At 74.1% G+C, this 216,502-nt stretch carries 181 protein-coding genes, 1 tRNA gene, 1 rRNA gene and 2 pseudogenes; 66 read left to right on the top strand and 119 right to left on the bottom strand.

The genetic code is table 11. The features are described 5' to 3' along the window. Window positions 1–131 precede the first annotated feature (131 nt). Both QSK20_RS20670 and QSK20_RS20665 read right to left on the bottom strand, forming a co-directional pair. On the bottom strand, window positions 132–968 hold the full coding sequence (locus QSK20_RS20670) for an undecaprenyl-diphosphate phosphatase (protein WP_285790234.1): 837 nt from the start codon (window positions 966–968) through the stop codon (window positions 132–134). Next, the gene (locus tag QSK20_RS20665; protein ID WP_285790233.1) at window positions 965–2,017 is read right to left on the bottom strand and encodes an LLM class F420-dependent oxidoreductase; all 1,053 of its coding nucleotides are present in this window, start codon (window positions 2,015–2,017) and stop codon (window positions 965–967) included. Before QSK20_RS20665 ends, QSK20_RS20670 begins: the two co-directional genes overlap by 4 nt. Window positions 2,018–2,201: 184 nt before the next feature. Between QSK20_RS20665 and QSK20_RS20660 the strand changes: the two genes are divergently transcribed. Next, a complete protein-coding gene (locus QSK20_RS20660; RefSeq protein WP_285790232.1) occupies window positions 2,202–3,173 on the top strand; it encodes an aldo/keto reductase in 972 nt (323 codons plus the stop codon). A gap of 135 nt (window positions 3,174–3,308) precedes the next feature. Beyond that, on the top strand, window positions 3,309–3,500 hold the full coding sequence (locus QSK20_RS20655) for a DUF5703 family protein (RefSeq protein WP_088984700.1): 192 nt from the start codon (window positions 3,309–3,311) through the stop codon (window positions 3,498–3,500). Window positions 3,501–3,555: 55 nt separating this feature from the next. Here the strand turns inward: QSK20_RS20655 and QSK20_RS20650 are convergent, their stop codons facing one another. Both QSK20_RS20650 and QSK20_RS20645 read right to left on the bottom strand, forming a co-directional pair. Then, entirely contained in the window at window positions 3,556–4,215 is a 660-nt protein-coding gene (locus QSK20_RS20650) for a hypothetical protein (protein ID WP_088984701.1), read from the bottom strand. 69 nt (window positions 4,216–4,284) lie between these two features. Further along, window positions 4,285–5,610 carry a M20/M25/M40 family metallo-hydrolase gene (locus QSK20_RS20645; RefSeq protein WP_285790231.1) on the bottom strand — a complete coding sequence of 442 codons (1,326 nt, stop codon included), beginning with the start codon at window positions 5,608–5,610 and terminating at the stop codon, window positions 4,285–4,287. Between the two features lie 186 nt (window positions 5,611–5,796). Here QSK20_RS20645 and QSK20_RS20640 point away from each other — a divergent pair, with 186 nt between their 5' ends. From QSK20_RS20640 to QSK20_RS20630, 3 genes are all read left to right on the top strand, one after another. Next, window positions 5,797–6,399 carry a hemerythrin domain-containing protein gene (locus QSK20_RS20640; protein ID WP_285790230.1) on the top strand — a complete coding sequence of 201 codons (603 nt, stop codon included), beginning with the start codon at window positions 5,797–5,799 and terminating at the stop codon, window positions 6,397–6,399. A 94-nt stretch (window positions 6,400–6,493) separates the two neighbouring features. Next, window positions 6,494–7,465 (top strand): LysR family transcriptional regulator, encoded by a 972-nt coding sequence (locus QSK20_RS20635; protein ID WP_285790229.1) that lies wholly within the window; start codon window positions 6,494–6,496, stop codon window positions 7,463–7,465. 92 nt (window positions 7,466–7,557) lie between these two features. Then, a complete protein-coding gene (locus QSK20_RS20630; RefSeq protein ID WP_285790228.1) occupies window positions 7,558–7,794 on the top strand; it encodes a hypothetical protein in 237 nt (78 codons plus the stop codon). Between the two features lie 55 nt (window positions 7,795–7,849). Here the strand turns inward: QSK20_RS20630 and QSK20_RS20625 are convergent, their stop codons facing one another. Genes QSK20_RS20625 through QSK20_RS20615 form a run of 3 tightly spaced genes read right to left on the bottom strand, consistent with a single transcriptional unit; the run spans window position 7,850 to window position 10,942 of the window. Then, window positions 7,850–8,200 (bottom strand): DUF3140 domain-containing protein, encoded by a 351-nt coding sequence (locus QSK20_RS20625; protein ID WP_285790246.1) that lies wholly within the window; start codon window positions 8,198–8,200, stop codon window positions 7,850–7,852. After that, on the bottom strand, window positions 8,200–8,361 hold the full coding sequence (locus QSK20_RS20620; protein ID WP_285790227.1) for a hypothetical protein: 162 nt from the start codon (window positions 8,359–8,361) through the stop codon (window positions 8,200–8,202). The genes QSK20_RS20625 and QSK20_RS20620 overlap by 1 nt, the downstream gene beginning before the upstream one ends. Window positions 8,362–8,386: 25 nt before the next feature. Continuing rightward, window positions 8,387–10,942 carry an ATP-dependent Clp protease ATP-binding subunit gene (locus tag QSK20_RS20615; RefSeq protein WP_285790226.1) on the bottom strand — a complete coding sequence of 852 codons (2,556 nt, stop codon included), beginning with the start codon at window positions 10,940–10,942 and terminating at the stop codon, window positions 8,387–8,389. A 93-nt stretch (window positions 10,943–11,035) separates the two neighbouring features. On the opposite strand from QSK20_RS20615, the gene QSK20_RS20610 reads away from it, so the two are divergent. From QSK20_RS20610 to QSK20_RS20590, 5 genes are all read left to right on the top strand, one after another. Then, entirely contained in the window at window positions 11,036–11,476 is a 441-nt protein-coding gene (locus QSK20_RS20610; protein ID WP_285790225.1) for a PIN domain-containing protein, read from the top strand. Between the two features lie 180 nt (window positions 11,477–11,656). Continuing rightward, a complete protein-coding gene (locus tag QSK20_RS20605; RefSeq protein WP_091462511.1) occupies window positions 11,657–11,917 on the top strand; it encodes a hypothetical protein in 261 nt (86 codons plus the stop codon). 4 nt (window positions 11,918–11,921) lie between these two features. Further along, entirely contained in the window at window positions 11,922–12,926 is a 1,005-nt protein-coding gene (locus QSK20_RS20600; RefSeq protein ID WP_285790224.1) for a hypothetical protein, read from the top strand. After that, entirely contained in the window at window positions 12,919–15,603 is a 2,685-nt protein-coding gene (locus QSK20_RS20595) for an FtsK/SpoIIIE domain-containing protein (protein WP_285790223.1), read from the top strand. The genes QSK20_RS20600 and QSK20_RS20595 overlap by 8 nt, the downstream gene beginning before the upstream one ends. After that, window positions 15,600–16,265 (top strand): hypothetical protein, encoded by a 666-nt coding sequence (locus QSK20_RS20590; protein WP_285790222.1) that lies wholly within the window; start codon window positions 15,600–15,602, stop codon window positions 16,263–16,265. The genes QSK20_RS20595 and QSK20_RS20590 overlap by 4 nt, the downstream gene beginning before the upstream one ends. A gap of 102 nt (window positions 16,266–16,367) precedes the next feature. Here QSK20_RS20590 and QSK20_RS20585 read toward each other — a convergent pair whose 3' ends face one another. From QSK20_RS20585 to QSK20_RS20535, 11 genes are all read right to left on the bottom strand, one after another. Continuing rightward, on the bottom strand, window positions 16,368–17,642 hold the full coding sequence (locus tag QSK20_RS20585; protein ID WP_285790221.1) for a cupin domain-containing protein: 1,275 nt from the start codon (window positions 17,640–17,642) through the stop codon (window positions 16,368–16,370). Window positions 17,643–17,648: 6 nt separating this feature from the next. Then, window positions 17,649–17,891, bottom strand: a complete 243-nt coding sequence (locus QSK20_RS20580; RefSeq protein ID WP_285790220.1) for a hypothetical protein — start codon at window positions 17,889–17,891, stop codon at window positions 17,649–17,651. 331 nt (window positions 17,892–18,222) lie between these two features. Beyond that, window positions 18,223–18,651 carry a DUF2267 domain-containing protein gene (locus tag QSK20_RS20575; protein ID WP_285790219.1) on the bottom strand — a complete coding sequence of 143 codons (429 nt, stop codon included), beginning with the start codon at window positions 18,649–18,651 and terminating at the stop codon, window positions 18,223–18,225. A gap of 500 nt (window positions 18,652–19,151) precedes the next feature. Next, window positions 19,152–20,024 carry a DUF72 domain-containing protein gene (locus QSK20_RS20570; protein ID WP_285790218.1) on the bottom strand — a complete coding sequence of 291 codons (873 nt, stop codon included), beginning with the start codon at window positions 20,022–20,024 and terminating at the stop codon, window positions 19,152–19,154. Between the two features lie 58 nt (window positions 20,025–20,082). Further along, a complete protein-coding gene (locus tag QSK20_RS20565) occupies window positions 20,083–20,481 on the bottom strand; it encodes a TraR/DksA family transcriptional regulator (protein ID WP_285790217.1) in 399 nt (132 codons plus the stop codon). Window positions 20,482–20,610: 129 nt separating this feature from the next. After that, window positions 20,611–21,243: a nucleoside/nucleotide kinase family protein gene (locus tag QSK20_RS20560; protein WP_285790216.1), complete on the bottom strand. Its 633-nt coding sequence runs from the start codon at window positions 21,241–21,243 to the stop codon at window positions 20,611–20,613. A 225-nt stretch (window positions 21,244–21,468) separates the two neighbouring features. Continuing rightward, window positions 21,469–22,077 carry a winged helix-turn-helix domain-containing protein gene (locus tag QSK20_RS20555; protein WP_285790215.1) on the bottom strand — a complete coding sequence of 203 codons (609 nt, stop codon included), beginning with the start codon at window positions 22,075–22,077 and terminating at the stop codon, window positions 21,469–21,471. Window positions 22,078–22,340: 263 nt separating this feature from the next. Next, window positions 22,341–22,934, bottom strand: a complete 594-nt coding sequence (locus QSK20_RS20550) for a winged helix-turn-helix domain-containing protein (protein ID WP_285790214.1) — start codon at window positions 22,932–22,934, stop codon at window positions 22,341–22,343. Between the two features lie 46 nt (window positions 22,935–22,980). After that, window positions 22,981–23,457, bottom strand: coding sequence for a rhodanese-like domain-containing protein (locus QSK20_RS20545; protein WP_285790245.1), 477 nt, complete (start codon window positions 23,455–23,457; stop codon window positions 22,981–22,983). A gap of 152 nt (window positions 23,458–23,609) precedes the next feature. Next, window positions 23,610–24,053: a cysteine dioxygenase gene (locus QSK20_RS20540; RefSeq protein WP_285790213.1), complete on the bottom strand. Its 444-nt coding sequence runs from the start codon at window positions 24,051–24,053 to the stop codon at window positions 23,610–23,612. Window positions 24,054–24,253: 200 nt separating this feature from the next. Then, window positions 24,254–24,631 (bottom strand): cupin domain-containing protein, encoded by a 378-nt coding sequence (locus tag QSK20_RS20535; RefSeq protein ID WP_285790244.1) that lies wholly within the window; start codon window positions 24,629–24,631, stop codon window positions 24,254–24,256. A 59-nt stretch (window positions 24,632–24,690) separates the two neighbouring features. On the opposite strand from QSK20_RS20535, the gene QSK20_RS20530 reads away from it, so the two are divergent. Together QSK20_RS20530 and QSK20_RS20525 are read left to right on the top strand one after the other, a co-directional pair. After that, window positions 24,691–25,083 carry an ankyrin repeat domain-containing protein gene (locus QSK20_RS20530; RefSeq protein ID WP_285790212.1) on the top strand — a complete coding sequence of 131 codons (393 nt, stop codon included), beginning with the start codon at window positions 24,691–24,693 and terminating at the stop codon, window positions 25,081–25,083. Window positions 25,084–25,133: 50 nt separating this feature from the next. Further along, the gene (locus tag QSK20_RS20525; RefSeq protein WP_285790211.1) at window positions 25,134–26,090 is read left to right on the top strand and encodes a DUF3500 domain-containing protein; all 957 of its coding nucleotides are present in this window, start codon (window positions 25,134–25,136) and stop codon (window positions 26,088–26,090) included. Between the two features lie 5 nt (window positions 26,091–26,095). On the opposite strand, the gene QSK20_RS20520 is transcribed toward QSK20_RS20525, so the two are convergent. The 7 genes from QSK20_RS20520 to QSK20_RS20490 all read right to left on the bottom strand — a co-directional run bounded on the left by QSK20_RS20520 (window position 26,096) and on the right by QSK20_RS20490 (window position 35,049). Then, entirely contained in the window at window positions 26,096–26,854 is a 759-nt protein-coding gene (locus QSK20_RS20520) for a class I SAM-dependent methyltransferase (protein WP_285790210.1), read from the bottom strand. 156 nt (window positions 26,855–27,010) lie between these two features. Further along, window positions 27,011–27,523, bottom strand: coding sequence for a DUF2231 domain-containing protein (locus QSK20_RS20515; protein WP_285790209.1), 513 nt, complete (start codon window positions 27,521–27,523; stop codon window positions 27,011–27,013). Between the two features lie 62 nt (window positions 27,524–27,585). Then, on the bottom strand, window positions 27,586–28,326 hold the full coding sequence (locus tag QSK20_RS20510; RefSeq protein ID WP_285790208.1) for a GAF and ANTAR domain-containing protein: 741 nt from the start codon (window positions 28,324–28,326) through the stop codon (window positions 27,586–27,588). A 178-nt stretch (window positions 28,327–28,504) separates the two neighbouring features. Next, window positions 28,505–30,799 (bottom strand): accessory Sec system translocase SecA2, encoded by a 2,295-nt coding sequence (gene secA2 / locus QSK20_RS20505; RefSeq protein WP_285790207.1) that lies wholly within the window; start codon window positions 30,797–30,799, stop codon window positions 28,505–28,507. Between the two features lie 130 nt (window positions 30,800–30,929). Continuing rightward, the gene (locus QSK20_RS20500) at window positions 30,930–32,831 is read right to left on the bottom strand and encodes an ABC transporter ATP-binding protein (RefSeq protein WP_285790206.1); all 1,902 of its coding nucleotides are present in this window, start codon (window positions 32,829–32,831) and stop codon (window positions 30,930–30,932) included. Between the two features lie 141 nt (window positions 32,832–32,972). After that, a complete protein-coding gene (locus QSK20_RS20495) occupies window positions 32,973–34,061 on the bottom strand; it encodes a zinc-binding dehydrogenase (RefSeq protein WP_285790205.1) in 1,089 nt (362 codons plus the stop codon). Beyond that, entirely contained in the window at window positions 34,054–35,049 is a 996-nt protein-coding gene (locus QSK20_RS20490) for a Gfo/Idh/MocA family protein (protein ID WP_285790204.1), read from the bottom strand. Before QSK20_RS20490 ends, QSK20_RS20495 begins: the two co-directional genes overlap by 8 nt. A gap of 208 nt (window positions 35,050–35,257) precedes the next feature. On the opposite strand from QSK20_RS20490, the gene QSK20_RS20485 reads away from it, so the two are divergent. The 4 genes from QSK20_RS20485 (at window position 35,258) to ctaD (ending at window position 40,412) form a co-directional block, all read left to right on the top strand. Beyond that, the gene (locus QSK20_RS20485; protein WP_285790203.1) at window positions 35,258–36,274 is read left to right on the top strand and encodes a glucosyl-3-phosphoglycerate synthase; all 1,017 of its coding nucleotides are present in this window, start codon (window positions 35,258–35,260) and stop codon (window positions 36,272–36,274) included. Window positions 36,275–36,311: 37 nt separating this feature from the next. Beyond that, window positions 36,312–37,466: a glycosyltransferase gene (locus QSK20_RS20480; RefSeq protein ID WP_285790202.1), complete on the top strand. Its 1,155-nt coding sequence runs from the start codon at window positions 36,312–36,314 to the stop codon at window positions 37,464–37,466. Between the two features lie 112 nt (window positions 37,467–37,578). After that, window positions 37,579–38,307 (top strand): ATP-binding protein, encoded by a 729-nt coding sequence (locus QSK20_RS20475; protein WP_285790201.1) that lies wholly within the window; start codon window positions 37,579–37,581, stop codon window positions 38,305–38,307. A gap of 98 nt (window positions 38,308–38,405) precedes the next feature. Beyond that, window positions 38,406–40,412, top strand: coding sequence for an aa3-type cytochrome oxidase subunit I (gene ctaD / locus QSK20_RS20470; protein ID WP_285790200.1), 2,007 nt, complete (start codon window positions 38,406–38,408; stop codon window positions 40,410–40,412). Window positions 40,413–40,616: 204 nt separating this feature from the next. Here ctaD and QSK20_RS20465 read toward each other — a convergent pair whose 3' ends face one another. Beyond that, complete coding sequence (locus QSK20_RS20465) at window positions 40,617–41,759, bottom strand: SigB/SigF/SigG family RNA polymerase sigma factor (RefSeq protein WP_088984735.1); 1,143 nt, start codon at window positions 41,757–41,759, stop codon at window positions 40,617–40,619. 317 nt (window positions 41,760–42,076) lie between these two features. Then, window positions 42,077–43,468, bottom strand: coding sequence for a hypothetical protein (locus QSK20_RS20460; protein ID WP_285790199.1), 1,392 nt, complete (start codon window positions 43,466–43,468; stop codon window positions 42,077–42,079). A gap of 266 nt (window positions 43,469–43,734) precedes the next feature. On the opposite strand from QSK20_RS20460, the gene QSK20_RS20455 reads away from it, so the two are divergent. Continuing rightward, complete coding sequence (locus tag QSK20_RS20455; protein ID WP_285790198.1) at window positions 43,735–43,950, top strand: CDGSH iron-sulfur domain-containing protein; 216 nt, start codon at window positions 43,735–43,737, stop codon at window positions 43,948–43,950. 88 nt (window positions 43,951–44,038) lie between these two features. Here QSK20_RS20455 and QSK20_RS20450 read toward each other — a convergent pair whose 3' ends face one another. After that, entirely contained in the window at window positions 44,039–45,079 is a 1,041-nt protein-coding gene (locus QSK20_RS20450) for an iron-containing redox enzyme family protein (protein ID WP_285790197.1), read from the bottom strand. A 202-nt stretch (window positions 45,080–45,281) separates the two neighbouring features. Then, window positions 45,282–46,406: a baeRF2 domain-containing protein gene (locus QSK20_RS20445; protein WP_285790196.1), complete on the bottom strand. Its 1,125-nt coding sequence runs from the start codon at window positions 46,404–46,406 to the stop codon at window positions 45,282–45,284. A gap of 166 nt (window positions 46,407–46,572) precedes the next feature. On the opposite strand from QSK20_RS20445, the gene QSK20_RS20440 reads away from it, so the two are divergent. After that, on the top strand, window positions 46,573–47,127 hold the full coding sequence (locus tag QSK20_RS20440; RefSeq protein ID WP_285790195.1) for a hypothetical protein: 555 nt from the start codon (window positions 46,573–46,575) through the stop codon (window positions 47,125–47,127). Between the two features lie 11 nt (window positions 47,128–47,138). Next, entirely contained in the window at window positions 47,139–47,660 is a 522-nt protein-coding gene (locus QSK20_RS20435; protein WP_285790194.1) for an alpha/beta hydrolase, read from the top strand. Between the two features lie 30 nt (window positions 47,661–47,690). Here the strand turns inward: QSK20_RS20435 and QSK20_RS20430 are convergent, their stop codons facing one another. Further along, complete coding sequence (locus QSK20_RS20430; RefSeq protein WP_285790193.1) at window positions 47,691–48,029, bottom strand: DUF3817 domain-containing protein; 339 nt, start codon at window positions 48,027–48,029, stop codon at window positions 47,691–47,693. Between the two features lie 182 nt (window positions 48,030–48,211). Between QSK20_RS20430 and QSK20_RS20425 the strand changes: the two genes are divergently transcribed. Continuing rightward, window positions 48,212–49,690, top strand: a complete 1,479-nt coding sequence (locus QSK20_RS20425) for a glutamate-cysteine ligase family protein (protein WP_285790192.1) — start codon at window positions 48,212–48,214, stop codon at window positions 49,688–49,690. A 57-nt stretch (window positions 49,691–49,747) separates the two neighbouring features. Here the strand turns inward: QSK20_RS20425 and QSK20_RS20420 are convergent, their stop codons facing one another. The 4 genes from QSK20_RS20420 to glgX form a co-directional block, all read right to left on the bottom strand. After that, window positions 49,748–50,371: a GNAT family N-acetyltransferase gene (locus QSK20_RS20420; protein WP_285790191.1), complete on the bottom strand. Its 624-nt coding sequence runs from the start codon at window positions 50,369–50,371 to the stop codon at window positions 49,748–49,750. A gap of 204 nt (window positions 50,372–50,575) precedes the next feature. Beyond that, window positions 50,576–52,309 (bottom strand): malto-oligosyltrehalose trehalohydrolase, encoded by a 1,734-nt coding sequence (gene treZ, locus QSK20_RS20415; RefSeq protein ID WP_285790190.1) that lies wholly within the window; start codon window positions 52,307–52,309, stop codon window positions 50,576–50,578. Then, the gene (treY, locus tag QSK20_RS20410) at window positions 52,306–54,636 is read right to left on the bottom strand and encodes a malto-oligosyltrehalose synthase (protein ID WP_285790189.1); all 2,331 of its coding nucleotides are present in this window, start codon (window positions 54,634–54,636) and stop codon (window positions 52,306–52,308) included. Before treY ends, treZ begins: the two co-directional genes overlap by 4 nt. Further along, entirely contained in the window at window positions 54,636–56,753 is a 2,118-nt protein-coding gene (glgX, locus tag QSK20_RS20405) for a glycogen debranching protein GlgX (protein ID WP_285790188.1), read from the bottom strand. The genes treY and glgX overlap by 1 nt, the downstream gene beginning before the upstream one ends. 318 nt (window positions 56,754–57,071) lie before the next feature. Between glgX and QSK20_RS20400 the strand changes: the two genes are divergently transcribed. The 4 genes from QSK20_RS20400 (at window position 57,072) to QSK20_RS20385 (ending at window position 62,461) form a co-directional block, all read left to right on the top strand. Beyond that, window positions 57,072–58,472, top strand: coding sequence for a glycosyltransferase family 4 protein (locus QSK20_RS20400; protein WP_285790187.1), 1,401 nt, complete (start codon window positions 57,072–57,074; stop codon window positions 58,470–58,472). A 279-nt stretch (window positions 58,473–58,751) separates the two neighbouring features. Further along, window positions 58,752–59,417: a response regulator transcription factor gene (locus QSK20_RS20395; protein WP_285790186.1), complete on the top strand. Its 666-nt coding sequence runs from the start codon at window positions 58,752–58,754 to the stop codon at window positions 59,415–59,417. 159 nt (window positions 59,418–59,576) lie between these two features. After that, complete coding sequence (locus QSK20_RS20390) at window positions 59,577–61,676, top strand: M14 family zinc carboxypeptidase (protein ID WP_285790185.1); 2,100 nt, start codon at window positions 59,577–59,579, stop codon at window positions 61,674–61,676. Between the two features lie 98 nt (window positions 61,677–61,774). Continuing rightward, window positions 61,775–62,461 carry a fasciclin domain-containing protein gene (locus QSK20_RS20385; protein ID WP_285790184.1) on the top strand — a complete coding sequence of 229 codons (687 nt, stop codon included), beginning with the start codon at window positions 61,775–61,777 and terminating at the stop codon, window positions 62,459–62,461. A gap of 73 nt (window positions 62,462–62,534) precedes the next feature. Here the strand turns inward: QSK20_RS20385 and QSK20_RS20380 are convergent, their stop codons facing one another. The 4 genes from QSK20_RS20380 to QSK20_RS20365 all read right to left on the bottom strand — a co-directional run bounded on the left by QSK20_RS20380 (window position 62,535) and on the right by QSK20_RS20365 (window position 67,839). Beyond that, complete coding sequence (locus QSK20_RS20380) at window positions 62,535–63,818, bottom strand: citrate synthase (RefSeq protein ID WP_285790183.1); 1,284 nt, start codon at window positions 63,816–63,818, stop codon at window positions 62,535–62,537. A gap of 409 nt (window positions 63,819–64,227) precedes the next feature. Next, window positions 64,228–66,261 (bottom strand): sulfatase-like hydrolase/transferase, encoded by a 2,034-nt coding sequence (locus QSK20_RS20375; RefSeq protein WP_285790243.1) that lies wholly within the window; start codon window positions 66,259–66,261, stop codon window positions 64,228–64,230. A gap of 7 nt (window positions 66,262–66,268) precedes the next feature. Further along, on the bottom strand, window positions 66,269–67,684 hold the full coding sequence (locus QSK20_RS20370; RefSeq protein WP_285790182.1) for a class I SAM-dependent methyltransferase: 1,416 nt from the start codon (window positions 67,682–67,684) through the stop codon (window positions 66,269–66,271). Window positions 67,685–67,689: 5 nt separating this feature from the next. Beyond that, on the bottom strand, window positions 67,690–67,839 hold the full coding sequence (locus tag QSK20_RS20365; RefSeq protein ID WP_186542703.1) for a hypothetical protein: 150 nt from the start codon (window positions 67,837–67,839) through the stop codon (window positions 67,690–67,692). Window positions 67,840–68,146: 307 nt separating this feature from the next. Here QSK20_RS20365 and QSK20_RS20360 point away from each other — a divergent pair, with 307 nt between their 5' ends. Further along, window positions 68,147–68,542, top strand: coding sequence for a VOC family protein (locus tag QSK20_RS20360; RefSeq protein WP_285790181.1), 396 nt, complete (start codon window positions 68,147–68,149; stop codon window positions 68,540–68,542). Between the two features lie 32 nt (window positions 68,543–68,574). On the opposite strand, the gene QSK20_RS20355 is transcribed toward QSK20_RS20360, so the two are convergent. From QSK20_RS20355 to QSK20_RS20330, 6 genes are all read right to left on the bottom strand, one after another. Further along, window positions 68,575–69,282 (bottom strand): helix-turn-helix transcriptional regulator, encoded by a 708-nt coding sequence (locus tag QSK20_RS20355; RefSeq protein WP_285790180.1) that lies wholly within the window; start codon window positions 69,280–69,282, stop codon window positions 68,575–68,577. Between the two features lie 120 nt (window positions 69,283–69,402). Further along, complete coding sequence (locus tag QSK20_RS20350; RefSeq protein ID WP_285790179.1) at window positions 69,403–70,680, bottom strand: bifunctional glycosyltransferase family 2/GtrA family protein; 1,278 nt, start codon at window positions 70,678–70,680, stop codon at window positions 69,403–69,405. Window positions 70,681–70,682: 2 nt separating this feature from the next. Next, window positions 70,683–72,947 (bottom strand): glycosyltransferase family 39 protein, encoded by a 2,265-nt coding sequence (locus QSK20_RS20345; protein ID WP_285790178.1) that lies wholly within the window; start codon window positions 72,945–72,947, stop codon window positions 70,683–70,685. Between the two features lie 45 nt (window positions 72,948–72,992). Next, window positions 72,993–74,441: a sensor histidine kinase gene (locus QSK20_RS20340; protein WP_285790242.1), complete on the bottom strand. Its 1,449-nt coding sequence runs from the start codon at window positions 74,439–74,441 to the stop codon at window positions 72,993–72,995. A 55-nt stretch (window positions 74,442–74,496) separates the two neighbouring features. Further along, complete coding sequence (locus tag QSK20_RS20335) at window positions 74,497–75,252, bottom strand: response regulator transcription factor (RefSeq protein WP_502888961.1); 756 nt, start codon at window positions 75,250–75,252, stop codon at window positions 74,497–74,499. A 104-nt stretch (window positions 75,253–75,356) separates the two neighbouring features. Beyond that, window positions 75,357–75,674, bottom strand: coding sequence for a flavin reductase (locus QSK20_RS20330; protein WP_285790177.1), 318 nt, complete (start codon window positions 75,672–75,674; stop codon window positions 75,357–75,359). A gap of 230 nt (window positions 75,675–75,904) precedes the next feature. Here QSK20_RS20330 and QSK20_RS20325 point away from each other — a divergent pair, with 230 nt between their 5' ends. From QSK20_RS20325 to QSK20_RS20290, 8 genes are all read left to right on the top strand, one after another. Continuing rightward, window positions 75,905–76,672, top strand: coding sequence for a Scr1 family TA system antitoxin-like transcriptional regulator (locus QSK20_RS20325; protein ID WP_285790176.1), 768 nt, complete (start codon window positions 75,905–75,907; stop codon window positions 76,670–76,672). Continuing rightward, on the top strand, window positions 76,663–76,854 hold the full coding sequence (locus QSK20_RS20320) for a DUF397 domain-containing protein (protein ID WP_285790175.1): 192 nt from the start codon (window positions 76,663–76,665) through the stop codon (window positions 76,852–76,854). Before QSK20_RS20325 ends, QSK20_RS20320 begins: the two co-directional genes overlap by 10 nt. 55 nt (window positions 76,855–76,909) lie before the next feature. Then, window positions 76,910–77,680 carry a methyltransferase domain-containing protein gene (locus tag QSK20_RS20315; protein WP_285790174.1) on the top strand — a complete coding sequence of 257 codons (771 nt, stop codon included), beginning with the start codon at window positions 76,910–76,912 and terminating at the stop codon, window positions 77,678–77,680. Between the two features lie 72 nt (window positions 77,681–77,752). Beyond that, on the top strand, window positions 77,753–78,604 hold the full coding sequence (locus QSK20_RS20310) for an FAD:protein FMN transferase (protein ID WP_285790173.1): 852 nt from the start codon (window positions 77,753–77,755) through the stop codon (window positions 78,602–78,604). A gap of 92 nt (window positions 78,605–78,696) precedes the next feature. Continuing rightward, the gene (locus QSK20_RS20305; protein ID WP_285790172.1) at window positions 78,697–79,653 is read left to right on the top strand and encodes an SDR family oxidoreductase; all 957 of its coding nucleotides are present in this window, start codon (window positions 78,697–78,699) and stop codon (window positions 79,651–79,653) included. 185 nt (window positions 79,654–79,838) lie between these two features. Then, on the top strand, window positions 79,839–80,786 hold the full coding sequence (locus QSK20_RS20300; protein ID WP_285790171.1) for a serine/threonine-protein kinase: 948 nt from the start codon (window positions 79,839–79,841) through the stop codon (window positions 80,784–80,786). A gap of 108 nt (window positions 80,787–80,894) precedes the next feature. Further along, the gene (locus tag QSK20_RS20295; RefSeq protein WP_088984763.1) at window positions 80,895–81,314 is read left to right on the top strand and encodes an OsmC family protein; all 420 of its coding nucleotides are present in this window, start codon (window positions 80,895–80,897) and stop codon (window positions 81,312–81,314) included. A gap of 291 nt (window positions 81,315–81,605) precedes the next feature. Next, complete coding sequence (locus QSK20_RS20290) at window positions 81,606–82,433, top strand: hypothetical protein (protein ID WP_285790170.1); 828 nt, start codon at window positions 81,606–81,608, stop codon at window positions 82,431–82,433. Window positions 82,434–82,533: 100 nt separating this feature from the next. Here the strand turns inward: QSK20_RS20290 and QSK20_RS20285 are convergent, their stop codons facing one another. From QSK20_RS20285 to QSK20_RS20270, 4 genes are all read right to left on the bottom strand, one after another. Then, a complete protein-coding gene (locus QSK20_RS20285; protein WP_088984764.1) occupies window positions 82,534–82,980 on the bottom strand; it encodes a response regulator in 447 nt (148 codons plus the stop codon). A gap of 69 nt (window positions 82,981–83,049) precedes the next feature. Beyond that, window positions 83,050–83,394, bottom strand: coding sequence for an STAS domain-containing protein (locus QSK20_RS20280; protein ID WP_285790169.1), 345 nt, complete (start codon window positions 83,392–83,394; stop codon window positions 83,050–83,052). A gap of 89 nt (window positions 83,395–83,483) precedes the next feature. Beyond that, a complete protein-coding gene (locus QSK20_RS20275) occupies window positions 83,484–84,542 on the bottom strand; it encodes a cobalamin B12-binding domain-containing protein (protein WP_285790168.1) in 1,059 nt (352 codons plus the stop codon). Continuing rightward, entirely contained in the window at window positions 84,539–86,332 is a 1,794-nt protein-coding gene (locus QSK20_RS20270; RefSeq protein ID WP_285790167.1) for a PP2C family protein-serine/threonine phosphatase, read from the bottom strand. The genes QSK20_RS20275 and QSK20_RS20270 overlap by 4 nt, the downstream gene beginning before the upstream one ends. Window positions 86,333–86,571: 239 nt before the next feature. On the opposite strand from QSK20_RS20270, the gene QSK20_RS20265 reads away from it, so the two are divergent. Then, entirely contained in the window at window positions 86,572–86,910 is a 339-nt protein-coding gene (locus tag QSK20_RS20265) for an STAS domain-containing protein (RefSeq protein ID WP_285790166.1), read from the top strand. Window positions 86,911–86,958: 48 nt separating this feature from the next. Beyond that, entirely contained in the window at window positions 86,959–87,327 is a 369-nt protein-coding gene (locus QSK20_RS20260; RefSeq protein WP_285790165.1) for an STAS domain-containing protein, read from the top strand. Window positions 87,328–87,348: 21 nt separating this feature from the next. On the opposite strand, the gene QSK20_RS20255 is transcribed toward QSK20_RS20260, so the two are convergent. After that, window positions 87,349–87,657 (bottom strand): hypothetical protein, encoded by a 309-nt coding sequence (locus QSK20_RS20255; RefSeq protein WP_285790164.1) that lies wholly within the window; start codon window positions 87,655–87,657, stop codon window positions 87,349–87,351. A gap of 197 nt (window positions 87,658–87,854) precedes the next feature. On the opposite strand from QSK20_RS20255, the gene QSK20_RS20250 reads away from it, so the two are divergent. From QSK20_RS20250 to QSK20_RS20240, 3 genes are all read left to right on the top strand, one after another. After that, entirely contained in the window at window positions 87,855–88,829 is a 975-nt protein-coding gene (locus QSK20_RS20250) for a DUF2267 domain-containing protein (protein ID WP_285790163.1), read from the top strand. Window positions 88,830–88,920: 91 nt separating this feature from the next. After that, a complete protein-coding gene (locus QSK20_RS20245) occupies window positions 88,921–89,706 on the top strand; it encodes a spermidine synthase (protein WP_285790162.1) in 786 nt (261 codons plus the stop codon). Window positions 89,707–89,749: 43 nt separating this feature from the next. Then, complete coding sequence (locus QSK20_RS20240) at window positions 89,750–90,796, top strand: AI-2E family transporter (protein WP_285790161.1); 1,047 nt, start codon at window positions 89,750–89,752, stop codon at window positions 90,794–90,796. A gap of 15 nt (window positions 90,797–90,811) precedes the next feature. Here the strand turns inward: QSK20_RS20240 and QSK20_RS20235 are convergent, their stop codons facing one another. Continuing rightward, window positions 90,812–92,113, bottom strand: coding sequence for an NAD(P)/FAD-dependent oxidoreductase (locus QSK20_RS20235; RefSeq protein WP_285790160.1), 1,302 nt, complete (start codon window positions 92,111–92,113; stop codon window positions 90,812–90,814). Between the two features lie 381 nt (window positions 92,114–92,494). On the opposite strand from QSK20_RS20235, the gene QSK20_RS20230 reads away from it, so the two are divergent. Then, window positions 92,495–94,024 carry a glycosyltransferase family 2 protein gene (locus QSK20_RS20230; protein ID WP_285790159.1) on the top strand — a complete coding sequence of 510 codons (1,530 nt, stop codon included), beginning with the start codon at window positions 92,495–92,497 and terminating at the stop codon, window positions 94,022–94,024. Between the two features lie 118 nt (window positions 94,025–94,142). Further along, window positions 94,143–94,649 carry an SsrA-binding protein SmpB gene (gene smpB / locus QSK20_RS20225; protein ID WP_088984773.1) on the top strand — a complete coding sequence of 169 codons (507 nt, stop codon included), beginning with the start codon at window positions 94,143–94,145 and terminating at the stop codon, window positions 94,647–94,649. A 165-nt stretch (window positions 94,650–94,814) separates the two neighbouring features. Here the strand turns inward: smpB and QSK20_RS32155 are convergent. The 4 genes and pseudogenes from QSK20_RS32155 to QSK20_RS20205 form a co-directional block, all read right to left on the bottom strand. After that, window positions 94,815–95,540 (bottom strand): annotated as a pseudogene (locus QSK20_RS32155) (poly-gamma-glutamate hydrolase family protein); the annotation flags it as partial. A 109-nt stretch (window positions 95,541–95,649) separates the two neighbouring features. Beyond that, on the bottom strand, window positions 95,650–95,925 hold the full coding sequence (locus QSK20_RS20215; protein ID WP_285790157.1) for a DUF6510 family protein: 276 nt from the start codon (window positions 95,923–95,925) through the stop codon (window positions 95,650–95,652). A gap of 29 nt (window positions 95,926–95,954) precedes the next feature. Continuing rightward, window positions 95,955–96,707: a ferredoxin reductase gene (locus QSK20_RS20210; RefSeq protein ID WP_285790156.1), complete on the bottom strand. Its 753-nt coding sequence runs from the start codon at window positions 96,705–96,707 to the stop codon at window positions 95,955–95,957. 1 nt (window position 96,708) lies between these two features. After that, complete coding sequence (locus QSK20_RS20205) at window positions 96,709–97,299, bottom strand: sulfite oxidase-like oxidoreductase (protein ID WP_285790240.1); 591 nt, start codon at window positions 97,297–97,299, stop codon at window positions 96,709–96,711. 188 nt (window positions 97,300–97,487) lie between these two features. Here QSK20_RS20205 and mtnA point away from each other — a divergent pair, with 188 nt between their 5' ends. Continuing rightward, the gene (gene mtnA / locus QSK20_RS20200; RefSeq protein ID WP_285790155.1) at window positions 97,488–98,501 is read left to right on the top strand and encodes an S-methyl-5-thioribose-1-phosphate isomerase; all 1,014 of its coding nucleotides are present in this window, start codon (window positions 97,488–97,490) and stop codon (window positions 98,499–98,501) included. Window positions 98,502–98,629: 128 nt separating this feature from the next. Beyond that, entirely contained in the window at window positions 98,630–100,588 is a 1,959-nt protein-coding gene (locus tag QSK20_RS20195) for a bifunctional aldolase/short-chain dehydrogenase (protein WP_285790154.1), read from the top strand. A 46-nt stretch (window positions 100,589–100,634) separates the two neighbouring features. Here the strand turns inward: QSK20_RS20195 and QSK20_RS20190 are convergent, their stop codons facing one another. From QSK20_RS20190 to QSK20_RS20180, 3 genes are all read right to left on the bottom strand, one after another. Continuing rightward, window positions 100,635–101,654 (bottom strand): TerC/Alx family metal homeostasis membrane protein, encoded by a 1,020-nt coding sequence (locus QSK20_RS20190; RefSeq protein WP_285790153.1) that lies wholly within the window; start codon window positions 101,652–101,654, stop codon window positions 100,635–100,637. Between the two features lie 139 nt (window positions 101,655–101,793). After that, the gene (locus QSK20_RS20185; protein ID WP_285790152.1) at window positions 101,794–102,849 is read right to left on the bottom strand and encodes a glycosyltransferase family 9 protein; all 1,056 of its coding nucleotides are present in this window, start codon (window positions 102,847–102,849) and stop codon (window positions 101,794–101,796) included. Continuing rightward, the gene (locus tag QSK20_RS20180) at window positions 102,842–104,059 is read right to left on the bottom strand and encodes a glycosyltransferase (protein WP_285790151.1); all 1,218 of its coding nucleotides are present in this window, start codon (window positions 104,057–104,059) and stop codon (window positions 102,842–102,844) included. The genes QSK20_RS20185 and QSK20_RS20180 overlap by 8 nt, the downstream gene beginning before the upstream one ends. Window positions 104,060–104,444: 385 nt before the next feature. On the opposite strand from QSK20_RS20180, the gene QSK20_RS20175 reads away from it, so the two are divergent. After that, complete coding sequence (locus tag QSK20_RS20175) at window positions 104,445–105,614, top strand: CaiB/BaiF CoA transferase family protein (protein WP_285790150.1); 1,170 nt, start codon at window positions 104,445–104,447, stop codon at window positions 105,612–105,614. A 72-nt stretch (window positions 105,615–105,686) separates the two neighbouring features. Here the strand turns inward: QSK20_RS20175 and QSK20_RS20170 are convergent, their stop codons facing one another. Next, entirely contained in the window at window positions 105,687–106,097 is a 411-nt protein-coding gene (locus tag QSK20_RS20170) for a DUF2267 domain-containing protein (protein WP_285790149.1), read from the bottom strand. A 185-nt stretch (window positions 106,098–106,282) separates the two neighbouring features. Between QSK20_RS20170 and QSK20_RS20165 the strand changes: the two genes are divergently transcribed. Then, window positions 106,283–106,552 carry a DUF2795 domain-containing protein gene (locus QSK20_RS20165; protein ID WP_088984783.1) on the top strand — a complete coding sequence of 90 codons (270 nt, stop codon included), beginning with the start codon at window positions 106,283–106,285 and terminating at the stop codon, window positions 106,550–106,552. A 92-nt stretch (window positions 106,553–106,644) separates the two neighbouring features. Beyond that, a complete protein-coding gene (locus QSK20_RS20160; protein ID WP_285790148.1) occupies window positions 106,645–107,259 on the top strand; it encodes a DUF1345 domain-containing protein in 615 nt (204 codons plus the stop codon). A 246-nt stretch (window positions 107,260–107,505) separates the two neighbouring features. On the opposite strand, the gene QSK20_RS20155 is transcribed toward QSK20_RS20160, so the two are convergent. Together QSK20_RS20155 and QSK20_RS20150 are read right to left on the bottom strand one after the other, a co-directional pair. Continuing rightward, complete coding sequence (locus tag QSK20_RS20155; protein WP_285790147.1) at window positions 107,506–108,171, bottom strand: hypothetical protein; 666 nt, start codon at window positions 108,169–108,171, stop codon at window positions 107,506–107,508. Between the two features lie 53 nt (window positions 108,172–108,224). Beyond that, on the bottom strand, window positions 108,225–109,190 hold the full coding sequence (locus QSK20_RS20150) for a pirin family protein (RefSeq protein ID WP_285790146.1): 966 nt from the start codon (window positions 109,188–109,190) through the stop codon (window positions 108,225–108,227). Window positions 109,191–109,608: 418 nt separating this feature from the next. Here QSK20_RS20150 and QSK20_RS20145 point away from each other — a divergent pair, with 418 nt between their 5' ends. Both QSK20_RS20145 and QSK20_RS20140 read left to right on the top strand, forming a co-directional pair. Next, a complete protein-coding gene (locus QSK20_RS20145) occupies window positions 109,609–110,871 on the top strand; it encodes a sulfite oxidase (protein WP_285790145.1) in 1,263 nt (420 codons plus the stop codon). Between the two features lie 75 nt (window positions 110,872–110,946). After that, entirely contained in the window at window positions 110,947–111,840 is an 894-nt protein-coding gene (locus QSK20_RS20140; protein ID WP_285790144.1) for an MOSC domain-containing protein, read from the top strand. Window positions 111,841–111,852: 12 nt separating this feature from the next. Here QSK20_RS20140 and QSK20_RS20135 read toward each other — a convergent pair whose 3' ends face one another. From QSK20_RS20135 to QSK20_RS20120, 4 genes are all read right to left on the bottom strand, one after another. After that, on the bottom strand, window positions 111,853–113,469 hold the full coding sequence (locus tag QSK20_RS20135; protein WP_285790143.1) for a protein kinase domain-containing protein: 1,617 nt from the start codon (window positions 113,467–113,469) through the stop codon (window positions 111,853–111,855). 135 nt (window positions 113,470–113,604) lie between these two features. Next, a complete protein-coding gene (locus tag QSK20_RS20130) occupies window positions 113,605–114,450 on the bottom strand; it encodes an SAM-dependent methyltransferase (RefSeq protein ID WP_285790142.1) in 846 nt (281 codons plus the stop codon). Between the two features lie 118 nt (window positions 114,451–114,568). Next, a complete protein-coding gene (locus QSK20_RS20125; RefSeq protein ID WP_285790141.1) occupies window positions 114,569–115,456 on the bottom strand; it encodes a Sco1979 family transcriptional regulator in 888 nt (295 codons plus the stop codon). A gap of 127 nt (window positions 115,457–115,583) precedes the next feature. Continuing rightward, a complete protein-coding gene (locus QSK20_RS20120) occupies window positions 115,584–115,823 on the bottom strand; it encodes a DUF397 domain-containing protein (RefSeq protein WP_285790140.1) in 240 nt (79 codons plus the stop codon). A gap of 269 nt (window positions 115,824–116,092) precedes the next feature. Between QSK20_RS20120 and QSK20_RS20115 the strand changes: the two genes are divergently transcribed. Next, window positions 116,093–116,770 carry a GGDEF domain-containing protein gene (locus tag QSK20_RS20115; protein WP_285790139.1) on the top strand — a complete coding sequence of 226 codons (678 nt, stop codon included), beginning with the start codon at window positions 116,093–116,095 and terminating at the stop codon, window positions 116,768–116,770. A gap of 70 nt (window positions 116,771–116,840) precedes the next feature. Here the strand turns inward: QSK20_RS20115 and QSK20_RS20110 are convergent, their stop codons facing one another. The 8 genes from QSK20_RS20110 to QSK20_RS20075 are packed head-to-tail and all read right to left on the bottom strand — an operon-like array spanning window position 116,841 to window position 142,236. Continuing rightward, entirely contained in the window at window positions 116,841–122,351 is a 5,511-nt protein-coding gene (locus QSK20_RS20110; RefSeq protein ID WP_285790138.1) for a non-ribosomal peptide synthetase/MFS transporter, read from the bottom strand. Further along, window positions 122,348–125,488, bottom strand: coding sequence for a non-ribosomal peptide synthetase (locus QSK20_RS20105; protein ID WP_285790137.1), 3,141 nt, complete (start codon window positions 125,486–125,488; stop codon window positions 122,348–122,350). Before QSK20_RS20105 ends, QSK20_RS20110 begins: the two co-directional genes overlap by 4 nt. Beyond that, complete coding sequence (locus tag QSK20_RS20100; RefSeq protein WP_285790136.1) at window positions 125,485–125,673, bottom strand: MbtH family protein; 189 nt, start codon at window positions 125,671–125,673, stop codon at window positions 125,485–125,487. The genes QSK20_RS20105 and QSK20_RS20100 overlap by 4 nt, the downstream gene beginning before the upstream one ends. Continuing rightward, window positions 125,673–126,617 carry a TauD/TfdA family dioxygenase gene (locus tag QSK20_RS20095; RefSeq protein ID WP_285790135.1) on the bottom strand — a complete coding sequence of 315 codons (945 nt, stop codon included), beginning with the start codon at window positions 126,615–126,617 and terminating at the stop codon, window positions 125,673–125,675. Before QSK20_RS20095 ends, QSK20_RS20100 begins: the two co-directional genes overlap by 1 nt. Before the next feature lie 25 nt (window positions 126,618–126,642). Next, window positions 126,643–132,138 carry a type I polyketide synthase gene (locus tag QSK20_RS20090; RefSeq protein WP_285790134.1) on the bottom strand — a complete coding sequence of 1,832 codons (5,496 nt, stop codon included), beginning with the start codon at window positions 132,136–132,138 and terminating at the stop codon, window positions 126,643–126,645. Between the two features lie 8 nt (window positions 132,139–132,146). Further along, window positions 132,147–135,665 (bottom strand): non-ribosomal peptide synthetase, encoded by a 3,519-nt coding sequence (locus QSK20_RS20085; protein WP_285790133.1) that lies wholly within the window; start codon window positions 135,663–135,665, stop codon window positions 132,147–132,149. Next, window positions 135,662–138,781: a thioesterase domain-containing protein gene (locus QSK20_RS20080; RefSeq protein ID WP_285790132.1), complete on the bottom strand. Its 3,120-nt coding sequence runs from the start codon at window positions 138,779–138,781 to the stop codon at window positions 135,662–135,664. The genes QSK20_RS20085 and QSK20_RS20080 overlap by 4 nt, the downstream gene beginning before the upstream one ends. Next, window positions 138,778–142,236: a beta-ketoacyl synthase N-terminal-like domain-containing protein gene (locus tag QSK20_RS20075; protein WP_285790131.1), complete on the bottom strand. Its 3,459-nt coding sequence runs from the start codon at window positions 142,234–142,236 to the stop codon at window positions 138,778–138,780. The genes QSK20_RS20080 and QSK20_RS20075 overlap by 4 nt, the downstream gene beginning before the upstream one ends. Window positions 142,237–142,694: 458 nt before the next feature. On the opposite strand from QSK20_RS20075, the gene QSK20_RS20070 reads away from it, so the two are divergent. After that, window positions 142,695–143,288, top strand: a complete 594-nt coding sequence (locus tag QSK20_RS20070; RefSeq protein ID WP_285790130.1) for a class I SAM-dependent methyltransferase — start codon at window positions 142,695–142,697, stop codon at window positions 143,286–143,288. A gap of 126 nt (window positions 143,289–143,414) precedes the next feature. Here QSK20_RS20070 and eccB read toward each other — a convergent pair whose 3' ends face one another. Further along, complete coding sequence (gene eccB, locus QSK20_RS20065; RefSeq protein WP_285790129.1) at window positions 143,415–144,791, bottom strand: type VII secretion protein EccB; 1,377 nt, start codon at window positions 144,789–144,791, stop codon at window positions 143,415–143,417. A gap of 151 nt (window positions 144,792–144,942) precedes the next feature. Between eccB and QSK20_RS20060 the strand changes: the two genes are divergently transcribed. After that, complete coding sequence (locus QSK20_RS20060; RefSeq protein ID WP_285790128.1) at window positions 144,943–145,134, top strand: hypothetical protein; 192 nt, start codon at window positions 144,943–144,945, stop codon at window positions 145,132–145,134. Between the two features lies 1 nt (window position 145,135). Here QSK20_RS20060 and QSK20_RS20055 read toward each other — a convergent pair whose 3' ends face one another. Further along, a complete protein-coding gene (locus QSK20_RS20055) occupies window positions 145,136–145,921 on the bottom strand; it encodes a nucleotidyltransferase domain-containing protein (RefSeq protein ID WP_285790127.1) in 786 nt (261 codons plus the stop codon). 171 nt (window positions 145,922–146,092) lie between these two features. Between QSK20_RS20055 and QSK20_RS20050 the strand changes: the two genes are divergently transcribed. Next, window positions 146,093–146,848, top strand: a complete 756-nt coding sequence (locus QSK20_RS20050) for a GntR family transcriptional regulator (RefSeq protein WP_285790239.1) — start codon at window positions 146,093–146,095, stop codon at window positions 146,846–146,848. Window positions 146,849–146,948: 100 nt separating this feature from the next. Here QSK20_RS20050 and QSK20_RS20045 read toward each other — a convergent pair whose 3' ends face one another. Beyond that, entirely contained in the window at window positions 146,949–148,094 is a 1,146-nt protein-coding gene (locus QSK20_RS20045) for a fatty acid desaturase family protein (protein WP_285790126.1), read from the bottom strand. A 17-nt stretch (window positions 148,095–148,111) separates the two neighbouring features. Then, entirely contained in the window at window positions 148,112–149,203 is a 1,092-nt protein-coding gene (locus QSK20_RS20040; protein ID WP_285790125.1) for a ferredoxin reductase, read from the bottom strand. A gap of 87 nt (window positions 149,204–149,290) precedes the next feature. Between QSK20_RS20040 and QSK20_RS20035 the strand changes: the two genes are divergently transcribed. Further along, complete coding sequence (locus tag QSK20_RS20035; protein WP_285790124.1) at window positions 149,291–150,523, top strand: PucR family transcriptional regulator; 1,233 nt, start codon at window positions 149,291–149,293, stop codon at window positions 150,521–150,523. Window positions 150,524–150,753: 230 nt separating this feature from the next. After that, entirely contained in the window at window positions 150,754–151,800 is a 1,047-nt protein-coding gene (locus QSK20_RS20030; RefSeq protein WP_285790123.1) for a pectate lyase family protein, read from the top strand. Window positions 151,801–151,891: 91 nt separating this feature from the next. Here the strand turns inward: QSK20_RS20030 and QSK20_RS20025 are convergent, their stop codons facing one another. Next, a complete protein-coding gene (locus tag QSK20_RS20025) occupies window positions 151,892–152,710 on the bottom strand; it encodes a hypothetical protein (protein WP_285790122.1) in 819 nt (272 codons plus the stop codon). A 388-nt stretch (window positions 152,711–153,098) separates the two neighbouring features. Between QSK20_RS20025 and QSK20_RS20020 the strand changes: the two genes are divergently transcribed. Next, a complete protein-coding gene (locus tag QSK20_RS20020; RefSeq protein WP_285790121.1) occupies window positions 153,099–153,398 on the top strand; it encodes a hypothetical protein in 300 nt (99 codons plus the stop codon). Window positions 153,399–153,416: 18 nt separating this feature from the next. Here QSK20_RS20020 and QSK20_RS20015 read toward each other — a convergent pair whose 3' ends face one another. Together QSK20_RS20015 and map are read right to left on the bottom strand one after the other, a co-directional pair. Further along, window positions 153,417–154,175, bottom strand: a complete 759-nt coding sequence (locus tag QSK20_RS20015; RefSeq protein WP_285790120.1) for a class I SAM-dependent methyltransferase — start codon at window positions 154,173–154,175, stop codon at window positions 153,417–153,419. Window positions 154,176–154,314: 139 nt separating this feature from the next. Further along, window positions 154,315–155,133: a type I methionyl aminopeptidase gene (map, locus tag QSK20_RS20010; RefSeq protein WP_285790119.1), complete on the bottom strand. Its 819-nt coding sequence runs from the start codon at window positions 155,131–155,133 to the stop codon at window positions 154,315–154,317. A 90-nt stretch (window positions 155,134–155,223) separates the two neighbouring features. Here map and QSK20_RS20005 point away from each other — a divergent pair, with 90 nt between their 5' ends. Further along, window positions 155,224–155,490, top strand: a complete 267-nt coding sequence (locus tag QSK20_RS20005; protein WP_088984808.1) for a helix-turn-helix domain-containing protein — start codon at window positions 155,224–155,226, stop codon at window positions 155,488–155,490. 122 nt (window positions 155,491–155,612) lie between these two features. Here QSK20_RS20005 and QSK20_RS20000 read toward each other — a convergent pair whose 3' ends face one another. Beyond that, the gene (locus QSK20_RS20000) at window positions 155,613–157,562 is read right to left on the bottom strand and encodes a hypothetical protein (protein ID WP_285790118.1); all 1,950 of its coding nucleotides are present in this window, start codon (window positions 157,560–157,562) and stop codon (window positions 155,613–155,615) included. Between the two features lie 388 nt (window positions 157,563–157,950). On the opposite strand from QSK20_RS20000, the gene QSK20_RS19995 reads away from it, so the two are divergent. Further along, complete coding sequence (locus QSK20_RS19995) at window positions 157,951–158,925, top strand: acetylxylan esterase (protein ID WP_285790117.1); 975 nt, start codon at window positions 157,951–157,953, stop codon at window positions 158,923–158,925. A 33-nt stretch (window positions 158,926–158,958) separates the two neighbouring features. Here the strand turns inward: QSK20_RS19995 and rph are convergent, their stop codons facing one another. From rph to QSK20_RS19980, 3 genes are all read right to left on the bottom strand, one after another. After that, window positions 158,959–161,556: a rifamycin-inactivating phosphotransferase gene (gene rph, locus QSK20_RS19990; RefSeq protein ID WP_285790116.1), complete on the bottom strand. Its 2,598-nt coding sequence runs from the start codon at window positions 161,554–161,556 to the stop codon at window positions 158,959–158,961. A gap of 332 nt (window positions 161,557–161,888) precedes the next feature. After that, window positions 161,889–162,485, bottom strand: a complete 597-nt coding sequence (locus QSK20_RS19985; RefSeq protein WP_285790238.1) for a vitamin K epoxide reductase family protein — start codon at window positions 162,483–162,485, stop codon at window positions 161,889–161,891. A gap of 41 nt (window positions 162,486–162,526) precedes the next feature. Continuing rightward, the gene (locus tag QSK20_RS19980; protein ID WP_285790237.1) at window positions 162,527–163,171 is read right to left on the bottom strand and encodes a DsbA family protein; all 645 of its coding nucleotides are present in this window, start codon (window positions 163,169–163,171) and stop codon (window positions 162,527–162,529) included. Window positions 163,172–163,502: 331 nt separating this feature from the next. Here QSK20_RS19980 and QSK20_RS19975 point away from each other — a divergent pair, with 331 nt between their 5' ends. Continuing rightward, window positions 163,503–163,832: an ArsR/SmtB family transcription factor gene (locus QSK20_RS19975; RefSeq protein ID WP_285790115.1), complete on the top strand. Its 330-nt coding sequence runs from the start codon at window positions 163,503–163,505 to the stop codon at window positions 163,830–163,832. 63 nt (window positions 163,833–163,895) lie between these two features. Here QSK20_RS19975 and QSK20_RS19970 read toward each other — a convergent pair whose 3' ends face one another. The 7 genes from QSK20_RS19970 to QSK20_RS19940 are packed head-to-tail and all read right to left on the bottom strand — an operon-like array spanning window position 163,896 to window position 170,082. Then, a complete protein-coding gene (locus QSK20_RS19970) occupies window positions 163,896–165,101 on the bottom strand; it encodes a sensor histidine kinase (protein ID WP_285790114.1) in 1,206 nt (401 codons plus the stop codon). Continuing rightward, window positions 165,098–165,790, bottom strand: a complete 693-nt coding sequence (locus tag QSK20_RS19965) for a response regulator transcription factor (protein ID WP_285790113.1) — start codon at window positions 165,788–165,790, stop codon at window positions 165,098–165,100. Before QSK20_RS19965 ends, QSK20_RS19970 begins: the two co-directional genes overlap by 4 nt. A gap of 11 nt (window positions 165,791–165,801) precedes the next feature. Beyond that, a complete protein-coding gene (locus tag QSK20_RS19960) occupies window positions 165,802–166,764 on the bottom strand; it encodes a S1C family serine protease (protein WP_285790112.1) in 963 nt (320 codons plus the stop codon). 25 nt (window positions 166,765–166,789) lie between these two features. Further along, window positions 166,790–167,749: a VWA domain-containing protein gene (locus QSK20_RS19955; protein ID WP_285790111.1), complete on the bottom strand. Its 960-nt coding sequence runs from the start codon at window positions 167,747–167,749 to the stop codon at window positions 166,790–166,792. A 40-nt stretch (window positions 167,750–167,789) separates the two neighbouring features. Further along, on the bottom strand, window positions 167,790–168,773 hold the full coding sequence (locus QSK20_RS19950) for a DUF58 domain-containing protein (protein ID WP_285790110.1): 984 nt from the start codon (window positions 168,771–168,773) through the stop codon (window positions 167,790–167,792). Further along, on the bottom strand, window positions 168,770–169,810 hold the full coding sequence (locus tag QSK20_RS19945) for an AAA family ATPase (RefSeq protein WP_502888960.1): 1,041 nt from the start codon (window positions 169,808–169,810) through the stop codon (window positions 168,770–168,772). Before QSK20_RS19945 ends, QSK20_RS19950 begins: the two co-directional genes overlap by 4 nt. Window positions 169,811–169,821: 11 nt before the next feature. Continuing rightward, window positions 169,822–170,082, bottom strand: coding sequence for a hypothetical protein (locus QSK20_RS19940; RefSeq protein WP_285790109.1), 261 nt, complete (start codon window positions 170,080–170,082; stop codon window positions 169,822–169,824). A gap of 206 nt (window positions 170,083–170,288) precedes the next feature. Here QSK20_RS19940 and QSK20_RS19935 point away from each other — a divergent pair, with 206 nt between their 5' ends. After that, the gene (locus QSK20_RS19935) at window positions 170,289–171,404 is read left to right on the top strand and encodes a PQQ-dependent sugar dehydrogenase (RefSeq protein WP_285790108.1); all 1,116 of its coding nucleotides are present in this window, start codon (window positions 170,289–170,291) and stop codon (window positions 171,402–171,404) included. 66 nt (window positions 171,405–171,470) lie between these two features. On the opposite strand, the pseudogene QSK20_RS19930 reads toward QSK20_RS19935, so the two are convergent. Together QSK20_RS19930 and QSK20_RS19925 are read right to left on the bottom strand one after the other, a co-directional pair. Continuing rightward, window positions 171,471–172,513 (bottom strand): annotated as a pseudogene (locus QSK20_RS19930) (NAD(P)-dependent alcohol dehydrogenase). Between the two features lie 89 nt (window positions 172,514–172,602). Beyond that, a complete protein-coding gene (locus QSK20_RS19925; protein ID WP_285790107.1) occupies window positions 172,603–173,625 on the bottom strand; it encodes a zinc-dependent alcohol dehydrogenase family protein in 1,023 nt (340 codons plus the stop codon). A gap of 190 nt (window positions 173,626–173,815) precedes the next feature. On the opposite strand from QSK20_RS19925, the gene QSK20_RS19920 reads away from it, so the two are divergent. From QSK20_RS19920 to QSK20_RS19905, 4 genes are all read left to right on the top strand, one after another. Then, on the top strand, window positions 173,816–174,733 hold the full coding sequence (locus tag QSK20_RS19920) for a helix-turn-helix transcriptional regulator (protein WP_285790106.1): 918 nt from the start codon (window positions 173,816–173,818) through the stop codon (window positions 174,731–174,733). A gap of 261 nt (window positions 174,734–174,994) precedes the next feature. Further along, window positions 174,995–175,939: a zinc metalloprotease gene (locus QSK20_RS19915; RefSeq protein WP_285790105.1), complete on the top strand. Its 945-nt coding sequence runs from the start codon at window positions 174,995–174,997 to the stop codon at window positions 175,937–175,939. Between the two features lie 247 nt (window positions 175,940–176,186). Then, window positions 176,187–176,660, top strand: a complete 474-nt coding sequence (locus QSK20_RS19910; protein WP_285790104.1) for a hypothetical protein — start codon at window positions 176,187–176,189, stop codon at window positions 176,658–176,660. Next, entirely contained in the window at window positions 176,657–178,486 is a 1,830-nt protein-coding gene (locus QSK20_RS19905; RefSeq protein ID WP_285790103.1) for a glycoside hydrolase family 15 protein, read from the top strand. The genes QSK20_RS19910 and QSK20_RS19905 overlap by 4 nt, the downstream gene beginning before the upstream one ends. A 94-nt stretch (window positions 178,487–178,580) precedes the next feature. Here QSK20_RS19905 and QSK20_RS19900 read toward each other — a convergent pair whose 3' ends face one another. Further along, window positions 178,581–179,459 (bottom strand): endonuclease/exonuclease/phosphatase family protein, encoded by an 879-nt coding sequence (locus QSK20_RS19900; protein WP_285790102.1) that lies wholly within the window; start codon window positions 179,457–179,459, stop codon window positions 178,581–178,583. A gap of 87 nt (window positions 179,460–179,546) precedes the next feature. After that, entirely contained in the window at window positions 179,547–182,450 is a 2,904-nt protein-coding gene (locus tag QSK20_RS19895) for a beta-N-acetylglucosaminidase domain-containing protein (RefSeq protein WP_285790101.1), read from the bottom strand. A 221-nt stretch (window positions 182,451–182,671) separates the two neighbouring features. Between QSK20_RS19895 and QSK20_RS19890 the strand changes: the two genes are divergently transcribed. Further along, window positions 182,672–185,968, top strand: coding sequence for an NACHT domain-containing protein (locus QSK20_RS19890; protein WP_285790100.1), 3,297 nt, complete (start codon window positions 182,672–182,674; stop codon window positions 185,966–185,968). Between the two features lie 77 nt (window positions 185,969–186,045). Continuing rightward, window positions 186,046–187,287: an NAD(P)-binding protein gene (locus QSK20_RS19885; RefSeq protein WP_285790099.1), complete on the top strand. Its 1,242-nt coding sequence runs from the start codon at window positions 186,046–186,048 to the stop codon at window positions 187,285–187,287. 60 nt (window positions 187,288–187,347) lie between these two features. On the opposite strand, the gene QSK20_RS19880 is transcribed toward QSK20_RS19885, so the two are convergent. From QSK20_RS19880 to ald, 9 genes are all read right to left on the bottom strand, one after another. Beyond that, window positions 187,348–187,421: transfer RNA gene (locus QSK20_RS19880), tRNA-Pro, on the bottom strand. A 196-nt stretch (window positions 187,422–187,617) separates the two neighbouring features. Beyond that, window positions 187,618–189,018: a ribosome biogenesis GTPase Der gene (gene der, locus QSK20_RS19875; protein WP_285790098.1), complete on the bottom strand. Its 1,401-nt coding sequence runs from the start codon at window positions 189,016–189,018 to the stop codon at window positions 187,618–187,620. Further along, window positions 189,015–189,695 carry a (d)CMP kinase gene (gene cmk, locus QSK20_RS19870; RefSeq protein WP_285790097.1) on the bottom strand — a complete coding sequence of 227 codons (681 nt, stop codon included), beginning with the start codon at window positions 189,693–189,695 and terminating at the stop codon, window positions 189,015–189,017. The genes der and cmk overlap by 4 nt, the downstream gene beginning before the upstream one ends. Window positions 189,696–189,888: 193 nt before the next feature. Continuing rightward, entirely contained in the window at window positions 189,889–190,659 is a 771-nt protein-coding gene (locus QSK20_RS19865) for a pseudouridine synthase (RefSeq protein ID WP_145833185.1), read from the bottom strand. Further along, window positions 190,646–191,530, bottom strand: coding sequence for an SMC-Scp complex subunit ScpB (gene scpB, locus QSK20_RS19860; RefSeq protein ID WP_285790096.1), 885 nt, complete (start codon window positions 191,528–191,530; stop codon window positions 190,646–190,648). Before scpB ends, QSK20_RS19865 begins: the two co-directional genes overlap by 14 nt. Window positions 191,531–191,535: 5 nt before the next feature. Beyond that, entirely contained in the window at window positions 191,536–192,639 is a 1,104-nt protein-coding gene (locus QSK20_RS19855) for a segregation and condensation protein A (RefSeq protein ID WP_285790095.1), read from the bottom strand. A gap of 34 nt (window positions 192,640–192,673) precedes the next feature. Beyond that, complete coding sequence (locus QSK20_RS19850) at window positions 192,674–193,597, bottom strand: ParA family protein (protein ID WP_036375269.1); 924 nt, start codon at window positions 193,595–193,597, stop codon at window positions 192,674–192,676. Between the two features lie 316 nt (window positions 193,598–193,913). Next, the gene (locus QSK20_RS19845) at window positions 193,914–194,909 is read right to left on the bottom strand and encodes a site-specific tyrosine recombinase XerD (RefSeq protein WP_285790094.1); all 996 of its coding nucleotides are present in this window, start codon (window positions 194,907–194,909) and stop codon (window positions 193,914–193,916) included. 32 nt (window positions 194,910–194,941) lie between these two features. Further along, a complete protein-coding gene (ald, locus tag QSK20_RS19840) occupies window positions 194,942–196,057 on the bottom strand; it encodes an alanine dehydrogenase (RefSeq protein WP_285790093.1) in 1,116 nt (371 codons plus the stop codon). 288 nt (window positions 196,058–196,345) lie between these two features. On the opposite strand from ald, the gene QSK20_RS19835 reads away from it, so the two are divergent. Continuing rightward, the gene (locus tag QSK20_RS19835; RefSeq protein ID WP_285790092.1) at window positions 196,346–196,600 is read left to right on the top strand and encodes a TM2 domain-containing protein; all 255 of its coding nucleotides are present in this window, start codon (window positions 196,346–196,348) and stop codon (window positions 196,598–196,600) included. Window positions 196,601–196,690: 90 nt separating this feature from the next. Here the strand turns inward: QSK20_RS19835 and QSK20_RS19830 are convergent, their stop codons facing one another. The 13 genes from QSK20_RS19830 to QSK20_RS19770 all read right to left on the bottom strand — a co-directional run bounded on the left by QSK20_RS19830 (window position 196,691) and on the right by QSK20_RS19770 (window position 212,134). Next, entirely contained in the window at window positions 196,691–197,290 is a 600-nt protein-coding gene (locus QSK20_RS19830) for an NUDIX domain-containing protein (protein ID WP_285790091.1), read from the bottom strand. After that, on the bottom strand, window positions 197,287–199,047 hold the full coding sequence (gene pyrG / locus QSK20_RS19825; RefSeq protein WP_285790090.1) for a CTP synthase: 1,761 nt from the start codon (window positions 199,045–199,047) through the stop codon (window positions 197,287–197,289). The genes QSK20_RS19830 and pyrG overlap by 4 nt, the downstream gene beginning before the upstream one ends. Window positions 199,048–199,185: 138 nt before the next feature. Next, on the bottom strand, window positions 199,186–201,468 hold the full coding sequence (locus tag QSK20_RS19820) for a hypothetical protein (RefSeq protein WP_285790089.1): 2,283 nt from the start codon (window positions 201,466–201,468) through the stop codon (window positions 199,186–199,188). Next, a complete protein-coding gene (locus QSK20_RS19815; RefSeq protein WP_285790088.1) occupies window positions 201,468–202,628 on the bottom strand; it encodes a glycosyltransferase family 4 protein in 1,161 nt (386 codons plus the stop codon). Before QSK20_RS19815 ends, QSK20_RS19820 begins: the two co-directional genes overlap by 1 nt. After that, complete coding sequence (gene murJ / locus QSK20_RS19810) at window positions 202,625–204,286, bottom strand: murein biosynthesis integral membrane protein MurJ (protein WP_352232302.1); 1,662 nt, start codon at window positions 204,284–204,286, stop codon at window positions 202,625–202,627. Before murJ ends, QSK20_RS19815 begins: the two co-directional genes overlap by 4 nt. Window position 204,287: 1 nt before the next feature. Then, window positions 204,288–205,163: a hypothetical protein gene (locus QSK20_RS19805; RefSeq protein ID WP_285790087.1), complete on the bottom strand. Its 876-nt coding sequence runs from the start codon at window positions 205,161–205,163 to the stop codon at window positions 204,288–204,290. 61 nt (window positions 205,164–205,224) lie between these two features. Then, window positions 205,225–206,157 carry a copper transporter gene (locus tag QSK20_RS19800; RefSeq protein ID WP_285790086.1) on the bottom strand — a complete coding sequence of 311 codons (933 nt, stop codon included), beginning with the start codon at window positions 206,155–206,157 and terminating at the stop codon, window positions 205,225–205,227. 27 nt (window positions 206,158–206,184) lie between these two features. Beyond that, window positions 206,185–207,363, bottom strand: coding sequence for a putative cytokinetic ring protein SteA (gene steA, locus QSK20_RS19795; protein ID WP_088985979.1), 1,179 nt, complete (start codon window positions 207,361–207,363; stop codon window positions 206,185–206,187). Between the two features lie 118 nt (window positions 207,364–207,481). Continuing rightward, window positions 207,482–209,239 carry a DNA repair protein RecN gene (gene recN, locus QSK20_RS19790; protein ID WP_285790085.1) on the bottom strand — a complete coding sequence of 586 codons (1,758 nt, stop codon included), beginning with the start codon at window positions 209,237–209,239 and terminating at the stop codon, window positions 207,482–207,484. 96 nt (window positions 209,240–209,335) lie between these two features. After that, the gene (locus tag QSK20_RS19785) at window positions 209,336–210,220 is read right to left on the bottom strand and encodes an NAD kinase (RefSeq protein ID WP_285790236.1); all 885 of its coding nucleotides are present in this window, start codon (window positions 210,218–210,220) and stop codon (window positions 209,336–209,338) included. A gap of 111 nt (window positions 210,221–210,331) precedes the next feature. After that, complete coding sequence (locus tag QSK20_RS19780) at window positions 210,332–211,210, bottom strand: TlyA family RNA methyltransferase (protein ID WP_285790084.1); 879 nt, start codon at window positions 211,208–211,210, stop codon at window positions 210,332–210,334. Between the two features lie 20 nt (window positions 211,211–211,230). Continuing rightward, window positions 211,231–211,533, bottom strand: a complete 303-nt coding sequence (locus QSK20_RS19775) for a hypothetical protein (protein ID WP_285790083.1) — start codon at window positions 211,531–211,533, stop codon at window positions 211,231–211,233. A 25-nt stretch (window positions 211,534–211,558) separates the two neighbouring features. Further along, window positions 211,559–212,134: a phasin family protein gene (locus tag QSK20_RS19770; protein WP_285790082.1), complete on the bottom strand. Its 576-nt coding sequence runs from the start codon at window positions 212,132–212,134 to the stop codon at window positions 211,559–211,561. Between the two features lie 115 nt (window positions 212,135–212,249). Here QSK20_RS19770 and QSK20_RS19765 point away from each other — a divergent pair, with 115 nt between their 5' ends. Next, on the top strand, window positions 212,250–212,588 hold the full coding sequence (locus tag QSK20_RS19765; RefSeq protein WP_285790081.1) for an SCP2 sterol-binding domain-containing protein: 339 nt from the start codon (window positions 212,250–212,252) through the stop codon (window positions 212,586–212,588). A 146-nt stretch (window positions 212,589–212,734) separates the two neighbouring features. Here the strand turns inward: QSK20_RS19765 and QSK20_RS19760 are convergent, their stop codons facing one another. The 3 genes from QSK20_RS19760 to rrf all read right to left on the bottom strand — a co-directional run bounded on the left by QSK20_RS19760 (window position 212,735) and on the right by rrf (window position 216,500). Then, the gene (locus QSK20_RS19760) at window positions 212,735–213,760 is read right to left on the bottom strand and encodes an HAD-IIA family hydrolase (protein WP_285790080.1); all 1,026 of its coding nucleotides are present in this window, start codon (window positions 213,758–213,760) and stop codon (window positions 212,735–212,737) included. Next, on the bottom strand, window positions 213,757–214,668 hold the full coding sequence (locus tag QSK20_RS19755; RefSeq protein WP_285790235.1) for a tetratricopeptide repeat protein: 912 nt from the start codon (window positions 214,666–214,668) through the stop codon (window positions 213,757–213,759). The genes QSK20_RS19760 and QSK20_RS19755 overlap by 4 nt, the downstream gene beginning before the upstream one ends. Window positions 214,669–216,383: 1,715 nt before the next feature. Then, window positions 216,384–216,500, bottom strand: a 5S ribosomal RNA gene (gene rrf / locus QSK20_RS19750). Between the last annotated feature and the right edge of the window lie 2 nt (window positions 216,501–216,502).

Below are 216,502 nucleotides of genomic sequence, written 5' to 3'. Positions count from 1 at the left end.
TACCCGGACCACTACGCCCAGTGGGAGAAGCAGGCCGCTGACCTGGTCGCCGAGCACTGGAACAGCTGACCTCAGACGTTGTGGGCCGGCACCCCGAACCCGGGGTGCCGGCCCACACGCGTGTCCGGTCCTCAGGTGGCCGAGATGGTGCCGGTCATCAGCAGCGCCAGCACGAGGGTGCCGAGCGCGACCCGGTAGAGGACGAAGACGTACAGGGTGTGGTGCGCGACGTAGCGGAGCAGCCAGGCGATCGCCGCGTAGCCGATGGCGAATGCGATCACGGTCGCCACCACCATCTGGGCCACGCTGGGCACCGACGTGCCCGGCGCGGCCGGCGCGAAGACGTCACCCAGGCTGAACACACCGGACATCACCACCGCCGGAATGGCCAGCAGGAACGAGTAGCGGGCCGCCGCCTCCCGGGTCAGGTTGAGGAAGAGGCCGGCGGTGAGCGTGCCACCGGACCGGGACACCCCCGGGATCAGCGCCATCGCCTGGGCGAGGCCCATGACGACGCCGTCCTTCATCCGGAAGTTCTCCAGGGTGCGGGTCTGCCGACCCCAGTACTCGGCGAAGGCGAGCACGAACGCGAAGACGATCAGCGTGGTGGCGACCAGCCACAGGTTGCGGGCGGCGGTCTGGATCTGGTCCTTGAACAGGAAACCGAAGGCGCCGATCGGGATCGACCCGACGATCACGTACCAGCCCATCCGGTAGTCGAGGCTGGAGCGGACCGACTTGTCCCGGATGCCGATCAGCCAGACCTTGGTGATCCGCCAGATGTCCTTGGCGAAGTAGAGCAGCACCGCCGCCTCGGTGCCGAGCTGGGTGACCGCGGTGAACGACGCGCCGGCGTCCCGCTCGAAGAAGATCGCGGACGTGATCCGCATGTGACCGGACGAGCTGACCGGGAGGAACTCGGTGAGTCCCTGGACGATGCCGAGGACGATCGCCTCGATCCAGCTCACTCGCCCACTCCCGCGAGCTCCAGGGCCTCGGCGCAGGTACGCAGGGTCTGCACTCCGCTCTCCCGGTCGGCGACGAAGAGGGTCAGCGACAGCGTGGTGACGCCGGCGGCGGCGTACTCGCGCATCCGCTCGGCGATGCGCTCCTTCGGTCCGAGCAGCGAGGTGCGGTCGATGAACTCCATCGGCACCGCGGCGGCGGCGTCCCGCTGCCGCTTGGCGAGGTAGAGGTCCTGCACTTCGCGGGCCGCGTCGCCGTAGCCCATCCGGGTGGCGAGCTGGTTGTAGAAGTTCTGCTGGCGGCTGCCCATGCCGCCGACGTAGAGCGCGGCGTACAGGCGGACCAGCTCGGCGCAGGCGGCGACGTCGTCGCCGATCACCACCGGCACCGACGGTACGACGTCGAAGCCGCCCAGTTCCTTGCCCGCCTTCGCCCGACCGGCGCGGACGGCGGCGAGCTGCTCCTCGGCGAACTCGGGCGCGTAGAAGACGGCCAGCCAGCCGTCGGCGATCTCCCCGGCCAGTTCCAGGTTCTTCGGGCCCACCGCGGCGAGGTAGATCGGTATGTGCTCGCGCGGCGGACGGAAGCCGAGCCGGAGCGCCTTGCCGGGGCCGTCGGGCAGCGGGAGTGTGTAGTGCTCGCCGGCGTAGGCGACCTCCTTACGCGCGATGGCGAGCTTGACGATGTCGACGTACTCGCGGGTGCGGGCGAGCGGCTTGGCGAAGCGGACGCCGTGCCAGCCCTCGGAGACCTGCGGGCCGGAGACGCCGAGCCCGAGCCGGAACCGGCCGCCGGAGAGCGCGTCGACGGTGGCGGCGGTCATCGCGGTCGCCGCCGGGGTCCGCGCCGGGATCTGCATCACCGCGCTGCCCACGTCGATCCGTTCGGTCTGCCCGGCGATCCACGCCAGCATGCTCGGCGAGTCGGAGCCGTAGGCCTCCGCCGTCCACACCACCGAGAAGCCGAGCCGGTCCGCCTCCTGCGCCAGAGCCAGATGGTCGGCTGGCGTGCTCCACGCCGTCTGGTATCCGAGGCTGAGCCCGAGTCGCACTGGTCCTCCCCCATCCCGCACCACGAGTCGCATCAGGTTACGCAATGCCGACGGCGGGACCCACCACCGCCTCACTCCACTCCGGTGGGGCCGGCCGGACCGCTCCGCGGGGACGGCCGGATGGTCGGAGAGTTGACGGAGGCGAGGATATCGGTCGGGCCCCGGATGCAAATAAGGTTCACTCATGCAACAGCGACCGCTCGGCCGAAGCGGGCTGGCGGTTTCCCGGCTCGCGCTCGGCACCATGACCTGGGGTCGGGACACCGACGCCGACGACGCGGCCGCCCAGCTGAAGAGCTACCTCGACGCGGGCGGCAACCTGGTCGACACCGCCGACGTCTACGGGGACGGGGACGCCGAGTCGGTGATCGGCTCGCTGCTGGGCACCCTCGTGCCCCGCGACGACCTGCTCATCGCGACCAAGGCGGGGCTGCGACCGGGCACCCGGCGTCGCCGGGACGGCTCCCGGGGGCACCTGCTGCGGACCCTGGACGCCTCGCTGCGCCGGCTCGGCACCGATTACGTCGACCTGTGGCAGGTGCACGGATACGACCCGGAGACCCCCCTGGAGGAGACCCTGTCGGCCCTCGACCACGCGGTCACCAGCGGCCGGGTCCGGTACGTGGGGGTGTCGAACTTCTCCGGCTGGCAGACCGCCCGGGCCGCCGCCTGGCAGGCGGCCTATCCCGGCCGCGTGCCGGTGGTCGCCGCGCAGGTCGAGTACTCGCTGCTGGAGCGGGGGGTCGAGCGGGAGGTGCTGCCGGCGTGCGCGGCCATGGGCCTCGGGGTGCTGCCCTGGTCGCCGCTGGGCCGGGGGGTGCTCACCGGCAAGTACCGGCACGGCCGTCCCGCCGACTCACGGGCCACCTCGGCGCACTTCGGCCCGTTCGTCGCCACCTACCTGGAGCCGCGCTGCTCCAGCATCGTGGAAGCGGTGGTGATCGCCGCCGGCGGTCTCGGCGTGTCACCGCTGGAGGTGGCCCTGGCCTGGGTGCGGGACCGTCCCGGCGTGGCCGCCCCGATCCTCGGCGCCCGGACGGTGGGACAGCTCCAGGGCGCGTTGCAGGTGGAGCGGATCACCCTGCCGGAGGAGATCACCACCGCCCTGGACGATGTCTCGGCGGTGGAGGTCGGGTATCCGGAACGCGACGGCTGACGGAGTGTGGCCGGCCCGCGACCAGGGGCGAGCCCGGTCCCGGGAACGGGACATGGGCGGCGGAACCCGGCCGGGGTGGCGCAGGTCTCCCGGCGGGGGTGGCGTCACGTCGCCGGGCTGGGCAGCATAGGCCCCATGGACTACGAGTACGCACCGCTGCGGCTACCGCCGAACGTCGACCGGGTGACCGCCGCGGTGCAGCTGGCGATCCAGGCCGAGTACGCCGGCTGGGAGCTGGCCCGGGTACGGCTGTACCGGGACGGCACCCGACAGGTGGTGCTGCGCCGCCGCCGGGTCAACCAGCCGCAGCCGGGCCTGTCCTACTGACGACGGCGACCCCGACCGGGGGACACCGGGCCGGGCCGGTGTCCCCCGCCGGCGGTCAGTGCGTGTGCCCCAGCTCGTCCTCGTCGAGGTCGAGGAAGGGGTGCTCGTCGAGCCGGCCGACCAGGCGGTCGTCGGCGGCCGGCTGGAACGGGCCGACCGGATCGTCGTCGTCGAACGACTCCAGGTCGACCGGGGTGTTCACCTCGCTGACCATCACGACCCCGTCGAGCGGCTCCAGCTCGGGGACGTCCAGCGCGCTGAGCGAACCGTCGCCGCTCTGCAGCAGTTCCAGCACCGCCTCGCCGACGCCCTCGACCGGGGCCGGCTCGTCCTCGGCCGGGGTGCCCTCCCGGCGGGCCGCCTCGGCGGCGCGGATCAGCGCCGACACGCTCGGCACCCGGTAGTCGCGGCGCTGGCGTACGGAGATCACCTGCGGGTGCGGGTCGGTGGGCTCGGCGCCCTCGCCGCCCGGGCCGAAGTGCGCGTCGGCCTCGTTCGGGTCGATCGACTCCACGTCCCACGGAGTGACCTCGCCGAAGGCGTCGAGGAGTTGCTCGTCGTAGGCGAAGGAGGCGTTGTTCAACTCGACGTACGCCTGCCAGACGTCGTCGTCGTCGACCCGGCCCTGCGCGGCGCGTACCGCGGCCAGGTGCCGGCGGGCCGCGTCGATCACCCGCTCGAGGGCAGCGTCCAGCTCAGCGTGCTGGTCGGTCATGTGAGGAAGTCCCTTTCGCGATGGGGGGGGAAGAAGCCGTACCGGAGGCGCGTCGCGGCGCGGCGCCGGTCAGCAGGTGCGGAGGAACCGGTCGAGAACCCGCACGCCGAACTGTAGTCCGTCCACCGGAACCCGCTCGTCGATGCCGTGGAAGAGCGCGGAGAAATTCAGGTCGGGCGGGAGCCGGAGCGGTGCGAACCCGAAGCAGCGGATGCCGAGCTGGGCGAACGCCTTGGCGTCGGTGCCGCCGGAGAGCATGTACGGCACCGGCCGGGCACCCGGGTCCTCGGCACGCAGCGCGGCGGACATCGCCTCCACCAGCGCCCCGTCGAAGGTGGTCTCCAGGGCGGGCTGGCGCTGGACGTACTCGATGTCGATGCCCGGACCGACCAGCTCGCGCAGCTGCTGTTCCAGCATCTCGGACTGGCCGGGCAGGCTGCGGCAGTCGATGGTGGCGGTGGCCCGGCCGGGGATCACGTTGTCCTTGTAGCCGGCGGCCAGCCGGGTCGGGTTGGCGGTGCTGCGGACGGTGGCGCCGATGATGTTGGCGATCGGACCCAGCCGGGCGATCGCGGTCTCCGGGTCGTCCGGGTCGAGCTCGACGTCGAGCACCTCGGAGACCGCCTCCAGGAAGGCCCGGACGGTGGGGGTGATGGTCAGCGGGAAACGGTGCCGGCCGATCCGGGCGACCGCCTCGGCGAGCGCGGTGACGGCGTTGTCGTCGTGCACGAACGAGCCGTGCCCGGGACGCCCCTTGGCGTGCAGCCGGAGCCAGTCGATGCCCTTCTCGGCGGTCTCGATGAGATAGAGCCGGGTGGCGTCGTCGACGGTGTAGGAGAAGCCGCCGACCTCGCCGACCGCCTCGGTGCAGCCGTCGAAGAGCTCCCGGTGGCGCTCGGCGAGGAAGTGCGCCCCGTAGTCGCTGCCCGCCTCCTCGTCGGCGGTGTAGCAGAGCACGATGTCGCGGGGCGGCCGGACCCCGGTGCGCTGCCAGTGCCGGACCACGGCGAGCACCATCGCGTCGAAGTCCTTCATGTCGATCGCGCCGCGCCCCCACAGGTACCCGTCGCGGATCTCGCCGGAGAAGGGGTGCACCGACCACTCGTCGGCGTCGGCGGGGACGACGTCGAGGTGGCCGTGCACCAGCAGGGCGCCCCGTCCCGGGTCGGCGCCGGGGATCCGGGCGACCAGGTTGGCCCGACCGGGGGCGGACTCCAGCAGGGTGGAGTCGACGCCGACCTCGGCCAGTTTCTCCGCGACGTACTCCGCCGCCTGCCGCTCCCCGGCGCTGGTGGCGTTGTCGCCGGTGTTGGTGGTGTCGATGCGCAGCAGGTCGCGGCAGAGGTCGACGACCTCGTCGGTGGGGTCGGGCACGGCGGGTACGGGGTGGGTCATCGGATTCCTTCCGTGGATACCTCCGGGAGCCTAACCGTCACCGGGACCGGACCTGGACGCTCCACCTGCGACCGGGTGTCCGCCACGGCCGGTTTCGGCCGCCGGCCGGTCGGGTACCGCCGCAGACGTCCGCACCGCCCGACGCAGGGCCGCCGGTCGGGTCCGTTCCGCCGAGGAGGCACCCCCATGAGCGTTTCGCTGCCGCCGTTGCCGCCCGCCGAGGGTGAGGAGGGGTACCGTCCCGGCGGCCGGAGCGTGGTCGACGTCGTCGGCGAGGAGCACCGGCGGCTCACCGCGCTGGTCGAGGAGCTGGCCGACCCGGCCACCGAAGCCGACCGCCGGCGGGCGGTGGCCGATGTGTTCGCCGCCCAGGTCTCCCGGCACCTCTCCGGCGAGGAGCAGTACCTCTACCCGGCGCTGCGCGACGCGCTGCCCGACGGCGCGGAGCTGGCCGACCGGGACGTCGAGACCGACACCGCGCTGCGACGGGCCGTCCAGGCGGCCGACCCGGAGCACGTCGCCGCGGTCCACCGCAGCTGGCGGCAGCACGTGGCAGCGGTGGAACCGGCCCTTCACCGGCTGCGCGGGGCGGCCACCGAGGAGGAGCTGATCCGGCTCGGCAACCGGTTCGCCATCGCCGAGGAGGCGGCCCCGACCCGTCCGCACCCCGGGACGCCGACCACGCCACCGTGGAACCGGATCGTCGAGCCGGCGGTGGGCGTGGTCGACAAGATCCGCGACGCGGTCACCGGCCGCCGGACGTATCCGGCCGACCTCGATCGGAAATGACCTTGAGCCCACTGTCACCTCCCCGCCACCCATCGGAACTCTTCGAAACACGAAAGGTCTTCCGGAAGTCCCGACTCGGTCATACCGTCACGTCATGAACCTGGAGTTGCGACACCTCAGGGTGGTCTGCGCGATCGCGGAGACCGGCAGCGTGACGAAGGCGGCCTCGACCCTCGGACTGGCACAACCGGCGCTCACCGCGCAGCTCCAGCGGATCGAACGGGCGCTCGGTGGTGCGCTGTTCGACCGCGACCGGCGCGGCGCGCGGCCGACGGCGTTGGGCGAGCTGGTGCTCGCCCGCGCCCGGGTGCTGCTGCCGGCGATGAAGGGCCTCCAGGACGAGGCGGCCCGGCTGGCCAGCGCCGGGGACGCGTTGAGCCGGTACCGGTTCGGCGGCGTGAACAGCCCGATCCTGGGTCGACTGGTGCACCGCATCGCCGCCGAGCAGCCCTCCGCGCCGATCAGCACCTACGCCTCGTGGTCGGTCGACGAACTGTCCCAGCTGGTCTTCAACGGCCGGCTGGACTACGTGCTGACCGGGGTCTGCGGCGACGCCGCCCCGTCGGCGGAGTTCGGGTTGAGCTGGCGGGAGGTGGCCGTCGACCCGGTCTTCGTGCTGCTGCCCGAGTCCCACGAGCTGGCCGACGGCGACGAGGTCCCGCTGGAGGAGCTGCGGCACGAGCAGTGGGTGGCCGCGCCCGGCGACGGCTGCTTCGGCGACTGCTTCGCCGCCGCGTGCGCACGGTCCGGCTTCACCCCCCGCAAGGTGTACGAGACGGACATCCGCGTCTGCATGGACCTGGTCGAGGCGGGCGTGGCGGTGGCGCTGTGCCAGGCCACCTTCCGGCCGGTGCCCGGCCTGGTCACCCGGCGGCTGGCCGGCAACCCGCTGCGCTGGCGCCTGCTGCTCGGCTGGCACCCGGAGTCTCCGGCGGCCCGGTTCGCCGACGGGGTGCTGGCGACGGCGATGGCGGCGTACACCGACTCCCTCGCGCCGCACCCGGCGTACCTGGAGTGGCTGTTGGACCATCCCGAGTTCGGCGCGCGGCGGCGCACCCCGGTGTGAGCCGGCGGGCCCGGTCGGGCCGTCGGGGGGCGGGCGGCCGACCCGTCCGGACCAGGGGGTGCGAAGTCCCGGCAAACGGGTACGGGGTGGACATGACCGACACCGACCGTCCCGGCGACGACCGGGAGACCGCCCGCCGGGCCGCCGCCGCGCACACCGTCGCCGCCCGTGACCTGGAGTCCTTCCTGCGTACCCTGCCGGCGACCCCCGGTCCGGAGCACGTCGCCGAGTACGCCACCCTGCTCAGCCGCGAGGAACGCGCCCGCGCCGACCGGCAGGCCGCGGTGGACACGCTCGGCCTGACGGTGGGCAGCATCGAACCGGGTTGAGCCCGGCGCCGGGCGGCACCGAACCGGAGTGAGCCTCCGGGCCGGGCTGCCCGCCTCAGCGTTCCACGAGCGGATCGTGTCCCAGGTCGAGCAGGGCGTGCCGCCATCCGTCGTCGGCGTTGCCACCGGACGGCTTCCGCGCCGTCAGGTCGTCGATCCGGTCCACGGCGTCCTGCATGATCCGGATGTCCCCGCCGGTGAGGTCCACCTTGCGCTTACGGAGCACCGCGAGGATGTGCCGGCCCGGTTCGGGCAGGTCCAGGTCGGGGTTCGGGCCGAACGACTCCTCCCCCGAGCCGCGGGTGAGCAGCCACTGCCGCAACTGTTCCGAGGGCATGTTCACCCGCTCGTGGAACTCCTCCCAGAGCAGTTCCACGTCCGCGTCGACTCTCGCCTCGCGTACCATCACGCCTCCTCTCCGGGTCCGGGCTCAGCCGGCCGTACGTCGTCGGTCAGGGCCCCGGGCCCTTCCGGCGGCACCTGGACCCGGGCCGGGTTCGCCGTCGGCGGGGCCTTGATGGGTTCGGTCCGCTCCACGTCGTCCGGGCTCTCCTCGACCTCGCTCACCGGCGGCCTCCGATCGTCGGGACGGTCAACGGGGATGGGTCGTCGTCGCCGGCTGGTGCCCGCCGCGCTCACCGGCGGCGACGTCGAAGGCGAGCGCGTCGTCGCGGACGTTCACGGTGACCCGCTGGCCGGGCGAGATCTCACCCTCCAGCAACATCCGGGACAGCCGGTTGTCCAGCTCACGCTGGATCGTCCGGCGCAGCGGACGCGCCCCGAACTCCGGCTGGTACCCGTGCTCGGCCAGCCAGTCGACGCCCGCCTCGCTGACCTCGACGGTGATGTCCTGCGCGTGCAGCCGGCGGCGGGTCTCCTCCAGCAGCAGGCCGGTGATCTGCCGCAGCTGCGCGGACTCCAGCCGGCGGAAGATGATAACCTCGTCGATCCGGTTGAGGAACTCGGGACGGAAGTTCTCCTGGAGTCGACGCATCAGCCGGTCCCGCAGCTCGTCGGTCTCCTGGGCGGTGCCGGGCTCCCCGGCCCCGAAGCCGACGCTGCGGCTGGCCCCGGTGATCAGCTCCGAACCGAGGTTGCTGGTCATGATCAGCACGGTGTTGCGGAAGTTCACCGTCCGGCCCTGGCTGTCGGTGAGCCGGCCGTCGTCGAGCACCTGGAGCAGGATGTTGAACACGTCCGGGTGCGCCTTCTCGATCTCGTCCAGCAGCACCACCGCGTACGGGCGACGCCGGACGGCCTCGGTGAGCTGGCCCGCCTCCTCGTACCCGACGTAGCCGGGGGGCGCGCCGACCAGCCGGCTGACCATGTGCCGTTCCTGGAACTCGCTCATGTCCAGCCGGACCATCCGGTCGGCGTCGCCGAAGAGCGCCTCCGCCAGGGCCCGACCCAGCTCGGTCTTGCCGACGCCGGTAGGACCGAGGAAGAGGAAGCTGCCCATCGGACGGTCCGGGTCGGCCAGCCCGGTCCGGGAGCGGCGGACCGCCTCGGCGACGGCGTTCACCGCGTCCTCCTGGCCGACCACCCGCTCGTGCAGGTGACCCTCCAGGCGCAGCAGCCGGTCCCGTTCCTCCTCGGTGAGCTGGCTGACCGGGATGCCGGTGGCCCGGGAGACCACCTCGGCGATCTCCGCCGGCCCGACCTGGGGCACCTGCGGGGCCTCGGTCTCCCCCTTGGCCACCCGGATCTGCTCCTCGACCTCGTGCAGCCGGTCCCGCAACGCCGAGGCGCGCTCGTACTGCTCGTCGGCGACGGCCTGCTCCTTGTCCCGGCGTACCTCGTCGAGCTGGCGTTCCAGCTCCCGCACGTCCGCCGCCGGGGTCCGGGTCCGCAGCCGCACCCGCGCGCCGGCCTGGTCGATCAGGTCGATCGCCTTGTCGGGCAGGTAGCGGTCGGTGACGTACCGGTCGGCGAGTTCGGCGGCGGCGACCAGTGACTCGTCGGTGAACCGCACCTGGTGGTGGGCCTCGTACCGGTCGCGCAGGCCACGCAGGATGGCGACGGTGTCCTCCACGGTGGGCTCCGGCACGAGCACCGGCTGGAAGCGTCGGGCCAGCGCGGCGTCCTTCTCGATGCTGCGCCGGTACTCGTCCAGCGTGGTCGCGCCGATCACCCGCAGCTCGCCCCGCGCGAGGGCGGGCTTGAGCATGTTGGACGCGTCCATGCCCCCCTCGCTGCCGGCCCCGCCGGCCCCGACCAGGGTGTGGATCTCGTCCAGGAAGATGATCAGCTCGTCCCGGTGGGCGCGGATCTCGTCGACCACCTTCTTCAGCCGTTCCTCGAAGTCACCCCGGTAGCGGGTGCCGGCCACCAGCCCGGCCAGGTCGAGCTGGATCACCCGCTTGCCGAGCAACGTCTGCGGCACGTCGCCGTCGCAGATCCGCTCCGCCAGCCCCTCGACGATCGCGGTCTTGCCGACCCCGGCCTCGCCGATCAGCACCGGATTGTTCTTGGTACGGCGGGAGAGGATCTCCACGGCCTGTTCGATCTCGTCGCTGCGGCCGATCACCGGGTCGATCCGGTCGGCCTTGGCGAGATCGGTCAGGTCCTGACCGTACTGGTCCAGGGTGGGTGTGCCCCGGTCCGGTCGCGCTCCCGTCATCGGTCCCCGCTCCGCCCCCGCCGCCTGCAGGGACTCCGGTTGGATCCGCCCGGCCGCCAGCATCCGCCCGGCCGGCGACTCCGGGTTCAGCGGCAGGGCCATCAGGATGTGTTCGGGGCCGATGTAGTTCGCCCCGATCGCCCGGGCGAGCTGGTGGGCGTCGAGCAGCGCCCGCTTGGCCGCCGGGGTGAGCGAGAGGTTCGGCGGCACCTCGCCGCCGGGTGCCCCGTCGCCCCGACCGCCGAGCGCGTTGAGCAGCGTGTCCGGTTCCGCACCGGCCCGGCTCACCAGCTCGCGCAGCGCCTGGCGTTGCAGGGCCGCCCAGAGCAGGTGGTCGGTGTCCAGGTCGTTGCTGCGCCGCTGCGCCGCCCGGCGGGCCGCGTCGGCCAGCAACTCCCGCGCGTCGGCGGTCATCAGGCGGGTGATGTCGACCCGGTGCGCGGGGCGGCCACCGCCCTCCCCCCGGCCGAAGTAGCGGGCCAGGAACTCGTCCCACGGGTCGGCGCCGAAGTCAGCGGGTCCCCACATGAGCAGTCCTCCCGGTTCGGCGGCGACAGGATCGACACGCAGGGCTACCCGAGGGTGGCCCCGACAAACGCGTCCGGATGGCAGGGTGGGGACATGGAGACGACCCCGCTGCTGATCGTGGACGCCGCCAACGTCGTCGGGAGCCGTCCCGACGGCTGGTGGCGGGACCGGGTCGGCGCGACCACCCGGCTGCGGGACCGGCTGGTGCCGGTCGGCGGTCGGGGCGTACCACCGGAGCTGCCGGCGCCGGCCGAGGTGGTGCTGGTGGTGGAGGGAGCCGCGCGGGACGTCCCGGCCACCGAGGGGGTACGGGTGGTCGCCGCCACCGGCTCCGGTGACGACGCGATCGTCGAGCTGGTGGGAGCCGAGACCGGACGGCGGCGGCTGGTGGTGACCGCGGACCGGACGCTGCGGGAACGCGTCCGGGCGCTCGGCGCAGAGGTGTACGGGCCGCGCTGGCTGCGCGGCGAACGCGACACGCCGGGGCGGGAGCCCGCCGCGCCGACGGTGCCGGATCCGACCCGGCGCTCGTGACCCCGGTAGCCCGGTCCCGGTTTCCGGCACGGCGATCCCGGTGCCCGGACCCGGCCGGTGCCGCCGCCCAGGCCGGAACGGCAAGCGGACAGCGGGGCGGTAACACCCACAGGGCGGATGTTCTCTCCCACACCGGAATAGGCTCTAATGGAGTCCTCCCCGCCCCCAGGAGGTTTCGCCGTGGCGAGCGTCGCCGAGCTCAAGGCCGCCATCGATGTCGCACTTCAGCAGATCGGTGAAGGGCAGACAGCGGTGCAGGCGGCCGGCGAGAAGCTGGCCGAGGCCCAGCAGACCCTGGCCGGTGCGCTGGAGGGCAGCGGGCACGAGACCGTCGAGGCCGCCCAGGCGTCGCTGACCCAGGCCAGCCAGGAGCTGGAGGAGTGTCTCGCCGCGACACTGGTCGCGGTGGAGCAGGCGCAGCTCTACGTCTCGACGCTCTGAGCCCATGTCGATCATCGAGGACGTCGGAGCCCAGGTCCGCGCTGCCTCCGACGAACTGCCGCTGGCCCCGCTGACCCAGGCGCTGGAGAAGTTCGCCCTGGCCACCGAGCGGCTGCGCTGGGTGCGGCAGGAGTCGTCGAACCCGATGGGGGTGCCGGAACTGTCCGCCGCCGTCGAGCACGCCGAGTCCGCCGGGCACGCCCTGCGGGTGGCACAGGAACAGCTCGCCAGTTACCTGGCCGCCATCGGGCTCGGCGCGGACGGCGCCCCGGCCGGGCGGCCGCAGCCCCGTCAGCCGGCGCACGACGCGCCCCGGGACGCCCCAGGCCCGGGTGGCGGCGACGGGCGTGGCGAACCGGAGCCGGCCCCGGCGGTCCGTCGCTGGTGGGCGGTGCGGGTGGCGGAGCTGACCGGCGGGTCGGAGGGCGAGCCGACCGGCCCGGACGAACAGATCGCCGACGCCCGGGAACTGCTGCGCCGGGTGGTCGGCGGGGTGAAGGCCGGCGACCGGAGCCGACTGCACACCGAGTTGCGCCGCGCGCACGCCGATGTCGGGCTGGGCCTGGCGACGGTGACCCCGCCGCTGCTGCGGGAGCTGGCCGGGGAGCTGCTGGGACATCCACCCAAGGCTCCGGACCTGCCGAAACTGCGCAACGAGCTGGACGGTCGGGTGCGCGACCTGCTGCCCGGCCTGCCGCCACCGGTGCTGGAGACCGTGCTGACCCGGGTCTGCCGGATGCCCCCGCCCCGGCAGCGCTCCGACGACGAGCAGCCGCACCCGGCCGACCCGGCGGTGACCGCCGGAGTGGTGACCGGCCTGCTGCTGGCCCGGCTCGGCCGGGACCTGCCGCCGGAACGCCCCGACGACCAGCGGGCGCCGTCCGGGTCCGACCGCGCCGCAGGCGGGCCGCCCCCGGCCGCCGGTACGTCCTTCCACGCCGACCGGGCCACGGGCGCGCCGCGGGCGACGACCGACCCCACACCCGGCAGGGCCGGTCCGCATGGCTGACCGTCGGGCCCAGTTGGTGGGGCGGGTCCGGGGAATGCTCTCCGAGGCGTTGGGCTCGGCCCGGGGCCGACTGACCGCCGCGCGGACCGAGTGGGAGAGCGGGCAGGAGCGGCTGGCCCGGGTGCGGCGGGCCGCCGCGACGGTGCCGCAGCGGGTCGGCGCCGAACGGGACCGCCGACTCGCCGAGATCGACTCCCGGTACACCGCGCGGATCGAGGAGCTGGCCCGACGGGCCGCCGCCGCCGCCGAGCGGGAGGCCCCGGGCGCGGCGTCGGCCGACTGGACACGCTGGACGCCCACCCCGGCCGGCCGGGCCGAACCGCCCGGCGCGGTCCGGATCGGCACCGTCCGGATCGCCGGCGCGGAGCCGGTGCCGGCGCTGGTGCCCTTGCTGGACGCCGGACACGTCCACCTCACCGGCGGCCACCACCCCGGAGGCGACGCGGTGGTCTCGGCGCTGCTGCTGCGCAGCATCGGCCGGGCCGAGCCGGGCACGGTCCGGTTGATCGGGTACGACCCGGAGCACCTCGGCGGCGGTCTGGCCGGGTTCGCCCCGCTCGGCACCGCCGGACTGCTCACCTTCGTCGGCCCCGGTGGGCTCGCCAGACTGCTCGACGACCTGGTGGAGCAGATCCGCCGGATCAACGAGACCGTGCTGGCCGGTGAGCACTCCTCGCTGCGGGAGCTGGCCACGGCCACCGGGCGGCGGCCGGAGCCGTGGCGGGTGGCCGTGCTGCTCGGCGGGGACGAACTCTCCCGGCACGAGCGCAGCCAGCTCGACCGGGTGGTCCGCACCGGCGCGGCCTGCGGGGTGCACCTGGTGGTCCGGGGCATTCCGCTGCCGGACGAGCCGACCGTGCAACGGGTCCTGGTCTCCCCCGGCGACGTGCGCATCGGCGGCCCGGCCGGTCTGCCGGTACGCCTCGACCCCCCGCCCCCGGCGACGCTGGTCACCGAGACCTGCCGGCAGGTGGCCGGCACGGTCGCCGCCGGTCCGGCCCCCACCCCGTTCACCGAACTGCTTCCGCCGCCGGAGCAGATGTGGACGGAGGACTCGTCGACCGCGCTGGTCGCGCCGATCGGCGAGGGGCCCAGTGGCCGCCCGGTGCTGCTGACTCTCGGCGACTACCCGCCGCACGCCCTGATCGGCGGTCCCTCCGGCACCGGCAAGACCAACCTGATCTTCGCCTGGATCGGCGCGCTGGCCTCCCGCTACTCCCCGTCCGAGCTGGAGTTCTACCTGCTCGACTTCAAGGAGGGGGTGTCCTTCGCCCGGTTCGCCCAGGGGCGGCGGGACCCGAGCTGGCTGCCGCACATGCGGCTGGTCGGGATCAACGTCAACACCGACCGGGAGTTCGGGCTGGCCCTGCTGCGCTTCCTCGCCGAGGAGCTGCGTCGCCGGGCCGACGCGGCCAAACAGCACGAGGTCACCAAGCTCTCCGAACTGCGGGCGGTGGACCCGAAGGGACACTGGCCCCGGATCGTGGCGGTGGTCGACGAGTTCCAGATGCTGCTCGCCGGCCGGGACGTGGTCGCCCGGGAGGCCGCCGACCTGCTGGAGGACCTGGCCCGGCGGGGCCGGTCGCAGGGCATCCACCTGGTGCTCGCCTCGCAGGACGTACGCGGCATCGAGGCGTTGTGGGGGCGTCCGGCGCTGGTCGCCCAGTTCACCCTCCGGATCGCGCTGCCGAAGGCGCTCCGGATCCTCGCCGAGCGCAACGACGCCGCCCAGTCCCTGCCCCGGCACCACGCGGTGATCAACGCGGAGTCCGGCATGGTGGAGGGGAACGAGGTGGCCCGGATCCCGTCGGCCAGCGAGTGGGAGACCTGGAGCGAACTCCAGCACCGGCTGTGGCGGATGCGCCCGCCGGACGCCGCCCCGGCCCGCCTCTTCGACGGCGACGCGATTCCGCAGCTCGCCGACGCGCCCGACTACCGGGCCCTGACGCCCACCCGGCAGCCGGGCGGACCACGTGGCCCGGTCGCCCTGCTCGGGGAGATCATCGACGTGCAGGCCCGGTCGGCGACGCTGCGGCTGCCACGGGCGCCCGGCCGCAACCTGGCGGTGCTCGGCACCCGGGTCGACGAGGCGTGCGCGGTGCTCGACGCGGTCGGGCGGTCGCTGGCCCGCCAGCACGAGCCCGGCTCGGCCCGGTTCTCCATCGCCTGTCTCGACCCGGACGCCGACCACGCCGCCCGTGCCCTCTACTCCGACCTCGCCGACGACGCCGCCTGGTACGACGAGGAGACCGTGCCGGAACTGGTGGCCGAGACGGCCGACGCGCTGGCCGCGCCGGGCACCCCGGCCACCCCGCACTACCTGCTGCTCTACGCGGTCGACGCGGCGGCGGGCCGGCTGGGCGCGCGGGTCGGCCGGCGGACCGGGCTGGAGCACCTGCGGCAGATCCTGCACGACGGGCCGGAGCGGCGTACCCACGTGCTCGCCTGGTGGCGGGGCGTGGCCCGGATGCGCAACGACCTGGGCGGGCCGGCGTCACGGACCGACCAGATCGGCGCGTGGGTGGCCCTGGACGTGCAGGGCGGGGAGCTGGGCTCGTCGCTCTACCCGGGCACCGGTGGCCCGGACTGGTACCCGCGCCCGTGGCGGGGACTCTTCTTCGACCGGGCGGTGCACCGCACCGGGCAGACGATCATCCCCTATGGACTCCCCCGATGAACGAGCCGGTCACCAGTGAGTCGTACGCCGCCCACCTCCGTCGCCTGGCGGAGCTGACCGCGCGGGCGGCGACGCAACGCGCCGAGGCGGTGGCCTGGCATGAGCGGCAGTGCGCCGCCGCCGAACAGGCCGTACGGGAGGCCACCGAGCAGGTCCGGCGGGCCGAGGCGGAGGTCGCCGAGGCGACCGAGCTGGTCGAGCGGGTGGACGCCGAGGCGGCCCACCTGTGGCAGGTGCTGCGCGGCCGGCTGGGCGCCGGGGCCCGCCGCCTGGGTGACCCGCCGGGGCCGGCACGGGGCGCCTCGGGCGACCCGGTGATGCTGCTGGAGCGGACGCGCGAGGTGCTGGACCGCACCCGGCAGCCGGGTGACCTGCCCGGGTCGGTGAACCCGCTGCTGGCGCTCTGCGGGGTGTTCGGCGCGGTGGTCGCGTACGCGGTGGCGACCGGCGCGCGGGCGCTGGGTGAGCGGTACGGCGGCGACCTCGCGGTGGGGATGCCGGTGATCGCGTTGGTGGTCTCGCTGCTCGGGCCGCTGATCGGGCTGGGGCCGGCGAAGCTGCTCGCCGACCGGCGGCACGCCCTGCTCGGCCCCCGCCCGATGACGATCGTGATCGCCGCCGGCCTGGTCACCACCGTGCTCCTGCTCGCGATCCCCCGCTGACGGCTCCGCCGCACGCGCGCGGGGAGCAGCCGGGAGCGCCGGACGTGCGGTGATCCGCCGACCGTGGAAGTGGTGCGCCGGGCGGGATGGTGGTGCGCCGGGTCAGGCGGTCGGCACGAGCACGGCCTCCCGGAGCAGCCGTCGGGTGAGGACGAGCCGGTCGGCGTCGTCGTCGAGACCGGGCAGGTCGCCGACCCGCCGGACGGCGCCGGTGAGCAGTGCCCGTACCGCCTCGGCGCACTGCGCCGGCAGCCCGACGGTGCGGTCGAAGACGCGCAGCGCGATCCGCTCCGGGCCGTCCGGGACGAGCTGCCAGCGCAGTCCGGGCCGGACGGTGAGGGTGCTCTCGACGGTCAGCTCACGGATCGCGGCGGCCTGGGCGAGCGGTCGGATCGGCGCGGGCCGGGCGGCGGGCCAGGCGCGCTGCCGTAGCCGGCCGGCGAGCAGCTCCGGGTCGGCACGCAGCAGCCAGTCCCGCAACGCCTCGACCGTCTCGGTCAGTTCGGGTTCGATCGCGTCGGGATCGGCCACGTCGACGCCGAACGGGAGGGTGGCGCGCAGGCGGGGGTCCTCGGCGGCGAGAGCGAGCAACTCCTCGACGATGGCGTACCGGGTGAGCGCCCGGACGCCGATGGTCAGGTGCAGCGAGCTGGACTCCTGCGCCTGGGCGCTGTGCAGCCAGCCCCGGGGCAGGTAGAGCGCGTCGCCGGGGGCGAGCACCACGTCCAGCGCGGCGGCCCCTTCGGCGGTGGCGGAGACCTCGTCGGCCCGGCCACCCCAGGGCTGCCGCTCCAGCGGGTCGGGCAGGACGGGCGGGTGGATCCGCCAGCGCTTGCGGCCGTCCACCTGGAGCACGAAGACGTCGTGGGTGTCGTAGTGGGTGGCGAAGCCCTGGTTGCCCGGCGGGGTGAGGTAGGCGTTGACCTGCAACGGCTGTCCGACGGCCAGGCCCAGGTCGCGGGCGAGGTCGATCAGCGCCGGCCAGGTGCGGTGCAGCCCCTGGAGGACCAGGGTGGCGCCGTCGGCGTACTGCGCGAGGACCCGTTCGTCGAGGACCTGGTCGCCGATCTCGGCACCGGCCCCGCCACCGCCGGTCCACTGCGCCGCCGGCACGAGTTCGCCGTCGCGGGCGATCCGGAGGAACGGGGTACGCAGCCCCCGCCGGCTGAGCAGTTCGTCGGCGTCGGCGGGGCTGAACAGGTCGGTGAAGCCGGCCGGGTTGGGCAGTTCGTCGGCGCGGGACAGCAACGGGGTACGCCCCCAGTGGGCGGCGGCGAACTTCGCCGGTTCGACGGCCACGCAACGGGCGAGCGCCGTGGCGGGGGCGGACGGCACCGCCGGGCGGCCGTGGCCGCCCGGCGGGTCGATGGTCGTCACCGCCGCTTACCGGGCGCCGCCGTCGGCGCCACCGTCCTGCTTGCCGGGGGTCGCGCCGCCGTCGGCCGGACCCTCCGCGCCACCGTCGGCGCCACCGTCCTGCTTGCCGGGGGTCGCGCCGCCGTCGGCCGGACCCTCCGCGCCACCGTCGGCGCCACCGTCCTGCTTGCCGGGGGTCGCGCCGCCGTCGGCCGGACCCTCCGCGCCCCCTCCGCCGGTCGTGGTGATGTCGTCGTCGTTCAGTGCCATCGGTGCTCCCTCGGGATGTGCCGCCCCGACCTGGGTCGGGGGTGCGTCGTGCAGCCGGTGGTACCCGCCGCGCGATCTTCTCTAACCACACGGTAGGCGGCACTTTCCGGGTGTACCGGCGATTCCGGCCAACCGGCGGGGGCGAACCGCCGCCCCGGGCGGGGCGACCCCCGCGCCCGTCGATCATGGACTTCGGGCACCACCCGAACCCGCACGACTGCCACGAGCAGTGGCACCACAACTCCATGATCGGCGGCCGGAGGGCGGCCCCGGAACGGAACGCCCCGACGACCCGCCGGGATCGGCGGGTCGTCGGGGTCGGTGCGGTCGCTCAGGGAATCATCCGGGCCAGGTCCTGGGGCATGGTGGCACGCACGTCGTCCCACTCGCCCTGGGTGACGTGCCGGCGCAGGGTGTCCAGCACCACCTGCACGACCCGTTCCGGGCCACCGTCCGTCTCGTACGGGACGCCCCGCCGGACCTCGTAGAGGAAGTCGTCCCGGTTGAGTTTCACCGGCACGTTCGACGGGTCCCAGCCGTCGAAGTAGACCCCCCGGACCAGCACCGGCAACTGCGCGGAGAACTCCACGCTCTCCTGCACCGGCATCCGGTCGCGCAGCAGGTGCAGCACCGTACGCAGGGCCGCGAAGGACTGGTTACGGCGGTCCTTCGACCAACCGTAGGCCTGCTCGATGTCCTTGAGGATCAGATTGGTCTTGTCCAGCGATGACTCGAACACCGAGTTCGGTTCGTTAGCCATGTGCCCACCCCCGTCCGTCGGTCTCCCACCGTCGATGGTCGTCGCGTCGCGGCGGCGCGGCCGGACCCCGCCACTGCCGGGTCGGAGCGATCCGGCGGCGCTGGGCCGCGCACCCGGACGGCTGCGCCCGTGTTCCGGCCACGTGCACCAGATGCCGGTGGTCCGGTACGACCCGAACCGTCATCACGGCCACCCCCGTCCCCGCGTCGTCGCGACGTGCGCGGCGGTAACCGCACACCATCGCCACCATCGCCGGGGAGCGGGTGAGCCGACGTCACCCCGACCGGGTGAACCACGTCGGCGGCGCGAACTCCGGGCTCCGTGCGACGACGCGGTGGGGATGGCGGGGCCGCGGCGCGGAGCGGGGCTGCGGGGTGGGGGGCCGCGGCGCGGAGCGGGGCTGCGGGGTGGGGCTGCGGGGTGGGGGGCCGCGGGGCGGGGCGAGGCTGCGGGGCTGCGGGGCGGGGGGCTGCGGGGCGGCGCGACGGCGTGGACGGGGCTCAGCCGACGTCGAGCAGGCGGGCCAGGGTGGCCGCGTTGGTCTGGGCGAAGTCGCGGTAGCAGTTGTTCGTGAGCACGTGCGTACGCTCGGCCTGACCGGCCAGCTCACGCAGCTTCGGCGCCCACGCGCGCAGTTCCGGGTCGGAGTAGTGGTAGCCGAACTTCTCGTGGATGTCCTTGCTGGTCCACCGGTCACTGTGGCCGTGGAAACGGACCACGGCCAGGTCGGCGGTGGCCGCCAGCACCGGCGGGACCGACGAGCGGTGCCCCTGGGGCATGTCCACGCAGACGTACGTCAGCCGGTGCCGGCGCAGGAAGTCGAGGGTCTCGTCGGCGTTGTCCCCGGCGAACCAGGAGGCGTGCCGGAACTCGAAGGCCGGCCGCAGCGGGGCACACCGTCGCGACACCTCCAACAGGTACTGCTTGTTCTCCCGCCGGATGGTGAACCAGGGCGGGAACTGGAACAGCAACGCGCCGAGCTTGCCTGCGGCGACCAGCGGATCCAGGGCGGTGAGGAACCGGCTCCAGACCTCCTCGTACGCCTGGGCCGTCAGGTCACCGGGGTAGACGTTCCGCTTCTCCGTCTCCGGGCGCAGGTCCCGGTACAGGGCGGACACCCGGGTCGGGTGTCCGGTGAGGAGGCTGAACGCCTTCACGTTGAAGGTGAACCCGGCCGGGGTGCGCTCGGCCCAGAGCCGGGCGGTCCGTTCGGCCGGGGGCGCGTAGTAGGTGGCGTCCACCTCGACCAGGGAGAAACGACTGGCGTAGTAGGCCAGGCGCTTCTCCGGGGTGTCCGCGTCGGGCGGATACCACCCCGACTCCAGCAGGGTGGCGTCCGTCCAGGAGGCGGTGCCGACCAGGATGCGACCCACGGCGGTCAACTCCACCGCCCCGGCGACGCGACCGGGGCGGTGGGCGGCGTACCGGGACTCAGGCGGCCCGCCGTTCCCGGGACTGCTTGCAGGCGACGCAGGTGGTGGCGGAGGGGAAGATCTCCAGCCGCTCGACCGGGATCGGATCGGAGCAGCCCTCGCAGTGGCCGTACGTGCCCTCCGCGAGTCGGGCCAGGGCGTGCTCGAACTGGGCCCGCCGGTCGAGGATGGTCCGCAGCAGGGACTGCGCGGTGTCCCGCTCGGCCGTCTTGGTGCCGCTGTCGGCCTGGTCGTCCCCGGCGGTGTCACCGACCTCCACCAGCCGGAGCACCTGGCTCTCCTGCATCGTCTGCTCGTACTCGCCGGAGAGTTCGTCGTAGCGGGCCTGCAGGGCGAGGCGGATCCGGTCGATCTCCTCCTGGGAGCGCCCCGTACCGACCGTGTCGTGGACGAGCATCGCTGTCTGCCTTTCCTCGGGCTCGTTGGACCCCGGGTAGCCGGGTGTACGCCCGGCGACGGTCCGCTTGTGAGCCGGGCGAATACCCGCGCCCACCGGCGATCAAACCGGCGACTTTCCGGCGTCGGCTCACCCGGCGGCCTCCACCAGCGCCGGGTGCCGGGGATCGTCGACACGGACCACCACGTCGGCGAAGGACTCTGGGGCGACCTCCTCGGCGTAGCGGGCGAAGGCGGGCAGGATCCACGCCTGCTCGGGATCGGTCCGGCGGCGCAGCGCGGCTGCCGAGAGCACCAGGTGGACGGTGAGGTCGAAGGGCAGCCCGCCGCCGAGCAGCAGCGGTCCGCTGACCAGGACCACGCCGCCGGGTGGCAGACGCACGTACCCGGCCCGGCTGGCCCGGTCGGTGCCGGCATCCCAGAGGGACGGCAGCAACTGGCCGGTGCCGTCGGGGCCGGCCGGGTCCAGCACCTCGCGGCGCAGCCCCACCTCGTCGAACCAGCCGAGGTAGTAGCTGTCGGGGTTGGTCCGGCCGTGTTCCAGGCGGACCGAGGCCGGCCGCAGGAAGTCGGTGGTGCGGACGTGCAGCACCGGGCGACCGGCGGCGCGCAGCGGGTCGACCAGTGCCTCGGCCAGCACGTCCGGGTCGGCGGCGGGCGGGCCGTCCACCGCGACCCGTAGGCGTCCGGCGACCGGGGTGCCGACCAGCCGGTCGGTCAACGCGACGACGAGCCGTTCGGGTGAGATGGGTCGGATCCGCATCCGACCATGGTGCCGGACCGGACCGGGGCGGCCCCGAGGACGCCTCGACCGGAGCCGGACAGCCTAGACCGAGCCGGACGGCCACGACCGAGCCGGACAGCCTTGACGGGACCGGACGGACACGACCGAGCCGGACGGACACGACCGAGCCGGACGGACACGACGGGTGCGGCCCGCCGGGCCCGAACCCGCGTCCGGCGCTGCGGTCGACGCAGGCGGACGGCGTCAGCCGGTGCGGTCGACGGTCACCCGGGCGTCGTCGGCGAGCCGGTAGCCGACCCCGTAGACCGTGGTGACCAGTGGGACGTCCACCCCGACCTTGCCACGCAACCGCCGGACGTGCACGTCGACGGTGCGCACCCCGGCGTGTTCGTACCCCCAGACGGCGTTGAGCAGTTGCAGCCGGGTGAAGACCCGTCGGGGATGGGCGACCAGGTGCAGCAGCAGGTCGAACTCCAGGCGGGTCAGGGGCAGCGGCTCCCCGTCGCGCAGCACCGACCGGGAGGCGGCGAGGATGTGCAGCGCCGGCACGGTGGGCGCGGCCGGAGGGCGGGACGACGACCGGCCGGCCGGGACGGGATCCGGCCGCCGCTCCGGGGCGGGGCCGGTGGTGACGATTCCCTCCCCCCGCTCCAACAACTCCCGGGCCGCCTCGAGCAGCCGGCGGGCGGGCGGGGTCAGCGCCTCCTCGGAGGCCAGCGGGATGGACAGGGTCACGGTGAGGACCGGGGCCGCTGTGCCGGAGGGACGACGTTGCCCGGCGGGAGGACGACCGGGGACCACGGGCTGGGACGTATGCCATCCGGCGCGCGACGAGGCGGGGCTGACCGACATGGTCCTCCTTGGCTGGTCCAGTGTCTCCCCACGGCCCGGGAACGCTCCTGTGATCGATATTTCCCGGTCCCCGTACGAGAATCAAGGGCGGCCGTGTTGCTGGAATGTGACAATCGGCGAACGCATCGGAGCCGACCGCTCGCTCTGCGTACGGCGCTTGATGATTACAGCAGAAGCGCCGGGATGACCCGATGCGGGGGTGCCCTGCGGCTTTCACATCCTTATGGCGGCGCTTGGGGAGATCCGGCCCGGCCGGAGAGGGCTCAGTGGTCGCGGTCGATGAGCACCGGGGCGTCGTCGGCGAGCCGGTAGCCGACGCCGTGGACGGTGGTCACCAGCGGGACGTCGTCGCCGACCTTGGCGCGCAGGCGACGCACGTGCACGTCCACCGTTCGGGTGACGGAGTGTTCGTGCCCCCAGACACCGGCCAGCAGTTGCCGCCGGGTGAAGACGCGCCGCGGGTGCTCGGCGAGGAAGAGCAGCAGGTCGAACTCGATGCGGGTCAGGCCCACCGGTCGGGAGCCCCGGCGCGCGTTCCGGGCGGCGACCGAGAGGACCAGGGTGTCCGGGCCGGGCCGGCGGGGCCGGGGCGCCGGTTCCGGTCGGGACGCCGGTTCCGGTCGGGACGCCACCACGGCGGGGACGGCGGGCGCCGGACGGTCCGACTCCGTCCCGTGCACCCGCAGCACCCCCTCGCCGGTGGCGGCCAACTCGTTGAGGAGTTCGACCAGGCGGGGGGTCACCGCACCGGGTGCGACGTCGACGGTGATGGTCACCAGCGGCGTCGCCCGGGGTCGCGGCGGTGCGACCAGGCGGGGCATCGGGTACGGATGCGCGGACGTGGCGAAGACGGACATGCTGCCTCCCGGTTCGGGGTGCCGCGCGACGCGCCGGGGTCGGCGGTCAGAGCGGCGTGGGTCGGACTGCCACCGGCGCGACGGATGACGCCGGCGGTCTCAGGACGGTCGGGCCGAGCGTGGGTAGCCCGGCGATGGACCAGGCGGCGAAGCCGCCGACGATGTCGGTGGCGTGGCGCAGGCCGATCTCCTGCAACGCGGCCGCGGCCAACGACGAGGTGTAGCCCTCCTGGCAGAGGACGACGACCCGCAGGTCGTAGTCGACGACCTGCGGCAGCCGGGCGGCGCACCGCGGGTCGAAGCGCCACTCGAGGACGTTGCGTTCGACCGCCAGCGCGCCCGGGACGGTGCCGTGCGCGGCCCGCTGGGCGGCCGGGCGGATGTCGACCAGCAGCGCGCCGCGCCGGTGGGCCAGATGGGCCCCCTCCGGGTCGAGCCGGCGCAGCCGCGTCCGGGCGTCGGCGAGGATCTCGTCGATTCCCCGGGAGCCCGGGGGCGCGGCGACGGCCGGTCCGGCGGGCACGGTGACCGAGGGGTCGGGACGCGTCGCGGTGGACGGGCCGGGCGGACAGTGCGGGGTCGGGCGCATCGTGGGTCCTCCGGTACGACGGGAGTCGCCGACGCCGGGCCGGGCGACGGGGCGGGCGACGGGGCGGGCGACGGGGTTCAGGGCCCTCACCAGGCGACGCCGGCGAGGGCGACCTCGGCGACCCGGAGTCGGCCGTCGGTGAGGCGGTAGCGGGTCATCCGGTGCAGGGCGGGGCGGTAGACGTGCAGGCTCACCGCCGGCTGGTCACCCCGGTTGGTCACCCGGTGCACGTGGCGCGGGCCGAACCGCCGGCCGGTTCCCGCGGTGAGCGGCCGGGGACGCAGGCTCCCACCGGAGACGACCTCCTCGGTCAGGACGCCGGAGACCACCAGGAAGGCGCCGGAGGAACCGCCGTGGTCGTGCAGGTCGGTGCCCTGCCCGGGGAGCCAGCTGAGCAGCCAGACCTCGTGGTCCACCCCGGCCGCGAGCCGGGCGTACCACCGCTCGACGGGGTCGAAGCGGACCGGCGGTCGCGACGCGGCATGCCGGCGGGCGACGGCGAGCAGGTCCGTTTCGTGCGGACGGTCCATGGCGGTTCCTCGTGACGCTGGGCGACGAAAGCGCACCCAGAATAACCGCTAAAACCTAGCGGATTAGTATGCTTTCCCAGCTGTTGGGACGGCGGTCGCGGAGGGGCTGAGGTGTTTGCAGGGGACCCCTCCTCGACAAAAAGCGGTAACAGGGGACCCCTGCTACCACCCCACCCCACCCCCACCCCGCCTCCAGGACGTCAGCGCCGGACCGGCGGGTCCACCCGGTAGCCGGGCACCGAGGGCCAGCGGACGGTGACCAGCACCGACTCCCGCTCGGCGTACCAGGAGTGGTCGACGCCCCGGCCCCAGAGCACGTAGTCACCGGGCTCGCGCAACCGGACCGTCCGATCCGGCAACTCCACCCGGAAGGCTCCGCTGACCAGCACCAGCAGGGCGGTACGGCACTCGTCGGTCGCCCACCGGGACCGGCTCTCCCCCGCCGCGTGCACGCCCCACTTCACCTCCACGTCGGTGCTGTGGCGCGGATCCCCGGCGGGCCTGAAGTGGCCCAGCAGCCAGCCGCCCTCCCCGGCCCCGTCCACACCCGCGTTGCCCACGTACACGCTCTCGTCCATGTCCTCCCCGTCCGTCAAGGCGCAGCAGGTTAACAGCCCGGCGTGACTAGGCTGGTGCGGTGACGGACGAACTCGACGACGAGACCATCGCCTTCGCCCACCGGATGTTCGACCTGGCCCGGGGCGGCGTCACCGGGGAGTTGGCCGGACAGGTCGACGCCGGGTTGCCGGTCAACCTGACCAATGCCAAGGGCGACACGCTGCTCATCCTCGCGGCGTACCACGCCCACCCGGAGACGGTGGCCGCCCTGCTGGCCCGGGGCGCCGACCCCGGCCGCACCAACGACCGGGGGCAGACCGCGCTCGCCGCCGCCGTGTTCCGGAAGAACGGCCCGGCCGTCCGGGCGCTGCTCGACGCGGGCGCGGACCCGGACCACGGCAGCCCCTCGGCGACGGAGACCGCCCGTTTCTTCGACCTGCCGGAGATGCTGGCGCTGCTCGGCCGCGAGTGAACCGTCGCGGCGGCGGCACGGCAGGGCGCGCACCCGGTATACAGGAGACCGTGGAGGATCCCCTGCCCGAACAGATGCGCGTCGCCGCCGGGACGTTGCTGGCCGCCCTCGACGGCCCGGCCCGCACCCGCGTCGCCCACCCCTTCGACGACGACGCCCGCCGCCGCCTGGAGTACCGGCCGCGTCCCCGGGCCGGGGTCTGCCTGGCCGACCTCGACCGGGCCGGCCGCAAGGCCACCCACCGCCTGCTCGCCACCGCGCTGAGTCCGCACGCGTACGCCCAGGCCATGGCGATCATGTCCCTGGAGGAGGTGCTCGACCGGGCGGAGGGATGGCGCCGGGGCCGGCACAGCGCCGACTACTGGGTGGCCGTCTTCGGTGATCCGGCGCGCGACGACCGGTGGTCCTGGCGGGTCGAGGGACACCACCTGTCGGTCAGCATGACCGTGGTGGACGACCAGGTCGCCGCCGCTCCCCTCTTCCTCGGCGCGAACCCCGCCGCCGTCCGGCACGCCGGGCGGACGGTCTCCCGGCCCCTCGCCGCCGAGGAGGACCTCGCGCGGGCCCTGCTGGACGCGATGGGCGCGCCCGCCCGGGCCGCCGCCGTCGTGGACGACCACGCCCCCGACGACATCATCAGCGCCACACGCCCGACCGCGCCCGGACGCATCGACCCGCTCGGCGTGCCCGCCAGCCGGCTCGGGCCCACCGGGCGGGCCCTGCTCGACCAACTGGTCGCCCTCTACCTGGACCGGCTCCCGCCGGAACTGGCCGCCCGGGAGGCCCGCCGGCTCGACGGTGACGAGCTGCACTTCGCCTGGGCCGGACCGACCGCGCCCGGGCTCCGTCACTACTACCGGGTCCAGGGCGAGGACCTGCTGATCGAGTACGACAACACCGCCGCCGACGGCAACCACGCGCACACCGTGCTGCGCCGCCCGTCGGCCGACTTCGGCGCGGACCTGCTCGCCGCCCACCACGCCGAGGCCCACCGCCACGACGGCTGAGCCGCTCAGTCCGGCCTGACCGCCTCGATCAGGAACCGTCGGGCGTGGGCGACGAACTCCCCCTCGGCCTCGATCCGCTCGTGCAGACGACGCAACTGCGGGCGGTACCGGTCCACGGTGAAGTCCGGGACCGTCCAGACCACCTTGCGCAGGAAGTAGACCACCGCCGCGATGTCGCGGAAGACGGTCCGCAGGGTGGCCGCCCGCAGGTCGACCACGCGCAGCCCGGCGGCCCGGGCGGCCGCGGCGGCCATCTCCGGTCGTTGGCTGTCCCGCGGCGGACGAGGGCCGACGAACGCCTCGGACAGTTCCCGGACCGTACCGGCGCCGATCTGCTGGGAAAGGTACCGTCCGCCGGGGCGCAGCACCCGGGCCACCTCGGGCCAGCAGGTGTGCACCGGGTGCCGGCTGGTCACCAGGTCGAACACGGCGTCCCGGAAGGGCAGCGGTGGCCGGTCGGCGACGGCGACCACGGTCGCGCCCAGACCTCGCAGCGTGCGGCGGGCGACCTCGACGTTCGGCGGCCACGCCTCGGTGGCGACCAGCAGGCGGGGTGGGCGGGGTATCCCGGCGAGCACCTCACCACCGCCGGTGTCGAGGTCGAGGGCGGCCCCGGCGTCCGCCATCCGGTCGGCCAGCAGGGCAGCGTAGCCCCAGGGGGCGCGGTCCTCGCTGGCCCTACCGTGCAGCCAGGAGAAGTCCCAGCCCTGGACGGGGACGGCAGCCCCCTCGGTCACCAGCTCGTCGAAGTCGGTGGCGGACACCCGGGCAGTCTCGGCCATCCGGGCCGGCCCCGACAACGGGTTTCCGTCCCGCCCGAGCGGTGGCGGTGCTCATGGGCCCCGCCTGAACAGGGGCGATGCTCATGGGCCTGCCTGAACGGGGGCGGTGCTCATGGGGCCGCCCGAGCGGGGCGGTGGTCAGTTGACCGGACGGGCGGCGGGGCGGGTGAGCTCCACGGTGGACCCGGCCACGGCGCCGAGCGACTCCAGGCCGCCGGCCTCGGCGCGACCCCGGTCGAAGACCCGCACCAGGTGCGCGCCAAGGGCCACCCCGAGCGCGCCCACCCCGAGCGCGACCAACTCGGTGACGAACAGCGCGGCGGAGGCCCCCCGGTGTGGCGCGTCGGCCCGGACCAGGCAGGTCACCACGAAGATCGCCGCCATCGCGACGTTGACCACGTTGAAGCTGATCGCGGCGCGCCGGGTGCGACCGGCCGGCACGTCCCACAGGTCGACCATTCCGGCGACCCCGGTCATCGCGGCGGCGACCAACGCCGCCACCGACGTCCAGTAGCCCACCTCGCCGAGGAAGGCCGGCCCGCCGGCGAGGTCGAACAGGTCGAACAGGGTCGCGCAGACGAAGAGTCCGAACGGGAACGTCACCAGCATGGGTTGGATCGGGTGGCCGTGCACCCTCAGTCGGCTCTGCATGTCCCCTCCCCCGGCTCGGCGGCGATTCCGGGTTGCTACCCGGGCACCGCACGACGAAACGATCAGGCCCCCCGGGACCGGGAGACGGTGACCACCAGCCGCTCGGCGACCTCCCGTAACGGGATGGAGAGCGCCGAGGCGGCGCTGCGCAGCACCTGGAGCGCCTCCGGTGCGGGACAGCCCCGCTGGGTCATGATGACACCGATGGCCTGCCCGACCACACCCTCCTGGAGAAGACTTTCGTCGATCTCGTCGGCCAGCGCCGTCCGTCTCGCCCGGCCCCGCACCCCGGCCAGCAGCAACCCGGCGTGCTCGGCCAGGAGCATGGCGGTGAGCTGACGTCGCGCGGTCAACGCGTCCGGCGTGTCGGCGTACAGGTTGATCGCGCCGATGACGTGGTCGTCGACGTCCACCGGCGCGGCGAGCACCCCCCGGACGCCGAGGGTCCGGGCCCGCGCCGTCCAGGCCGGCCAGCGCTCCTCCGTGGCGAGGTCGGCGGAGAGGACCATCTCCCGGCGGTGGACGGCGCTCATCGCCGGGGAGTCGGGGCCGTGCCCGAGGTCGTCCAGCTCGGCCAGGCGCGGATCCGAGGCGGCCACACCGGCCGGTTCACCGGCCCGCAGCGCGGTGAACCCGCACCAGGTCACCCCCGGCACCGCGTCCCGGGCGACGATGACCAGCCGGGTCAACGCCTCGTCGAAGTCGGTGGTGTCGAGCAGGACGGCGGTCAGCTCGCGCAGCAGCGCCGCGGTCTCCAACACGCCCAGGTTCTCCGCGACCGGTTCGTGTGTATCCAGGTTCACCGGGGCGCAGCCTCCGTCGCCACCGCGCCGGACGCCGCTCCCCGCACCGCCAGCATCCTCATGTTCCCTCGTCTCACCGACTCAACGGACCCGCCCTACTACCCCCGGGAACCCGTCCCGAAACGGGGTAAAGCGGGCCCCTCCCGACGTGGGCCCACGTCGGGAGGGGCCCGGAGGGTCAGCGGGAACCGCTGCTCAGCCGCCGTCCCACCGAAGCGATCAACCGGTCCAGCTCGGAGCCGAACGGGTTGTCGTGCACGAGGTACGTCCAGGTGGCGCTGGGGCGGACGAGCTGCCCGGCGTCCGGCTCCCAGTCCTCGTCGAACTCGGTCTCGGTGAAGGTCGCGATGGTCCGCGCCTCGATCTCCGGGATCAGCGCGTTGAAGGCCGGTACGGCGGCCCGGTGGAACTCGTCGAGCGGGTCCAGCCGCCCCAGCGCCCGCAGGTGCACGCCTTCGCGGACCTCGGAGAGCTCGGCCAGGTGTTCCGCCCAGAGCCGGTCGGTGTGGTAGAGGGCGATCGACCGGGCGACCCGGGTGAGCAGGTCCTCGTCCATCTCGCCGGCCTTCTCCGGCACCCGGTCCAGCAGCATCAGCGCGGCGACCTCGCTGGTCAGCAGCCGCTCACGCCGCTCGGCGAGCGCCTTGCGCTGCTGCTCGATCACCACGCTGTACCGCCAGGTGTTGCGGTGGATCTCGTGGTTGACGCCCTCGGCGACCCGCTGGGCGTGCTCCACCGCGTAGTCGACCTGGGTGTCGGTGACCAGACCGTCGGCGTTCATCCGGGGCGACGCCGGGACGCTGTCGCCGGCGTGCCGGACGACCAGGTCGTCCTCCAGGCTGACGAAGAAGACCGACGCGCCCGGGTCGCCCTGCCGCCCGGCCCGGCCCCGGAGCTGGTCGTCGACCCGGCGGCTGTCGTGCCGGCCGCTGCCCATGACGTACAGGCCGCCCAGCTCGGCAACCCGCTCCCGGTCGGCCTGGTCGCTGCCGCCGAGCCGGATGTCGACACCCCGACCGGCCATCTGGGTGGAGACGGTCACCGCGCCGTACGCGCCGGCCTCGGCGATGATCGTCGCTTCCTCGTCGTCGTTCTTGGCGTTGAGCACCGCGCACGGCACGCCGGCCGCGTTGAGCCCGGCGGCGAGCTGCTCGGACTCCTTGACGTCGAGGGTGCCGACCAGCACCGGCCGCCCCGCGGAGTGGCAGCGCTTGATCTCGTCGATCAGCGCCTCCTCCTTCTCCGCCCGGGTCGCGTAGATGCGGTCCGGCTCGTCCTCCCGCACGCACGGGGTGTTCGGCGGGATCACCGCGACCTCGAGGGAGAAGAACTCGCGGAGCTGGTCGCCGACGAGCACCGCCGTGGCGGTCATCCCGCAGACCTTCGGGTAGAGGCCGATGAACGCCTGCACGGTGACGGTGCCGAGCACCTCGCCCTCGGCCGTGGCGTCCAGCCCCTCCTTCGCCTCCACCGCCGCCTGGAGCCCGTCGGGCCAGCGGCGGCGCTGGGCGACCCGGCCGCGCATCTCGTCGATCAGCTCGACCGTGCCGTCCCGGACGATGTAGTCGACGTCCCGGTGCAGCAGGGCGTGCGCGTGCAGCGCCACGTTCACCGCGGAGAGCTGCGCGACGTTCTCCTCGGCGTAGAGGTCGATCTCGCCGAGCTTGGCCTCGACGGCGGCCAGGCCGGCGCTGGTGAAGGCGGCGCTGCGACCGTCCTCGGCGACCGTGTAGTGCTTGCCCTTGCGCAGGCCGCGCACGACCGCGGCGGCGGTGTGCACCGGGTCCTGCTCACCCGGGACGGCACCGGCGAGCACCATCGGCACCCGGGCCTCGTCGATCAGGATCGAGTCGGCCTCGTCGACGATCGCGGTGCGCAGCGGCGGCTGCACCCGGTCGTCGATGTCGGTGACGAGCTGGTCGCGCAGGTAGTCGAAGCCGGCCTCGCTGACCGAGACGTAGGTGACGTCCCGGGCGTACGCCTCCTTCCGCTCCTCACGGGTGGAGGCCTCGTTGACCCAGCCGACGGTCAGGCCGAGCAGGGTGTAGACCGGCTCCATCCACTGGGCGTCCCGGCGGGCCAGGTAGTCGTTGACGGTGAGCACGTGCACCGGGCCGTTGCCGAGCCGGACGTGACCGTACGCGGCGACGGTCGCGGTGAGCGTCTTGCCCTCACCGGTGGCCATCTCGGCGACCTTGCCGGAGAGCAGCGCCATCGCGCCGAGCAGCTGCACGTCGTACGGACGCTGGTCGAGGCCCCGGCGGGCGGCCTCGCGACCGATCGCGCAGATCTCGACGTACCCGGAGGCGGCTTGCGCGGCCTCGGTCAGCTCGCCGTCGTCGAGCGCGGCGAGGTCCTCTTCCCGCGCCTCGATCTGTGGCAGCAGCTTCTCCAACGGAGCCAGGTCAACCGTGCTGCCCGGACGCTGGAGGAAGCGCCGGAACCTGCTCTTCAACCGTTGCGACACACCCATGAGCGGCAACGGTACGCGACCCGGGCCGGCTCGTGCGGCCCGGTCGCCACGCCCGGCCCCGGAGTGTCGCCGCGCCGCCCTCCGGGGCGGAGATCGACAGTGGTCGTCGTCGGGGCCGGACCGCGCGCGCTCAGCTCACCAGGAGCTGGTGGGTGGCGAGCTCACGGTAGAGCGGACTGCTGCCGGTCAGCTCGTCGTGGGTGCCGGCGGCGACCACCCGCCCACCGTCGAGGACCACGATCTGGTCGGAGTCGACCACCGTCGAGAGCCGGTGCGCCACGATCAGCAGGGTCCGCCGGACGGCGACCGCGTCGATCGCCCGCCGCAGGGCCGCCTCGTTCCGGGCGTCGAGGTTGCTGGTCGGCTCGTCCAGCAGCAGCACCGGCGGCCCGGCGAGCAGTGCCCGGGCGATGGCCAGCCGCTGCCGCTCCCCGCCGGAGAGGAGCACCCCGCCCTCGCCCACCGGCACGTCCAGCCCCTCGTCGGTCCGGGTCACCAGGTGCTGGAGGTTGACCTCGTCCAGGACGGCCAGCAGCCGCTCGTCGGTGGCGTCCGCGGCGGTGAGCAGCAGGTTCTGGCGCAGCGTGCCGGCGAGCACCGGGGCCTCCTGCTCGACGTAGCCGAGCCGGGACCGCAGCGCGTCGCGGGGCAGGTCCCGCACGTCCACCCCGTCCAGCCGCAGGGCGCCGGCGCTCACCTCGTAGAAGCGCTCGACCAGTGCCAGCAGGGTGGACTTGCCGGCGCCGGAGGGGCCGACCAGGGCGGTCCGGGTCCCGGCGGGGACGGTGAAACTGACCTCGTGCAGCACCGGCGGTCCACCCGGGTAGCCGAAGCCGACCCGGTCGAACTCGATCGCCGCCGGCACCGGCCCGCCGTCCCCGGAGGCGGCTGAGGTCGGACGGCCGTTCCCGACCACGGCCGGAGCGGGACGGCCGTTGCCGGAAGCGGCCGGAGCCGGAGCGGCCGGAGCCGGACGCCCGGAAGCGGCCGGAGCCGATCGGCCCTCCCCGGCAACGGCCGGAGCGACGGGGGCCGGTTCCGTCCGGCGGTGCGCGTCGGCGGCGCCCTCGACCGGCACGGTGAGGATCTCCTCGATCCGCTGGAGCGCGCCGAGACCGGTCTGGAGCTGGGTGAACGCGCTGAGCGCCTGCCCCAGCGGCAGGACCAGGAAGAAGAGGAACATGATGAAGGCGACCAGGTCCCCGACGCTGAGCACGCCGGCGGCCACCCGGGCCCCGCCGACCCCGAGCACCAGCAGGAACGCCCCCTGGACGGTGATCGAGCCGATCGGGCCGACCACCGCCTGCACCCGGGCGACCCGCAGCCCCGCCGCGTACGCCTGCTCCGCGCTGGCCACGACGGTGCCGGTCTCCCGCTCCTCGGCCCGGCTGGCCCGGATGGTCCGGGCCGCGGAGATGGCCCGCTCGACGGCGGAGGTCATCTCGCCGATCCGTTCCTGGGCGGCGCGGGCCAGGTCGCGCACCCGCCGGGCCACGGTGAGGGCGAAGCCGAGCCCGAGCGCCACCCCGGCGAGGGTCACCCCGAACAGCAACGGGTCCAGCAGGACCATCGCGACCGCCGCGCCGACCACCGTGACCACCCCGGTCACCAGCTCGAACAGGCCCGAGGTGACCACCGCCCGCAGCAGGGTGGTGTCCGAGCCGACCCGGGAGAGCAGGTCGCCGGTCCGGCGCTGGTCGTACTCGGCGATCGGCAGCCGCAGCAGGTGGCCGGCGAGCCGGCGGCGGGTGGTGAGCACCAGCCCCTCGGCGGTGCGTTGCAGCAGGTAGTCGCGGAACCCGGAGAGCACGGCCCCGGCCACGAGCGCGGCGACGAGCACGCCGACCAGGGAACCCACCGGACGGGACGCCGAGACCGCGTCGAGCAGCGACCGGGTGAGCAGCGGCTGGGCGAGCGCCGACGCGGCACCGAGCAGCGACAACACCCCCACCACGACGAGGGTCCCCCGGTGGGTGCGCAGGTACGGCAGGAGGGCGGCGAGTCCGACACGCGGAGCGGCTCCGGTGGTCACCGGACCACGGTAGCCGCCACGCGCATCCGCCCCGTGCCGCCCTCCCTTCGGGTGGTCGTTGCCCTGCTCTGGGGTGGTTGCAGGGGACCCCTGCTCGTCAAAAAGCGGTAGGAAGGGTCCCCTGCAACCACCCCAACAGGTTCAGCAGGTGAGCACGACCTGGAGCTCGTGGCGGCGTCGTTCGGCCAGGTCGGTGAGCAGGGTCGGGGCCTCGTCGAACGGGACCGTCGCCGAGACCAGGTGCTTGCGGATCAGGTCCCCGTGGGAGCGCAGCAGGTCGACCGTCTCGGCGGAGAGCCGCTCCCGGTCCCACGTCGGGGCGAGCCCGCGCGGCACCCGGCCGATCTGCGCGCACCGCAGCGCGAGCCCGTTGTGGTGGAACTCCTCGCCGAGCCGCACCTCGTCCGCCCCGGCCTGGTAGAAGGCCAGGTCGACGACGGTGCCCTGGGGGCGCAGCAGGCGCAACGCGAGATGCAGCGCCCAGGCCTGCCCCCGGCACTGGAACACCACGTCCGCGCCCCGGTCTCCCGGGCCGTGCGCCCAGCGGGTCTTGAGCACCACCGCCGGGTCGTCCGCGTCCGGGTCGAGGGTCTCCAGGCCGAGCGCCTCGGCGACCCGCCGGCGCTGCGGGGTCGGGTCGAGCACCACCACCGAGGCGGCCCCGCCCCGCTGGGCGAACAGGGCGGTGAGCAGCGCCACCACGCCGCTGCCGACCACCGCGACCCGGCGACCGGCCACCCCGTCGCCGAGCGACCGGACGTCGGTGCCGTGCAGGTCGGCGGCGGCGTGCAGCAGACCGTTGGCGCAGATCGGCCCCATGTGCGCGACGTAGACGCCGAGCAGCGGGTCGAGGTCGTCGGGGAGCGGGACGAACCGCTCGGCGAGCGGGTCGGCCACGTACCCGGTGCGGTGGCCGTAGGTCATCGCCCCGACGGCGCCGACCCGGATCGCCGGGGTGGCGCTCTCCACCACGCGGCCGACCTGCATGTACCCCAGCCGCCGAACCGGGTACGGGCTGGCCGCCCCGCCGGGCTGGAACAGACCGAGGTCCGCGTTCCAGGTGACGTGCAGGTACGGGTTGGTGCCCTTGACGTAGCTCAGCTCCGTGCCGGCCGAGACGCCGCTGTAGAGCGTCTCGACCCGGAAGGCGCCGTCGCGCAGTTCGGCGGCGTCCTGCTCGACCAGCTCGACCCGCCCGGGGCCGCTGACCACCACGACCCGCTCACGCACCGACGGTCACCCCCATCCGACTCGGCGTGGGCAGGGCCACCGGCCGGCCGGTGCGCGCGCTCTCGGCGACCGCGCAGGCCAGTCGCTGGGTGCCGAGGGCCTCGGCGTACGGGACCCGCACGTCGTCGCCGACGCCCCGGACCGCGTCGACGAAGGCCCGGTCGACGGCGACCCGAGCCCCGTCGGGATCGGCCCCGAACCGGCGTTCCCCGTCGGCGTCGCACACCGTCAGGCCGTCCTCGGCCAGCGTCAGCGCCAGCCTGTCGGCGACGATCTCCAACCCGGCCCGGTGTTTCCAGCCGAGCACGCAGGCGGCGGTGAGGGTGCCGACCGCGCCGCTGGCGAAGCGCGCCGCGGCCACGGTGACCGAGTCGATGTCCGCCTCGTCGACCGGCGGCGGCGTGCCGTCGCCGTACGCGGTTACCTCGGTGACCTCGCCAGCCAGGACCCGGATCAGGTCGAGTACGTGCGCCGCCTGCTCGACGACCGGCCCGCCCGAACGGTCCCGCCGGGTCCACCAGGCGACCGGCGGCACCTTGTCCAGCCAGCTGCCGCTGACCATCCGGACCGGGCGGTCGGCGAGCAGTTCGCGGGCCTGTTCCACCACGTGCAGGTAGCGCCAGTGGTGGCCGACCGCGGTGAGCAGGCCGCGCCGGGCGACCAGCTCGGCGATCCGCTCGGCGGTGTCCAGGTCGACCGCGACGGGCTTCTCGACGAACATCGGCACCCCGGCGTCGATCACCGCCTCCTCCACCGGCCCGTGGGCGAACGGCGGCACGCAGACGTAGACCGCGTCGCAGCCGGCGGCGAGCAGGTCCCCGACGTCGGGGTAGGTGCGCGCGCCGTACCGGCCGGCGAGGTCGCTCGCCGCCTCGTGGGCGACGTCGGTCACTCCGACCAGTTCGACGTCCTCGAAGCCGCTGAGCACCCGGGCGTGCCGCTGCGCGACCCCGCCGGCGCCCACCAGTCCCACCCGACATCCACCCATCCGAGCCTCCCGCCGCGTGTCCCTGCCGCAGGGACTGCCCGGGTGGTCCGGGGCACAAACGTTCACCCGGGGGAAATCGGGATGGTTGGGCCCTCTGATCAAGATGGGGGTGGGAATGCGGTTAGTCGGTGGTCCTGCTTGGGAAGACCCGACGCCACGTCCCGCGCACGACCTACGAGCGGACGGCAGCGGATATGGGGGTGTGCCCGTGCGGGACACGCAAGCGGTGGTCTCACCGGTGGTCGAGGCATGGGCCACCTACCGGACCAGCTCGGCGCAGGAGTGGACGGCGCGGCAGCTCGTCCGTGCGAAGGGTGACTGCCGGGTCAGCGTGGTGCTGCCGGCCCGGAACGAGGAGGCCACGGTCGGCGCGATCGTGTCGACGATCCGGGAGCACCTGGTCGACCGGGTGCCGCTGGTCGACGAGTTGATCGTGGTGGACTCGCGGTCCACCGACCGGACCGCCCAGGTGGCCCGCGCCGCCGGGGCGGAGGTGGTCGGCCAGGACGAGATGACCCGGTCGCTGCCCCGGCTGACCGGCAAGGGGGACGCGCTCTGGGCGGGGCTGGCCGCCGCGCGGGGGGACGTGGTGGCGTTCGTCGACGCCGACCTGCGGGAGTTCCGCCCGCACTTCGTGACCGGACTGCTGGGGCCGTTGCTCACCGACCCCGGCGTCGACTTCGTCAAGGGTTTCTACCACCGGCCGCTGGTCGGTCCGGCGAGCGTCGAGCCCGACGGGGGCGGCCGGGTCACCGAGCTGATGGCCCGTCCGCTGCTCAACCTCTTCTGGCCCGAGCTGGCCGGTTTCGTCCAGCCGCTGGCCGGGGAGTACGCCGGGCGGCGCGAGGTGCTGTCCCGGGTGCCGTTCGTCTCCGGCTACGGCGTGGAGACGGCCATGCTGATCGACCTGCTGGAGCTGGTCGGCCTGGACGCGCTGGCCCAGGTGGACCTGGGCGAGCGCAAGCACCGCCACCAGGACACCGCCGCCCTCGGGCGGATGTCGGCGCAGATCATGCTCACCGTCTGGTCCCGGCTGCAACGACGCGGCTGGGCCAATCCCGACGCCCGGCCGGCCGAGCTGCTCACCCAGTTCCGGCGGGGCGGCTCGGACACGTTGCCGAACCTCGACCGGGAGATCGTGGTCAACGACGTCTCGATCGAGGAACGTCCGCCCCTGGCGGACCTGCGCCACCTCGTTCCCCGTCGCCGCGTGGCGGCGGCGTGACCGTCCGCCGAGCCGGCGCCCTGGAGAGGGAGACCCCATGAGCCTCACCGTCCTGATGAACGCCGGCCCCTGGCTGTCCGTGCCCCCTCCGGGGTACGGCGGGATCGAGAACGTGGTCGCCACGCTCGTGCCGGAGCTGCGCCGGCTCGGGGTGCGGGTGGTCCTCGCCTCGGTGGGCACCAGCGCCCTGCCGGTCGACGAACTGGTGTCGGTCTTCCCCGACGGGCAGTTCTCCGCGCTGCAACGCCCGTACAACCAGGTGTGCGGGGTGGCCCAGGCGCACCTGGCCGGGGTGGCCCGCGAGCTGCGCTCCCGCGACGACGTCGACCTGGTCCACGACCACGTGGAGGCGGTCGGGCTGGCGACCCTGGCCGCGATGGGCCCGGACGCCCCACCGGCGCTGCACACCCTGCACTGGGACCTCGCCAAGCATCCCGCGCTCTACGGCCACCTCGACGGCGGCGCCCGGGTGCGGGTCAACGGGGTCTCCGCCGCCCAGCTCGCCCGGGCCCCGCAGGCGCTGCGTGACCACTCGGTGGGGCACGTGCACCTGGCCACCCCGCTGGCGGTGGACGCCCACCGCCGACCCCGTCCGCTCAAGGGCGACCACGTGGTCGTGCTGGGCCGGATCAACCCGGGCAAGGGGCAGGACGTCGCCGCCCGGCTGGCCCACCGGTACGCCTTCCCGCTGGTGCTGGCCGGCCCGGTCGGGCCGTACCACCGGCCGGAGGACCTGACGGCGGCGGGCGACGAGGCGCGGCAGAACCCGGACGTGCGGTTCTTCCTCGACGAGGTGGCCCCACACGTCGACGGCGACCGGGTGCGCTGGGTGGGCACGGTGGCCGGTCGGGACCGCGACGACCTGGTGGCCTCCGCCCGGTCCGTCCTGTTCCCGCTGCGCTGGGAGGAGCCGGGCGGCACGGCGGTGGTGGAGTCGCTGGCGCTGGGCACCCCGGTGGTCGCCACCGCGCGGGGTTGCCTGCCCGAACTGATCGACGACGGGCGCACCGGTCTGCTCACCCACGACGAGGAGCGGCTCGGTGAGCTGGTGCTCGCCGCCGGGCGGATCGACCCGGAGGAGTGCCGGCGGGAGGCCGCCGCCCGGTTCACCCCGGCGGTGATGGCGCAGCGGTACGTCGAGTTGTACGACCGGGTCCGACAGCTCGCCTCGGCCCGGTTGCAGCCGGTCTGAACCGGGTCTCCGGCCCCTGCGGCGGGTGCCCCCGGCCGGCGTTTCGAGACGCCGGCCGGGGGTACTTCTCGATCACCGAACAACGGACCCCAGGCACGTACGGAGCGAGCCCATGTCGAGGCGGATCACCTGCCAGGTACGCGATGACTCGCCCGTGACCGAGGTCCGGCTCGCCGGCACCCTCGACGTGGGGACCATGCGGTCCGTGCACGCCGTACTGCACCGTTGTCTCACCGCCCAACCCGACGCGCTCGTCGTCGACCTGGCCGGGGTGACCGTCCGGGACCGGCTGGCGCTCTCCGTCTTCGTCGCCGCCGCCCGCCAGGCGGCCGACTGGCCGGCCGTACCGATGGTGCTCTGCGCCCCGCCGCCGGAGGCGGCGAGCTGGCTCGCCGAGTCCACCGCCTGCCGGGTGCTGCCGGTCTGCCGGGACCGCGCCGAGGCCGGCCGGGAGATCGACGCGACCGCCGCGCCCCGACTGCGGGCCCGGCTCCAGCCGGTGGCGGACGCCTGTCGTCGGGCCCGGGAGCTGGCCCGGGACGCCTGCGGGCGGTGGAACGTGCCGGAGCTGGTCGGCCCGACCACGCTGGTGCTCAGCGAGCTGGTGGGCAACGTGGTCCGGCACGCCGGCACCCCGATGCAGGTCACCCTGACGCTGCGCCGGCCGTACCTGCACGTCGCGGTGGTGGACGGCAGCCGGGCCGCCGCCCGGCCCGCCGACCCGGACCACAGCGCCGAGGGTGGGCGCGGACTGCTGCTGGTACGGGAGCTGACCCAGCGTTGGGGCAGCTCACCGGCCGGGGACGGCAAGGTGGTCTGGGCGATGCTTCCCGCCATGTAGCATTACGCCTAATTTTTCCCTTCTCGCCTGGTTTCATAAGGAAGGCGACGGGTAGCCACGCCCGTCCTATCCGGCGCGCGGGCGGGGTGAGAAACGGCATGACCAGATCGACCACCACGGGGCCGGGTCACGACCGGGGACCGGCGATCCTCGCCCCGGCACGGTTCGGCGGCTACCCGGGGCCGGTCCGGCCGGCGCTGCCGGGCGGGAAGCTGACCCGCTTCCTCGCCACCACCGACCACAAGCAGATCGGACTGCTCTACCTGCTCACCTCGTTCGGCTTCTTCCTGGTCGCCGGGGTGCAGGCCCTGCTCATGCGCGGCGAGCTGGCCCGGCCGGGGATGCAGTTCCTCTCCCCCGAGCAGTACAACCAGCTCTTCACCGCGCACGGCACGGTCATGCTGCTGCTCTTCGCCACCCCGGCCGCGTTCGGCTTCGGCAACTACCTGGTGCCGATCCAGATCGGGGCGCCGGACGTGTCGTTCCCCCGGCTGAACGCGCTGGCCTACTGGCTCTTCCTGCTGGGCGGGCTGATGGTCCTCGGCGGCTTCTTCAACCCCGGCGGCGCGGCCGACTTCGGTTGGACCGCGTACACGCCGCTGAGCCGGGTCCAGCACTCCCCCGGGATCGGCGGGAACCTGTGGGTGATCGGCCTGGTGATCTCCGGGCTCGGCACCATCCTCGGCGCGGTCAACCTGATCGCCACCGTGCTCACCCTGCGCGCCCCGGGCATGACCATGTTCCGGATGCCGATCTTCACCTGGAACATGCTGCTCACCAGCGTGCTGGTGATCCTGGTCTTCCCGCTGCTGGCCGCCGCCCTGCTCGCGCTCGCCGCCGACCGTCTCCTCGGCGCCCACGTGTACGACCCGGACACCGGTGGCCCGCTGCTCTGGCAACACCTGTTCTGGTTCTTCGGCCATCCCGAGGTGTACATCATCGCGCTGCCGTTCTTCGGCATCATCACCGAGATCATCCCGGTCTTCGCCCGCAAGCCCATCTTCGGGTACAAGGGGCTGGTCGGGGCGACCATCGCGATCACCATCCTGTCGATGACCGTCTGGGCGCACCACATGTTCGGCACCGGCCAGGTGCTGCTGGCGTTCTTCAGCATCCTGAGCTACCTGATCGCGGTACCCACCGGGGTGAAGTTCTTCAACTGGATCGGCACGCTGTGGAAGGGGCAGATCACCTTCGAGACGCCGATGCTCTTCGCCGTCGGCTTCCTGGTGACCTTCCTGCTCGGCGGGCTGACCGGGGTGCTGCTGGCCTCCCCACCGGCCGACTTCCACCTCACCGACACGTACTTCGTGGTGGCCCACTTCCACTACGTGCTCTTCGGCACGGTGGTCTTCGCGCTCTTCGGCGGCTTCTACTTCTGGTGGCCGAAGATGACCGGCCGTCTGATGGACGAGCGACTGGGCAAGATCCACTTCTGGACGATGTTCGTCGGCTTCCACGGCACGTTCCTGGTGCAGCACTGGCTGGGCGCCGAGGGCTTTCCCCGCCGCTACGCCGACTACCTGCCCACCGACGGCTTCACCACCCTGAACACGGTGTCGACGGTCTCCTCGTTCGTCCTTGGCATCTCCACCCTGTTCTTCATGTGGAACGCCTGGAAGTCCTGGCGGTACGGGGCGATGGTCACGGTGGACGACCCGTGGGGCTTCGGCAACTCTCTGGAGTGGGCCACCACCTGCCCGCCCCCGCTACGCAACTTCGACCGGATGCCCCGGATCCGCTCCGAGCGCCCCGCGTTCGACGCCAAGTACGGTTCGCTCGTCTCCGACCTCGGCCGTGACCTGCCGCAGCGGTCCACCCGCCCACCCCAGCAGTTGCGGGAGGAGTTGCACCACGAGCGGCACATGCCGGAATCCCCGAGCGCCGCGGGCGCGCAGGGGGCGCGGGAGGCGGCCGCCTACCACCCGGCGCCCCAGTCCGGCGCCCGGCCGGTGGACGTGCCGGACCCGGACGAGGTGCTCCGGCCCAGCTTCGAGGGAACCGAGGAGCCGGAGAACCCCTTCGGCTCCCAGCAGGGGCCCGACGGTGACGACCGCTGGCGGCACCCACGCGGCCCCGGCGACCACCCGCCGTCGGAGCGCTGACCCGACCCGGCCGGCACCACGCCACTCACCCGTGGTGCCGGCCAGCCGAACACGCCGGCCAGCGGCGGCGCGGGTGCACCGCCGCGCGGCAGAGGTCGGTCAGTGGCGGCGCGGGGTCGGCCAGCCGCACGACACCACCGGCCAGCGGCGGTGTGGGGCGGCCAGCCGCACGACACCACCGGCCAGTGGCGGCAGTGTGGGCGGTCAGCGGCGCGGCGCGACGGCGGGGGCGAGACCGGCGGCGGTGAGCGAACGCCGTACCGCCGGCTGCGCCCCGGTGAGCCGCAGCGGCACCCCGCTGCGCTCGGCGGCGTCCCGCCCGGCCATCAGCGCGGCGACGCCACCGGCGTCGAATCCACCCGCGCCGTCCAGGTCGACCACCACCTCGCGGGGCTGGCCGGTCAGCGCCCCCAGCACGGCCCGACGCAGTTGGTCCGCGCCGTCCCGGTCCACCTCGCCACCGACCTCCACCACCACCCGGTCACCGGCGTGCCGCACCGCGATCCGGGCCCGCCCGCTCTCCGCCTCCGCGCCGTTCTGCCACGGTGGCGGGGCGTCGGCCAGCATCGCCTGGCGCAGCCAGGTCAACGCGCGGGAGAGCAGGCGGGAGACGTGCATCTGGGAGATGCCGAACCGCGCCGCGATCTCGGCCTGGGTCTGGTTGCCGTAGAAGCGCATCGCCAGGATCCGCCGCTCCCGCCAGGGCAGCCGGTGCAGCAGGCCGCTGACGGTGACCCGGTCGTCGACCGACTCCAGGGCGTTGTCCGACTCCCCCACCAGGTCGCCGAACTCCGCCGAACTCTCCCCGCCCACCGGCGCGTTCAGCGAGGCGGGGCTGTAGCCGGCCGCCGACTCCAGTGCGGCGAGGATCTCCTCCTGCGGGGTCTCCAACCGCTCGGCCAGCTCCGCCACCGTCGGCGTACGGGACAGTTCGCTGGTCAGGGCCGCGGTCGCCTGGCCGACCTCGAGGATCAGGTCGCGCAGCCGGCGGGGCACGTGCACCCCCCACGTACGGTCCCGGAAGTGCCGTTTGATCTCTCCCACGATGGTGATGGCCGCGTACGCGGTGAACGAACCGCGCTCCGGGTCGTACCGGTCGACGGCGTTGACCAGCCCCAGCCGGGCGACCTGTTCCAGGTCCTCCAACGGCTCACCCCGCCCCCGGTACCGCCGGGCCAACCGGCCGGCGAACGGCAGGGCGAACCGGACCAGGTCGTCCCGAGCCTCCTGCCGCCGTTCGGGCGGAAGGCCCTCGATACGCGCCGCGTAGGCCAACGCCGCCGCGTCGAGGTCCTCCAGACCCCGGTCGGTCGGTGACGGGGTGGTTGTCGTGGGCTGTCCGAACATCCGCGCCTCCCTCGGGAAGGTCCCCGCCCCGTCGCACGCCGGCCACCGGCGCGACGAGGCGCCGCACCGGGTGCGGTAAGGGCGGAAGGTAGGAATGCCGACGGGCGACAACAGCATGCCGCGCGGCCGGGCCGTCGCAGCCAGCGGTGTTCCCGCTCTCTAGGTACTCAACCACGGGACCGCCGGGTCACGAGGATGTTTCGCCAGGCTGGCCCGACCGGTCGTACGCCCGGGCGACGGCCGGCACCGGCGGGGCGTGGTGGACGGGGCCACCGGCGACCCGCGGGACGCGGGAGGTGGACGGGACCTGCGGGCGGTCAGCCCACCAGCAGCCCCTGGGCGGCGCCGCCGTCCCGCAGCGCGGCCAGCGCCGCGTCCACCGCCAGCGGCGGCGGGACCGGCAGGTCGTACGGCTGGTTGCGGAGCACCTCGGTGGCCCGGCGGGTGGGCACCGAGGTGACCGGGTAGCCGCGCGCGGCGGTGCGGTCCAGGGCCCGGCGGCGGCGGCCGAACGCGGCGACCGCGAGCCACTGGGGCAACCCGGCCAACGCCGGTGACGGCACGCCCGGTGGTTCCGGCAGGACGTCCACCGAGGTGAACGGCTCGCTGCCGGCGAGCCACCACTCGGCGGCGGCGACGCTGCGCCGGGTGGCGTTCTCGCACCAGTACGGCACCAGCCCGGCCCGGACCACCTGCCAGGGGTCGAGCAGCCGGCCGCACTCCACCACCAGCCGGTCACCGGTCTTGCCGGCGGCGCGTAGCCAACCCCGGTACAGGTCGGCGGTCGCCGCGCTGAGCACCTCGGGCTGGGGGAAGAGCACCCGGTGCAGCCGGTGACCCCGGCGGCCGGTCCACTCCCGCGCCCCGAGTTCGAAACCGGCCTCGACGCTGTTCTCGGCCAACGCCCGTGCGTAGGACACGTCCGGCGGATCCCAGCGGGAACGGTCACCACCGGCGGAGCGGAGCACCTGTCGCAGCGCCGGGCTGTCCGGGTGGAAGTCGACCGGGTCGAGGCCACTGGCCGGGCAGCCCACCTGGAAGCTGTGCCCACGGCCGTCGTCGCGGACCGGCCAGGTGCGGGCGTCGCGCAGCAGCAGCACGGACGCGTCCGGCGCGAGCCGGGCGGCCAGGAACCGGGCGTACGCGCGCGGCAGGCGCTGCCAGCGCACCCCGAGCGTCACCGTCGCCCCGGCCAGCGCGCCCCGGCTGGCCGGGCAGTGGACCTGGCGGACGTGGACGTCGGTGTTGCCGCGCAGCAGCCGACCGGCCAGCGCCGCGCCGTGGTCACGGGCCGCCCGGGGGTGGTCGACCGCGCCGTCCGTCCAGCGGACCGTCATCTCGAAGCCGGCGGGCAGCCACGGCACGCCGAGCGCGACCGCGAGGTGCACGGCCGCGCCGTGCGCCGAACCGAGCACCGCGCCCGGGTACCGCCGGCGGGGGTACTGGTCGACGAACCAGCGGGCCACCCGTTCGACGTCCACCGTGGCGGCCTGCTCCACCGGCAGCGCCACCCGACCGGCGGTCCGGGCGACCGCCGCCCGGCGCACCGGTTCCGGCGCACCGGGAAACCGCGCCAGGGAGGGTGGGTGACCGAGGTCGGCGCAGTCCGCCCCACGCAGCGCCCGGGCGGCGGCGGCCACCAGGACCCGGGCGGTACTGCCCGCCGCCACCACCCGTTCACCGGCGGGGCCGGCGCCGTCAGCCGGCACCCCGGTCCGCGTCCCGCGTCCCGGCCCGACCGTCCCTCGTTCGCTCACCACGCGGCCCGGCTTCCCGTCCGGATGGGGTTCAAACGGGGTGTCCGCCACCGGGCGGGGGGATTCAACGGCTGCTGGCCCTTCGGTGGCTGCCGGCCCCGGACGGGCCCGGCGCACCCGCCGTCCCCGACGGTTCCCTCGTCGGGCTGGTCGGCGACCGGGCTGCTCCGGGTCGGTTCCGGCGGTTTCGGGCCGTACGGGGTGGGCATCCCCGTGCCATGGCCGATGACCCGACCACCGCTGCGGCGGGCGCCACCATCACCGCCTACCCGGACGGGCCGCTGCTGGTGCGGGGCGACTTCGTCCTGGTCACCCCCGAGGGGCGCACCATCGAGACACGGCGGGGGACGGTGGCGCTGTGCCGGTGCGGGCAGTCGGCGTTGAAGCCGTTCTGCGACGGCACGCACAAGGTGGTCGACTTCCGCACCGCCTGAGCGCCGGCCCGGGTGGTAGCAGGGGACCCCTGTTACCGCTTTTTGAGGAGCAGGGGTCCCCTGCTACCACCTGGGGCAAGTCGGGTGGTCAGGCGGCCAGCGGCACCGGGGCCGACGTCGGGCGCAGTGAGCTGCGTCCGGCTGACCAGCTGGTGAGCAGGTGGGTGGCGAAGAGCCGGTCCACGGCCAGACAGGCCGCCGCGCCGAAGAGCACGTCGCCGGTTCGGGCCGGCTCGGCGCGGGCCAGACCGCCGCAGAGGTCGTACGCGGCGATCTGCTCGTGCACCGCGTCGGCCTCGACGTGTTCGTCGTAGAAGCGGGTGGCCACCTCGTCGAAGCCGAGTCGGCGCAGCCCGTTGCCGTACCGGCGGTTCGGCAGCGAGGAGGTCATCTCGAAGGCGGCGAGGTGCCCGACCAGCGCGCCGCGCAACCGGCGGTGCAGTCCGAACAGGGAGATCACGTTGCTGGTCGCCAGGGTCACCCCGGGCACCGCGTCGAGGTGGGCGGCGTACCCGGGGTCGAGGCCGAGCCGGTCCAGGGTGAGCCGGAACAGTTCGGCGTGCATGCGCTCCGGCCGGCCGCCGCCGTACTCGTCGGCCTGGATCTCCACCAGCGCGGCCTTGACCGCACCGCCCAGCCGGGGGATCGCCCAGGAGTGCGGATCGGCCTCCTTGAGGTGGTAGATCGAGCGGTGCGTGACGAACTCCCGGAACTGCGCCAGGGTGGCCCGCCGGTGCAGGGTGGCGGCCAGGGACGGACCGTCGTCGGCCCGGACCAGCGCGGCCAGCGCCGCCGGCAGGTCGGCCGGCTCCGTCGCCGGCAGCGGCCCGACCAGCCGGCGCAGGGCCGCCTCGAACCGTCGTTCGAGGCGGGCCCGCAGGGCCAGCAGCGACGGCTGCCACTCCCACTCCTCGTCGACCCCGGTCCAGCCCCGGTAGTGCAGCTCGTAGCAGAGGAACAGGGTCAGTTGCAGGTCCTCGTCGGTGAGCGGGTCGACCGGGTCGCAGTCGAGGTGTTCGGGAATGTCGTGCGGCGGTTCCCGCCACGCCGTGACCAGGGCGGCCGAGACCGGGCCGCGTGGCCCGGGCAGCGGCGCGGGGCCGTGTGCGCGGGCGGCGGGGTCGGACATGGCGCCTCCCTGATCGACTGCGCGGTAGATGCCCCGGCCGCGATGGCCTAAACGGTCGCCGGCCGCGACGCGTCCACCCCAGGTCCGACCGGCACGTCCGCCTACGTCCGACCGCCGGTCCGACCGACCCGTCCGCCGAGGTCCGACCGACGGTCCGCTCCGACCGGTACGTCCGCCCACCGACCGGGCGGCGGCGGGGCGGTCAGGCCCGGCCGCGGCCCGGCGTGCCGGCGTCCACGTACCGCAGCACCGCGCCGACGCCGTCGGTCAGCCCGGGGGCCTCCTCCGGCCCCAGCACGGTCACCGCCGCGTCGGTGCCGACCAGCGCCCGCACCAGTGCCGCGTCGGCGCGTACCCGCTGGGGGTCGTCGACGGCCATGGCGGTGAGCTGCCCCGGGTCGATGGCGATCTCGGTCGGTTCCGAGCCGATCCAGAGCTCCTCCGTGGAGGACGGGTCGTCCACGATCAGCATGGTGTCGACCTGGTTGCGTTGCAGCGCGCCGACCACCGCGTCGAGGCCCGCGCCGACGTCCTCCTGGACGCCGAACCGGTCCAGCGTCTCCTGGATCCGCCGGTCGGCCACCTCGGCGACGGCCTGCACGGTGACGTCCTCCATGGCCGCCGGGTCCGCGCCCCCGGTCCGCTTGCCGGCATCGGTGCGGACCAGCCGGTCCTGCCAGCGTGGGGGCAGCTGCGCGGCGATCACCCCGGTGGCCCGGACGTCCCCGGCGAGGACCACCACCTCCGCGCCGACCCGTTCGGCCAGCGTGACCGTGGCCGCCGCCGCGTCGCCCGCGTTGTGGTGCCAGGCTTCGGTGGCCGCGCGCTGGTAGCGGGACTGGGACCAGCCGCCGGGCTGCACCCGTCGGAGCTGGTAGCTCTCCCGACCCCGGACGTGGGCCCGACGCGGCACCCCACCGGCGCTGACCGCCACCGCGTCGGCACCGGTCCGGTCGGCCAGCACCCGGACCCAGGCGACCTGCTCACCCCGCTGGGCGACCAGCGGCATGGTGTGCGGCAGCGGGCCGTACGCGGCCAGGTCCCGGATCGGCGGCGCGTGGAGGTACTCGGTGAGCGCGACCCGGCCCCGGCGGGCGAAGAGGGCCAGCCCGTAGTCCCCGGGCAGCGGGGCGTGGCCCCGGACCATCCGGTCCAGTGCCGCGACGGTGTCCGGGTCCGCTCCCTGTTCGGCGAGGCGGCCCGCCAGGTCCCGCCACCGCAGGTCCAGGGCGGGACGTGCGTCCTGGGTGTCCCGGGAGGCGTCCAGGTAGACCGAACACCACGGTCCGGGACGCTCGTAGAGCGGGCGCAGGAAGGACAGCTCCATGCTCGACCCCTTTCCGGCTCGGCCCCGCGCTTACCCGCACCGGTGGGGTTGTCACCTCATCCGCCGTCCGGCGCCGGGACGGGCGGGCGGACGCGCCGTGATCACGTTCACTCATGTCGTTCAACCCACCCGACCGATACCATCGGTGCACAGAACAGGACTTACGGTGGTGATGATGGACAGCGACCTCCGACGCCCGCGGATCCTCCGCCCGACCGGCAGGATCTTCACCGGGCGGGTGGTGCGCTTCATGGACGGCTACACCCGTGAGATGCGGGTGGGGCAGCCGATCCTGGTGGCGGTGATGACCGCGGCGAGCCTGACCCAGGTGCTGACCCTGCTGGTGCGGATGCTACTCAAGGCCGGTGGCGCCGGCGGGCCGGCCCGGCGCGGCTTCAAGGAGCTCAAGAAGGGGCCGGAGTTCCTGGTCACACCGATGCGCCTGCGCGACGCCGAGGGGCAGCTCTACGAGGTCGAACTGCACGGCCACCTGGCCCAGAGCGCGGTGCATCCCGGTGACCACGTCCAGCTCACCCTGCGCGACCAGGGCGACCCGGATCTCCCGCCCCGGATCGAGCGGATCGTCAACATCACCACCACGCAGTGGCTGACCCCACGACCGCCGACGGTCTGGTCCCACTTCGGGCCGCCGCTGCTCCTCCAGGCGTTCGTCGGGGTGCTGGTGGTGGTGCTGGTGGTGGCCTGGGTGCTCGCCGTCTGAGCCGGACGGGTTTGCCGGCCCGGGGCACCGGGCAGGCAGCCGGAGCATGTTCCCCGGTTTCACGCCGACCGACGTCGACCTCGGGCCGGTGCGCCCGGTTCGCCGCCCGCTGGTGGCACTGGTTCTTCCTCGGCCAACGGGAGAAGGCCGCCGAGCGGGTGATCAACCTCGATCCGGACGCCTGGTACGGCGGATCGCCGGTGCAGATGGGCGCGGAGGCCTACGCCGACTACCGCCGGGCCATCCACGATCCGGCCACGGTGCACGCGATGTGCGAGGACTACCGGGCCGGCCTCGGTCCGGACCGGGCCGCCGACGACGCCGACCGGGCGGCGGGACGGCGGATCGCCTGCCCGGTGCTGTTCGTCCACTCGGAACGCGACGACCTGGCCGACCTCTACGGCGACCCGGCGGCGATCTGGCGGGACTGGGCGGACGACGTCTCCGCCACCTCGATCGACTGCGGGCACCACATGGCCGAGGAGGCGCCGGAGCGGCTCGCCGCCGAGCTGGCCGCCTTCCTGGCCGGCTGAGCGCCGCGCCGGGTCACCGCGCCGCTGGCGTCAGCCCACCGGGGCCGGGGTCCGGACCGGAGCGGCGGCCGGCGCGAGCCGGCCCCGGCGGCGGGCCCACCGCTCGAACACCAGCGTCGCGAACGGCGGAACCGCGCAGGCCAGGGCCACCAGCGTGATCCCCCAGCCCCACCGCTGCTGGCGGGCGACCAGCAGGGTCAGCAGGCCGTACGCCATGAAGAGCGCGCCGTGCACCGGCCCGAAGACCTGCACGCCGATCTCGTTGCCGGGTGGCCCGTACTTGACCGCCATCCCGACCAGCAGGCCCAGCCAGGAGCACGCCTCGGCGACGGCCACCACCACGAACCACCGGGTCACCTTCTCGCGCACGTGCTCTCCCCTCTCGCGCGGGCCATGTTAGGGGTCCCAGTGGGTACAACGACAGACAGGTGGCCGTGGCGCGAGCCGGATCACGCCGGACTGCGCTGGACGGGGAAAGGGACCTCCGACCTCTTCCCCGTACCGCCGGTACGTGCGAGGTTGGAGACACCAGGGGTGACAGGGTGGTGACCATGGGCGAGGACGTCGGGATTCGGACCTTCACACGGGAGGACCGGGCCCGGTACCGGGAAAAGGTGCGCCGTTGCCTCGACGTCTTCGCCGAGATGCTGCGGGAGTCCCGCTTCGAGGCCGACCGCCCGACGACCGGGCTGGAGATCGAGCTCAACCTGGTCGACGACGCGTCGATGCCGGCGATGCGCAACGCCGACGTGCTCGCCGCCGTCGCCGACCCGAGCTTCCAGACCGAACTGGGCCAGTTCAACGTGGAGATCAACGTCGCCCCCCGGCGACTCGCCGGCACCGGCACCGCCGAGTTCGAGGAGAGCGTCCGGGCCAGCCTGAACGCGGCGGAGGAGAAGGCCCGCACGGTCGGCGCGCACATGGTGATGATCGGAATCCTGCCGACGCTGCGGCCGGAGCACCTCACCGCCGGAACCCTCTCGGCGAACCCGCGTTACCGCCTGCTCAACGAGCAGATCTTCGCCGCCCGGGGCGAGGACCTGCGGATCGCGATCAGCGGCGTGGAGCGGCTGGCGACCACCGCCGACACGATCACCCCGGAGGCCGCCTGCACCAGCACGCAGTTCCACCTCCAGGTCAGCCCGGCCCGGTTCGCCGACTACTGGAACGCGGCCCAGGCCGTGGCCGGGGTGCAGGTGGCGCTCGGGGCCAACGCGCCGCTGCTGTTCGGCCGGGAACTGTGGCGGGAGACCCGGATCCCGCTGTTCGAGCAGGCCACCGACACCCGGGCCGAGGAGATCAAGGCCCAGGGTGTACGCCCCCGGGTCTGGTTCGGGGAACGCTGGATCACCAGCGTTTTCGACCTCTTCGAGGAGAACGTGCGATATTATCCCGCGCTGCTGCCGATCTGTGACCCGGAGGACCCGGCCGAGACGCTCGCCGCCGGGGACGTTCCCAAGCTGGCCGAGCTGCGGCTGCACAACGGCACCGTCTACCGCTGGAACCGGCCGGTCTACGACGTGGTGCGGGGCCGGCCGCACCTGCGGGTGGAGAACCGGGTCCTGCCGGCCGGGCCGACCGTCCTGGACACCGTCGCCAACGGCGCGTTCTACTTCGGCCTCGTCCGGGCGCTGGCCGAGTCGGACCGGCCGCTGTGGTCGCAGATGTCGTTCAGCGCGGCCGAGGAGAACTTGCACGCCTGCGCCCGGCACGGCATCGACGCCCAGGTGTTCTGGCCGGGGCTGGGCTACCTGCCGGTCACCGAGCTGGTGCTGCGTCGGCTGCTGCCCCTTGCCCACCACGGTCTGGACCGGTGGGGGCTGGACCCGGCGGAGCGGGACCGGCTGCTCGGCATCATCGAGGGCCGCTGCCTGACCGGGCGTAACGGCGCGTCCTGGCAGGTGGCCACGCTGCACCGGTTCGAGGGCGAGGACCACGTCGACCGACCGGAGGCGCTGCGCCGGATGCTCGGCCACTACGTCGACCTGATGCACAGCAACCGTCCCGTCCACGAGTGGCCGCTGCCCTGAGCCCGCCCGGGCCGGAGTGAACGGCAGGCGACCGGGCGGCGGTGGCCGACCCGGTCGTCACCAGGGCGAGGGGTCGTCGCGAAGCCGGCTGTAGAGATACCCGTCGCGCCACCGTCCGGCCCGGAACTCGCAGGAGCGGACGACACCCTCGAACTGGAAGCCCGCCCTGGTCAGCGCCCGCTGCTCGGCGATGTTCTCCGGCTGGGTGCCGGCCTGGATGCGCTGGACCGGGGTGTGCGAGAACAGGTAGTCGCAGAGCATGGCCTGTGCCCGCCAGCCGACGCCGCGCCCCCGCCACTCGGGCAGCAGGGCGATGCCGATCTCCCAGTGCCGGGCGGACCCGCCGTACGAGCCCGCCCGGTAGCTGACGAGACCGGCCGCCACCCGCCCGGCGTCACCGGGCCCGCCAGCGTCCGGCGGCGGGACGTCCGGCGCGCCGCCGGAGTCGGAGTCGACAGGTTCCCGGTCCGGCCGTCCACGGTCGACCTCGACCATCAACCGGCCGTCGTCAGCGCCGAGGTAGCCGTCGGCGGCGAACCGTCGGGCCGGCTCCCCGGCGTCCCGGAATCCCGCCCAGTCCGGGCCGATCAGCCCCGGCTCGGTGAGGAAGCGGCGGAACATGGCCAGGTCGGCCTCGACGACCGGGCGGAGCCGGACGCCGAGCCAGCCGGAGCCGCTCACCGGATGTCGCCATCGGTCGTCATGGTGCCCCGGCTCCAGTTCGCTCGGGACACGGCCCGGACCTCGGTCAGCAGCATGCCGACCATCCTCGCATCCGGCAAGATCAGACTGACACCCGACGATCTCCTGCGGGTCGCAGACTGCCCGTTGCGCCGTCGTCACCCTCCCCCGACCCCGGTCGCCGGCACCCGTTCGGGCAGCCGGTCAGAGGGCCACGATCGCCGCCGTCTCCGCGGGCAGCTCCACCGCGTCCCGCATCACGGTCACCCCCGTGCCGGTGGCGAGCAGCACCTGGCGCACCACCCCGGGCAGGTTGACCCGCTGTGCCTTGTCGGCGAGGTTCGCCACCACCAGGCACTCCCCGCGCCGGACCACCAGGAACCGGTCGCCGTGGCGCACGTCGATCCGGTCCAGCCGGGGGTCGGACAGGTCGGGCCGGGCCTTGCGCAACGCGATCAGCCGGCGGTGGAACGTCAGCATCTCCCGGTGCTCGGGCTTGTCCAGTTCCGCCCAGTCCAGCCGGGACCGGGTGAACGTCTCCGGGTCCTGCGGGTCCGGGACCTCCCCCTCCGGCCACCCGTGCGCGGCGAACTCCCGCCGCCGGCCGGTGGCGACCGCGGTGGCCAGTTCCGGCTCCGGGTGACTGGTGAAGAACTGCCACGGCGTGGTCGCGCCCCATTCCTCCCCCATGAACAGCATCGGGGTGAACGGCGCGGTCATCAGCAGCGTCGCGCCGACCCGCAGCAGCGCCGGGGAGAGGGTGGCGGAGATCCGGTCACCGGTGGCCCGGTTGCCGATCTGGTCGTGGTTCTGGAGGTACGCCACGAACCGGTGTCCGGGCACCCGCTGCCGGTCGACCGGCCGGCCGTGGCTGCGGTTGCGGAAGCTCGACCAGGTGCCGGCGTGGAAGAACGCCCCGGTGAGGACCGCCTCCAGGCAGTCCAGCGAGCCGAAGTCGGCGTAGTAGCCCTGCCGTTCCCCGGTGAGCAGGGTGTGCAGGGCGTGGTGCGCGTCGTCGTTCCACTGCGCGTGCAGGCCCATCCCGCCCGCCTCGCGCGGGGTGACCAGCCGGGGGTCGTTCAGGTCGGACTCGGCGATCAGCGACAGCGGCCGGCCGAGGTGGGTGGCGAGCGACTCCACCTCGACGGCCAGTTCCTCCAGCAGCGGCGTCGCCCGGTCGTCGGCGAGCGCGTGCACCGCGTCCAGCCGCAGGCCATCGACGTGGTAGTCGCGCAGCCACATCCGCACGCTGTCGACGATGTAGCGGCGCACCTCGTCGGAGTGCGGCCCGTCCAGGTTGACCGAGCGCCCCCAGGTGTTGTTGCCCTCGGTGAGGTACGGCCCGAACCGCGGCGCGTACGCCCCGGAGGGGCCGAAATGGTTGTAGACGACGTCGAGGATCACCCCCAGTCCCCGGCGGTGTGCCGCGTCGACCAGCCGTTTCAGGCCGTCCGGGCCGCCGTAGGCGTGGTGTGGGGCGAACCAGCAGACCCCGTCGTAACCCCAGTTGTGCTCGCCGTTGAAGGCGTTCACCGGGAGCAGTTCGATCATGTCGACCCCGAGGTCGACGAGGTGGTCGAGGCGGTCGATCACCGCGTCGAAGGTGCCCTCCGGGGTGAACGTGCCGACGTGCAGCTCGTACAGGACGCTGCCGGGCAGTTGCCGGCCGGTCCACCCCTGGTCCTGCCAGGCGAAGGCGGCGTGGTCGTAGACCCGGCTCGGCCCGTGCACGCCCGCCGGCTGCCAGGGTGAGCGCGGGTCCGGCAGGGCGCTCCCGTCGTCGTCGAGCAGGAACGCGTAGTCGGTGCCGGGCCCGGCGTCGGGTGCCTCGGCCCGCCACCAGCCGCCCGGCGCGGGGGTCATCTCCCGGTCGGCGTCGCCGGTGATCCGCAGCCGGACCCGTTCGGCCTCGGGTGCCCACACGGTGAACTCGGTCATGACGTCTCCCCGGACTCGGTGGGAGCGAGCAGCGCGACGGGATAGGCGCCGAGCAGGTCGGCCAGCGGCACCCGTCCGCCACCGTAGACCCGCCCGGTGAACAGTTCGGTCAGGTCGTGAACGGGAAGCGACAGGCTGGTGTCGCCCCAGCCGCCCCGCCGGTCCAGCCCCACCGGCAGCCGGGTGGCGACCGCGAACACGCCGCCGGTGTCGAAGCAGAGGGCGTGGTCGGCGGCGGGTCCGTGCGCCGGCACCGGGCGGTGGTCGGTGAAGAGGTCCGGCCGGTCCCGGCGCAGCCGCAGGGTGCGGGAGACCACCAGCAGCTTCGCCGCGCCGCTCGCGTCGACCGGGGGCCGCCAGCCGGCGTCGAGGCGGGCCAGCAGCTCCCGGCGTACGGCGAAGTCGACCGGGCGGCGGTTGTCCGGGTCGACCAGGGAGTTGTCCCACAGCTCGGTGCCCTGGTAGGTGTCCGGCACCCCGGGCATGGCGAGCTGGACCAGCTTCTGCCCGAGCGCGTTCGACCAGCCCGCGCCGGTGATCTCCCCGGCGAAGGCGGTGATCGAGGCGTGCAGGGCCGGGTCGTCGTAGAGCCGGTCGACCAGGGCGTGCAGGGCCCGCTCGAAGACCGGGTCCGGGTCGGCCCAGCTGGTCGAGGCGGCGGCTTCCCGGGCGGCCTTCTCCACGTACGCGTGCAGCCGCTCGCGTTCGATCGGCCAGGCGCCGACCACGGTCTGCCAGAGCAGGTGGGCGAAGGCCGGGTCGGGCAGCGGCGCCTGCGCCATCCACCGGCCGACCTGCTCGGCCCAGCGCTGCGGCAGCTCGCTGAGCACGGCGAGCCGGGCCCGCACGTCCTCGCCGCGCTTGGTGTCGTGGGTGGAGAGCGTGGTCATCGCCCTCGGCCAGCGACGCTGCCGGGCGGTGGCGAAACGGTGGAACTCCTCCGGCGGGGTGCCGAAGTGCGCGGGACTGCCGCCGACCTCGTTGAGCGCGACGAACCGGCTCCACCGGTAGTAGGCGGTGTCCTCCACGCCCTTGGCCATCACCGCGCCGCTGAGCTGCGGGAACCGCTGGCCGAGTTCGTCGTCCGGGTCACGCAGCCGGGCGGTGACCGCGTCCAGGGCCGCGGTCAGGTCCGGCCGGCGGCGGCCGGCCTCGGCGCGGGCGGTGGCCAGGTGCCGGGCGCCCTCGGGCGGGTAGCCCCGGTAGACCGGGAAGCCGGCGGCCAGCTCGGCGAGGGCGGCCCGGGCGTCGGACCGGTCGACGTCGGGGACGAGGGCGGCCAGCCGGGTCAGCTCGGCGGCGAGCAACCGGGTGGCGGCGGCGAGCTTGGTGTCGTGGATCAGCTCCGGCCAGGAGGTGGCGGTGCCGGTGAGTCGGGTGTCCAGGGCGGTGAAGTCGCCCTCGGCCCGCCGGTCCACGAAGAGGCCGCAGACCGCGGCGAGCGCCTCGTAACCGGTGGTGCCGTCCACCGGCCACTCCGGCAGTTCCTCGCCGTACTCCAGGATCTTCTCCACCACCAGCCAGGCGGCCGGCGCGGCGGCCCGCAGGCGGGCCAGGTAGGCGGCCGGGTCGCGCAGCCCGTCGGGGTGGTCGACCCGGATGCCGTCGACCTCCCCGGCCGCCGCCCAGCGCAGCACCTCGGCGTGCGTGGCGGCGAAGACCTCCGGGTCCTCCACCCGCAGCCCGGCCAGGTCGGAGACGGCGAAGAAGCGGCGGTACGTCAGCTCGGCGTCGCCGCGTCGCCAGGAGACCAGTTCGTAGTGCTGCCGGTCGTGCACCTCGGTGGGGCTGCCGTCGCCGGTGCCGTCGGCGACCGGGAAGCGGTGCTCGTGGTAGCGCAGTTCCCCGTCGACCAGCTTGAGGTCGCCGAGGGCGTCCGGGGTGTCGGCGAGCACCGGCAGCAGCAGCCGGCCGGCGTCCCAGTCGATGTCGAACCAACGCGCGTACGTCGACTCCCGGCCCCGGCACAGCACGTCCCACCAGGCCGGGTTGGCCTCCGGCCGGGCCACCCCGGCGTGGTTGGGGACGATGTCCACGACCAGGCCGAGCCCGGCCGCGCGCAACACGGCCACCAGTCGCCGTCGGGCCGCCTCGCCGCCGAGTTCCGGGTTGACCGCGCGGTGGTCGACCACGTCGTAGCCGTGCGCGGAACCGGGGGTGGCGGTCAGCAGCGGCGCGCTGTAGAGGTGGGAGACGCCCAGGTCGGCGAGGTAGTCGACGAGGTCGGCGGTGGTGTCCAGGTCGAAGCCGGGGCGGACCTGCACCCGGTAGGTGGCGTCGACCCGACGGCCGGGCGGCGGTACGGAAGAATCGGCGCTCGCCGGCATCAGACCGTCCTCTCCAGGACCACCAGGGAACGGTCCGGCACCCGCAGGGCACCGCCCGCGCCGATCACCGTCGTGCCGTCCGGGTCGGGATCGGCGGTGCTGATCACGCACTGCCACTTCTGGCCGAACTCGCCGCCGGGCAGGGTGAAGTCCAGCGGGGCGTCGTGGGCGTTGAAGCAGAGCAGGAACGAGTCGTCCCGGTGGCGCTGGCCGTACTGGCCGCGCTCGCGGATGCCCTCGCCGTTGACGAAGAGGGTGACCGCGCGACCGAAGTCGTTGCCCCAGTCGTCGCCGTTCATCTCCCGCCCGTCCGGGGTGTACCAGGCCAGGTCGGGCAGGGGCTGCTCGGCGGTCCGGCCGCCGACCGGCAGGCCGGTGAAGAAGCGGCGGCGGCGGAACACCTGGTGCCGGGCCCGGAAGTCGGTGAGCGTACGGACGAAGTCCAGCAGTTGCTCGTCGACGTTCTCCCAGTCGATCCAGGCCAGCTCGCTGTCCTGGCAGTAGGCGTTGTTGTTGCCGTGCTGGGTGCGGCCCAGCTCGTCGCCGTGGCCGATCATCGGCACGCCCTGGGAGAGCATCAGGGTGGCCAGGAAGTTGCGCCGCTGCCGGGCCCGCAGGGCGAGCACGTCCTCGTCGTCGGTGGGGCCCTCGACGCCGCAGTTCCAGGACCGGTTGTGGCTCTCGCCGTCCCGGTTCTCCTCGCCGTTGGCCTCGTTGTGCTTGTCGTTGTACGCCACCAGGTCGGCGAGGGTGAACCCGTCGTGGCAGGTGACGAAGTTGATGCTGTGGAACGGCTTGCGGCCGTCGTCCTGGTAGAGGTCGGCGGAACCGGAGATCCGGGAGGCGAACTCGGCCAGGGTGGCCGGCTCACCGCGCCAGAAGTCCCGGACGGTGTCCCGGTACTTGCCGTTCCACTCGGTCCACACCGGCGGGAAGTTGCCGACCTGGTAGCCGCCGGGGCCGACGTCCCACGGCTCGGCGATCAGCTTGACCTGGCTGACCACCGGGTCCTGCTGGACCACCTCGAAGAACGTGGAGAGGCGGTCCACCTCGTAGAACTCCCGGGCCAGGGTGGCGGCGAGGTCGAACCGGAAGCCGTCGACGTGCATCTCCTGCACCCAGTACCGCAGCGAGTCCATGATCAGTTGCAGCGAGTGCGGGCTGCGGACGTTGAGGCTGTTGCCGGTGCCGGTGTAGTCGACGTAGTAGCGCCGATCCTCCTCCGACAGCCGGTAGTAGCTGGGGTTGTCCACCCCCTTGAAGCTCAGCGACGGCCCGAGGTGGTTGCCCTCGGCGGTGTGGTTGTAGACCACGTCGAGGATCACCTCGATGCCGGCGGCGTGCAGCGCCCGGACCATGCCCCGGAACTCCTGCACCTGCTGGCCGAGGCGGCCCAGCGCGGAGTAGCCGTGGTGCGGGGCGAAGAAGCCGACGGTGTTGTAACCCCAGTAGTTGCGCAGGCCCATGTCGGCCAGGCGGTGGTCGTGCACGAACTGGTGCACCGGCATCAGCTCGATCGCGGTCACCCCGAGCCGGGTCAGGTGCTCGATCATCGGCGGGGAGGCGATGCCGGCGTACGTGCCGCGCAGTTCCTCGGGGATGCCGGGATGCCGCATGGTCAGGCCGCGCACGTGCGCCTCGTAGATCACCGAGTGGTGGTACGGCGTGCGGGGCGGCCGGTCGTTGCCCCAGTCGAAGTACGGGTTCACCACGACCGACTTGGGCATGAACGCCGCGGAGTCGGCCTCGGACATCCGGTCCGGCTCGCCCAGCACGTAGTCGTAGACCGCGGGATCCCACTGCACGTCCCCGTCGATCGCCTTGGCGTACGGGTCGATCAGCAGCTTGTGCGGGTTGCAGCGCAACCCGTTGGCCGGGTCGTACGGCCCGTGGACCCGGTAGCCGTACCGCTGCCCCGGCTCGACGCCCGGGATGTACCCGTGCCAGACGTGGGCGTCGACCTCGCGGAGCCGGACCCGGCGTTCCGCGCCGGTGTCCCACTCGTCGAAGAGGCAGAGGTCGACCGCCTCGGCCACCTCCGAGAAGATCGCGAAGTTGGTGCCCATCCCGTCGTAGGTGGCCCCCAGTGGATAGCGGTCCCCCGGCCAGACCTGCATGTCGCTCCTTCGGGCATGGTTCGTCGACCGCGTCGCCGGGCGGAGCCCGCCGACGCGCACGCCGGTATTGCCCCACCGCACCGCACGCCAATCCACCCGACCGGTCCGTGTCCCGAAATACACCCGGCTGGGCGACTCAAACCTGGACGTGTCGCTCGTCACCTTCCGCCCCGCTCGGGATGCGAGGTGCCGCCCGATGCCTTTCCCTTGGTGCGGGCGCGCACGCGCGTCCGCACCCGGCCGCTCGGCCCCACCATCACCCACCCTCCGCCGCCATCGACGTCGGCGTGCGCCCTCCTGCCTGGACGGAGAACTACTGTGACGACCCCGCGGGTCGGCGAGCACCTCGCGAGCCCCTCGGACCGGCCCTGCCGGCCCACCCTCACCTCCCGCCCCCAGATCCCGCAGCCCGCCGGGTCGACCTCCCGTCCGCGCCGGATCCTGATGCTCTCCTGGGAGTACCCGCCGGTGCTCGTCGGCGGGCTCGGTCGCCACGTGCACGCCCTCTCGCTGGCCCTGGTCGCCGCCGGGCACGAGGTCACCGTGGTCACCCGGCACGCCGAGGGCGCCCCGCTGGAGGAGTACGCCGACGGCGTGCGGATCGTCCGCGCCGCCGAGGACCCGGTGACCTTCCCCCTGGCCACCGGTTCGCTGCTGGCCTGGACGATGGCGTTCAACCACACCCTCACCCGGGCCGCGCTGCGCGCCGCCGAGTCCGGCGGGTACGACGTGGTGCACGCCCACGACTGGCTCGTCGCGCACACCGCGATGACGCTGCGTGACCACCTGGACGTGCCGCTGGTGAGCACGATCCACGCCACCGAGGCGGGACGGCACCAGGGCTGGCTGCCGGAGGAGATGAACCGCACCATCCACGGCGTCGAGCACTGGCTCAGCAACGAGTCCGGCCGGGTGATCGTCTGCTCCGGGTACATGCGCGACGAGGTGACCGGGCTGTTCGGCGTGCCCGCCGGGCGGGTCGACGTGGTGCCCAACGGGGTCGAGCCGCACCGCTGGAAGGCCCCGGTGGCCGCGGTCGCCGCCGCCCGCCGCCGGTTCGCCGGGGACGGGCCGCTGGTCACCTTCGCCGGCCGGCTGGTCTACGAGAAGGGGGTGCAGCACCTCCTCGCCGGCCTGCCCCGGTTGCGGGACCGGCACCCCGGGCTGCGCGCCGTGATCGTCGGCGACGGGCCGTACCGGGGTGAGCTGGAGGCCGAGGTGCACCGGCTCGGCCTGGCCGGCACGGTCAGCCTGCCGGGCTTCCTCGGTGGCACCGACCTGCCCGCCGTGATGGCGGCGTCGGACTGCTTCGCGGTGCCGAGCATCTACGAGCCGTTCGGCATGGTGGCGTTGGAGGGGGCGGCGGCCGGCGCGCCCCTCGCCGTCGCCGCGACCGGGGGTCTCGCCGAGATCGTCGAGCCCGGCGTGACCGGCATGACCTTCCGCCCGCAGGACCCCGACGGGCTCAGCGAGGCAGTGCACGCGCTGCTCTCGGACACCGACCGGGCCCGGGCGCTCGCCCGGCGCGCCCGCGCCATGGTGCACGAGCAGTACGGCTGGGCGGCCATCGCGCAGCGCACCGTCGACAGTTACGCCACCGCCATCGCCGGCTCCTCGTCGTTCACCGCGGCGCAGGCGGCCGAGCGGATGGCGCACGGCCGTCCCGCCTCCCCGGCCGTCGGGGAGGGCAACCTGCTCGTCGCCGCCGGCCTGCGCTGAGGTGGTAGCAGGGGCCCCCTGTTACCGATTTCTGTCGAACAGGGGGCCCCTGCAACCACCCCAGCGGCCCCTGCAACCACCCGAGCACCGCCTGCAACCACCCGAGCACCCCCCGCCCAGCACGGGGGCGGTCGCGTGGCGATGGGCCGATCGGCGCGTGGCCGCTCCCGTCCGGGCATCCTGATCTGCCGTTACGATCTTGTATCCGCACTGGTCAGCGCAGGTATGCATCGGACAGACTCGCAGCATCCGACCGGGACTAGGTCCGAGGAGGATTGGGTGCGGGTGCTCCTGGTGGAAGACGACCTGCGGGTCGCGGCGGTTCTCGCCGCGGCGCTGCGGCGGCGGGGGCACGAGGTGGTCCAGGCACTGACGGCGGCGGAGGCGGTACGGGCGGAGCCGGTCGATCTCATCCTGCTCGACATGAACCTGCCCGACCGCGACGGCCTGGAGGTGTGCCGGCGGATCCGCCAGCTCAGCGAGGAGGTCGCCATCATCGCGGTGACCGCCCGGGGCGAGGAGCACGACCGGGTGGCCGGGTTGCGCGCCGGTGCCGACGACTACGTGGTGAAGCCCTTCTCGATGGTCGAGTTGCAGGCCCGCATCGAGGCGGTGATGCGGCGCACCGGCCGTGCCGCCGGCACCGCCCGCGCCACCGCCGCCCTCCAGGTCGGCGACCTGCGCGTCGACGTCGACGCCCGGCGGGTCTGGCTGGCCGGCCGGGAGGTCGGCCTGTCCCGTAAGGAGTTCGACCTGCTGGTGGTGCTGGCCCGGCAGGCCGGCACGGTGGTGTCCCGGGACCGGTTGCAGATGGAGGTATGGCACACCACCTGGGCGACCCGGCACAATCTCGACGTCCACGTCGCGGCGCTGCGCGGGAAGTTGGACGACGCCAGCCTGGTGGAGACGGTACGCGGAGTCGGCTACCGACTCCGGGCCGGCTGATCACCGACGGTGACGGCCAGCGGGGCGGCAACCTCAGATCATCCTCAAGAATCCCAGCTGGCGGCCCCATGAACGGCCCGTTACGGGTGTGCTGTCGGTACCCCAGCCATCCCTCCTGTTTGGAGATCCCCTTTGAGATACAGACGGACTACGGCCGGTGTGTTCTCCGCCCTGTTCGCCGTCACCCTCGTCGCGACGGCGTTGCCCGCCCAGGCGCAGGGGCAGCCCGCGCTCGCCGCGGCCCAGTTGCAGGCGGAGCCGAACCAGGTCCAGGGTCTGACGGTCGTCCAGGGCGACGGGTACGCGACCCTGGCCTGGACCCCGGTCGACGGCGCGACCGACTACCAGATCGAGCGGACGCCGGTCGCCGAGGACGGCACCGCCACCGGGCCGGCGGTGATCAGCGGTCTCTGGCGGCCGAACCGCCAGGTCAACAACACCTCGCCGACCTTCGCCGACGCCGGTTTCGCCCCCGGGAACCGGTTCCAGTGGCGGGTCCGCGCCCGCGTCGGCACCACCGCGCAGCCGTACTCGGCGCCGGTCAGCGGCACCACCCGGGCGCACTGGGGCGACCCGAACACCCCGGGTCAGAACCTGCGCACGCAGTGGGAGACCACGCTGGGCGCGCAGTACACCAGCGACGTCAACGAGTACGCCTACACCGCGGCGGTCGACGAGCTGAGCGAGCGGGTCCGGGTGGTGGAGATCGGCCGTACCATCCAGAACCGGCCGATCAACATGTTCGTCATCGGCTACCCGAAGCCGCCGGCCACGCCGGAGGCGGTCGCCGCGACGAACCCGCTGGTGGTCAACTGCAACGTGCACGGCAACGAGCCCGGTGACCGGGAGGCCTGCCTCATCATGGCCCGGCAGCTCGCCTTCACCGACGACGCCGGCACGCTCGACAAGCTGTCGAAGACCACCATGCTGATCGTGCCGACGATCAACGGCGACGGCCGGGCGGCCGGCAGCCGGGGCAACTCCACCGGTCAGGACCTGAACCGGGACTACTCGCTGATCCGCCAGCCGGAGACCCAGGCCTTCGTGGAGATGGTCCGCGACTACCGGCCCATCGCCAGCTTCGACGGCCACGAGTACGGCAACACCAACACCGGTGACCTGCCGATGCTGCCGCCGCGTCACCAGAACGTGTCCCAGGGGATCTTCGACAGGTCGCAGGACATGATCGAGGGGCACATGTACACCGAGGGCGCCAAGGACGGCTGGTGGGCCTGCCCGTACGGCTGCACCGGCGCCGGCGTGGGCCTGAGCGAGGAGACCATCCTGCGCAACACCCTCGGCCTGAAGAACGTGGTCAACTCCCTGCTGGAGCTGCGCAGCTCCGGTGGCCCGACCCGGCCGGACGAGGGCAACACCGCCAACAACCGCCGGCGCAAGACGTACTCCGCCCTGTGGACGTTCGACCAGTTCCTCACGTACCACGTGGCGAACATCCCCGGCATCAGCAAGGCCCGCGCGGAGGCGATCGCCTTCCAGTCGGCGAACACCGGCCGGATCGTGTTCCGGGGCTCGCGCCCGATCGAGGCGTACCCCGCGCCGCACCCGGGTGAGGCCCCGCCGCCGCTGGACGCCCCCACCCCGGAGCGGATCCTGGAGCAGCCGCCGTGCGCGTACCGGCTGACCGAGGAGCAGTACAACGGGGCGCGCAGCGACGGCCCGGCCGGCCGGCAGACCACCGTGGCCCAGCGGCTCGCCGCCCACGGCTGGAAGGTCATCAAGGTCGCCGACGGCTACCTCGTCCCGCTGTCGCAGCCGGAGCGGGGTCTGGTGCCGCTGCTCCTCGACGGGCAGGCCGTCGAGGGCCTGGTCGACGGCGAGCGGATCGCCCCGACGCTGACCGGCACGCACAACGGTCCACTGACCGTCACCGGGGTGGCCTGCCTCGACGGCGCCACCGTCCGGGGTCCGGTCCGGGTCCAGCCGGGCGCCACCCTGATCGTCAACGGCGGCTCGATCTCCGGGCCGGTCAACGCCAGCGGCGCGGCCGGCTTCGTGCTGACCGACAGCACGGTGAACGGGCCGGTCAACGTCACCGGCACCCGGGGCCCGGTGGTCCTGGTCGACAACCGGGTCAGCGGCCCGGTGAACGTGGTCAACAGCGCGGGCGTGGCCCCGCTGCTGGCCGGCAACACCGTCTCCGGCCCGCTGGGCTGCACCGGCAACGCCCCCGCGCCGGTCAACCTGGAGGTCGGCAACTCGGTCAGCGGTCCGAAGTCCAGCCAGTGCGCACGCCTGTGAACTGCTGAACCTCGTACCGACGACTGTCGTACCGGCAGGCCGGTCCTCGCGACCGGCCTGCCGGCGCCCCCTTGGACGCCAGTGGAGTGGAGAAGACCGTGACCGACACCCTTCCCCGGGCCGCGACGCCGGCACCGGGCCGCGCCGGACGACGCGCCACTTCGCTCGCCGGGGCCCTCGCCCTGCTGGTCGCGGTCGCCGGATGCACCGGCGGCGACGACGGCGGGTCCGGCGCGACGGACTCCGCCCCACCGGCCGCCACGGTCACCGTGACCGGTCCGCTCTGCGACGTGCTGCCCTCGGGCAGCGAGCCGGGCAACCCGGCCTCGCTCGTCGGCCAGCCGGCCGACCGTGCCCTCCAGTGGATCCCCGTGCTCACCACCTTCGAGGCGGCGGTACGGGCCAGCGGCATGGCCACCGAGCTGACCGGGAGCCAGCCGGTCACCATCCTCGCCCCGACCGACGACGCGTTCGCGGCCAAGTTCTCCCGGACGAACCTCGACGAGCTGCTCCTCAAGGACACCGAGAAGCTGCGCGGGCTGCTGCGCGAACACGTGGTCACCGGCGCGCTGCCGGCCGCCGAGCTGGTGTCCGCCGGGACGGTGACCACCCTCGCCGGCACCACACTGACCGTGACCGGTCAGGGGCAGGGTGCGCGCGTCGACGACGAGGCCGACCTGATCTGCGCCGACTACCAGGCCGTCAAGGCCCGGATCCACGTCATCAACCACGTGCTCGGCAGCCTGCCCACCACCGCGAACGGCGACGACCACCCGGCGCACTGAGCACGTACGTCCCCACGGACGCCGACGGCCGCCGACCCGTACCCGGGTCGGCGGCCGTCGTCGTGTGGTCGCCTCAGCGCTCCGCGAACGGTACGTAGTTCCGCTCGGCGGCACCGGTGTAGAGCTGCCGCGGACGGCCGATCTTGGTCTCCGGGTCGCCGATCATCTCGCGCCACTGCGCGATCCAGCCGGGCAGCCGGCCGAGCGCGAAGAGCACCGTGAACATCTTGGTCGGGAAGCCCATGGCCTTGTAGATCAGGCCGGTGTAGAAGTCCACGTTCGGGTAGAGCTTGCGGGAGACGAAGAAGTCGTCGGCGAGGGCGATCTCCTCGAGCTGCATCGCGAGGTCGAGCAGCGGGTCCGGCTTGGCCATCCGGCCGAGCACGTCCTGGGCGGCCTTCTTCACGATGGCGGCGCGCGGGTCGTAGTTCTTGTAGACCCGGTGGCCGAAGCCCATCAGCTTGACGCCGTCGGCCTTGTCCTTGACCTTGCGGACGAAGGACTGCACGTCCCCGCCGTCGGCCTGGATGCGCTGGAGCATCTCCAGCACCGCCTGGTTGGCGCCGCCGTGCAGCGGCCCGAAGAGCGCGTTGACCCCGGCCGAGACCGAGGCGAACAGGTTGGCGTTGCTGGAGCCCACCAGGCGGACCGTCGAGGTGGAGCAGTTCTGCTCGTGGTCGGCGTGCAGGACGAAGAGCATGTCCAGCACCCGGGCCATCACCGGGTCGACGTCGTACGGCTCGGCCGGCACGCCGAAGGTCATCCGGAGGAAGTTCTCCACGTACCCGAGCGAGTTGTCCGGGTAGAGCATCGCCTGCCCGATGGACTTCTTGTACGCGTACGAGGCGATGGTCGGGACCTTGGCCATCAGCCGGACGGTGGACATCTCCACGTGCTCGGCGTCGAACGGGTCCAGGCTGTCCTGGTAGAAGGTGGAGATCGCGCTCACCGCCGAGGAGAGCACCGCCATCGGGTGCGCGTCGCGCGGGAACCCGTCGAAGAAGCGCCGCATCTCCTCGTGCAGCAGCGAGTGCCGGCGGATCCGCTGGCTGAAATCGGTCAGCTGCGCCTCGGTCGGCAGCTCACCGTAGATGAGCAGGTAGGAGACCTCCAGGAAGGAGGACTTCTCGGCCAGTTGCTCGATGGGGTAGCCCCGGTACCGCAGGATGCCCGCGTCACCGTCGATGTAGGTGATCGCCGAGGAGCAGGCCGCGGTGTTGACGAAACCGGGGTCGTAGGTGACCAGTCCGGTCTCCTTCAGCAGCTTGCCGACCCGGATCCCGGCGGGGCCTTCGACCGCGGACTGCACCGGCATCGAAAGCTGCCCACCGGGGTGATCGAGCTTGACTTCCGTCATCTGTCCCTCGCTTCGCCGGCAGAATCTACGTTGAGGACCGCCTCCGCATTTTGGCGAAGGTGTCTTCGCTTTTACCGTAAACGCGATCCCTGTGACACCGCCCGTCGTGGTTGAGCGGTGAGGGATGCGTCACGCGATTCCCTATCGGCCGACTCGGAAACCCCGTCGTGCTGGGACGAAGCGGACGACCGACGGAGGTCGGGCGGGTTCTGGCAGTGACGACGAATGATGAGCGGAAATCATCCGAAACCATCCCGACATCGACGGCGGTCAGCCGCTTACGCGTTGTGGGATCAACCCTCGGTAACCGACGGCGGGCCGGGGCAACCGCAGGACTGCGGCACTGGTGGGCAGTGGGGGAAATCACTCGGCGACGAGAGGCGGCACGGCTGGCGGGCGGCGCGCGGCGTCAGCCGACCGGGGTGAGTCGGCGAAGCGTCCCGTCCGGGGCGACCTGGTGCACGTCGAGCCGGTTCGCTCCGGCCCGGAAGAGCGCGTCGTCGGTCAGCAGCGCCGCGAAACGCCGCCCGCCCGGGTCCGGTGGCACCACGGGCACCACCGCGCCGACGCGTCCGTTGACCGACACGGCCAGCAACGTGCCGTCGGGCACCCGGTCGGGCACCGTCCCCCAGACCAGCGCGGGCAGCCGCCCGGCGGCCGGGTCGACGGCACGGAACGCGTCGAGGTTGGCCACCCGGACCGTACCGCCGGTCGGCGGGTCGCCGACGGTGGTCCCCACCAGCGGGTGAGGCGCGGGCGGGGCGGGCGGGGCGGGTACGCCGCCGAGCAGCGTCAGCGGCTGCCCCGGCCGGTCGTAGAAGCGCTTGTCGGCCCGCCCACGGGCCTCCTGCCGCGCCGATCGGCCGTCGACCCGCCCCGGCAGGCGGACCCGGGCCAGGTCGGCCACGGTCGGCAGCAGGTCGACGTGCTCCCAGTTCCGGTCGTCGACCCGCCCGGCGCGCTGGCCGGGCTCCTTGACGAACGTCGGCACCCAGGCCACCTCGTCCGGGGCGGCGCGGATCGCGTCCATCCCCCGGCCCTGGGAACCGGTGGTGAAGCTGACGCCGTGGTCGGCGGTGACCACCAGCAGCGCCCGGTCGTAGAGGCCGGTCGCGCGCAGGGTGCGCAGCGTCTCGCCGATCAGCCGGTCGGTGTAGCCGAGCTGGGCCAGGTGCCGCTGCCGGCCCAGGTCGGCCCAGCCGGCGCCGTCGTCCGGCAGGTCGTTCGGGGCCTCGTACCGCGCTCCGGAGGGCAGGTACGTCCACGGCGGGTGCGGCACGAGCAGGTGCAGGAAGTGCAGCGTCGGCCGCGCGGCGGGACGCAGGTCGGCCAGGAAGCGGGTGAACCTGGCCGGCTGGTGGTCGTCCAGGCTGTCCCACCGGAACTTCGGGTCGGTCGGGGAGGGCTCGGCCGCGTCGAGTCCCGCCTCTGCGGCGGTGGGCTCCCGGTAGCTCGCCTCCGGGTCGACCCGGCTCTCCACCGGCGCGACGAGCTGCCCCAGCAGGTCGACGCTGGACCGGACCAGCACCCCGAGCCCCTGCTCCGGCAGGACCGGCTGGTCGCACCGGCTGGGCGGGCAGAGCCGGGTGATGCTCTCCTGGGCGTGGATGTCGTAGAGGCCGCCGAAGGCGGTGAAGAGGTTCTCCGGGTACCGGGAGTAGTGCGGGGCGTCCTGCCGGGCCGGGTAACGGCCGGTCAGCATCGCCGGCAGCGCGTAGGGGGTCCAGCCGCTGACGCCGGTGGCGTTGCGGTACCAGGTCGACCCGGCGGCCAGCTCGGCGAAGTGCGGGTACCGGGTCGCGTCGATCCGTCCGTCCGGGCCGAGCAGCGAGTGGAGGGGCAGCTCGTCGAGGACGAGCAGGACCACCGGCGGATGCCCGCCGGGACCGGTGGCCACACCCGCCCCCGTCCCGTCGGCGCGCGGCAGCACCACCGCCGAGGCCGGCGAGACGAGGACGAAGAGGGCGACGAAGACCGGTGGTCCGACCGCCGCGGCCCGGAACACCCGGCCGGGCACGCGCCAACGCCGGTGCGCCGCCGCGCCCGCCACCCCCACCGCGCCGGCGGCCAGCAGCAGCGGTACGCCCCGCAACGCGGTCACCTCCCGCCCCACCTGGACGGCGAGGACGGCGAGCAGCAGCGCGACGAGCACCCGGTGCGCCACCAGCCGGACCCGACCGCCGGCCAGCCGGGTCAGCGCGCCGAGCCCGGCCAGCACGGCGGTGGGCACCACGGCGACCAGGGCCAGCAGGGCCACCACCTGCCCGGGGGTGGCCCGGTGGAACAGGAAGAAGTCGGGGCTGCGGCCGAGCGCGTCCAGCAGCGGCTGGGTGACGGCCAGCCCGACCAGGGCGACCACCTCCAGCAGCAGGCCACCCTCGGCCCGCCAGACCGACGGCGGGGGCGCGGGGGCCGGGGCGACCTCGGCGGCCGGGGGCGCGATCGTCCGCTCAGCCACCCACGGTCCCGAGGTACAGGGTCCGGGTTCCCGACGGCAGGTCGAGCCGGCGGATGATCCGGCACCGCGCGCCGAGCAGCCGCTCGAAGACCTCGCACCGGTAGTCCGGGAAGATCCCCACCGGCTTGTTCGCCAGCAGCCGTCGCGCCATCGGGTCGCGGGGATGCACGAACTCCACCACGATCCGTCCGCCAGGGCGGGTCAGCCCGACCAGGGCGTCGACCACCTCCGGCAGGGGCACGTTGCGCCCGATGGCCAGGTGGTGCACGACCGCCAGGGCGAGCACGGCGTCGGCGGCGGTCCGGGCCGCGAAGGAGGACCGTTCCACCCCGCGCCAGCCACCGCCCGGGGACGGGTCGGCGAGGTCCATCACCAGGGGCAGGATCCGCCGCTCCGACTCGGCGCGCAGCCGCCGGTAGAACCGGTCGACCACCGCCGGGTCCTGTTCGACGGCGACCACCGCGTCGGCGTGCCGGGCGGCGATCCGGGCGTACCGGCCGTCGTTGGCGCCGAGGTCGAGGGCCAGCCGGGGACGCGGTCCGGCCGTCAGCGCGGCCTCGACGAAGCGTTCCTTGGCGGCCCGGTCCTCCGCCGAGTAGCCACAGGTGCGCTGGTAGTCGGCCCAGTGGCTGTCCGGCGGCGGCCGGTCCAGCCGGTCGACGAGCCGTTCGATGCCCCGGACGGTGGCCAGCGCCAGGTCCCGGGAGTACCCGGCGGCCCGGAGTTGGTCGCGGACGTCGGCGGTGGTGGCGGTGGCGTGCCGCCGCTGCATCGCCCCGTGCAGGTGCACGTGGGTCGGCACGCCGGGCAGCAGGCGGCGTACGCCCCGGAACAGCGGTCGCAGCTGGTCGGCCTCGATGCCGTCGACGCGGGACCGCAACCACGGCTGGAAGTCCACGCCGAGGTGGGCCTGGAGCAGCAGCGGATACAGCAGTGTCTGGCAGAACTGCCGGTAGCCCGCCCAGGGTTCGCCCTCGCGGGCCGGCTCGAACGACCCCACGTCGATGAAGACCGGGGCGGTCCCGCGCCACTGGACGTTGTAGGCCGACCCGTCCTTGAGGGTGAACCCGTGGGCGAGGGCGGTGCGGAGGATCTCCAGGTGCAGCAGCGCGGCGTCGCGCAGCATGCCGAACGACCACTCGTACGGGTGGGAGACGAACGGGATCCGCTCGTGCCGCAGCACGGCGGACCAGGGCGTGCCGGGCACCGGTTCGACCGGCTCGGTGCCGCAGACCTGGCCGGCGGCGAGCAGGGCACGGAAGAACTCCGTGCCGGCCAGGGCCCGGTAGTCGCGGGCAGCCTGCTCGTCGAGACCGCGCAGGACGTCGCCGTCGAGGTGGAACACCCGGTTCGCCGGGTCGCGGAACGAGGCCGGCTCGGCCCGGAGCCCGGTGTGGGGAACGGTCATGCCGGTCAGTGCCGGTCGGTGCGCTGACGCCGGAACCGGTCGGTCAGCCGGCGCCAGTAGAGCTTGGCGGCCACCGCCGCCCCGGCCACTCCGCCCACCACCGCCTGCACGATCAGGCTGCCGGATCCCGCGTCCAGGTAGGCCAGGTGCATCACCGACCCGCTCCCTTCCCTCGCCGTCGTGGAGTGAGTCCGGCCGGACGCACACTGAGGCGTATATGCCCTAAAAGCCGGACTTGTCTTCACACACCGTACGCTGCGTTCCGCCCGTACGGGGCCACACCGGGCAGCCGGTCAGCGAACGCCCCCGCGTCGGACCTCCGACGCGCGGCCCGCTGCGGGGACGGGCCGGGACGACCGCACGGAACCCCGCCGGGTCAGGCCCATCCGGCCGGCGACACGCCGGCTCCCCGGGTCCGATCCGTTCAAGACGACCGCGCCCCGCCCGCCCTACCGTCGGGGCATGACACCTCGTCTCGACCTGGTCGGTATGGCGACCACGGACATGGCCCGCACCCTGGACTTCTACCGCCGTCTCGGCGTCGACGTGCCGCCCGGCGCGGAGAACGAGCCGCACGTGGAGGTCAGCCTGCCCGGCGGCATCCGGCTGGCCTGGGACACCGTGGAGACGGTCCGGTCCTTCGACCCGGACTGGCAGCCGGCCGGCGGCAGTCCCCGGATGAACCTGGCGTTCCGCTGCGCCGACCCGACCGAGGTCGACCGGTACTACGCGGAACTGACCGGGGCCGGCTTCACCGGACACCTCGCCCCCTGGGACGCCTTCTGGGGGCAGCGGTACGCCGTCCTGCACGACCCGGAGGGCAACGGCGTCGACCTCTACGCCCCACTGCCGGGCTGAGCCGGCAACGCTCCCCTACCGGGCTGAGCCGGCTACGCCCCGCTACCGGGCGGACCCGACCGGAGCAGCGTGGTCGGCGGCACCCCGGCCAGATCCCGCACATCGCGGGTCAGGTGCGCCTGGTCGGCGTACCCGCTGCGGGCGGCCACCTCGGCCAACGGCGTACCGGTGCGGGCCAGGGCCAGCGCCCGCTGCATCCGCAGGATGCGGGCGAGGGTCTTCGGGCCGTACCCGAACAGGGCCAGGCAGCGACGGTGCAGGACCCTCGGGACGAGACCCACCTCGGCGGCGGTGGCGGCGACGGTGGCCCCGGCGCGCAGCCGGGCGGCGAGCCGGACGCCCAGCGGATCCGCGCCGCCGGCCCCGCGCAGCCGCGCCGCCGCGACCGATTCCAGCACCTTCCCCGGGGCCCGCGCCGCCCGCTCGGCCAGCTCGGCGACCGCCCGGTCACCCCAGAGGTCGGCCAGTGGCACCCGCCGGTCCCGCAGCGCGTCGGCGGGCAGGCCGAACACCGCCGGCCCGACACCGGGCGGCAGCCGCAGGCCGACCCACCGCTCCCCCGGATCACCGGCCGAGACGTGCGCCCGGCGGTCCGGCCCGGCCACCACCAGCCCGGCCCGGCTGGACCAGAGCAGGTCGAGGCAGCCGTCGGGCAGCACCCGGGTCGGGACGACGTCCGCCGGGGCGGTGCTGGTCCACAGCACCGCCCCGGCGAGCCGCGCGGGCCGTTCCCGGTACACGCCCCCACCCTGCCACCCGCTCGACGACATGCCCTGGCCCGGGGTGCCGGCTGGGGCTGGGGTGGTAGCAGGGGCCCCTTGTTACCGCTTTTTGATGAGGAAGGGTCCCCTGCAACCACCTCAGCGGTGGTGGTGGCGGCGGCGGTGGTGGTGGTGGCGCAGGTGGTGGTGGCGCTGCTGGTGGTGCATCGCCGCGCGTAGCAGCACGAACCGCAGCACCGTGGCGGCCAGGTTCGCCGCGACCAGCACCACCAGCTCCACCGGGCGGGGCGGGGTGGCGGTCACCGCGTGCAGCGCCGCGAGGGAACCGCTGGTCAACGCCAGGCCGAGGCCGAAGGCGACCAGCCCCTGGAGGTGGTGCCGGCCGGCGTGCCGGCGACCGCTGATGCCGAACGTGAGCCGCCGGTTCGCCGCCGTGTTCCCCACCGCGGTGACCAGCAGCGCCAGCAGGTTCGCCGGTTGCGCGCCGAGCGCGCTGCGGGCGGCCAGGAAGATCACCAGGTACGCCAGCGTGCTCGCCACCCCCACCGCCGCGAACCGGGCCACCTGCCGGGGCAGGCCGGCCGGCACCCGGTCCGGGGGCGGGCGCAGCGGGGCCCGGCCGAGCTGTTCGCGCAGCTCGGTCAGGGGCAGCGCGCCGGTGCCCAGGGCCCGGCCCAGCCGCCCGATACCGCGCAGGTCGGCCAGCGCGGTGGCGACGATGTCCACCCGGCTGTCCGGGTCGTCGACCCAGTCCACCGGCACCTCGTGGATGCGCAGGCCGGAGCGCTCGGCGAGCACGAGCAGTTCGGTGTCGAAGAACCAGCCGGTGTCCTCGACCAGCGGCAGCAGCCGGGCGGCCACGTCCGCGCGGATCGCCTTGAAGCCGCACTGGGCGTCCGAGAAGCGGGTGGACAGGGTGCCGCGCAGCAGCAGGTTGTAGCCCCGGGAGATCACCTCCCGCCGGGCTCCCCGGACCACCCGCGAGCTGCGCGCCAGCCGGGTGCCGATGGCCAGGTCCGAGTGACCGGAGACGAGCGGGGCGACCAGCGGCAGCAGCGCGGCCAGGTCGGTGGAGAGGTCCACGTCCATGTACGCCAGGACCGAGCCGGGCGAGGCCGACCAGGCGGCGCGCAGCGCCCGGCCCCGCCCCTTGGCGTCCAGGTGCAGCACCTCGACGCCGGGCAGTTCGTCGGCGAGGTCCCGGGCCACCGTCAGCGTGGTGTCGGTGCTGGCGTTGTCGGCGACGGTGATCCGGAACGGGTACGGGAAGTGGCCGGCGAGGTGGGCGTGCAGCCGCCGGACACAGGGACCGAGGTCCACCTCCTCGTTGTGGACCGGCACCACGACGTCGAGCAGGGTCGGCGGCGCGTCCGGCCACGCCGGCACGGCCGGTCCGAGCTGCGGGGAGTACGTCATCGTCAGCCCTGCCTTCCGCTGCTGAGGTCGTAGACGGTGGTCCCGTCCACGGTCTGCGACGCGAAGTTCCCGGCCACCCATGCGGCGATCTCCGCCGACGCGTTGCTGCCGCCGTTGGCCCGGAAGCCACCGCCGCCGAGGAACCAGTGGATCTCGCCGTCGGCGACGTACCGCTGGAACTGGGCGAGGGTGGGCGACGGGTCGCTGCCGTTGAACCCACCGATCGCCATCACCGGTGCACCGGTGGCCAGCTGGTAACCGGAGGCGTTGTTCGACCCGACGGTGGCCGCGACCCAGGTGTAGTCGTCGCTGTCGGCCTCCAGCAGGGCACGCAGCTCGGCGCTCGGCTCGGTGGCGTTCAGCAGCCCGCCCAGGCCACCGCCCCGCAGCACGTTCCCGCCGGTCGGTCCACCCGGGGCCGCTCCGCCGGGTGTCTGCCCGCCGTCGGGGACCTGGCTGCCCTGGGGTGCCGGGCCGCCGTCCGGGAAGCCCGGGAAGGGGGTGCCGGCCGGTCCGGACCGGCCGTCCTCCTGGCCGTCCTGGCCGCTCCGGCGACCGGGGAGACCGGGGAACTCACCGCCACCGGGCGGCAGGCCGGCGCGCATCCGTCCCGGGCCACCGCCGAAGCCGCCCTGGACCGCCGGGCCCGCGCTGGGAATGGAGCCGGCGTGCGGCGTGGCGGCGGTCTGCGCCGCGTACGCCGCCGGACCGGCCAGCGCGGTCACCGCCCCCACTGCCAGCACCAGCGGGGTCAGCCGACGGGTGAGCCGGCCGGCGACCAGCACCAGCAGCGTCCCGGCCAGTCCGGCGACCGGCACCACGGTGCGCAGCCACGGGAACCAGTCGGGGCTGCGCCCGAGCAGAGTCCACGACCACCAGGCGGTGACGGCGACGGCGACCGCCAGCGCCCCGGTGGCGCACCAGCCGCGCCAACGGGACGCGGTGGCGGTAGCCGTAGCGGTGGCAGTGGGGACGGCAGTGGGGACGGGGGCGCCGGCCCGGTGCCGCCAGAGCAGGGTGACGCCGGTGCCGACCAGCGCGCCGACCGCCGGGGCGAGGGCGACCGTGTAGTACGCGTGGAAGATGCCGCCCATCAGGCTGAACACCGCGCCGGTGACCAGCAGCCAACCGCCCCAGAGCAGCAGCCCGGCCCGGGTCCGGTCGGTCCGCGCCGCCCCTCCGGCCAGCACGAGACCGGCGACCAGGAGGATCAGCGCGGCCGGGAGCAGCCAGGAGATCTGCCCGCCGACCTCGGTGTCGAACATCCGCAGCAGCCCGGTCTGGGCGGAGAACGGCCCACCACCGCGCGGCCCGACGCTGCCCACCTCGTCGCCGGTGAGCCGGCCGAGCCCGTTGTAGCCGAGGGTCAGTTCGAGGACGCTGTCGGTCTGCGAGCCGCCGATGTACGGGCGGGACTCCGCCGGCACCAGCTCGACGACCGCCACCCACCAGCCGGCGGCGGCCACCAGGCCCAGCCCGGCGAGGAGGAGCTGCCGGATCCGTCGCCGGAAGCCGGTCGGCGCGGCCACCAGGTAGACCCCGGCGAAGACCGGCACCACCAGGAACGCCTGGAGCATCTTGGTCAGGAAACCGAACCCGACCAGTACGCCGACCAGCGTGATCCACCGGGTCGAGGCGGTCTCCAGGGCCCGTACGGTGGCGTACGCGGCGACGGTCAGCAGGAGCACCAGCAGCGCGTCCGGGTTGTTGAACCGGAACATCAACGTGGCGACCGGGGTGAGCGCGAGCACCGTACCGGCGATCAGCCCGGCGGCCGGACCGTGCCAGCGGCGGACGGTCGCGTACAGCACGCCGACGGTGGCGACACCGAGCAGTGCCTGTGGCACGAGGATCGACCAGGAGCTGAGGCCGAACAGGCGGACGGAGAGGGCCATCAGCCACAGCGAGGCGGGGGTCTTGTCCACGGTGATCGAGTTGGCCGCGTCGGAGGAGCCGTAGAAGAAGGCCGTCCAGCTCGCCGAGCCGGCCTGCGCGGCGGCCGAGTAGTACGCGTTGGCCCAGCCGGACGCGCCGAGCCCCCACAGGTAGAGCAGCGCGGTGCCGAGCAGCAACGCCACCACCGCCGCACGGGTCCATCGGGGACGGTCCCGGGTGGGTCGGGGCGGTGGCCGGTGACCGGCGAGGGCTCCGGTGACCGGTCCGGAACCGACGGGGGCGTCGGCGGCCGGTCCGGAACCGGCGGGGGCGTCGGCGGCCGGTCCGGAACCGACGACGGACGGGGTCGGCAGGGTCTCGGTTCTCTCCATGCCGGCCAGCCTCGACGGCGTCGCTGGCCCCGCCCCGTGAGACGCCTATGCGTGCGCTGTGCGACCGGTGTGACCGGGCAGACGTACGGTGAACAGGGTCCGCCCGGGTCGGCTGTCCACCTCGACCCGACCGTGGTGGGCGTCCACCACGGCGGCCACGATGGCCAGTCCGAGCCCGGTGCTGCCGTGCGCCCGGGAGCGGGAGCTGTCGCCCCGGGCGAACCGTTCGAACACCTCCGGTTGCAGTTCCGCCGGGATGCCGGGCCCGTCGTCGGCGACGGTCAGCACGGCGGCGTCCGGTTCGGCCCGCAGCGTGGTGGTGACGGTGGTGCCGGGCGGGGTGTGCACCCGCGCGTTGGTCAGCAGGTTGGTCACCACCTGGTGCAGCCGGGCGGCGTCGCCCGACACCTCGACCGCCTCGTCCGGCAGGTCGAGCTGCCAGCGCTGCTCGGGGCCGGCGACGTGCGCGTCGCTGACCGCGTCGACCACCAGCGCGGACAGGTCCACCGGCGCGGACACCAGCGGTCGCCCCGAGTCGAGTCGGGCCAGCAGCAGCAGGTCGTCCACGAGGCTGGTCATCCGCACGCTCTCCGACTCCACCCGGCGCAGCGCGTGCGCCACGTCGGGCGGGGCCTGCGCGCGGCCCCGGCGGGCCACCTCCGCGTACCCCCGGATCGCGGCGAGCGGGGTACGCAGCTCGTGGCTGGCGTCGGCGACGAACTGGCGTACCCGGGTCTCGCTGGCCTGGCGGGCGGCGAGCGCGGCGGCGACGTGCCCGAGCATCCGGTTGAGCGCGACGCCGACCTGGCCGACCTCGGTGCGCGGGTCGGTGTCGGCGGCCGGCACCCGGACGGAGAGGGCGACCTCGCCCCGGTCCAGCGGCAGCTCGGTGACCCGGGTGGCGGTGGCGGCGACCCGGCGCAGCGGGCGCAGGGTGGCCTGGACGATCAGCGCGCCCGCCGAGCCGGCGAGCAGCAGGCCGACGGTGGCGATGCCGGCCTGCGCGGCCACCATCCGCCAGACGGTCTCCTGCACGCCGGCCAGCGGCACCCCGAGGGCCCGGACGCTGCCGTCGCGGAACCGCTGCGCCACGAACCGGTAGTCGCCCCGGTCACCGAGGTCGACGGTGCGGGGCCGACCGTCGGTGGGCAGGGTGGCGACCGCCGCGACCTGCTCCGGGGAGACGGTCTCCTCGTCCCGGCCGGAGTTGAGCGTCCGGGCGGCGGTGACCTGGCCGTCGGCGGTCCAGGCGACGATCGTGCCGGTCGGGAAACCGGGCGGGACGCGCAGGGCGACGATGTCACGCAGCGCCCCGCCGGGCGTGGGCCCGGCGGGCCCCCGGGGCTGCCAGTCCGGGGCCAACTGGTCGTCGACCTGGGAGATCAGGAAGTGCCGCAGCGCCACCGTGGTGATTCCGCCGACGCCGACGCTGACCAGGGCGAGGAGCACGACCAGGATGGCCACCAGCCGGGCGCGCAGGGACCAGCCGGTCAGCCAGCGCCGCAGCGCCCGGCGGCCGTCGCGGCGGGCGCGGGCGGTGCGGCCGGTCTCACGGGGCCGGCTTGAGGACATACCCTGCCCCGCGCAGCGTGTGGATCATCGGCTCGCGGCCGGCGTCGATCTTCTTCCGGAGGTACGAGATGTACAGCTCGACGACGTTCGCCTGCCCGCCGAAGTCGTAGTTCCAGACGTGGTCGAGGATCTGGGCCTTGCTGAGCACCCGGCGGGGGTTACGCATCAGGTAGCGGAGCAGTTCGAACTCGGTGGCGGTGAGGGTGATCAGGTCGTCGCCCCGGCGGACCTCGTGGCTGTCCTCGTCGAGGCTCAGGTCACCGACGGTGAGGACGGCCTCCTCGCGGGCGGCCACGGCCAGCCCGGCCCGGCGCAGCAGCGCGCGGAGCCGGGCGATCACCTCCTCCAGGCTGAACGGCTTGGTGACGTAGTCGTCGCCGCCGACGGTCAGCCCGGCGATCCGGTCCTGCACCGCGTCCCGGGCGGTCAGGAAGAGCACCGGCACGTTCGGAGCCTGCTCGCGCAGTCGGCGGAGCACCTGGAAGCCGTCCAGGTCGGGCAGCATGACGTCGAGCACCACCACGTCCGGTCGGACCTGCCGGGCGCTGCTCAGCGCGGCCATGCCGTTGGCGGCGGTGGCCACCTGCCAGCCCTCGTAGCGCAGCGCCATGGCGAGCAGGTCGGTCAGGGTGGGCTCGTCGTCGACCACCAGCACCCGGACCGGTCCACCGTCCGGCCGGCGCAGCTCGATCCGGCCCGGCAGCGCGTGCCCGTCGGTCACCATGGGCACCATCTTCACCCCGGGTGCTGTGTCCCGTCTCGGTCTTCCCTGTGCGCCGCCTGTGCGCGTCGCCGGGCTCCACGGCCAGCGCGTCGCCGGGCTCCACGGCCACCCGGTCAGCGGGCGCGGGCCCAGGAGAGGAAGCGCAGGGCCAGGTCGGACGGGGTGGCGTCGTCCGGCCGGCCGGGCGGAAGGTCGGCCGCCGCGTCCTCCATCATCAGGTTCAGGTAGATCAGCAGGGTGGGCCGGTTCCCCCGGTACTCGACGAGCAGCCGCAGCCGGGCCGACGAGCAGGGCCACGGCGCACCGCAGGCCCGGCACCGCCAGGACGGGCGGGCGGCGGTGTGCTCGGGCCGACGACGCCCGGCGGTCACCGCCGCCCACCTCGGGCGGGAGCAGGCGTACGCGTCGGGGTCGTTCGGGGATGTGGCCACCGTGTGGCGTTCCCGTGGTTCCGGAGGCTCAATCCACCCACCCGCCTTTCGTCCGTCCGTCGTGGAGGGCCGCCCCGCCTCCCCCAGGGGCGGCCCGGCAGGCACGGTCGCCGGGTCTCGCCTCCACCGACCGCACCGCCACCCGAACACCCTCCCCCACAGTGGTCAGACAACTACAGCCCGTGAGAAGGTGGCGACCAGACGTCTTCGCCATCCCGAAGGGAAGCCGAATGAACGATGCCTTCCGGGCCGCCCTGCACGCCACCGGCCACACCACCGAATCCCTCGCCGAAGCGATAGGAGTCGATCCGAAGACCACCATGCGGTGGTTGACCGAGGGACGCGTGCCGTACCCCCGGCACCGCGCGGCAGCCGCCGAGGCCCTCGGCCGAGACATCTCGGACATCTGGCCGGACACATTCCGGCGGAAGGTGCCGCTGTGGTTCCGTCCGTGGCAGGAGATCGAGCGGGAGGCGGTGTCACTGCGCTCGTACGAAAGCATGGTCCTGCCGGGGCTGCTCCAGACCGAGGCGTACGCCCGCGCCGTGCTGGCCGGCGGCGGACTGCTCGCCCGGGGCGAGGTGGAGCGGCACCTGGCCACCCGGCTCGCCCGGCAGGGCATCCTCACCCGGGACGACCCGCCCCAGTTCACGGCGGTGATCGACGAGGGGGTGCTGCGCCGCCCGGTGGGCGGCCGGGAGACCATGCGCGAGCAACTGTCGGCCCTGGTCACGGCGTGCGCCGCACCGCACGTCCGGGTGCACGTGGTGCCGTCCACGGTGGGCGCCTACGCCGGGCTCAACGGCCCGTTCGTGGTCGCGCAGAGCCCCGACCACCGGCTCGCCGGCTACCTGGACAACCAACTCCAGGGACACGTGGTCAGCGAGGCGGACGAGCTGGCGGCGATACTGGCAGCGTGGGAGAACGTGCGCGGCGAGGCGCTCTCCCACTGGCAATCCGTCGACCTCATCACGGAAGTGGCGAAGACATGGACCTGACCGGCGCACGGTGGCGCAAGAGCACTCGGAGCAGCGGCAACGGCGGCAACTGCGTCGAGGTCGCCGACAACCTGTCCGACGTGGTCGGCGTACGCGACAGCAAGGACCCGGACGGCCCGGCCCTGGCCTTCTCCCCCACCGCCTGGCGGGTCTTCGTCGCCCGGGTCGCCCGACCCTCCTGACCCGCCGCGTCCGGCATGGACACCGCCCGGCCGTGCGTCGTGGTGGGATGGCCGGATGAGCCGAACCACCGACGTCGCCGCACCGGACCAGATCGCCTACCTGGACACCGCCGCCGCGACACCGGTGGGTCTGGACTACAAGCGACGCCTGGTCGAGGCGCTCGACGTACGGCCGGGGCAGACCGTGGTCGACCTGGGCTGCGGGCCGGGGACGGACCTCGCCGCGCTGGCCGACGCGGTCGGACCGGACGGCACCGTGCTCGGCGTCGACCACGAGCCCCGGATGGTCACCGAGGCGGGTCGCCGGTTCGCCGACCGGCCGAACGTCGAGGTGCGGGCCGGCGACGTCCGCGACCTGCCGCTGGCGGACGCGAGCGTGGACCGCGCCCGGGTGGACCGCGTCCTGCAACACGTGCCGGAGCCGGCGCGGGCGTTCGCGGAGGCCCGGCGGGTGCTGCGGCCGGGTGGCCTCTTCGCCATGGCCGAACCGGACTGGGACACCCTCGCCGTCGCCGACGACGACGTGGCGACAAGCCGCCGCTTCGCGCGGTTCAGCGCCGGGCGGGTCCGCAACGCCACGATGGGGCGGGAGCTGGTCCGGCTGGCCGTCCGGGCCGGCTTCCGGACCCGGTCGGTCGAGCCGGTGGCGGTGCTGTTCCAGGATTTCGGCACCGCCGACCAGATCCTCGGGCTGCGGCGCAACGCGGCACGGGCGGTCCAGGCCGGCGAGCTGGCCGAGGCGGACGTACGGGCGTGGCTGCACCGGCTGGAGACCGGCCCGACACTCGCCGGCTTCACGTTCTACCTGGTCACCGCCGAGGCGTGAAAAGCCGGGCACACAGCCGGCACACAGCTTGGACCTGATCGGGTCCCAGTCTCGCCGGGCAGGCTCGGCGGCGTGGACACCATCGATCGAGTATGCGAAACGCGCTGGTCGTACCGGGGTCGACCGGTACGGCTGGCGGTGGCCGGGGCACGACGGACGACGGCGGCGCGGCGGGTGGTGACCGGGGCGCTGGCCGCCCTGGACCGGATCACCGCCCCGGGGCGGGGTGAACTGGCCCGGGTACACCGGGCGGCGGGCCGTCCGGTGCCGGTCGGCCCGCTGCTGCGTGACCTGGTGGCGGTCGCCCTGGACGCGGCGCGGGCCAGCGACGGCGCCTGTGACCCCACGATCGGCGCGGCCCGGATCCGGCTGGCCGCCCGGGGCGGCCCGTTCCCCGTCTGCGGCTTCGGCACCGCCGTTCCGCCGCCCGCCGACGGCTGGCGGGCCGTGTCGCTGCACGGCGACCGGCTGGCGGTGCCGCCGACGTTGCTGCTGGTCCTGGGCGGGACGGCAACGGCGTACCTGGCACAACGCTGCGCCGCCCAGATCGCCGAACGGTCGGCGGGCGGGGTGCTGGTCGCGATCGGGTCCCGGGTGGCGACGGCCGGCCCGGTGCCGCCCGGCGGCTGGCCGGTGCCGGTGGGCGGCCGGACGATCCGGCTGCGCGGTGGCGGGCTGGCCACCGCGTCCGCGAGCCGCCCCGACGGTGGCGGCGTGCTCGATCCGCGTTCCGGTCAGGCCCCGGAACTGCCCGGGACGGCGGTGACTGTGATCGCCCCGGACACGGTACGGGCGGCCACCCTCGCCGTCACCGCCCTGGTCCGTGGCGCGGACGGCCCCGGCTGGCTCGCCGGTCAGGACTGTTCCTGGTGGATCGACCCGGACCGGGCGGGCGTCCCCCTCGCGCCCGGGGTGCGGTGGTAGCAGGGGCAGGTTGGTAGCTGGCGCAGGGTTGGTAGCAGGGGACCCCTGCTCATCAAAAAGCGGTAACAGGGGTCCCCTGCTACCTTCCGGGGATGCGGCAGCGGCAGCGGCGAGGCGGCGGTACGGCGGGCCCACTGGCCGGGAGGGTCGTCCTGGTGACCGGGGCGGCGCGGGGCATCGGTGAACACACCGCCCGGGTCGCCGCCGCCCGGGGCGCCCGGGTCTGTCTGGTCGGCCTGGAACCGGAGCGCCTGGCCGCGCTCGCCGCCGACCTCGGTCCCGGGCACGTGTGGTTCGCCGCCGACGTCACCGACCAGGCGAGCCTGGAGGCGGCCGTCGACGGCACCCTGACCGCGCTGGGCGGCATCGACGCGGTGGTCGCGAACGCGGGCGTGGCGAACCGGGGCACCCTGGCGGTCGGGGATCTCGACGCGATGGTGCGGACCGTCGAGGTGAACCTGATCGGGGTGATGCGGACGGCGGCGGCGACGGTCGACGCGCTGATCGCCCGCCGGGGCTACCTGCTGATCGTGTCCTCGGCGGCGGCGTTCGCGGCGCCACCGGGGATGGCCGCCTACTGCGCGTCGAAGGCGGGCGTGGAGCAGTTCGGCACCTCGATCCGCCTGGAACTGGCCCACCACGGGGTCGCCGTCGGCACCGCGCACCCGTCCTGGATCGACACCGACCTGGTCCGCGACGCCCGCTCCGACCTGCCCGCCGTCGCCGAGTTGCTGGCGAAGCTGCCCTGGCCGATGCGGCGGACCACGTCGGTACGGGAGTGCGCGGAGGCGTTCGTCCGCGCCGTCGAGCGACGGCAGCGACGGGTGTACGTGCCGCGCTCCGTGGGCCTGGTGCAGGCCAGCCGCGCGCTGCTGGTCAGCCCGCTGGCCGACCTGGTGATGGCCCGGCACGCGCGACGGGCCGTACCCGAGTTGGAGGCGCAGGTACGGGCCCTGGGGCGCGGGTTCGGCGTGACCACGGCGCTGCCGGACGTCGCGGACGCGGCCGGCCCGCGTACCGACCCGGCGGCAGACGACACGACCGGGTGAGCGCCCGGCACCGCCGGCCATGCCGGGAGCGGGACACTTCGCCCGACAGGGGCTGACCCGCGCCGGAACCCAAGATCGCCGGTCGTCGGTTTGTCCTGCTCCGGCCTCGGGTACCGGCTCGGGAGCGGCACGGCCGGCGGGCGAGTCACGCCCACGGGCACCCGGACGAGGCGAGGAGCGACGCAATGAGGACGCTGGACGGGCGGTACCGGCTCGAACAGCGGATCGGCGTCGGCGGCATGTCGGAGGTCTGGCGTGCGCACGACGTGGTGCTGGACCGGACGGTGGCGGTCAAACTGATCTCCCCCGGTCAGGACGACGGCCCGACCTCGGTGGACCGGATCCGCGCCGAGGCGCGCTCGGCGGCCCGGCTGGTGCACCCGAACGTGGCGAGCGTGCACGACTTCGGCACCTCGACGACGGTCACCGGGCAGCCGGTGCCCTACATCGTGATGGAGCTGGCCGAGGGGGAGACTCTCGCCGCCCACGTCCGCTCCGGTCCGTTGGACTGGCGGATCGCGGTCCGGGTCTGCGCCGAGGTGAGCGCCGCGCTGGCCGCCGCGCACGCCCACGGCATCGTGCACCGGGACGTGAAGCCGGCGAACGTGGTGCTCACCCCGGCCGGGGTGAAGGTGCTGGACTTCGGTATCGCCACGCCCGCCGGCACGCGGGACCAGATGCCGGAGGGAATGGTGGTGGGCACCCCGGCGTACCTCGCCCCGGAGCAGTTGGCCCGGCAACCGGCCACCACCGCCGCCGACATGTACGCCCTCGGCGTGCTGCTGTACTACTGCCTCACCGGCCGCCTGCCGTACCCGGCGGCGACGACCACCCAACTGCTGGTGGCGGGTCGCCGGCCGGCGCCGGAACGGCTGCCGGCGATCGACGGCCTGCCGCCCGAGGTGGCGGACCTCTGCCGACGCTGTCTGGACGAGGACCCGGTGGCCCGCCCGACCAGTCTGGTCGCCGCGCTGGTGCTGGCCGAGGCGGTCGACGCGCGGGTGTACGTGCCGCTGGCCGCGGTGCCACCCCGGCCCCGCTCGGGAGGCACCGTGTCGCCGTGGTGCGACCGGGCGGCGGCCGAGCCGACCGAGGTGGCGGTGGTGGCGGATCACTGCGGTCCGACGGGCTGAGGCGGTCGGACCGCCCCGGCGGGCGAAGACGGTCGGACCGGCCGCCCCTCGCGGCGGTTTCGCCGGGCGGGTGCCGGGTAGCCGTGCCGGGATGACGGGAGGAACGCGATGTCGGATCCGAGTTCCTGGTTCCACGAGGCGATGGCGACCGCCGAGGGTGGTCACGTACGCACCGACGACGGTGGGCTCTCCACGGCACTGGCCTCCCCGCTCGCGCCGCACTGCTCCGGATTGACGCCGGAACAGCTGCTCGCGGCGGCCTTCGCCTCGTGTCTGCACCACGCGGCGGTCGAGGCGGCCAAGGACATCACCGACGAGGCGCACACCGTGCAGGTCCGCGCCGAGGTCAGGTTGGGTCGCGCCGACGACGGCCGGTACGAGGCGGACGTGCACGCCTCGATCGCCTCCACCGGGCTGAGTCGCGACCAGCTCGCTGGCCTGGTGGCGCAGGCGGACCGGCTGTGGCCGTTCTCCAGCGACGACCGGCACCGGCTGACCGTCACGGCGGCGGAGAACGGCCGGCACTGAGCGGCGGGGAAGGGCCGGCGCTGACCGTCCGCCGTACGGGCCAGTGGCCGGTCGACCGGATGGTGCTGTCGCCGCTCCGGACGGCGGAGGTCCGGAGCGGGGCACGACGGGGGTCGTGCGGTGTCCGGATCATCCCTGGAAGGCAATTTCTGAAGCTAATTGCCGCTGATGCCGGCCCCGACCGTTCCGGTATGATTTCTGACGGTATTAAGGGCGCGACTCCGGCCACATGTGGTTCATGCCACTATTCACGCCGATGGCAATGGTCCCGATCCTTTCTAGCCTCGGCGGGTGCGCCACGACGACTCCGTTGACCAGAAGCTGACCCGAGTCCGACCGGACACCCGTTCGGCGGACGGGGCCTCCCCCGAACGACGCGTCGGCCGGCACCGGGCCGAGGACCGCCGGCCCCGGGGCCGGGCGTGGCACGCCGCCACCGGCGTCCGGGTGGCGCTCGCCGCCGGAGTGACCTGCTGCCTCGGCGTCGGCGCCGTGGTCGGGACGCAGGCGGTGAACGGCGACGAGGAGCCGCTGCGCGAGTCCCTGGCCGACCGGGCGGTCAGCGCCGCCGAGGCCGACCGGCGGGCCTCCCGGTCGTACCAGCGCGGCCCGGTGCCGACGCCCAGCGCCTCCGTCAGTCCCTCCGCCGCCGCGAAGCCGACCGCCCGGCCGCAGCCCGTCCGACCGAAGCCGGTGGCCGGCCTCACCCAACGCCAGATGGACAACGCCAGGGCGATCGTGGACGTCGGCGTCGAACTACGGATGCCCCGCCGGGCGCTGGTGGTGGCGATCGCCACCGCGATACAGGAGAGCGACCTGCGCAACCTCGCCAACGACCGGATCGCCGAGTCGTCCCGGTACCCGCACCAGGGCAGCGGCACCGACCACGACTCGGTGGGTCTCTTCCAGCAGCGACCGAGCAGCGGCTGGGGCAGTGTCCGCGAGCTGATGCAGCCGGCCTACGCCGCCCGGGTCTTCTACCGCGCGCTGCGCGAGGTGTCGGGGTGGGAGGACATGAGCGTCACGGCCGCCGCCCAGGCGGTGCAGCGGTCGGCCTATCCGGGCGCGTACGCCAAGCACGAGCGCCGGGCCACCACCGTGGTCGACGCGCTGACCTGACCGGCGGCGGCACGTCTCGGGGCGGCCCCGGTCCGCGGTGCCGTGGCGGGTCGGTCGCGGCGCGGCCCGTGGCGGGTCAGGCGCGGTGGCGCCGTGGCGGTCAGGACCGCTTGGGCAGCACCACGACGCGACCGAAGAACTCGTCGATGCGCCGGACGACGTCGTTGAAGTCGTCGAGGTCGATCGGCTTGGTCACGTAGGCGTTGGCCTGGAGGGTGTAGCTGCCCACGATGTCGGTGTCCGCGTTGGACGTGGTCAGCACGACGATCGGGATGGTCCGCAGGTCGTCGTCGCTCTTGACCTCGCCCAGCACCTGCCGGCCGTCCATCCGGGGCATGTTCAGGTCGAGGAGGATGACGTCCGGCCGCTGGGCGTCGGTGTGCCGGCCCTCCTGACGGAGGAACTCCATCGCCTCCTGGCCGTCGCCGACCACGTCGATGACCTTCTCGACGTCGGAGTCCTCCAGCGCCTCCTCGATCATCAGAACGTCACCCGGGTCGTCGTCCACCACCAGGATGCGGACCGGTCCGGACCTCTCTGCGCCCATGACTACCTGCCTCTTCGTGGGGGTGGAGCGATGGCCGGACGATCACTGCCGGCGGGGAAATCTAACCGATCAGTGGTGGGCGTGCGACGCCGGGTCGGCGGTCGGATCGTATCGGAGCAACTCGGCCAGACCGGTCATCCGCAGGATCCGGTCGACCCGCCCGGTCGCGCCGGTGAGTCGCAGCCAGCCACCGGCCGCGGCGCAGGCGTTGTCGCCCCGGAGGAAGGCGGCGATCCCGGTGGAGTCACAGAAGGTCAACCCGTCCAGGTCGACCAGGATCCGCACCTGGCCGTCGGCGAGGAGACCGTCGATCGCCGTGGTCAACCGGGGCGCGGTGCTCAGGTCGAGTTCACCGGCGAGGCGCAGACGTACTCCCCCGCCATCCCGTTGGACGTGCGCGACGGTGAACGTCAACGTGGTCCCTCTCGCTCCGACCACACGCGAATGCTTGCGGTGGAGCAAGTATAAACAGGCGTCGGGTGCGGGCCCGCACCCGACGGGCCTCAGCGGGCCGGGACCGCCGGGGAGGCCGCCGCCACCGCACGTCCCTCGTCGAGGAACCGCTTCGCCCGGGGGAAGTCCCGCAACGACCGGGCGAGGAACGCCAGGGTCGACTCCACCGAGACCGCCGGGACGCCCCGGCTGGTGAGGATCATGGCCAACCAGTCGACGAACTCGGTGAAGAGGTCACCGTCGTCGACGTAGACCGCGGCGGCCAGGAAGTCGACGATGTGGCCGAGGTCGCTGACGGTGGAGTCGAGTTGGGCGGCGGTGTAGTCCACCGTCTGCGGGAAGCGGTCCCGCAGGTCAGTCAGGGCCGCGTCGATCAGCTCGGCGCGCCGCCGCAGCAGCCCGGCGTACTCGTCGTCGGCCAGGTGGGCCAGGTCGGCGGCGGGCACCCGCCGCAGCGCACGCTCGTCGGCGACGAGTTCGGCGGCCGTCGGGGCGTCCGGCGCCCAGGCCACGCCCAGCCGGCGGGCCCACCGCCCGCCCGTCCCGAAACCGCGACCGCCGACCAGCACCGGCACGTCGGAGCGGCGACAGGTCTCGATCATGCGGTGGGCGTACGGCAGCCGCATCGGCAACGCGCAGGCCAGGGCGACCGCGTGCGCGTCGTACCGCTGGAGGTACGCCACCAGGTGCGCGGCCGGCACGCTCGCGCCGAGGAAGGTGACCTGCCAGCCGCGCAGTCGCAGGACCTCGGAGACCAACCGGGCCGGCAGCCCGTGCCACTCGCCGTCCATGCAGGCCACCACGACGTGACCACGGTCGGGCCGGGGGCTGGCCGACGAGGAGACCGCGGCGACGACCCGCTCGCTGATGTGCGTCGCGGCGTGCTCCTGCGCGACGCTCCACTCGTTGCGCGCCCAGCGCTCCCCCACCTCCGCCTGCGCCGGGGCGACCAGGTCGAGCAGGATCCGCTCGGCGGGCATCCCGTCGGCGAGCAGGTCCATCGCCACGTCCACCGCCGCGTACTCGTCGGCGCCCTCCAGGCAGTCGAGGTACACCGGATAAGCGGCGGTCAGGTCGGTACGGGTGGCGGCGCTGGTCACGATCGTCACGTCCTCGGGTCTCGGTGTCCCGAGCCGACCGGCTGCGGGACGGGGGCGGCGCCGGCCAGATCGGGCACCGCGTGCAGGTGCCGGGATCCGCGCCCGGTGGCGCCCACCGCCCGCATCGCCAGCACCGCGATGTCGTCGTGGTCACCGTGGGCGAGCCAGTCACCGGTGACCTGCTCGATCCGTTCGGCGAGCGCGGGCGCCGGCATCCGGTGGCACCCGCTGATCGTGTGCACCAGCCGGTCCACGCCGAACAGTTCGTCACCCCGCCGGCCGCCCCGGGCCTCGGTGACCCCGTCGCTGTAGAGCAGGCAGGTCTCGCCGGGGGCGAGCCGGACCGTCACCTCGCCGACGCGCGGGTCGGGCACCACACCGATCAGCATGCCGCTGAGGGCGACCGGTTCCACCTCGCCGGAGGCCCGCAGCACCAGCGGCGGCAGGTGGCCGCCACCGGCCATGGTGAGCGACAGGCCGCCGTCGCGCTGCGGCCGGACCACCCCGAGCACCATCGTGGCGAACCGGCCCTGGCCGTTGGCGAGGGTGGTCTCCAGCAGCGCGTCGTTGAGCAGCCGGAGCAACCGGGCGGGCTGGAACTCGACCCGGTGCAGCGCCTGGAGGCACTGGCGGAGCTGACCGGTGAAGACGGCGGCCTCCACACCCTTGCCGGAGACGTCGCCGAGGTAGAACAGGCAACCCCCGTCGGGCAACTGGTGGGCGCCGTAGAAGTCCCCGCCGATGCGCAGTCCGGCCTGGGCCGGACGGTAGGCGGTGCCCCACTGGACCCCGTTCGCCTCGGTCGGCTCGACCGGCAGCAGGCTGGCCTGGAGGGTGTCGGCCACCTCGGCCTGGTCGCGGTAGAGCAGCGCCGAGGTCAGCGCCGCGCCGGCCCGGGAGGCGAACGCGCGGACCAGGTCCACGTCGGACTCGTCGAACGGCCGCGTCGCCCGGCGGGCGACGAGCAGCACGCCGGTCGAGGTGCCCCGGCCGGGCAGCGGCACCAGCCGGGCGCAGACGTCCGGCACCGCCAGCCCCGGCAGCCAACCGGCTTCGGCGGCCTGCTCGACCAGCCAGTCCACCGCGTGCGGCTCGACCCCGTCGAGTCCCTCGTCGATCGCGGGCGGCAGGTCGGCGGCGCCGAGGACGCCACTGTCCACGGTGGGCACGTCCTCGTCCACCCGGGCCGCCCGCCACCAGCGGGCCCGACCGGCGCGCGGGGCGAGGACCAGCACCGCGACGTCGCCCAGGGTGGGCACGGCGAGCCGGACCGTGGCCGCCGCCGCCCGGTCGGGGTGCAGCGGGTTGCCGAGCTTCTCCCCGGCGGCGGCGAGGAACGCCGAGCGGGCCCGTTCGGCCAGCAGGGCGTCCGCCCGGCTGACGCTCTCGGTGACGTCCTCGACGTACCGGCAGCAGCGGTTGGCGGAGAGCGGCACCCGACGGACCCGCAGTCGCCGGCCGTGGTGGGTGAACTCGACCGGGCCGTCGCCGCCGGTGAGCGCCGCCACCCCGGCGGCGGCGAGGACCTGCCCGACGGTGACCTCGGGGAGCAGCCGTTCGGCGACCGGGCTGAGGTGGCGCACCACCCCGTCGGCGTCGCAGACGACGAAACCCTCGCGGAAGTGCTCGACGACCTCGGACCAGTCGGGCCCGGTCGCCGCGTGGTCCGGGTCGAGGGGCGGCAGCGGCTGCGCAGGGCGGTGCGGGACGTCGGCGGACCACGCCGGAGCCCGTGCGGCACTCGGCGTGGAGATCCGTCCGTCGCCCGGGTCCCAGTCCCTGACGTCGGCAGCAGTCACCAGCTAAGCCCCACTCCTTCTCGACACCCTCGCTCCGCCTGTCCTGGCGTGTGTGATCCAATCTCTTCGCCCCAGCCTACGCCGGTATGCCGGTAACGCCACCCGTGGTCGGGGTCGACGTACCCGGCGGACGGTCCCGGCGGTTGTTACGATTTCGGGAAACTGCCTGCCCGGCAGCCCTGCGGAGAGGCGTGATGTCGGTGCCCCAACGGAGGAAACCCGAATCGACACCGTTGACCATGTCGATCGACGACGCCGATTCCGCGGCACCCCTGATCACCGTCGCGGGTGACCTGGACTTCACCACCGCCACACCGCTGCGCACCGCGCTCGACCACCTGCTGGCCGCCCGACCGCCGGTCATCGTGCTGGATTTCGGTGGCCTGCTGTTCATCGACAGCACCGGCCTCGCGGTGATCGTGCACGCCTGGCGCGAGGGGCACCAGCAGGGCACCCTCATCCGACTCCGCGCCGTCCCCCGTTTCCTGGCGACCATCCTCGACATCACCGGGGTCAGCGGCCTGCTGGCCCGGACGACCCGCGAGGACGAACGTGAGCGACCCGCCGCGTCGGCCTGACCGACCCCGGGGGTTTCCCGGCCCACACCACCTGGGAACATGGTGCAGATGCCACGCGAGCTGTTGACGATCGAGGTAAGCCGGGCCACGCCCCGGCACGCCCTGCTGCGGCTCGCCGGCGAACTCGACTTCGACACCGCCCCGGAGCTGATCCGGGTGGCCAACCAGGTCCGCGCCGAGGGATACGACGAGGTCACCGTCGACCTCACCGACGTGACGCTCTGCGACTCCTCCGGGCTGAGCGCGATCGTCGTGCTCTACCGCAGCGGCGCGCGCACGGTCCGACTCACCGGCATGAACGACCGGGTCCAGCAGTTGCTGACCCGCACCGGGCTGGCCGAACTGCTGGCCGGTCCGCGTCCCGCCGAGCGCGCGGACGGTTCCGTGCCGGACGACGGGACGCGCGAGGTCGGCTGACCGGCCACCGCCGGTTCCGGGTCACCCCACGACGACGGCCTGCGACGCGACCGGGAGGCGTCGCCCCTCGGGCTCGGGTACAAGGTCGTCCGGTCGTCCCGCCTCGGGCGCCTGGAAGAGGTAACGGACGAACTCCGCGCCCGCCTCGTTGTCCTCGGCGCCCGGCCACTGCCCCACACAGTCGACGCCGACGACCTCCCGGCCGGCGCCGTCGGCCTCCTCCAGCAGCGCCCAGACGGTCACCGGATAGCAGCGGGTGGCGTCCGGGGCGAGTTGCCAGCGGGCGTACCACCCGGGTCGCGCGGGGACGATCTCGACAATTCGCTTCATGACGACCTTCCCTTCCGCGTGCCTCGGAAGTTCTTCCGGTCCGCTGCCGATCATGCGCCCCGCCGGGGTGAGCGCCCGTCACCCCGGCGGCATGAACCCCGACGACGGTGTCGCGTCGCCGGCCGCCGAGCCGGTTTCGGGTCGGGCGGTGCCGGGAAGCCGCGGGGAGCCAGCCGAAGAGGAAGTGAGGTCAGCGGATGAGGAAGCAGATGGAGGGGGACAACGAGCGCCGCCGGGCGCTCGCCCGCCAGGCCCGGGAACGCGGCCGGCAGCCCAGCGGCGACGCCGCCACCCTCGGCGCCTCCAAACAGCTCACCCACCTGGACCGGGGCAAACGAGCGGGTCCGCCCCCGGCTGGTGTCCACAAACCGGACAGCAGCCGGGGCGGTCCGGTGCTGCCGCCGGCCGGTCGGGCGTCCGCCGCGCGGCCGGGACCCCGGCCCGGTCCGGGCCAGCCGGAGACCATCGGCCTGGGGTACCGCGAGTTGGTCGGCGACGTCAGTCGGCGGACCGGGGTGGACTTCCGGGAGGCGAAGGTCGGCGCGGAGGCGACCGTGCTGGTGTTGTCCCGGGCCCTGGCGGAGGCCGACCGGCAGCGGCTGCTGCGGGCGGTGCCGGTGTCGTTGCACGACGTGACCCCGGTCGACGGGATCGAGCAGCACCGCGACCTGCCGGGCTTCGTCGGCGAGGTGGCCCGGATCAGTGGCCGGACCCCGGAACAGGCCCGCTACCAGGCCGAGGCGACCATGGCCGCGCTGGCCACGCGGGACGGACGTCTGGTGGCGTCGCTGCGCGTACCGGAGGGGTTGCGCGACCTGCTCGCTCCGCCGGAGGCCGGTGGCGGCCTGGTCGGACCGGCCGGGGCGACCGCGCCGCTGAACGCGGACGAGTTGCGGGCCGCCCTGGCCGACCTGCCCTACTGGTCGGCACGGGGTCCGACGCTGTCGCGCAGCATCGCCCTGCCCCCGCCGAACCTGGACCGGGTGCTCGACCAGATCGACCAGTTGCGCCGGGACACCGGGCGGGGGCCCGCGATCAGCCGGCAGACCGGCTCCAGCGCCGTGCTCACGGTGCGCAGCCGCCAGGCGGACGCGGTCACCGCACGCGACGTCGACCTGGCCCACCGGGTCGACGACGCGATCGAGGAGGCGGGCGCCGGGATCGCCGGCTGAGCCCGCCCGGCGGGGCCGGTGGTCCGTCCGCCGGCCCCGCCGGCCGACGGCAGCGGGGACCCGTCGCGCCGGGTCGGCTACCGTGCCGGTCGTGGAGGGGGACGACGGACCGGCGCTGGTGGTGGACCCCACCCGACGGACCGGGCGCACCCTGCTCGCGGCAGGGGTCGAACAGTCGTACGTCGACGTCGCCGACCCGACCCACCTGCGGTTCGAGTACGTGCGGCGGATGGCGGCGGTGCTCGACCTCGCGGCGCCGTCCGGCGTACCGCTGCGGGCGCTGCACCTCGGCGGCGGCGCCCTGACCCTGCCCCGCTACCTGGCCGCCACCCGGCCCGGGTCGACGCAGCTCGTGGTGGAGCGGGACGCGGCCCTGCTCGACCTGGTGATGCGGGAACTGCCCCCGCCACCGGGAGTCCGGACCGAGGTCGACGACGCGCGCGCCGCCCTGGCCGGGCAACCGGCCGACGGGTACGACGTGGTGCTCGCCGACGTCTACTCCGGGGCCCGGATGCCGGCGCACGTGTGCACCGTCGAGTTCGTCGCCGAGGTGGCCCGCGCCCTGCGCCCGGACGGGGTCTACCTGGTCAACCTGACCGACCTGCCGCCGCTGGTCTTCTCCCGGGTGCAGGCGGCCACCCTCGGCACGGTCTTCGCCGAGGTGTGCCTGGTCGCCGCCCGGCGCATGCTCGGCGGCCGGCGGTACGGCAACGTCGTGCTCGCCGCCGCCGCGCGGCCCGGCCGGCTCCCGGTACGCCGGCTCGCGGCGCGGGTGGCCCGGGATCCGTCGCCCGGCACGGTGCTGCACGGCGCGGAGTTGGCCGCCTTCGTGGCCGGCGCGGCGCCGGCCACCGACGCCGCCCGGCCGGTCAGCTGAACGTCGACCGTTTTCCCCGGCCGGGAGTGGGTAGCCGCGCCGGATGAGCAGCCCCGACGACCGGCTCACCGCCCGCCGGGTGGCCATCGTCATCGGGCTGGTGCTGGCGACCCTGCTCGGGCTGGCGCTGCTCTGGGCCGTCCGCCGGGTGTTGGTCTGGATCCTGCTGGCCGCCTTTCTCGCCGCTGCCCTGAAGCCGGCCGTGGACCACCTGGAACGCCGGTTCGTCCGCCGCCGGACCCTCGCCACGCTGCTGGTGTTCCTCGCGGCGTTCGGGCTGCTCGCCGCCGTGGGAGCGGTGATCGTGGTGCCGCTGGTGGACGAGGTGGCCCGCTTCGTCGAGCGGGCCCCGGAGCTGGCCCGGGACATCCGGGCCGGACGGGGCCGCCTCGGTGAGCTGGTGGACCGGTTCGGGCTGCGCCGGTACGCGGAGAGCCACGGCGACCAGCTCCAGCAGTACGGCGACCGGTTACGGAAACCGGCCCTGGGCCTGGTGCGCGGCGTGCTGGAGACGGTGGTCGGGACGATCACCGTGGCGGTGCTGGCGTACCTGATGGTGCTGGAGTCGCCCCGGATCAGCGCCGCGCTGCTCGCCCTGAGCGGCGACGGGGCCGGTGACCGGCTGCGGCGGATCGGCCAGGAGTGCGGTCGCACCGTGACCGGGTACGTCACCGGGAACCTGGTGATCAGTCTGATCTGCGGCAGCCTGACGTTCGTCGTCCTCGCCGCGCTGGGCGTCCCGTTCGCCGCCGTGATCGCCCTGGTGGTCGCCGTGGCGGACCTGGTGCCGCTGGTGGGGGCGACGATCGGGGCGCTGGTGGCGGCCGGGGCGGCGTTCGTGCACTCCCCCACCGCCGGCATCGTCACGCTTGTCTTCTTCGTGCTCTACCAGCAGGTGGAGAACCACCTGCTGCAACCGGTGATCATGGCACGGGCGGTCCGGCTGAACCCGCTGACGGTGCTGGTCAGCGTGCTGCTCGCGGTCGAACTCGCCGGCCTGGTCGGGGCGCTGCTCGCCATCCCGGCCGCCGGCATCCTCCAGGTCCTGCTCCGGGAGGCCGACCTGCCCCGCCGGCTGCTCCGCCGGTGACCCGGACCGGGCTGCTCACCGGCGGCGGACCGCCACCTCGGGTGTGGAGCTCTCCAACGGCACGGCGTTCGCCGGCACGAGGCCGAGCTGCACGGCGGGACGGGGCAGGGCGGCGTCGAGCATCCAGTCCGCCCCCACCCGGGCCCGGTTGCCGGGCATGGCGAGCAGGTGGTAGCCCCGGGTGACCGCCTTCGCCGGCAGCCCGGACAGCGACACCTTGAGCGGGTTCGCGGCGGCGTCCCGGCCACCCAGGTCGACCACCCAGCCCAGGTCGTGGTGCCGGTACGGCCGACGCCGGCCCTGCCCGTACGAGGCGGCGATGTTGTGGGCGGCCAGCTTGCCCTGCCGCTGGGCGTGCTGGGCGGTCATCGCGCAGATGCCGCCCGGCTTGGTCAGGTCGGGCACGGCGGCGGCGTCGCCGCAGGCGTAGACCTCGGGAAAGCCGGGGACGCCGAGGTACTCGTCGACCACCAGCCGGCCCTTCTCGGTGCGCAGCCCCAACTCGGCGACGAACGGGTCGGGGCGGACGCCGACGCACCAGGCCAACGTGCAGGTCGGCACGTAGTCGCCGTCGGTGAGCTTCACCCCGTCGGCGGTGGCCTCGGCCACCGAGGTGCCCATCCGCACGTCGACGCCCCGCCGGGTGAGCACGCGCTGCGCGGTCTCGGACATCCGCTGGTCCAGCTCGGGCAGGACGCGGGAGGCGACGTCGAGCAGCATCCAGCGGGGCCGGACGGTCAGTCCGGGCCGGGTGGCGGCGAGCTTGTCGGTGAAGAGCTGGCCGTGCGCGGCGACCTCGGTGCCGGTGTAGCCGGCCCCGACCACGACGAACGTCGCCCGGGCCTGCTGCTCCGCCGGGTCGACGGCCTGCTCGGCCAGCTCGATCTGACGGATCACGTGGTCGTGCAGGTAGAGCGCCTCGGGCAGGCCCCGGAAGCCGTGCGCGTACTCGGTCACCCCGGGGATCGGCAGGAGCTTGTTGACGCTCCCGACGGCGAGCACCAGGCGGTCGTAGGCCAGTCGTCCCTGGTCGCCCTCGGGCTGGGTGAAACCGACCCAGCGGTTGTGCAGGTCCACCCGGTCGGCCTCGCCGACGATCACCCGGACCCCGTCGAGCGTCCCGTTGAGCGGCACCGAGACCCGCTTCGGCTCCACCACCCCGGCGGCCACCTCGGGCAGCAACGGCAGGTAGAGGAAGTAGTCGGTGGAGTTCAGCACCACGATCTCGGCCCGGCCCCGGGCCAGCCGGGCCAGGGTCTTCGCCGCGTGGTAACCGGCGAACCCGGCTCCCACGATCACCACACGAGGTTTCGTCATGTCCGGTGCCCTTCCCGCCGTCGAGGCGGACAAACCTGACCGACCGGACGTGGTCGATCTCCGGCTCCGCGGGGTGCGCCCCGCCGGCCGGCGGGGCCGACGACGGCCGGCGTCCGGGCCGCCAGGGGTCGCCATCGGAGCGTCCGCTGTCGGTCACCCGCCCGTCGCCCGGCGGACAGCGGCACCGACCATCGTCGTCGCCGGAGGGCCCGTGCACGGCGCGGGGCGGCGTCGACCCGACCGGTCGAACCGCACACCGACCCCGCTGACCTGCGGGAAGCTGGATTTCGGGCCGTCGCCGGGGCGTCCTGGCGCAGCAGGACGTCCGTCGTGTCCACCCGGCCCGGCCGCCGACCGCCGGGGGCCAGAAGGAGCGTCACCGTGCAGGCACCCGACGTCAGCGTCGTCGTCCCGGTCTACGACACCATGCCGTACCTGCGGGCGTGCCTGGCGTCGCTGCTCGGGCAGACCATCGGCCACCGGCGGATGGAGATCGTCGCGGTCGACGACGGTTCCACCGACGGCGGCGGGCAACTGCTGGACCAGCTCGCCGCCCGCCACCCGGACACCGTGCGGGTGCGGCACCAGGCCAACTCCGGCGGCCCGGCGAACCCCTGCAACCGGGGCCTGGAACTGGCCACCGGACGGTACGTCTTCTTCGTCGGCTCCGACGACCGGCTCGGCCCGGAGGCCCTGGAACGCCTGGTCACGGCGGCCGACCGAGACGAATCGGACGTGGTGCTGGGCCGGGCGGTCGGGGTCAACAGCCGGTACATGTCCCAGGAGATCTTCGCCGAGAGCCGGGTCGACGTGGACCTGTTCGACTCGGCGCTGCCCTGGTCGCTGGCGAACATCAAACTGTTCCGCCGCGAGCTGGTCGAACGTCACCACCTGCGCTTCCACGAGGACATGCCGATCCTCAGCGACCAGCCGTTCACGCTGGAGGCCTGCTACCGGGCCCGACGGATCTCGGTGCTGGCCGACTACGACTACTACCACGCGGTACGCCGGCTCGACGCCCGCAACATCACCTACCGCAGCCGGCTGGACCAGCGGTTGCGGTGCGTGGAGCTGCTGGTCGACCGGGTGGCCGAGCTGATCCCGCCCGGCAGGCAGCGCGACGCGGTGCTGCGACGGCACTTCGGCCTGGAGGTGGCCCACCTGGTCGGCGACGACCTGCCCCGGCTGGACGGACCGACCCGGGAGCGGGTGTACGGGGTGGTGCGCCGGCTGGTCGACCGGTACCTCACCGACGACCTGCGCGACCGGCTCGACATCGAGACCCGCCTGCGGCTGTCCGCCGCCCGGAGCGGGTTGACCGACCTGCTCGCCGTGATCAGGCAGGACGCCGAGCGGGGCGTCCCACCCACCGTCGTGGCCGGGGACCGCTGCCACGCCGGCTACCCCGGGGTGGGGCTGCCCGACTGGACCGACGTGACCGGGGTCCGCGCCGACTGGCTGGCCCGGCTGGACGCGGTCGCGGTGGGCTGGGAGGGCACCCGGAGCCTCACCGTCACCGCCCGCAGCCCGCACCCCGACCTCGGGCGGGCCGTCGGCGGCCCGGTCCACGTCCGGGCCGGCCGGATCGCCGGCGACACCCTCGACGTCACGCCCGACGCGCGGGGCAGCCTGGTGCGGGTCCGCTTCCCGGTGGACCGGCTGCTCGCCGGCAGCGCCGCGACCGGTCAACGCCACCCGCTACGGGTGGAGGTCGACGGAAAGGTCGGCCGGGGCAGCGCCGCGCTGCGCGCTCCCGGGCTGACACCGGCCCGGCCCCGGATCCGCCGCCACGGCACCCGGCTGTACGCGGCCACCACCAGCCTCGACGCCCGGACCGGGCACCTGGTGCTGGCGGTGGTGCCGGTGACCGCGGCCCGGCTGGCCGCCCGGCTGCGACGCGGGGGCCGGTGAGCCGGACGGTCGCACCGCCCCGGAGCGGCGGCCCCGGTACCCGGCGCGGACACGCCCGGGGCGGGCTCCGGGTCGGACAGGCGGTACCGTCGGGCCGGGACAGCGGGTCCCACCGACGGTGGAGGCGGTCACGGCCAGGGAGAAGGGACGCGCGCTCATCGCGTCCAACAAGAAGGCGCGCCACGACTACACGATCCTCAAGACGTACGAGGCGGGCATCGTGCTGGTCGGCACGGAGGTCAAGTCGTTGCGGGCCGGACGGGCGTCGCTGGTCGACGCGTTCGCCCAGGAACGCGACGGCGAGATCATGCTGTACGGGCTGCACATCGCCGAGTACGGCTTCGGCACGTGGACCAACCACGCGCCCCGACGCACCCGCAAGTTGCTGCTGCACCGGGTGGAGATCGCCCGGATCCTGGAAAAGCTCCGCGACGGTGGGCTGACCCTGGTGCCGTTGTCGATGTACTTCGAGAACGGCTGGGCCAAGGTCGAGCTGGCGCTGGCGCGCGGCAAGAAGTCGTACGACAAGCGGCAGTCCCTGGCCGAGCGGGACGCCAACCGGGAGATCGCCCGGGAGCTGGGCCGGCATCTCAAGGGGCAGCGCCGACGCCAGCGCACCCCCTGACCGGCACCGGCGGCATCGCCGCGCTGTCCCCCCGTCTCGCCGACACCGCCGCCGGCACGACCCCGGTCGCCCGGCGGCGCGGCGGGCGACGGCGGCCCGGGTCGCCGCGACGAACGTCCAGAACAGCGGCAACGTGGTGTGCTTACGCTGGGCCCGGGTGTTGGTGCCGAACATGGCGGTGCGCAACGGCGTGGTCAGCTCCAGCTGCGCGCCGGCCCCGGTGAGCGTCCGGTTGACGATGTTGGCCGGCGAGACCCCGGCCAGGTCCGGATGGTCGCTGCCGTCCAGGGTGGCCACGCCGACCGCCGCGTACTCCTCGTGCAGGTAGCCGCGGAGTACGGTGTCCAGCCCGCCGACCACCACCGCCTGCCCGGTGTCGGGGAGACCGACCTGGACCGCCGTGCAGCCGTGCAGGGAGACCGCGAACCGGGCCCCGCCGCACAGCGACCGGGCCTGCGGGTCGTCGCAGCCGGTGGAGGTGACGTGCAGCTCCCCGTTGTCGCTGCCGCGCAGCCCCTCGAAGAGCCAGTAGTCGTAGCCGGGAGCCCCTGGACCGGTCGGGGCGAGGGTGGCCGGGTGGTAGCCGGCGACGGCAAGGCAGAGTTCCGAGGTGCCGACCTCGATGCCGCCGCCGTGCGGCGCGAGCACGGTGGCCGACGGGAAGGTCGCCGGGGTGCTGCCCAGACTGTCGTCGAAGGCGTCGTGCCGGCGGAACCGGCGGGCGTAGTCGACTCCCTCCACCAGGGTCGGGTCGGCGTACAGGGCGGAGTTGGTGGCGTGCAGGTCGGTGGCCGCCCGCGCGGCCCCGGGCAGCACCGCCCCGGCCCCCGTCGTGCCCACGGCCGCGCCGACCAGCGCGGTCAGCACCGTCCGTCTCTCGAATCCCGCCATGGCATCCACCCCGTGGTCGTCGTACCGGCCCACCGGGAGCCTAGTGACCACAGTCGATGCCGATCGTCCTGGCGGACATTCCACCGCCAACCGGTAAAGGGGGACGTGGCTACGGCTCCGTCGGCATCGGCACCTCGACGAAGGTGGCACCACGCAGGTCCAGCCAGGCCCGGTCCGGGCTCCGGACCAGTCGCAGCATCACCGCTTCACAGGCCGGGCAGCGGGCCACCAGGCCGGGCGCGTGACCGAACACGTGCAGCTCGGCCATCGGGCCGGTCCGCCCGCACGACGCGCACCGGCCGGTCGCGCCGCTCAGGTCGACGGCGAACAGCTCGCGCAGCGGCCCGTCCAGCACGTTGCCGTCCTGATAGGACATGGTGGTCATCGGTCGTCCCCCTTCGCTCCGGTACCGGCTCATCCGGTCGGGCCGAACCGCTCGGTCCGCACCCGGCGGGTCGGATGGCCCAGGCCCACCAGCAGATCCGCCGCCGTCTCCACGAAGCCGGTGGGACCGCAGACGTAGCAGAGCGGCTCCAGCTCGGGCGGCCAGCCGTGGCTGTTCACGTCGGCCAGGCCGATCCGGTGCGGCTCGCCCCGCCAACCGTCGGGCGCCTGACGGGTGTAGACGTACGCCACGTCGAGACCCCGGTCGTCGCGGGTCCGGCGGCGCAGTTCGTCGGCGTAGAACACGTCCGTCGGGGTGCGCACCGAGTAGACCAGCCGGAACGGGGCCCGGTTGCCCGCCACCCGCCGGGCCCGGACCATCGCCATCAACGGCACCACCCCGGAGCCGCCGGCCACCAGCAGCACCGGCGCCGATTCGTCGGTACGCCAGACGAACCAGCCGCCCACCGGGCCGCGCACCTCCACCGGGTCGCCCTCGGCGTACACGTCGATCAGGTACGGCGACACCTCGCCGTCGGGCACCCGCTGCACGGTCAACGCGATCCGGTCGCCGTCGGCCGGCGCGGCGAGCGAGTACGCCCGGGCGGCCTGGTAGCCGTCCTCGGCGGTGAGCCGGACGTCGACGTGCTGCCCGGGCAGGTGCCCCGGCCAGCCGGGCACGTCGAGGACGAGGGTCTGCGCGGTCGGCGTCTCCACCCGGCGTCCGACGAGCCGGGCGACCCGCCAGGTCAGCGGGGCGCGCCCGCCACCGGGGGCGGACACCTCAGTCGCCCTGGTAGCGCTGCTCGCGCCACGGATCGCCGTAGTCGTGGTAGCCGGCGGTCTCCCAGAAGCCGGGCTGGTCCTCGACCAGCAGCCGGATGCCCCGCACCCACTTGGCCGACTTCCAGAGATACAGGTGCGGCACGAGCAGCCGGGCCGGCCCGCCGTGTTCGGCGGGCAGCGGCGCGTCCGCGTAACGGTGCACCACCCAGGCCCGGCCGCCGCGCAGGTCGTCCAGGGGCAGGTTGGTGGTGTAGCCGCCGTACGAGTGGACCAGCGCGTACCGGGCGGCGGTGTCGACCCCGGCCAGGAGGGTGTCCAGCGAGACGCCCTGCCAGGTGGTGCCGAGCTTCGACCAGCGGGTGACGCAGTGGATGTCCACCGTCGGCGTCTCCTGGGGCAGGCCCATCAGCTCGTCCCAGGTCCACCGGAACTCCGCGCCGCCCTCGGTGGCGAGGACGAACTCCCAGTTCGCCAGCTCGACCCGGGGAGTGGGGCCGGCGGAGAGCACCGGGAAGTCCGGGGTCAGGTACTGCCCCGGCGGCAGGTCCGGTCCGCCCGACCGGGGCCTGCCCCGGAAGCCGGGCGACACGATTCCCACCGGTCAGTCGTACCACCCGGGCCGGCGTCCGCGACGCCGTTCGCGTCAACGCGCGTCGGGTCGGGCGGCCCCGCCCACGCCGTGGCGATCCGGTGGGCCGGTGGCGCCCGTACGCCCCGACACGTTGATCTCGACCGGGTTCCCGCCGTAGATTTGGGCACCAGCAGTGAGGAGCGTTGATGCGGACCATCGACTGGCGGGACGGGCGGATCGTCGCGATCGACCAGACCCGGCTGCCGCACGAGGTCGAGTTCCTGGAAATCGAGACCATCGAGGCGCTGATCGCCGCGATCCGGTCACTGGCGATCCGCGGCGCGCCCGCGATCGGCGTGGCCGGGGCACTGGGGGTGGCCCTCGCCGCCCGCCTGTACGGCGACGACCCGGCCGAGCTGCGCCGCGCCACCGACGCGGTCCGGGCGGCCCGCCCCACCGCGGTCAACCTCGCCTGGGGCGTGGACCGGGTGCGGGCGCGGCTGGACGCCGACGGCGCGGAGGCCGCGTTGGCCGAGGCGCTGGACGTGCTGGAGGAGGACGTCCGCTGCTGCCACGAGCTCAGCGAGCGGGGCGCGCGTTGGCTGGTCGAGACGGTCGGGCCGAAGGTGGCGGTGCAGACCCACTGCAACGCCGGGGCGCTGGCCACCGTCGAGTGGGGCACCGCGCTGGGCGTGGTGCGTTCCCTCCAGGAGCACGGCGCGCTGGGCCACGTCTACGCCGCGGAGACCCGCCCCCTGCTCCAGGGGGCGCGGCTGACCGTGTGGGAACTGGCGCAGATCGGCGCGCCGCACACCCTGGTGGTGGACTCCGCCGCCGCGTCCGTGCTGGCCCAGGGGCTGGTCGACGCGGTCGTGGTCGGCGCGGACCGGATCACCGCCAACGGTGATGTGATCAACAAGGTGGGGACGTACCCGCTCGCCCTGGCGGCGGCCCGGGTCGGCGTGCCGATGGTGGTCGCCGCGCCGGAGTCCACCGTGGACCTCGCCACGCCGTCCGGACGGGATGTCACCATCGAGGTGCGCGATCCCGAGGAGATCACCGCCCTCGGCGCGGCGGCACTGGCCCCGCAGGGCACCGGGACGCTCAACTACGCCTTCGACGTGACCCCGGCCGACCTGGTCACCGCGATCGTCACCGAACGCCGGGTCATCCTGCCGGCCGCCGGTGGCCGCCCCGACGACCCGATCGACCGGTCCTGACCGGGCCCACCCCGCCGACCGTCACCGACCCGCCCGGTCCGCCGACCGGGCGGGACCGGCCTGTCGGCCCCACCCCGCCGGCCGGGCGTGACCGGCCGGTCCGATCCAACCCGCGAGGAGCCACCGCCATGCTCAACCGCTGGTCCGCCGACGACGCCCCGGACCGGTCCGACCCGGTCGCGCAGCTCGTGTACGCCTCCCGGCTGCTCGGCACCGACACCGGCCTGGTGCTGCACGGCGGGGGCAACACCTCGGTCAAGACCACGGTCACCGACCTGACCGGGGAACCGGTGGAGGTGCTCCACGTCAAGGGCAGCGGCTCCGACCTGGCCACCATGGGCGCCTCCGGCTTCACCGCGCTGCGGCTGGCCCGGCTGCGGGCGCTGCTGCGGCTGGAGCGCCTCGCCGACACCGCCATGATGAACGAGCTGCGCTGCGCACGGCTCGACGCGACCGCCCCGGACCCGAGCGTCGAGTCGCTGCTGCACGCGCTGCTGCCGCACCCGGCGGTGCTGCACAGCCACGCCGACGCGCTGCTCACCCTGACCAACCAGCCCGAGGGCCGCCGGCTCGTCGAGGAGGTCTACGGCGACAGCGTGGTCGTCGTCCCGTACGTGATGCCCGGTTTCGACCTGGCCCGGGTCTGCGCGGAACTCTTCCCGGCACAGGCCCACCCGGGCACCGTCGGCATGGTCCTGCTCAACCACGGCCTGTTCACCTTCGGCGCGGACGCCGAGGAGGCGTACCACCGGCACATCGAGCTGGTCGGCCGGGCCGAGGAACGGCTGGCCCGCCGGACCACGCCGTCCCGGGCCGCCGGGCCTGTCCCGGTCGACCGGGTCCGCCTGGCCCGGCTGCGCGCGGAGATCTCCGAGGTGACGGGGGCCCCGATGGTCCTCAGCCGGTACGACGACCCGACGGTCCGCGCGTTCCTCGGGCGCGCCGACCTGGCGGCGGTCGCCACGCGCGGCCCGGTCACCCCCGACCACGTGCTGCGGACCAAGCGCGTCCCGCTGGTCGGCACCGACGTGGCCGGGTACGCCGAGGAGTACCGCCAGTACGTCGCCGAGCACCAGGGGCGGGCCCGCGCGGCGCTGACCATGCTCGACCCCGCTCCCCGGGTGGTCCTCGACCCCGAGCTGGGCCTGCTCACCGCCGGCCGGCGGGCCACCGACGCCCGGATGGCGCAGGACATCTACCGGCACACCATCGACGTCATCGAGGCAGCCGAGGCGATCGGCGGCTACCAGGCGCTGCCGGCCGGCGACATCTTCGACGTGGAGTACTGGGAACTCGAACAGGCGAAGCTGCGGCGCGGCGGGGCGTTGCCGGAGTTCGCCGGCGAGGTGGCGGTGGTGACCGGGGCCGCCTCGGGCATCGGCCGCGCCTGCGCCGAGGCGCTCCAGGCACGCGGGGCGTGCGTGGTCGCCCTGGACCGGGACCCGTCGGTCACCGAGGGCGACGGGGTGGCCCGGCTCGGCCTCCAGGTCGACGTGACCGACCGGGCGGCGGTCGACGCCGCGCTCGACCGGGCGGTGGAGCGGTTCGGCGGGGTGGACATCGTCGTCGCCGCCGCCGGGATCTTCCCGGCCAGCCAGGAGATCGCCGGGCTGGACCCGGAGACGTGGCACCGGACCATGGCGGTGAACACGGAGTCGGTGGCGTACCTCTTCTCCCGGACCCACCCGCTGCTGGCGCTGGCGCCCCGGGGCGGCCGGGTCGTCGTGGTCGCCTCGCGCAACGCCGTGGCCCCCGGGCCCGGCGCGGTCTCCTACTCCGCCTCCAAGGCGGCGGTGGTGCAGGTGGCCCGGGTGGCCGCCCTGGAGTGGGCGTCCGACGGCATCCGGGTGAACGTGCTGCACCCCGACGCGGTCTTCGACACGGGCCTGTGGACCCCGGAGGTGCTCGCGGCGCGGGCGGCGCACTACGGGCTCACCGTGGAGCAGTACAAACGACGCAACCTGCTCGGCACGGAGATCACCAGCGCCCGGGTGGCCGACCTGACCGCCGCGCTCTGCGGCGAGACGTTCGCGGCCACCACCGGGGCGCAGATCCCCGTCGACGGCGGGAACGAGCGGGTGATCTGACGCCGACCACCGGTGGGCGGGAGGGTTCCCGCCCACCGGCGCCGGGTCACTGCCGCCGCTCGACCACCTCGGGCAGGCCCGACTCGGCCTTGCGGGTGGCCCGCAGACTGGTCAACGTGACGATCACCAGCACGCCGATGATCACGCCGAGCGAGGCGAGCGTCGGGATCTCCGGCACCCCCGACCAGATGCCGTGCGCCCAGTGCAGGCCGAGCTTCAGGCCGATGAAGGCGAGGATGACCGCGAGGCCGTAGCTGAGGTGCACCAGGCGGCTGAGCGCGGCGTGCAGCACGAAGTACAGCGCCCGGAGCCCCAGCAGGGCGAAGGCGTTGGTGGCGAAGACGAGGTACGGGTCCTCGGTGATGCCGTAGACCGCCGGCACCGAGTCGACCGCGAAGACCACGTCGGTGGCGAGCACGGCGACCACGACCAGGGCCATCGGGGTGAGCGCCCGCTTGCCGTTCTTGAGCCGGACGGTCATGTTGGGGCCGTGGTACTCATCGGTCACCGGCATGAACTTGCGCAGCAGCCGCACCGACCGCATGTTGGCGATGTCGACCTCCTGCTCGTGGCCGGAGAGCGCGTCGCGCAGCAGCTTGGCCGCGGTCAGCAGCAGGATGATCGCGAAGAGCAGGAAGGCGAAGTCGAGCGTCTGCAACGCCGCCGCGCCGAGCGCGATGAACACGCCACGCAGCACCAGCGCGCCGGCGATGCCGTACAGCAGCACCCGCTGGGCCAGCGCCGACGGCACCGCGAAGGCGGCCAGCAGGAGCATGAAGACGAAGAGGTTGTCGACCGAGAGCGACTTCTCGACCAGGTAACCGGTGAGGTACTCGACACCCTGCTGGGAGCCGTACCGGGACCAGACCCAGCCGCCGAAGGCCAGCGGCAGGGCGACGTAGAACACCGACCAGCCGATGGCCTCCTTCATCGTGACCTCGTGCGGCCGGCGGGTGACGATGAAGTCGAGCACCAGCAGGACGAGGACACCGACGATGGTGACCGTCCAGAGGGTGGGGGTACCGACCGAGGACAACCCGGCGGACAGGTACGTGATATCGCTCATGGAGCCTCCTCGAACACCATTCCATGTTCGAGGTCTCCTTCACCCACAGTTCGTGGGCAACCACCCGAGGCCGCTCCGGGCGGCCGTACTGACCGGAATGGTTCGTGGGAAGTACTCCCCTCGCCACGGCAAGGTTAGGTCAGGCCGCCGGAGGCCGCCACACCAGGGCGGGATGGCGTGTCGCGGCCCGCACGGCGGCGGTGACCCGATTCACGTCCAGGTCGGCCATGCAGGCCGGACCGGTCGCGTCGAGCGGGCAGCGCGCGTCCCACCAGCAGGGTTGTTCGGTGATCGCGGTGGCCCGGCGGTGCGGGCAGGCCGAGAGCCCCTGGAGGTCGACGCCGCCCACGCCGTAGCGGCGGGCGTCGGTCGGGCCGAAGAGCCCGACGGTCACCGCGCCCGCCGCGGCGGCGAGACGCAGCGGCCCGGTGTCGGGGCCGACGACCACGCCGCCCCGGCCGGCCACCGCGGCGAACTGCCCGGCGAGGGTGGTCAGGTCTCCGGGGGGCAGCGGCACGCCGGGCGGGTCGCCGTCCGCGCGGCGTGCTCCCCCGGTCGGGGACCGGACGGTCAGCACCGGGTGTCCGAGGGCGACGAGCCGGCCGGCGAGGGCGCGCCAGGAGTGCTCCGGCCACCGCTTCACCGCCATGCCGGCGTCGGTGACCAGCACCACCGGCGCGGCGGCCGGTCGCCGGCTCGCGGCCACCAGACGGTCGACGGCCTCCTCCCCGGCGACGCGGGCCGACGTGGGCAGACGCACCCGGGGAGGCGCGTCCAGGTCCCCGCGGGCGAGCAGCCCCTCGGCGTGCAGCAGGCGCAGATAGCGGAGACCGACCGGCTCGTCCGGCGGAGGTCGCCGCCACAGGTCGGTGACGCAGCGGGCACCGGAGGCGAGCAGCAGGTCCGGGATGCCGTCGTAACGGGTGGTGGTGACCGCGAGATCCGGCCGCCGCACGGCGAGCGCCTCGACCACGGCCGCCCGCTCCGCGCCGGGCCGGCCGTGCCGGGGGGTACGGACCTCCGCCACCGCCGGGTCGACGCGGAGCAGCCCGGCACCGGGGTCGTGGGTGAGCACCCGCAGCCGGGCGTCCGGGTTGCGCCTGGCCAGGCCGTGAACCGACGGCAGCAGCATGAGCAGGTCGCCGATCCCGCCGAGCAGGTCGACCACCAGGATCTCGGCACACCGGTCAGCCATCGTGCCGTCCGAGCAGCCGCCGGTAGAGGTCCCGGTGCGCGGTGGCGACCCGGGGCCAGGCGTAGCCGGCCGCCAGCGTACGTCCCCGCTCGGCCAGCCGGCGGCGCAGCACCGGATCGGCCAGCACCCGGCCGACGGTGTCCGCGAGCGCGTCGCTGTCCCGTCGACGCGGGACCACCGCCACCGCTCCGCTGCGGTGCAGCTGGTCCCCGCCGTCCTCGGACGCGGTGACCACGGTCGGCCGGCCGTGAGCCAGCGCGGCGAGCAGCGCCCCGCTCTTGAGCGTCACCCCGGCGGTGAACGGCAGCACCACCACGTCGGCGGCGTGCAGGGCCGCCGAGGCGCGTTCCGGGGGCAGGTACCCGGTGAAGGTGACCGCGTCGGCCACCCCTTGGCGGTGGGTCAGCGCGGTCAGCTCGTCCCGGAACGCGCGCGCCTCCGCCTCGGGCAGGGCCTGGGAGGTGAACCCGCCGGCCACCAGCAGTCGCAGGTCGGGATGCTCCCGGCGGAGCGCGGGCAGCGCCCCGATCAGGTGGCGGATCCCCTTGACCGGGTGGACGAAGCCGAAGAAGACCAGCAGCGGCGCGCCGACGGGCAGGCCGAGCTCCGCACGCAGCCGCCGGCCGGCGGTGCTCCCGTCCGGCCGGTCGGTCACGTTCGGGCCAGCGGCACACGTACGGTCGGTCACGTTCGGGGCCAGCGGCACACGTACGGTCGGCGCCCCGGTGCGGGCCCGGACCGCCACGTCGTGCCCCTCGTTGGTGACGACCACCGCCGCGCTGGCCGGCACCAGCCGCCCGGTCTCCCGGTCCCAGAGCCGGGCGCGTTCCAGCAGCGACCACAGAGGTCCGGGCAGCCAGCCGGGCGCCGCCCAGGAGCCGTACTCGTGCACGGTGGTGACCAGGGGGACGGTTCGGGGCAGCCGGAACGGCAGCAGGCCGGGCAGCCCGGAGAACCGGTACGCCGAGGGGGCGAACTGGACGTGCACCAGGTCGACGCCGAGGCGGCGGACCCGCTCGGCGGCGCGGGCGGTGGCGGTGAGCCAACGCAGCGGTGACCGGTCGGCGGAGCGGAGCGGACCGGGGGTCACCGCCACCCCGACGTCGTCCAGCGCGCGGACCAGGTGCGCGACGTAGTCGCTGACCCCGTCACGGTCCACCGGGGCGGGGCCGTGCGGCATGGCCACCCGGATCCGGTCGTCGCCGACCACCGTGCCTCCCCCGTAGCTCGGATGCCACCCCAGGTCCGTCCCGGACGACACGTGGCCGACAGGGGCGGCTGTCTTCCCGACCGGCCGCCGGAAAAACCCGCCGCCACCGGCCCCGGGCACCCCCGGCCGGCCGGGCTGAGGTGCGCGGTGGGAGCTGGGGTGCGGTGCGGTGGGGTGCGCTGGGGTGCGCTGGGCTGGGGTTCGGTGCGGTGCGGTGGGGTGGTTGCAGGGGTCCCCTCCTACCGCTTTTTGATGAGGAAGGGCCCCCTGCAACCACCCCAGCCACCGCCACCGCCAGCAGAACCCAACCGCCCAGCGGGCTGGCGGACCGGGGGCGGCGTCGACGTGCCCCCTGGCGGGAACGGTGGTGGCCTATGGTGTGCCGGTGACCGACGAGACTGCGCCCGCCGGTCCGCTCGCCGGACTGCGGGTGGTGGAGCTGGCCGGCATCGGCCCCGGGCCCTTCGCCGCGATGATGCTCGCCGACCTGGGGGCGGACGTGGTCCGGGTGGACCGGGCGACCGAGGTCGACCCCGCCGCCTTCGGCACCCCCCATCCCGATCTGCTGAACCGGGGACGCCGCTCGGTGGCGGTGGACCTGAAGTCCCCCGGCGGACGTGAGGTGGTGCTGGCGCTGGTCCGGGGCGCGGACGCGCTCGTCGAGGGCTTCCGGCCGGGGGTGACCGAGCGTCTCGGCGTCGGGCCGGCCGACTGCCTGGCGGTGAACCCCCGGCTGGTGTACGGGCGGATGACCGGCTGGGGGCAGGACGGTCCGAACGCCCCGCTCGCCGGGCACGACATCGGCTACCTGGCGCTGACCGGCGCGCTGCACGGGATCGGGCGGGCCGGGGAGCGCCCGGTGCCGCCGCTGAACCTGCTCGGCGACTTCGGCGGCGGCGGGATGATGCTGGCGCTGGGCGTCGTCTCCGCGCTGTACGCCGTCCGCTCCGGTGCCCGTGGGCAGGTGGTGGACGCCGCGATCGTCGACGGGGTGGCGGTGCTGAGCACCATGATCCACGGCCTGCGCGGGATGGGGATGTGGCAGGACCCGCGCGGGGTGAACCTGCTCGACGGCGGCGCGCCCTTCTACGACACGTACGAGTGCGCCGACGGCCGGTACGTCGCGGTCGGTGCGCTCGAACCGCGCTTCTACGACGAACTGGTCCGGCGCACCGGGTTCCCGCTGCCCCCGGACGAGCCGTCGGACCGGAACGACCCGGCGAACTGGCCGGCGCTGCGGCGGGCCTGGGCCCGCCTGTTCCGGACCCGCACCCGCGACGAGTGGGCCGCGCTGGCCGGCGACTCCGACGCCTGCCTGGCCCCGGTGCTCGACTGGGCGGAGGCCCCGGCGCACCCGCACATGGCCGCCCGGGACGTCTTCGTCCGGCATGCCGGGGTGGAGCAGCCGGCCCCCGCGCCGCGCTTCTCCGGCACCCCGACCGCGCTGCGTCGGCCGCCGCCCCATCCCGGGGAGCACACCGACGAGGTCCTCGCCGAGCTGGGCTACCCGCCCGACCGGGTCGACGCGCTGCGCGCCGCCGCCGCCGTCGCCTGAGCGGCGGACGCGTCCTGGTGTCGCGCTGCGCGGCTCCGGTCGAGGTGCCCCGGGCGGCTGGCGTGGGGCCGGTCAGGCGCGACGCAGGCTGGCTCCGGGAGCCATCGCCGGCTCGACGAGGTCCCGGTAGTCCCGGGGCAGCTGGGCCGCCACGTCGTCGAACTCGCCGCCGGTGATCGCTTCGCGCAGGGTGACGAAGACGGCCCGGATGCCGGAGCGGGCGGCCGGGGAGTCCGCGTCGGCGCGCTGGCCGACCCGGGCCACGAACTCCGCCGCGCCGAACCGGTCGGCGTGCTCGGTGGTCGGGGTCTTCCGCAGCAGCAGTTGCAACGGCTTGGGCAGCTGCGCGGCGAGGTCGAGGGCCTCTCCCCCGGTCAGGCGTTCGGCCAGTGTCTCCAGCGTGGCGCGGGTCAGCTCGACCGCCCGGCCGGAGGGCACCCCGGCCCGCTGGGCGACCTGGTCGACGAAGGTGTCGTAGTTCATTCGGCGCTCCCCTCGGCTGGGACGGCCCCGGGGGCGTACCCGGCGGGCGGCCCGGGAAACAGCGGCGGGAGCATGTCGTCACCGGGCCCGGGCCACCGGTTTCTCCGGATCCGGGGGCGTGACCGCCGGGTGGACGGGTAACCGCAGCCGGTCGTGGACCGACGAGGCGGCGGAGGATTCCTGCCATGGTGAGTGACACCGACGTGCTGCGGTACCTGTCGAGCCTGGACTATCCGGCGGGCAAGGACGACGTGGTACGCCAGGCCGAGCAGGAGGGCGCGCCCCCGGAGGTGTTGCGGGCGCTGCGCGCGCTCCCCCCGGTGGACTACGCCAACGGCAACGAGGTCGCCCGGTCGGCCGGTACGGACACCGCGCCGGAACTCAGCCCCGCCCAGCGTGCGGCCCAGGCGCGTGAGCCGCACACCCGCGTCTCGCAGCACCTGCGCCGGATCTGAGTGCCGGGGGGAGCGGGGCACCACGACCGACGGGCGGCGCCTGCGTGTGGCGGCTGACGAGAGGCCACCCGGACCGACCGACGCCGGCCTCCGTGCAGCTCACCGTGATGGGTCTGATCGGGATCTGCACCGGGGTCCTGTTCGGGGTGTTCGTCTCGGCACGGCTCGCCCCGCTCTTCGGCTGGGACGTGGCCGCGCTGACGTACCTGGTCCTGGTCTGGCGGGCCCTCTGGCCGATGGACGCGGAACGGACCGCCCGGCTGGCCGTCCACGAGGACCCGAACCGGGCGGTCCGGGACGTGCTGCTGCTGACCGCCTGCGTGGCGAGCCTGCTGGCGGTCGGGGTCATCATGAGCACCGCCCGGCAGGCGCCGACCGGGCTGTCCCGGGACCTCTACAGCGGGCTCGGCATGGCGAGCGTGCTGCTCTCCTGGCTGGTGGTGCACACCGTCTACACCGCCCGGTACGCCCGGATCTACTACACCGGACCGGACGGCGGCATCGACTTCCACCAGGAACAGCCGCCCTGCTACGCGGACTTCGCGTACGTCGCGTTCACCGTCGGCGCCACGTTCCAGGTCTCCGACACGGACCTGTGCAGCCACGAGATGCGCCGGACGGTGCTGCGGCACATGCTGGTGTCGTACCTGTTCGGGGCGATCATCATCGCCGCCACGGTGAACCTGGTGGCCGGACTCGCCCGGTGAGCCCGCTCCGGGCAGAGGCGGGGCGGCGCGCGGCGGGTCGCCCGGACAGGCGGGCGCCCGGGCCACGAACCGCGACCCGGGCGCCACACGACACCACCGGCGGTTTCCGCACCCCGCACCGGGGTGCCGCCGCCGAGCGGCCGGCCGGCATACGCCCGAACCGGGCGGCCAGCCCTGCCAGGACCAGCGTACGATGCCATGTCCCCCGAATAGCCAGTTTTCGGCAAACTGTGGGACAGCGCACGGTCAGCGGACCACCTCGGCGTACCGCTTCTCCAGGTCGACCCGGGCGAGTGCCCCGACCAGCCAGGCCAGCCGCTCGGACTCGCCACTGCCGGCGAGTCCGGCCAGGTCACCGGCGGAACGTCCCAGACCGAGGCGGCGCGCGGCGGTCAACGCCCGACGGTCGGCGACCGGGGCCACCTCCCGCCACAGCACCTGGACCTCGCGCAGGAAGAGGTCCACCACCGGGGCGTCCACGCCGGGCAGTTCGGCCAGCAGGACCCGCTCCCGGGCCGGGTCGCGGTGGGCGACGGCCCGGAGTCGCCGCAGATCCCCCCGGTAGCGTTCGACGACGGTGAGAGCGAGGTCGCCGAGGGTGTCGGCGAGCGCCTCCGGGTCCGTCCGGAACCCGCTGTCGCGTAGCAGCCGGGTGCGGTGCTCGTGCCGGGACCGGGACATCCGGCCGGCGCTGTCCCAGCCGGCGTCCCGGAAGGCCCCGGTGGCGGCCAGGGCACGCCGGAAGTCGCCCGGCCGGGCGAGCAGCACCGAGAGCACCAGCACCTGGAAGAGGCTGCCCGGATTGTTGGTGACCCGGAAGCCGTACTCCTCGGCGAAGCCCCGGCCGCCGGCGGCCAGCCGCCGGACCAGCCGCTTCTTGTCCTCGATGGTGGAGGTCGCAGTCGTCGCCATGACCGCGACTACCCGTGCGGGGGCGCGCCACGCCTGCCCGTCGCCGGCGTCGTTCAGTCGCGCAGACGTCCGTGCCGGTCGCGGGCCTTGAGCCGGACCGTGGGCATGGTCGGTACGGGCAGCGGCGGGTCGGGGTCGTCGACCACGACGCCGAACCGGCGCCCGGCCGCCCAGTCCTCGGACGCCGCCACGATCTCCTCGTGCGAACGGCCGACGAAGTTCCACCACATCACCAGCGGATCCTCGAACGGCGCTCCGCCGAGCAGCAACAGGCGGGAGTCCCGCCCGTGCGCGACGGTCACGGTCTCCCGCCCGGGTGGCACGTAGAGCAACGCGCCGGGAGCCAACCGGACGCCGTCCACCTCGGCGGACCCGGACATGGCCAGCAGGCCGTGCTCGAAGTCGCGGCGCAGCGGCACCCGGACCGGGGCGGCCCCCCGCGGCTCCAACTGCGCGCCGAGCAGCGGCGTGTGCACCACTGCCGGGGACCGGACGCCGGCCAGTTCCCCGACCAGCAGGGTCACGTCGAGGTCGCCGTCGCGCCACCGGGGCAGGTCCGGGTGGTGATGGAAGTCGGGCGACCCCGAGCGCGCCCCGTCGGGCAGCGCGACCCAGAGCTGCACGCCGTGCATCGTCCTCGGCCGCTGCGGCGGGGACTTCTCCGAGTGGGCGATGCCGTGCCCGGAGGTCATCACGTTGAGCTGCCCCGGGCGGATCGGCTGGACGTTGCCGAGGCTGTCCCGGTGCAGGATCTCACCCTCCAGCAGCCAGGTGACCGTCTGCAACCCGGTGTGCGGGTGGGGTGGCACCTGCATGCCCGGCCGGTCGCCGACGTCGTCCGGCCCGAAGTGGTCGACGAAGCACCACGCCCCGACCATCCGCCGGGCGCGTTGCGGCAGCAACCGGCGGACCGTGGTGTACCGACCCAGTGGCACGTCGTGCCCGGGCAGCAGCACGCTCCCCGGGTCGACCGGGACGACTCCCGGAGGCCGGGTCTGCGCCGGCATGGCCTGCTCCATCCACCGACCCTACGTCACCCGCCGGGTGCCCGGGTCGGTGCGCCGACGCGGTGCCGCCACGCGCACGACGCGGCCGGTCGCCGTCGCCGGCCCAGGTCAGGAGGCGAGGAAGCTCTGCCACCCCCCGGCCTCGTACGTGCGCAGCGTGCCCATGCCCGTCGCCTGGCCGGTGCAGTCCGCCGTCCGGTAGAAGACGACGTCCGCGAAACCGCTCCAGCCGACGTGGCTGTCGGCGGTCGGCGGGAGCGCCGCGCATTCACCGGTGGGAGCGGGGAGGTGGGCGACCTCCGTCGCGAAGATGCCACTGTAGAAGGTCAGGCCCGATCTGCGCGTTCCGCAGGGATCCCAACGGTTCTGCCGGCCAGAAGGCCTACTGTTGCAATAGGAATGCCAGCCGCCGACCCGGAGGGGAACCACGATGACGCGTACACCCGGGGACGAGGCCGCGCACGACACCCGCCGCGCACGGCAGTGGTTGGCCGGGCGGGCGCGGGGCGAGGGTGTGCACCGCGAGCAGTTGATCGCGCTGGGCACGGCGATGGGCGCGCTCGCCGCCGCGGCCGGTGACGCCGACCCGACCGGCACCGGCGTCCCGGCGATCGTCAAACCGCTCGATCCGGGCCTGCTCACCGGGTACGGCGCCAATGCCGAGATGCGCTGGGAGGCCATGTCCGGGCAGGGGTACGTCGTCCCGACCGACCGGTTCTTCGTCCGTAACCACACCCGCACCCCCCTGCTGGACCGGGACACGTGGCGGTTGCGCCTGTTCGGCACCGGCCTGCGCGGGACGCCGACGCGGGACGACCCGGTCGAGTTCGGGTACGACGACCTCACCGCGATGGCCGTCGAGGAGACCACCGCCCTGCTGGAGTGCGCGGGCAACGGCCGTCACCACTTCGCCGCCCAGCAGGACCAGCCGATGCCGGGAGTGCCGTGGGGTCTCGGCGCGGTGGGGGTGGCCCGCTGGCGGGGCGTCCGCCTGTCCACCGTGCTCCGGCACGCCGGCCTGACCGACGCCGCCGTCGACGTGATGCCCGAGGGCCTGGACCCGGACTACGTCACCGGCGGGGTCAACCTCGGCCGGGTGCGCCGGCCGCTACCGATCGCCAAGGCGCTCGACGACGTGCTGCTGGCCTACGAGATGAACGGCCGGCCGCTGCCGGTCGACCACGGCTTCCCGGTGCGGTTGGTGGTGCCGGGCTGGATCGGCATCTCCTCGATCAAGTGGGTCGGTCCGGTGGAGGTCTCGGCCACCGCCCTCTTCTCCCCGTGGAACACCCAGTTCTACCGGATGTTCGGCCCCGGCCACCCGGTCGACGGGGGACCCGTGACGACCCAGGTCGTCAAGAGCGCCTTCGAACTGCCCTGGGACGCCCGCCTGCCCGCCGGGGTGGACGTGGTGCTGCGCGGCCGGTCCTGGTCCGGCAACGGTCCGATCCGTACGGTCGAGATCAGCACCGACGATCGTGACGGCTGGCGGCCGGCGACCCTCGACCCGCGGGACGAGGGTTCCGCCTGGCGGCGGTGGACGGCCGTGTGGCGTCCACCGGGGCCCGGCCGGTGGACGCTGCGTGCCCGCGCCACCGACGTCACCGGGGCCGGCCAGCCGGAACGGGCCGCACCGAACGCTCTCGGCTACCTGTTCGACGGCGTCGTCCGGCACCCGGTGACCGTCACCTGAACCGGGCCGCACCGGACGTCCGGAACGGCCGGGGCCGATCCGGGCCGCCGCCCGACGGTACGGTGGGCGGGTGCCGTGGAACGTCACCCCACCGGGGTCCGTCACCCCGACCGCCGCGAGCCGGTCGTCCCGCCCGGGGCCGAGGTCGTGATCGTCGAGGAGATCCGGCGCTACCCGGTCAAGTCGATGCTCGGCGAGACGCTGCCGCACACGCGGGTCACCCCGGCCGGGGTGGAGGGTGACCGCCGGCTGGCGCTGCGGGACCTGACGACCGGCCGGGTGGTCAGCGCGAAGCACCCCCGGCGGTGGCGGGCCATGCTGACCCTCCGCGCCGCCGGCGTCGACCCGGTCCGGATCAGCCTGCCGGACGGACGGGAACTCACCACCGGGGACGACGTGGACGCGGTCCTCAGCACACTGCTCGGCACACCGGTCACGCTGATCGCGACCGTACCGCCCGGCGCGACCCTGGACCGGGCCCGGCCCGACGAGGTCCTCGCGGCCGGCGTGACGGCGCCGGTGACGGTCGACGAGACACCGCTCGGCGGGGAAACCACCGCCGAGACCTTCGTGGACTTCGCCCCGCTCCACCTGGTCACCACCGCCACCCTGGACCGGATCGCCGGGGCGGCCGGCACCGGGCAGCCGGCCGACGCCACCCGGTACCGACCGAACCTGGTGCTCCGGACCACCGGCGTTCCGGGCTTCGCCGAGAACGGCTGGGTCGGCCGGCACCTGCGGGTCGGGGCGGAGCTGGTGCTCCGGGTGATGGCGCCGACGCCACGCTGCGCGGTGCCGACCCTGGCCCACGGCGACCTGCCCGCCGCGCCGGACGCGTTGCGCGTACCGGCCCGACTGAACCGGGTCGCCCCGGTGCCGCAGCTCGGTCCGCTGCCCTGCGTCGGCGCGTACGCCCAGGTCGTCCACCCCGGTCGGATCGAAGCCGGGGATCCCGTCCGGCTCGACTGACGTCCGGCGGACTCAGTCGTCGTCCTCGTCCTCGTCGTCGTCCGCCCCGCCGTCGGTGCCGGTGACGGCGAACCCCTCCAGCATGGTCAGCAGGCGGGCCACGGTGACCCCGTCGATCTGCTGCCGCTGGGCCGCCTCGCCGAGGCGTTCCCGCAGTTCCCGGAGCCGTTTGGCCCGGTCCTTCGGTTTGCCGGAGGCGAGCTTCTCCGCCGCGTCGCGCAGCTGCTTGGCGGTGCGCGCGTCGACCGCGCCGCGCGCCTCCGCCTCGTCGATCACGGCCGCGAACTGGTCGGCCACCTCCCGCAGGGTGGTCGGCCGGGGGCGGGCGGTGGTGGGGGCGGGACGGGCGGTGCGCGGTGCCTGGCTGGACGCCGTCGGGCTGGGCGCCGGATCGGCCTGCGCGCCGGTGGCGCCCTGACCCGCGGCGGACCGGCCGGCCTGGTCCTCGCCGAGGGCACGTGCCCCGAGCAGCGCGACGAGCAGCGCGAGCCCGGCCGCGACCAGAACCCCGACGCCGCGGTTCGACCGGGGGCGCGGCACCGTGCCCGGGGGCCGGGGCGCCACCCGGGTCGGATCGGCGGTGGGCGGCACGGACCAGCCGGGCGTCGGTCCAGGACCGACGAGCGTCCGGTCGCCGGGGGACGGCGCGGACCAGCCGGGCGTCGGTCCCGGCCCGACGAGCGTCCGGTCGGCGGGGGTACGCGGACCCGCGACGAGCGTCGGGGCCGGCGCGACGGAAGCGGACGGGGACGACAGGGTGGGCAGGATCGTGGTGGGCGGGTGCTCGGGGCGGCCCGTGCCCAGCCGGGTGGCGACATCGGCGGCGGCGGGGCGACGGGCCGGGTCGGCGGCCAGGCAGGCCATCACCAGGCGGTCGACGTCGGCGGGCAGCTCGGGGATGCCCAGCGGCGGCACCGGGGTGCCCCGGCCGTGCACCGCCCAGGCGTCCTCCCAGGTCCGCACCGGCAACGGCGCGCGGCCGGTGAGCGTCCGGTAGAGCAGCGCGCCGAGCGCGTAGACGTCGCTGGCCGGGTCGGGGGCGCCGGCGGCGAGCCGTTCCGGGGCGAGGTAGGCAGGGGTACCCATCAACGGTTCCCCCGCCCCCCGCCCGGCGATCGGGGGACGCGGCCCGGCGAGCGCGGCGATGCCGAAGTCCAGGACCTTCGCGCCGGTCTCGGTGAGCATGACGTTGCCGGGTTTGACGTCGTGGTGCACGACCCCGATCCGGTGCGCGGCGGCGAGGGCGGCGGCGACCTGCCCGCCGAGACGGACGGCGTCGGGCCAGGCGAGCGGACCACGGTCCAGCCGGTCGGCGAGGTTCTCCCCCTCGACGAGTTCCATCACCAGGTACGGCACCACGACGCCGCCGGCGAGGGTCGCCTCGCCGTAGTCGTAGACCTGGGTGACGTGGGGGTGGGTCAGCCGGGCCGCCGCGCGGGCCTCGCGCCCGATGGTGGCGCGCAGCTCCGGGTCGGCGGCGAGCTGGCCGGCGAGGGCCTTGACCGCGACCGGACGGTGCAGCACCTCGTCGTCGGCGCGCCAGACCTCGGACATCCCGCCGAGGCCGATGCGCGCGCGCAGGACGAACCGGTCGTGCAGCCGGAGGCCGGGAGTGAACGGCGGCGACATGATGCTCCAGTCTGCCCTCCCCGGAGCGTCGACACCACCCGCCCCCGGCCGGCGGCCGGTGCGGGCTCTCCGGGGCGGACGGGCGTGGGCGGGACTCCGGGGTCGACGGCCGGACGGCCGTCGCGGGGGCGTGGGTCAGGGCTTCCGGCCGACCGCGGCGTGCATGCTGACCTCGGCCGCGGTGGGACGGGGCTGCGGCTCGTGCTCGGCCCGCCACTCGGCCACCGACGAGACACCCGGTTCGATCAAGTCCAGGCCGGTGAAGAAGCGGGCGAACTCCGTCCGGTCGCGCAGGACGACCAGGCCGTTCGGGTCGCCGTCGTGCCGCGCGCCGGACGGACGGGGCGGCAGCGCGGGCAGGTGGTCGCCGGTGGCGTGGGAGGCGACGAGGTGGCTGCCGGCGGGCAACGCGTCCAGCAGCCGCGCGACCGCGCCGTACGGGTCCTCGTCGTCGGGGACGAAGTGCAGGACCGCCACCAGCATCAGGGCGACCGGTCGGGTCGGGTCGAGGGTGCGGCGCAGGTCGGGGTGGGCGAGGATGCGCTCCGGCTCGCGCAGGTCGGCGTCGAGGTAGGCGGTCGCCCCCTCGGGGGTGCTGGTGAGCAGGGCACGCGCGTGCGCCAGCACGATCGGGTCGTTGTCGACGTAGACGACCCGGCACTCCGGGGCGACCGACTGGGCGACCTCGTGGGTGTTGTCGGCGGTGGGGATGCCGGTGCCGATGTCCAGGAACTGCCGGATGCCGGCCTCCCGGGCCAGGTGGGCCACCGCCCGCTGGAGGAAGCGGCGGTTCTCCCGGGCGCTGGTGCGCACGGTGGGGAACGCGGCGGCCCAGGCGTCGCCGGAATCCCGGTCGGCCTGGAAGTTGTCCTTGCCGCCGAGCCAGTAGTTGTACCGGCGGGCCGGGTGGGCCACCGACGTGTCGATCCGGGCACTGCGGGGGGCCGGTCCGGAGAACCCGCTGGTCACGACTGCCTCCATGGCTCCACGTACCGCGCCGACCTGGTGGGCGCGCTCAGCCTCGGCGTGACCGTCCACTGTCTCCGGTCACGATCCATCGTAGTTGCTGCGCCGACCTGCCCGGACGACGCCGTGCCGGTCATGCCCGGTGCAGGTCGTCGAGGATCCGGGCGAGGATGTCCGGGGTCCGCTCCGGCGGTTCGGCCTCCACACAGAGCCGCTCCATCGCGGCGGCGTAGTGGTCGACGTCGTCCCGCTTGTCGAGGTAGAGCGCGCTGGTGAGTTGCTCGATGTAGACGATGTCGGGCAGGTCCTGGTCGCCGAAGCGCAGGATGGTGAAGGCTCCGCCCGCCGCAGCGTGCCCACCGGCGTCGAAGGGCACGATCTGGAGTCGGATGTTCGGCGCCTTGGTCGCCTCGACGAGCGCGGCGATCTGGCCGCGCATGACCTCCGGGCCGCCGATCGGCCGACGCAGGACGGCCTCGTCCACCACCGCCCAGAGGTGCGGCGCGTCCGGGCGGTCCAGCAGTCGTTGGCGCTGCATGCGCAGGCCGACCCGGCGGTCGATCTCGGCCGCGCCGGCCGCGCCGTGCCCGAGCATGACCACCGCGCGGGCGTACTCGCGGGTCTGGAGCAGGCCGGGGACGAACTGGACCTCGTAGCTGCGGATCAGGGCCGCCGCGGCCTCCAGGCCGAGGTACGACTGGAACCAGCCGGGCAGGACGTCGCCGTAGCGGTGCCACCAGCCGGGGTTGTTGGCGTCGCGGGCCAGTTTGAGCAGCGCCTCCCGCTCCCCCGGCTCGGCCACGCCGTAGAGGGTGAGCAGGTCGGCGACGTCGCGCTCCTTGAAGCCGACCCGCCCCAGCTCCATCCGGCTGATCTTGGATTCGGAGGCGCGGATCTCCCAGCCGGCCCCCTCCCGGGTGACCCCGCTGGCCTCGCGCAACCGACGGAGCTGCCCGCCGAGCAGCATGCGCAGTACCGTCGGCCCCGTCGTCGGACCGCCCTCGGCTGGACCCGTCGTCACGTAGCGACCTCCGCGTGCCCACTGTTCCAGCCGGACGCCCCCGACCGGCTGACGTGTAAGCATGCCATGAACCCAGAGTCAGGCGTAGTCGGCCGGAGGGCTCCGTGTCGGCGTTGCCGGGACACCCTCAGGTGATCAGATGGTCGAAGTCCCCGTCCCGGGCGCCGAGCACGAAGGCGGCGATCTCGTCGACCGTGTAGATCAGCGCCGGACCGTCGGGATGACGCGAGTTGCGCATCGCGATCCCGGCCCCACCCGGCAACTCGGCCAACTCGACACAGTTGCCGCTGGGGTTGCTCCGGCGGCTCTTCTGCCACTTCAGCGGGGGCAGGTCACTGGTGGGAACGCCGTTCTGTGGCTGCTGCATGGGGCGTCTCTCGTTCGGTTGGCCGTCCGACACCGCGTGCAGCGGGACGACGACGAAGGGTGCGCGAAATATCAACTCGTCAGCAGATGCACGTGCATCTGCTATTGCATCTGCATTGGACAGCGAGCATGATATCGCACGTGAGCGGTACCCAACCGTTCACTTTCAGTTACCCGAACCTGGGGTGCGACCAGGAAAAACGGGGCCTGACACAGAGGCGTGTCGGGCCGCTGCACGGCGCACCGCGACGCGATGACGGGGGGACGTCGGTGCCAGATCCGTTCACCATCGTGTCCGGCATCTGCGCCGCCGGAGCCGTCGCCGCCGGCTTCCAGCTCCGGCAGCGAGCGGTCCGCGCCGAGGCGCGGATCGAGACGCTCCAGGCGGAACTCACCGCCGAACGGCACGCCGCCAGCCACGACCCACTGACCGGGCTGCCCAACCGCCGGGCCTTCTACCGCCTCGCCGGCGCCCTGCTCACCAACGCCGCCGGGAAGCCGCTCATCGCCGTCGTCCTCGACCTCGACAACTTCAAGCAGGTCAACGACCGGTACGGGCACGCCGCGGGCGACCAGGTGCTGATCAGTGTCGCGGCACGTTTCGCGGCCTTCGCCGGGGACAACCTGGTGGCCCGTCTCGGCGGCGACGAGTTCGCCGGCCTGCTGGCCAGCCCCACTGTGGACCACCGCTGGATGGAGCACACCGCCCACCGGCTCGGGGACGCGCTCGCCGCGCCGATCGAGCACGGGACGGTCAGCCTGCGGGTCACCGTCTCGGTCGGTCTGGCCCCGGTACGCGGTCCGGCCCAGCTCGCCGACGCGCTCTGCCGGGCCGACGCCGCGATGTACCGGGCCAAGAGCCTCGGCGCGACCCGGCAGACCCGGCAACTGGTCGACACCCACCACGTCGAGAGCCACCGCGACGACCCGATGACCGTCCACCACTGACCGGGGCACGCCGCGACGAGAAGAACCCCCGGCACGCCGCTCGCGTGCCGGGGGTTCGTCGCGCCGCCGCCTAGACGGCGACCGGCACCCGTTCCTCCTCCTGCTCCGCCGCACGAAGCCGCTCGGCGCGGCGGCGTTCCCGCTCCTGCGCGCCGATCAGGTCGTCCGGCAGCGAGTCCTCGACCTCGGTGTCGAAGCGACGCAGCAGGCGGATGGCGAACCCGCCCAGGGTCACCAGGACCAGCGCCGCCCCGCAGACCACGTAGGTGAAGGCGATGCCCCGGCCCTCGCCGGTGCCGATCACCGCGCCCACCGAGCCGGCGAGCGCGCCGTCCGGGGCGAGCATCGGCCCGAACCAGGCGGTCGCGGTGGGGGCCACCAGCGCGAAACCGATCGGCAGGGTCGACCAGGAGATGGTCTGGTTCAGGCTGAACACCCGGCCGTGGTACCGCTGCGGCACCTTCACCTGGACGATGGTGGCGTAGATGCTCTGCGCGGTGGTCATCGACATGGCCAGCCAGAACGCCCCCACCGCGATCATCACCACCGAGGCGTCCAGTCCGATGAGCACGCAGCCGACGGCGGTGCCGAGGTTGCCGACCAGCACGCCGATCATCCGGCGACGCCGGGGGCCGCCCCAGAGCGACATCAGCACGCCGCCGGCGATGCCGCCGAGCGCCTCGGCGAGGGCCACCTGGGCGACCTCGGTGGCGGTGGCGAACGACAGCACCAGCGGGGTGATCAGCACCAGCGCCGGGGCCAGGAAGATGTTGCCCAGCGCGAAGTAGCCGAGCATCAGTCGGAAGCCCCGGTGGTTCCACGAGTAGCGCAGACCGTTGGCGATGGCGGTGAGCAGCCGCTCCCGGGGACGCCAGCCGAGCAGGTCCGGGAAGCGGACCACGGCCAACGTCGCCACCGCCACCACGTAGCTGGCCACGTCGATCAGCAGGATGCCCTTCAGCTCGATCGCGGCGAGCAGGCCGGCGGCGAAGACCGGCATCATCAGCAGCGCGAAGCCGTTGGAGAGCTGCACGACGCCCATCGCGTGTCCCAGGTAGCGCTTCGGCACCAGCTGCGGCACCGACGACTGGTACGCGATCCGCTGGAACGCCGAGGCCACCTGACTGAGCGCCACCAGCAGGTAGATGTGCCAGAGGACGAGGTTGCCGCTCCAGAGCAGGGCGGCCAGCACCACCTGCACCGCGCCCGCCGAGGAGCTGGCGATCATCATGATCCGGCGGCGGTTGATCCGGTCGGTGATCGCGCCGGCCACCGGCAGCACCAGCACCCCGCAGAGCAGGGCGAGGGCCCAGAGCAGCCCGAGGTTGGTCACCGAACCGGTCTCGGTGAACAGCCAGATCGGCAGCGCGAACGCGGTCAGCGCGCTGCCGGTGGTGGAGACGACCTGCCCGACGGTGACCGCCAGGAACCGGGCCATGCTCGGCCGGACCACGTCCTCCTCCGGCCGGTCGTCCACCCCGACCCGCTGCCAGTCGCGCAGCGTCCAGGCGGCGTCCTCACCCTGGGCGGCGGGCTCCAGGGCCCGGGTGTCCCCGGCGGCCATCGCCCGGTGCGTGGTGGTGACCACCTCGGCCAGCTCGTCGGCCCGGTACTTGAGGAAGAAGTGCCCGGCCTGGTCCAGCACGACCAGACCGAGGGTGTCGCTGAGGAACTGCCACTCGGCGTACCGCTCGGTGTAGTAGTCGGTCACCGGGTCCTCGGAGCCGACCACCGACACGATGGGGACGCGCAGCTTCGCCGCCCGCCGGTCGAGCAGTCCGGTGAAGTACTCCTCCGAGGCGCGCGAGTCGGCCCGCATGTTGCTCAGGATCCGGTCGGCCTGCTCCGGCTCCAGCTCGTCGGTGTCCACGCCCATCGACTTGAGCCAGCTCGCGTAGTGCCGGTTGCTGCGCAGCTTCTCCAGCCGGTTGCGCAGCCGGGCGAGCGGGCCCTTCGGACGGGCGAACGGGAACATCGCCCCGATGTAGAGGGCCGCCAGCTCCCGCCCGGCCGCCTCGACCTTGCGGGCCACGTCGGCGACGATGGCGCTGCCCACGCCGCAGTGGCCGTACAGGGCGACCGGTCCCTCGATCCGTTCCAGGATCTCCTCGGCGACCCGGGTGGTCAGCTCGTCGAAGGGCAGCGCCGCCTCGTCCAGTCCGACGTCGTGCCCGGGGATCGCCAGGGACCAGAGCGCGTGTCCGGCCGGCAGGGCGTCGGCGAGCGGCTGGTAGACGATGGCGCTGCCGCCGCCGTACGGGACGCAGACGTAGGTGAGGGTCCGCTGGGCGGCCGGGATCGGTTTGGTCAGCTCGTAGAGCAGCCGACGTGGGCCGTCGGCCTCCGCGCCGCCGGTCATGAAGCCGGCCAGGTCCCGGATGGTGCGCTTCTGGAACAGGTCCATCACGCCGACCGGACGGGTGTCCAGGTCCGCCTTGCGGATCTTCGCGACCACCTGGGTGGCGAGCATGGAGTGCCCGCCCAGGTCGAAGAAGTCGTCGTCGATGCCGAGCGTGGGGACGCCGAGCACCTCCGACCAGATGCCGGCGAGCAGTCGTTCGGTGTCGTCACGCGGCTCGACCAGCGCGACCGACGCCTCCCGGCTGACCACCGGCGCGGGCAGCGCCTTGCGGTCCAGCTTGCCGTTGGGGCTCAGTGGCAGGGCGTCCAGGGTGACGAAGGCGTTCGGCACCATGTACTCGGGCAGGCCCTCCTTGAGCGCCGTCTTCAGCGCCGCCGGTTCGGCCGTGCCGACCAGGTAGCCGACCAGTCGCTTGTCGCCCGGGGTGTCCTCCCGGACGATCACCGCCGCCTCGGCCACCCCCGGCTGGTCGCGCAGCGCGCTCTCGATCTCGCCCAGTTCGATCCGCAGGCCGCGCAGCTTGACCTGGTGGTCGATCCGGCCGAGGAACTCGATCACCCCGCTGCCGTCCGGCTGGGCCCGCCAGCGGGCCAGGTCGCCGGTGCGGTAGAGCCGGGCGCCGGGCTCGCCGGAGAAGGGGTCGGGCACGAACTTCTCGGCGGTCAGCGCCGGCCGCCGGTGGTAGCCCCGGGCCAGCCCCACCCCCCCGATGTGCAGCTCACCGGCCACCCCGACCGGGCACTCGGCGCCGGCCGGGTCGAGCACGTGCAGCCGCAGGTTGGCGATCGGGGCGCCGATCGGCACGCTGGTCAGTCCGGCCAGCGCGGACGGCTCGCAGGGCCAGGCGCTGACGTCGATGGCCGCCTCGGTGGGGCCGTACAGGTTGTGCAGGCCGCACCGGGGCAGCCGGGTGGTGAACTCGACGGCCGCGGCCAGTGGCAGTTCCTCGCCGGAGCAGATCACCCGGCGCAGCGCGGTGGCCGCCTCGACGCCGTCCTCGGCGAGGAAGACGGTCAGCATCGACGGGACGAAGTGGGCGGTGGTGACCCGCTCGGCGACCAGCAGGTCGCGCAGGTAGCCGGCGTCCTTGTGCCCGCCCGGCTTGGCGAGCACCAACCGCGCGCCGGTCTGCAACGGCCAGAAGAACTCCCACACCGACACGTCGAAGCTGGCCGGGGTCTTCTGGAGCACCGCGTCGTCGCCGCCGAGGCGGTACGTCCCCTGCATCCAGTCGAGCCGGTTGACGATGCCCCGGTGGGTGTTCGGCACGCCCTTCGGACGGCCGGTGGAGCCGGAGGTGTAGATGACGTACGCGAGGGTGCCGGGGCCGGCGGTGGGCGTCGGGTCGTCGGTGGGCTGGTCGGCCCAGACGCCTTCGTCGTCGAGGGCGAGGACGGTGGCGGCGGTGGCCGGCAGCACGTCGCGCAGGTGCTCCTGGACCAGCACCACCGGGGCGTCCGCGTCGGTGACCATGAAGGCCAGCCGGTCGGCCGGGTACTCCGGGTCGAGGGGGAGGTACGCCCCGCCGGCCTTGAGCACGCCGAGCAGCCCGGCGACCAGTTCGAAGGAGCGTTCCGCGCAGACCCCGACCAGGGTCTCCGGGCCGACGCCAGCGGCGCGCAGCCGGTGGGCGATCCGGTTGGCCGCCGCGTTCAGCTCGGCGTACGACCAGGTGCGGCCGTCGAAGGTCACCGCCGGGGCGGACGGGGTGCGGGCGACCTGCGCCTCGACCAGGCCGTGCAGGGTGGCCGTGGTGGGGAAGTCGGCGGCGGTGCCGTTCCAGCCGGCGACCAGGGCCCGCTCGGCGGCGGTGGTCAGTTCCAGGGCGGAGATCCGCCGGTCGGGCGCGGTCACCACCGACCGGAGCAGGGTGGTGAACCGAACGGCCATCCGCTCCACGGTGGCCCGGGTGAACAGGTCGGTGTTGAAGACCAGCTTCCCCCAGAGCCCGGACTCGACCTCCACCACGTGCAGCTCGAAGTCGAACCGGGTGGCACGCAGCTCCATCGGCTGCCACTCGAAGCTGACCTCGCTCGCCTCCGAGGCGGACCGGAAGCGGCCCATCTCGTAGTTCTGAAGCACGAACATCGACTGGAACACCGGGGAACGGCTGACGTCCCGGGGCAGGCCCATCTCCTGCACCACCCGGGCGAACGGCACCTCGGCGTGCTCGAAGCCGTCGAGCACGCCCCGTCGGGTGCGGTCCAGCAGCTCGGTGAAGGTGGGGTCGCCGGCCAGTTCGGCGCGGAGCGGCAGCATGTTGATGAACATGCCGACCACGTCCTCCAGCTCCGGGGCGGAGCGGCCGGCCACCGAGGCGCCGACGGCGAAGTCGTCCTGGCCGGCGTGCCGGGCCAGGAAGACCTGGTACGCCGCGAGCAGCGTCATGAACAGGGTGCCGCCCGCGTCCCGGGTCAGCGCGTTCAGCGCGTCGGTGACCTCCCGGTCGACGGTGAACTCCACGAAGTCGCCGTGGTAGGTCTGGGTGGCCGGGCGGGGCAGGTCCAGCGGCAGCTCCAACGGGGTGATCCCGGCCAGCCGCTCCTTCCAGTAGTCCAGGTGCCCGCGCGCCCGGGGGCCGTCGAGCTGCCCGGCCTCCCAGACCGCGAAGTCGCCGTACTGGACGGGCAGGGTGGGCAGCTCACCGCCCCGGTAGAGGGTGATCAGGTCGCGCAGCAGCACGTCGACCGACCAGCCGTCGCCGACGATGTGGTGCTTGCCGAGGAAGAGCACGTGGTCGTCGTCGGCCAGCCGGATCAGCAGGGCCCGCAGCAGGGGTCCCTCCGCCAGGTCGAACGGCTCGGTGGCGGCCCGGTCGACGAGCACCTGCGCGGTGGCCTCGTCCGGGGCGTCCACGACGGTCAACGGCGCCTCGACGTGGTCGGCGACCACCACCGTCGGGCGGCCGTCGGCGTCGGCCGGGAAGCGGGTGCGCAGCGACTCGTGCCGGTCGGTGAGCGCGTCCAGCGCGGCGCGCAGGGCCGCCACGTCGAGCGGGCCGCGCACCCGCAGCGGCACGGCGATGTGGTAGGCCGCCTCGCCCGGGGCGAGCTGGTCCATGAACCAGACCCGCTCCTGGGCGTACGACAGCGGCACCGTCGCCTCCGGCGGCCGGGGGGTGATCCCGGCCGCCGGGGCGGCACGACGCTTACGGAGCCGGGACGCGATGAGCGCCGCCCGGGCGGCGTCCCGTGTCGCGGCGTCCTTCAGGTCTGTCATGTGCGGCTTCCCTCTTCCGCCGCGAGCAGCGCGGCGACCTCGTCTGCGGAGAGCTCGTCGACCTCGGCGGCGATCAGCGCCTCGATCTGGGTGGCCAGGTCGGCGACCACCGGGGTGCTGAACAGCGCGCGCATCGGCAGGTCCACGTCGACCTCGGCGCGGATCCGGGACATCGCCCGCATGCCGCGCAGCGAGTTGCCGCCGAGGGCGAAGAAGTCGTCGTACGCGCCGACCCGCTCCACCCCGAGGATGTCGGCGAAGACCTCGGCGACCAGCGCCTCCGCGTCCGTGCGCGGAGCCACGTGGGTTCCTCCGGCGGCCGGTGCCGTCGGAGCGGGCAGCGCGGCGGTGTCCAGCTTGCCGTTCGGGGTCAGCGGCAGCGCGTCGAGGCGGACGAACGCCGCCGGCACCAGGTGCGCGGGGAGCTGCCGGGCCGCCTCGGCCGCCACGTCCGCCTCGGCGGCGGTGCCGACCAGGTACGCGACCAGGGCCGGCTCGCCCGAGTCGGTACGCACGGCGACCACCGCCTCCCGGACACCCGGCTGGGCGAGCAGGGTCGACTCGATCTCGCCCAGCTCGATCCGCATGCCCCGCACCTTGACCTGCTGGTCGCGGCGGCCCAGATACTCCAGGGTCCCGTCGGCGCGCCAGCGGGCCAGGTCACCGGTGTGGTACATCCGCTCCCCCGGTGCCCCGTACGGGCAGGGCAGGAAGCGCTCGGCGGTCAGGCCCGGCCGGCGCAGGTAGCCCCGGGCAAGCTGGACCCCGGCGACGTACAGCTCGCCGACCACGCCGGGCGGCACCGGGTTCAACGCCGCGTCGAGCAGGTAGGCGCGCATGTTCCAGGTGGGCCGGCCGATCGGCACCGGTCCGGCCGGCACCGCCTCGCCGGGGGCGATCCGGGCCGCCACGCACCCCACGGTGGCCTCGGTCGGGCCGTACTCGTTGACCACGGCGACGCCGGGGTGGTCGGCCCGCCAGGCGGCGAGCTGCTCGCCGGTGAGCGCCTCGCCCCCGATCACCAGGTCGGCGGTGGGCGACAGGGCGGCGTCGAGCAGCGGCAGGTGGCTCGGGGTGACCTTGAGGAAGGCCGGCGGTCCGCCGGCGCGGGCGGCGGCCTCGTCGATGGCGGCCAGCCGGACCGTGCCGCCCGCGGTGAGCGGGCCGAGCAGTCCGGTCACGGTCAGGTCGAAGGAGACCGGCGAGTGCAGCAGCGCGGTGCCGGCCAGCCCCGGGTAGGTGTCCCGGGCCCACGCCAGGTACGCGTGCACGGCCCGGTGCTCCACCACCACGCCCTTGGGGCGGCCGGTGGAGCCGGAGGTGTAGAGCACGTACGCCGGGTGGGCGGGGCGCAGCGGCCCGGTCCGCTCGGCGTCGGTGAGGTCGGCGGCGGTGAGGTCGGCGGCGTCCCCGTCGCCGGTCAGCGCCCCGTCGAGGACCAGCGCGGCGGCCGGGACGAGCGCGGCGGTGTCGGCCGTGGCTAGCACCAGCGCCGGGGCGGCGTCGGTCAGCAGGTACTCGATCCGCCCGGCCGGATACGCGGTGTCCACCGGCAGGTACGCCGCGCCGGACTTGAGCACGGCGAGGATCGCCACCAGCAGCTCCGCCGAGCGGGGCAGCGCCAGGGCGACCAGGTCACCCGGGCCGACGCCCCGGCCCACCAGCACCCGGGCCAGCCGGTTGGCGCGGGCGTTCAGGTCGGCGTAGGTCAGCGACACCCCGTCGGCGACCAGCGCGGTGGCGTCCGGGGTGGCGGCGACCTGCCGCTCGACCTCGGCGACCACGGTGGACTCCGGGACGTCCCGGGCGGTGTCGTTCCAGGTGCGCAGCACGCGCTCCCGCTCGGCGTCGTCGAGCAGCGGCAGGGCGGAGACCCGGGTGGCCGGCTCGGCCACGGCGGCGTCGAGCAGCCGGACGTAGCGGGCCACCACCGCCTCGGCGGTGGACCGGTCGAACAGCGCGGTGCGGTAGAGCAGCCGGCTGGTCGTGGTGGTGATGTCGAAGGCCAGGTCGTCCTTGGTGGTGCCGAGGGCGACCGGGTCCAGCCCGGAGTCCGGGATGAAGTTGAACGCGGTCTGGAAGACCGGCTGCACCGACGGGTCCCGCTGCGGGGCGACCGCCTCGACGATCCGCTGGAACGGCGTCGCGCCGTGCTCCATCGCGTCGACCAGCGCGTCCCGGGTCCGGGCGACCAGCTCGGTGAAGGTCGGGTCGCCGGTCAGGTCGCAGCGCAGCGCGGCCGGGTTGACGAACATGCCGATCAGCGGGGCCAGTTCGGGATTGTCCCGGCCGGCGGTGGAGACCCCGACGACCAGGTCGTGATCGCCGGAGATGCGGTGCAGCAGGGCGGTGAACGCGGCGAGCAGCACCATGTACGGGGTGGCGGTCGACCCGACGGCGAGCCGTCCGACCCGGTCCAGCAGCCCGTCGGGCAGGGTGAAGCGCACCTCGTCCCCGGCGTAGCCCAGCTCGGCCGGGCGGGGCCGGTCCAGCGGCAGGGTGGTCGCCGCCGGGGCGCCGGCCAGCCGCTCCCGCCAGAAGGCGAGCTGCCGGTCCAGTTCCGCGTCGGTGAGCTGCTCGCGCTGCCAGACCGCGAAGTCGGCGTACTGGATGGTCAGCTCGGGCAGGTCCACGGTGGTGCCACCGAGCGCGGCCCGGGCCAGCACGGCCATCTCCTCGGTGAGGATCACCGCCGAACGGCTGTCGAAGACCGCGTGGTGCACCGCGCCCTGGAGGACCACCCGCCGGTCGTCCATCCGGACCAGCCGGGCCCGCCACAGCGGGGCGGCGTCCAGCGGGATCGGGGTCCGGGCCAGCTCGGCGAGGAGGTCGTCGAAGCGGGGACGCCGCTGCGCCTCCGGCAGGTCCCGCAGGTCCACGACGTCCAGGTCGACCGGCTCCGCGGCGCGGACGACCTGGGTCAGCGTCCCGTCGTCGGCCCGCAGGTGGGTGCGGAGCGCCTCGTGCCGGGCCACCACCGCGCCGAACACCGCGCTGGCCTGCCCGGCGGTGATCCCCTCCGGGAACGTCCACAGCAGGGAGACGTTGTAGACCGGGGAGCCGGCGTCGAGCTGGTTGGCGATCCACACCCGTTCCTGGGCGTACGACGCCGGGAAGCTCCACTCCTTCGCCGTCACGACAGCGCCTCACGCACCGAACGGGGACGCATGTCCGTCCAGACCGTGTCGATGTGGGCGAGGCACTCCTCCCGGGTGCCGGCGAAGCCGGCGTCGTGCCAGCCGGCGGGGAGCTCCCGGTCGGCCGCCCAGATCGAGTACTGCTCCTCGTCGTTGCGCACGACCAGGAAACGGCTGTCGGACATCACTTCTCTCCAGGGGTGTGCGGTTCGGCCATGGCGACTGCGATCTTGCGGGGGCCGGTGAACGGCTCACGGCCGTGCGCGGCGGTCATGTTGTCCACCACCAGCACGTCGTCGCGCTGGTAGTCGAAACGGACGCTGGCGGCACGATACGCGTCGCGCAGGTGGTCCATGACATCGGTGGGGATCTCCGCCCCGTCGCCGTAGTAGGTGTTCGCGGGGAGCCCCTCGGAGCCGAAGAGTTCCCGCAGCCCCTCCTGGAGATCCTTGGCGAGCGTGCTGACGTGGAAGAAGGTGGCGTGGTTGAACCAACGGGGCGCGTCCGAGCCGGGCCGGTGGTGCACCGCGTCCCGCACCGACCGGGTACGCAGCCCGTCGGCCCCGATCCATTCCAGCTCGATCCGGTTGGCCGCCGCGTACGCCTCCACCACGGCCCGGTCGTCGGTGTCGAACACGTGCTGCCAGGAGGTGCCGAAGTCGGCGTGGAAGTTGCGGACCAGCATCCACCGCCGCCGGACGAACTCCTCCCGTACCGCCGGGTCGATGTTGTCGTAGACCCGGCGCACGTCGGCCAGCGGCGTCGCGCCGAGGGTCTCCGGCGGGGTGATGCAGTAGAAGAACAACGTCAGCGGCCAACGGGCCTGGTACGAGTTCTCGTTGTGCAGGAAGATCTCCTCGTCCTGCGGGTAGTCGGTGGAGGTGTAGACCCTCCCGGCGATGGCGTGCCGGGGCGAGGAGCGTTCGGTGTAGGTCAGCGGTTCGCCGGCCAGCGCCCGGACCACCCGGTCGAACCCGTCCACCCCGCCGACGTCGAAGCCACGGAACAGCAGTCCACCGTGCTCGACCAGGGTCGCCCGCAGCTCCGCCCGGCGTCGGTCGATCAGGTCGGTGAGCGGGGTGCCGTCGTTCTCGACGACCACCGGCAACGTGGCGATCGTGTCGCTCATGTGCTCTGGTCTCCTTTCCGCGTCGTCAGGCGCGGGGCAGTCGGGGGATGGCCGGGATGGTCGGCGCGGCGGGTTCCTCGGTGGGGGCCACGGCGCGCTGCTCCTCGATCCGGGCCGCCAGGCCCGCCACGGTGGGTGTCTCGAAGAGGCTGCGCATCGGCAGGCGGACCCCGGTGGCCGTGCGCATCGCCGCGATGAGCTGCACCGCGACCAGCGAGTTGCCGCCGAGGGCAAAGAAGTCGTCGTCCACGCCGACGAAGTCCACGCCCAGGTTGTCCCGCCAGACGGAGGCGATGACCGCCTCCAGTTCGGTGCGGGGCGGGGTGGACGTGCCGGCGACGGTGGTGGACGCCGGGGTCGTCGGCTCCGCCTCGTCGACGAGGCTGCCGGTGGTCACCCGGGCGGCCCGCCGCCGGATGTCGGCGACCGTGCGCGTGGCGATGACCACCTGAGCGCCGAGACCGGCGGCAAGGCTGCGGCGGAACGCCTCGGCCCCGTCGACCGGACGGATGTCCTCGGTCGCGCCGACGGCCGGCCCGGCGGCCGTCGGCACCGGCGTGGCGAGCCCACCGGTGACCGCGTCCTGGTCCACCCGACGCAGCACGAAGTCGCTGATCGCGACGATCTCCCGCCCGTCGGGATCGACCAGGGAGAGGTCGGCGGCGACCACCTCGTCGGTGTCGCCGTCGCGGTAGCGCAGGTGGCTCGCGAAGGTGGCCGGCAGCGGGCCGCGCACCACGATCCGCCCGTACGACAGCGGCAGGTAGGTGCCGGAGCCCCGGCCCCGCCCGAACGCGGTCGCCACGTCCAGCAGCGCCGGGTGCAGCCCCCAGGCGGACAGGTCGTCCCGGGCCGCCGCCGGGGCCTCGATCCGGGCCAGTTCCTCGCCGACGCCGAGGTGATGCTCGCGCAGCGAGTGCCAGCGGGGACCGAAGGTGAGCATGCTGGTGCGGCCGCGACCGAAGGACGAGTCGTCGTCGATCCGCCGGCCGGCGGCCGTCACCGTGGCCAGGTCCTTCGGCGGCGGCGCGGGCTCGGTGGTCCACCCGGCCGAGCCCCGCACGTGGGTGCGCGACTCACCGGCGGCGAGGCTGCGGACCGCGAAGTCCACCCCCTCGTCGGTGCCGGTCAGCTCGACCCGGTACTGCGCGACCGTGCCGTCGGGCACCCGGAACGGCTCCAGGAAGACCACGTCCCGCAACTCCACCAGGGCGTCGTCACCCGGAGCGGGCAGCGCGGCGACCACGGCGGCGCGGAGCGACTCCAGGTGGGCGGTGCCGGGCACCACCGGCACCCCGCCGATCCGGTGCTCGTCGAGCAGCCAGTGGGTGCCGGCGGAGACCAGACCGTGCAGCACGGTCTCCGTCGCCCCGGTGACCCGGGTGGTGAGCACCGGGTGGTCGACCGGGCTGGTGACCGTCTCGCGGGCCACCGCCCGGAACCCGGCCGGAGCGTTCGTCTCGACGGCCATGCCGACCTCGGCCCAACCGCCCCAGTTCTGCGACAGCACCGGCGCGCGCCAGCCCAGCCCGGACCGGGCGTACGCGTCCAGGGCGTTGTTGGCCGCGCAGTAGTCGACCTGGCCGAAGCCGCCGACCACGGCGGTGATCGACGAGCAGAGCACCACGAAGTCCAGCGGCAGGTCACCGAAGACCTGGGCCAGGGCGAGCGTGCCGGCGACCTTCGGGGCGAGCACCCGCTCGGCCTCGGCCCGCTCCTTGACCTCGGCCATGCCCCCGCCGGGCAGGCCGGCGGCGTGCACGATGCCGTCGATCCCGCCGTACGCCTCCTCGGCGGCGGCGCGGACCCGGCGCAGGTCGGCCGGGTCGGTGACGTCGGCGGCGAGGACGAGCACCTGCGCGCCGGCCGCCTCCATCCGGCGGATCGCGGCGATCGCCCGGCCGGCCCGGTCGTCGCCGTGCACGGCGAGGTGGTCGTCCCACGCCTCACGCGGCGGCAGGCCGGAGCGGGCCAGCAGCACCAGCTTCGCGCGGGCGCGGCGGGCGAGGTCCTCGGCCAGGGTGATGCCGATGCCGCCCAGGCCACCGGTGATGACGTACCGGCCGCCGTCGCGCAGCGCCGGGCCGGCCCCGTCGCCCGGTGCTCCGGTGGACGCCGCTTCGGCGTCGAGGGTGACCTGCTCGTAGTCGGTGACCCAGCGCCGGTTGCCGCGCAGCGCCACCTCGGTGACCGCGCCGGTCGGGCGACGCAGCTCGGCGGCGAGCGCGGTGGCGTCGGTGGCCGCCGGGTCCGCGTCGACGAGCCGGACGGTCAGGCCGGGCAGCTCGACCGGGAGGACCCGGGCCAGACCGACCAGGGTGGCGTGCTCGGGGCGGGTCAGGTCGGGGCCGGTCACGTCGCCGATGCCGGCGGTGACCAGCTCGAGGGTGCGGGGTTGCTCCTCGCTGGTCGAGCCGGCCCCGGCGAGCGCCTGCACCAGGTGCAGGGCGTCGAAGAAGCCCCGGTCCAGGGCGGCGGCGGTGGCGTCGAGGTCGGTGCCGGTCGGCGCGCCGTCCAGGGTGAACGCGTGGACGAGACGGCCGGGCAGGTCCGCGCCGAGCGCGGCGACCAGCGCGTCGTGGTCGGCGCGGACGCCGGGACGCAGCCGGAACCCGTCGGCGGTGGCGGCGAAGTCGTCCCCGGCGCGCACCACGACCGGGTCGGACCCGTCGGCGCGCAGCGCCGCGAGCAGCGCCTCCCCGCGCGGGCCGTCGACCAGCACCAGGCAGCGGCCGAGCGGGACGCGGCGCGGTTCCGGCGCGGCCTGCCGCCACACCGGCACGGCGAACCACTCCGGCAGCGGCCGGGGGCCGGTCGGCTCCGCCTCGGCGGCCGGCGCCACCGGGTCGGGGTCGATCCAGTACCGCTTCCGCTCGAACGGGTACGTCGGCAGCGGCACCCGCCGGGCGGCGGGGTCCACGTCGAGGCGCACCCCGACGCCGGTGCACCAGAGCGCGCCGGCGGTGGCGAGGAAGGTGGCCAGGTCGCCGGTGTCCTCGGTCGGTCCGGGCAGGCTGCCCAGCGGGGTGAGCACCCGCTGCTCCGGCGACGCCTTGGCGACCTGCATCCGGGCCAGGTTCGCCAACTGCTTCCCCGGACCGCACTCCACCAGCGACCAGACGCCCTCGGCGAGCAGGGTGGCCACGCAGGCGCCGAAGCGGACCGGCTGGCGCAGGTGCGCCGCCCAGTACGCCGGGTCGGTGGCCTGCGCGTCGGTGATCCAGGTGCCGGTGACGTTGGAGAGGAACGGCACGGTCGGCTTCCGCAGCGCCACGGTGGCCATCAACGCGGTGAACTCGGCGAGGATGGGCTCCGTCATCGGCGAGTGGAAGGCGTGCGAGGTGCGCAGCGGCTTGCACTTGCCCCGGCGGGTCTCGGCGTACGCGGCGACCGCGTCGACCGGCCCGGCCACCACGCAGGTGCCCGGACCGTTGACGGTGGCGATCGCCAGCCCGTCGGGGAGGGAGTCGGCGACCACCGACTCGTCCAGGCTGACCGCGAGCATCGCCCCGGCCGGCAGCGACTGCATCAGCCGGCCCCGGGCGGCGACCACGCGCAGCGCGTCGGGGAGGGTGAGCACCCCGGCCACGGTGGCGGCGACGTACTCGCCGATGGAGTGACCGATCATCGCCGCCGGCCGGACCCCGGCGCGCTGCCAGTGCGTCGCCAGGGCGTACTCGACGACGAACAGGGCCGGCTGGGTGTAGCGGGTCTCGGTGAGTTTCGCCGCCGCGTCCTCGAGCCGGCCGAGGATCAGGTCACGCAGGTCCAGGCCCAGTTCGGGGCGGAGCATCTCGGCGCACTCGTCCACGGTGGCGGCGAAGGCCGGCTCCTCGGCGTAGAGCTGCGCGCCCATGCCCGCGTACTGCGAGCCCTGGCCGGAGAAGAGGAACGCCACCCGGGGCGTCGCGCCCTCGGCCACGCCGCCGTGGCGGCGGCGGGGGGTGCGCAGGGCGGTCACCGCGTCGGGCAGGTCGGTGGCGACCACGGTGGCCCGGTGCGGGTGGTCCTGCCGGCCGACCCGCAGGGTGTGCGCGACGTCGGCGAGCAGTTCCGGGCCGCCGTCGGTGGTCCGCGCCAGGTGGTCGGCGAGCCGGGCGAGGGCGGTGTCCAGCGCGGTCGGGGTCTTCGCCGACACGTGCAGCAGGTGGGCCGGACGGGTCCGCCGGTCGGCCCGGCGCGCCGCCGGGGCCTCCTGGAGCACCACGTGCGCGTTGGTGCCGCCGATGCCGAACGAGCTGACCCCGGCCCGGCGCGGGCCGGCGTCGTCGTCCCACTTGGTGAGCGTGTTGGTGACGTAGAACGGCGTGTCGGCGAAGTCGATCGCCGGGTTCGGGGTCTCGTAGTTGATGGTCGGCGGGATCAGCCCGTGTTCCATCGCCAGCACCGTTTTGATCACGCTGACGATGCCGGAGGGCTGGCTGAGGTGGCCGATGTTGGACTTCACCGAGCCGATGCCGCACCAGCCGCGCTCGTCGGTGTCCCGGCCGTAGACGGCGGAGAGGGCGGCGACCTCGATCGGGTCGCCCATCGCGGTCCCGGTGCCGTGCGCCTCGACGTAGCTGATGGTGCGCGGGTCGACGCCGGCCAGCGCGACCGCCTGGGCGACGGCCTCCATCTGCCCGTCCACGCTGGGCGCGGTGAAGCCGACCTTGCCGGCCCCGTCGTTGTTGATCGCGTTGCCGAGGACCACCGCGCGGATGGTGTCGCCGTCGGCGACCGCGTCGGAGAGACGCTTGAGGACGGTGACCCCGACCCCGCTGCCCCACACCGTCCCGTTGGCCTCGGCGTCGAACGGCCGGCACCGCCCGTCCGGCGAGGTGAAGCCCTCCATGCCCAGGAAGCCGACGCCGTGCGGCAGCTCGACGTTGACCCCGCCGGCCAGGGCGGTGTCGCACTCGCCGTTGCGCAGCGACTCGCAGGCCAGGTGGAACGCGACCAGCGAGGTGGAGCAGGCGGTGTGCACGGTCAGGCTCGGCCCGCGCAGGTCCAGCCGGTACGACACGTTCGTCGCCACGTAGTTCGGCGAGTTGCCGGTGGCCACCGAGACCGTCGAGTGCACCGCCCCGCCGACCCGCTTGTTCTGGGACACGTGCCGTTGCAGGTAGAGGTTGCCGCCGGTGCCGGCGTACACGCCGATCGTGCCGTCGTAGCGGGCCGGGTCGTAGCCGGCGTCCTGCAACGCGGTGTAGCAGGACTCCAGGAAGATCCGGTGCTGCGGGTCGGTGAGCTCGGTCTCCCGGGCGGTCATGCCGAACAGTCCGGCGTCGAACTCGTCGAACGCCTCCAGCACCGGGGCCTTGTGCACCCAGCTCGGGTCGTCGACCTCCTCGACGGTCGCGCCCCGGGCGAGCTGCTCCTCGCGGGTGAAGGTCGTCACCGACTCCACCCCGTCGACCAGGTTGCGCCAGAACTCGTGCACGTCGGCCGCGCCGGGCAGGCGGGCGGCCAGGCCGACGATCGCGATCGGTTCGACGCCGTCGTCCTCGCCGGGAAGTGCGGGTGTAAGCGGGTTGTCCATGGGTTCCTTCATTCCGCGGCGCCGCCGGGGCGGCGGGGTGGGATTCGACGGGTACGACTGCGTCGGGCGGCCGCGCGGAGCGCGGCCCGGGCCAGCTCGGGCCGGTCCACGGCGCCGTCGAGGTGGGCGGCGAGCGCCCGGACGGTGGGGTGCCGGAAGAGGTCGAGCAGCGCCAGGGAACGTCCGGTGGCGGCGGTCAGCCGGGCGTGCACGGCGGCCAGGGCGAGCGAGTGCCCGCCGATGTCGAAGAAGTTGTCGGTCACCCCGACCCGGTCGCGTTCCAGCACCTCCCGCCAGACCCCGGCGATTAGCTCCTCGGTGTCGGTCAGCGCGTCCGGCCCGGCGGGCAGCAGCCCACGCGACGGCTCACCGGCGGCCACGGTCATCGCGCCGAGCCGGGCCACCCGGACGGTCGGCCGGGGCAGGTCGACGGCGACCGTGTCGACCGGTTCGTGCCCGGCGGCGGCCAGCGCGCCGACCAGGTCGGCCAGGTCGGCCAGGAGCGCGTCGACCCGCCCGGCGTCGAACAGGTCCGGGTTGTACACCAGTTCGACGCCGAACCGCCCGTTCCGCTCCACCACGTAGACGGTGACGTCGAACGGGGAGCCGGGCTTGTCCACCCGCACCGGTTCGCCGGTCAGCCCGGCCAGCGTCAGCCGGGGCTCGGCGAAGTTGAGCACGTTGAACAGCACCTGCACCAGCGGGGCGTGGGAGGTGTCCCGGGTGATGCCGAGCGCCTCGACGATCCGGTCCAGCGGCGCGCCGGAGTGGGCGGTGGCCTCGTGCAGCTCGGTCGCGCAGCGGTCGACCAGCGCGGCGAAGTCGGCCCCGCCGCCGGTGCGGACCCGGACCGGCACGGTGTCGATCAGGAAGCCGATCACGTCGTCGAAGGCGGCCAGCCGCCGGTCGGCGACCACCGCGCCGAGGACGTGGTCGTCGCCGCCGGTGAGCCGGCCGAGCAGGACGCCGAAGCCGGCCAGCAGCACCGCCGCGCTGGTGGTGCCCCGGGCCGCGGCGAGCGCCCGAACCGCCCGGTCCGCCTCGGCGGAGAGGGTCACCCCGGCCTCCGCGCCCAGGTAGGTCTGCACCGCCGGGCGGGGCCGGTCCCGGGGCAGCTCCAGCAGGGTCGGCGCGTCCCGCAGGTGCGCGGTCCACCAGGCCACGTCGGCCGCGCCGCGCCGCCGGTCCCGCTCGACCCGCCAGACCGCGTAGTCGGCGTACGAGACGGCCAGCGCCGGCAGGGCGGGCACCGTACCGGCGACCGCCTGGGCGTACGCGGCGGCGAGGTCGTCGTAGAGCACCGCCTCGGACCAGCCGTCGAAGACCGAGTGGTGCAGGGTGATCGCCACGACGTGCTCCCGCTCGCCGAGGCGGTACACGGTGACCTGCCAGGACGGGCCGGTGGCCAGGTCGAAGGAGTGCGCGGCCCCGGCGGCGAGCATGGTGCGCAGCTCCGCCTCGGGGTCGGCGGCCCCGGTCAGGTCGACCACCGGCACCGCCACGTCGGTCGGTTCGGCGCAGACCGCGTACGGCACCCCGGCGGTCTGGAGGATCCGCCAGCGCAGCACGTCGTGCCGCTCGGCGACCGCCCGCAGCGCCGCCCCCAGCGCGGTGGTGTCCAGCGCGCCGTGCAGCCGCTGCGCCAGCGCGATGTTGTACGGCGCGCTGGACGAGGCGATCTGGTCGACGAACCAGAGCCGCCGCTGCGGCGCGGACAGCGTCGGCGGGTTGCCGGTGGTCAGCCCGTCGGACTCGGCCGGGGCGGCGGCGCGGACCGCGTCGACCAGTCCGGCGAAGGTGCGGGCGGCGATGACGTCCCGGGCGTCGACCTGCCGGCCCGGCTCGGCGCGGAGCGCGGCGACCAGACGCATCGCGGCGACCGAGTTGCCACCGGCGGCGAGGAAGTCGGTGTCCGGGGCGGGGGCCGCGCCGAGCAGTCGGGCCCAGAGCCGGGCCACCGCCGCCTCGACCGGGTCGGCGGAGGAGAGCACCCCGTCGGCGGCCGGGGCGGGACGGCTGGCGGCGGCCGCCTCGCGCAGGGCGGCCCGGTCGAGCTTGCCGGTGGTCGGGCTGACCGGCAGCGCGGGCAGCCGCAGCAGCCGGGCCGGCCGCATGGCCGGGGTGAGCCGGTCGGCGGTCCAGTCCCGGATCTCCTCGTCGCCGGGGGCGTCGGCGGGGGTGAGGAAGGCGACCAGCTCGGTGCCGGTCGGGCCGTCGACGGCCTCCACCGCCGCCCGGTCGACCGCCGGGTGGCCGGCGAGCACCGCCTCGACCTCGCCCAGCTCGACGCGCTGCCCCCGGACCTTCACCTGGCGGTCGGTCCGGCCCAGGTAGGCCAGCCGGCCGTCCGGGCCCTGCCGGACCAGGTCGCCGGTGCGGTAGAGCCGCTCGCCGGGCAGGCCGGAGAAGGGATCGGGGACGAAGGCCGCCGCGGTCAGCGCGGGCCGGTCGAGGTAGCCGTCGGCCAGGCCGGGGCCGCCGACGACCAGTTCCCCGCTCTCCCCCGGCGCGACCGGACGCAGGTCGGCGTCGACCACGTACACCCGGTGGTTGGGCAGCGGCAGGCCGATCGGCACCGGGTCGGTCTCGTCGCCGGTGAGGTCGCCGGCCACCACCGCGACGGTCGCCTCGGTCGGTCCGTAGGCGTTGACGAACCGCCGACCGGGGGCCCAGCGGGCGGCCAGCTCGGCCGGGACCGCCTCGGCGCCGCAGAGCACCGTCCGCCAACCGGGCAGGGCGGCCGGGTCGAGCAGGGCGAGCACGGTCGGGGTGAGCAGTCCCCAGGTCACGTCGTGCGCGGCGGCGAAGCGCTGCAACCGGAGCGGGTCGGCCCGGTCGTCCGATCCGGCGAGCTGCACCGCGCCGCCGTGCGCCAGCGGCACGAAGAGGTCGATGACGGCCGCGTCGAAGCTGAGCGCGGCGCTGGCCAGGCTCCGGGTGCCGGCGTCGACGCCGGTGCGCGCCGCCCAGGCGGTGACGAACTCGACCAGGCCCCGGTGGGTGACCCGGACCCCCTTGGGGCGACCGGTGGACCCGGAGGTGAACAGCACGTACGCGGTGTCGCCGGGACGCGCCGGGCAGGGCGTGAGCGGGGCCGGGCCGGACAGTCCGAGGGCCGCCACCCCGGCGACGTCCCCGAACTCCGCCTCGGCGGCGTCGCCGACCACGATCCGCACGCCCGCGTCCCGGGCGATCTCCCGCAGCCGCGCGCGCGGGCCACCGGGGTCCAGCGGCACGTACGCCGCGCCGGCCAGCAGCACGCCGAGGACGGTGACCACCAGATCGGGACGGCGGGTGGCGCACACGCCCACCCGGCTGCCGGGACCCGCGCCCCGCTCCCGCAGCGCGGCGGCCACCCCGGCGGCCCGTTCCACCAGGTCGCGGTAGGTGAGCCGGTCGTCCCACTGGCGGACCGCGGTGGCGTCGGGGGTCCGGGCGGCCTGCTCCCGGACCAGGTCGGCGAAGGTCGCGTCCGGCCAGGGAAGTTCGGGTCCGTGGGCGGCGGCCGGGTGCGGGGTGGGGGTCATCGGTGGGCTCCGGATCCGGTGGGGAGGGCTTCGCCGTCGACGACGTGCAGCCGCAACTCGCTGAAGTAGCGCCGGCCGGCGTGGTCGGGCACCCAGGCCTGCTCGGGGGTGGGCAGCATCTCGGTGAGGGTCACCGAGACCGTGTCCCCGCCCTGGCTCCGGGCGGTCCGCAGCATCGAGCAGAACGCCGAGGCGTAGAACGGGCTGCTCAGGTCGAGGAAGCAGGGCTTGGTCTCGGTGGCGAGCTTCACGTACACCTGCTCGGGCAGGCCCAGCTCGCGCCGCCACCGCCGGACGGCGAGGAACCGCTCGCGTTCGCCGGTGACGTCGGCCAGGCCGGTCCCGCCCAGCGTGGTCCGCCAGGTCTCCCGGGCCACCACCAGCCGGTCCAGGGTGATCCGGGGCGTGTGCGGGGCGGCGGCGACCAGCTTGAACCCGTCGACGGCGTGCATGGTGAGCGGGCCGGCGAAGATCTCGTCGAGGGTCCACGTCCGCCCGTCGGGGCCGACCGCGACCAACTCCCCGTCGCGGTCGGCGACGGTCAGGTCCACGGTGGGCAGCACCCGGTCCGGGTCGGCCCCGGCGGCCGGGGCGAAGGCCAACTGCCGGTCGGCGGGGCCGACCAGGCTCTCCGCGACCCGGCTGGTCCGGCGCGGCCACTCGTCCGGCACCAGCAGCCGGACCCGGCGGCCACCCAGGTCCTCGTCGAGGGCAGCGCGCAGCCGCGCCACGTCCGGATGGGACGGGGTGAACACCTCGCAGTCGAACGACGCCCAGGCGGCGTGCAGCTCGCCCAGGACCACGGTGTACTCGCCCCGGGCCAGCGCCTCGGCGTCCCGCGCGCAGATCTGCAGGTCAGGGCTGTGCAGCCGGGCGTTCGCCCAGGTGGGCGGGGCAGCCGGAAAGACCTCGGCGACCCGGTCGGCGAGCCCGGCCACCCCGACGTCGAGCCGGCGGGTGCCGGCCGGCAACGCGTCCAGCCCGAACAGCCCGGCCCAGCGGCGGGCGAACTCGGCGGCCACCGCGTCGACCGGGCGGTCCCCGGTGCCCCAGAACAGCCCCTGGGCGAGGAACCACAGGTCGGCCAGGGACACCTCGCCGCCGCGCGCGTCGGCGCGCAGCTCGTCGTAGAGCTGGCGGAACGCGTCGGCGTACGCCCGCCGCAGCGCCTCGACCAGCCACCGGGCCGCCTGGAGCAGCACGGCCATCGGCGCGGCGATCTCCCGCAGCATCGGGCCGCCGACCACGACGTCGAGGTCCCGGCTGGTGTCCTCGTAGCAGAGGGTGCGGCCGGCGTACATCTGCCCGTCCCGGCGGCGGGGCGGCTGCCCGGTCAGCTCGGTGAAGAGGGCGTCCAGCCCGGCCAGCGCGTCCCGGAGCCGGTCCGGGTCGCCGGCCGCGGCGGCCACCGCCTCCCGGGCGGCGCGCAGCCGGTCCAGGCCGGCGCGGGCGCGGGCACGCACCGGCTCGTCGCCGATCGCGTCGATCCGCACGCCGAGCACCCGTTCCGCGTCCGGGCTGACCGGCAGCAGCGCGTCCCAGGTGATCAGCTCCCGGTCGACGAAGCGCTCCAGCAGGGCGTAGCCGTCGTCGGGGCGACGCAGCCCGAGGTCGGGGTCGGCGACCACGTGCGCGGCGGGACGGCGGCCGTCGCAGGCGGCCAGCAGCGCCGCCTCCACGGTGGAGAGTTCCAGCGGCGGGCGGCCCGGCCGGCGCACCGTCCGGCCGTCCAGGCCGAGGTGGGCGGCGAGCATCGGCGGCCACCAGCGGCGTACGGCCGGGTCCCGGCCGAGCGCGTCGGCGTACGCGGCCACCGCCCAGGACTCGAAGGCCACCCAGCGGCGGCGGGTCAACCGCCCACCGGGCCGCGCGGTCAGCGGCGTCGCGGCGTCCGGGTCGACGGTCACCCAGCAGCTCGGTCCGAAGAACCCGACCGTCTCGTTCTTGCCGCAGTAGCGCTGCCAGTAGCGCAGCAACGCCTTCTCCCGGTCCCGGCGGCGGACGTTGCGGGGGGCGTCCGGCCCGGCCGCGACCAGCCCGTCGAGCGCGGTGAGGACGTTCGGGTTCTGCCAGGTGACCGCCTCGCGCAGCAGCGGGTCGGCGGCGATCCGCCGCAGCGTCTCGCCACCGTCGCGCAGCGCCTCGGCGAACGCGGTGTCGAACGGGTCGGCGGGACCGCCGTCGAGCAGCTCGTCGGCGGCGGCGGCGGCCTTCGGGGCGGCGAGCGCGGTCAACCCGTCGGCCGGGAACCCGGTGGTCCGCAGCAGCGCGTCCCGCCAGACCGACCAGTGCGTGTCGCCCAGCGGCACCCGGTGCCCGCCCGGCCCGGACGGGACGCCCGCACCCGTCGGTGTCACCGGGGCGGCGGGCTCCGGCGGCGGGGTGGCCGCCGCGTCGAGCAGGTCGGCCCGGATCACGGCCAGCACGTCGGCGAGCCGGTCGTGCAGGAAGAAGTGCCCGCCGTCGATGTCGTGCAGGACGAAGCCGGCGGCGGTGTGCCGCTCCCACGCCGCGCTCTGCTCCCGGGTCACCGCCAGGTCGGTACGGCCGCTGAACGCCACGATCGGCACCGGCAGCGGCTCCTCGGGGGTGTACCGGTAGGTGTCCACCCGGCTGAAGTCGGCCCGCAGCAGCGGCAGCAGCAGCTCGACCAGCTCCGGGTGTTCGAGGATCTCCTCGGGCAGACCGCCGCCGGCGCGGAGCCGGGCCAGCAGTTCCTCGTCGTCGACGCGGGAGAGCCCGTCGAAGTGGCTGGTGTCGGTGACGTGCGGGGCGCGGGCGCCCCCGACGTAGAGCCGTACCGGCAGCGGCCGGCCGGCGCGGCGCAGCTCCCGCACCACGTCGAAGCCGAGCCGGCCGCCCATCGAGTGGCCGTAGATGGCGTACGGCCGGTCGGCCCGCGCGGCGATGGCCTCGGCGACCTCCGCGACGGCGAAGTCCGGGTCCTCGGCGATCCGCGCCTCCCGGCCGGGCAGCTGCACCGGCTGGACCTCGACGTCGGCGCCGATGGCGTCCCGCCAGCGGCGGAACGCGCTGGCCCCGGCCCCGGCGTAGGGCAGGCAGAACAGTTGCACCGACGCGTGGGGACGACGTCCGGTGGAGGCGAACCAGGTCACCGCTGGCCTTTCTGAGGAGGGTCGATCCAGTACCGGTGCCGCTGGAACGGGTAGGTGGGCAGGCCGGTGCGCCGGCCGCCGCCGTCGGGGTGCAGCGCCGCCCAGTCGGCGTCCCCGCCGGCCAGCCACCCGGCGGTCCGCTCCCGCAGGTCCGCCGGGACTCCGGCCACCCGCTCCCCGGTGGCGAGCAGGTCGTCCAGCGCGGCCACCGCGCCGGCCGGGTCGGTCGCCGCGACCAGCGCCCGGCAGCCGAACGCCCGCCGCCCGGTGGCCAGCGTCCAGGCCACGTCCGCCAGCGGCGTGGCGCTGCCCGCCAGGTGGGTCCGCAGCCGGGTGAGCGCCGCGCGCAGCGCCTCGGGGGTACGCGCCGACACCGGCAGCAGGTACGTCCCGTCCGACGGTTCGGCCGGCTCGTCCGGCGGCGGCTGTTCCACCACGACGTGCGCGTTGGTGCCGCCGAGGCCGAACGAGCTGACCCCGGCCACCCGGCGCGGGGCCTGCGGCCAGTCGCGCGCCTTGGTCGGCACGTAGAACGGGCCCTCGGTCAGGTCGATCTCCGGGTGCGGACGGGTGAAGTGCAGGTTCGGCGGGACGACCCCGTGCTGCACGGCGAGCACCGCCTTGATCAGCGAGGCGATGCCGGCCCCGGCGTCCAGGTGGCCGATGTTGGTCTTGACCGAGCCGAGCGCGCAGGTCTCGGCGGGCGCGGCGCCGGCGTAGACCTCGTGCAGCGCGGCCACCTCGATGGCGTCGCCCAGCGGGGTGCCGCTGCCGTGCGCCTCGACGAGACGGACCTCCCCGGGGTCGACCTCGGCGGCGGCGAGGGCGCCGGCCACGGCGGCGGCCTGCCCGGCCGGTCCGGGCACGGCGAACCCGGCCCGGTCCGCCCCGTCGTTGGTGACCGCCCAGCCGGGCAGGATCGCGTAGATCCGGTCCCCGTCGGCCTGGGCGTCGGCCAGCCGGCGCAGCACGACCACGCCGGCGCCGGAGCCGAACCCGGAGCCGGCGGCGGCCTCGTCGAACGCCCGGCACCGGCCGTCCGGGGAGGCCAGCCCGCCGGAGCGGTGGCGCGGCCAGGTGACGTTGACCCCGCCGGCCAGGGCGATGTCGCACTGGTAGTCGGCGAGGCTCTGCGCGGCGACGCAGACCGCCACCAGCGAGCTGGAGCAGGCGCTCTGGGTGGCCACCGCCGGCCCGGTCAGCCCCAGCCGGTACGCGACCTGCCCGGGCAGGTGGTCGGTGAGCTGCCGGCCGACCAGCCGGGCCTCCCAGTCGTCCGGGTCGACGTCGCCGACCACGGCCGGGTTGTCCATCAGGTGGAAGAGGAAGTAGCGGTTCGCGGAGGTGGCCGCGTACACGCCGATCAGGCCGGGGAACCGTTCCGGGTCGCACCCGGCGTCCTCCAGGGCCTCCCAGGCGGTCTCCAGGAAGATCCGGTGCTGCGGGTCGGTGCGGGCCGCCTCGTCGGGGCCGAAGGAGAAGAAGTCGGCGTCGAACTCGTCCACCCCGGTCAGCCGCCCGGTGGCCCGCACGTGCCGGGGGTCGGCGCGCAGCCGGGGGCCGATGCCGAGCGCGGCCAGCTCGTCGTCGGTGTGGTCGTGGACGGCGTCCACCCCGGCGCAGATGTTCCACCAGAACGTGGCGACGTCGGGCGCGCCGGGGAACCGGCCGGCCAGACCGACCACGGCGATCTCGTCGCCGGTGTGTTCCCGGACGCCGGCCGGTGGCGCGGACGGGGTGGGCAGGGCGGCGGCCCGGACCGGGGACGGGGCGTCCAGCAGCCGGGCCTGCGCGGCCACCGTGGGGTGCGCGAACAGCCGGGGCATGGGCAGTCGCACGCCGAAGCGTTCGGCCAGCCGCTCCTGCACCAGTCCGAGCAGGAGGGACTGCCCGCCCAGGTCGAAGAAGCTGGCGGTGCGGCCGACCTCGGTCCGGCCGAGCACCGCGCACCAGATGTCGTGCACCGCGTGCTCGGTCGCGGTGGCCGGCTCCTCCCCCGCCGGCACGGCGACCGGCGGGTCGGGCAGCGCGCGTTCGTCGACCTTGCCGGTCACGGTGAGCGGGAACGCGTCGACCACGACGACCGCCCGGGGCAGCGCGTACTCCGGCAGCCGCCGGGCCAGCGCCGCGCGCAGGGCCGCCGGGTCGAGCGGCCCACCGGCCGGGGTGACGTACGCGAGCAGTTCGCCGTCCCGGGCGACGGCGCGGACGGCGGCGACGCCCGGCTGCTCGGCGAGGTGCGCCTCGACCTCGGTCAGCTCGACCCGGTGCCCGCGCACCTTGACCTGCCGGTCCAGCCGGCCGAGGCAGACCAGCTCCCCGCCGGGCAGTCGCTCGCCCAGGTCACCGGTGCGGTACGTGGGCACCCCGTCCGGGTCGACGCCGAACCGGTCGCTGTCGAGGTTGAGGTAGCCGGGCGCCAGGTGCGTGCTGCGGACCTCGATCTCGCCGTCGGCGGTGAGGTCGACGGCGTACCCGGGCAGGGCGTGGCCGACCGGCAGCGGTCCGGTGCGGGCGGCGTCGGCCTCGGCCAGCGGGACCGCGTACCGGGCGGCGAAGGTCATCTCGGTGGCGCCGTAGCCGTTGACCAGCACAGCGTCGGCCGCGAACCGGTCCCGGCCCCGGGTCACGTCGGTCCAGGTGGCCTGCTCGCCGCCGAGCAGCACCACGCGGACGTGGTCGAGCCGGCGGTCACCGAGGGTGTCCAGGAGGAAGCGGTAGACGGTGGGGGTGGAGTGGTAGACGGTCACCCGGTGCCGGAGCAGCTCGTCGACGGCGTGGGCGAGCCCGTGCCGGCGCAACTCCACCGGGACGACCGCCGCGCCGGTGAGCAGCGCCGGCCAGAGGTCCGGGATGGCGGCGTCGAAGCTGAACGAGGCGAGCAGGCTGAGCCGGTCGTCCGGGCCGAGGGCCAGCGTGGTGATCTGGTTGTCCACCACGTGCCGCAGGTTGCGGTGGGTCTGCCCGACGGCCTTGGGCACCCCGGTCGAACCGGAGGTGAACAGCACGTACGCCAGCGCGTCCGGGTCGACCGGGACCGGCGCCAACGGCGCGGCGGCGGGAGCGTCGGCGACCAGCACCCGCGTCCCGGGGCGGGCCTGACTCAACCGGCGCGCGAGTGCTTCCCCGGCGGTGCCGGTGAGGATGGTCCCGACGTCGGCGGCGGCGAGCATGTGCCGCAGCCGGTCCGCGGGGAAACCCGGGTCCAGCGGCACGTACGCGCAGCCGGCGGCGAGGGTGCCGAGCATGGCGGCGATGGTGGGCACGCCGTGCGCGGTGAGCAGGGCGACCCGGTTCCCGGCGGGGACCGTGGCGGCGGTGAGCACGTCGGCGTACCCGCCGGCCATCTCCTGGAGCGCGGCGTACGGCACCGGCCGTTCGCCGAGCACGGCCGGTCGGTCGGGGTGCCGCGCCGCGACGTCGACGAAACGGTGGACGATCGTGGACTGCGGCATGTCAGTGCGCGATGACCGTCCGTGGGCCCACCCGCACGCAGCGTCCGACGCCTGCACTCATCGATCCCCCCAGGATTTCCACAGTAGAGAGCAGCATAGGCCGGGTCGGCCAACCGGGAAGATCATCGATCGAGAGTTGACCCGAAGGTCCGACCCCAGGTCGGACGTCGGACACGAGGAACCGTCCGATCAGCCCTCCAGGCAGGAACCTGTATGGTCCGGAGGGCCACCGGGCGGCCGTCCTCCGGGCGACCGGGGACGGACCGGGAAAACTTCCACCCGGCGGACCGGGGGCCCGCCGCTGTGGCGGCACGGCCGCTTCCGTGGGGGACGCGTCGGCGGCGGCTGCCGCGCCCATCATACGGTCCGTTGTGGAACGACGCCGCCCCGTCGATGTCGGGCGGGTGTCCCGGCGGTCACCGGCGTCCCGGCCGGGTCGGACCGCTACGGTGAGCGCCATGGGCAAGCCGACCCGCTGGGTGACAGAGACCGGACCGGACCACTCCCGTTGGTACGTCGACCGGTTCCGCCAACTCGCCGCCGAGGGGGCGGACCTGGCCGGCGAGGCCCGCCTGCTGGACGCCATGGTCCCGCCCGGCGCACGGATCCTCGACGCCGGCTGCGGCACCGGCCGGGTCGGCGCCGCGCTGGCCGACCGGGGGCACACGGTGGTCGGGGTGGACGCCGACCCGGTGCTGGTCGAGGCGGCCCGGGCGGACCACCCGGGGCCGACCTGGCTGGTCGCCGACCTCGCCGAACTGGACCTGCCCGGCGAACCGTTCGACGCGGCGGTCGTCGCGGGCAACGTGATGGCCTTCGTGGCCCCCGGCACGGAGCGGGACGTGCTCCGCCGGATCGCCGCCCACCTGCGCCCGGACGGGGTGCTGGTGGTCGGGTTCGGCACCGGTCGGGGTTACCCGCTCGCCGACTTCGACGCCGACGCCTCCGCCGCCGGGTTGCGCCGGGAGCACCGGTTCGCCACCTGGGACCTGCGGCCCTGGCGCGCCGATGCCGACTTCGCGGTCACCGTGCTGCGCCGACCCGCCGACTGAGGCACCACCCGGCCGAGGTCGGCCCCCTCGGGACAGACGGCGCCGCCCGCCCGACGTCGGCCCCGCCGGAACGTGCAGCGCCACCCAACCGACGTCACCCCGGACCGACCACGCGGCCCCGCGTGCTCAGGCGGGCGCGGCGACCTGTCGGGCCGCCTCCGGGTCCAGCGGGCTGCCCGCGGGCACCAGGCTGACCAGGCCCGCGGGCAGGCGTACCGGCCGGACGCCGGGGTAGCCCAGCATGCCCAGCACCTCCGTGGAGGCCACCACGTGCCGCCGGCCGAGATCGGTGACCACGGAGACGGCACCACCGGTGGCCCCGGGCGCGGCGACCGACTCGATCACCGCCCCCCGGCCCGGCTCGACCACCACGTGGTCGGCGACCGCACCTGTCACCCCGTCGACGCCGCCACCACCGGGGCGCTCCGGCACGGTCGCGCCGACGCGTACCTCCCGGACGCCACCGTCGTCGCCGACCTGCCCGCAGATCGCGCCCGCCTCGGGCCGGACCAGCCGGGGTGGGCTGGTCGGCGGGGCGGTGGGGCCGACCGGCACCAGGTCGGGCAGCTTCGGCAGGCGGGCGAACCCGCCGAGGGTCAACGGTCGCGGGTCGCCCTGCCCGGTCCGGGCCAGTAGGAGACTCGCCTGCAACTCGGTGATCCCGGCGACCCCGTCCCGGTCGACGACCACGTACTGACGTCCGCCACCGGAGTTTGCCACCAGGTAGACGTCGCCGATGTCGGCGCCGGCGACCGCCCCGGACGGCTCGCCCAGGCCGGGCAGGTCCAGCGGGGCCAGGTCCGGACCGGCCGGCAGGCTGTCCAGCAACGCCGGCGCCACCGGCACCGCCCGCTGCCGGGTCGCGGCCAGCGCGGCCAGCACCCGGTTCACGTCGCGCAACCGGTGCCGGTGCCGGTGCCAGACCAGGTGCAGGCTGCCGTCCGGCGGCCGGAGCAGCACCGCGTCGTCGCCGAGCTGCCGGCCGTCCCGGGCGGTGGCCCCGACCAGAAGCACCGAGCGGGGCGGCGAGGCGTCCCCGCCGGTCACCGAGCAGACCGTCCAGGGCGCGGTGGTCAGCCGGCCGGCGGCCGGCAGCGAGTCCGGCGCGTCGGGAATGCCCAGTGGCAGGCCCCGGGGCACCCCCTCGATCGAGCGACGGGACACCAGCACGGTCTTCGCCCGCTCGGCACCGACGATCAGCAGCGCCGAGGCGTAGTTCGACACCGGGTGGAGCTTCCCGTCCCGGTAGACGAAGCGTGCGCCGGACTCCTTCTCGACCACCACGGCCCGCTCGTCACGCCAGCCGGAGCCCCCGCCGGCGAAGAGGCCGTAGAGCGCGGCCCCACCGAGCGCGATCGCCGCCACCAGCACACTGGCCAGGGTCGCGCCGGCCAACCGGCGGAACGGGGGGACCACCGGATCCGTCTCCCGCATCACCAGGGCGGCGACCGCGCGTTGGACGGTGAACTGGTACGAGTGGAGCTGGTCCTGCCGCGACGGCATGCGGTCCCTTCCCGGTGCTCGGCCGGGTCACAGGATAAGGGGGACGCCGTCACCGCCCGTGGCCGGGACGCGACGCCCGGGCGGGAATAGTGCCACGCCGAACGGGAAGTCGGGGCCGACACCCTGTCCGCCGCCCGAAGGAGGCCCCGCCATGCGGACCCTGCTCGCCGTGGTGGGGGTGGTCGCCGCCGCCCTCGTTCTGCTCGGTCTGCTCCTGGAGGCGCTCCGCTGGCTCCTCGTGGTGGGTGCGGTGGCGCTGCTCGCGGTGATCGTCCTCGCGCTGGTCAGGAGCCGCCGGGTGGTGGCCCGGCACCGTGCCGCGCCCCCCGAGCGGCACCGGTGACCTACGGGCGCCGGGCAGGACCGCCGCTGATCTCGGCGAGCACCCGCTGCTGTACCGCCCGTGCCTGCGGCCCGCTCGGCGGCACGCCACCGTCCCGGGCCGCGATCGACCGTTCGACCACGTCGGCGCACCAGCCCGCGTCGGCGAGGCGGCGTCCGGCCCGGACCTTCGACAACCACACCCCGTCGCGGAAGCGCACCAGGGAACGGCAGGCGCCCAGCACCGCGTCCTCCGTGCCGGGGGCCGGTCCGTCCCCCTCGGGTGTGGGCCGCGCCAGCCACCAGCGCAGCGCGTCGACGAGGAGCCGGCGCAGGTCGGCCGGGGAGGGATCGGCGAACGCCCCGGCGGCCGGAGGGCCGAACAGCGCCAGTCCGTGCTGGTGCAGGATGCTGCGGTCGAGCCCGTACCAGAACAGCCCGTCGGCGGCGGGCCGGTCCGGGCCGTCCACACCGGCCCGGAACGGCAGCCCCCGTCCGGTGTTCAGCTCGACCTCGTAACCCGGCTCGGGGGTGCCGGAGCGGGCGACCGCCTCCCGGTAGAGGACGAGTTCCAGGCCCCGGGCCGGGCAGGGCAACGCCTCGTGGCGCAGCCGCGCCACCAGCGCCCGCCCACGCTCCGGGCCGGGTGCGCGCGCGCAGAGCAGGGCCACGTCCACGTCGCTGCGACCCGGCTGGTACGCGTCGAGCGCCACCGATCCGGTGGCGTACGCGCCCACCAGGTTGTCGCCCAGCACGTCCCGGGCGGCGTCGACCAGGTCATCGAGATACGTCCGCACGTCGGGGTCCATGCCCGCATTCTGGTCCGCCACCGCGCCCGGCCCGCACCCGCCCCCGGGGCTGCGCGTACCCACCGTTAGGGTGAGAATACGGATCGACACGGATGACTCTCGTCGCCAGCGTCCACGGTGGTGCGCGGGAGCGCCGCCGTTCGCAGCCGGACAGGAGAGCCGAGAAGCGTGATGGACACGAACTGGTCGGTACGGCTCGACCCGGAGACCCGCACGCTCGGTGCCCGGACGGCGACCCGGCTGCGGGAACTCATCCGGGACGGCGTCCTCGCCCCCGGCTCGCGGCTGCCGGCCGAGCCGGAGCTGGCCCGGCGGCTCGGGGTGAGCCGGCCGACCCTGCGCGCGGCCGTCACCGAGCTGATCGGGGACCTGCTCCTGGTCCGTCGCCGGGGCATCGGCACGTTCGTCTCGGCGGCGCCCCGCCCCGCGCACGGCCTGGAGCGGCTCACCGGCACCGGACGGGGCCTCGCGCTGCTCGGGCACCGGCCGGGCACCACCGGACTGCGCGTCCGGCACGTGCTCGCGGACCCGGCGCTCGCCGCCGTGCTGCGCGTCGATCCGGGTGCCCCGGTGGTGCACCTGACCCGGACCCGCACCGCCGACGGCGTTCCGGTGACGCACTGCGCCGAGTGGGTTCCGACCGGCCTGCTGCCGGAGCCCACCGCGCTCGACGCGTTCGGCGCGGAGGACTCGCTGCACGACCGGCTCGCCGCGCTGGGGCTGCCGTTGCGGCAGGCGGTGACCCGGCTGGTGCCGGTGGTCCCGGACGCCGACCTGCGCGACCGGCTCGCCCTCACCTCGGACGCCCCGCTGCTCCTGCTGGAGCAACGGCACTTCCCGGCGGTCCCCGGCGACCGGGTGGCGCTGTTCAGCCGGCACTGGTACGACACCGGCCGGATCGACCTCCAGCTCCTCCGCCGGGGCTGAGGCCCCGGCCACCCCGCCCGGCCGGAGCCTACGGACCGGGCACGGCGGCCGGCGCCGACGGGCCCGGGAGCCACCGCGGGCAGCGACCGGGCGTCGCGGGTCAGCCCACCAACGAGGGCTCGCGGACCATCGCCGGCTGGTCGTCCACCGGCCCGGCGGCGGAGCGGTTCGGCAGGGAGAGCCGGATGACCTTCCACCACGCCGAGGCCACCTGCCGGGGCAGCGACCCGGTGGTGTACGACAACCCGTACCGCCGGAAGACCTCCCGCACCTCCGGGGCGATCTCCCGGTAGCGGTTGCTGGGCAGGTCGGGGAAGAGGTGGTGCTCGATCTGGTGGGAAAGGTTGCCGGCCATCAGGTGCAGCAGCCGGCCACCGCTGATGTTGCCCGACCCGAGCATCTGCCGCAGGTACCACTCCCCCTTCGTCTCCCCCTCGATGGAGGTCTTCTCGAAGGTCTCCACCCCGCTCGGGAAGTGTCCGCACATGATCACCGAGTGGCTCCACACGTTGCGGATCAGGTTCGCGGTGAAGGTGGCGGCGAGGGTGCTGAGGAAGGACGGCCCGGAGAGCAGCGGATGCAGGACGTAGTCCTTGAGCACCTGGCGGCGGATCTTACGCAGGACGGCCTTGGCGCGGGTCCGGAACACCGGGTCCCGGGTGGTCTTCTCCTGGAGGTGGCGGCCCAGCTCCAGGTCGTACGCGGCGATGCCGTACTCGAAGAAGCAGGCGTTGACCAGGTTCCACAACGGCTGGCCGAGGTGCATCGGCTCCCAGGGCTGGTCCTCGTCGACCCGCATGATGCCGTAGCCGAGGTCGTTGTCCCGGCCGACGACGTTGGTGTACTTGTGGTGCTGCTCGTTGTGCGACTGCTTCCACTGTTCGGCCGGGGAGACGTGGTCCCAGTCCCAGGTGGTCGAGTGGATCTTCGGGTCCCGCATCCAGTCCCACTGGCCGTGCAGGACGTTGTGGCCGATCTCCATGTTGTCCAGGATCTTCGCCACCGCCAGGCCGGCGGTGCCCACCACCCAGGCGGGTGGGAAGAGCGAGAAGAGCAGCACGATCCGGCTGCCCAGCTCCAGCCGGCGCTGGTTGGTGACGAGCCGGCGGATGTACGCGGCGTCGCGCTCGCCCCGGCTGGCGATGACCCGGTCCCGGATCGCGTCGAGTTCGGCGGCGAGCGCCTCGATGTCCGCCGCGGTGAGGTGCGCGATGGGGTTGTGCGGCTTCTTCTGGATCACGGTCATGTCCGCAACTCCCGTCGTCAGAGGTCGATGTCGCACGGGCCGGCCGCCGCCGACACGCAGGTCTGGATGCGCACGCCGTCACCCGGGAGCGCGGTGGTCAGTTCCCCGGTCCGCAGGTCCCGGACCGCTCCCTGGCGCAGCGGCAGGACGCAGCCGAAGCAGATGCCCATCCGGCAGCCCGAGGGCATCAGCACCCCGGCCTCCTCGCCCGCGTCGAGCAGCGCGCGGGCGCCGTCGGCCTGGACGGTGACCCCGGCACGGGTGAAGGTCACCGGACCGCCCTCGCCGGTGGTGATCACGGTCGGGCGGAACCGTTCGGTGTGCAGCCGGTCGGCGGCGTCGCCGCCGGCCCAGTGCGCCTCGAGGGCGTCGAGCAGACCGACCGGCCCGCAGGCCCAGGTCTGCCGGTCGAGGTGGTCGGGCACGAGGCCGTCGAGGTCGGCGGTGTCGAGCAGCCCGTCGGTGTCGGTGTGCCGCTCGACCAGGCGCAGCACGCCCCGCGCGGCGAGACCGCGCAGCTCGGGGCCGAAGATGACGTCGGCCGGGGTGGGCGCGGAGTGCAGCACCACCACGTCGGCCCCGGCCAGCGCGCCGGAGCGGAGCATCCCCATCACCGGCGTGACGCCGCTGCCGGCGGTGACGAAGAGGACCCGCTCCGGCACCGGCCGGGGCAGCACGAAGTCGCCCTGCGCCTGGTCGAGCTGGACGATGGTCCCCGGCCGGATCCGGCGGACGAGGTGGTTGCTGACCACGCCGTCGGGGATCGCCTTGACGGTGACCGTGATCGGGGCGTGGTCCCGGGCCGGCGGCGAGGTCAGCGAGTACGCCCGCCACTGGCGTACGCCGTCGACGTCCACGCCGAGCCGGACGTACTGACCGGGCAGGTGGCCGCGCCAGCCACGACCGGGGCGGATCACGACGGTCGCCGCGTCCGGGGTCTCCGGGCGGACGTCGAGGATCCGGCCCCGCAGGTCGGCTCCGGCGCGCAGGGGCGCGACGAGGTCGAGGTAGTCCCCGGGAAGCAGCGGGGTGGTGACCGCGCCGGCGAGCCGCAGGAGCCGGTCCCGGAGGGGAACCCGGGCGGAGCGGGGCGGGACGGTGGTGGTCATACAACCAATGGTGGGCGCACCATACGTACAAAAGCTTGGCTCGGTAAGGTAAAACGGCCTCACCTAATTGTGCGGAGGGAACAAAGAATGTCGGAAACCTCCCGCGCCACGCGCGAGGCGGCCAGACTGGCCCTGGACGAGCGGGTGGCCCGGGAGCTCCAGGACCGGCTGCCGCTGCTGGCCGAGCGGACGGTGACCGCGATCACCGCCGAGGTGCCCAGCTACTCCGGCACGCTCACCGGTCAGATGCGCGACAAGATCTCCAACGCCGTGCAGATCGCCCTGGGCACCTTCCTCAACCTGCTGGAGCACGCGCAGGGCACCGATCCGAGCACTCCCCTGGCCCCGGCGCTGGACGCCGCGTACGCCCTGGGCAGCGGCGAGGCGCGCTCCGGCCGCAGCATGGACGCCCTGCTGGCGGCGTACCGGATCGGGGCCCGGGTCGCCTGGCGGGAGATGTCCACCACGACGGTCCGCAGCGGGCTGCCCGCCGCGACGGTGGCGGAGTTCGCCGAACTGCTCTTCGCGTACATCGACGAACTCTCCGCCGCCAGCGTGGCCGGGCACGCCGACGAGCTGGCCAGCGCCGGCCGCGCCCGGCGGCGCAACCTGGAGCGGCTGGCCCAGCGCCTGCTGGCCGGCGAGCCCGAGGAGGTGCTGCTGCCCAGCGCCGAACGGGCGGACTGGCCACCACCGCAGACCCTCACCGCCGTCCTGGTCCCCCGGACGAGCCTGCGGGTGCCCCTGGCCGTGCTCAGCCCGCACACCCTGGAGGCCGGGGAGGACCTGCCCGGGGCGGAGCCGGGCACGGAGACCGGCGTGCTGCTCGTACCGGACATGCACGGCGCCCGGCGGCGGCAGCTGGCCCGGGTGCTGCACGGACGCCGCGCGGTGCTCGGGCCGGCCCGCCCCTGGCACCGGGTCGCGGTGTCGTTCCGGCGGGCCTGCCGCCTGCTGGCCCTGGACGTCGATCCACCCGAGGACGGCGCGCCACTGGACACCGAGCACCATCTCGCCGAACTGGTGCTCGGCATGGACCCGGAGGGGCTGGCCGACCTGCGCGCCCGGGCGCTGGAGCCACTGGCGTCGCTGCCGCCGGCCACCGCGCACCGGCTCGCCGAGACGCTGCGGTCGTGGTTGCTGCGCCAGGGCCGGCGGGACGACGTCGCGGCCGACCTCTTCGTCCACCCGCAGACCGTCCGGTACCGGATGGGCCGGCTACGGGAGCTGTACGGGGACCGGCTCACGGACCCGGCGACGGTGCTGGAACTGACCCTCGCCCTGGCCTTCCCGGAGCGCCCGGCCCCGGCCGGGGAGTGACCCCGCCAGCACACCAGCGCATCGACGGACGTTGACGGGGCGGGTGTGGGCTCGTATCGTGACCGCATTGGGAAAGCGCTTTCCAGAGCACCATCCCGCCCCGGCCCGGATCCCGCACCCGTCCCACCGGGATCCGCCGGCCGCCCGGCGGGCGGCACCTGCGTCCCTGCCCCTCCACCCGGCGGCGCGCTCCGCGACGGCTCCGCGCGCCCGGAAAGCAGAGCGACCCGATGACCACCACTCCCACCGTCCCCGCCATCCCGCCCCGCCGGGTCTCCCGGCGCACCGCCCTCCTGCTGGCCAGCGTGCTGGCCGTCCCGCTCGGCGGCGGCGTGGCCGCCCCGGCCGCCGCCCGGGTCGACGCCGGCGACACCCCCGGCGTGACCTGCACCGGAGCCCCCGATGGATTCGCCTCGGTCAACGCCCTCGGCCAGAACGGCACCACCGGCGGCGCGGGCGGCCCGACCGTCACCGTCACCACCGCCGCGCAACTGGCCTCCGCCGCCGGACAGGCCGGACCGCTGATCATCCGGATCTCCGGCCGGATCCAGGTCAGCGACATGGTCACTGTGGTCGCCAACAAGAGCATCATCGGCGTGGGCGCCACCGCCGAGATCACCGGCGGCGGCCTGCAACTGGGCTCGACCACCCGGCCCGGCAACAACGTCATCATCCGGAACATCCGGTTCACCGACGCCGAGGACGACTCGATCAGCGTCACCAACAAGGCCCACCACGTCTGGATCGACCACAACGACCTGTCCGACGGGTACGACGGCCTGCTCGACATCAAGCGGGAGTCCGACTTCGTCACCGTCTCCTGGAACCGGTTCCACCAGCACAGCAAGGCCTCGCTGGTCGGCCACTCGGACAACTACCCGGCCGACCGGGGCAAGCTGCGGGTCACCTACCACCACAACTTCTTCGACGGCACCGACCAGCGGCACCCCCGCGTCCGGTTCGCCGAACCGGTGCACATCTACAACAACTACTACCGGAACAACGCCCTGTACGGCATCGCCTCCACCGAGGACGCCGGGCTGATGGTCGAGGGGAACTACTTCGAGAACGTCGCCCACCCGATCCACGTCGGCTATGCCGACAGCGCGCCGGGCCGGGTGGTCGAGCGGAACAACCTGTACGTGAACTCGGGCACGCCGGAGACCGCCGGCACCGTGGTCGAGCCGCGCACCTACTACCCGTACACGGTGGACTCCCCCGCCAGCGTGCCGGCCACGGTCACCGCCGGGGTCGGCGTCGGCCGGGTCTGCCCGTGAGGCCGGCCCGCCGCTGAGACTCCCGCTCCGGTCGTCCGCCCCCAGCCGGGCGGCCGGAGCGGGTCCCACCACTTCGCCGTACGTACGCGGCTCACTCCCACACGGTGACCCGGACGGTGAGTTGCCGCTCGACGGCCCTGGTCACGACCAGCAGCGCGTAGCGTCCGGACGAGGTGACCACGCAGATCCCCCGGCCCTCCAGCAACCGATCCCCGACCGGACGGGCGGACGGTTCGCCGTACCGGGCCCGGACACAGTCGGCGCGACTCCAGGGGCCGCTGCCCGACAGCGCCGCCGCGTACCGGGGATCCTCCCGGCTGACCAGGGCGTCGTTGCTGGCGTCGGGCCACCACGAGGCGTACCCGACATCGCGGCTGGGTCCCCAGTCGTCCCTGGTCGGATTCCAGTCGGCGGCCGTCGAGTCCAGGTCGTACGCCGTGTAGTCGGCCATGACCAGCGTGCCGCCACGCCGCACCCGCGCCTCGCTCGTCACCGGACCGACCGACGGCGCGGGCGGTCCGGTGGTCGCGCTCGGCTCCGGGGCGGTCGTGGTGGGTCCGGACGTGACCGGGTCGTTCTCCGGCGGCACGTCGTCCGGCGAGGGATCGACTGGCGGCGCCCCACCCGGTGGCGTGCCCTCCGGCAACGGGCTGCCCGACGGCGCCGGTTCCGTGCCGCCGGGGGACGCCGACGGCCGCGCCGAGGCGGAGACCCTCGGCGCGGGATCGGACCAGGCGTGCACCAACTTCACGCCCTGCACCCAGAGGGCGCCGACGACGAGCGGGACCAGTGCGGAGACGAGGGCCGTCTTGACCTGCCAGCCCTGCCACCACCTCCGGCGGTCCGGCCCCGGGGTACGCGATCGCAGCCGCTGCGGCAGGGGGCGACGCCCCGAACGACGCAGGCCCATGAGATCTCCCGTCCACAGCAGACAGTCACCCCGTGGCCGCCGATGGTAGGGGTCCACGGCAAGCACGGTCGAGACCACGATCGCCTCGAAACCAGTGCCCGACCAGCGCCCGCCACGTCCCGCTGCGGCCGGTGCGCCTGCCCGCACGGACAGGGTGGGCCGCCCCTCCGGTGGGGCAAGGCCGCCTGCCCTGGGCAGAAGCACGCGCCTCCGGTACGCGCCGGAGGCAGGCTGTGTCTGGTTGCAGTTCGGCCTGCCCGATCCGAGCCGCGTCCCGTCACCCCTTCTGCCGTCGCGGGAAGCGGATCAGTGACCGGCGAGGCCGTCCGGACCATTCCGCACGGCGCGTCTTCGTGGCGGTCGGGTCGGGCCACCTACTGTGCACCTCATGACCGGTCGGGTGTTCGTCGACGACATCGGTGTCAGCGTGGTGCACTCCGCCGGCACGACACAGTGCCCCTGGCCGGAGATGGGCGACGTCACCGTGCAGGCCTCGTTGCTGCCGCCTCACGATCAGCGGCTGGTGGAACTGGACATCAGCCACGTCTCCGGAGAGTTCATGACGGTCACCGACCAGTTCGAGGGCTTCCACGAGGCGGTTGCCGCCGTCGCGGCACGTTCCGGTGCCAGACTCCCTGATCTGGCGACCCTCGGGCCCTCGGACGGCGTCGTTCACCTCTATCCCTGACGGCTGGCCCCGTACCGGTCACCGCCGACGTGCGAGGTGGACGGTGAGGTCGGCGTCGACCTCGACCGCCTCCGGCAGGACCTGCCCGATCCGGCGGTACACCTGCTCCTGCCGGGAGATCGGCAGTTCGAGATAGGCCGACACGGTCGAGAGAAGGCCGACGTAGTCGTCGGCGCTCATGGTCAGGCGTCGCTCGACCACGCACTGCCGAACGTCGGCGAACCACTCGGACCGGTGGAGCTCCGTGCCCGGCCACTGCATGTCGTCTCCCGGAGGCGTCCCGTCCGGAGAGGGGATCTCGTCGCTCTCCAGGAACGGCGCCCTCGCCACGCGAACGGCCTCCCGCACCGCTGGGTCGGCCAACTGGATCGGTCCACCGAACGAGGCGAAGACGCCACCAGGCTCCACCAGCGCGGCCGTACGCGACCACCGGCCCTCCGGGTTCGTCCAGTGCAGTGCCGCCGCCGCGTAGACCAGCCCGTGGCTCTCCCCCGGTCGCAGGTCCTCGAACGCGGCCTGCACGGTCCGGACGCTCGTGGGCACGTGTCGCCGCAACACGGCCAGCATCGCCCCGTCCGGCTCGGTCGCGGTCACCGTGCGCCCCTCCCGGGCGAACAGACGGGTTGCCTTGCCTGTCCCGGCGCCGATCTCCAGGGCGGTCCGAACCGGCTGACCCGCGTATTCCAGCACCATGTCGAGGAGCTCCGGGGGATATCCCGGCCGGAACCGTTCGTAGGCTTCCGCCACCGCTCCGAAGCGCAGCGCACGACCAGACATGCCGAGCATCCTGACACGGTGCGCGTGCTCGGCTGACACGTCCGCGACCGCCGCGCCCCGCATCGGTGCGCAGGGCGACGGTGGGGCCCTCGCACCGCAGGCATCGCCCGGCGTCACGCGGTCCGGGGCGGGCGGTGGGTCAGGAGGCCGCGGCGGGCCTGCTGGCGGGGTCGGTCGCAGTGACGCCGTCGGTGGGGCGGCGGGTCAGGACCTGGGGGCCGGCGGCCGTGATGGCGACGGTGTGTTCGGAGTGGGCGGTGCGGGAACCGTCGGCGGAGCGGATCGTCCAGCCGTCGTCGTCGAACTTGATCTTGTCGGTGGAGCGGCAGAACCAGGGCTCGATGGCGATGGTGAGGCCGGGGGCGAGTTTCAGGCCCCGGCGGGCGCGGCCGTCGTTGGAGACGTGCGGGGCCTCGTGCATGGTGCGGCCGATGCCGTGGCCGCCGAACTCGGCGTTGACGCGGTAACCGTAGGAGCGGGCGACCTCGCCGATCGCGGCGGAGACGTCGCCGAGGCGTCCGCCGGGCTGGGCGGCGGCGATGGCGGCCTCCAGGGCGACCTCGGTGGCCTCGATCAGCTTCAGATCCTCCGGATCGGGAGCGCCGACGACGACGGAGAGCGCGGAGTCGGCGACCCAGCCGTCGATGCCGACCGCCATGTCGATGCTGAGCAGGTCACCGTCGCGCAGGACGTAGTCGTGCGGCAGGCCGTGCAGCACCGCGTCGTTGACCGACAGGCACAGCACGTTGCGGAACGGGCCACGGCCGAACGAAGGAGCGTAGTCCCAGTAGCAGGACTCCGCGCCGCGTTCGGCGATCCGGCGGCGGGCGTGGTGTTCGAGATCCATCAGGTTGACGCCGACCGCGGCGACACCGCTCAACTCGGCGAGCAGTTCGCCGACGAACTGGCCGGTCACCGCCATCCGGCCGATCTCCTCGGCGGACTTGAGCTCGATCACGACAGCCTCCCTCTCCCGGCGCGGTATTTTTATACCGGGATTTTTATACCACGCCAGGTCGGCGACGCTCCGGAGGGATATCCTGCTGCCATGGTTCGCCAACCACTCACCGCCGAACAGATCGCCGCGGGCCAGCGCCTCGGAGCCGCCCTCCGGGCCGCGCGGGTCGGCCGCAGCCTCGTCGAGGTGGCCCTGGCAGCCGGCATCTCCCCCGAGACGTTGCGCAAGATCGAGGCGGGCCGCCTTCCCGCACCGGCGTTCGGCACGGTGGTCTGCCTCAGCCAGGCTCTCGACGTCCCCCTCAGCGACCTGGCCGACGCCTGGCTGGCCGACATGCCCATCCGCCAGGCCTCCTAGCGACCGGCCGCCCACCGGCACGCGGAAGCACGGCCCGACCGGCTGCGCCGGCACGTCCGACAGACGACTGCCGGACCGGTCGACGACCGGTCCGGCAGCGGGTCGAACACCGACCGGGCCGGTCAGGACAGGGCGATGCGCACCTCGATCCGGCCGTCGTGCGGCACCCGCAACGTGTGCACCCGTCGCCGGGCGTCGCGCAGGTAGGTCCGGGACGTCCCCGTCACGGTGGCCCGCCGTACGCTGTCCCAACTGATCGTGACGACGGCGCCGCCGCGCCGGATGGTCAGGCCGTCGGTGCTGGCAGCCGCGTTGGCGCCGTAGGCGACCGGGGTGCCGTCGGCGAACGTCACGACGTCCTCCGGGTGCAGCACCAGCGGGATCTGCTCGGTCCCCGTCGAGGTGACCCGCACCGCGCGGATCACGCTGTCCCGGGTGACGGTCAGCTCGGTGGTGATCCGCGAGTCCGGCAGGCGGTAGCGCACCCGCACCGGCGCGCTGCCCGGGGAGAGCGACGTCCCGTCCCATTCCCGGTCACCGATCTGGTATTCGGCGACCAGGTTGCTCCGCCCGTCCGGGTTGCCGTTGGGCAGCAGCGTCGACCAGCAGCCGGTGTCGGTCTGCTGGGCGTGCACGATGGTGCCGGCCGCCGGGTGCCAGAGGAAACCCGGCCCGCTGCGGACCGTGCTGGTCGGCCGGGTGCCGAAGAACGCTCCGAAGTAGAGCTTCGGCCGCTTGACGTACAGGTAGTCCTGGTTGAACGTGTCGTCCCGGCGCACCTGGGCGAACTCCGGCCGCCGCAGGTAGGGCAGCGCCGCGATGGCCCGCGCCTTCTCGGCGTCGCTCGGCAGCATCTCCCCGTACGGCGTGTGCGCGATGATCCGGGGCGACGTGTCCTGTTTGGCCAGTCCCGGGGCGGGCCCGGGCTCGGCGGCCCAGGCGGCGCGGGTGGCGGCCCGGTCCTCGCGGGAGGTGAAGAACGCGCCGAGCTCCGGCAGGTCGGGGACGAAGACCGAGCCGAGGTTGGTGCGGTCCGGGTCGGGGATCACGTTGTCGTAGTAGGCGACGCTGGTCCGGGCGGACATGGCGTAGTAGGTGAGGAAGCCCGAGCCGTCCGGCTCGCGGAGCAGGTTGTAGCCGAACCACTCGGTGAACCGGCGGGCCATCCCCAGCACGGCCCGGTCGCCGGTGAGCAGGTAGATCTCCGCCAACTCCGGCAGCATCACCTCGAAGTTGTAGTTGATGTCCATGCCGGTCGGATCGTAGAAGAAGCCGGCCGGGCTCATGCCGTGCTCGGCCAGGAAGCCGATCCGTTCGGTGAGCCGGGCGGACAGCGCGTCGTCCGGGTCGAGCCGCAGCGCCAGAGCCGCGCCGGCCAGGCCGCCGGCGACCTGGTTGGTCCACTCGACCGGGGTGTCCCAGATGCCGTTGGCCGGATCCAGCAGCCAGCCGGTCCCGGCGCGCAGGGCCCGTTCGATCTCGGTCCGCCGCTGCGGCAGCGCGGCCGACTGGCGCAGGTTGGCCAGGGTCTTGGCCAGGTAACCGAGGCCGAAGCCGGTGGCCGCCAGCGCGTGCTCGGTACGGTTGTACTCCGGCCAGGACCCGTCGTCGTGCTGGAGTCCCAGGTAGTGCCCGAGCGCCGCGTCGAGCCGCCCGGCCAGCGCCGCGTCCCCGGCGTACGGGTTCCACGGCCGCTGGTTGGCGTGGAACCAGCTCAGCGTGTAGACGTGCTCCTGCACCCGGGCGTTGTACGGCGCGTTCGGGGAACGCCACCAGCCGCCGCCCATGAACCCACGGTTGGTCGTGTCGCTGATGTCGTTGGTCATCGCCGGAAGGATCGCCAGGTAGCCGGCGAACCGCTGTTCCAGCGGGGCGAACAGGGTCCGGTCCGGCGCTCCGAACGGCAGCGGGGCCAGCGGCGGCAGGCCCGACGCGGCGGTCCCCGACGTCCCGGTGGTCTCCGGTGCGCCGGCGAGCGCCCGGAACGGCACGGCGAGCAGCGTTGCCCCGCCGGCTGCGGCGGCCAGCAACGCACGGCGTCTGAACGTGGTCGGGGACGGGTCGTTGCCCATGGTGGTCCTCCGGTCGGAACGGGCAGGCGGGTCGGAGCAGGATCGGCGACTCGGACGAGGCACGGAGGAGCGGCCGGCCGGCGGACGTGGCGAGGCGACGTCGGGGCACGGCGAGATCATCAGTGACGGAGGGTGTGGCAGGCGTCCGGCCGCTCCGAAAGCTGAGTCTGGTTCCGGGCAATCGGTCGAGTCAAGAAGCTAATACGGATTATCAGCGCACTTCTCGGTCGCCGGGACAGACGCCCGGGCGCTTGACCCGACTGCTCGCCGCAGCCAAGGATGACACCCGGCCGACCCACGTCTGTCCCACGCCGAACATCAGCCGACACTCAGCGTGACCACGGCGGGTTCGGGTCGGCCGAGGAGACCAGACGGAACGAGGTGCCCCATGCCGCTGACCGACCTGCCGTTGGCCGAACTCGCCGGATACCGCCCGGTGCGCCGCGAGCCCGCTGATTTCGACGGGTTCTGGGCCGACACCCTGGCGGAGGCGGCGCGGTACGACCTGGACGCCACCTTCGCGCCGGTCGACTCGCCGCTGCGGGTGATCACCGTCCACGACGTGACGTTCAGCGGCTTCGGCGGCGACCGGGTCAAGGCGTGGCTCGCCGTCCCGGCCGACGCCGGGGAGCCGCTTCCGTGCGTGGTGGAGTTTCCCGGTTACGGCGGCGGCCGGGGGTTGCCGCACGAGAACCTGCTCTACGCCGCCTCGGGCTATGCCCACCTCTTCATGGACGTACGCGGCCAGGGCAGCGGGTGGAGCGCCGGAGCGACCCCCGACCACGAGCCGGCCGGCGGCAACCCCCAGCATCCGGGCTTCGTCACCCGGGGCGTGCTCGCCCCCCGGACCCTCTACTACCGACGGGTGGTCACCGACGCGGTGCGCGCCGTGCAGGCCGCCCGGACGCATCCGCTGGTCGACCCGGACCGGGTGGTGGCCACCGGGATCAGCCAGGGTGGCGGGCTGTCGCTGGCGGTCGCCGCCCTCGCCCCCCGGCTGCGCGCGGTCGCGCCCGACGTGCCGTTCCTCTGTGACTTCCGGCGCGGCGCCGAGCGGGCCACCACCGGCCCCTACCAGGAGATCGTCAACTACCTGGCGGTCCACCGGGACAACGTGGAGCGGGTCTTCGACACGCTGAGCTACGTCGACGGGGTCAACTTCGCCACCCGGGGACGCTGCCCGGCGCTGTTCAGCGTGGCGCTTATGGACGCCAGTTGCCCGCCGTCGACGGTGTTCGGCGCCTACCACCACTACGCCGGCCCGCGCCGGATGGAGGTGTATCCGTTCAACGGGCACGAGGGCGGTGAGTCGGTGCAGGACGAGATCCGGCTGCGGTTCTTCGCCGAGGTGCTGGCCACCTGAGGAAACCGGACGGGCCTTCCCGGCGTGGGTCGGTCAGGACACGATCTCGACGTACCCGTCGGTGCCGTGCACGCGGATCCGCTGCCCGTCCCGGATGAGCCGGGTGGCGTCCGGCACACCGACGACGGCCGGCAGGCCGTACTCCCGGGCGATCACCGCGCCATGGGTCATCAGGCCACCCACCTCCGTCACCAGGCCCGCGACCGCGACGAACAGGGGCGACCAGCTGGGATCGGTATAGGCCGTGACCAGGATGTCGCCCGCCTCGATCTCGGCCTGCGCCAGGTCGAGGATGACGCGCGCCCGCCCCTCGACGGTCCCGACGGAGACCGGTAGCCCGGTCAGGGCGCCGGCCGGCACGTCGCCGCGCCGGTACGCCCCGGCGACGGCCTCGCCGTCGGACGTGAGCACCCGGGGTGGCGTGAGCGCGTGGTACGACCGGAACGCCTCCTTGCGCTGCTGGATGAGCCGGTCGTCCACGCTGCGCGAGCGCACGGCGTCGTGGAGCTCCTGGAACGTGAGGTAGAAGGCGTCCTCCCTCTCGGGGAGCACGTCGGCCCGCACGAGGCGCTCGGCCTCGTGGAGCAGGGCCTGCTTGTAGACGAGGTAGCGGCTGACGATGCCGTACTTCGGGTACTCGCGGTACCCGATGAAGGTGCGGACGCGGTCGATCATCCGCTTGGTCTCGGCGGCTTTCTGTTCCCCGTCGGGCAGGGCCCGCAGGCGCGACAGCACGTCCTGTTCCTTCTCCTGTGCCTTCTGCTGTCCCTGCGCGAAGCGCTGCGCGGCGGCTCCCGGCGCGAAGTTCCTGACGTTGTCCAGGATCAGGGGCACGAGCGTGACGGGCCGCTCGCTCCAGCGCGGCCTCGTGATGTCGATCTCGCCGACGCAGCGCATGCCGTACCGGTCGAGGTAGGCCCCGATGGCGTCCCGCGCCTCGGTCCCGCCCGGGAGCTTCGGCAACTCGTCCAGAAAGGTCTCGTCCTCGACACCGTGCAGGAACGCCACCACCTCCGGATGCGGCCGGATCACGTCGGCCACGTCGAGCAGCGCCAGTCCCATCTCCGAGGTGACGTTGTCGGGGGCGGACAGGGTGAGCGTGTCGGCCGCGTTCTTCTCGCCCAGCCACTCCTGCAGCTGGTCGTTGAGCCACCAGGTGGCCTCCATCCCCGCCATGATCACCTGCATGCTCAGTGGGTCGCCGAGGACTCGTTTGTGCTCCTGGAACGCCTCCAGCAGGAAGTCGAACAGCTCGGGCCCGGTCTTCGTCCGGATGTCGCGCCGCAGGGCGGCGACGGACGCCTGGCTGCGCGCGATCAGTTCGGTGACGATGGCCGGATCGGTCTCGATCGGGGCGGGCGGGCCGCCGGCCGGTGGCCTGCCGGACGCGTCCGGAAACGACCGGACGAAGTCGTCGCGGTCGAGGACCGTCTCCAGGGCGTCCCTGGTCAGTGGGTCGGACCTCCCCACCATGTCGAGGAAGCCGGCGCGGCCCGCGGGCGAGGCCAGGTTCCGGGTGGCGTCCACGAACAGCCTCCCACCGGCCTCCTGCATCGGCGCCATGGCCGTCAGCTGCCACACGGAGATCCCCAGGGGCTTCATGGGGTCGGTCATCATCTGCTGGTGACCGACCGAGAGGTAGACGTGGTTCTCCCCGTCCCGGGCGGCGGCGGGGATCGGGAACAGCGTGGTGATCGGCCGGCTCTGGACGATCTGGAAGTCGTCGTCGACCAGGCACCACTCGATGTCCTGCGGGCGACCGAAGTGCGCTTCGATCCGTCGGCCGAGCTGCACGAGTCGTACGACCTGCGCGTCGGTCAGCGCCGGCTGCTCCTGCCGCTGCGGCTCGACCGCCACTTCCCGGGTGCCGCCGCCCGGCAGGGCGTGGACGGCACGCTGCTTGGCGGCGACCGTCCTGGCGACGATCGCGCCGTCGCGCACCCGGAAGACGTCCGGGTTCACCAGGCCGGAGACCAGGGCCTCGCCGAGGCCGAAGCTGGCGTCCACGGTGGCGACCTTCCGGTTGCCCGTGACGGGGTCGGCCGTGAACAGGATGCCGGCCGCGTGCGGGAGGACCATCCGTTGCACGACCACGGCCATGTGGACCGTGCGGTGGTCGATGCCGTTGCGCTGGCGGTAGGTCACGGCCCGCTCGGTGAACAGCGACGCCCAGCACCGGCTGACGTGCTGGAGGATCGCCGCCGGCCCGACCACGTTCAGGTACGTGTCCTGCTGGCCGGCGAAGGATGCCGTCGGCAGGTCCTCCGCCGTCGCGCTGGACCGGACGGCGTAGGCGGCCCGCTCGCCGAGCCCGGCGAGCGCGTGGCGGACCGCCGCCGCGAGATCGCCCGGGATGGCGATTTCTTCGATGGTCCGGCGGATCGTCGCGCTGAGCGCGCGGACCGCCGGCCGGTCGTCCGGGTTCACGCGCGACAGTTCGTCGAGCCGGTCGCCGATCGACGGCGCTTCCGCCAGGATCCGCCGGAAGGCGTCCGTCGTCACGCAGAAACCGGCCGGCACACGGATTCCTTCGATCCGCGACAGTCCACCCAGGTGCGCGCCTTTGCCGCCGACGACCGCGATCTGCGTCTGGTCGAGACTGTGGAGATCCAACACGTACTGCTCGGTCATCGCGATACCTCCGAGGCACGCCGGACGTGCCTCATTTCCGCAGGTGGTGGCTTCGGCCGACGATTCTGCGCCCCTACCCGGGTCTTGCCGCAAGCCCCCCGGTGCGCTATACGTTAAGAGTGGCAGGGAGAGTTCTCCTTGCCTTTTGCTCTTTGTGCCGTCCGCCCGCGACCGACAAACCGGCCCCTCCGGGGAGCACGGTCCGGGTCTGGGATTCCCGGCTTCGCGCAGCGATCCGGTGACGGCCCCACCGGGGATCGACCACGCCGCGAAGGTCTGGCCGGTCCCCGGTCCGTGGCGGACACTCGGTGCCGGCTCGCACCACCCCGGGTTCAGACGAGGGTGCGCCAGTAGCTCCAGAACTGCACACCGATCGCCACGGTGAGGATCAACAGCCAGCCGGTGGGGATGGCGCTGTGGACCCGGACCAGGGCGTTCGTGAGTCCCCGGGGTGCGGGCAGGTGGCCGCGGTCGAGGTTGTGCAGGGTGGTGTAGGTGAACAGCAGGATCATGGCGACCCAGACGACCATGCAGTAGGGGCAGAGCGCGCCGATGCGGTAGAGGCTCTGGAAGAACAGCCAGTGCACGAACCCGACGCCGAAGACGGTGCCGGCCTGCAGGGCGAGCCACCACCAGCGGGGCAGCCGGACGCGGGCGAGGACGGCGGCGCCGGTGGCGGCCACGACGGGGAAGGTGGCGAGGCCGATGAGCGGGTTCGGGAAGCCGAACACCTCGGCCTGGTCGGTGGTCATGATCGAGCCGCAGGACAGGATCGGGTTGATGGAGCAGGTCGGTACGTAGGCCGGGTCCTTCAGCAGGGCCATCTTCTCGACGGTGAGCACGAACGCGGCGAGCGCGCCGACGAGCCCGCCGATGGTCAGCACCCATCCGACCAGCCGGTCGGACAGCGGCGAGGACGGCGTCCGCAGGTCGGCCTCGTCCGCTGCGCGGTGGTCGGTCGACGCCTGGCTCACGAGGCGAGCGACCTGTCGATGGCGGCTTTCAGGCTCTCGTAGCTCGGCCGGTCGTCGAACTCGGCGCCGTCGATGAAGAACGTCGGGGTGCCCCGCACGCCGAGCGACTCGCCGTCGGCCGCGTCGGCCTTGACCCGGGCGGCGACCTCGGCGCTGGCCGCGTCGGCCTTGAACCGGGCCAGGTCCAGGCCCATCTCCTGGGCGTAGCCCTCGAAGACGGCGACCTGCGACTGCTGCTGGTGGCCCCAGACGGTCGCGGTGTCGAACAGCTTCTTGTACATCTCCTCGAACTTGCCCTGCCGGGCGGCGGCCTCGGCGGCGTGCGCGGCGTTGTAGGCGTTCGGGTGGCTGGGGATCGGGAAGTAGCGCACCACGTAGGTGATCCGGTCGCCGTACTCCGCGCGCAGCTTCTCCACCGCCGGGTAGGCGGCCAGACACGACTCGCACTCGAAGTCGAGGAACTCCACCACGGTGGTCTTGCCGTCCGCCGCGCTCGACAGGCGGTGGCTGTCGCCGCGCACCAGCATCTCGGACGCGGCCTGCGGCGTGAGGTCGTCGTCACGGTTGACCACCATGACCCCGACCAGCGCGACGACGGCGGCGACCACGATGGCGAGGGTCACCTTCAGGTTCGTGCTCATACCGGTCCGGCGGATCTGGTGGGCCGCCCTGCCCGCGTCCGCCTTCGCCTTGGCGCTGGTCACCGCCGGCCGGGGACGGGCCGCGTTCGCACCGGCCGGCGGCGTGGCGGCCTTTGTCGTCCGCTTGCGCCCCTTGGCCTTCTTCGCCGGCATGCAACACCCCTCGCCTGTCCGGCAGGGCACCGCACACGGGCCCCGCACTCCACTCGAACCACCAGCGAGGGTACAGCCGCCGCTTTACGGTCGAGCTGGACGACAGCTGAGGGTTTGCTGTGTGCGTCGCGCTGGCGGGCCGCCCTTCCAATACAGCATCAGATGTACCATCGGCGCGGTGGAGACGTTGACCTACGGGCAGGTGCTGGCCCGCTTCGGCCATGCCCTGTCGGATCCGACCCGGGCGCGGCTGCTGCTGGCCCTGCGCGAGGGCCCGGGGTATCCGACGGAGCTGGCCGAACTGCTGGGCACGACCCGGCAGAACCTGTCCAACCACCTGTCCTGCCTGCGCGGTTGCGGCCTGGTGGTCACCGTGCCGGAGGGGCGGCGGACCCGGTACGAACTGGCCGACGCGCGGCTGGCCCACGCGCTCGGGGACCTCCTCGGCCTCGTGCTGGCGGTCGACCCGGCGGCGTGCCCGGACTCCGACGAGAAGGGCTGCTGCTGATCCGGCTGGCACCGGTGAGACGCCGGTCATGACCGGTTCGCGGACGGGTGCCCGCGGACGCCGTCACAGGGGTGACGTCGTCGGTGGCGGGTTGTCGTCGGTGCGATCCGTGGCGGGCAGCCACAGCGCGAAGGTGCTGCCGGCGCCCAGCCGGGAGAAGACGGCCGCGTGCCCGCCGTGCGACTCCACGATCTGCCGCACGATCGCCAGGCCCAGCCCGGTCCGCCGGTCCCGGGAGGCGCCCTGGCCGGTCTCCCCCCGCCAGAACCGGTCGAACACCCGCGCCTGGTCGTCCTCGGCGATGCCCGGTCCCTCGTCGGCGACGGCGAGCCAGAGCCAACCGCCGACCCGACCGGTGGCGACGGTGATCGCCCCGCCGGGCGGGGAGAGGCGGACCGCGTTGGACAGCAGGTTGCCCGCCGCCCGGCGCAGCGCGTCCGGATCACCGATGCAGACGAGCTCGGCGCCGAGCGCGTACCGCAGGCGCAGCCCGCGCCCGGCGGCGAGCGGGGCGATGTCCTCGCCGGCCTCCCGCGCGACGGCGCTCAGGTCGACGTCGGTGTCGTTGAGGGTGTCGGTGTCGCGGCGGGCGGTGGCGAGCAGGTCCTCGATCAGCCGGGACATCCGGGTGGTGGCCCGGTCCACCGTGGCGATCGCCTGCGTCCGCTCCTCGTTGGTGGCCTCCGGCGAGGTGAGCGAGGCGTCCAGGTGCGCGCGGATGATGGCGAGCGGACTGCGCAGCTCGTGGGAGGCGTCGTCGATGAGCTGCCGCTGAGCGCGGAACGCGTGGTCGAGCCGGTCGAGCATCGAGTCGATGGTGTCGGCGAGGTCACGCAGCTCGTCGCGGGGGCCGGTGAGCCGGATGCGTCGGGACAGGTCGGTGGCCTGGATCTCCCGGGCGGCGCGGGCGATCGCCCCGGCCGGGCGCAGCGCCCGCCCGGAGAGCACCCAGCCGATGCCGAGACTGGCGACGAAGAGCCCACCGAGGGCGACCAGCGAGTAGTCCCGCAGGGTCTCCATCAGCCGCAGGTTGACCTCGCCCTCGATCTGCTGCACCTCGGCGACCTCGATGGTGGTGCCGGTCGGCACCGTACGGCCGTCGCTCTTGAGCTTGACCAGCTGCGCCTCGTAGCGCTTGGTGACCGGCTTCGGGTCGACCGCCCGGTCCACCGCCACGTACGCGACCAGCAGACCGGCGCCGGCCAGTGCGAACAGCAGCGTCGAGTAGAGCACGGTGAGCCGGAACCGGATGGACCGGAAGATCTTCATGCCGCCTCCCGCAGCCGGTAGCCCCGCCCGATCACCGTCTCGATCGGCGTGTCGCCGTCGCCGCCGGTGAGCTTGCGACGCAGCGTGCCGACGGTCACCCGGACCGTCTCGGTGAACGGGTCGGCGTTGGCGTCCCAGACGTGTTCGAGCAGCTCCTCCGCGGGTACCACCCGGCCGGGGCGGGTCATCAGGTACTCCAGCACGCCGAACTCCTTCGGCGTCAGCCGCAACGGCCGGCCGGCGCGCTGCGCCTCGTGCCGGGCCGCGTCCAGGGACAGGTCGCCCACGGTGAGCACCGCGCCGGTGCCGGCGGTGTCCCGGCGCAGCAACGCCCGTACCCGGGCCAGCAGTTCGGCCAGCGCGAACGGCTTCACCAGGTAGTCGTCGGCGCCCTCGTCGAGCCCGCGGACGCGGTCGCCGAGCGCCCCGCGCGCGGTCAGCATCAGCACCCGCAGGTCCCGCCCGGCGGCCACCCCGACCTCGCCCCGGCGGATCGTCCGGCAGACCGTGAACCCGTCGGAGTCCGGCAGGTTGACGTCGAGCAGCATCAGGTCGTACGCGTTGACCAGCAGCAGTGCGTACGCCTCGGCGGCGTCGGCGGCCAGGTCCACCGCGTGCCCGGCCCGGGTCAGGCCGACCCGCAGCGCGCCGGCCAGGTCCGTCTCGTCCTCTACCAGGAGCAGCCGCATGAGCAGGAAACCTATCCCCTCTCGATGATGCCGGCCGCCACCCGCGCGGCGCGCTCGATCGGAATCGCGAAGCCGATACCGATGTTGCCACCGCCCTCCAGCGTGGCGATCGCGGTGTTCACCCCGACCACCTCGCCCCGGGCGTTGACCAGTGGTCCGCCCGAGTTGCCGGGATTGATCGAGGAGTCGGTCTGCACGGCGGTCTGCCGGGCGCCACCGCCGAGGCGTACCGGTCGGTCGAGGGCGCTGACGATCCCGGCGGTGACAGTGCCGGAAAGTCCCAGCGGGGAGCCGACGGCGAGCACCGGCTCGCCGACCCGGGTCTGCCCGGCGGCGGCCAGGGGCAGCGCGGGAAGCCGCCCGGCCGCGCCCACCCGCAGCACCGCGATGTCGCTGCCGGGGTCGCGACCGACGAGACGGGCGGTCAGCCGGCGGCCGTCCTGACCGACCACGCTGATGGTGCCGCCCCCGGCGACGACGTGGTCGTTGGTGACGATGTGACCCCGGTCGTCGATGACGAACCCGGAGCCGGAGGAGCCGGACCCGCCGCGCCGCACCTGCACGGAGACCACCCCGGGCAGCGCCCGCGCCGCCGCCGTCACCAGGTCGGACGGGACCGCCCCGGCGGTGCCCGACGGCGCGGGTGACGGTGGTGCCGCCGCGCCGGGCACCCGGTCGTCCGGCGCGTCGGAAGCCGCGAGGTGGCCGGCGGCCCCACCGGCGCCCGCCGACACCGCCACCACGGCCAGACCGGCCAGCAGCAGCCGGGGCCACCGCCGGTCGGCTCCGGCCGGCACCGGTCCGGCGTCCGGACCGGGTACGCCCGCCGGCCCGGTGCCCGCCGGACCGGGTACGCCCGCCGGGCCGGGTACGCCCGCCGGCACCGGTACGTCGGCCGGACGGCCGGCCGCGAGGTCCGGTGAGGTGAACCGCGGACCGCGCGGCTCCCCGAGACCGGTGGATGTGGTCGACATCGAGGACCTCCTCTGTGGCTCGTGTTCAGGGCAGGCGGGAGAACCAGAGCATCGACGTGGCTGCGGCGAGCAGCGCGAACACCAGGCCGACGCCGATGAACCGGGCCGACACGTCCTGCCGCTCGGTCTGGTAGCCGACCGAGGTGCCGATGTCGGCGTACACCGCGCGCAGTTCGTCGCTGCTGCCGGCCTCGTGGTAGCCGCCGCCGGTCTGCCGGGCGACCTCGCGCAGCGTCTCGCCGTCGACCGGGACGGCCTGCCCGCCGCCACCGGAGCCGATCCTCCCGTCCGGGGTGCCGAACGAGATCGTGTCGACCGGTACGCCCTGCTCGGTGGCCTCGGCGGCGGCCTGGGCCGGGTCCCGCCCGGAGGTGTTGGCACCGTCGGAGAGCAGCACCACCCGTGCGGGCGGCGGCTCCTCGGCGGCCCGGGCGTCCAGCGTGCGGATCGACTCCAGCGAGGTGTCGATCGCCTCGCCGATGGCCGTGCCCTGGATACCGGCGACCCCCTCGGCGAGCCGGTCGATGCCGGCGGCCAGCGCCGCACGGTCGGTGTCCGGCGCGACCAGCACCGACGCGTCGCCCGCGAACGCCACCAGCCCCACGTTGAACTCCTCGGGCAGGTCGTCGACGAACCCACGGGCGGCGTCCTTGGCCGCGGCGAGCCGGTCCGGGGCGACGTCGGTGGCGAGCATCGACCGGGAGACGTCGACCGCGACGATGACGGTGGCCCGCTCGCGGGGCACCCGCACCTCGTCGGTGGGGCGGGCGAAGCCGACCACCAGCAACGCCAGCATCGCCACGAAGAGGCCCGCCGGCACGTGTCGACGCCAGGCCGGCCGGTGCGGCGCGACCCGGTCCAGGAGCCGGAGGTTGGTGAACCGGACGGCGTAGCGGCTGCGCCGGCGCTGCATCAGCAGGTAGCCGACGACCAGGGCGGCCACCCCGGCCAGCAGCCAGAGCCGTTCCGGGGACTGCCAGGTCATCTCGTCGCCCCCTCGGTGGCGGGCTTCGTACGGCGGTCGGTCACGCGGCACCTCCGGTGGGCGGTCGGACGGCCCCGGCGAGCCGGCGCTGGTCGATCACGTGTCGGGCGATGTCGCCGATCCAGTCCCGGTCGGTGGAGAGCCGCAGGTGCGCGGCACCGCTGCGGCGGATCGCCACCGCCACCGCCGCCCGCTGGGCGGTGGCCGCCGCCGCGTACCGCTCGCGCAGCCGTCGGCTGCCGGTCGAGACCTCGCGCCGACGGCCGCTCTCCGGGTCGACCAGGGTGATCAGCCCGACGTCCGGCAGTTCCCGCTCGCGCGGGTCGGAGACCTGCACGGCGAGGACCTGGTGGCGGGCGGCCAGCCGGCGCAGGGTCCGCTCCCACGTCGGCGGTGGGCCCGCCGCCCCGGCCACCCCCGCGTCGGGCAGGCCGTCGAGGAAGTCGGAGACCACCACCACCAGGCCACGTCGCACGGCGGTCCGGCGCAGCCCGTCCATCCCGTCGGCGAGCGGCACCGGCGTCGGTGCCGGCAGCCCACGTGGCACGTCGAGCAGCGTCCGCAGCAGCCGGAACAGGTGGGGACGGCCGGTGCCCGGCGGGAAGGGGCGGAGCCCCTCGTGGGTGAGCAGGTGCGCGCCGAGCCGGTTGCCGAGGCCGGTGGTGAGGAAGCCGACGGCGGCCACCGCGGCCACCGCCAGCTCCCGCTTCTCCAGCTCGGCCGTGCCGAAGTCCATGCTCGGTGTCGCGTCGACCAGCACCCAGGTGGTCAGCTCCCGGTCGGCGTCGACGGTCCGCACGTGCGGCACCGTGGTGCGGGCGGTCACCGACCAGTCCATCCGTCGTACCTCGTCCTCACCGGGCCGGTACTCACGGCTACCGGCCGGCTCACTGCCCGGCCCGGGCAGCAGGCCGAGGTACTGCCCGTGCAGCAGCCCGTCCAGCCGACGGGTGACGGTCAACTCCAGTCGACGCAGCCGCCGGTGCGGCGCGAGGTCCCGGATCGTCGCTCCGGACCCGTTCACGCGGCGGCTCCCAGGCCGGGGCCCTGGTCCCCCTGCGCCGGCGCGATCTGCGGCAGGGGCACCGCGTCGACCAGCCGGCGCACCAGCGCGGTGACGTCGACACCGTCGGCGAACGCGTCGAAGGAGAGCACCAGCCGATGGGCGAGGACGTCCACCGCGATCTCCCGGACGTCGGCCGGCAGCACGTAGTCCCGTCCGCGCAGGAGCGCGACCGCCCGCGCGGCGGCCACCAGGCCGAGCGTGGCCCGGGGGCTCGCCCCGTAGGCGAGCTGACCGGCCACGTCCGGCAGCCCGAACCGGGCCGGGTCCCGGGTGGCGGCGACCAGCCGGACGACGTACTCGGCCAGGGCGTGGTGCACGAGCACCTGCCGGGCCAGCCCCTGGAGGGCGGCCAGCCGGTCGGGGTCGAGCACCGGGCGAGCGGTCGGGCGGTCGGCGCCCATCCGGTAGAGGATGCCCAGTTCCTCCTCGTCGGTGGGGTAGTCGACGACCACCTTCATCAGGAACCGGTCCCGCTGGGCCTCCGGCAGCTGGTAGACGCCCTCGGACTCGATCGGGTTCTGGGTGGCCAGCACGAGGAACGGGGTCGGCACCGGATGGGTGCGCCCACCGATCGAGACGTGCCCCTCGGCCATCACCTCCAGCAGCGCCGACTGCACCTTCGCCGGGGCGCGGTTGATCTCGTCGGCGAGGACGAGGTTGGCCATGACCGGACCGAGCTCGACGTCGAAGCTCTCCCGGGAGGTCCGGTAGATGCGGGTGCCGAGGATGTCCGACGGCACCAGGTCCGGGGTGAACTGGATCCGGGCGAAGCTACCGCCGACGGCGGTGGCCAGGGTTTCCGCGGCGAGGGTCTTCGCGACTCCGGGCACCCCCTCCAGCAGGCAGTGCCCCCGCGCCAACAGCGCGGTGAGCAGCCGCTCCACCAGCCGGTCCTGGCCGACGATGACCCGTTTCACCTCGAACAGGGTCTGCTCGAGCAGCCGGGCGGCGTGGGCGTGGTCGAGTCCGACCTGGACTTCGGTGCCGTTCACCACGACCGGCGCCGTCACAGCGCCTCCTGTGGCGTGACCGGCTGGCCCGTCTCGCCCCCACCGGGAACGGTCGACGTCGCGTCGTCCTTGGCGGGGCAGTCCTCGGTGGACCACCGCTGCCCGGCGGCGTTGCCACCGGGCTGCTCCTGCTCGGTCACGATCTGCACGACGGCCTCGTGGTCGGCGTCGTCGGTGGCGTACGCCACACCGCCGGCGACGGCCACCGCGGCTGCGGCGCCGGCGAGAGCGAGCCCGCTCATGATGCTGATCCGCATGGTCTCTCCTCGGTTGCGTTTCGGAACAGGGCGGGTGCCCGGCGAACGAGGGTGCGGGGAGCCAGGCACCCGCTGGCACCCATTCAGCCAGGACGGACCGAAAGACAGCCGAAGAGCACCGAGATCCTTTACCTCGTCTTTCGCCGCAGCCTGGTCGACTGGAAACCGGATGCCGCAGGGGCACCGGGGACCGTCGGAGGACAAGCATGCGCACCACAGTCGGCGTGGGTTCGGTACTGACCGTCCTGATGGCGGTCGCTGTCGCCGCCTGCGACAGCAGCACGGGCGACACCGGCGCCGGCCCCGGGCCGGGCGGCGTCGCGACGAGCACGGCGGCCAGTTCCCCGTCCGCCACCCCCGACCTGGGCGCCGCCGAGGAACTGGCCCGTGGCGTCGACGTACCGTGGGGCCTGGCGTTTCTGCCCGGCGGTGACGCCTTGATCGCCGAGCGTGCCACCGGCCGGATCCTGCGTCTCACCCCCGGCGGGCAGCCGCAGGAGGTTCGCCAGGTGCCCGGCGTCGCCGCAGCCGGTGAGGGCGGCCTGCTCGGCCTCGCCGTCTCCCCGGCCTTCGCCACCGACAACCTGGTCTACGCCTACCTCACCACCGCCGACGACAACCGTCTGGTCCGGTTCCGGCTCGACGGCGGCGACCCGGAGGTCGTCTTCGACGGTATCGCCAAGGCCAGCTACCACAACGGTGGGCGCATCGCCTTCGGCCCGGACGGCATGCTCTACGCCGGCACCGGCGACGCCGGCGACACCTCCCTCGCCCAGGACCCGACCAGCCCCAACGGCAAGATCCTGCGGCTGACCCCGGAGGGCGACCCCGCCCCCGGGAACCCCACCGCCGGCTCCTCCGTCTACAGCCTCGGGCACCGCAACGTCCAGGGCCTGGCCTGGGACCCGGACGGTCGGCTGTTCGCCACCGAGTTCGGCCAGAACGACCTGGACGAGGTCAACCTCGTCCAGGCAGGCCACAACTACGGCTGGCCTGAGGTCGAGGGAGAGGGTGACACCGGAGAGGGTCGCTTCACCAACCCGGTCGTGACCTGGCCGGTCCGCGACGCGTCCCCCTCCGGCATCGCCATCACCGGCGGCACCGTCTACGTCGCCGCGCTGCGCGGCGAACGCCTGTGGACGATCCCGCTCGACGGCGAAGGGCTCGGCGTCCCCTCCGCCCAGCTCACCGAACTGTACGGGCGCCTGCGGACCGTGCAGGTGGCACCGGACGGCGCGTTGTGGGTCACCACGTCGAACACGGACGGCCGCGGCGACGTGCGCGACGGTGACGACCGGATCCTGCGGTTCCCGGCGAGGTAGGGACACGGGTCCGCAGGACCCGGTCGTCGAGGTACGGCCGCGACGCCGGTTCCGGTCGACGCCGGATCAGCGCAGGGTGTCGATGTCGATGACGAACCGGTACCGCACGTCGGAGGCGAGCACCCGCTCGTACGCCTCGTTGACCGCGTCGGCACCGATGACCTCGACCTCGGGCGCGATGCCCCGCTCGGCGCAGAAGTCCAGCATCTGCTGCGTCTCGGCGATGCTGCCGATCCCGGAGCCGGCGAACGACCTGCGGTTGCCGAACAGCGTGAACACGGGCACCGGCAGCGGCTCCGCCGGGGCACCCACGCTCACCAGCGTGCCGTCCAGGCGCAGCAGCCCCAGGTACGCGGCCATGTCGATCGGCACGCTGACCGTGTTGACGATCAGGTCGAAGCGGTTCCTGAGCACCTCGAAGGTCGCCGGGTCCGTGGTGGCGTGGTAGTGCTCGGCGCCGAAGCGCAGTCCGTCGTCCTTCTTGCCCAGGGTCTGCGACAGGACCGTCACCTCGGCGCCCATCGCCACGGCGATCTTGACAGCCAGGTGGCCCAGGCCGCCCATGCCGACCACCGCGACCTTCCGGCCGGGACCGGCGTTCCAGTGCACCAGCGGCGAGTACGTGGTGACGCCCGCGCAGAGCAGTGGCGCGGCCGCGTGGTACGGGATCTTCTCCGGCACGCGCAGCACGAAGTCCTCGTCGACCACGATGTGCGTCGAGTAGCCGCCCTGGGTGACGGTGCCGTCGCGGTCGACGCTCGCGTACGTCTGGGTGTTGCCGTCCAGGCAGTACTGCTCCTGGCCGGCGCGACAGTTCTCGCACTCACGGCACGAGTCGACCATGCAACCCACGCCGACCCGGTCGCCGACGGCGTGCCTGGTGACCTCGGCACCCACCTCCGCGACCCGGCCGACGATCTCGTGGCCGACCGTCAACGGGTACGGCACCGCGCCCCACTCCCACGGACGGTGTGGATGTCGGAGTGGCAGACACCGGCGTAGCGGATCTCGATCAGAACGTCGCGCGGCCCGACGTCGCGCCGCTCGACCGTGGTGCGCACGAGCGGTTCGCTGGCCGAGGTCGCGGCGATGGCGTTGACGGTGATGATGATGTCCTCCGATGACAGGGGGTGACGTGTACTGCCGGCACCGGTGACGGGCGACAGTACCGGGGCCGGGGTCAGGCGCGGGACTTCCCTCACGGGCGCAACAGGGTCTTGATGGCGCGGCGCTCGTCCATCGCCCGGTAGCCCTCGGCGGCCTGCTCCAGCGGCAGTTCGAGGTCGAAGACCCTGCCCGGGTCGATCGTACGGTCGCCGATCAGCTCCATCAGGTGCGGCAGGAAACGGCGTACGGGAGCCGGACCGCCGTGCAGGTGCACCAGCGAGAAGAACATCTCCAGGCCGGGCAGGCTCACGTCGTGGGTGACGCCGACGAAACCGACGTGCCCACCGGCCCGGGTGGAGTGGACCGCCTGCATCATCGACTCCTGCGTGCCGACGGCCTCCACCACCGAGTGCGCGCCCAGCCCGTTCGTGAGGTCCCTGATCCGCGCGACACCCTCCTCACCGCGTTCGGTGACGATGTCGGTCGCCCCGAACTCGCGGGCCAGCTTCTGCCGGGACTCGTGCCGGCTCATCGCGATGATCCGTTCCGCCCCGAGCTGTCTGGCCGCCAGCACCGCGAGCAGGCCGACCGCGCCGTCGCCGACGACCGCGACGGTCTTGCCCGGCCCGGCCTCGGCGGCCACCGCGGCGAACCAGCCGGTGCCCAGCACGTCGGAGGCGGCCAGGTAGCTGGGGACCAGGTCGGCGGAGGGCACCTCGGGCGTGGCGACGAGGGTGCCGTCGGCCAGCGGCACCCGCAGGTACTCGGCCTGCGAGCCCAACTCGCCCATCACCACGCGGTGCACGCAGGCGCTCTGGTAGCCGGCCCGGCAGATCTCACAGGTGTTGTCGGAGGCCCAGAACGAGCCGACCACGAACTGGCCGGGTCGGACGCCGGTGACCTCGCTGCCGACCTCCTCGACGACGCCCACGTACTCGTGGCCCATCACCATCGGGCCGTCCAGCTTCTGGATCCCCCGGTACGGCCACAGGTCCGACCCGCAGACACACGTCGCCGACAGCCGGATGACCGCGTCCGTCGGCTGTTCGATCCGGGGATCGTCACGGTTCTCGACCCGGACGTCGCCGGGGGCGTGCAGGACCGCACCACGCATGGCTGTTCTCCCTGTTCCACTCACCGATTCATCGCAACGCGCGACAACGCCGAGGCGATATTCCCGGCATTTCTGTTTCGCGCTGACCGGCTCCCAGAGAACCACGCCGCCGGTCTCGGCGGGAGACTCTGCGGAAAGGTGTACCGGCGGTACATCCCAGTTCGGCGCGGAGCGTCGTACCGTCGAGCAGGTGAACAACCGAGTCGAAGTGCACGACTTCCTCACCTCGCGCCGGGCCAGGATCACACCGGAGCGGGCCGGGCTGCCGACCACCGGGCAGCGCCGCGTACCCGGGCTGCGCCGCGGCGAGGTCGCCGCGCTGGCGGGGATGAGCGTCGAGTACTACGCCAAGCTCGAACGCGGCTCACTGGCCGGAGTCTCCGCCGGCGTGCTCGACGCGATCGCCCGCGCCCTGCAACTCGACGACGCCGAACGGGCCCACCTGATGCGCCTCGCGCAGGAGGCCAACGGCAGCAACGCGCTGCTGCGGCCCAGCCGGCGCGCGAAGCAGCGGACCGTGCGACCGAGCCTGCAGTGGTCGCTGGACGCCATGACCACACCCGCGATCGTGGTCAACAACCGCTCCGACCTGCTCGCCGCCAACCTGCTCGGCCGGGCCATGCACAGCGACGTCTACGCCGACCCCACCGGCGTGCCGAACTTCGCCCGGTTCACGTTCCTCGACAGCGCCGCCCGCCGTTTCTACCCGGACTGGGGTCTGTTCGCCGACATGACCGTGGCCAACCTGCGCACCGCGGCGGGCATCGACCCCCACGACAAGGGACTGCACGACCTGGTGGGCGAGCTCTCCACCCGCAGTGACGAGTTCCGCCGCCGCTGGGGCGCGCACAACGTGCGCATCCACGGCACCGGCGTCAAGCACTTCCACCACCACGTCGTGGGTGACCTCGCCCTCGCGTACGAGAGCATGGAACTGCGCGCCGAGCCGGACCTGACCATGACCGTCTACGCCGCCGAACCCGACTCGCCGACCGCGCAGGCGCTCTCGCTCCTCGCCTCCTGGGCCGCGACCACCGGCGACGGCAGCCTTCCGGCGGCGGATCGCCAGCCGGACCCGGCCAGCGGAACGCCCGGCGGAGGACGGTAGCGCCGCCGGTCGCGCCGGCGGGAACCCGGCCCGGGACGGTCGGATCCCGGACCGGGGCACGTGGGGTGGCCGAATCGATGCTCATCGCAGCCGCAGCGATGCCCGGGGACGTCTCTTCGGGGCCTGTTACGGACGTCGACGGCGTGTTCTCATACCGGCACGACGATGGCGGTGATCTTCTCAGCGGCGGCTCCCGGCCGTCCCGCTCTGCGGGCCCTCCGCCTCCCAGCGCGCGAAAGGGCGACCATGCGCAGGAAATCCATGTTCCAACTGGTAGTTCTGGCTGCCACGGCCTCGACGTTCCTGGCCTCCGGCGGCGCCGCCGGGGCGGTGCCGGCAGCGCCCGTGACCGCGTCCCCGGGTGTCGAGGCGTGTGAGCCGGGCACCGAGCAGCACAGCGCGGCGCGGGTGCGCGAGGGCGCCACCGCGCACGAGCCGGAGCTGTACGCCAAGAACGAGGCGAACGCCTACGGCGTGATCAAGGACTCGCCACGCCTGCCCGACGGCGGCGTCACCGTACCCACGGTCTTCCACATGATCTCCGACCGCCCGCTCAGCATCGCCGAGACGGACCGGTGGAAAGCCATGATCGCGGCGCAGATGACGGTGCTCAACGACTCGTTCGCGGGCCGCACGGCGGCGGACGCCGCCGACACACCGTTCCGGTTCTCGCTGGTCGACACGACGTGGACGGTGAACAGCGACTGGTACACGGTCGTGCCGGGCAAGAACGAGCGGGACATGAAGCGTGCGCTGCACACCGGCGACGCCCGCACCCTGAACGTGTACGCGGCCAACATCGGCGACGGACTCCTCGGCTGGGCGTACTTCCCGAAGGGTTACAACAACGGCCGGGACTACATCGACGGCGTGGTGTTGCTCGACGAGTCGATGCCGGGCGGAACGGCGGGCAAGTACGCCCTGGGCGACACGCTGACCCACGAGGTCGGGCACTGGCTGATGCTGGAGCACACCTTCGCGCACGGGTGCTCCGCTTCCGGCGACTTCGTCGCCGACACGCCGCGGGAGGCGGCGCCGCAGTTCAACTGCCCGGAGGGCGCGGACAGCTGCTCCGCACCCGGCCTGGACCCGATCCACAACTTCATGGACTACACGCAGGACTCCTGCATGAACATGTTCACCCCGGGCCAGGCGGACCGGATGAGCGACGCCTGGGTGGCCTTCCGGGCGGGCGGCGGCAAGTAACCGTACGTGTCGGGTCGGCGGGTCGCACGGTGGCCCGCCGACCCCTCGTTCCGGTCACATCCCGCCGAGCCGCCCTTATGCACCAGTTGTCGGGATTATGGTTGAAGGCCGGAGAGACCGCTGTCGCCGCACGGTGACGCGCAGCGCACGTCGCGACGAGCCGCCCGGAAGCGGCACGTCGTCCGGCCGGGAGGTGGACCGTTGATGCGAGAGGACGTTGCCGTGAGCGACGTCGACACCTGCTGACATGGACTGGGCCGGTTGGGCGGTGTTCGGGCTGGTCGCCACCGCCGTGCTCACCGCAGCGCTGATCGCCGCCCAACTCGCCGGTCTCACCCGCCTCGACCTGCCCCTGGTGCTCGGGACCCTCGTCACCGAGGACCCCGACCGGGCCCGGGTCGTCGGATTCGTCATCCACCTCTGTGCCGGTCAGGCCTTCGCCCTCGGGTACGCCGCCGCGTTCGCGCTGCTGCGCCACGCGACCTGGTGGATCGGCGCGCTGTTCGGGATGCTGCACGTCGGGATCGCGCTGACGGTGCTCCTGCCGCTGCTGCCGGGGGTCCACCCGCGGATGGCCTCGGAGCGGGCGGGCCCGGCCAGCACGGCCGTGTTGGAGCCGCCCGGCCTGTTCGGCCTCAACTACGGCCTCCAGACTCCCGCGGTCACGGTGGTCGTCCACGTCATGTACGGGACCGTCCTCGGCCTGCTCCTCGGACCATGACCGACGGGCCGGACGTGACAGGCCGACGGCACCCGACCCCGATCAGCGACTACGGGCTGCTGGGGGACACCCGCACCGCCGCCCTCGTCGCCGGGGACGGCGGGATCGACTGGCTCTGCGTGCCCCGCTTCGACGGCGAGCCCCTGTTCGGCCGGCTGGTCGGCGGCCCGGACGCGGGAACCTACCGGGTGGGCCCGGCCCGGCCGGCAACGGTGGTCGAACGACGCTACCGGCAGCGCACCGCCACCCTGACGACGACGTGGGCGGTGGGCAGCGGTCGGCTCACCCTCACCGAGGCCATGGTGGCCGAGATCAGCGGACGCCTGCTGCCCACGACCCTGCTCGTGCGGCGCCTGTCGGCCACCGGGGCGGCGGTCGACGCCGTCGTCGAGTTCGACCCCCGCCTCGGCGCACGGCACCGCCGTCCCCGGGTCGACCACCGTGGCCGGGCCCTGCGGTGCGAGTGGGGGGCGCTCGCGGTCTCTCTGGCCAGCGCACCCCGGCTCCCCGTCGAACCCGGTCGGCCCGTCCCGATCACGGTCCGGCCGGGCCACGCGGTCACCCTCGTGCTGGCGGTGGCCCACCGCGAACCGGTGATCCACGTCGAGCCGGCAGCCGCCTGGGAACTGCTGACCGAGGACGAGAGCCGGTGGCGTGCCTGGACCACCGGGATCGACAGTTCGCTGCCCTTCCGGGAGCACGTCGTACGAAGCCTGCTGACCCTGCGCCTGTTGACCTACTCGCCCTCGCAGGCGCCGGTGGCCGCACCCACCACCTCACTGCCGGAGGAGCCCGGCGGAACACGGAACTGGGACTACCGCTATGTCTGGCCCCGGGACGCCAGCATCGGCGTCAGCGCCTTCCTCAGCGTCGGCAAACCCGACGAGGCCCACGGGTTCCTCGCCTGGCTGTTGCACGCCAGCCGGCTCCAGCGGCCACGCCTGCCGGCGCTGCTCACCCTGCACGGCCGCCGCGTACCAGCGGAGCGGCCGGTGCCCGGCTGGCCCGGCTATCTCGGCAGCGTCCCGGTGCGGGTCGGTAACGGTGCCGCAGACCAACACCAGCTCGACGGCTACGGCTGGGTGATCGACGCCACCTGGGCGTTCGCGCAGGCCGGACAGCGCCTCTCCACGGAGACGTGGCGGGCGGTGCGCGGCTTCGCCGACCTGGTCGCCCGCCGCTGGCCGGAACCCGACGCCGGCATCTGGGAGATCCGGGCACCCGCCCAACACGTGCATTCCAAGCTCATGGGCTGGCTCGCCCTGGACCGGGCCCTACGCATCGCCGAGACCCACCCGCTCTCCGACCGCCGACGTCGACGTTGGCAGCAGGCCCGGGACGCCGTCGCCGACGAGGTGCGAGCGCGCGGCTTCGACCCGACGGCCGGCAGCTATGTCCGCAGCTACGACTCGGCCGACCTGGACGCGGCGCTGCTCGTCCTGCCGCTGCTCGGCATGGACGACGTTGGATCGTCCCGGGTGCACGGCACCATCGACGCCGTTCGGTCCCGGCTCTCCGCCGGCGGACCCCTGCTCTACCGCTACCCGCCGGGGCGGGACGGCTTCCCCGGCACGGAGGGCGCGTTCCTGCCCTGCTCGTTCTGGCTCGTCCAGGCCCTCGCCCGCGTCGGACGCCGCCGCGAAGCGGTCGAACTGTTCCAGGCGATGGTCGACCACGCCAGCCCGCTCGGCCTCTACGCCGAGGAACTGGACCCGGCCACCGGCGCCCACCTCGGCAACTACCCCCAGACGCTGACCCACGCGGCGCTCGTCCAGGCCGCACTCGCCATCCGGGACGCCCCCGCGGCCGGTCCCGGATCCGCCTGAGCACTGCCGCCGGCACGTTCGAATCGTGCGGGGACGGACCCGGACCCGGCCCGTCCCCACCGCAACTGCCCGCCGTGGTGGCCGGCGGGACGACCTACGTCTGGATGGCGAACGTCGCCACGACGCCGTTGTGGTCGGACTTCGTGCCGCCGACGATGCTGTAGTCGGTCATCCACATGACCTGGTGCTCCGGCACGCGCTTCCAGAAGTAGACGTAGTCGATGTGCCGTCCCGACGTGTGCGTTCCGGTGCCCTTCTCTCCGTAGAGGTTGTAGACGGAGCGCAGGTTCGGCAGGGAGTTGGCCTCGAAGACCTTCCACGGGAACTTCTCGTACCCGTACGCCCGGTCGGCGCTGAAGTCGATGTTGAAGTCGCCGCTGACGATGACCTGGCCGTCGTCCTTCTTGTCGGCGGCCAGGTTCTTGATGTTCTGGATCTGCTCCTCGGCGCACCGGGTGCGCGGCAGGTCCTCCGGCCGGCCGTTGTTCTCGATGCTCGCGTTCAGGTGCGCGTTGATGTGGACGACGTTCCGGCCGCTCGCCTTGTGCCGGTAGGCGACCCAGTTGTTGTAGCGGGCGGGCGGCACCTCCCCGGGCCCGTTGGTGTCGCACACGAAGACGGACCCCTTGTCGACCACGTCGAACATGCTCTTCCTGGCCAGCAGGGCTTCCTGCGCGGCGCTCGTCGGCTCGGGCGCGTACAACCACCAGCCGTTCGCCGCGGCCCAGTCCTGCAGGTGGGCCTTCCGCTCCCCCACCTCGTTGAGGCCGACCAGGTCCGCCTTCGAGGTGATCAGTTGCAGGTCGGCGACGAAGTCGGCCCGGCTGAGGCCGTGGTAGATGTTCAGCGTCGCGGCCTGGAAGACCGCGTTCGCCGCGGCGGCGGGTGGTGCCGGCAGCAGGCCGGTCACCAACGCGACCGCACCGACCAGAACGGCCGCGCCCCGGGCCGACCATCGTCTCCTACTCGCCACGGCGATCCCTCCCGGTGACATGACGCCGACCTGAGCGTGGCCGACGGAGAAAGTTATCGCCGTGATGTTAGTCGATATCGAAGTTTGTCACCGCAGGAAGATGGTTCCCTCCCATCCCGGGCCATGTGCTGCCGTCGTCGGGAACATCAGTCCGCTCGCGAAGCGACCGGCGTTGATGTTCGTCAGGAGCCGCCCCTCGCTGTTGATCGAGACCAGGTCGGCGCGGCCGTCCCCGCTCAGATCGGTCGGGTAGGGCAGCATGTTCGCGTGCCAACCCTGGCCCACCGAAGCCCGGGGTCCAAGGCTGACCAGTCCGTTCGTCACACCCCGGTTCCGGAAGGCGGCGAGCGTCCCGTCCGCCAGCACGCCGAGCACGTCCGCAGGTCCGTCGCCGTCGAGGTCGACGACGTGCATCGCCAGGTGACCGGTCCAGCCCTCGCCGACCCGTTGACCGGCGGCGAACATTCCTCCGGCGAAACTGCCGGTGTTCAGGTAGTGCCACAGCGATCCGTCGGACTTGACGGACATCAGGTCGGCTCTTCCGTCACCCGTGAGATCGCCGACGAAGGGAAGCTCGGCGGCGCTCCACCCCTGCCCGACCTGGACGGCCGGACCCCAGGTCACCGCGCCGTTGCTCATGCCGGTGTTGCGGAACGCCCTGAGCGTGCCGCCCGGGAACACCCCCAGCAGGTCGGCGCGCCCGTCGTCGTCGAGGTCGGCCAGGCGCACCGCCGACGTCCCCTGCCAGCCGCCACCGACCTGGACGCCTGCGGCGAACATGCCACCCGTGAAGGACCCGGAGTTCCGGAACTGCACCAGGGCCCCGGCGCTGTTCACGGTGAGCAGGTCCGCGAGCCGGTCACCGTCGAGGTCACCGAGGACGGGCAGTTGCGCGGTCGACCAACCCTGCCCGACCGTCTGGGTGGCGCCCAGCTCCGGCCAGTTCATCGTGGTACGCAGGTTCTCGTACGCGTTCAGCGTGCCGCCACCCGTCACGGCCAGGACGTCCGCGCGTCCGTCTCCGCTCAGGTCCACCCGGTCGACGCCCCGCCGCAGCGCGAAGGTCACCAGGGGGTGGAGTACGCCGTGCGCCACCGACTCGGGGTGCGCGGCGATGGCGGGAAGCAGGTTACGGATCTCCCGGCGGAGTTCGTTCGCCACGGTGGCCTGCCCGGCGCGCTCGGCGATCAGGAGATCCACGGCGCGGGTGGCCGCGTCCACGAGGCGCACCGTCTGCTGGAGCCAGGGTCGCGCCTGCGTCGTCAGGCTGGTCGGCATGGCCTGTAGGTCCGTGCTGGCCGTCTTGAGGGCGACGAGCCGCTGTTTGAGCGCGGCGGCGGCGCTGTCCACCCCGGTTCCGGTGCGGAGGGCGTCGCGGAAGCTCCGGATGGCGTCGGCCAGCGCCACCGAGTCGGTGCGGTCGATGACGGACGAGCGGTTGACCTCCGCGAAGGTCCGGAGCTGCCCGGCCATCGACCCACCGAGCGTGTCGATGGCGCGGGACCAGGAGTCCTCCGGCCGGTACCGGGCCGGATTCCAGGCGAAGTCGGCGGCGGTGAGCAGGGGCAGCTGGGAGGGGCCCTGCTGGGTCATCTCGTTGAACAGGATCCCCGGCGCAGCCGAGAGCGCGGCCTCGCGGCCGACCAGCGGACCCATCTGGAGCCGGTCCCAGACCTGGTCGTTGACCGGGAAGTTGTCCCAGATCGCGAGGCGGTGCCGGGGGAACGCCGACTGGGCGTCGTCGAGGTTCCTCCTGGTGATGCTCGGCGACAGCACCTCGGGTCCGGTCCAGTAGACACCCACCGCGGTGTCGAGCCGGGTGTCGAACTCGGTGCGGTAACTGCTGACCGCCGTCCCGGCGTACTCGCTGCTGACCGTGTACAGCTGGCCCATGCCGGTGCGGGCGCCGACGAACCGCGTCTGGACGAAGTTCGTGACGTCGGCCTGTGCCCGCGCCCAGGCCGTGACCCCGGTTCCGTACGTGTCGCGGTCGGTCGCGCAGGAGAACGGCCGCGTCGGGAAGACGTCGTCCCAGGCGATGACGAAGTGGCGGACTCCGATTCCGTACATCTGGTCGAGCCGGGAGAGCAGGGTGCTGCGCTCCGTGGCGGAGGAGTGGCAGATGCCACTGGCCTGGTCCAGCGGCATCTCGGGTGAGATCCGGTACACGAACGCGACGTGCAGGCGGTGTGCCTTGGTGACGACCTCCCGCAGGTCGCCGAGTTCCGCCGCCGAGTACGGGGTCCGCCAGTTGTCGCTTCCGCTGCCGCCCGTGCGCGGGTCAGCTGCGGGGCCGTAGAAGAAGCGGTTCATCTTGTTGCGGGCGAGAACCTCCACCTGTTCCAGCCGGTCGGCTTTCGTCCAGAGGGCCACCCCTGGTGGTGGCGGGTTGGCCGAGTCCATCCCGCCGCGGAACGAGAAGGCCGGCCAGTCCCTGATGGTGACGCGCGCGATCCGCGCGCCGGAGGAGTCCGAGGTCAGGAGTTGCCTCAGGGTCTGCGCGGCGTAGAAGGTGCCCACCTTTCCGCCGCCGGAGAGGACCACCCGCTGCCTGCCGCCGGAGTCCGTCCCGGTGGCCAGCAGATAACCCTGGTCGGGTAGGGCGCCCGGGGCTGCGACGCCGATCGCGGTCAGGGCCGCCGCGCTCGCGGGTGTCTCCTGCGCTCCGCCGACGTAGACGGTCGTCCCGCCGCCCGGGTCGGTGCCGGTGAGGGTGACGCTCGTGTCGTGCGCGGCGAGAGCGGCCACCACGGCGTCGACGGCCGGCTGGTCCGCGGCCGTGCCACGGACGACCGTCAGCGCGGCCGGCAGGTCGAGCGGAGTCCCGGTGACGGACAACTCCTGCGGCTGCGGATGCAGGGCCGGGGTGGCGGCTGCGCCACCGGCCGTGGACGGGGAACCCAGCAGTCCGACCGTGCCGACGAGCGAGGCGAGGACGCAGCCGGCCAGTGCGCGTGGGAAGCGCCGACGTCTCCGAGGGCCGTTTCGCATGGAGATCCTCCTGGGAACGGGAAACATGACGTGAGCCGTGGCACGTGGCGGGTACGCGACGACTTCCCGAAATACTGGGCTAGACCGGGCAGCCTCGTCAATGCCTTCGACCGGACCGGCGGTAACGCCGCTGGTCACCGCGCCCGACAGCACGGTTCGCGCGTGGACCGGACTCGCCTGCCCGCCCTTGGCCGGTTTGCCGGGTGCGCCATCATGTAGCGATGCCGCACCGTCTGTCCTATGCCGACGCCGTCCGGATCCTGGGTGGCTCGGGGCCGCTCGCCAAGGCCGTCGACAACCTGCTCGGCGGCGCGCTCACCGTGGCGACCGCGGGCGGCAGCGATCTCGCGATCAGCCTCTTCGACGCCAAGACCGAGGTGGTCCGGCTCGGCGGCGTGGTCACGGCCAAGATCAGCGATTCCGTACGCGGACTGGGGCGCCACGACCGCAGCGAGCGGCTCCAGGCCGCGCACGCCGTCCTGGTGGTCACCGCGTTCTTCGAGGAGCTCGACGTCTGCCTCACCGCTGCGGGCTTTCGTGATCCCGGTTTCACCCGGCAGGACCAGCTCGCGTTCGCCGCCGACCGGGGCGAGGGGACGCTGGTCGACCGTTTCCTGCGCACGCCGGTCCCGCTGCCGACGCCCGACCTCCCGTATGCGGGCCTCCTGACCGCTCTCCAGGACTGGTACGCCAAGGAGTCGACCCGCATGAGCCGCCACCTCGCCGGGCTGGCCGTCTGGGACCGGGCCGACGAGCGCGCCCGCCGCATGCTGGCCGATCTGCTCGACCGGCGGCTGCCCGGTGCGGCCGTCGCCCGCTACGACGAGACCCACCGCCGCCTCGCCGAGGAGATCCCCGAGTTCGCGTTCTGGGCCGATCGCCTCGAGGCACGTGCCGCCGCCCGGGGCATGGAACGTCTCGAAGCGCTGCTGCTACGGGCCGGCTCGGGGCGCGCCCCGGGCCTCCATCGGGCCGCGCTGTCCCGCTCCTGTCGCGCCGAACTCGACCGTCCCATTCTCGGCGGCGACACGGGGGGTCCGCTCCTGCCCACGCTCGGAGCCGCGTACCTCGATCCGCGCTTCCGGGTCCGGGCGGCCGACCCGGCCGCCCGACCCGCGGACGACCAGTGGTGGGCCGACGCCGGCGTGCGCGACGACCTCGCCGACTTCCTCGCCGCCCACCTGACCACGCCCCAGGCCACCGAGGCCCCGATGCTGCTGCTCGGCCAGCCGGGCGCCGGGAAGTCCTCGCTGACCCGGATCCTCGCCGCCCGCCTGCCCGCCGACGACTTCTTCGTCTGCCGGGTCCCGCTGCGCGAGGTGCCCGCCGAAGCCGAGATCCAGGACCAGGTAGAACGGGCCCTGCGCCTCGCAATCGGCGAGACGGTGTCCTGGGCAGAGCTCTCCCGCGACGCCGACGGCGCCCTGCCGGTCATCCTGCTCGACGGCTTCGACGAGCTCCTCCAGGCCACCGGCCTGCACCAGTCCGACTATCTGCACCGGGTCGCCAGGTTCCAGCAACGGGAGGCAGCGTTGGGCCGCCCGGTCGCGGTCATGGTCACCACCCGGACCGCCGTCGCGGACCGTGCGCGCATGCCCGTCGGCGCCCTCGCCGTACGCCTCGAGCCGTTCGACGACGCCCAGATCGAGCGGTGGCTGACCGTCTGGAACGAGACCGGTCAGCCCGTCGAACCCCTGACGCCGGAGGTGGTCCTCCGCTTCCGCCACCTCGCCGAACAGCCGTTACTGCTGCTCATGCTCGCCCTCTACGACGCCACCGGCAACGCGCTGCAGGACGACGCCGCAGCACTCGACGACGGTCAACTCTACGAGCGGTTGCTGGCCTCGTTCGCCGAACGCGAGGTGCGCCGGGTCCACCCGGGACAACCCGGTTCGGCCGTGCCGGGGCTGGTCGAGCAGGAACTCCTGCGCCTGTCGGTGGTCGCCTTCGCGATGTTCCACCGCCTGCGTCTCTGGGCCACCGAGCGCGAGTTGGACGACGACCTGACCAGCCTCGGCATCGCCCCGTCGCACCCGGGCCGCACCGAGGCCTTCCGCAGCCCGCTCACCGCCGGTCAGGAGATGGTCGGGCGCTTCTTCTTCATCCAGCGCGCCCAGGCCGTCCAGGACGACCAGACCCGGCAGACGTACGAGTTCCTGCACGCGACCTTCGGCGAGTACCTCGTGTCCCGGCTCGTCGTACAGGCCGTCCGCGACACCGAGGCGCGCGAGTCGGCGAGCACGCTGGCCCTGCGCATGGGCCCGTCGAACGACGACGACCTGCTGCGGTCCCTGCTCGGCTTCACGCCACTGACCGCCCGCGCCACGATCCTGCCGTTCGTCGCCGGTCTGCTCGACGGCCCCGACCGCGACCGCATCCGGGCCTGGTTGACCGGTCGCACCTCCCAGGCCATGACCCGCCCGCAGTACGCCGAGAGCCGCTACCGCCCCGTCGACAAGCGCGTCGACCACTGGATGGCCACCTACTCGTTCAACCTCCTCCTGCTGACCCTGGCCTGCGGCGGTGAACTGCGGGCGTCGGAACTGTTCACCCGGACCAACGACCCGGCGGCCTGGCTGCGCAACTCGGCTCTGCAGTGGCAGGCCGCCGTGCCGAGCGGCATGTGGATGGACACCATGGAGGTCCTCAAGATCACCCGCACCTGGCGCGACGGCCGCCGCGACATCGTCCTCGAACACGCGCCCGGCTGGACGGCCGACCTCCCGGATCCCACCGACGTGTACTGGATCAACGGACTGGAACCCGGCGAGAGACGCGCCGCGCTCGCCAAGGCCGGCTTCGAGATACCGCCCGCGCTCCGGTCGATGCACCTGAGCAACCACCTGAGCGACGACACGCTGCTACACGCCCTGGAACCGTTGATCCGACGGATACCTACAACGCTGACCCAGTTCGCACAGCAGGAGAACGGCAACCACCTCTCGGTCGCGCATGCTCTCGTCCGGATGTGGCTGGCGGTCTCGCTGCACGCCCCCGTCGAGGAACTGGTCGCCGCCTGCGATAACGCCTCCTCCGCCGTGGTGGACCTGGCACCGATCGATGCTGAGAACACGCCGGCGATCGGGGACGCCACGGCGATGCTGCTGGGCACCATGCGCGTCGAAGCGCACCGTCTGCCGCCGGAGAAGGTCTGCGAGATCGTCCATCAGCAACTCGACGAAGGATGGATGACCGTGCGCGCGGCCGCCAGCGCGATCCACTGCCTCGTTGCGTCATCGGCCACCGAAGCTTGGTACGGAGCCCTGCTCACCTCGGACCTAATCGGCGGATACGCATATGGCATCGACGTCGGCGCGCTCGTCACGGCGCTACACGCGCTGGTCGGCAGCAGGGAACCCGAGGCGTCCAGCCTGCTCCCTCGGTTGGCCGCAGCCCTGACCGAGGCCGGACGCCGACCGGACCTCGAACGCGCGGCCCCGGACCTGGCCGACGCCCTGTTCGCCCGCCCGCACCACCCCACGCCAGATCACGAATCCACTCCGGAGAACGGCGGCTAGCTGAACTCCCCGACCGACGCGCGCGACGGCCGGCCGCCACCTCCGACCGTGTTGCCCCTGTCGCCTACCGTGACTCCATGTCCGGCGACCAACGGCAACCCCACCACCTCGTGTACGGCGACGATGCGCTCGCCGTCGCCGTGGCCCGACGTCTCCTGGCCGCACCCGGCACAAGGGTGACGCTGGCCGTACCGGAGTACGCCGTGGAGCTGGTGTCCACGGGGCTCTCCGGTGCGGCGTCGGTGCTCGTCGCCGATCGGCTCGACGCCGAGGTCCTGGCCCGTTGCGGGCGCGTCGACACCGTGACGGTCCTACGCCAGGACACCGCGCTGCACGACGCTCTGCTGGCCCGCGCCCACCAACCGCAGGCGAGGTTGGTGATCCGGACCGAACTGCTCGCCGACACGGCTCCGTACGATGCCCGGGGTTTCTCTCCGGCGTCCACGGTCGCCCGCGCCTACCTGTCGGCACTGGCCTCCACGGCGCCCCGCCGACCCCGAGCGTTACCCACCATCAGGGGCGCCCGGCGCACCCCGTACCTACGGCGCATCCTGCGCAACCAGCTACGGGCCCGGGCGGCGCGGGTCGCCCTGGTCGCACTCGCCCTCGCCCTGGTGAGCACCATGCTGCTCGCCGTGCTGCACAATCTCAGTGTCGGCCAGGCCCTCTACCTCACACTGCTGCGCAGCGTGGCCGAACCGGACCTGGCCGGTGGCACCGCCGTGCAGCTTTACCAGGTCTGCTTCGCGCTGCTCACCGTGCTGGGCAGCGTCACCACCGGTGTCTACCTCGGTGACGCCCTCCAACAGGGCCGGACCCTCGCCGCCGCCGGTCTGCCACCGGCGGGGATCCGCGGACACGTCGTGGTCGCCGGACTCGGAGAACGTGGGACACACCTCGTGCGGGCCCTCCACGATGCCGGCGACGAGATCGTCGCCATCGACACCCAACCGACCGCGCGGGGCGTACGCGCCGCCCGCCGACGCGACATCCCCGTCATCGTCGACGACGCACGCTGGCCCGACACGCTGCTCCACGCCGCCCTCGACCGAAGCCGGGCCCTGCTCGTCGCCACCCCCGACGACGACACCGGTCTCGCCATCGTGACGGCCGCCCAGACGATCCGCCCTGAGCTACCCATCGTCTGGCTCCCCCGAGACGACGACCTCGCCGCCCTGGCCGGCCGACTGCCCCACGTCGCCGTCCCGGACGCGACCCTCGACGACATCGCCGCACAGGCAACCGACCTGCTGACCGACCACCAGCAGCACCAACCCGTCAGCTCCGGTACCGCAGCCGACCATTCCCCGTCGACGTAGAATGAAATGAGGACCGTTGACCTGGGCTTATGCTTCGGTCAACGGTCTTTCTGCGTACTGTCGGGACGGCCGGATTCGAACCGACGACCCCTTGACCCCCAGTCAAGTGCGCTACCAAGCTGCGCCACGTCCCGATGCCACCGCCGGGTCTCCCCTGCGGCAGCCGGTACAGCTTAGCGCAGGATCTTCCCGAGGTACGCACAGACCCCTCCCGCTACGGCGACGGCCGCCACACCCTCTCAAGCGTCCTAGGAGGGTACTGGTGGCGGGGAAGGCGAACGCCGGGTCGGGGAGATCCCGGCCCGGCGTTCGGTGTCGTTGCCGCAGAGGTCAGCCGTGCGCCTTGCCCCGGCCGCCCGGACCGAGCTTCTTGCGCGGGCGTACCGAGATCTCCACCGGGCTGCCCTCGAAGCCGAACTCCTCGCGGAGCTTGCGCTCGACGAAGCGCTGGTAGCCGGCGTCCAGCGGCGCGGTGGTGAAGAGCACGAAGCGCGGCGGGCAGGTGCCCGCCTGGGTGGCGAAGAGGATCTTCGGGGCCCGCCCGCCGCGCACCGGGTGCGGGGTGGCCTGGACCAGCGCGGTGAGCCACGAGTTGAGCTGCGCGGTGGGTACCCGGGTCTCCCAGCTCGCCAGGGCCTTGTTCAGCGCCGGGGCGAGCTTGTCCACCGCCCGGCCGGTCATCGCGGAGAGGTTGAGCCGGATCGCCCACGGGATCCGGCGCAGCTCCCGCTCGATCTCCTTGTCCAGGTAGTACCGGCGGTCGGCGTCGACCAGGTCCCACTTGTTGAAGGCGATCACCAGGGCCCGGCCGGTCTCGGTGACCATCGACAGGATTCGCTGGTCCTGTTCGCTGATCACCTCGCTGGCGTCGAGCAGCACCACCGCCACCTCGGCCGCCTCGATCGCCGAGGCGGTACGCAGGCTGGCGTAGTACTCGGTGCCGCTGGCCTTGCCGACCCGCTTGCGCAGCCCGGCGGTGTCCACCAGGTGCCAGGTCTCGCCACCGATGCGCACCAGGCTGTCCACCGGGTCGACGGTGGTGCCGGCGACCGAGTCGACCACGGCCCGTTCCTCACCGGAGAACCGGTTGAGCAAACTGGACTTGCCGACGTTGGGGCGGCCGACCAGGGCCACCCGACGCGGGCCGCGCGGCCGGTCCTCGACGATCTTCGGGGCCTCGGGAAGCGCGTCCATGATGGCGTCGAGGAGTTCGCCGGAGCCGCGGCCGTGCAGCGCCGACACCGGGTGCGGCTCGCCCAGTCCGAGCGACCAGAGCGAGGTCGCCTCCACCTCGATGGCCGCGTTGTCGGCCTTGTTCGCCACCAGGATCACCGGCTTGGCGCTGCGCCGCAGCATCCGTACCGCCGCCTCGTCCACGTCGGTCGAGCCGACCACCGCGTCCACCACGAAGAGGACCACGTCGGCGGTGGCGACGGCCGTCTCGGCCTGCGCGGCGATGGCCGCCGCCCGGTCCTTCGCGTCCGGTTCCCAGCCGCCGGTGTCCACCACGGTGAACTGCCGGCCGGACCACTGGGCGTCGTACGGCACGCGGTCCCGGGTGACCCCGGGGACGTCCTCGACGACCGCCTGCCGACGGCCGATGATCCGGTTGACCAGTGTCGACTTGCCCACGTTCGGGCGGCCGACCACGGCCACCACGGGCACCGGGCCGGTCTGCTCTGCGTCGACGTCGGGCTCGCGCAGCTCGACCCAGCCGTTGTCGTCGGTCATGCCACGCCCCGTTCCACCAGCAGTTCCCGCAGCCGGGCCACGACCTCGTCGATGCCCAGCTCGGTGGTGTCCAGCACGACCGCGTCCGCCGACTGCTGCAACGGGTCGGTCTTGCGGGTCGAGTCGAGCCGGTCGCGTCGGGCCAGGTCGGCGGCCGTGGCGGTCACGTCGGCGGCGTCCTGCGCGCTGCGCCGCTGTGCCCGGGCCGCCTCGGAGGCGGTCAGGTACACCTTGAGCTCCGCGTCGGGGGCGACGACCGAGCCGATGTCGCGGCCCTCGACCACCATCCGGCCCGCGTTGTCGATCATGTCGCGCTGGCGGGACACCAGCAGCGTCCGGACCGCCGGTACGGCGGCCACCGCGGAGACCGCGCCGGTCACCTCGGGACCCCTGATGTCGGCGTCGACGGTCACCCCGTCGACGGTCACCCCGTACCCCTGGGGGTCGGTGCCGATGCGCAGGTCGATCTCACCGGCGACCTTCGCCACCGCCTCGGCGTCGGCCGGGTCGACCCCGCTGCGCAGCACCGCCCAGGTCACCGCCCGGTACATCGCGCCGGTGTCGAGGTAACGGGCGTCGATCCCGACGGCCAGCCGTCGGGAGACGGTGGACTTGCCCGAACCGGATGGCCCGTCGACAGCGACCACACATCGCCCGGTCCGTACGTTCTCCGCCACCGCGTGTCCTCCTCAGCCCGTACCCCGCCGACCGTCGTCGTTCCGACGTTCGGCGAGCGGTTACCCATCGTGGTCCATCATGCCTGGCGGTCCGATCCGCCCCCGCCGGCACCACCGGCGGGCGCGGGTCGCCTCCCGGGCGACCCGCGGGCCGCCTGGGAGCCTACCGGGACGGCTTTCCCGAACCTCCGGGTCAGTCACCCACCGCGCGGAACAGGGCGGCGACCTCGGCGTTGGTGAGCCGGCGGGTCCGCCCGGCGCGGAGGTCACCCAGCCGGATCGGTCCGATCGAGGTACGCACCAGCCGGCTCACCGGATGCCCGGCCTCGCCCAGCAATCGCCGGACGATGTGTTTGCGCCCCTCGTGCAGGGTGACCTCCACCTGGGCGGTCTTGCCCAGGGTGTCCACCACCTTGAAGGAGTCGACCTTCGCCGGGCCGTCCTCCAGCTCCACCCCGGCCATCAGCCGCTTGCCCAGGTTGCGCGGGATCGGCCCGGCGACCTGGCAGAGGTACGTCTTCTGCACGCCGTACGACGGGTGCATGAGCTTGTGCGCGAGGGTGCCGTCGTTGGTGAGCAGCAGCAGGCCCTCGCTGTCGGCGTCGAGCCGCCCGACGTGGTAGACCCGCTGCTCGACCCGGTTGCCGAGGAAGTCGGCGAGCGCGGTGCGCCCCTTCTCGTCGGCCATCGTGGAGACCACCCCGCGCGGCTTGTTCATGGCCAGGTAGACCAGGCGGGTGTCGACCTGGAGGCGCTCGCCGTCGACGTGGATGACGTCCCGGGTCGGGTCGGCCCGGTCGCCGAGCTGCGCCACCCGGCCGTTGACGGTGACCCGGCGCCGGAAGATCAGGTCCTCGCAGGCCCGTCGGGAGCCCACACCGGCGGCGGCGAGCACCTTCTGGAGGCGTTCGGCCCCCTCGTAGACGGGCGCGTCGGGGCGGGGGGCGCGGTCATCGCGTGGCATCGGCAAACTCTTCTACGTCGTCGGGGAGGAACGGGGCCAGCGGCGGCAGGTCGGCGACGCTGTTCAGCCCGAGTTTTTCCAGGAACAGGGTGGTGGTCCGGTAGAGGAACGCTCCGCTCTCCGGCTCGGTGCCGCACTCCTCGACCAGGCCGCGGGACACCAGGGTACGGATCACCCCGTCACAGTTGACACCCCGGATGGCGGAGATCCGGGACCGGGTCACCGGCTGCTTGTAGGCGACCACCGCCAGGGTCTCCAACGCGGCCTGGGTGAGCCGGACGGTCTGCCCGTCGAGGATGAACCGCTCCACGTGGGCGGCGTACTCCGGTCGGGTGTAGAGCCGCCAGCCCCCGGCCGCACGGCGCAACTCGAAACCGTGCCCGCCCTCGGTGTAGCCGGCCGCGAGCCGGTCGAGGGCGGCGGCGACCCGCTCGGCCGGCTGCTCCAGCACCTGGGCGAGGGTCAGCTCGCTGACCGGTTCGTCGACGACCAGCAGGACCGCCTCCAGCGCCCCGCGCAGTTCCCCCTCCTCCATCGGGGTCGCCGGTGCGGCGCTCTCCCGCGTCGCGCCGGCCGCCCGCCGTCCGCCCCTGGTCGGGATCGTGGCGGTGACCGGCCCCTCCGGGGGCCGTTTCCCACCACGATCCGGGTCCGGCTGCGCCGGGGTGGGCGCAGCGGCGCCGGCAGGGGCGTTGGCGGTGGCCTCGGCCTCGGTGGGGATGGTGGTGGGGACGTTGGCGTCGGTGGAGGCGTCGCGGGTGGGGTCCGGGACGGAGGTCGGTTCCGGCGCGGGGGTGGGGCGACGTTCCCACGGGGGGACCCAGGCCGCGGCCTGGTCGGCGAGGGATTCGCTGCGTTCCTCGTTGCTCATCCCGGTCACTCCTCCGTCGTCGTCCCGGTCCCGGCCCTCGGTCCACCGGTGTCGACCGGGGCCGCGGTCGGCCCAGCACCGTCGACCGGCCCAGCACCGTCGACCGGCCCAGCACCGTCGACCGGGCCGGTGCGGTCGACCGACCCAGCGCCGTCGACCTGGCCCGCCGGGTCGACCGGGGCGGTGGTCGGAGCGGCGCCGTCCGGGGGCGCGCCGGCGTACTCGTCGACCTGGAGGTCGGTGTCGCCGTCGGCCGGGCCGGTCCAGCGTACGGTCAGCTCGCCGAGCGCCTGCTCCTGGGTGAAGGCGACCAGCCCCTCCCGGTACAGCTCCAGCAGGGCCAGGAACCGGGCCACCACCTCCAGGGTGGCCTCGCAGTCGGCGCAGAGCAGCGAGAAGGTGGCGGTGCCGGCGCGACGCAGCCGCCCGGCCAGGATCTGCGCGTGTTCCCGGACGCTGACCCGGACCGTGTGCACGTGGTCGATGGAGACCACCGGGACCGGCTTCGGGGTCATCGCCCGCACCGCGAGCTTGAGCAGCCGTTCCGGGCCGATGCCGAGCACCAGGTCCGGCAGGGCCTGGGCGTACCGGGGTTCCAGGCTGACCGCCCGGGGGTAGCGTCGGCCCCCCTCGGCCTCCAGCACGGCGATGTGCGCCGCCGCCTCCTTGTACGCCTTGTACTGCAACAGCCGGGCGAAGAGCAGGTCCCGGGCCTCCAGGAGGGCCAGGTCCTCCTCGTTCTCCACGTCGGCGGCGGGCAGCAGCCGGGCGGCCTTCAGGTCGAGCAGGGTGGCGGCGATCAGCAGGAACTCGCTGGCCTCGTCGAGGTCCCACTCGTCGCCCATCGCCCGGATGTAGGCGATGAACTCGTCGGTGACCTGGTGCAGGGCCACCTCGGTCACGTCGAGCTTGTGCTTGCCGATCAGTTGCAGCAGCAGGTCGAACGGGCCGGTGAAGTTTGCCAGCCGCACGGTGAAGCCGCTGGTCTCCTCCGTGGCCCCGGGCTCACCACCGGACGTGGCCCCGGGCTCACCACCTGGCGTGGGCCCGGCGGACGCCGCCGGGTCGGCCGGGTCGGCGGCGACGGGGTCGAGCGGTGGTGCGGTCACCGGACGACCGTAGTCCACACCCCGGACGCCCCGACTACCGCTCCGCCTGCGCGGCGATCACCTCACGGGCGAGCTGACGGTAGTTGCGCGCACCGGACGAGGCCGGGTCGAGGGTGGTGATGGGCGCCCCGGCCACCGTCGACTCGGGGAACTTGACCGTCTTGGTGATCACGGTCTGGTAGACCTTGTCGCCGAACGCCTCGACGACCCGCTGGAGCACCTGCCGGCAGTGGGTGGTGCGGCTGTCGTACATGGTGGCGAGGATGCCCTCGAGTTCGAGGTCGAAGTTGAGCCGCTCGCGCACCTTGTCGATGGTGTCCAGCAGCAGCGCCACCCCCCGGAGGCTGAAGAACTCGCACTCCAGCGGGATCAGCACACCGTGCGCGACGGTCAACGCGTTGATGGCGAGCAGGCCGAGCGAGGGCTGGCAGTCGATGAGGATGTAGTCGTACTCCTTGCGGATGCTGCGCAGCACCCGCGCGAGCGCCATCTCGCGGGCGACCTCGTTGACGAGCTGTATCTCGGCGGCGGAGAGGTCGATGTTGGCCGGCAGCAGGTGCAGCCCGGCGACGTCCGTCTTGATCAGGACGTCCTCGGCGGTGACGTCGTCCTGCATGAGCAGGTTGTAGACGGACAGGTCGAGGTTGTGCGGGTTGACGCCCAGCCCCACCGACAGCGCGCCCTGCGGGTCGAAGTCGACCAGCAGCACCTTGCGGCCGTACTCGGCCAGGGCCGCGCCGAGGTTGATGGTGGTGGTGGTCTTCCCGACGCCGCCCTTCTGGTTGGCCATCGCGATGATCCGGGCCGGACCGTGCCGGTCGGTGGGCATCGGCTCGGGGATGGGTTTGCGCATGGTGTACGCGGCCGGATCCGCCGGACCGAGGTCCGCGCCGAGCGTGGCCTGCTGCTCACGGAGCTCAGACGTCCACGTCTCGGCACGGTCGCCGTTGCCAGCCATGTCCTGTTGCCCCCCCTCCCGACGACCACCCGGCGTCGGAGCCCTCCGACGTCCTTCTGCGGTGTCGCTGCGCACCCCGGTTGTCGCCCCAGGAGGTCCGCGCCGATGCCGACTGTACGCCACGTTCGAGCAGGCCGGTCGGCACCGGGTCGGCGTGTCGGGCCCGTCGACGGTCCCCACCGGCCCCGGGTGGGGCGGGGTGACGATCGACACAGCGGCCGACCCGAGAGTCGACCGGTGGCCGTCACCGCCGGGCGGCCCCGGCCCGGCCGGCGTCGCCACCGGAGGGCCCCGGGCGCGCGCCGCCCAGGGCCGCTCAACCGCGGGCCCGGGGGTGGGCGGTGGCGTAGACCTCGCGCAGCCGTTCCACGGTGACCAACGTGTAGACCTGGGTGGTGGTGACCGAGGCGTGGCCGAGGAGTTCCTGCACCACCCGGACGTCCGCCCCGCCGTCGAGCAGGTGGGTGGCGTAGGAGTGGCGCAGGGTGTGCGGGGAGACCGCGTCCGGCCCGTCCACCGGCAGCCCGGCCCGCTCGGCGGTGCGCCGCAGGATGGTCCACGCGCCCTGCCGGGACAGCGCGCCACCCCGGGCGTTGACGAAGACCGCCGGGGTGCCCCGGCCCCCGGCGACGAGGCCCGGGCGGGCCCGGACCAGGTAGGCCCGGAGCGCCTCGGTGGCGTACCCGCCGATCGGCACGAGCCGGGACCGGCCGCCCTTGCCGCGCAGCAGCACGGTCCCCTCCGCCGGGTCCAGGTCGTCGACGGCCGCGCCGACCGCCTCCGAGATGCGCGCGCCGGTGCCGTACAGGAACTCCAGCAGCGCCCGGTCCCGCAGGGCCAGCGGCGCGCCCTCGCCGGCCGCCCGCACCGACCCGGCCGTCTCCAGCAGCCGGACCACGTCGTCGACGGGCAGGGCCCGGGGCAGCCGGCGCGGCGGGGTGGGCGGCCGGACGTCCCGGCTGGCGTCCCCGCCGACCAGCCCCTCGCGCAGGGCGAACCGGTGCAGGCCGCGTACCGCGCTCGCCGCGCGGGCAGCCGAGGAGACGGCCAGCGGCGGGTGTCCGTCCCCGCCCGCCCGCAGCGCCGCCAGGTGCGCCTCGACCTGGGTCGCGGAGACCGTGGCGAGGTCGCTCACCCCGGCGGAGGCCAGGGTGAGCAGGTAGCGGTCCAGGTCGCGCCGGTACGAGGCGAGGGTGTTCGCCGACAGCCCCCGCTCGACGGTCAGGTGGTCGAGGTAGCCGCGCACGGCGCGACGCAGCGCCGGGGCGGGCGCCACGTCCGCGTGCACGGCCGCCGTCGGGGCGGGCGCCACGTCCACCGCCGCCGGGCCGTCCGGTGCCGCACTCAGCCGAGGACCTCCGTCAGCGGCAGGGTGGTCATGCCGTGCGCCTCGGCGACCGGGCCGTAGGTGACCTGCCCGGCGTGGGTGTTCAGGCCGAGGGCGAGGGCGGGGTCGCGGCGCAGCGCCTCCCGCCAGCCGTGGTTCGCCAGTTCCAGGGCGTACGGCAGGGTCACGTTGGTCAGCGCGTACGTGCTGGTGTGCGGCACCGCGCCGGGCATGTTCGCCACGCAGTAGAAGATCGAGTCGTGCACCCGGTAGGTCGGCTCGGCGTGCGTGGTCGGGCGGGAGTCCTCGAAGCAGCCGCCCTGGTCGATGGAGATGTCCACCAGCACGCTGCCCGGCTTCATCCGGGAGACCAGCTCGTTGGAGATCAGCGTCGGGGCCTTCGCGCCGGGCACCAGCACCGCGCCGATGACCAGGTCCGCGTCGAGCACGGCCCGCTCGATCTCGTACGCGTTCGAGGCGACCGTCTGGAGGTGGCCCCGGTAGATCGCGTCGGCCTGGCGCAGTCGCCCGACGTTCTTGTCCAGCAGCAGCACCTCGGCCTGGAGGCCGAGGGCGATGGCGGCGGCGTTCATGCCGGACACGCCCGCGCCGATCACCACGGTCTTGGCCGCGTACACGCCGGAGACGCCGCCCATCAGGATGCCGCGCCCGCCGCCCTGCCGCTGGAGGTGGTAGGCCCCCACCTGCGGGGCGAGCCGGCCGGCGACCTCGGACATCGGGGCGAGCAGCGGCAGTGACCGGTCCGGTAGTTCGACCGTCTCGTACGCGATGCCGGTGACCTTCCGGTCGACCAGCGCGTCGGTGCACTCCTTGGAGGCGGCCAGGTGCAGGTAGGTGAAGAGCACCTGCCCCTCGCGCATGCGGTGGTACTCCTCGGCGATCGGCTCCTTGACCTTGAGCACGAGGTCCGCGCTGTCCCACACCTCGTCGGCGGTGGGCAGGATCTTCGCCCCGGCTGCGGCGAACTCCTCGTCGCTGATGCTGGAGCCGACTCCCGCGCCGGACTCGACGAGAACCTGGTGCCCACTGCGGGTGAACTCGTTCACGCCCGCCGGCGTGATCGCCACGCGGTACTCGTGGTTCTTGACCTCGCGAGGGATTCCGACCTTCACGACGACACCTCTCCTCGGGGCCGCACCGCCCCGACCAGCTCGGTGCGCGACGGCTCCGTTGCCGACGCGGCCCACCGCTCCTGCCGGCCGCAGTCTAGGGCCGCCGGCCCGGGGTGGAGAGCCAACAGAGTGACACCCCGTACGCGGCTCTCCTGACGATGTGTCAGGCATACCCTGGCCGACAACGTGAGTCGACCTCGGCCGTTGGGTCAGTGTTCGCCCATTATCGTCCGATCGGCCCCCTGGCGCTGCGGACAGCAGGAATGTCGATCACTAGGGTTTCGCCTCATGACCTACCCTCCTCCGTACCAGTACTCCGGCGGCGTCTCCGACAAGAGCAAGGTCGTCGCCGGCATTCTCCAGATCGTGCTCGGTGGCTTCGGCATCGGCCGGTTCTACATCGGTGACACCAAGACCGGTGTCCTCCAGCTCGTCGTGACGCTGGTGACCTGCGGCATCGGCAGCCTGTGGGGCTTCGTCGACGGGATCCTGATCCTGATCAACGGTGGCGTCGACGGCCAGGGCCGGCCGCTGCGCGACTGACCGCGCCGACAGCGAGGGGCCGTGCGGTACGTACCGCACGGCCCCTGCCGTCAGTGGTGGTGTTCGTTCCGCGCGCCCGCGCGGCCCGGCTCAGCCGGGCAGCGGCGAGTCCGCCGGGCGCAGCGGGGCCCAGCCGGCGTCCCGGGCCCGCGCGGCGGCGAGCAGGCCCGCCACGCAGGAGGCGTTGGTGACCTCCCCGGCCAGCACCCGGGCCACCGCCTCGTCCAGGTCGAGCCGGACGACCTGCATGTCCGCCTCCTCGTCGTGCCGCTCGTGCCGTCGACCGACCGGCACCTCGACGAGATCCCGGGCGAGGAAGATCCGCACCCGCTCGTCGGAGAACCCGGGTGAGCTGTGCAGGTCGACCAGGAGGTCGACCCGACCGGCGGTCAGGTCGGCCTCCTCGGCCAGCTCGCGTAGCGCCGCCACGGCGAGGTCCTCACCGTCGACGTCCATCAGCCCGGCCGGCAGCTCCCACAGGTACCCGCCGACCGGGTGCCGGTACTGGCGGACCAGCACCACCCGGCCGGCGTCGTCCAGGGCCACCACGGCGACCGCGCCGACGTGGCGTACCACGTCGCGACTGGCGGTGCCGCCGCCGGGCATCGCCACCTCGTCGGTGACCACCCGGAACACCCGGCCGGTGTACCGCTCGGTCCGGTTCCTCAGCTCGTAGCGGTGCCCGGTCACGACGTGGCGGCGGCGGTCGACGCGGCGTCGTCCCGGGGCGCCTGCTCCTGCACCGGGTTCGGCCGGCGACGCGCGTCGCCGTCCATCTCCACCGGGAGCTGGTCGGCCTCGGAGTAGGTGACCGCGGCGCGGACGAACGCGGCGAACAGCGGATGCGACCGGGTGGGCCGGCTCTTCAGCTCCGGGTGCGCCTGGGTCGCGACGAAGAACGGGTGCAGCGCGCGGTCGAGTTCCACGAACTCGACCAGCCGGCCGTCCGGCGAGGTGCCGGAGATGTGCAGGCCGGCCTTGGTCAACGCGTCCCGGTAGGCGTTGTTCACCTCGTACCGGTGCCGGTGCCGCTCGCTGACCTCGGTGGTGCCGTACGCCTCGGCGACGATGGAGCCCTCGGCCAGCTTCGCCGGGTACGCCCCGAGCCGCATCGTGCCGCCCAGGTCGCCCTTGCCGGCGACGATGTCCTCCTGGTCGGCCATGGTGGCGATCACCGGGTGGGTGGCCTCCTCGTCGAACTCCAGCGAGTTCGCCCCGTCCAGGTCGCCGAGGTGGCGGGCCACCTCGATGGCCATGCACTGGAGGCCCAGGCAGAGGCCGAGCAGCGGGACGCCGTTCTCCCGGGCGTACCGGGCGGTGCCGATCTTGCCCTCGATGCCGCGCACCCCGAACCCGCCGGGGATGACGATGCCGTCCACGCCGGCCAGGGCCGCCGCCGCGCCGGCCGGGGTGACGCAGTCGTCGCTGGGCACCCAGCGCAGCTGCACCCGGGCCCGGTGGTGGAACCCGGCGGCCCGGATCGCCTCGCTGACCGACAGGTAGGCGTCGGGCAGGTCGACGTACTTGCCGACCACCGCCACGGTGACCGTGTGCCGGGGGTGGTGCACCCGGTCCAGCAGGTCGTCCCAGCTCGTCCAGTCCACGTCCCGGAAGGAGAGGCCGAGCCGGCGCACCACGTACGCGTCGAGGCCCTCCCGGTGCAGCACCTTGGGGATGTCGTAGATGCTCGGCGCGTCCGGGGCCGCGGTGACCGCCTCCCGGTCGACGTCGCAGTAGAGCGACAGCTTGTGCTTGAGCTTGTCCGGGATGTCCCGGTCGGAGCGACAGACCAGCGCGTCCGGCTGGATACCGATGTTGCGCAGCTGCGCCACCGAGTGCTGGGTCGGCTTGGTCTTCAGCTCCCCGGACGGGGCCAGGTACGGCACCAGGGAGACGTGCAGGTAGAAGCAGTTGTCCCGGCCGAGGTCGTGGCGGACCTGCCGGATCGCCTCCAGGAACGGCAGCGACTCGATGTCGCCGACCGTGCCGCCGACCTCGGTGATCACCACGTCCGGGACGTTGCCGTCGGCGTCCGGGTCGGCCATCGCCAGGATGCGCGACTTGATCTCGTTGGTGATGTGCGGGATCACCTGGACGGTGTCGCCGAGGTACTCGCCGCGCCGCTCCTTGGCGATCACGTCCGAGTAGATCTGGCCGGTGGTGACGTTCGCCTTGCCGGAGAGATCCTGGTCGAGGAAGCGCTCGTAGTGGCCGACGTCCAGGTCGGTCTCGGCGCCGTCCTCGGTGACGAACACCTCACCGTGCTGGAAGGGGTTCATCGTCCCGGGGTCGACGTTGAGGTACGGGTCGAGCTTCTGCATCACCACCCGTAGTCCCCGGGCGGTGAGCAGGTTGCCGAGGCTGGAGGCGGTGAGCCCCTTACCCAGCGAGGAGGCGACGCCCCCGGTGACGAAGATGTGCCTGGTCGTCCGTGCTGATGGGGCCAAGGCCTGCTCCCGTGTCGTCCGTTGCGGTCGTGCAGACCGCCGTGCCGATCAGCCAAGTGATCACGCGATCCACGGGATTCCACGGTAACACCTCACCCGGGCGGGTCACGGAGCGCACCCGCCGGGCCCCGGAGGCGGCTACGCGGTCGCGACCTCGGTCGACGCCCGGGACGTCCGGTCGGTGGTGTCCCCGGCGCGCCCGGCCACGGCCGGCCCCGCGTCGCCCGTGGACTCCACGTCGCCGGTCGTCACCGCCTCTCCCGGCCCGGCCAACTCCGCCGCGGCCGGGACACCGGAGACGAAGTCCTGCGGACGGTTTCCGGGCGGCTGGGTGCGGTCGGCGGCGTGGTCGAGCACCCGCAGCGCGGCCAACGCCGCCATCGGCACCACCAGCGCCCCGGCCGCGCCCGCGACGTCCAGCGCCGAACCGCCGAGCATCCCGCCGATCACCGCGGCCACGGCGGTGCCGGCCATCGCGGCCCGCATCGCCGGATAGATGCCGAACAGGCGCATCAACCCGCCCCAGGGCTGGAAGAGGGCGAACCACACCAGCACCGCGCCGGCCACGGCGAGAACGGTCAGCGGGCTGCCGACCAGGGTGTCGAAGTTGGCGGTGCTGGACCGGTGCACGGTCAGCCCGGCCCGCCCCTCCCCCAGCGCGGCGAGGAACCGGCCCAGGCTGCCCCGCTCGGTCGGGGGCCGGCGCAGGTCCAGCACGCCCAGCCCGATGGTGACCACCAGGCCGGTCATGCTCGCCCAGACCAGCCGGCTCAGGGTCAGCCAACCGCCGGTGCAGATCACGGCGGCGACGGTCACCCCGGCGGTCAGCGCGATCGCGCCGACCGAGTCCGAGCCGAGGTACGGGCTGCCCACGATCACCACGGCCACGGTGCCCACGGCCACCACCACGGTCGGCCGCCAGCGGCGGCCCACCCGCTGGGCGAGCCAGCCGGCGGTCAGCAGCACCCCGGCGAGGAACGCGCCGAGCCCCACCGTGCCGAGGCCGGCGTACCGGCCGCCCTCCAGGGTCGAGTAGCCCACCACCCCGTTGAGTTGCAGGCGGGCTCCGGTGAGCACGTCCACGCCGACGGCTAGGGTGGTCAGCCCGGCCACCGCGCCCAACGGGCCGAGAGTGCGGTCGTGTCCGGGCGCGAACCGGACCAACCCGGTCGCCCCGGCGAGCAGCACCACGGTCACCACCGCGAAGTACCAGCCGGCGTGCTCCCCCCGCCACCACGGCACCAGGTCGGCGACCAGAGCCGCCGGGATGGCCAGCGCGGCGGCGATCAGCAGCACCTCGACGGTCCCCACCACGGACCGGGGCGCCGGGGTCGGTCCCACCGGACCGGCGTGCCGACGGGCCCGTCGCAGCAGCGGCAGGACCGCCACGGCGAGCAGCACCTGGAAGCCGGCGAGCAGGACGAAGAACCACCCGGCGACGCGCCGCTGGGCGCCGGCCTCCCGGTCGGCGTCGGCCGGCGCGTCGATGGCGGCCCGCAGGTCCGCCGGGCGACCCTCGACCGGGGTGGCGGCCCGGCCGAGGAAGTTGCGTTCCGGCAGTGGACGGTCGAGCACGGTCAGCGCGGTGGGGGCCAGGTCGACCAGTTGCAGGTAGCCGTCGCGGCCGGTGCTGGCCGAGGTGAGCCAGCCCCGTTCCCAGCCCGGCCCGTCGGCGACCGCCACGTGCAGCCGGGCCGGCGCGGCGGTGTCCGAGACACCGGCGACCAGCACCAGGGAGCGCGGTGGGCGGGCGGCCAGCACCCGGGCCAGGGCGGCGTCGGCGCGGCGCGCGGCGGCGTCCCGGACGGCCCGGTCCTCCCCGCTGACCGTGCCCAGATCGACGATGCTCAGCACGCAGGAGCCCAGCAGGGGGGCCGGGTCGGCGGGCAGGGCGGGTTCGTACCGGTCGACCCGGCCGAACGGGCGGGCGGCGGCCACGGCGGCACCGGGACCGACGGCGACCGCGCAGCGCACCGACTCGGCCAGCGCGCCGGGCACCGCGCCCCAGGACAGCCGCTCCTGGTTGTGCAGGACCACGCTCTCCTGCTGGGGCAGGTTGGCGCCGAATCCGTCGGGCTGTTCCACCTCCACGTCCACCGCCGGGCAGTCCCCGGCCGGTCGGCTGGTGTTCCAGGCGGCGAAGTTGCCCGCGCCGAGGGTGAGCCAGCCGTCGACCGGGCAGGTCGGCCGGCGGGCGGACCGGGCCGACAGCGAGCCGATCGACCCGTTCTCGGCCATCCGCCACAGCGTCGGCGTGGTCTCCGGGTCCACGTCGTCCCACCGTAGGCCGGGCACACCGGCGATGACGACGAAGTCGGCCTCCGGGCGGGGCGGCGCGCCGTCCGGCTCGACGGCCAGCGCGGCCACCCCGAGCAGCACGACGAGCAGGGTCACCAGCAGTGGAGTGAGACGGCGCAGCATCAACCACGTCCCGTCGCGGCCCCGGCGTCCGGAGCGGCCGGCCCGGTGGCGTCGCCGGCCAGGTCGGCGTAGAGGTCGGCCAGGGCGGCGACGGTGTCCGTCTCGGTCGGCCAGGTCGCCGCCCGTTCGGTGCCCCGGCGGGCCAGGTCGGCGCGGCGGGACTCGTCGTCGAGCAGGTCGCGGACGGCCCGGTCGACCGCGTCGACGTCGTCGGAGGGGATCAGCACCGCGGCGTCGCCGACCAGTTCCGGCAGCCCACCCACCCCGGTCGCCACCAGCGGTACGCCGGCGCGCATCGCCTCCTGGGCGAACAGTTGCCGGGCCTCCCAGTCGCTGGTCACCACGGCGAGGTCGGCCCCGGCGAGCAGGTCCGCCACGTCGGTGCGGTGCCCGAGCAGGGTCACCGGGGCGCGGGCGGCGGAGACGCGGGCGGCCAGCGGCAGGTAGGCCGGGCCGCTGCCGGCGATGACGACCACCGGCGGTGGGGTGCGGTCCCGCCACCGGGCGGCGGCGTCGACGAGCACGTCGTAGCGCTTCTGCGGGTGCAGCCGCCCGACCGAGAGGATCAGGGGCTGTCCGGGGGTGACGGCGAACTCGGCCCGGACGGCGGCGCGCCGCCGGCGCGGCGGGGGCAGCGTCGGCGCGGCCACCGGGGCGAGCCGGGCGTCGGCGGCGCCGAGCGCGGTGACCCGGGCGACCAGGTCGCTCGACGCGCCCAGGGCGACCCGGGCCCGACGGGCGACCAGGCGTTCGGCCAGGCCGGAGAGCCGCCCCCGCAACCCGCCGGCGAGGACCGCGTTGTGCCAGGTGACCACCAGTGGGGCGGCCGGCCGGGCGAGGACGGCGACGAGACCGGCGCGCAGCCCGTGCGCGTGCACCACGTCGACCGGCTCGGCCGCGAGGGCCCGACGCAGGGCGAGCACCGCGCGGGCGTCGGCCGGGGTGGGACTCGCCGGGATCTCCACCGGCGTGAACCGCGCGCCCGCGCCGACGAAGTCGAACTGCTCCTGCGTGGCGGCCGGCCCGCAGACCAGTACGGACGTGCCCTGGGCGACCAGCCCACGGGTCACCGACCGGACGTGCTGCCCCACCCCGCCGGTGCTCGACGCGAGCAGCAGGGCCACCGTGCCCTGCCACCCGGCCCCACTCCTGGCACTCACCGATCCACCCTTCCGTCGTCCGGGGCCTGTCGGGGACGGCCGGCGCGGCCCCGACCGGGCAGCCGGCGGAGCAGTCCCGCCAGCAGCGGTCGGACGTCCCGCCGGTCGGCCGGATACGCCACGGCGAGGAACACCACGCCCACCACGACTCCGGACAGCATGCCCCCCAGCACCGCCCGGGATGTCGTCGGGGTCCCGGCACCCGCCCCGGCCAGCGCTCCCGCCACCTGCGCCCCGGCCAGTGCGGCGGCGGCCGCCGCGAGCACCCCGGCGGCACCGGCGCGGAGGCTGCCCGCCAGCGCGCCCGGTCCCGCCGCCCGGCGCACCGCGACCAGCAGCAGCCCACCCAGCAGCAGCATCCCGACGCTGTTGGCCAGCGCCACGGCCAGCACCCGGTCGGCGGCCGGCAGCACCGCGGCCAGCGGCAGCGCGACCACCGGCACGGCGAGCCAACCGAGGGTGATCGCCACGGTGGCCGGGCGGGTGTCGCCGCGCGCGTAGAGGGCCCGGGAGAGGACGGCGAACAGGCCGTACCCGAGCAGGCCCGGCGCGAAGCCGGCGATCGCCGCGGCGGTGCCGTCCGGGTCGGCCGGGTAGAAGAAGGCGGCCACCGGCGTGGCGGTGCCGACCAGCGCCGCCGCGCCGAGGCTGCTGAACAGCAGCACCCCCCGGACGGTCGGCGCGAGGGTACGCCGGTAGCCCTCCTCGTCCCCGCCCGCCGACGCCGCCGCCAGGGTCGGGTAGGCGGCCACCGCCAGCGGCACCGCCAGCACCGCCCAGGGCAGCAGGTACATGGTCTGCGCCAGGTTGAACACCTGCGGGGAGCCGGTGGGGCCGCCGGAGACCCGGTTGAGGATCACCAGCAGGGCGACCTGCTGCGCGGTGACGGTGACCGCCCCGGCGACGGCCAGCCCGCCGACCCGGGCCCGCACGTCGGCGGTGAAGGCGTACCCGGGACGCAGCCGCAGCCCCAGCCGGCGCAGCGGCACCAGCAGCGACAGCGACAGCACCACCACGCCGAGGGTGGTGCCGGCCGACAGGATCAGCTCGCCGCCCCGGCTCACCCCGGCCACCGTGGCGCCCCGCCCCTCGGCGCCGCCGAAGGCGAGGTAGACCACGATCACGGTGAGGCTGGAGAGCAGCGGCGCGAGCACCGGCCAGGCGAACCGCCGGTGGGCCTGGAGCACCCCGGTCAGCACGATGCCGACGCCGTAGAGCGGCAGCTGCGGCGCGAAGACCCGCAGCATCCGGGCCCCGGCCGCGAGTTCCTCCGGGGACCGGCTCTCGCTGATCGCCCCGATGATCGGGTCGGCGAACAGCGCCACCAGCACCGCCAACGGCACCAGCAGCGTCACCGTCCAGGTCAGCAGGGCCCCGGTGGTGGCGGCCACCGCCGTGCGGTCGCCGGCCGCCACCGCCCCGGCGAGCAGCGGGACGACCAGGCTGGCCAACGCGCCACCGGCGACGATCTCGAAGACGATGTTCGGCACCGTGTTGGCGACGACGTACATGCCACCCAGGTCGCTCTTCTCCACGACCCAGGTGAAGACGGCGGTACGGGCGAAGCCGGCGAGCCGGGCGGCGACGGTGAGGACGGCGATGAGCGCGGCCGCTCCGGCGACACGGCCCGCGCCGGCGAGGGGTGCCGGTGCGCTCACGTCAGGCGGGGCGTCGGCCCAGCGCGTCCAGCTCGCGCAGCCCGGGGGTCTTCTGGATGACCGCCGTGAAACTGACCTTCTCGCTGGCCGCGGTGAGCCCGGCGAGCACGGCGAGGATCCCGGCCCGCCCGACCGGACCCGTCCGGGCGGCCAGGGCGACGCCGAGCAGCGCGCCGAGCGCGTTGGCCCCGCTGTCGCCGAGCATCACCTGCTCGTCGAGGTCGTCGCGGATCAGCCCGGCGGCGGCGCCGACCGCTCCGGCGGCCAGCCCGCCGTGCGGACCGCGCAGCAGCGGCGTACCGAGCAGGATGCCGGACTTCAACGCCCGGCCGGGACGCAGGTCGAGCAGGTTGAGCAGGTTCGCCGTACCGGCCACCACGCCCGCGCCGAGCAGCACGTCGGTGGTGCGGCCCACCGCGCCCAGCCGCTGTCGCCGCCGGTGCGCGGCGACCTGCGGGTCGGCGGCGAGCAGCGCGGCGGCGGCGAGACCGGCCGCGCCCACCCCGACGACCTTCACCAGACCGGCGGTGAGCATGCCCTCGCGCAGCGCGGTGAGGTGGCCGGCGAAGCCCTTCGCGGCCTTCTGCTCCGGCCGGGCGCCCACCACGTCGTCGTAGAGCCCGACCGCGCCGGCCCCGAGCCCGGCGACCAGCGCGGCGGCGCCGGAGGCGGGGCTGGCCGCGCCGAGCGCCCCGGCGGTGGCCGCGCCGGCGGCGAGCGCCGGGCCGGCGGCCAGGGTGACGGTCTGTCCCCGGAAGTTGGTGCGCTCCAGCGCCGGCCCGACCGGCGAGCTGCGGACCTGACCCAGCAGGTGCCGGGCGGCGAGCGCGCCGGCCCCGGCGGCCAGCAGCCGGGCGGTACGGTTCCACGCGCTCACGCCGACCACCCCCACCGGTACGCGGGACGGGAGGATCCGGGCATCAGGGCGCTGCGTTCGCTCACTGGGGCAGTTTAGGCACCAGCGACGCGGCGTTGTCGCCGACACCGTAGTGCCCCGCCTTCTTCTCGTTGATCTGCTGCACCAGCGCCATCACGGCGACCAGTTGGCCCTGCACCGTGTTGCCGTTGTCGACGGTGGAGATGGCCTGGGAGAGCACCGGGTCGCCCCGGACGACGGCGACCACGTTGTTGCCCGCCGAGCCGTTGCCCGCCACCACGATCGTGCCGGCCCGGTCGAACTGCTCGGCCATCTTCACCACGGACTCGTCCTTACGGTCGGCGTCCTTGTCCACGTACGGCTGGCCACTGACCAGCACGACCGCCTCGGCGGCGCCGGTGACCGGCTCGGCGGAGGTGACGTAGCCGGCGTTGGCGTACGAGGCGAGCACCGCCTTGCGGTCCGCCTCGGTGACCACCGGGGTGCGGTCCAGCAGCACGTTGGCCAGCAGCGCGCTGGAGGTCTCCACGCCGTGCGAGTTGACGGGCAGGTTGGCGGTCGGCGCGCCGGTGGGACCGGCGGCGTTCGCCGTCAACTCCAGCAGGGCGTTGTTGTTGTCCGGGCTGACGAACTTGTCCTGGACGTCGAGCCGCCCGGTGACCGTGGCCCCGGCGGTCTGGAGCATCTTGACCACGCCCTCGGTGTGCTCGCGACCGGTGGGCAGGCCGACCACCAGCACCCGCTTGCCGGTCAGCGTGCCCGGCAGGAACGCCTGGGCCATCTCCGCCGCGAAGTCCTCCTCCAGCTCCATCTCGCGTTGCAGGTTGTTGACCGCCTGGCGCATCTGCTGGTTGTCCTTGCTGAGCGAGTTGACCCGCTCCTTCAGCGAGTCGGCCACCGGCCCGTTCAGGGCGGCGGTGCCGACCACCAGGCCGATCGCCAACGCCAGGAAGACCGCGGTCAGGGACACCACGTGGTAGCGGAAATTGATCACGCCTACAGCCTCTTGATCGGTCGGGAGCTAGAAGAGCTGGCCGAGCTGGAACACGAAATTGTCCCACCACTCCGAGGCCACGCCCAGGTACGCCTTGCCGACGGTGGAGACGGCCACCGCCGAGGCCATCGCCGCGACCGCGGAGAGGACCAGGAGCAGCAGGGAGGACCCCGAGATGCTCTGCCGGTAGAGCCGGCTGACCCCCTTGGCGTCGACCAGCTTCCCGCCGACCTTGAGCCGGGTCAGGAAGGTCGAGGCCATGCCGCCGCGCCCCTTGTCGAGGAACTCCACAAGCGTGGCGTGGGTGCCGACGGCCACCAGCAGCGACGCGCCCTTCTCGTCGGCCAGCAGCATGGCGAGGTCCTCGCTGGTGGCGGCGGCGGGGAAGGTCTGCGCCGGCACCCCGAGCCCGTTGACCCGGGCCAGCCCCGGCGCCCGCCCGTCCGGATACGCGTGGACGATCACCTCGGCGCCGCAGCGCAGCACGTCGTCGGTGACCGAGTCCATGTCCCCGATGATCATGTCGGGGGTGTAGCCCGCCTCGACCAGCGCGTCCGCGCCGCCGTCCACGCCGATCAGCACCGGCTTGAACTCCCGGATGTACGGGCGCAGCACGTCCAGGTCGTCCTTGTAGTCGTAGCCACGGACCACGATCAGGCAGTGCCGGCCCCGCATCGAGGTCTGGATCTCCGGCACGCCCACCCCGTCGAGCAGCAGGTCCCGCTCCTGCTTGAGGTAGTCCATGGTGTTCGCCGCGAACGCCTCCAGCTGGACCGACAGGCCCTCCCGCGCGTCGGCCATCGCCTTGGCCACCGTCTCGGCGTCCTGGAGGGTGCCGTGGGCCACCGGATCGTCGCCGACGTAGACCGTGTTCCCCTCGATCCGGACGACGTCGCCCTCCCGGATCCGCTGGAAGACCCCCTCCCCTAGGTCGTCGAGGAGGGGGATCCCGGCGGACACCAGCACCTCCGGCCCCAGGTTCGGGTAGCGACCCGAGATCGAGGGCTTCGCGTTGAGCACGGCGGCGACACCGACGGCGACCAGCGAGTCGGCCGCCACCCGGTCCACGTCGACGTGGTCGATCACCGCGATCTCACCCGGCCGCAAGCGGCCGACCAGTCGCTTCGTCCGGCGGTCCAGGCGCACGGTACCGACGAGGGAGCCCGGTTCCGTGCTCCGGTTGCGGCGCAAGGTGGGTAGACGCATCGTGACCATCCTGGCATGGGAGGCAGGGTTTTCCGTCGCGACATGCCTGAGCAGGGCCGCCTACCCAGGGAAGCACAGGTGAGCGCAGCCCGGTGTGGCTGCGCTCACAGATCCGAGGTCACGGCCGCCGTTCCCGCGCCGCCACCGCCAGCAGTTCTTCCGCGTGGGCGATACCCAGATCGGAATCCGGCAAACCCGCGAGCATCCGGGCCAGCTCCCGGGCCCGCTCGGTGTCCTCCACCACCCGGACGCCGCTGGTGGTCACCGCGCCCCCGGTGTCCTTCGCCACCACCAGATGCCGGTCGGCGAACGCGGCCACCTGCGGCAGGTGGGTGACCACCAGCACCTGGTGACTGCGGGCCAGCCGGGCCAGCCGGCGGCCGATCTCCACCGCGGCCTGCCCGCCCACCCCGGCGTCCACCTCGTCGAAGACCAGCGTGGGCGGACCGCCGGAACCGGCGAAGACCACCTCGATGGCGAGCATCACCCGGGACAGTTCACCCCCGGAGGCGCCCCGCTGCAACGGCAGCGCCGGCGCGCCCGGGTGCGCCAGCAGTCGCAGCTCGACCTCGTCGGCGCCGTCCGGCCCGACGCCGACCTCCGTACCGCCGACCTCCAGGGTCGGTTCGCTGCGCCCCGGCGTCCGGGGCAGCACCGCCACCTCGATCCGCGCGTGCGGCATCGCCAACCCGGCCAGCTCGGCGGTGACCTTCTCGGCGAACCGGGACGCCGCCTCCCGCCGGGACGCCGACAGCCGGGCGGCCAGCTCGGCCACCTCAGCCGCCAGCCGTTGCCGCTCCCGGTCCAGCTCGTCGAGGACGTCGTCGGAGGTGTCCAGGTCGGCCAGGCGGGTCCGGGCACGCTCCGCCCAGGCCACCACACCGTCGACGTCGTCGGCGTACTTGCGGGTCAGCGTGCGCAGCGCGGCACGGCGCTCGTAGATGGTCTGCAACCGGGCCGGGTCGGCGTCCAACGCCGCGAGGTAGCCGGACAGCTCCGCCGAGACGTCCCCGACCAGGGTGGCCGCCTCCTCGATCCGGCCCGCCAGGTCGGCCAACGCCGGATCGGTGCCGGCCTGCGCCTCCAGGGCGCGTCGCGCCACCCCGAGCAGCGCGGTGGCGTCCGCCACCTCGTCGGTCGGCTCCGCGCCGCCGGTCACGCACTGGTAGGCGGTCTGCGCGGCGGTGCGCAGCCCCTCGGCGTGCTCCAGCCGCTGCGCCTCCGCCTTCAGTTCGTCGTCCTCGCCCGGCTGCGGGTCGACCCGGGTGATCTCGTCCAGCCCGAGCCGGAGCAGGTCCGCCTCCTGGTGGCGTTCCCGGGCGTTGCGCCGCCGGTCGGCCAGGTCGTCGACCACCCGGCGCCACCGGGTGTACGCCTCCCGCAGCTCGTCGAGGAGCTTCTCGTGCTCCGGGCCGGCGAACCGGTCCAGCGCGGCCCGCTGCTCGGCCGGCCGCAGCAGCCGGAGCTGGTCGGACTGGCCGTGCACGGCCACCACTTGCTCGCCGACCTCACCGAGCATGGCCACCGGCATGCTCCGGCCGCCCAGGTGCGCCCGGGAGCGGCCCTCCACGGTGACCGTACGGCTCAGCAGCACCGAGCCGTCCTCGTCGGGCTCGCCACCGGCGTCGACGACCCGGGCGTGCACCGACGCGGCGACCCGCCCGGTCAGCCGCAGCCGTCCCTCGACCACCGCCCGGCCCGGCTGGGCGCGCACCCGACCGGCGTCGGCCCGGCCACCGAAGAGGAGCCCCAGACCGGTGACGACCATGGTCTTGCCGGCACCCGTCTCGCCGGTGATGACGTTCATGCCGCCGGTCAACGGCAGCGTGGTGTCGTCGATGACGCCCAGTCCGGTGATGCGCAGCTCCTCCAGCACAGCCACCGACAGTAGACGCGGCCCCCGACAGTTGACCAGCCGGCGGGCCGGGTCGTCGCCTGAGCTGCGACGTCGTACGGCCGCCCGGCACCGGGCTCAGCGGCGCCCGCCCCGCCAGCCGTGCACGGGCAGCCGGAACTTCGCCACCAGCCGATCGGTGAAGGACCGCGCCCGCAGCCGCACGATACGCACCGGAAGCGAGCCGCGCCGGACGGTGACCCGCGCTCCCGGCGGCAGGTCGTACACCCGACGCCCGTCGCAGCAGAGCACGGCGAGCGTGGTGAACGGGTCGACGGTGATCGAGAAGATGGAGGTGGGCGCGGTCACCAGCGGCCGGCTGAACAGGGCGTGCGCGCTGATCGGCACCAGCAGCAACGCCTCCACCTCCGGCCAGACCACCGGGCCGCCACCGGAGAACGCGTACGCGGTGGAGCCGGTGGGCGTCGCGCAGACCACCCCGTCGCAGCCGTACCGGGACAGCGGGCGACCGTCCACGTCGACCAGGAGTTCGAGCATCTGCGCCCGTTCTCCCTTCTCGACGCTGATCTCGTTGAGCGCCCACGACTCGATGGTCGGGCCGCCCTCGAACTCGGCGGTGACGTCGAGGGTGAGCCGTTCGTCCACCGTGTAGTTGCGCTCGACCACGTCCCGGACGGCCAGGTCCAGGTCGTCGATCTCGGCCTCGGCCAGGAAACCGACCTTGCCGAGGTTGATCCCGAGCAGCGGCACCTTCGCCGGGCGGGCCAGTTCCGCCGCCCGCAGGAACGTCCCGTCCCCGCCCAACGCGAAGACGATCTCGGCTCCCTCGGCCGCCGCCGGCCCTTCCACCGGCACCACACCGGGCAGGTCCAGGTCCTCCGCCTCCTCGGCGACGACCCGCACCTCGAACCCGGCGGCGATCAGGTCCGCCGCCACCGCCCGCGCGTGTTCGGTGCTGCGCCGGCGGCCGGTGTGCGTCACCAGCAGCGCCGTCCGGTCCACCGGGTCAGTCGCGCCCACCACGCCGCGCCTCCTGTCCGACCACCGCACTCCTCGTGCCCACCGAACCCGGCCTCTCGTCCCCGACCACGACCGCGCGGGCCCACCCCGCGCTCACTGCGCCGATCCCTCGGTCCCGGCCCGGGACTCGACCGCGCCGGGACCCGCGTCCACGGGAGCGAACTCCCCCGGTGGCCGCGGACCGGCGAGGACCACCGACCGGACCCGATCGGCGTCGGCCGACGGGGCGTCCCGGCGTAACCATACGAAGAATTCGACGTTGCCGCTGGGCCCCGGCAGCGGGCTCGCCGCCACGCCGGCCAGGCCGAGACCGAGGTCCGCGGCGGCGGCGGCCACGTCGAGCACCGCCTCGGCCCGCAGCAGCGGATCCCGGACCACACCACCGGAGCCGACCCGCTCCCGCCCCACCTCGAACTGGGGCTTCACCATCAGCGCCAGGTCGCCGTCGGGCCGGGTGCAGCCGGCCAGAGCCGGCAGCACGAGCCGCAGCGAGATGAACGAGAGGTCGGCCACGGTCATCTCGACCGGCCCGCCGACCGCCTCCGGGGTCAGCGTGCGCACGTTGGTCCGTTCGAAGACCCGCACCCGGTCGTCGTTCCGCAGCGACCAGGCGAGTTGCCCGTAGCCGACGTCGACGGCGACCACCTCGGCAGCGCCGGCGCGCAGCAGCACGTCGGTGAAACCGCCGGTCGACGCGCCGGCGTCGAGGCAGCGCCGGCCGGCGACCGGCAGGCCGGTGAAGGCGGCCAGCGCGCCGGCCAGTTTGTGGCCGCCCCGGGAGACGTACTCGGAGGTGGGGTCCTCGCCGGTGACCCGCAGCGCGTCGGCGGGGTCGACCATCGCGGCGACCTTGCGGGCGACCACCCCGCGCAGCTGGACCCGGCCCGCCTCGACGAGGGCGGCGGCCTGCTCGCGGGATCGCGCCAGACCACGGCGGACGAGTTCGGCGTCCAGCCGGTTACGACGTGCCATGGGGTGGTTCTCCGGTCGGATCAGGTCTGGTCGATGGTGGCGAGGGTTTCCCGCAGCGTCTGGTACGCCGCCTCGTAGTGGGCGACCTGCTCGGCGGGGGCGAGCGCCGCCGCGTTGGCGACCGCCCGCACGGCGGCGTCGACCGCCGGGTGCCGGGCGTCGTCCCCGTCCGGGTCGATGTCCTGGTCAGCCGGCCCGGGACGGAGTCCGGACGGCGGTCCCGGCCGGGGGCCACCGCCGGGCGGTCCCGGCCGGGGCCCGTTGGTCGGCGGTTGCGGACGGAAGCCGCCCGCCGGCGGGCCGGGACGGAAGGGAGCGCTCACGACCGGCCCCGGCGACGCCGCCCGGTCATCCGGCCGCACCCGGCCCCGGTTCGTCAGCGGTCGTCCCGGGGGCCGCCGTCTTCTTCGCCGTGGCCTTCTTCGCCACCGCCTTCTTCACCACGGCCTTCTTCGCCGGGGTACGCACCTCGAGCCGCGTCTCGTCCTCCCCGGTGGTCCGGCTGACCGTCGCCGGAGCCTTCCTGGCGACCGTCTTCTTCGCCACGGTCTTCTTCGCGACCGTCTTCTTCGCCACCACGGTGGTGGTGGGCGGTCGCTCCGCGCCGGCCGGCTCGGACGCCGACCTCGCCTCGCGCAGCTGCCGCTCCAGCTCGTGCACCCGTCGGGTCAGCTCGGCGACCTCGTCGGCGGTGGCCAGCCCCACCGCGCCCAGCGCCCGGTCCACCTCGAACCGGACCAACTTGGTCAGCGACTCCCGGTTGGCCGCGCTGGTCGCCACCAGTTCCTCGGCCAGGGCCTGCAACTGGGCGGCGGTCGCCCCGCCGGAGCCGACGACCCGCCGGACCGCGTCCTGTGCCTTCTTCCGGGGCGCCTCCGTGAGGCCCATGGCCAGCTCGAGGTAGGCGCGCCACGCGTCCTGCATACCTGAGTCCTTCCGCGGGATCGGGATGTGCTGGTGTCACGCTACCGGGCCGGCGGACAGCGTCCGTGCGGTACCGTGCCGGGAGCGGACGTGGCGACGAGGTGAGGGGACGACGGTGGCCAGCGTTGACGAGTGCCGACAGGCGTTGCGGGACCTGGCCGCACGGCTGGATGCGAACGCGGACAAGGTCCGCGAGCGCATCGACCTGGACCGTACCCTCGCCTGCCGGATCACCGACCTCGACACGGCCTTCCACGGCCGGCTCACCGGTGGCCGACTGGTCGACCTCACCGACGGTGACGACCCGAAGGCCAAGATCGCCCTGAGCACCACCGGCGACGACCTGCTCGCCCTGGTCCGGGGAGATCTCGACGTGACCCGGGCGGTGGCGTCCCGCCGAGTGTCCGTCAAGGCCAACCCGTTCGACCTGATGAAGCTCCGCAAGCTGCTCTGACCGACCCGGTCACGAGGACGCGGCCACCCCGCCCGACCTGGTCGGACGCCACGCCTCGGCCCGGTCGGCCGGCGGCCTCCCCGGTCGGGCTCCCTCGGCCGGGCACGCACCGGCCCGACTGGCCGGCGGTCCCGGGTCGGGCCGTCTCAGTCGGGCAGGCCGAGGGCCCGCAGGGCCCGCTCGGCGGCGGGTGAGACCGCCCGGACCGGCAGCAGCGCCGCCTCCGCCGTGGACCAGGCCACCGCACAGAGCGCGGCCAGGGCGTCCAACGGCCGACCCGACCCGCTCACCTCGAGCGCGTCGTCGGCGACCGCGACGGACCACCCGCCGGCCGTCGCCTCACCCGGCACGCGCACGACCGCGTCCGGGTCGAAGAGCCCCGCCAGGTCGACCGAGACGTACGTCGGCCGGGCCTGCGGGGGCGCGGCGAGCAGGTCGGCCACTCCGTGGACCCCGGTCAGCACCAGCAGACTCGGCAACCCGGCCCGGCACGCGCCCTCGATGTCGGTGTCCAGCCGGTCGCCCACCACCAGGCATCCCGCACCGTCGGCACGCCGGGCGGCGGTGGCGAACAGCGCCGGCTCCGGCTTGCCCACCACCAGGTCGGGATCCCGGTCGAGAGCGGTACGCAGCGCCGCGACCAGCGCGCCGTTGCCCGGCAACGGCCCCCGAGGGCTGGGCAGCGTACGGTCGGTGTTGGTGGCCACCCAGGTGGCGCCGGCACGGACGGCGACCGCCGCCTCGGCCAGGTCGGCCCAGCCGACCTGCGGGCCGTACCCCTGGACCACGGCGACCGGTTCCTCGTCGGCCCGGCCGACCGGGCGCAGACCCACCGCGCGGATCTCCGCCCGCAACGCGTCAGCGCCGACCACCAGCACCGCCGCGCCGGCCGGTAGTCGGTCCCGGAGCAGCTCGGCGGCTGCGGCGGCAGAGGTCAGCACCTCGTCCGGCCGGGCCGGCACCCCCATGCCGGTGAGCAGTTCGGCGACCTCCGAGGAACGCCGGGAGGCGTTGTTGGTGGCGTACGCGACGAGGTGGCCACCGGCGCGCAGCCGGCTGACCGCCTCCACCGCGCCGGGGATCGGCCGGTCGATCAGGTAGATCACCCCGTCGAGGTCGAAGACCACCAGACGGAACCCGTCGACCAGCCGCTCCCCACCGCCCTTGCTCACCGCCGGTCCGCTCCCGGCGTTCCGGGGGACTCCTCCGACGTCGCGTCGACGGTCCCGGCCTCCGTGGCCACCTCGTGCCCGGCGGCATCCGACGCCACGACACCCTCGGCGACCCCTGGGTCCCCGACACGTCCGGCGTCCTCGGCGGGCTCGCCGTCGTCCCCGACCGCCCCGGCGTCCCGGTCGCGCTCGACCTCGTCGGTGACGGTGGTGTCGTCCTCCGCCCGGACGGTCTCCGACGCGTCCCCGCCGGCCGCGTCCTCGTCGGCGGACACCTCGTCGTCCTCGTCCTCGTCGCCTTCGAGCACCACCCCGTCCAGCTCCAGCAGGCGCTCGGCGGCGTCGGTCTCGGCCTCGGGGTCCGCCTCGGCGGCGCGGGCGAACCACTCCCGTGCCTCCTCGCGCCGGTCCGCAGCCAGCAGCGCGTCGGCGTAGGCGTACCGCAGTCGCGCGGTCCACGGCTGGACCTGGTCACCGGTCAGCTCGCGCACCTGGAGCATCGCCACGGCGGCGTCCTTCTGTCCGAGGTCCCCCCGGGCACCGGCGGCCACGATGAGCAGCTCGATCGCCGTAGCCGGGTCGAGACTGTCCCGGTCGGCGCCCCGGAACAGGTCGATGGCCCGTTCCGGACGCTCCAGCGCCCGCTCGCAGTCGGCGAGCACCGCCAGGTGGCTCTGCGACCCGGTCATCCGGTGGTACGTCCGCAGCTCGGCGATGGCCGTCTGCCACTCCCCGGCGTGGTACGCGGCCAGCCCGACCGCCTCTCGTACGGCGGAGATGCGGGCCGCGAGGCGGCGGGCCGCCAGCGCGTGCGCGAGCGCCTCGGTCGGGTCCTCGTCGATCAGCTGGCCGGTCGCCACGAGGTGCCGGGCGACGGTCTCCGCCACCGGCTTGGCGAGCGAGAGCAGCTCCGCCCGGACGGCGGTGTCGAGGTCGCTCGCCACGATCTCGTCCGGCAGGGCCGGTGCCTCGGCGCGACCGCCGTCCGCCGGCTCCCGCCGATCCTCGCGGCGGCTGTCCCGACTCTCCGGCCGGCCGTCCCGGTCATCGCGACGGGGGCCGCCGAAGCGGTCACCGTCCCGACGACGGTCGCCGAACCGGCCACCGTCGTCCCGGCGCGGACGATCGCCGTAGCCTCCCCGGTCGCCCTCCTGGTACGCGCGCGGCCGGTCCTGGCGGCGGTCCCGGTCACCGTCGCGGAAGCCTCCGCCCCCGCCGCGACCGCCCTGCTCACCACCGCGGAAGCCGCCCTCACGGCGGTCGCCGCCCCGGAAACCGCCCTCACGACGGTCACCGCCCCGGAAACCGCCCTCCCGGCGGTCGCCGTCGCGGGAGTAGCCCTCACGCGGACCCGAGCGGTAGCCAGCGCCCTCACCCCGGTCGTCGCGGCGGAAGCCGCCCTCACGACGGTCACCGCCCCGGAAGCCACCCTCGCGCGGAGCGCGGTCGTCCCGACGGAACTCCCCGCCCTCACGACGGAACCCACCCTCACGCGGACCACCGGAGCGGAAACCACCCTCACCACGGTCATCCCGACGGAAACCGCCCTCACGGGGCCCACGGTCGTCCCGCCGAGGCCCGCCGTCACGGGAGCCACGGTCGTCCCGACGGAACCCGGTGTCGCGGGACGGTCCGCTCCGGAAACCGCCCTCACGGCGGTCGCCACCCTGGAAGCCGCCCTCACGACGGTCACCGCCCCGGAAGCCACCCTCACGCGGAGCGCGGTCGTCCCGACGGAACTCCCCGCCCTCACGACGGAACCCACCCTCACGCGGACCACCGGAGCGGAAACCACCCTCACCACGGTCATCCCGACGGAACCCACCCTCACGGGGCCCACGGTCGTCCCGCCGAGGCCCGCCCTCGCGGGAGCCACGGTCGTCCCGGCGGAACCCACTCTCGCCACGGGCGTCGCGACGGAACCCGCTTTCACGGTCGCCGCCCCGGAACGAACCGCCACGCTGGCCGCCGGAGCGGAAACCACCCTCGGTCCGGTCGTCCCGGCGGAAACCACCGTCACCACGGTCGTCGCGGCGGAAGCCGCCCTCGCGGCGCTCGCCGCCCCGGAAGCCACCCTCACGCGGGGCCCGGTCGTCCCGACGGAAGCCGCCCTCGCCACGGTCGTCGCGACGGGAGTCACCGCCCTCGCGCCGGAACCCGCTGCCGCCACGGTCGTCCCGACGGAAGCCTCCGTCCCGGCGGTCGTCGCCACGGAATCCGCCCGGACGGCGTTCGTCGTCGCGGCGGTAGCCGCCAGGGCGGCCGTCACCGTCGCGGCGGAAGCCACCGCCCTCCCGGGATCCTCCGTCGCGCGGCCCGGACCGGAAATCGCCGGTTCGGCGGTCGTTGTCGCGGAAGCCGCCCTCACGACCACCGCGGTCCGCGCCGTGACCGCCACGCTGTCCAGCGGAGCGCGGGTCACGGTCGCCACGGTACGGCGGTCGGTCGTCCCGGCGCGGCGACCCCTCACGGCCGCCTCGGCGGTCGGTACGGTCCTCGTACCGACGGGGGCGGTCCCCGCCCTGGGGTCCTGAACTCACAGGTACATCCTTCCTCAGTGCGCCACAAACGGCACTACGCAGTCGAGGGCCGACCCCATTGGGGCGGCCCTCGACTGAAAGAAGTCCGGCGGTGTCCTACTCTCCCACACCCTCCCGAGTGCAGTACCATCGGCGCTGGAGGGCTTAGCTTCCGGGTTCGGAATGTAACCGGGCGTTTCCCCTCCGCCATGACCGCCGTAAC

Origin of the sequence: Micromonospora sp. NBRC 101691 (assembly GCF_030269285.1) — a bacterium.
In the GTDB taxonomy this organism is placed as follows: Bacteria; Actinomycetota; Actinomycetes; order Mycobacteriales; family Micromonosporaceae; genus Micromonospora; species Micromonospora echinospora.
Note: the sequence above shows the minus strand (reverse complement) of the source record. Positions and strands in the feature narration are given on the sequence as shown.

What these genes read in the sequence shown, in the direction of transcription:
- QSK20_RS20535 (WP_285790244.1), bottom strand. Translation starts at nt 24,631, where the DNA reads ATGGACGAGAGCGTGTACGTGGGCAACGCGGGTGTGGACGGGGCCGGG.
- QSK20_RS20025 (WP_285790122.1), bottom strand. Translation starts at nt 152,710, where the DNA reads ATGGGCCTGCGTCGTTCGGGGCGTCGCCCCCTGCCGCAGCGGCTGCGA.
- QSK20_RS20490 (WP_285790204.1), bottom strand. Translation starts at nt 35,049, where the DNA reads ATGGGTGGATGTCGGGTGGGACTGGTGGGCGCCGGCGGGGTCGCGCAG.
- QSK20_RS20595 (WP_285790223.1), top strand. Translation starts at nt 12,919, where the DNA reads ATGGCTGACCGTCGGGCCCAGTTGGTGGGGCGGGTCCGGGGAATGCTC.
- QSK20_RS20600 (WP_285790224.1), top strand. Translation starts at nt 11,922, where the DNA reads ATGTCGATCATCGAGGACGTCGGAGCCCAGGTCCGCGCTGCCTCCGAC.
- QSK20_RS20190 (WP_285790153.1), bottom strand. Translation starts at nt 101,654, where the DNA reads ATGAGCGATATCACGTACCTGTCCGCCGGGTTGTCCTCGGTCGGTACC.
- QSK20_RS20255 (WP_285790164.1), bottom strand. Translation starts at nt 87,657, where the DNA reads ATGAAGCGAATTGTCGAGATCGTCCCCGCGCGACCCGGGTGGTACGCC.
- QSK20_RS20350 (WP_285790179.1), bottom strand. Translation starts at nt 70,680, where the DNA reads ATGACGTACTCCCCGCAGCTCGGACCGGCCGTGCCGGCGTGGCCGGAC.
- QSK20_RS20580 (WP_285790220.1), bottom strand. Translation starts at nt 17,891, where the DNA reads ATGGCACTGAACGACGACGACATCACCACGACCGGCGGAGGGGGCGCG.
- QSK20_RS19890 (WP_285790100.1), top strand. Translation starts at nt 182,672, where the DNA reads ATGCCGCACCGTCTGTCCTATGCCGACGCCGTCCGGATCCTGGGTGGC.
- QSK20_RS20005 (WP_088984808.1), top strand. Translation starts at nt 155,224, where the DNA reads ATGGTTCGCCAACCACTCACCGCCGAACAGATCGCCGCGGGCCAGCGC.
- QSK20_RS20575 (WP_285790219.1), bottom strand. Translation starts at nt 18,651, where the DNA reads ATGGCTAACGAACCGAACTCGGTGTTCGAGTCATCGCTGGACAAGACC.
- QSK20_RS20045 (WP_285790126.1), bottom strand. Translation starts at nt 148,094, where the DNA reads ATGACCGTGATCCAGAAGAAGCCGCACAACCCCATCGCGCACCTCACC.
- ctaD (WP_285790200.1), top strand. Translation starts at nt 38,406, where the DNA reads ATGACCAGATCGACCACCACGGGGCCGGGTCACGACCGGGGACCGGCG.
- eccB (WP_285790129.1), bottom strand. Translation starts at nt 144,791, where the DNA reads ATGCCGTCGCGGCAGGACCAGCTCCACTCGTACCAGTTCACCGTCCAA.
- mtnA (WP_285790155.1), top strand. Translation starts at nt 97,488, where the DNA reads ATGCGGACCATCGACTGGCGGGACGGGCGGATCGTCGCGATCGACCAG.
- QSK20_RS20305 (WP_285790172.1), top strand. Translation starts at nt 78,697, where the DNA reads ATGCGGCAGCGGCAGCGGCGAGGCGGCGGTACGGCGGGCCCACTGGCC.
- QSK20_RS20020 (WP_285790121.1), top strand. Translation starts at nt 153,099, where the DNA reads ATGACCGGTCGGGTGTTCGTCGACGACATCGGTGTCAGCGTGGTGCAC.
- QSK20_RS20070 (WP_285790130.1), top strand. Translation starts at nt 142,695, where the DNA reads ATGGGCAAGCCGACCCGCTGGGTGACAGAGACCGGACCGGACCACTCC.
- QSK20_RS20335 (WP_502888961.1), bottom strand. Translation starts at nt 75,252, where the DNA reads ATGGTGCCCATGGTGACCGACGGGCACGCGCTGCCGGGCCGGATCGAG.
- QSK20_RS20320 (WP_285790175.1), top strand. Translation starts at nt 76,663, where the DNA reads ATGGACCTGACCGGCGCACGGTGGCGCAAGAGCACTCGGAGCAGCGGC.
- QSK20_RS20515 (WP_285790209.1), bottom strand. Translation starts at nt 27,523, where the DNA reads ATGCAGAGCCGACTGAGGGTGCACGGCCACCCGATCCAACCCATGCTG.
- QSK20_RS20135 (WP_285790143.1), bottom strand. Translation starts at nt 113,469, where the DNA reads ATGTCGCCGCCGTTCACTCCCGGCCTCCGGCTGCACGACCGGTTCGTC.
- QSK20_RS20235 (WP_285790160.1), bottom strand. Translation starts at nt 92,113, where the DNA reads ATGACGAAACCTCGTGTGGTGATCGTGGGAGCCGGGTTCGCCGGTTAC.
- QSK20_RS19905 (WP_285790103.1), top strand. Translation starts at nt 176,657, where the DNA reads ATGACCGACGGGCCGGACGTGACAGGCCGACGGCACCCGACCCCGATC.
- QSK20_RS19780 (WP_285790084.1), bottom strand. Translation starts at nt 211,210, where the DNA reads ATGGCACGTCGTAACCGGCTGGACGCCGAACTCGTCCGCCGTGGTCTG.
- QSK20_RS19910 (WP_285790104.1), top strand. Translation starts at nt 176,187, where the DNA reads ATGGACTGGGCCGGTTGGGCGGTGTTCGGGCTGGTCGCCACCGCCGTG.
- QSK20_RS19955 (WP_285790111.1), bottom strand. Translation starts at nt 167,749, where the DNA reads ATGACCTGGCAGTCCCCGGAACGGCTCTGGCTGCTGGCCGGGGTGGCC.
- QSK20_RS20445 (WP_285790196.1), bottom strand. Translation starts at nt 46,406, where the DNA reads ATGGAGCTGTCCTTCCTGCGCCCGCTCTACGAGCGTCCCGGACCGTGG.
- QSK20_RS20265 (WP_285790166.1), top strand. Translation starts at nt 86,572, where the DNA reads ATGTCGATCGACGACGCCGATTCCGCGGCACCCCTGATCACCGTCGCG.
- QSK20_RS19960 (WP_285790112.1), bottom strand. Translation starts at nt 166,764, where the DNA reads ATGTCGACCACATCCACCGGTCTCGGGGAGCCGCGCGGTCCGCGGTTC.
- QSK20_RS20645 (WP_285790231.1), bottom strand. Translation starts at nt 5,610, where the DNA reads ATGACCCACCCCGTACCCGCCGTGCCCGACCCCACCGACGAGGTCGTC.
- QSK20_RS20165 (WP_088984783.1), top strand. Translation starts at nt 106,283, where the DNA reads ATGGTGAGTGACACCGACGTGCTGCGGTACCTGTCGAGCCTGGACTAT.
- QSK20_RS20635 (WP_285790229.1), top strand. Translation starts at nt 6,494, where the DNA reads ATGAACCTGGAGTTGCGACACCTCAGGGTGGTCTGCGCGATCGCGGAG.
- QSK20_RS19850 (WP_036375269.1), bottom strand. Translation starts at nt 193,597, where the DNA reads ATGGCTGGCAACGGCGACCGTGCCGAGACGTGGACGTCTGAGCTCCGT.
- QSK20_RS20170 (WP_285790149.1), bottom strand. Translation starts at nt 106,097, where the DNA reads ATGAACTACGACACCTTCGTCGACCAGGTCGCCCAGCGGGCCGGGGTG.
- glgX (WP_285790188.1), bottom strand. Translation starts at nt 56,753, where the DNA reads ATGCAGGTCTGGCCGGGGGACCGCTATCCACTGGGGGCCACCTACGAC.
- secA2 (WP_285790207.1), bottom strand. Translation starts at nt 30,799, where the DNA reads ATGGGTGTGTCGCAACGGTTGAAGAGCAGGTTCCGGCGCTTCCTCCAG.
- QSK20_RS20475 (WP_285790201.1), top strand. Translation starts at nt 37,579, where the DNA reads ATGTCGAGGCGGATCACCTGCCAGGTACGCGATGACTCGCCCGTGACC.
- QSK20_RS20540 (WP_285790213.1), bottom strand. Translation starts at nt 24,053, where the DNA reads ATGGACCGTCCGCACGAAACGGACCTGCTCGCCGTCGCCCGCCGGCAT.
- QSK20_RS20560 (WP_285790216.1), bottom strand. Translation starts at nt 21,243, where the DNA reads ATGCGGATCCGACCCATCTCACCCGAACGGCTCGTCGTCGCGTTGACC.
- QSK20_RS20075 (WP_285790131.1), bottom strand. Translation starts at nt 142,236, where the DNA reads ATGCCGCAGTCCACGATCGTCCACCGTTTCGTCGACGTCGCGGCGCGG.
- QSK20_RS19940 (WP_285790109.1), bottom strand. Translation starts at nt 170,082, where the DNA reads ATGCGGATCAGCATCATGAGCGGGCTCGCTCTCGCCGGCGCCGCAGCC.
- QSK20_RS20360 (WP_285790181.1), top strand. Translation starts at nt 68,147, where the DNA reads ATGACACCTCGTCTCGACCTGGTCGGTATGGCGACCACGGACATGGCC.
- QSK20_RS20425 (WP_285790192.1), top strand. Translation starts at nt 48,212, where the DNA reads ATGGGCGAGGACGTCGGGATTCGGACCTTCACACGGGAGGACCGGGCC.
- QSK20_RS20380 (WP_285790183.1), bottom strand. Translation starts at nt 63,818, where the DNA reads ATGACGGAAGTCAAGCTCGATCACCCCGGTGGGCAGCTTTCGATGCCG.
- QSK20_RS20100 (WP_285790136.1), bottom strand. Translation starts at nt 125,673, where the DNA reads ATGTCCGACAGCCGTTTCCTGGTCGTGCGCAACGACGAGGAGCAGTAC.
- QSK20_RS20095 (WP_285790135.1), bottom strand. Translation starts at nt 126,617, where the DNA reads ATGAGCGACACGATCGCCACGTTGCCGGTGGTCGTCGAGAACGACGGC.
- QSK20_RS20110 (WP_285790138.1), bottom strand. Translation starts at nt 122,351, where the DNA reads ATGACAGACCTGAAGGACGCCGCGACACGGGACGCCGCCCGGGCGGCG.
- QSK20_RS20315 (WP_285790174.1), top strand. Translation starts at nt 76,910, where the DNA reads ATGAGCCGAACCACCGACGTCGCCGCACCGGACCAGATCGCCTACCTG.
- QSK20_RS20155 (WP_285790147.1), bottom strand. Translation starts at nt 108,171, where the DNA reads ATGGCGACGACTGCGACCTCCACCATCGAGGACAAGAAGCGGCTGGTC.
- QSK20_RS20260 (WP_285790165.1), top strand. Translation starts at nt 86,959, where the DNA reads ATGCCACGCGAGCTGTTGACGATCGAGGTAAGCCGGGCCACGCCCCGG.
- QSK20_RS20015 (WP_285790120.1), bottom strand. Translation starts at nt 154,175, where the DNA reads ATGTCTGGTCGTGCGCTGCGCTTCGGAGCGGTGGCGGAAGCCTACGAA.
- QSK20_RS20455 (WP_285790198.1), top strand. Translation starts at nt 43,735, where the DNA reads ATGGCCGATGACCCGACCACCGCTGCGGCGGGCGCCACCATCACCGCC.
- QSK20_RS20295 (WP_088984763.1), top strand. Translation starts at nt 80,895, where the DNA reads ATGTCGGATCCGAGTTCCTGGTTCCACGAGGCGATGGCGACCGCCGAG.
- QSK20_RS20085 (WP_285790133.1), bottom strand. Translation starts at nt 135,665, where the DNA reads ATGACCCCCACCCCGCACCCGGCCGCCGCCCACGGACCCGAACTTCCC.
- scpB (WP_285790096.1), bottom strand. Translation starts at nt 191,530, where the DNA reads ATGAGCAACGAGGAACGCAGCGAATCCCTCGCCGACCAGGCCGCGGCC.
- treZ (WP_285790190.1), bottom strand. Translation starts at nt 52,309, where the DNA reads ATGACCGAGTTCACCGTGTGGGCACCCGAGGCCGAACGGGTCCGGCTG.
- QSK20_RS20250 (WP_285790163.1), top strand. Translation starts at nt 87,855, where the DNA reads ATGAGGAAGCAGATGGAGGGGGACAACGAGCGCCGCCGGGCGCTCGCC.
- QSK20_RS19935 (WP_285790108.1), top strand. Translation starts at nt 170,289, where the DNA reads ATGCGCACCACAGTCGGCGTGGGTTCGGTACTGACCGTCCTGATGGCG.
- QSK20_RS19835 (WP_285790092.1), top strand. Translation starts at nt 196,346, where the DNA reads ATGACCTACCCTCCTCCGTACCAGTACTCCGGCGGCGTCTCCGACAAG.
- QSK20_RS20325 (WP_285790176.1), top strand. Translation starts at nt 75,905, where the DNA reads ATGAACGATGCCTTCCGGGCCGCCCTGCACGCCACCGGCCACACCACC.
- treY (WP_285790189.1), bottom strand. Translation starts at nt 54,636, where the DNA reads ATGCCGGCGAGCGCCGATTCTTCCGTACCGCCGCCCGGCCGTCGGGTC.
- QSK20_RS20630 (WP_285790228.1), top strand. Translation starts at nt 7,558, where the DNA reads ATGACCGACACCGACCGTCCCGGCGACGACCGGGAGACCGCCCGCCGG.
- QSK20_RS20215 (WP_285790157.1), bottom strand. Translation starts at nt 95,925, where the DNA reads ATGACCACCATGTCCTATCAGGACGGCAACGTGCTGGACGGGCCGCTG.
- QSK20_RS20660 (WP_285790232.1), top strand. Translation starts at nt 2,202, where the DNA reads ATGCAACAGCGACCGCTCGGCCGAAGCGGGCTGGCGGTTTCCCGGCTC.
- QSK20_RS19925 (WP_285790107.1), bottom strand. Translation starts at nt 173,625, where the DNA reads ATGCGTGGTGCGGTCCTGCACGCCCCCGGCGACGTCCGGGTCGAGAAC.
- QSK20_RS20655 (WP_088984700.1), top strand. Translation starts at nt 3,309, where the DNA reads ATGGACTACGAGTACGCACCGCTGCGGCTACCGCCGAACGTCGACCGG.
- QSK20_RS20240 (WP_285790161.1), top strand. Translation starts at nt 89,750, where the DNA reads ATGAGCAGCCCCGACGACCGGCTCACCGCCCGCCGGGTGGCCATCGTC.
- QSK20_RS19980 (WP_285790237.1), bottom strand. Translation starts at nt 163,171, where the DNA reads ATGAGCACGAACCTGAAGGTGACCCTCGCCATCGTGGTCGCCGCCGTC.
- QSK20_RS20345 (WP_285790178.1), bottom strand. Translation starts at nt 72,947, where the DNA reads ATGGAGAGAACCGAGACCCTGCCGACCCCGTCCGTCGTCGGTTCCGGA.
- QSK20_RS20145 (WP_285790145.1), top strand. Translation starts at nt 109,609, where the DNA reads ATGACGCGTACACCCGGGGACGAGGCCGCGCACGACACCCGCCGCGCA.
- QSK20_RS20195 (WP_285790154.1), top strand. Translation starts at nt 98,630, where the DNA reads ATGCTCAACCGCTGGTCCGCCGACGACGCCCCGGACCGGTCCGACCCG.
- QSK20_RS20480 (WP_285790202.1), top strand. Translation starts at nt 36,312, where the DNA reads ATGAGCCTCACCGTCCTGATGAACGCCGGCCCCTGGCTGTCCGTGCCC.
- QSK20_RS19965 (WP_285790113.1), bottom strand. Translation starts at nt 165,790, where the DNA reads ATGCGGCTGCTCCTGGTAGAGGACGAGACGGACCTGGCCGGCGCGCTG.
- QSK20_RS20050 (WP_285790239.1), top strand. Translation starts at nt 146,093, where the DNA reads ATGGACACGAACTGGTCGGTACGGCTCGACCCGGAGACCCGCACGCTC.
- QSK20_RS20030 (WP_285790123.1), top strand. Translation starts at nt 150,754, where the DNA reads ATGACCACCACTCCCACCGTCCCCGCCATCCCGCCCCGCCGGGTCTCC.
- QSK20_RS20300 (WP_285790171.1), top strand. Translation starts at nt 79,839, where the DNA reads ATGAGGACGCTGGACGGGCGGTACCGGCTCGAACAGCGGATCGGCGTC.
- QSK20_RS20370 (WP_285790182.1), bottom strand. Translation starts at nt 67,684, where the DNA reads ATGACCGTTCCCCACACCGGGCTCCGGGCCGAGCCGGCCTCGTTCCGC.
- QSK20_RS20035 (WP_285790124.1), top strand. Translation starts at nt 149,291, where the DNA reads ATGTCGGAAACCTCCCGCGCCACGCGCGAGGCGGCCAGACTGGCCCTG.
- QSK20_RS20150 (WP_285790146.1), bottom strand. Translation starts at nt 109,190, where the DNA reads ATGGAGCAGGCCATGCCGGCGCAGACCCGGCCTCCGGGAGTCGTCCCG.
- QSK20_RS20000 (WP_285790118.1), bottom strand. Translation starts at nt 157,562, where the DNA reads ATGGGCAACGACCCGTCCCCGACCACGTTCAGACGCCGTGCGTTGCTG.
- QSK20_RS20120 (WP_285790140.1), bottom strand. Translation starts at nt 115,823, where the DNA reads ATGCAGCAGCCACAGAACGGCGTTCCCACCAGTGACCTGCCCCCGCTG.
- rph (WP_285790116.1), bottom strand. Translation starts at nt 161,556, where the DNA reads ATGACCGAGCAGTACGTGTTGGATCTCCACAGTCTCGACCAGACGCAG.
- QSK20_RS20650 (WP_088984701.1), bottom strand. Translation starts at nt 4,215, where the DNA reads ATGACCGACCAGCACGCTGAGCTGGACGCTGCCCTCGAGCGGGTGATC.
- QSK20_RS20465 (WP_088984735.1), bottom strand. Translation starts at nt 41,759, where the DNA reads ATGTTCGGACAGCCCACGACAACCACCCCGTCACCGACCGACCGGGGT.
- QSK20_RS20555 (WP_285790215.1), bottom strand. Translation starts at nt 22,077, where the DNA reads ATGTCGGTCAGCCCCGCCTCGTCGCGCGCCGGATGGCATACGTCCCAG.
- QSK20_RS20285 (WP_088984764.1), bottom strand. Translation starts at nt 82,980, where the DNA reads ATGGGCGCAGAGAGGTCCGGACCGGTCCGCATCCTGGTGGTGGACGAC.
- der (WP_285790098.1), bottom strand. Translation starts at nt 189,018, where the DNA reads ATGACCGACGACAACGGCTGGGTCGAGCTGCGCGAGCCCGACGTCGAC.
- QSK20_RS20550 (WP_285790214.1), bottom strand. Translation starts at nt 22,934, where the DNA reads ATGTCCGTCTTCGCCACGTCCGCGCATCCGTACCCGATGCCCCGCCTG.
- QSK20_RS20610 (WP_285790225.1), top strand. Translation starts at nt 11,036, where the DNA reads ATGGAGACGACCCCGCTGCTGATCGTGGACGCCGCCAACGTCGTCGGG.
- QSK20_RS19895 (WP_285790101.1), bottom strand. Translation starts at nt 182,450, where the DNA reads ATGCGAAACGGCCCTCGGAGACGTCGGCGCTTCCCACGCGCACTGGCC.
- QSK20_RS19970 (WP_285790114.1), bottom strand. Translation starts at nt 165,101, where the DNA reads ATGAAGATCTTCCGGTCCATCCGGTTCCGGCTCACCGTGCTCTACTCG.
- QSK20_RS20055 (WP_285790127.1), bottom strand. Translation starts at nt 145,921, where the DNA reads ATGGACCCCGACGTGCGGACGTATCTCGATGACCTGGTCGACGCCGCC.
- QSK20_RS20565 (WP_285790217.1), bottom strand. Translation starts at nt 20,481, where the DNA reads ATGCTCGTCCACGACACGGTCGGTACGGGGCGCTCCCAGGAGGAGATC.
- QSK20_RS20615 (WP_285790226.1), bottom strand. Translation starts at nt 10,942, where the DNA reads ATGTGGGGACCCGCTGACTTCGGCGCCGACCCGTGGGACGAGTTCCTG.
- QSK20_RS19820 (WP_285790089.1), bottom strand. Translation starts at nt 201,468, where the DNA reads ATGCTGCGCCGTCTCACTCCACTGCTGGTGACCCTGCTCGTCGTGCTG.
- QSK20_RS19770 (WP_285790082.1), bottom strand. Translation starts at nt 212,134, where the DNA reads ATGCAGGACGCGTGGCGCGCCTACCTCGAGCTGGCCATGGGCCTCACG.
- QSK20_RS20625 (WP_285790246.1), bottom strand. Translation starts at nt 8,200, where the DNA reads ATGGTACGCGAGGCGAGAGTCGACGCGGACGTGGAACTGCTCTGGGAG.
- QSK20_RS20450 (WP_285790197.1), bottom strand. Translation starts at nt 45,079, where the DNA reads ATGTCCGACCCCGCCGCCCGCGCACACGGCCCCGCGCCGCTGCCCGGG.
- QSK20_RS20090 (WP_285790134.1), bottom strand. Translation starts at nt 132,138, where the DNA reads ATGGACAACCCGCTTACACCCGCACTTCCCGGCGAGGACGACGGCGTC.
- QSK20_RS20040 (WP_285790125.1), bottom strand. Translation starts at nt 149,203, where the DNA reads ATGACCACCACCGTCCCGCCCCGCTCCGCCCGGGTTCCCCTCCGGGAC.
- QSK20_RS20130 (WP_285790142.1), bottom strand. Translation starts at nt 114,450, where the DNA reads ATGGAGGCAGTCGTGACCAGCGGGTTCTCCGGACCGGCCCCCCGCAGT.
- QSK20_RS19865 (WP_145833185.1), bottom strand. Translation starts at nt 190,659, where the DNA reads ATGCCACGCGATGACCGCGCCCCCCGCCCCGACGCGCCCGTCTACGAG.
- QSK20_RS20060 (WP_285790128.1), top strand. Translation starts at nt 144,943, where the DNA reads ATGCGGACCCTGCTCGCCGTGGTGGGGGTGGTCGCCGCCGCCCTCGTT.
- QSK20_RS20590 (WP_285790222.1), top strand. Translation starts at nt 15,600, where the DNA reads ATGAACGAGCCGGTCACCAGTGAGTCGTACGCCGCCCACCTCCGTCGC.
- QSK20_RS19995 (WP_285790117.1), top strand. Translation starts at nt 157,951, where the DNA reads ATGCCGCTGACCGACCTGCCGTTGGCCGAACTCGCCGGATACCGCCCG.
- steA (WP_088985979.1), bottom strand. Translation starts at nt 207,363, where the DNA reads ATGCGTCTACCCACCTTGCGCCGCAACCGGAGCACGGAACCGGGCTCC.
- QSK20_RS19915 (WP_285790105.1), top strand. Translation starts at nt 174,995, where the DNA reads ATGTTCCAACTGGTAGTTCTGGCTGCCACGGCCTCGACGTTCCTGGCC.
- QSK20_RS20185 (WP_285790152.1), bottom strand. Translation starts at nt 102,849, where the DNA reads ATGGCTGACCGGTGTGCCGAGATCCTGGTGGTCGACCTGCTCGGCGGG.
- QSK20_RS20640 (WP_285790230.1), top strand. Translation starts at nt 5,797, where the DNA reads ATGAGCGTTTCGCTGCCGCCGTTGCCGCCCGCCGAGGGTGAGGAGGGG.
- QSK20_RS19885 (WP_285790099.1), top strand. Translation starts at nt 186,046, where the DNA reads ATGTCCGGCGACCAACGGCAACCCCACCACCTCGTGTACGGCGACGAT.